Here is a 230,686-nt window from a genome sequence, read left to right as displayed (position 1 = left end):
TGGCCCGCCATCGTTTGCGGAAGGCCAAAAGTAACGAAAAGATAGCGGACAAAGCGTTGCCTAAACAGCCGCTGGAAGAGGCACAGGCTGAGCCGGAAGTCATAGAGACACCCACTGAAGAACTCAATGTTCCACAAGTAATTACTGAGGAAAAGCCATTGGTAATCAGTGAAAAAATCGTTATTGAGACTGCCCCTGAGGGTAACTTTGAGGTAACGCCTGAGCCCGCTCCGGCTGCTACCCCAGCTCCTGAACCGGAGCCTGAGATCTCCCCCGCTGTGGTGGCGGAAATCTTGGCAGAGACGGTGTCCACTGAAGAGCCTGCTCCACGCAAGCGACGCTCTAAAGCGGTGACTGCTGAAACGGATCAACCGCTACTGTTCTGAACTTTGAGCAAACCTTTGTAACGGCTGATGGTTACTTAAAGGATGGCAAAGAGAGTTATGCTCCGGGTTATGGCCTGATTAATAGTTAACTTATCCGAAGTAATAAACCACGGTAACTGTCTAAAATTTGGACACTAAGAACTGAGCTCTTTGCATGTGTTAGCGGAGCTTCCAAACATGGCTGCGACTAGGGGGCGCAGGGAACTGAAACTTTTACACCGTTACTCGGCAGCCCGTGCGCCATCTGAACTGACCGCCGTCTTTTCACGCCAAGCGTAACGCTGCGTCCATGGATTCGGCCGATGCTCCACAACGTCTGCAATGATCTCTCCCATGACCGGGGTGAACTTGAAGGCATGGCCAGAATCCCCAGCCGCGACAACGAGGCCGGGGTGCGCAGGGTCGTGGCCGATCCAGAAGGCCCCGTCAAAGGTGTCGCAATACTGGCAGACGCGGGTGGAGTGCAGTGGGGCTGTCGCCAGGGCCGGGAAGGTCTCCCGCAGAAAGGCGCGGTAACGCTCCTCCTCACCGGCAGGCAGGCTGCGCGGCTCATTGGCGTTCACCCGGCGGCCGGGGCCATGGTTCGCCACTTTGACGAGTCCCGCCGCATTGGCCGGAAAGCCGTACCAGCCGGTCCTGCCAATGTCGGCTCCCCAGACGGGAAACTGCGGCGGGGTGAAGGGGCGCGGGTCCTCCGGGCGGAAATGGAAGACGGTTTGAGCGGTGGCCCACATGACGTCCTGCAGGTGGGGCAGCAGCGCAGGCGTCCAGGCTCCGGCGGCCACCAGGACGGCATCGGCGCGCCAAGTCTGCCCGCTGGCGGAGGTGATGCCGGCGCAGCGTCCGTCTTCAAAAAGCGGGCGCGGCTGCGGGATGTTTTCGTGGATTTCCACCCCGGCCTGCCGTGCCTCCTCAGCCAGCCGGGCGATGACACGACCGCTTTCCACCCAACCGCCGACGGGGTTGAGGTAGCCATCCGGGTAAAGAGAGGAATTCCAGGCAGGATGCAGCTCCCGCAGCATTTCGGCGGAGGTGCGGCGTAGCTCATGACCGCGCGCGGTGAGAAACTGGCGGCTGTCATGCTCAAAACCGCCGGGCTGCATCCGCCCCCGGGACATCACGAGAAAGCCCACCTCATGATACAGCGCCTCCTCCCAGCGCGCGTTCCAGTCCCGCCAGCGCCGCAGGCTCAGCTCTCCCATGGCGGTGTGCTGCTCGTCGTCGGCGTAATCCATGCGCACGACCTTGCTGATGTCTGTGGAAGCGGCATCGGGGTGTGGGAGCGGGCCTTGATCGATCAAAGTGACCTGCCAGCCACGGGCACGAAGCTCCAAGGCGGCGGTAAGGCCAAAGCAGCCGCCCCCCAAAATGAGGATGGTTGAAGATTCAGAAAGATTCATCTCGATTTAGCTGATTCAGGAACGTAGGCTGACGGCTTACTTGTTTGTCCCGCATGTGTTTTTGGAAAAAATCGGAAGCCAAACTCTGGCTGATCCTGCCTCAGGCCTTTCTGCTGGTGGGTGCCGGTGCAGCGGAACTCAAGGGACCGCCCTTCCAGCTGGTACTGTCCGGCCTGTCAGGTGAAAAAACGCCGCCCAAGGCCTCTGCTTTCACCCTGGGGCTCGAAGCGCTTGAGGCGAAGGATTACCCGACGGCGCTGACCCATTTTGAGTCCGCGGCGGCATGTGCGCGGCTCGACACCCTGCCCCTCGTCTGGCTGACCTCCCAGTTTCAGGTCTGCCAGACGCTGAATCTGCAGGGCAAGCAAGCCGAGTCGGTGGACCGCGCACGCAAGATCGTCGATACCTGCGAGAGGACCCTCGGGGCAGAAGACCCCATCACCAGCGAGGCCCTCTACCACCTGGCCTTTCTGCTGAAAAACAATGGTCGCCTTGCCGAGGCGGAGCCGGTGTATGTCCGGCATCTGGCCTGCCTGGTGGAAAAGCACGGGCCGGAGAGTTTCTTTGCCGCCTGCGCCCGCACACGGCTGGCAGATCTGCTGATGCTCATGGGCCGGATGGAGGAGGCAGAGCGCCACCACCGCCAGGCGCTCGCCGCAGCTCAGGCCGCCCTGGGGGAGGTGCATGCAGACAACTGCTTTTTCCTCACGCATCTGGCCTACTGCCTGCATGTAGGGCAGAAAAAGCCGGAGGCAGCCGAGCTGATGGACAAAGCCTTCAGCATCGTCAAGACGAGCAATGCGCGCGACCTTTCCCACCAAGTTTCTCTCCTGCGTCGGCAGGCGGAGTTTTTCCGTGACAACCACCAGCTCGACAAGGCCCGCATGACCGGGCGTCTCTGCCTGGAGCTGCTGGTCGCCCGCACTGAAGCCCACCGCAGCCACTTCTTTTATTATGGCCGGGTGAAGGATCTTTATCAGTCCATCCTGGTGGCTGACGGGCTCAAGCCGCATGAGATCAAGTCCCACCTAGCTGAAGTGGAAAATCCGCTGCGCGACGACCGCTGAGCCGCCCACTGCGCCTGCCTCGAATGCCCTGAGGAAGCGCCAGCTCGGCTAGGCGTGCTGGATGGTCTCAAACACCGCGCCACCCAGCAGGCGCTCGCCATCGTAGAGCGCGCAGATCTGGCCTGGAGTGAGCGCACGCTGCGGCTCCTTGTACTCCAGCTCCGCGCGACCATCGCCCAGCGGGCGGAAGGTGGCATCCCCGGCCGGGCAGCGGTAGCGCGGCTGGGCCTGCAGCAGGCGCTTCTCATTCAAAGGCAGTCCGGTGCTGGAGATGGAGTGCAGCGTGGCCTTGCGCGCCCAGAGAAGCGGGGTGTCCGCATTTTCGATGGCAACGACGAGTTCGTTCGTCTGCGGGCGCTTGGCCACCACCACGTAGGCCTGCTTGTGGATGGGGCTGGCCACGCCGTGCCCTTTGCGCTGGCCCAGGGTGTAGAGGTGCAGGCCGCGATGCTCGCCAAGCACCTTGCCTTCCAGGTTCACGATGGGACCGGGCTGGTCCGGCACAAAGGTGCGGAGGAAGTCCTCCATCTTCACCTGCCCGATGAAGCAGATGCCCTGGCTGTCCTTTTTCTCCGCCGTTTTCAGGCCCAACTCGCGCGCACGCTCCCGGAGCTCCGGCTTGAGCAGATGGCCGATGGGAAACTGCGCGATGCGCACCTGCTGCGGCTGCATCATCGCCAGGAAGTAGGTCTGGTCCTTGTTCGGGTCCGCGCCGCGATAGATTGCGTGTTCGCTGTCCTCGGTTCCCGGTTCGCTGTTGAAAACCGGGAACTGAGAACCGGGAACTGAGAACGCCTTGCGCGCATAGTGCCCGGTGGCGATGGCCTCAAAGCCCTGCTCCTGCGCCCAGTCCCAGAGCACGCCAAACTTCATCTCACGGTTGCACATCACATCCGGGTTTGGGGTGATGCCGGCCTGGTAGCCTTCGAGGAGGTACTTCACCACCTTTTCGCGATATTCGGTCATGAGATTGACCACCCGAAACGGGATGCCGAGCTGCTGCGCCACGGCCTCGGCATCGGTGATGTCCTCCTCCCAGGGGCAGTGGCCGATGATGTTCTCCTCGTTAATCCAGTTCTTCATGTACACGCCGGACACGTCGTGCCCTGCGCGGACGAGCTCGGCCGCGGCCACGCTGCTATCCACGCCTCCGGACATGGCTGCGAGAATCTTCATAGGAGGTGGAGAATCGGCGGCTGCGGCGTGGCGTCAATCAGGAGGCGCGACTGCATGAAGGATGGCATGGAGGAAATACGGCCAAGGTGCGAAACAAGGCGGTGGGAAACTGAAGCCCTTTACTCCCGCAGCAGCGGGCTAAGATGAGTGGCATGAGATCCCTCCCGTCCTCCCTCCTGCTGTTGCTGACCCTGCTCATGACCGCTTGCAGCGGCTTGGGTGGCTCGCGCCATTCCCTGCCCGCGCTGATGGTGAAGCGGCTGGACTGGATGGATGACGTGGCGGAGGCCAAGCGCGCCAAAGGGCTGCCCATCACCGACCCAAAGCGTGAAGCGGAACTGCTGCGCAGCATGATGCAGCGAGGCGACGCCGCCGGATTGAATTACGAGAGCGTAAGGCTCTTTTTCAGCGGTCAGATGCAGGCTGCCAAGGTGCGGCAGGAGGAGTGGCTGCACCAGCACCCCGCGGCCACCACGGCTCAGCCCCCCGACCTCGCCACCACCATCCGCCCGGCGCTGGACGAGATCGGGACCCAGATGATCGAGCAACTGGCCGAGGAGACGCGGCACCTGCATCCCATCCAAGCAGCGGCCCTGGTGACTCAGGCGCGAAAACGGCTCATGCAGGCCGGGTATTCAGAGGCCGTGGTCAAGCCCGCCGTGAAGGGGCTGAAAGATGCCATGGACATTTATTTCGCCACCTGGCCGTAAGATAGGAGCAGGCGGGACAAACCCCCGGCTTGATCTTTGGCCGCGCCGCATTCAGATGAGGGATGTCAAAGATCCAAAAGGTCCCCACGGGCGAGTTCCACTCCGGCTACGGCTGCATCATCATGAGCGCGGTGATCGGCATCTTCGGTTTCATCATCTGGTGGAGCTACTACACGTTCAAGACCATGGACGCAGCCATCGCCGAGATCACGCAGCAGGCTCCGGCCAAGCTCCCGGACATCGCCCCGGTGCCCGACCTGCAGCAGCGCCTGACCGATTTCGCCGCCGCCGCGACCGCCGGCAAGCCCGCCACGCTCAAGCTCACCGTGGCAGATCTCAATGCCCTGCTGCTGCTGGCGCCTGAAGGCAGCAACGGCAGCTACAAGGACATGCTGCGTGTGAAGTCACTCGACGCGGCCAAACAGACGATCACCACCGATGCCAGCCTGCCGATGAACACCGCCAGCTTTACCGACGGCACCAAGCGCTACCTCGTGGGCGAGGTGGACTTCATTTTGGAAAAGACCGAACTGGGACCGGACGCCAAGCCAAGCGGCGTACGCGTGCCGGGCAAGACGGTGCCGGAAGAAATGGTCAAAGGCATGGCGATGTACGGCTACATGGGCCCCTACCAGAAAGATCCCAAGCTCGAGCCAGTGCTCAAGGCGATCCAGAAATACCAGGTGGAGGCGGACGGCGTGGTGCTGAGCACCGTGAAGTAATCCTGTATTCCTGGACCATGACCACCCTGCCCCAGCACCCCAATCCCTGGAAAACCGTCTCCACCCGTGAGACCTACGCCAATCCGTGGATCCGCGTGCGCGAAGATCAGGTGATCAAGCCCAGCGGAGGCCCCGGCATCTACGGCGTGGTGGAGTACAAGAACACCGCCGTGGGCGTGATCCCTGTGGATGACGAAGGCCACACCTGGCTCGTCGGCCAGTGGCGCTACTGCCATGGCCGCTACGAATGGGAGATCCCCGAAGGCGGCTGCCCGGCGGGCGAATCCCCTGCCGAGGCGGCCAGACGTGAGCTGCAGGAGGAGACCGGCATCGTCGCCGCCACCATCGAGCCCCTGCTCTCCGGCATCCAGCTTTCCAATTCCACCAGCAACGAGGTGTGCGACATCTTTGTGGCCACCGGCCTTTCCCATGGCGAGGCGCAGCCCGAGGACACCGAGGAGCTCACGGTGCTTCGACTGCCCCTCAGCGAGGCCGTCCAGATGGCCCGTGATGGCCGCATACGCGACAGCGTCAGCGTGCTGGCCCTGCTGGCGGTGGCAGCACGCGGTGATGTGACCGCATGAATGGCGCATCGTTACGCCATCAAAAATCTTGTCTGCATGGCCACCGAGTGACAGATTGGAGAATCTCATGAACACAGAGCAACTCGAACAACTCAAGACGATGGTGGCAAACGCAGGCGACCTGCCGGAAGCCGCAAAGACCAAGCTGATTGAGCTGCTGGAGCAAACCGAGGCTGAGGCCCCCACGGCGGAGCCTGGGCAGGCACGCGGCCAGTGGCTTTCCTCTGTGGAGGAGCTGGAGGCTGCGCACCCTGAGGCCACGGGCTTCATGAACCGGCTGGCCACAGCGCTGGCAAACATGGGCATCTGAGCGGCTGAGCTTTACGGGAAAAATCCCCTTCCCCTAAAAGAACTGTAATCCGCCTTTGACAGAACTTAGGAGGCGTGTAGTTTCGCGCCCCTTTTTCCCCGAGGGAATGTCGCCATGCCAAACACACAAGTTATTCTCAAAGAACAAATCAAAGGCCTCGGAGCCGAAGCTGACGTCGTCAGCGTGAAGCGCGGTTTTGCGCGTAATTTCCTGCTTCCCCAGGGCAAAGCCTACGAGGCCACCAAGGGCAACCTGCGCCACACCGAGCGCCTCAAGGCCGTGCGCGCCGAGCGTGAAGCCAAGGAAGTGGCCGAAGCTGAAAAGATCGCTTCCAAGCTCAAGAAGGTGAAGCTCAAGCTCACGCTGGCCACCGGTCAGGGCGGCAAGGCCTTCGGTTCCATCACCACCATCGACATCGCCAAGGCTCTCTCCGAAGAGTCCAAGATCGAGATCGACCGCCACATGATCGTGCTGGAGAAGCCGATCAAGAACACCGGCAGCTTCGAAATCCAGGTCAAGCTCGGCCACGAGATCAACGCTACCGTCAAGCTGACCGTCACCGCCGCTGGCGACACGACTGCGGCCGAAGAAGCCGAGGCTGAATAAGCCGCGCATCTCTTTTAAAACCCTTCTGCAAAGCCGCGCGATGAGCGCGGCTTTGTTATTTTCAGGAAAGCAGTCCGCAGCTTCAGTGCCTGCTGAGCGCGGAAAGAGCGCAGTTCCAGCACGAGCTGCTGCGCAGCCGCGAAGCGAACCTCATCACCACTTTTCGTTAGGCTCTGCCTAACACATCGGCTCTGGCGCAAAAAGACTCGAAAGAGACACTTCTGTACCGGGTATTGATATTGACAATCATGCCTCCGGTTTGGAGCATGCCACACTACGCCATGAAGAAATACAACGTCGGAATCATCGGATACGGCTGGGCCGCCAGCGCACACATCGAAGCCATCAACAAAACCAAGCAGGGGCAGGTCACCGCGATCTATTCCTCCCGCAAGCTGGATGACGCCGAGCTGAGCGCCAAGCATGGCACGCCGATCAAGAGCTACCAAAACCTTGATGAGATGCTGGCAAATCCAGACATCCATGTGGTGGACATCTCCAGCTACCCGAGCCAGCACCGGGACCAGGCCATCAAGGCCGCAAATGCGAAAAAGCACATCATTCTGGAAAAGCCGATGGCGAATTCCCTTCAGGAAGTGCGCGAGATCGTGGCTGCCGCAAAGGCGAACGGCGTGAAAGGCTGCGTGTGCTTCGAGTGCCGTTTCTCCAACCAGTTTCAGGTGACCAAGGCCCTCATCGACGAAGGCCTGCTGGGCAGCCTGCACTACGGTGAAGTGGACTACTACCACGGCATCGGGCCTTGGTATGGCCAGTTCCGCTGGAACACCGGCAAGAAGGACGGCGGCAGCGCCCTGCTCACCGCCGGCTGCCACGCGCTGGACGCCCTGCTCATGGTCATGGGCGGCGAGATCGAGAGCGTCACCAGCTTCTCCACCAAGACGAAGAGCGAGATCTTCAAGCCCTACGAGTACGACACCACCAGCGTCACGCTGATCCATTTCAAGAACGGCGCCGTGGGCAAGGCGGCCGCCGTGGTGGACTGCCTGCAGCCCTACTACTTCCACACCCACCTGTGCGGCAGCCAGGGCAGCCTGCTGGACGACAAATTCCACTCCATGAAGCTGCACACCGACAAGCACGCATGGAGCAAGCTCTCCATGAAGATGCTCGACTCCGGTGATGTGAGCGACCACCCGTACGAAAGCCAGTTCCAGGCTTTCTTCGATGCCTTGGATGAAGGCAAGGACATGCCGCTGACCAGCTTCCCCGAAGCCATGCGCACCTTTGAAGTGATCTTTGCCTCCGACAAGAGCGCCGAACAGGGCGGCAAGCCGGTGCGCATCGCAGATCTGGACTGAGCCAGGTCTGTGAAGCATCAATCTCGCCCGCAAAAAGCGGGGCCGGAATCTGTGCCTATCAGGGTTTCCCTGGTAGGCATTAAGCTCAACCAGAGTCGATTGCATAATGCGCCACCTGTGGTGGATTTGAGCGCATGAGCACGATCAAACTGCTGTCGTCTGGCAAAGCCGGACTCCTTCTCGCCGTGGCATTGTTCACCCTCACGGGCTGTGATCCGTATTATGGTGTGGGATATGGGGGCGGCTACGGGTACGGCGGGTTTGCGAACTACGGCTACCCGGTGGGACTCATGCCGTATGTGCCGCGCACGGTGAACTCCTACAACTACTCGTACTATCCGCGCTACGGAGCCTACTACCACCACCCCTCCCAGCAGTATCACTACATCAGCGGCAACCGCTGGATGTCCGGCCCCTCTCTGCCAGGGTATTCGCCACGGGTGATCCAGGCGGCACACTCCGTGCCGTTCAATTTCAACAGCCATCCGTCCAACTTCCACAGCCAGGTCAGCCAGGCATTCCCTCACAACTGGTCACCACCCGGCGGTGGCGGTGGCTCGATGTACAGGGGCGGCAACCATGGAGGAAATGGAGGCTGGGGTGGCAGCTACGGCGGCCACAGGCACTAGCAAAAGCCGCAACAGGCATTCCCGCCGCCGGTTCACCAGGACTGGCGGCGTTTTCTTTTCACCCAGGGGAGAGAGCCCTCACCAAACCAGCACTTCTTCCTCTTCATCCTTCTGCAGGGGCTGAGTAGCGGCGGTCGAGGAGACGCGGGCAGTCTTGACGAAATCGTAGATGATCGGGATGCTCATCAGGCCGGTGCGGCGGTCATCAAACCAGTCGGAGTAAAAGGGGCGGCCAAAGACGCGAAAGCCCATGGACTGGTACAAGGGCAGCAACTTCCTGCCGGTCTTGGTCACTACGTGCGCAGCCTTTTGCTCCTTGGCGTATTTCTGCATGGCCATGGCCAGCTGAATCATCGGCATGCCGGTGAGGTTTTTCAGGGCGCAGCCGCGTGACACCTCGATGATGAGGCCGTCCTGGGGAAAAACGAGATCGGTGGCATCGGATTCGCTCTGAAGCTCCAGCTTCGGCACCTCGTCGCTGCGCAGCACCCTGATCACACCGGTGATCTCTCGGGCTGGGTTGAAGAGCGCAAAATGGTGCGCATGCTCGTCAAATTCATCAATCTCATGAAGCAATCCAGTCGTGAAAACTTCACGCCGAATCCTCGCGATGGTGTCGCGGTGTTCGTGAAAAGAAATCTCCTGAATCATGTCCTGACGAGCGTGCAGTTTGCGGCCATACCTTACCTCTGAATATCAGCGGCTTACAGTTAAAATAAAGGTTAAATCACTTGGATGGCTAAGAGATTCCTTATGGACGAGGCTGCTCAAATGCGGTGATTTCCCCTGCCCTGATTTTTTCCGCCGTATCTCCTTCGATCAGGCAAATCCCGAGCGGACAGATGAAGCCCTCGGGCACAGCTCCTGGCAACAGGATGACGAAGCGGCGCAGCCCCGGAGCCTTGAGCTGCTGGCAGTGCCGTCCCAAGGTCGCTGCTGTGAGCGGTTGATCATGCGGAAACGCCCACAGAGCCGAAAAGCCTTCGCCGTCGTGATGGATGAGCGAGGTCTGGCTCAGAAACTCGGCCACGGCACCGTTCAAGCAGTTCCAGTCCAGCAGCGTGAGGGTGTTGACGGCCACAAATGCTTCGCCAAGGCAGAGCCGCTCCGTCCATTTGCTCTTGTAGCGAAACACCCCGTCGTGCAACGAAGGCCGGCTGCCTCCCATGTTGAATTCTGTGCAGCCTTGCCGCCGCGCCTCCAGCAGCGAATGCACGTACAGCGCGCTGAGTGCCCCGTCTTTCAGCAGGTCCATGCGCCCGTCCTTCAGACCGTTCACGTAGCTGGCAAGCTGGCCGTTTTGAAACGTGACCAGAGAGCCTGACAGACGCTCTCCTCCACGGGTCACCCACAGGATGGCGCCTTGTCTGTACACAAACCGCAGCATCCAGCGTGGTGCCACCTGCGCCAGACTGCCGTGCCGGGCTGTGGTGTAGGGCAGGTAAAACTTTTCATAAAAAAGGTCCAGATCACCAGGCACGTGGCTGAGGTGGCTTTCAAAGTTCCTGGTGCGGATGCGGTGAAAGTCCGACCGGGTGCTGGGATGCTCGCGCCCATATTTTTGTAGATCCTCCGGCACTTTCATCCAGTTGGAAATCCACTGCGGAACCGCGAGGTAGTGAGGGCTGAGAAACCGGCGCGCAGAAACACGGTCCAGACGCACCGCCTGGAGATCCGCAGCGCTGCGCCATTCATCCAGCAGGCGCTGCAGCCGCCAGACGGGCACCCGCGTGCGGCGCACCACCACCGGCTCCTGGGCAAAGATGCGTGAGGTCATGAACGCGGCGACATGCCCTGCGCTGAGCAGCACCACCTCCCGGCCGGTGCCTCGCGCTGGCCCGCGCAGCAGCGTGACCGTGACACGCCAGCCCAGGACTGGCAGGATATAGCGCATCCACCAGGACAACCAGTCGAGCAGCTTCATCGAAAACCGCGCCTCATGCGTATTCCAACAGGGCCTTGATCACCTTCCGCTGCGCCACAGCCTGGAAGGCGTCGCTGATCTGGCCCAATGGGAAGCGGTGTGTGATGAAGTCGGCGGAGGTGAGTTTTCCCTCGCGGATCCACTGGCAGAGGGCGGCCTGGGATTCCTTCTCATAGCGGCGTGTGGGCCACTGATGGACGAAGAGGTTGAAGTTGAAGTCCGCCTTTGCTTTGTCGATATGCAGCACGCCGTGCGTGAGCACGCCATAGATGCAATGAGAACCGCCCCGGCGCAGCAACGGCAGGCTCTGCTGCAGGATGTCAGGATGCCCCACGGCATCGATCACGGCATCGAGCTTCCTGCCCCGGATTTTGGCCAGTTCGCCGATCTCGATGTCTCCAGGGGCAAAGGCGGCGTCTGCACCAAAGGCCAGCGCCTTGGCCTGCTTGTCCGCATGGCGGTCCACAATCCCGATCCACCCGAGGCCAAAGAGGCGGCCAAGCTTGACAAAGCTGAGGCCCACGGGCCCTGCGCCGTAGATGAGCACATCATCCCCAGGCTGAAGGTGGAAATCGCGGAAGGCTCCGAGCACCTCGCGCCAAGTGCAGAGCAGCACCGCCTGCTCCGGCGGGATGTCGGCGTCCACACGGGTCTGGATTTCGAAGACCTCCACCCAGCCGTGCGCTTCATCGGCTACGCCATCCGCCACCATGGCGTCGTGGTCATTGGCCAGGGTGTACTCCCCAAAGCCGCCCCAGCCGGAGTCCACGCCTTCGCTTTGAAGATCGAAAACGAGGCCGCCCACGGCGCGGTCTCCCGCCTTGAAGTTTTTCACCTTTTCCCCCACCTCCACCACGATGCCCACGCTCTCATGCCCGAGGGCAAAGGGAAACTTGTCCTCCATGCCGGGAAATTTGCCTGAGAGCAGCTCGGAGTCCGTGCGGTTGCAGAGGCAGGCGCATTCCGTGCGCACCAGCGCCTGGTAGGGGCCGGGCCTGGGCTGCGGTGTGTCGAGGATGGCGAGTTCTCCCGGTGAGATGGCAATGACAGACTTCATGAGCCGCGCATCGAACACGCGGCGCGTGGGAGTGCAAATGAAGAAGTACACATGCGGAAGTGAAAAAGGGTAAGTCAAAAGGGCCGGAGCATGAGAACGCGAAGGCGTGAGAGATCAGATCAATCTCCGCTCCTTTTCACTTCCCCCCCTTCCACGCCTCACGCCGTTTCATCCGGCAGCGGGACATTTTGCTCCACCTTGCCGGTGCGTGGATCGGGTGCGAGCTGCTTTACCAGACGCACGGTACACACCACGCCAGCGCAGCCGCCCTCGGCCAGGCAGAGGGGCAGCGAGACCTCCAGCTCCCGCTGCAGCAGGGCTTCGTCGGCACCCGGGCGCGGCACCACCTGGCATTCGACCGAGGCAGGGCCGGTCTGACGGGTCTGGTAGGTGGCGATGTCCTGCCGCGCATCCAGCACGATCATAAACTGCACGCCGATGAACACCTTCCTCTCCGGAGTTTTGAAGACATAGGCCATGGTGCTGCGACCCTGGATCTGGTCGATGCGTCTGAAGGGCCAGTGCTCATCCACAGGCCCGATCTTGAGGCGGTCGTTCACTCGGTAGCGCAGCAGCGGCATGGCCTTGTTGAGCAGCGGCGTCACCAGCGCATGGTCTGAGAGCACGCCCTCGGGCACGGGCTGGTCTGCGGCATCCACGGCCTCCAGCGCCACCATGTCATCGTGAATGAGCATGTGCTGCAGACCGCGCCACTGACGCGCAATGCCCAGCACTTCACCGCTGCCGTAGGTGTTGAAAGGCTCGATGCCAAAGGCCTTGCGGCAGAGCTCGCGGATGCCAGGGGTCAGCGTGTCCCCACCGGCCAAAATGTAGCCCCTGTCCTGAGGCATCTGGATGTTCAGCTCTCCATGGAGCTGAGACTGCGCCAGCCTGCCAAAGAGCGAACCGTAGCCCATCATCACATCCGGCTGGATGCGCTGCACCTCGGCCAGGATTTCGCTCCAGGGCGCAGCCACGTTGACTCGGTGGTAGCGGCAGAGCAGATCTCCCACCCAGGGACGTGTGGAATACAAAGCCGCCGATGTGGCGGGCGAGGCTGCAGGGATCACAGCGAGCACCTTGGTGGGCCTGCGAAACAAAGGCAGCGAAGGCGGGCGCGAGGTGTGAGGGGAGGCGGAATTGCGCAAGTTTTGGCAGGCATGCCCCCAGTCCACCACGGAGATGTCATGCGGTATGGCCATGGCCAGCCCCGTGGTGCCGGAGGTCTTGCTTACCATCCAGCGCCCATGGTAGAGCTTGCCCCAGTTTTCCGGTTCCTTGAGAAAGGCCTGCAGCGCAGCACGGTGCAGCCGCTTGTCCGGGACGATCTCGTCCCAGTTGGCCAGCAGGATCTCCTTGGTGATCGGCGGGATGTCCGTGAGCTGGCAGCGCTCCACGTCAATGCCCGCGAGGTGCCGGCGGTAAAAGGGGCTGACCTCTAGCGCGTAGCGTGCCATGGCCCGCCAGCGGCGCTCCTGCAGTTTGAGCACGTCGGCACGGCTCATGAAGTGGGCTTTTTTGACCTCACGAGAGGCACGCAGCAGGTTGAGGAATCGGCTCATGATGGAGAAAGCATCCCCTGCCTTGGAGCAGCCCCGCAGTCAAGCAGAGGTCAGTCCACCGCGACCATGCTGCGCCGGGGGATCTCTCGCCACTGGCCGTCGTTGATCGACCACTCCAGCGGGCCAAACTCCCACTCGTTCGCGGCAATGGAGTCGCCTAGTCGCAGGCGCAGCTTGTCCGAGCCAGGCTGCGGCGTGACGATGACGTAGCGGTGATTGCTTCCTTCTTTATGAAAATCGCACACCTTGCCGTCCACGGTGAATCTGAGGCGCTCGCTGCCGTTGGCCTTGGCTGTGCGCAGCTTCACAGTGCGGACTTTCCCGGTCAGCAGCAGCACCCCTGTCAGAGTGACGGTGGTCTTTTTCTCAGGCAGCGTGATGGGCTTGTTGTCCCACACGCTGCGCTTGCCTCCGATGGTCAGCAGCAGGCCGTTTTCGATCTTGCCGGTCACTTTCCCGTCGGCCAGTTCGCTTTCCAAGGCTTTGCGCTCGGCATCGATGGCGTTGGCCTCGGGGAGGTCTCCCGCCTTTGTGGCCTCCCGCAGGGCGGGCTCCAGGTCACGGAAATACTGGCCCTTGGCATGGGCTATGGCGTCGCTGTACATGTTCCGCGCGGTCACCAGATTCTGCCGCTTGAAGTCAATGATGACCGCTCCTCCGGCGGCAACTTGCTTTTTCGCCTCGGTGATCTGATTGGCCTCCTCCAGCGCGCCCGCCTTCACCGCGTATGCCAGAGTCCGGTCCAACTCGTCCGTCAGTCGTTTCGCGGCGGCCACGCTGCTTTGCTGGTAGCGCGTTTGAGCCCTGAGCGCCGCAGGAGACTTGAAGGCCGCAGCCTCTGGGTCAGCACCCCGCCCCACACAGGACAACACGAGCGACAAAACACAGGAAAGTGACAGAAACCGATGGGCGATGGGTGATTTCATGGCGAGGTCCAAGTATTCGTGTTTAAGCCGTGATCTTAACGTCTTGGGCAGCCTCGTGGCAAATCAAAATGGGCTCTCTGCCCCCGTCCTCCTGCCATCAGGCGCACCGAATGGCAGAGCCTCCCTCCAGCCGGCAGGCCCAGACCGTGTGTTCATTCCGCTCAAAGACAAGCCCAGCACACCATCTCACCACATCCGCACTGGAAACGCGCCCGTTTCTTGCTTTGAAAAAGAAAACCCATGCTCCGCACCCTGCTCGACTACCTGCTCTGGCCCCTCATTCTGATCGCCGCCGTCATCCCCACAGGGATCGGCATCGCCGCTGGTCATGAAACGCTGGCCTTCAACTGCGTGTACTTCAGCCTGGCAGCGCTGCTGTATGTGCTGGAGCGCGTGCACCCGCATGAGAAGGACTGGCTGCACTCAGACGGCCAGGCTGTGCAGGATTTTGCCCACACGGCCTTCACCAAATCCTTTGTGCAGCTTCTCATCGTCTCTGCGACATGGCTCGGTCTGGCGAGCGTGGTCGGAGGCACTCAAGGCACCGGCTACTGGCCGAACCACTGGCCCATGTGGTGCCAGGTGGTGCTGGGACTGGTGGTGGCGGAGTTCGGTTTGTATTGGGCACACCGCATCGCGCATGAGTGGATGCCGCTGTGGTGGTTCCACGCCGTGCACCACAGCTCCAAAAAACTGTGGTTCTTCAACACCGGCCGCTTTCACATCATCGACACGCTCAAGAGCATGATCTTTTCCGCTCCGCTGCTGGCCCTGGCCGGTGCGCCGAAGGACGTTGTGCTGTGGTTTGGGGCCATCACGGCCTACATCGGCTTCCTTACGCACGCGAACATCCAGATGCGATTTGGCTGGCTGAACTACATCTTCAACACCCCAGCCCTGCACCGCTGGCACCACTCCATGGACCTGCGCGAGGGAAACAAAAACTACGGCGAGAACCTCATGATCTGGGACATCATCTTCGGCACCTATTACGACGACACCAGACGTCGCCCGCCGGTGAAGATCGGCATCAAGTCCGCCATGCCCAAGACCTTCTGGGGGCAGATCATCGAGCCCTTCCGCTGGAACAAATTTCAGGCTTCTGCCAAAGCTGGCACCACGAAGCACGAGCTGATGTAGTCGCGCGCCGCAGTCGCTGAGGCGCGCTGAAAAAAGAGCGCCCTGCAGCGCCAAAACGACTTGCTGCTGCTTGGAGCCCATGCGAAGCATCCAGCTCTCTGGATACACAGCGCGCCCGTAGTTCAACGGATAGAATGGTGGTCTCCGAAGCCGCAGATTCAGGTTCGATTCCTGACGGGCGCACCAGAGGAAAAGCGGCACAGTAACGACAGGCTTGCCTTCCCACGTCATTTCCGGCATGCTGTCGGGCGTGAACCCTGGGCCAGCAGACTCACCCGGCCCGGTGGATGGCACTTTAACACCCGCACCGTCTCCTGCTGCCACACAGCCCGAACCGGCCGCCCCCACCGTGCCCCAAGTGCAGCCAGCCGCTCGTCCTGCGCACTGCCCGCAGCGGTTCCCTTGCAGGCCGCCAAGTCTGGGGCTGCTCCACCCTTCCCACGTTGCAAAGGCACGCCGCGGCTGAAATGAGCGTGAGGCACCGGGCTGAGGCAGTCTAAAAAAGAGGAAGAGTGAGAGATCCCAAATCACAAATCTCTTACACCCCCCTATTTGCGGTATATCTTTTATAGCAAATATTAGGATTGGCGCAATTTAGCAACTCAATCCTGCAAATTTACGCTCTAAACTTTTGACTCGAGCATGAAGAATCACACCTTAATGACAATGAAATTCCTCGCTGCCATTGTGGTACTAGCCCTAGGCGTCCAAAGCATGGCAGCAGAGTCCAGTGGCACCGTATCGGTGGCTGTTGGAAAAGTGTCCCTCATACCGATGGGCGGCAATGCGGAAACGCCGCTGAAGGTGGGAGACGCGGTGCCGGTAGGCTCCACGGTGAAGACGGGGGCCGCCTCCCGCGCAGTGATCAAAACCACAAAGCAGTCGGCGGTGCGCATCGCTGAAAACTCGCAGGCGGTGTTTATGGATCTGGTGGACTCCGACACTGCGCCCAAAGTGCTGGTGGATCTCAAGTCTGGGAGCCTCGGGGCGCTGATCCAGCCGCAGGCGCAATCGACGATGGACTTCAAGGTGAAGACCCCCAGCGGCATCGCTGCCGCACGCGGCACCATGTTTGCGGTAGCCGTGGAAGATGGGAAAGGCTTTGTGAAAGTGGAGCATGGCAAGGTGGACGTGACTCCTGCCAACGTGAAGAAGCAGCTGCCACAGATGGGCAGGGTGACCGCCGTGACCGGCAGTGCTACCGAGACGCCCTCAGGCCAGGCTGCGCATGCCCTGCATGAAGGAGACATCATCGCCGTGGGCAGCACGATCAAGACGGGGGCGGACTCCAGCGCCACCATCACCATGACGACCACCAGTGCCATCCGCCTGGGAGCCAACGCCGAGGCTGTGGTGGCCGAGATTGTGGAGTCCAAGGATGAGCCCAAGGTGCTGCTGGATTTGAAAAACGGCACGATCGGTGCGCTGGTGAAGCCGGAAGCCTCTGGCAAGATGGACTTCAAAATCAAAACGCCCAGCGGCACTGCTGTGGCCAAGGGGGCGTTTTACTCTGTTTCGGTGGAGAATGGCAAAGGCTACGTGCAGACGAAAGACGGCGAAGTCGTCATCGTCCCACAGGAAAACGCCGCCAGCAGCAAGCCTCAGCAATAACCCCTGAATGGCTCCCGGATGTCCAGCTTTGAGGACTGCACGCGCCCTCGTTTTGGGAGCTGTGTTATGGATTTTCCTTTTCACGCCAGTGATTCAGATTTTCGCGAATCCGACCGGTGGTGTGGTGGTGCTGGGGGATGCCCAGATCCAGAGCACCTTCCCCGGGCTGACGACGATCCATCAACAGACGGACCGCGCCATCATTGACTGGAGCAGTTTCAACATCGCCAGCGGCGAGCACACCCAGTTCATTGTGCCGGATGCCAGCTCGGCCACTCTGAACCGCGTACTCGACGGCGGGCCTTCGCTGCTGAACGGCACCCTGACATCGAACGGCCAGATATTCCTCATCAATGCCAGCGGCATCATTTTTGGCCAGGGCTCCGTGGTGGACGTGGCCGGGCTCACAGCCTCAACGCTGAATCTGAGCAACAGCGACTTCATGGCCGGTGGCGCGATGGTGTACCAGGGCACCAGCACCGCAGGCGTGAGCAATGCGGGCGAGATCCGCGCATCCTCCGGGGATGTGTTTCTCATCGGTCTTCAGGTGAACAACAGCGGCAGCATCCGTGCGCCAAACGGCACCGTGGGGCTGGCCGCAGGCACGGATGTGCTCATCATGCCTGCAGGCGATGAGCGTGTGGTGGTGCGCAATGCGGCGGGTCCGCAGCGTGGCACGGGCGTGACCAACAGCGGACTCATCCAGGCGAATGTGGCGGAGCTGAAGGCGCATGGAGGCAATGTGTATGCGCTGGCCATCCGAAACACGGGCCGCATCGCCGCCACAGCCGCCACAAGGCAGGGCGGGCGCATCATCCTGAGCGCCAATGGTGGAAACATCGAAAACACCGGCAGTCTGGTGGCGCGCGGCAGCGCAGGGAGCGGCGGGCAGATCAAGATCAACGCAGGCAGCAGAGGCAGAGTCTCGCTGGGAGGGCGAGTGGATGCCGATGGCCCCACGGGGCGCGGCGGCAGCATCGACGTTAGTGCAGGAGAGGTCACGGTGCGCCGGGCGATCGTCGTTTCCGCTGATGGCAAAACCGCAGGCGGAGAGATCGAGATCAATGCTCGGCCTGCGGATGAGGGGGCAGTCGCCCCGCCTGCAACGACAACCTTCATCGATGGCACCATCCGTGCGGACTCCGCCAGCGGCATGGGCGGCGTCATCCGGCTGGGCGGTAATACACTCACGCTCGGAGGAGAGGCTCTCATCAGCGCCAGCGGTGCCACGGGTGGCGGCAGCATCTTCGCAGGCGGCGGCATGCAGGGGCTGGATGCCCGCATGACCAACTCCACACAGGTGGAGATCCAGCAGGGCGCCATTCTGACGGCCAATGCCGGGAGCAGCGGCGATGGCGGCACGGTGGTGGTGTTTGCCAGCGGGCAGCTGAGCTTTGCAGGCAGCGTGCAGGCTCGTGGAGGACTGCTGGGCGGGGATGGCGGGCAGGCGGAGCTTTCCGGCAAGCAGGCGCTGGTGCTGGAGTCGCTGACGGGACGTGTCGATCTCAGTGCGCCTCAGGGCATGGCTGGCACCCTGCTGCTGGACCCGAACGATATCCTTATCTCTGACTGTGTGGTGGGAAATACCATCACCAATCCCGCTCAGGCAAACGCCCTCCGCGCCTCGGACATTTCCGCGTGGCTGGACGCCAACTGCGGAAATCTCATCATCCAGACCGATGTGAACGCCGCAGGCGGCAGCGGAGACATCACGCTGGCAGGGCTCATCCAGTGGAGCTCCCATGCCTCACTCACCATTCAGGCTCAGCGGGATTTCATCATGACGGCGCAGGGGTCCATCCAGGCCATGGGCGCGGGAAATGTGACGGTCAATGCCGGGCGCAGCGTGCAGATCCAGTCCGGTGCGGAGATCCTCACGCACTGCGGAAACGTCACGCTGAATGCGAACCAGGGCACCACCTCCTTTGAGGGCGACTTCCAGTCCATCATCATTGGCGGGCATGTCATCTCGGATTCCGGAAACATCACGCTGGCAGGACGCAGCGGCGGCACGGAGACGGTCGCCATCCTGCTGGACAACGGCGGCGCTGTCACGGCCGGGGGCTTTGGCGTGGTCACGCTCCAGACGCTGGACGGCAGCGTGGCGGGGCATGGTGCCATCACCACCTGGGGGCTGAAGTTGCAGGGAGCGGGCGACTTCTTCCTCTCCAGCACGGACAATGCGGTGCAGACCATCACCAGCATCGGCACCATCGGCTCCGTGCAGATCATCAACACGCTGGGACTCACGGTGGGCAGCATCGGCGAAGACAGCGGACTCAGCACCCTGCGCGGCGTCAGCATCATCACCACCAACACGGACCACATCCGCGTGAACGAAAACATCACCTCCCAGGGCGGCGTGATCACGCTCACCGGCTTTGGCATCGAGGTGAACGGCAGCCGGATCTCCAACGCGGGGGAGGGCTCCATCTACCTAAATGCACAGCGCGAAATCAATGCAAACTCCGGTGCCACGATCTCCGTGGTGGATGGCCTCATGAAGCTCGATGCCAATCAGCAGACGACGCCCACGGGGGGAAACTTTGCGGGCATCCTGCTCAGCAACGCCACGCTCACCACCACCGGCAAGGGAGCCATCGTGCTCAACGGCCGCGGAGGTGACAGCGGAGATGGCAACACGGGCATCCTCTTGCTGAATGGCGCCACGATTCACTCCACCTCCACCGCGCCGAATGCAGGAAGCATCACACTGCTGGGCACCACCGGAGGCGGCGGCAGCGGGAACCACGGCGTGGCCTTGCAGGACGCCGGCACGGCCATCATCAGCGCAGGTGGCCGGGTGCAAATGAGCGGCAGCGGCGCAGGCGCAGGCACGGGCACGGAAAACACAGGCGTGAGTCTCGGTGAAAACACTGCCGTGACAAACAGCGGCGAGATTCTCGTGCTGACAGACACGGTCGCCCTGTCTGGCGCGGCCTTTGTGGGCGGAGGAGGCACGCTGGAGGTGCGCACTGTCTCTGCGGGCACGACCATCGGTCTGGGAGACGGCGCAGCGGGCACGCTGCTGCTCGACAATGCCGCGATCGGCGCACTCTCCGGCCTCAGCCACATCACCATCGGCTCCCTCACGCCTGCTTATGTGGATGTGCGCGCCACGACCTGGCATGCCCCGTTGACGATTCAGACGCTCGGAGAGATCGTAGTGAGCGGGCAGATCCTGGACTTGGGCGGCATGGTCACGCTCAGCGCTTCCAGCACCCTGCTCTGTGCGGACATTGCCACCGCAGGCGGCGACATCCTCATCAGCTCACCTCTGACTCTCGGTGCCAGCGCCACACTGGACACCACCAACCACGGCGCTGTGCCAGCCGGTGCCGCGATCACCCTTGGTGGCGTGGTCTATGGCTCGTTCAATCCCACGGCAGATCTCACGCTGAATGCCGGCACGCTGGGAGTCGTGACTGTGCAGGGAGACGCCGGACAGAATGGTGCGCCGTTGCATGCGCTGAGCCTCACCGGAGGCACGCTGGCAGGAGCGCCGCAGATTTACGCCCAGACTTTCAGCGCCACATTTAACGGCGTGACCGATCTATCCCATCTGAACGCCACCACGGCGACGGTGAACGGCCGCACGGGAGATGACACCTTCATCTTTATTCAGGTGCCAGCCAGCCTCATGGTCAACGGAGCTGCTGGCAGTGACACGCTCACCTTTGCCGCTGCCATGGGCCCCGTAACCGTCAGTGCAGACAGCCTGACCAGCATCGAAAACGTCATCGGCTCCGCCAGCCATGCAGGCACGCTCATCGGCCACGCGGCAGGTGGCAACGTGTTTCAGATCACCGCGCCAAATGCGGGCACACTGGGCACGCTGCATTTCAGCTCATTTGAAAACCTCACCGGAAGTGTCAGCGGTACGAGCCAGTTTGTGTTCCTCAACCAGGCCACCGTCAGCGGCAGGGTGGATGGTCTGGGAAATCCGCAGGCCGTGATCATCGTGAATGACAGCGGCCTGCAGTCCGGGCAGACCTACACCATCACATCCTCACAAATCAGCGTGGCGGGGCGGACGTACGCCTTCCAAGGCATCACTACCCTGGGGCTGAACCTCGGGGCGGGAAATGACACCACAGCAACGAGCTTCTACACCTTTGCGCAGAATTTCAACGGAGGAGGCGGAAACAACCAGCTCCTGGTGGATGGCACGACGGTGGTGACCACGCCGCTCACACGGCCCGGTTTTGGAACCATCTCCACCACAGGCTTTGCCACCAGCACAACGGGAGCGCCACCGAAGATCACGAATGTCTTTCTGCAAAACTTCGTCTTCATCGCCTCCACGCTGCTCACGGACTCCACGCAGACGAACAACTACAACACCACCTCCATTGCGGGTGCCTTCTGGGCAGGCAGTGTGGGGAGCGTGGGTGCGCAGATAGCCGCCAGTGTGCTGGGAGGCGGTGCTGGCGGCACAGGCGGCATCTCATCGTTTTTCAATGGGGCGGGAGCCCTGGGCTCAGTCGGCGGCGGGGGGCCGGTCAGCCAGTCCTTGCAGTCACAGATGGATGCCAGCACCTCTGCCACCACAGAGCGGGAGCTGAACCTGAGCCTGGGCGGGGACGGCACGGTGCGCCTGCAAAATGGAGGCGGACTCCTGAGCATAGCTCCCGGCATCGGCGCAGCCAGCAGAAACTCACTGGCACAGCTGGAGGCCAGCATGAGTCTGCTCGCGCAGAGCGAGCTCTCACTCGGAGCCATCGGCCGGGCAGAGGCACCGCTCACGCCGCAGGGAGGGGCGCAGCCCATCACGCTCGGGGATCCCCTGCCCTCTCCCGGCATGCGGCAGTTCCTTTCCCGTGCGGCCAATCCGAGCGCCTTCAGCACGCTCTACCTCGCCCTGGGTGGCGATGGCACCGCACGTCTCGAGTATGGCTACGGCAGCATCACCATGGAGGTAAACGACCGCCCCGTGCCGGCTGTGATCGAGAGCAGCCTCAGCTCCAGCATCTCTCCCGGCTCGTTTGGCGAACTGGCCCATGCCCTCGGCGCAGAGGGGGAATACCATCTGCTGCCCGAGCAGGGGCTGGCGCTCATGGATGCAGCAGGCAGCCCTGCGCCTGCGGACGTGAAGATCTTCCTCCGAGTGCAGCTGGCACCTGCGACAGAGGCGCAGCTTTCCCGCACGCTGGGCGGAGATGGCTCGGCCCTCGTTCAGCCTGCGGATGGCATGGAACACATGTCCCTGGACGGGACGCCTGCCGGTCCCTTTGTCATGCTCAAACTGCAAAACGCCACCGCACCTGAAAGTGTGATGGAACTCGACAGTGCACTTCGCTGATGCGTCATTTCTTTACTTCCATGCCGTCGCTCTCATCCAAGCCGATCTTTTTTCTGGTTGCCCTGGCCGTGTGCAGCTACGCGCCCGCGGGTCTGGCGCAGGAGTTTCCCTCCACCTCGACGGGGGCAGGTACGCTGGTGGACAGGCTGCCCATTCCGCGTGCGAGGCCCGCTGCAGATGCCGAGACGGATGCAGCGGCCGCGGACCCCCGGAACGAGGCCGCTAAACGTGCCGCCACTGACACCAAGCCCCTGGGAGTGCGCCTGCGCGGACTGCTGCTGGTGCCGAAGAAACTGAAGACTGTCTCCAAAAACCAGCGCCAGGCCTTTGCCGTGGACCCGGCGTTGCATCTGCCAGCCGGTCTCGCGGAGTCTCTGCAGCGCGAGTTCATCGACCAGCAGCTCAGCATGGCCGTGCTCAACAGCATCGTGCAGAAGATCAACAAAAGCTACCAAGGCACCGACTTCCCGCTGGTGGACGCCTACCTGCCCGAGCAGGACATCACACACGGCTATGTGCAGATCGTGGTGCGGGAAGCCGTGCTCGGCCAGGTGAAGGTGGAGGGGGCGACCCAGCGCTCCCACCCGGCCTACATGCAGAGCCAGGTGAGCGTCAAGTCTGGTGAGCGCATCGACACGCGCAAAATCTCCAGCGACGTGCGCTGGCTCAATGAAAACCCCATCCGCAACGTCAACGTGATCTATGAGCGCGGCACGAAGGACGGCACCAGCGATGTCGTCTTGAAGACGCAGGAAAACAACCCTGTGAAGGTAAATGTGGGGTATGCCAACTCCGGCCTGAGAGCCACCGGGCTGAACCAGATCTCCGGCGGCATCAGCATGCTGCAGCTGTTTGGCACCGAGCAGTCACTCACTTACAACTTCACCGGAAACCAGGAACTGGACCGCCTCAAGGCCCACGCCCTCATCTGGGACATCCCCTTCCCCTGGCGTCACCGGCTGCAGCTGCTCGGCGTTTACGTGGACTCCGCCACCCAGGCGGGCGGAGCGCTGGGAGTCAACGGCCGCAACCGCCAGCTCACCGCAGCGTACTCCGTGCCGCTGGCCAGCGCCTGGAGCCGAGTGCAGCACAAGGCGACTGCTGCTGTGGACTACAAAAGCACCACCTCGGACCTGCTCTTTGGCGGCAGCAGTTTCTCCAAAAACACCGCCGAGGTGCTGCAGTTCCGCCTGGGGTACAACATCACCGTGAATGACAGGCTGGGCTTCACCCGCCTGGGCCTCTCGGCCATCTACAGCCCGGGCAACACCCTCGGGCACAACAACTATGCGGCCTTTGACAGCCTGCGCGCGGCCTCCCAGGTCAAATACTGGTACGCCAAAGGAGAGCTGGACCGGCTGCTGCGCCTGCCGGAGGGGTTTTCCCTGCTGATGCACACGGCCGGGCAATACTCTAACGCACGCCTGCTGCCCACGGAGCAGATGCTGGCAGGCGGCTACCAGACGGTGCGCGGCTTCAATGAAAGCTCCGCACGCGGGGACCGCGGCATCGTGGCCAACATTGAGCTGAACATGCCCATGCTGCACCTCATGGGCGCGACAGGAAAAACAGCTGACAACCTGAACACCTTTGCCTTTTACGACTTCGCCTATCTTGAAAGCGTGGGCACCTATGCCTCCGAGCCCAATCTCAATCTGCAGAGCGCCGGCATCGGCCTGCGGTACAACCTCGGCAACAACATGGACCTGCGTCTCGCCTACGGCTGGGCCCTTCGCAGCAGCGGCCTGGTCAGCGCCCCGCCGGGCCGCCTGCACTTTGGCATGAACGTGCGCTACTAGGCGGCAGCCCTCTTTCCTGATTTCCCATGCAGCCCACGCCAACGGAAATGAACAGACCTGTCTGGCCCCAAGGAGACAAGGCTTTCACAATGCACCCCGCAGTATGAGCCGCAGGAAAAAAATAGGCAGCCTGAGCTTTGAGCTGCTGCTGCTGCCGCTGGTGCTGGTGCTCGCGCTGGCCTTCAGCCGCACACCGCTGGGGCATGACCTGGAAAACCTCACGCTGGACTGGCGCTTTCAACTCCGTGCGTGGTCAGACCCGCCCGCCGCGCCGCAGGTGCTGGTGGTCGGCATAGATGAGGACGCACTGGAAAAACTCGGCCGCTGGCCCTGGCAGCGCAGCGTACACGCGCAGCTCATGAAGCTGCTGGACTCCCGCCCTCCCTCAGCCGTGGCCTTTGACCTCCTCTTCACCGAAGCCAGCCCTGATGCGGAGCAGGACCGCCTGTTTGGAGATGCCCTCGCACTCTCCCCTGCCTCCATCACTGCTGCCATGGCGCAGAAACTGGAGAACGCCAAAAAGTATGAGGGAGAACTCGCCGGCAATACGAAAGCCATCACCAGCATCCAGGGAGACCAGAGCCTGATCATCGGAGAAGACACCGGCCTGCTGCCTGTGGGCATTCTCGGAGAGAGCTCACATGCCGGCTTTGTCAATTCACCGCCAGGCCCTGATGGCATCCGGCGGCAGATCCCGCTCATCGTGCGCTGCGGCACGCACATTTTCCCCAGCCTTGTGCTGCAGGCTCTTCTCAGCCATGAAGGCGTGGAGTCAGACGCCGTCAGCGTCGTTCTCGGGCGCAGCATCCGCATCCAGGGGGCTAAAAAGCGGTGGAGCATCCCCATTGATGCCACAGGCCAGATGACCTTGAACTACCGCCATCCGCGCACTTTCAGCGTCTTCCCCTATGCCGCATTGCTGGGGCACCTGGCCGCCCACCAAGGCCAGGAGTGGCCAGCCAAATTTCCGCCGGTCAAAGACCAGATCCTCTTCATCGGCCAGACGGCGGCAGGCCTTTCAGACCTCGGCCCCACTCCGCACGGGCCGCAGACGCCGCTGGTGCTCACGCATGCCAATGCCCTGAGCAACATCCTCAGCGGAGACTACATCCGGCAGCCAGATCACCGCATCCTCATCGGCATCTGGGTCCTGCTCGCGTTCTTCACCATCATCCCCGTGCGCTTTGGCCCCATCTGGCTGGCGGTGCTCGTGCCCGCGCTGTTTGTGGGGGCCTATGTGTACTTTGCCTTTCACCTCTTCCGCCTGGAGAGCCTGCACCTGCCGCTGGCGTGGCCGGTGCTAGGCTTCCTCCTGGTGGAGGGCGGCTCCATCCTGCACCGCCTCGTCATCGAGCTTCGAGCCAAGAGCCGCATCACCAACATGTTTGGCACCTTCCTCGCGCCGCAGGTGGTCAAGCAGCTGATCGCCTCCGGTGAGGAGCCCCGGCTCGGCGGCGAGCAGGTGGAGATCACGGCCTTCTTCAGCGACATTGCCGGCTTTTCCTCCTTCTCTGAAAAGCTCACCCCCGAGCGCCTCGTCACGCTGATGAACGACTACCTCACCGAGATGACCGACATCCTGCACGACAACGGCGGCACGCTCGACAAGTTCATCGGCGACGCCATTGTGGGCATGTTCGGCGCACCGCTCTACTTTGCAGGACATGCGCACAGTGCCTGCACTGCCGCGCTGCAGATGCAAAAGCGCCAGCTCGAGCTGCGCCGTAAATGGAAGCACGAGGGCGGCTGGCCGGACATCGTGCATCAGATGCAGACCCGCATCGGCCTGAACTCCGGCCTGGCCGTCATCGGCAACATGGGCTCACGGCGCCGCTTCAATTACACCATGATGGGGGACACGGTGAACCTGGCTGCCCGCAGCGAGAGCGGGGCCAAGAGCTACGGCGTGTACACCATGATCACCGGAGAGACAAAGGCGCTCGCGCAGAAGCACCGCGACGACATCACCTACCGCTTCCTGGACCGCATCGTGGTCAAAGGCCGCAGCCAGCCGGCGGAGGTTTATGAACTCGTCGGCTTCACAAATGAAATTTCCCCCGAGACCGAGGAGTGCCTGCATCTCTTTGAGAAAGGAGTCGCCGCCTATCAGTCCCAGAGGTGGGATGCGGCCATAGCCTTTTTTGAACGCTCAGCCAGGCGTGAGATCCACCAGGACTCCAATCCTTCACTGGTCATGAAGGAACGCTGCGAGGTGATGAAGATCCACCCGCCGCCCGCAGACTGGGATGGCGTGTATGTGATGAAGACGAAGTGAAGCGGAGAGCGCCTCAGTACACCGTGCCGCCAAAACCCGTGCCGTAACCGGAATACCCGGAGGTCGGCGTGGTCTGCATGAGCGCGGAATTCATGCGGAAGGAAGACCCCTGGGCGTTCATCATGGCAGACTGCTCCAGGTCGGCTGCTGCCTCCTGCTGTTCGGCCAGTTTTGCCTCGGCGATTCTTTCTTCCTGACCACGCAGCACATTCACGAGGATGACACGCTCCTTCTCACTGATCTTTCCCAGCGTGGCCGCTTTGTTGATCTCCATCAGGCGCGGATGCTCCGCGGCATAACGGTAGAGGAAATCGTCCATCTTTTGCTGGCTCCATTTGCCATTGAGCGGTCTGCCGACGGACTTCTCCGCGACCAGCGCCGCCTCGCCGCCCTGATGGATGTAACCCACCTCCACCGCCCTCCTCGCAAACACCTTGGCCTCGTCAACGCTTCCCACGTGGTACTCGTCGCTAGTGGTCTGGCAGGACGAAAGCAGCAGGGCGCCCAGAAGCAAAAGGAGGGATTTCATGCGCCGGAATGTGGAGAATGTTTTCCGCGCCACAAGCCAAAGTCGTTGCGCGCCGGGCAAAGTGGTCCAGAACTGCGGTTTCCGCCCGTATTTTACCTCCCAGCCATGACGTCCCGCCCTTTGATCCTCCTCGCACTGCTTGGCTCCGCCTCCTGTGCCCTGGCCGCCAGCCCTGTCTTTGAAAGTCCCAAGCTCACCACCGCCGCGAATTCGCCGCGTCTGGTCAAGGTGGACGCCTCTCTCAAAGGGGCGAAGGAGCTCTACCTCGTGGTCTCGGATGAGGATGGCATCAGCTGCGACTGGGCGGACTGGATCGAGCCAAAGCTCGTCATGGCGGACGGCAGCACGCAAGATCTGACTAAACTGAAGTGGAAAGCCGCCAGCCAGGGCTCCGGCGGCACGCGTGTGGGAAAATCGGCCATGGGAGCCGCGCTGCTGGTGGGTGGCAAGACGTATGACAATGGCATAGGCACGCATGCGCGCTCGGTGATCGCCTACGATCTGCCGAAGGGCGTGGTCGGCTTCACCGCGCAGGCGGCCATTGATGACGGCGGCATGGAGCGTGGCGGCAAGGCCAGCAATGCCTCGGTGAAATTTCAGGTCTATACCGAGACTCCGCCGAACGCCCCCAAGCCCACGCCCCCCATCGTCGATGACGGCAAGACTACCGTGCCCGCCGATCTCTTCAGCGTGCCTGAAGGCCTGGAAGTCACCGTCTGGGCCACCTCGCCCGATTTGTACAATCCCACCAACATCGACTTCGACGCGCAGGGCCGCCTGTGGGTGGCGGAAGGGGTGAACTACCGCAGCAAAGGCAGCCGCAGGCCGGAGGGAGATCGCATCGTGGTGCTCGAAGACACCACCGGCTCTGGTCGTGCGAACAAGAGCACCGTGTTTGTGCAGGAGCCCGCGCTGGCCGCTCCGCTGGGGGTGGCGGTGCTGGGCGGCAGGGTCGTCGTCTCACAGCCGCCCGACCTGCTCGTTTACACCGACGTGAATGGCGATGGCAAATTTGACCCGGCCGTGGACAAGCGCGATGTGCTGCTCACCGGCTTCGGCGGACGTCAGCATGACCACAGCCTGCACAGCGTCACCGCCGGACCCGACGGCCAGTGGTACTGGAATCAGGGCAACACGGGCGCAAAATTCACGGATCACTCCGGCAAGACCTTCCGCATGGGCAGCCCCTACATGATGCAGGAAATCGCTGGGCAGAAGAGCGACGACGGCCATGTGTGGATCGGCGGCTTTGGCGCGCGCATGAATCCTGATGGCACGGGTGTGACGATCATCGGTCACAACTACCGCAACAGCTACGAACAGACGATCACCTCCTTTGGCGATGTGTTTCAGAGCGACAACGACGACCCGCCTGCCTGCCGCGTGACCCCTGTGATGGAGGGCGGCAACGCGGGCTTTGCCTCCGCCGACGGCCTGCGCTCCTGGGGGGCGGACAAGCGTCCCGGCCAGGACACGCCCACCGCTGAGTGGCGTCAGGAAGACCCCGGCACCATGCCTGCCGGAGATGTGTATGGCGGCGGCTCGCCCACCGGCGTGGGTTTCTATGAGAACGGCGCGCTCGATAAAAAGTGGAACGGCCTCCTTCTCGCCTGCGAGGCGGGCAAGAACGTGGTCTTTGGCTACCTGCCAAAACCCGACGGTGCAGGCTGGAAGCTGGAGCGCTTTGACTTTATGACCTCCAACAAGGAGAAGGAATTTGCCGGCTCCGACTTCCTCGGCGGCAAGCCCACAGGCGAACTGAAGACCCGCTTCCGCCCCAGCGATGTGACCGTGGGACCCGACGGCGCGATCTATGTGGCTGACTGGTTCGACGCCCGCGTGGGCGGCCACGGCACGCTGGATGAACGCTACACGGGTACGATCTACCGCATCGCCCCGAAGGGTTTTGATTCCAAAGTGCCTGCGCTGAAGCTGGACACCACCGAGGGGCAGATCGCCGCACTGAAAAGCCCGGCACCCAATGTGCGCTACAACGGCTTCACCGCGCTGAAAGCCCAGGGCGCAAAGGCCGTGCCAGCCGTGGCCGCCTTGCTGAAAGATGACAATGCCTACATCGCCGCGCGCGCCGCATGGCTGCTCGCACAGATGGGAGAAGAAGGCGTGGCGCAGGTGAAGACCTGGCTCGATTCCAAAGACGAGGAGCAGCGCATGGTGGCCTACCGCGCCCTGCGTCGTGCGGGTGTGAATGTGCTCGGCATGGCCGCGAAGATGGTCGGCGATCCCTCCACCGCTGTGCGCCGTGAAGTGGCGCTGACACTGCGCGAAGTGCCTGCAAAGGAAAGCCTGCCGCTGCTGGTGAAGCTGGCGCAGCAGTTTGACGGCAAGGACCGCGCCTACCTCGAAGCCCTCGGTCTTGGCGCTGAAGGCAAGGAGGCTGAACTCTACGCTGCTGTTTGCAAGGACAAGCCCGCAGCATGGACCGATGCGCAGGCGTGGATTGCCTGGCGTCTGCACCCAACGAGTGCTGCGGAGGCCTTCAAGTCCCGCGCGCAGGATGGCGCACTCAGCGAAGAGCAGCGCAAGCTCATGCTCACCGGCCTGGCCTTTGTGAAAAGCCGCGAGGCCGCAGGCTCGATGATCGAACTGGCAAACACCAAGGACTTCCCGCTCAAGGAACTGGCCAAATGGTGGCTGCTCAACCGCAAGGGGAATGACTGGCAGGGCTACGATGTGGAGGGCGGCATGAAAGCGCTGGGTCTGTATGATCCTGCCAAAGTGAAACTCGTCGCTGTAGAGATGCCTCCTGAGATCAAGGACGCTACCAAGCTGCCCACCGGTGCGGAGATCGCCCAGCTGCCGGGAGATGCCAAGCGCGGCCAGACCGCCATCGCCGTGTGCTTCACCTGCCACAAGGTGGGTCAGGCGGGTGTGGAGTTCGGCCCTGACCTCAGCACCTTTGGCAAACAGCAGCCGAGCGAGGTCATCGCCCAGGCCATCGCGCATCCTTCTTCCGACATCTCCCACGGCTATGAAGGCAGCGAGATCAAGACGAAGGACGGCCTCACCATCACCGGCATGATCCTTTCCAGCGGAGATCCCGTCATGATCAAGTGCATGGGCGGCATGGTGCAGACAGTGCCCAAAGAGCGCATCGCCAGCGTGAAGAAGATGGATCGCTCCCTCATGTATCAGCCCCAGCAGCTCGGCCTCACTCCGCAGGCCATCAGCGACATCGTGGCATATTTGAAGAGCCTCTAAAGTGCTCGCGGGGCTTCAGTCCTCTCTGAAAGCCCCGCCTCTTTGCATGATTCGCTGGAATTGGGAAGTAAATCACAGAACCATGCGCCGACAGGGCACGTATCCGGTGTAAGCTTTCCCCATGGACATCTCGTCAAAATCATTCTCAGCCAAGGGTTTTGTGCTGCCGCAAGCGCTTCCCATGATTGTGCTCGACGATTGCTATCACTTCCCCGGCTGTCATCTTCCGTTGTTTATTTTTGAGGATCGCTACCGCCGCATGCTGGACCATGCGCTGCACACGGACCGCATGTTCTGCGTGGGGGTTTCCAACGGTGCAGATGAGGTGCTGCCCGTGACCACCGCCGGCCTGATCCGTGCCTCGGTGAAAAACCCGGACGGCACCTCGCAGGTCATGCTTTACGGCATCTGCCGCGTGCGCATCACCGGCTGGGAGCAGAAGACGCCCTTTCGCATCGCGCATGTGGAGCCCGTGCTCACCCAGCATGCCCCCCTCAAGGTCCTTCGAGAGCTGAAATCCCGCGCCCTGGACCTCCTGCCGCCGCCCACGGACGACAGCTGCGAAAACATGTGCCAGATGCGTCACGAGCTGGAGGAAATGGACGAGGCGGAGGCTGTCTGCGACATCATCGCTTTCCACTTCGTGCGCAAAAAAAACGTCCTGCGGGCGCTGCTGGAAGAATGCTGTCCCAAACGCCGCTACGAATTGCTCATTCGTGAACTCGAAAAGGCGCAGGGCTGAAGCACTCCTGAGCTTGAGTTCGCTTTCTGGATTTGATCAGCGTGCCGTAAAAAACTGCGCCATGCGCTGCAGCTCTTCATCCAGCGCGCTGCGGAACTCCGCACCGCCCGGTGCCTTTCCTGCCGCGTAGCCAAAGACCGGCTCCAACCGGCCTTCCCGTACGGACACGTTGGCCCAGCCGATGACATGCCCGCGCCAGAGCATCGGCAGCGCGTAGTAGCCGAACTGGCGCTGTGCTGGCGGCGTGTAGGCTTCGAACTTGTACCTCCACCCCCACAGCAGCTCGAAGCGGCGACGGTCCCAGACCACGGGATCAAAGGGGGAGAGCAAGCGTAATCGTTCGTCCACGGTGTAGCGGTGCGAGCGCGGGTTCTCATCGGCGGGCCAGTACCAAGTGGTTCCGTTGATGCAGCAGCTCGCCAGTTGCCCACGATCCACCCGAAGCGCCTCCCGTATCTGGGACGACAGATGCGGCGCGCCGTAGCGGAGCAGCCGCACCAGGTAGGTCAGGCTGGCAGCAGGCAGGGGCGCATACTTGCGCACCACCAGATCGATCAATGCGGCCGCACGCTGTGTGCCCCCCTCAGGGCTGTCATCGGAGGGTGGATGCGACACCGCCTCATAGACCCGGATGCCGCTATCGCGCCGCCTCACTCGCAGCAGTCCGCGATAGTGCATGCCGTCGAGCAGATGCGTGCTGGCGTTGCTCGAACCACCCCAGTAATTCTTGACGCGCCCGTGGGCAAAGTGCTCTTCGACCTCGCGCGGATGGACTGCGCCGCGCTCGTGCACGAAGGCTAGAATGTCGGCGGCCTTGCGCGCATTCTCGGCGTCCCAAGGCCGGGCAGCTTGGCGCGGATGCATTAGCGCCAGGTGCTCGCGTGGCAGGAACCCATAGTTGATCAGGCAGTCTTCCTCGATCGCAAGACTCTCATACCGGCGCTCCAGGTCGCCCACGCGGTAGTCCTTGACGCGGTGGCGTAGAGTCAGGTCCTGCGCCCGTGCCGGGGCGCGGATCGGATCCGCCTGCACAAAACCCAGGCGCTGAATGGCTCCCAGCAGCGTGGTCGGCGTGAACAGGCTGCGTGCCACAGCGTAGCGCCGCAGGTCGTCGAGGCTCGGTTCAGCAGGCATGGGAAACTTGAAACATGGGGAACAGTCGTTTGAGCAGCAGTTGAGGTGATATTGGGCCCAAGCAGAAAGGCTCGTTCCCTCTGTCATCCGTCATTCTGATTTCATCATTCACTCTTAACCGGATTCGTCAGCGTGCCGATCTTGTCGATTTCCACGCTCACTGTATCGCCATCCTTCATGAAAACCGGCGGCGTGCGGGCCATGCCCACACCGTGCGGCGTGCCGGTCAGGATCACGGTGCCCGGCATCAGTGTGGTGCTGCCGCTAAGGAATTCGATCAGCGTCGGCACGTCAAAGATCATGTCATTGGTGTTCCAGTCCTGCATCGTCTGACCATTGAGCACAGTTTTGATGCCCAGACTGTTCGGATTGGAAATCTCGTCTGCCGTCACCAGCACAGGGCCCAGCGGGCAGAAGGTGTCAAAGGACTTGCCCCGGCACCACTGGCCACCGCCGCCGTGTTTCTGCCAGTCACGGGCGCTCACGTCATTGCCGCAGGTGTAGCCCAGGACGTAGTTGAGCGCGTCGGCCTTGCTCACATTCTTTGCCTTCTTGCCAATAACCACGGCCAGCTCTGCCTCGTAGTCCACCTTGTCGCTCTTGAGCTTCGTCGGCAGCAGGATCGGCTCGCCGGGGTGCTGCACCACATTGGGCAGCTTCATGAAGACCACGGGATGTTTTGGCAGCTCCGCCTTCGTCTCCTCCGCGTGCTTCTTGTAATTAAGCCCGATGCAGATGATCGCAAACGGCTGCACCGGTGCGAGCAGCTTTGCCACCTCTGCCTTGCGGTCTGTCACTTGATGCTCGCCGAAGATGTCCCCCTCAATCACCAGCGCCGAGCCATCGGCCTGCTGTGCTGCGTGAGCGATGTTTCCCTGCGAGTCGGAGTAGCGGATGATTTTCATGGGGGAATAGTGCGCGCAATCCTGCCCGCGAACAGAGCTTTCTCAACGGGCAAGATTGCCGGTGCTACCCCTGTCTTCGATTCCACGCCACCAGCTCCTCATACTTCGCCCCCGTGCCGCCAAACAAATCCAGCGCACTGCCCACGGTGCCGTCCACTCGGCCATGGCTCAGCTCGTCGATGCGCTTCAAATCATCCAAGTGCCGGATGCCGCCTGCGTAGGTCATGGGGATGGGCGAGTGCTCGCCGAGAAAACGCACCAGAGCCTCATCAATGCCCTCACACTTACCCTCCACATCCACAGCGTGGATCAAAAACTCCGCGCACTGTCCTGCCAGAAAACGCAACGACTCCGGCGTGACCTCCAGCGTGGTGAGCGTCTGCCAGCGGTTCATCGCCACCGTCCAGCCCGTGGACGTCGTCTTGCAGCTCAGGTCGATGACCAGCCGGTCCTTGCCCGCGGCTGCCACCATGGCATCCAGCTTCGCCTGGTTAAAAGTGCCTTCCGCTTCAAACAGGTAGCTCGTCACGATCACATGGCTGGCTCCCGCCTCCAGGTACTCTGCCGCATTCTCCGGGCGAATGCCACCGCCGACTTGCAAGCCGCCGGGATAGGCCCCCGTCGCCGCCTTGGCCGCCGCCTCATTCCCCTTCCCCAGCAGGATCACATGCCCGCCCTTGAGATCGTCACGTTTGTAAAGCTCGCCATACCAGGCTGCATCGCGATCGCTGACAAAATTCGTCTTCAGCCCCGAGCCATCATCCCGCAAGGATGAGCCGACGATCTGTTTGACGCGGCCATCGTGGAGATCAATGCAGGGGCGGAACTGGGTCATGAGGTGGATGGTAGATTTTCCTCATCCTCCTACTCCGAGTCTTCGTTCCTTCAAGGCAGGATCTCACCATTAGCCCCTGTTGTCCGACCGCTCCCTCTTGACTACTCTCCCTTCCCTGCTTTGATACTCAAACCATGACCATGCCCGCCAAGGCTCTCCTTCTTCTCTCCCTGCGACTTACGCTAGGGTAGGCGGCCCGTGTTTCCTCGTCATGCCCTCTTTGCCGTCACGTCGCGGCTGTTACCCCTCAGGTCAGGAAAATCCATCCTGCGCAAGCCTGAAATCTCGCTAATCCTTTCTATTCTGTTTTTGTCATGTTGAAGAATCCGTCCTCCAAGTACCAGCCCTTTCCGCTGGTCTCCATCCCAAACCGTCAGTGGCCCAGCCGCCATCTGACCCACGCGCCCATCTGGTGCAGCGTTGATCTGCGCGATGGCAACCAGGCGCTCGCCGTGCCGATGAATGTCTCGCAGAAACTCGACATGTTTGATGCGCTGGTGCAATGCGGCTTCAAGGAAATCGAAGTCGGCTTTCCCTCCGCCTCCAACACGGAGTTTCAGTTCAACCGCCGCCTCATCGAGGAAAAGCGCATCCCTGAGGATGTGACCATTCAGTGCTTGGTGCAGGCGCGCGAGGATTTGATCGAGAAGACCGTGGAGAGCCTGATCGGTGCCAAGCAGGTCGTCATCCACATGTACAACTCCACCTCGCCTGCGCAGCGCAAATATGTGTTTGGCAAGAGCAAGGAGGAGATCATCGCCGTGGCCGTCAAAGGTGCGCAGATGATCAAGGACCGTCTGCACCGCCTGACTGCTGGTGGCACGAAGGTGACGCTGCAGTACTCCCCCGAGAGCTTCAGCGCCACGGAAGTGGAGTTTGCCAAGGAGATCAGCGAGGCCGTGATGGACGTGTGGCAGCCCACGCCGGAGAACAAGATGATTCTGAACCTGCCGGACACCGTGGAAGTCGCCATGCCCAACGTGTATGCCGACCAGATCGAATGGATCTGCACCAACATCAAAAACCGCGAGAGCCTCATCATCAGCCTGCACACGCACAATGACCGTGGCACCGGCACCGCCGCCACAGAGCTGGGCCTGCTGGCCGGGGCCGACCGCGTGGAAGGCACCCTGTTTGGCAATGGCGAGCGCACCGGCAATCTGGACATCGTGCAGGTGGCCATGAACCTCTACATGCACGGCATCTCACCCGGCCTGGACTTCAGCGACATGAACGGGCTGATCCGCATGTATGAGCGCACTACCGGCATGACCGTGCCTCCCCGCCAGCCCTACGCAGGCGAGCTGGTTTTCACCGCCTTCAGCGGGAGCCATCAGGATGCGATCAAGAAGGGGCTGGCTGGCTATGAGCAGCACAAGTCCATCTGGGACGTGCCTTACCTCACAATCGACCCCGAGGACATCGGTCGCGAGTACCGCGAGGTCATCCGCGTTAATTCGCAGAGCGGCAAGGGTGGTGTGGCCTACCTGCTGGAGAGCGAATTCGGCATCGAACTGCCCAAGGACATGCAGCGCGAATTTGGTCCCCTGGCCAACGACATCGTGGACAAGCTGGGCCGCGAAGTCACCGCCGCCGAGCTCAAGGACATGTTCTGGAAGGAATACATCGAGCGCGAGACCCCCTACTCCCTGCACCATTTCCATGCCGATGGAGTGGACGGTGTCTTCACCTGCCGCTGCAGCCTTGTCATCAACGGCCAGGAGCGCGGCATTGCCGGCAAAGGCAACGGCCCCATCGCGGCCTTTGCCCAGGCGTTGATCCAAGACGCCGGAGCGCCAGCCTTCGAAGTGGCCACCTACCGCGAGCAGAGCCTCAGCTCCGGCACAGAGGCCAGCGCCCTCGCCTTCATCCAGATCAAAACCGCCAATGGCAAGACCATCTGGGGTGCGGGTGTGGATACCAATATCGAGCTCGCCTCCATCAAGGCGGTGCTGAGTGCGGTGAACCGTGCGGCGTAAAAGGTAGTCGAGAGCTTTAGCTCGTGTCTGGATTCTGGGAGCTCGCGGAGCTACCTCCCAAACGAGCTAAAGCTCAGCACTACTTTTGGTTGCCCCAGGCTCTTGGGTGCGGTTTATGAAGACACGCGCTCCCATGTCCCTGCAAATCCCCGACTACCCCTTTCAAGCTTACATCTTCGACTGCGACGGCACCCTCGTTGATTCGATGCCGCTGCACTACATCGCGTGGGTGGAGGCGCTGAAGCAGCATGATGCGCCGTATGAGTTCACCGAGGAAGAATTCTATGCGCACGCGGGCATGAAGGAGCAGGATGTGGTGAAGCTGCTGAACGCGAAGCATGGTGCCAATGTCGACCCAGTGAGCGTGGATGAGCTGAAGATGGAGATCTTCGCCCGACGCATCCCCGAAGTGCAGGCGGTGCGTCCGGTCGCGGAGTTTGCGCGCTCCCTCGAAGGACGCTTCCCCATGGCCGTGGCCTCCGGCAGCGAGGAATCCACCGTGCGTGGCTGCCTGACCGCCACCGGTCTCATCGACCTCTTTCCCATCATCATCACCCCAAAAAAGGTGAAGCACGGCAAACCCGCGCCCGACATGTTTCTCCTGGCCGCCGAGCAGATGGGCATCGCCCCCAGCGAGTGTCTTGTTCTAGAGGATGGCAACAGCGGCATCCGCGCCGCCGAGGCAGCGGGCATGCAGTGGGTGTTTGTGCCGCCGACGTTGAGGTAATGCGGACAATCCTGTCCGCATCCAGAGCCCTCTCACTCGGTCTGGATTGCCCGAGCTACTTACGCCACGCCTTCCAGCACGTCACAAACCCTTTGGCAAAATCCTGCGGCCGGGCTGCCACCCATGCGTCGATGTCTTCGGGCTTGAACCATTCGCCGGTGGCGATCTCCTCGGGGAGACAGCGCACGGGGCCGTCGTGATGGGCGAGGCGGAGCTCGACGAATTCGTGGTCGGTATTGTCTCCTGCGGGGATCTGGGCGGCCAGTTCGGTGGACGGCACATGAATGCCGATCTCCTCGCCAAGCTCGCGCACCGCGGCGGTGGCATAGTCTTCTCCGGCGTCCAGATGACCTGCGGCGCTGCTGTCCCACTTCAACGGAGACACATCCTTCAGATGTGAGCGCTGCTGCAGGTAGATATGCCCGCGCTTATTGATGACGAAGATGTGAACGGCACGATGCAGCAGCTTGCGCTTGTGCACCTCACCACGGGTGAGCTGGCCGACCACTTCGTCGCGCTCATTCACCACATCAAACATCTCGCTGGCCTTCTGGCCTGCATCGGCCTCATGGCGGTTCTCGTAGTGGCGGGCGATTTGAATCCACTGCGCCAGAGACAGCGCCTCGGCACGCACGGTGGTAGAGACGTTGAGCGTCTGCACCAGCGCCTCCCAGCCGCCGGGAGCCTCGGGCAGCAGGTTTTTGAGCTGCTTGCGCCGCTGGGAGAAGCCCATGCGCACCAGGCGGTCGAAAAGCACGTGGTCAAACACCGGGAGCGTGGCGGGATCTCGCGGTGTCAGGCGGATGATGGCGCTATCCACCTTTGGCTTCGGATTGAAGACCTCCGGCGGCACCACGCGCAGCATCTCCACATTCCAGTCCTTTTGCACCAGCAGGCTCAGAGCACCATAGGCATCGTCCTCGCAGGTGGCGGCCAGGCGGTCGCACACTTCCTTTTGCAGCATGAAGACAGCGCAACTCACGGGAGTGGGCGGCGTGAGCCAGTGCTTCAGAATTTCTCCGCCGACGGAATAAGGCAGATTCCCGACGAGCTTCAGAGGCCCATGCCGGAACCAAGGACGAAGATCGATGCGGGTGGCATCGTTGTGAATGACCTCCACATCGCCGCGCCCTTCAAACTGGCCTTGGAGTTCCGGGCCGAGCTGGGCGTCTTTTTCGATGAGGATGAGCTTCTTGGGACGGCCCACGAGGTGCTTGGTCAGCGCCCCCATGCCGGGGCCGATCTCCACCACGAGGTCCGCGCCGTCCGGCTGCACCTGATCGCCGATCCAGCGGGAGATCTCCTCATCCTGGAGGAAGTTCTGCCCCATGCTCTTGCGCGGGGTGAAGTTCTGGCGTGCGGGGGCGGATTCGGAGCGGCGTTGGTCGCGGTATCTCATCGCCGCATCATCCACCGTTCTGGCGATCCATCAAACCAATCCATATCGCGGCAGCCAATACTTGACCCCCGGCGTGAATGACGCAATCTGGAGAGTGCTCAGAACCCTCCTCAAATCCAAGCTTCACCGCGCCGCCATCACCGATGCCAACATCGCCTATGAAGGCAGCATCACCATTCCCACAGACCTCATGGAAAAAGCCGACCTGTGGAACGGCGAGAAAGTGCTGGTGACCTCGATCACCAACGGCGCCCGCTTGGAAACGTATGTCATTCCCGGACCCAGCGGCTCAGGCCAGATCATCGTCAACGGTGCCGCCGCCCATCTCATCAACACCGGCCACCGCGTCACCATCATGGCCTGGGGCGAAAGCGAGAATCCCATCATCCCCAAGCGTCTGCTGCTCAATGAGCGCAACGAGGTGGTGAATGACACGGTGCTTTGATGCGTGAGACGGGCTTGCCTGTCACAAGAATACCACCATGGGCGACTTTCGGCTTTTGATGTCGCCGGAGGGACCCGTATGATCTGGGCATGACCCAGACCGCCGCCTGCTCTCTCACGCTGCTGCTAGCCTTCAGTGCCTCGCTTTTCGCCCAGGCAGACGGCATCAAGACCAAGACCACCTATGCCAAGGCCTACGGTGAAACCAAGAATGCCGTGGCCGTGGACCCTGCCAAGGATCTGCCGCGCTACCCCGCCGTGGAGCCCAAAGATGCCATCGGCACGTGGCAGGTGAAAAAGGGCTTCAAGCTCCAATTGACCGCCAATGAGCCGCAGGTGCGCAGCCCCATCGCCGTTTGCTATGACGAAAACGGTCGCATGTTTGTGTGCGAAATGATCGACTACAGCGAGATGCGCGATGTGACTCCGCACCTGGGCCGCATCTCCATGCTGGAGGACAAGGACGGCGACGGCCACTTTGAAACAAGCACCGTCTTTGCCGATGACCTCCCCTGGCCTACCGGCCTAGTATGGGCCAATGGCGGCCTGTTTGTGGGGGCCACGCCTGACATCTGGCGCTTTGAGGACAAAGACGGAGATGGCAAGGCCGAGGTACGCGAAAAGGTCTTCACCGGCTTTGGCACCGGCTTAAAAATCCTCAACGTCCAGGGCCTCATGAACAGCTTTCAGTGGGGGCAGGACAACCGCATCCACATCCTCGCAGGTGGTGGAAATCGTGGTGTCATCACCTGCCTCAAGCGGCCCGATGACAAAGGCATCGAGCTCGGCGGCAAGGACTTCTGGTTTGATCCCATCACGCTGGAGTTTGGTCTGGAAGGCGGCGGCGCGCAGTATGGCATGAGCTTTGACAACTACGGCCGCAAGTTTGGCTGCTCCAACAGCGACCACCTCCAATACTGGGTTTATGATGACAAATACGCCGGCCGCAATCCCTACTACCCCATGCCGCCAGCCAAGCAGAGCATCGCAGCGGATGGAGGTGCGGCGGAAGTGTTTCGTCTCAGCCCCGACGAGCCCTGGCGCATCATCCGCACGCGCTGGCGCATCGCCGGGGTGGTGAAGGGCGCGGTGGAAGGCGGCGGCCGAGTGAGCGGCTACTTCACCGGAGCCACCGGCACCACCATCTATCGCGGCGATGCGTATGGGGCTGACTTCGTGAACAACAGCTTCAGTGGCGACGCAGGCGGCCAGCTCGTGCACCGCAAGCTTATCAAGCCCAGCGCAGACGGCATCAGCCTCGTCGGCGAGCGCCCTGCCGACGAGCACGGCTTTGAGTTTGCCGCCAGCAAAGACACCTGGGTGCGCGTGGTGAATTTTGCCAACGCGCCCGACGGCTGCCTGCACATCTGCGACATGTATCGCGAAGTCATCGAGCACCCTTGGAGCATCCCGGACGAGATCAAGAAATACATCGACCTCAACAGTGGCAACGACCGCGGTCGCATCTACCGCATCGTGCCGGAGAAAGGTGCCGAACGCATCGGCCAAAAAGTGGGGCTGGGAAAAGCCGGCATCGAAGAGCTGGTGAAGACGCTGGGCCACCCCAACGGCTGGCACCGCGACACCGCTCAGCGACTGCTCTACGAGCGTAAGGACAAGGCGGCAGTGCCTATGCTGGAGAAGGTGCTAAGTGGAGACAATGCACTGGCGAAGCTGCATGCGCTGGGGTCGCTGAAAGGCTTGGGAGCTTTGAATGAAGGGCACATCCTTTCAGCTTTGAAGGATGCCAACCTTGCTGTGGCGGAACGCGCCTGCATACTCGCGGAATCGGAGCTTGGCCTACATTCCAAGGCTGCCGACGAAATCGTGCCTCTCATGCTCAAACTGACCGGGAAGGAGACAGCTCCGCGCACACGTTATCAGGCAATGCTCAGCCTTGGCAGCGTGGGGCACCAAAGCTACGGCACGAATCCGGATGCTCTGGATGCCAGCATTGAGACCGCTTTTGCAGAAACAATGCAGGATGATGCGCTAAGGAGCTCCAAGAGCTGGGTTTCGACTGTCGCGGGGGCGCGTCCGCTCATCGCACAGCATACATTGATGCTGATGCTGAAAAAGGACGCCTCCAAAGCGCCACCTGCCCTGATCGAAGCAGTGGCCTCTATGAAACTTGATCCCGCCGATCTCAGCACGCTGATCACCGCCGTCAGCAGCCTGCCTTCCAAAGCCCTTGCAGGCGCGATCCAGCCTCTCGCCAGCGGTTTGAAGCGTGCCGGCACCAGCCTTGAGAAAGTGGATGCAGAGCACAAACTCTCCGCCGTCTTTACCAAAGCGGCTGTGACTGCAGGCGATGCCAGCGCTTCTGAATCAGCACGTCTGGAAGCTATTGAGCTTCTAGGTCTCACCTCCTCCAAGGAAGCCGCCGATGCTTTGATTCAGTGCCTGGCCAAAGGACAGCCGGACGTCGTGCAGGCGGCTGCGGTGCGCACGCTGGCGCAGAGCGGTTCGTCCGCCGTGACTCAGTCTTTGCTCTCAGCATGGTCCGCCTATGGCCCGAAGGCCAAAGAAGCGGCTCTCGATTCCCTTCTCTCCCGCGAAGACCGTGCATTGGCACTGCTGGAATCCGGCGTGGTGAAGCCGCAGGAATACTCCGCCTCGCAGGTGCAGGCGCTGCTCAAGCACAAGTCCGCCAAGGTGGCAGCAGCGGCCAAAACGGCGCTGGCTGAGGTGATCCCGCCTTCTCGCGAGGAGGTCACGGCCAAGTTCAAGCCCGCCATCGCGGCCAAGGGGGATGTAACCAAAGGACAGGCGCAATACATGGCACGCTGCATGGCCTGCCACCGTGCCGGAACACTCGGTTTGCAGGTTGGCCCGGATTTGATTACGGTAAAAACTAAGGGTCGCGAGGCTCTTCTTACGGCAATCCTTGAACCTCATAAGGAGGTTGCATCTCAGTTTATTGCTTATACCTTCAACACCAGGGATGGCCAGACCATGGTCGGTATTATTACAAATGACACAGCGTCGAGTGTGACCATCAAGATGATGGGCGGCATGGAAAAGACCCTCCAGCGTTCGGAAATCAAGGGCAGCAGCTCCAGCGGGCAGAGCCTGATGCCCGAAGGCCTGGAGACCGGCATGAGTGTGAATGACATGGCCGATTTACTTAGCTTCATCGAGGGACAATAAACATCCCTTAAAACTGATCCTGTTTTACTTTGCAGCCGCCGTTGTCTGCGCTCCTTTGGTGTCTGCATGAAGACCACCCCTGTCACCTTTGAAGATCTCCAATCCTCCGTCATCGCCGTGCCACCGCTGTGCCGGAACAAAGATCTGTCCCTGGCCAAATCGCAGAACAGCCGCCTGATCAAGCACATGTACAAAGGCGGCATCCGCACGCTGCTTTATGGGGGAAACGCCAACCTCTACAACATCGCCCCGAGTGAGTACCATGCGCTGCTGAAGATGCTGGTGGACATTTCCCCGGACGACATGTGGGTCGTGCCTTCGGTGGGCCCGATGTATGGCACAGCAATGGATCAGGCCAAGATTCTCCGTGAATTCGCCTTCCCCACGGCGATGCTTCTGCCCACGCTCTTCCCTTCCAAGCCCGCAGGGGTGGCCACGGCCATCCGCCATTTTGTGGAAAAGTCCGGCATCAAGGCCGTGCTCTACATCAAGGACGGCGCCTACATCACCCCTGAACTCGCCGCCGAACTCGTGAACGACGGCCTCATCTCCTGGATCAAGTACGCCATTGTGGAGCCTGACCCGAAGAAGGACCCCTACCTCAAGAAGCTGATCAAGCTGGTGGACCCCAAGATGATCGTCAGCGGCATCGGCGAGCAGCCGGCCATCATTCACCTGCGTGACTTCGGCGTCACCGGCTTCACCGCTGGCTGCGTGTGCATCGCCCCAAGCCGCTCCACAGCCATGCTGCAGGCCATCCTCAGGAAAGACTGGGACACTGCTGAGAAGATCCGCGCTGAGTTCGTCGCGCTGGAAGATCTGCGCAATGCCCACAGCCCGATCCTGGTGCTGCATCACGCCGTCGAACTGGCCGGTGTGGCGCAGACCGGCCCCGTTCTGCCGCTGCTCACCGAGCTTCCGTCCAATCTTCTCACGAAGATCGAGAAGGCTGCAAAGGCGCTGCTGGCCAAGAACGACTGATGTGGGTCTCGCCTCACAGCGCCGCCACGATTGTGCCGACAGCTGTGCGCCACCTGACAACAGCGAACTGAAATTTCAGCAGGCTGGAAGCGGTCATGCCTTTGGCCGTTTTCAGCCTGGATTTCTTTCATCTGCAGACGACTCAGGAGTGCGCATTAGTCCCTGACAAACGCCGCAACGTTTGTATTGACGGTTTGTGACAGCACAGGTCATACACATGCGTATTCTCACGCCATGACCTCACGCCGTCGCTTCATCAAATCTCTCTCCACCACCGCTCTTTTCGCCGCCTCGGGTAGCATCTCTGCCCAGGAAGCCGCCAAGCCAGCCCGCAAGCTGCGCAAGGCCATCATGGGCGGCACTCTGGGTTTCAAAGGCACGCTGGTGGAAAAATACAAGGCGGCCAAAGAGGCTGGATACGAGGGGGTCGAGCCCGCCGGAGGCATGAACCAGCAGGAGGTGATCGACGCCCTTGGCCAGTCCGGCCTGCAGGCGGCCAGCGTGTGCTGCCACACGCACTGGAAGCAGACGCTCACCCATGATGATCCCAAGGTTCGTGAAGAAGGACTGCAGGGCGTGCTGACCACGCTGCGTGACGCCAAGGCCTACGGCACCGACTCCATCCTCGTGGTGCCGGGCGTGGTGAGCGAAACCGTGCCCTACGATGTGGCGTGGGAGCGCTCCATCACCGAAATCAAGAAGGCTGTGCCACTGGCCAAGGAACTGGGCGTCAAGATTTCCATCGAGAACGTCTGGAACAATTTCATCCTCAGCCCGCTGGAAGCCGTGCGCTACCTCGACGAGGTGGGAGATCCCATCGTGGGCTGGCACTTCGACATCGGCAATGTGCTGCGCTACGGCTGGCCGGAGCAGTGGATCAAGGTGCTGGGCAAACGAATCAACCGCATCCATGTCAAAGAGTACAGCACCAAGAAGATGAAGGAAGAGGGCGTGTGGAAGGGCTTTGATTGCGACCTCACCGAAGGCGACAACAACTGGCCCGCCATCATGAAAGCCCTCGACACCGCAGGCTACACCGGCTGGGCCATCAGCGAGCAGCGCGGCGGCATCAATTCCGGAGGCCTCAAAATGCTGACGGAGCGCATGGACAAGATTTTCGCGATGTAAGTCCGATCATCATTCACTCACGCGACACCCTGCGTTTCCAGAACGAGCTAAAGCTCTCAACTACTTTTTCATGCCTTCCGCCCTCGCCATCTTCGCCCATCCTGACGACATTGAATTCGTCGCTGCCGGAACCCTGCTGCAACTGCAGGCCCGCGGCTGGGACATTCATTACATCAATCTCTGCACCGGCAACGGCGGCTCGGTGCAGATGGATGGTCCCACCACCACCCAGAAGCGCCTCGCAGAAGCCCAGGAGGCGGCGCGCATCCTGGGGGCCACGTTTTATCCGCCCATCTGCGACGATCTGGAGCTGACGTATTCCGTCCCCTACCTGCGCAAAGTCGCCGCCGTGGTGCGCATGGCCAGACCGAGCATCGTGCTCACACACGCGCCCGCAGACTACATGGAGGACCACATGCAAGCCTGCCGTCTGGCGGTCACAGCGGCATTTTCCCACTGCATCCCCAATTTTCAGACAGATCCCCATCTGCCCTCCTATGCCCACGATGTGACGGTTTACCACGCCATGCCGCATGGCCTGTGCGATCCCCTGCGCCAGAAGCTCATGGCAGGCCAGTATGTGGACACCACCAGCGTGCATGCCCGCAAGCGTGAATCCCTCGCCGCCCACGAAAGCCAGAAGCACTGGCTGGACGTGAGCCAGGGCATGGACTCCTATCTCATCAGCATGGACGAGGCCTCCCGTGCCGTCGGCAGGCTCTCCGGCAAATTTGAATACGCTGAAGGCTGGCGCAGACACCTGCACCTGGGCTTCAGCGCCAAGGAGATCGACCCTCTCAAGGAAGCCCTTGGCGACCTCTGCCTCATCAATGAGGAGTATGAGAAGGCGAAAGCCGTGCCGGTTTGATGTGGGAGTTCAAGTTCAAGGTTTAAAGCTTCAAGTTGCCGGAGGCTCGCTCCCAGCTTGAAACTTTGAGCTTTGGCCCTTTAACTTCAGCATCATGCCCGCCCCGCTGACGTATCTGCTTGTGGACGGCCACAGCGTCATTCACGCGTGGCCCGAGCTCAGGCGTGAGCACCGGGTGGCCTCCCGGCGACATCTTGCCCGCACGGAGCTGCTCAAGCGCCTGAGAAATCTCCAGGACATGAGCGGGATGCAGGTGGTGGTGGTCTTTGACGGCGCCAGGCAGGGCACCAATGAGGAGCGCGAGCCTCAGGGGCTGCAGATCATTTATGCAGACCCCGGCACCACGGCGGACACCATCATCGAACGGCTAGTGGCCAGATATGGCAAGGAGCGCCCTATGAGGGTGGTTTCCGCCGACGGCATGGTTCGTGAAACAATTCTGTCACTTGGAGCCGAGTGGATCAGCCCCGAAATCCTGCGTGGCATGTGTGACAGCGCTGAAACCAACATGCGTGCCCGCCTTGCCTGAATCCGAATCACACTCTAACATCCCCTCCTTCATGAGACTGCTTCACACCTTCCTGTTTTTGACGCTCGGCATCGCTTCAGCCATGGCACAGGCGGCGAAGGCCGCAGCCCAGCCGCAGGCCTCCGAGGAGGTCAAGAAACTGCTGCTGGAGGCCCGTGAAATGCGCGTAAAGCAGCGCTACACCGATGCCCTGGAAAAACTGGACGCTGCGGAAAAGCTAAATCCCAATGTGGCCGACATCTACGCACTGCGTGGAGACATCTATCTGGCACCACGGCGCCGGGATTTTGACCTCGCACTGCCCCAGTTTGAAAAAGCGGCGCAGCTCCAGCCAGACAGTCCGCTGCCCAAGTTCAATCTGGCTGAATACCACTTTGTGAAGCATGAATTTGGTACGGCGCTGCAATCATTTACCAAACTGATCGCCGACTACCCCAAGCTGCCCATGGTCATCCGCCATCTCGTTCATTACAAGCGAGTGCTGTGTGAGATCAAGCTGGGACATCGCCAGGCCGCCGACCAGATCATCGCGGAGAATTTTACCTTCATGGACGACACGCCTGCCTACTATTTCTGCAAGGCGGCCATCGCCTTTGACGCAGGAGATCCCAACAAGGGCAACGAATGGGTGAAACGTGGCGTGGCCGCTTTCAAAGCACCCAATTGCGAACCCTACTACGACGCCTTTAAAGAGCTGCGCTGGGTGCCTGACCTTGATTTCGCAGCGCCCAAGGATGCCCCCAAACAGCCGTGAAATGGCGCATCGCAGCAGACACCGGCGGAACGTTCACCGATTGCCACGCACTCGATCCTCAAGGGCATGAGTCGCGCTGCAAGGTGCTTTCCACCGGACATCTGCGCGCCGTTGCAGAACGTGGGGTAAACACTCAGCTCCATCTTTCCGGCCTGCCTGCCCTTCCGCCGGGACTGCTCGTTGGCTTCAGCATCCTCGATGCAGGTGGCTTGGCTACGCGAATCATCACTGCTTTCGACCACAGCACCGGCGAGGTAACGCTGGATGCCCCGTCCCCCTGGCCGGCGGGCACACTGCTGGAGCTTTCCACGGGTGAAGAGGCGCCGGTGCTCGGTGCCCGTATTCTGACCAACACGCCGCCGGGCCAGCAGTTTCCACCGCTGGATCTCCGCATCGCCACCACACGAGCCACCAATGCGCTGCTGGAGCACAAAGGCGGACGCATCGCCCTCTTCATCACGCAAGGCTTCGGAGACCTCCTGCAGATCGGCGACCAACGCCGTGGCGATCTTTTCGCGCTGAGACACGTGCCTCGCGTGCTATTCCACGAAGCTGTCTGTGAGGTGCCGGAGAGGGTCAGCATTGCTGGTGAGGTGATTCTGCCGCTCGATGAAAGCTGTGTGCGTGCCGCCGCACAGGATTGCCTTGCCAGAGGCATCTCCACGGCCTCCATTTCGCTGCTGCATGGGCATGCACATCCACAGCATGAGCTGCGTGTGGCCTCCATTTTGCGTGAGTGTGGGTTCACCCATCTGACGCTTTCTCATCAGACCGCCGCCTTTGCCAAGCTGCTGCCCCGTACGCAGAGCACTGTGGCGGACGCCTATCTGCATGCTCCGGTGCAGTCCTTCCTCAATGGCATCCGCAGGGTCTCGCCAGACATGCAGGTGATGACGAGCGCAGGCGGGCTCAAGACCGCCGAGGACATCCGGCCCAAGGACATGCTGCTCAGCGGGCCTGCGGGTGGCGCCATCGGTGCGGCGAATGCCGCACGACGCGTGGGCATCTCCAAGATCATCACGCTCGACATGGGCGGCACCAGCACGGACGTGGCGCGCATCGACTCCCGGCCGGGCTACCGCTTTTCTCAAAACGTGGCGGGCATGCAGCTCCTGGCCCCCTGTGTGGCCATTGAGACGGTGGCCGCTGGCGGGGGCTCGATCTGCCACCTAACACACCATGGTCTGGCAGTGGGGCCGCAAAGCGCTGGCTCAACCCCAGGCCCCGCCTGCTATGGCAAGGGCGGCCCGCTGACCATCACGGACGTGAACCTGCTGCTCGGCCGCTTTGACCCGGCGCGCGCTCCCATCCCTCTGGATATGGATGCGGCACGGCGTCGCCTCAGCGAACTGCATGCACAAATCGGCAGCACGGGTACCGAGACCGAGCTGCTGCACTCGCTGCTGCGCCTGGCCGTGGAGCACATGACCGATGCCATCCGCCGCATTTCCATAGGCGAAGGCTACGCCCCCGCCGAGCACGCGCTGCTTGCCTTTGGCGGCGCGGGCCCGCAGCATGCCTGTGCCGTGGCCGAGGCGCTGGGCATCCAGACAATCCTCGTCCCAGAACATGCCGGCATCCTCAGCGCCGTCGGTTTGCAGGAAGCGGTGCAGGAGCGGATCCTTGAAAAGGAAATCCGCCAGCCACTGGAGGCCGCGCTGACAGTCCTGACTGCCGAGCTTGCAGCCATGCCTCCGGGTGAGCGCACTCAGATCGCCGAGCTGCGGCTCAAAGGCCAGGACACGCCGCTGCAGGTGGAGTTCAACGATCCCGCCGATCTGCCGCAGCTTTACGCATGCGTGTATGAGCGCCTGTTTGGCTACCCGCCGCCGGCCGGTCGCATGATTGAGGTGGTGAGCCTCCGCATTATCGTGAGAGAGCCTCAGGCGACGGCATCTGCGGCTGCTCTGAACGCCGAGACGCTCGATCCCACGCCCGCGCTGATTCAGGATGCCTTCAGCACCATCGTCATCGCGCCGGGATGGACGGCGGAAAAGGTCGCCGGCTTTGGCCATGTGCTGCGCTCTGCCCGTGTGGTGGGTGCAGCCCCCGCGCTCGAGCGCGACCTGCTGCGCCACCGCTTCCACTCCATCGTCAGCGACATGGGTGCCCTGCTCTGCCGCACCGCCATCTCCACCAACATCCGCGAGCGGCTGGATTTCTCCTGCGCCCTGCTGGATCCCCACGGCCGTCTGCTTTCCAGCGCCCCGCACATCCCCGTGCATCTAGGGGCGCTGGGCGTGTGCGTGCGTGAGGTGACCAAGGCCGTGCCCATGCTGCCAGGAGATACCATCATCACCAATCATCCTGCGTATGGCGGCTCACATCTGCCGGATGTGACGCTCATCACCCCCGTGCACGATACGCGGCACCGGCTGATCGGTTACATTGCCAATCGGGCGCATCATGCCGAGATCGGCGGCATCACACCCGGCTCCATGCCTGCCACAGCCACACGGCTGATCGAGGAGGGCGTGGTCATCGCACCGCAGCACCTGATCCGTGGTGGAGCCTCCTGTTTTGATGACATCAGCACCCTGCTGACCACCGCAGCATATCCTACCCGCAATCTGGCCGACAACATCGCCGACCTGCACGCCCAGCTGGCCGCCAACCTGCATGGAGCAGAGCGGCTGCGTGCTCTGGCAGATGATTCACTGCAAGGCCTCATGCAGGGCATCCTGAATCACTCCGCCGCGGTCATGCGCACCCAGATTGCCCGGCTGCCTGACTCGATCTCCGCACAGGAGAGTCTGGACGATGGCTCGGTCATCGCCGTGACGATGCGCAAGGGCTCCGGCAAACTCATGCTTGATTTCACCGGCACCTCGGGAGTGCATCCGCGAAATCTGAACGCCACCACCGCCATCGTGCGCAGCGCCGTGCTGTATGTGATGCGCCTCATGCTGCAGGAGGACCTGCCGCTGAACGAGGGCCTGACAGAGCCGGTGGAAATCCGCTGCTCCGAATCGCTTCTCAATCCCACCTTCACCGGCGTTGCCGCGCTCGATCCCGCCGTGGTGGGCGGCAATGTGGAGGTAAGCCAGCGACTGGTCGATACGCTCATCAAGGCGCTGGGCCTGCAGGCATGCAGCCAGGGCACGATGAACAACTTCCTCTTTGGCGGAGCCGGCTTTGGCTACTACGAAACGATCGCCGGGGGTGCTGGTGCGGGCCATGGTTACCACGGTGCCCATGCGCTGCACACGCACATGACAAACACCGCCATCACCGACCCCGAAATCATCGAGCAGCGCTATCCTGTACGCCTGCGCCAGTTTGCCATCCGGCGTGGTTCCGGGGGTGCTGGAGAATGGCGCGGAGGAGATGGAGTGATCCGCGAGTTTGAGTTTCTGCAGCCGCTCACCGTCAGCCTGCTGACCCAGCACCGCGTGGAGGCTCCCTTTGGTCTGCATGGCGGCTCTGCCGGAAAATGCGGGCGTCAGACTCTGGTGCGTGGCGGCACCTCCACATCGCTGGAGGGTTGCACGTCGTTTGATGTGGAGGCTGGAGATCGCGTGATCATGGAAACGCCGGGCGGTGGTGGATGGGGCAAACGTTCTGGGGTTTGAGGTGCGACAGGCACTCTCGTCGGTCAGCGTTCACGACACGCCCAACGCCTTAAACGCGATGAATACTCGTGTTCCCTGGATGTGGCGAAAGCGCTGATCGACGGACAGGAGTGTCCATCGTACTTAAGGCTTCTTGGCCACCAGCGTCAGCCAGGGATGGTCATCGGTCATGATGAGCAGATCTCCGCGAGGCTCGGTGAATGGGATGGCGTAGGTGGCCTTGAGTGTTTCCACGGCATCCCGTGCGCTGGTGGTGATCTCCACCGCAAAGGGGGCCTGGCTGGCGACGGCTTCGGGAGTGGCTTTGAGGGTGAGCTTCACCTCTCCGCCTTTTGCTGGAATATCCACACTCTCTGCGGTGACACCCGCAGGCAGATTGACCGCCTGGGCCTTGATCTTGCCTGTGTAGATGCCGCTGGGTTTCACAGTGAGCTTCACCTCCACGGACTTGCCCGCTTCGAGGCGGTAGGCATGGGTGTCGAGCGTGGCGGTGAGACTGGGCTTGAAGGGGGCGACGGTCAGCTCATAGCCATGCTCTGCGCTGCCGTGATGGAAGCGGTCGGCGACGACCAGCTTGTACTCGCCATCGCCTGGGGCTTTCCAGCGCAGCGTCGGGTCAAGAACTTCCTTGTCGCTGTCATCCGCCTGCTGCAGCACCTTGCCGGCAGAGTCTTCAATCCGCAGTGCGGCATCCAGCTCACTGTTGTGCAGGCTTTGGGCGCGTACGCGCAGCTGAAGGTCATCGCCTTTCTTGGCATTGAAAGTGTAAGTGTCTTCCTCTCCATTCTTGCTGATGCAGCCATTGACCGTGGCGGGCAATGTCAGGGTCTTGAGCTCGTTCGCTGCGACGGCAGGCTTGGGCTCGTCGGTGACCGTGAGGCGATACACGTGATTGGCGCTGCCTTTGAAGCTCACATCCGCCGCAGGAGGATGGGCAAAAGAAAAAAGCTGCACATACAGCGTGGCGTCGGCTGCAGGGGTGTATTCGATGCGTGGATCGAGATTGTGCGTGTCATGCCCTGCGGCGATCTCCACGCCCTTGTCGTTCAGCAGGCGCATGGCGGGGTCCATGGGAGAGCCAAGTGCGTAGCCATGCAGCTCCAGACGCATGTTTTTTCCCTGCTTTGCCTGGATGGCATAGGTGTCCACATCTCCGGCCTTTTCCAGCACGCCGTTGAAGGTCACGTTCATCTTTGCTGCAGACTGCCGGGCGTCGGCCAGTGTGTCGTTGGGTTCCTTTTCTGTGAGCTCTTCGTACTTGCCCACCTCCACGATGCGCGGCGGCGAGGCGTCGCTCTCATTGTAAAGCCGAACCAGGCAGGGGCCCGGCACAGCCTCCTTGGCAATGCTGAGGAAGAACTTCATCGGCTTGTCGCCACCCAGTACCACCACATGCGGACTGCTGCTCCAGGCAAGAACCCCTTCCTTTTCCAACCCTTTGCCGACAGCTTTCGCCTCCACGCGTGTGCCGATCATGCCGCCCGCAGGAAAGATGCTGTCAAAGGCAGGCGGTGCAGCCGCCAAAGGTGAGGAGCAAAGAGTGACGAATGCCAGAACATGCCAGCCATTCGTCACCCGATGTTTTTCGTTCTTCGTTTTCCGCCGCATCACGCAAAAAGCTCACGGATGGGGCGGCCGCCATTGATCAGCTGCACTGGGCGACCACTGCCAGCGTGAAGCACCTGATGCGGATCAATTCCGAGCTTGGTGTAAAGCGTGACAGCAAAATCTTCCGGCGAGTAGATGTTATCACTGGCGTAGTAGCCCTTGGGGTCGGTGGCACCTACGATGCCGCCGCGCGGGACTCCTGCACCAGCGAAGAGGATGTTCATGGCGCCAGGCCAATGATCGCGACCGGAGTCCTTGTTGATCTTGGGCGTGCGACCAAATTCCCCCAGAGCAACGACCAGCGTGCTTTCCAGCAGGCCACGACGGTCAAGATCGGTAATGAGCCCGGCGAGTCCCTGGTCAAACTTTTGCATGAACTCACCTTTGCAGGTCTTGAAAACGTCGCGGTGGTGGTCCCAGCCGCCGTAGTTCACGGTGACGAAAGGCACGCCAACTTCCACGAGACGCCGTGCCAGGAGCATGCGCTGCCCCAGATCGTTACGGCCGTAGAGATCACGCGTTTTATCGTCCTCCATAGAGATGTCAAACGCCTCCTGGGCCGGCTTCGAGGCGATCAGATCGACTGCCTGACCGTAGAAGGTGTCAAAACTCACCGCCGGATCTTCCGCAAGGGCGCTGTTCAGGCGCTTCATTCGGTCCAGGGAGTGGCGCAGCTCACGACGAGCCAGGCCGCGTGCATCACTGATGTCAGAGGGCAGCACCACATCACGCACCTTGAAGCCCTTCGCGTTGGGATCGCCACCGGCGACGAAAGGCGCATGCTCCGCACCGAGGAAATTGGGGCCACCGCTGCGGGTGATGCTGGGCAGGGTCATGTAGGCAGGCAGGCCGTTTTTCACGCCGCGCTTGTAGCTGACCACACTGCCGAAGGAAGGATGAAAGGTGACAAACGCACCACAGCCCACGGGCACAGGCGTGGGGGCGCCCGTCATCATGTAGTGATTTCCGCCGCCGTGGTTCGGGTCTTTGTGCGTCACACTGCGCAGCACGGTGAATTTGTCAGCCGCTTTGGCCAGATGCGGGACGCTCTCGGAGAAATGCACGCCCGGCACGCTGGTGCGGATGGTGCCCAGTTCACCACGGATCTCGCTCGGTGCGTTCGGCTTGGGGTCAAACATCTCGTAATGCGAAGGGCCGCCATCCAGCCACACCAGAATGCAGTTTACAGGGCGCGACAGCGACGGCTGCGGAGCCTGCGCCGCCATGGCACGTGCACGCAGCATATCTGTAAATCCCAGCCCACCACCTGCGGCGGTGAGGCCAAGTTTCAGAAAGTCACGCCGCATGTGACCGGCGCAGTTGTGTGTGAATCGAGACATTCGTGTTGGGTGTCAGATGTGGAAATTACGCCACTCCCAAACAGTTCTTGCGAAAGCGAACAAAAGTATCGGCTTCAGTGATTAAAAACGAACTCCGCCGAGTTCAGCAGGCTCCACATCACGTCCTCGATGGCGGCCTGGCGGCTGGCGGTTCCGACATCCACGGCCTTGCCAGCAATGGCGGCCTCTTCAGGGGTGGGCAGGCGTGAGTAGCTGGCGAGGTAGAGCTCCTCCACGATCTGCGCGGGCTTGAGATCACTCTTGGCCAGGCGCGCAGCGCGGCCTTTGGCGCTGACGAGCATGTCCTGAAGCTTGGTGGAGTTCATAAGATGCAGGGCCTGCACCACGCTGGGCTTGGCGTCGCGCTCACAAGGGCATTCAGAGCTCGCGTTTGGGCGGCCAAAGGCATCCATGAACTGGCTTTCAAGCTTGTGATTCCAAGTTTGCTTGGCCAGGGTGTCCGAAGGCATGCCGGAGAAAGTCTCGCGCACCTCGGTGACGGTGCACACGGCATCGAGTAGAGTCTCAGCGGGCAGGCGACGGCGGTAGCTGCGGCTGTAGTTTTTCAGATCAGCAACATTCGTCTCGTTCGGCATGCTGCTGAGACGGTAAACCTGGGATAGCATGATGGTGCGCATCAGGTGCTTCAAATCGTAGCCATGCTTTACAAAATCCTGCGCCAGCCAGTCCAGCAGCGCCGCATTGGTGGGCGGGTTGGAGGCGCGGAAGTCGTCCACGGGATCAACGATGCCGCGCCCCATGAAGCTGGACCACACGCGGTTCACGATGGCAGGCGCAAAGTAGGGGTTATGCGGATTGGTCATCCAGTCGGCCAGCGCGGCGCGTGGATCCGTGGTCTCGGGAATGGCGATCTCCTTGTCCGCAGGCGGGCGCGGCTTCAGCGTGGCTTTGGTGACGGGATGCTCGATGCCCGCACTGCCAGGTGCGAACCACATCTGCTCGGGCTCACCGCTGATCGGCGCGGAGATCCCCTGCCCCTTGCGCTTCATCTGAGTGAAGAACGCAGCCATCTGATAATAATCGGTCATGTCCCACTTCTCCGTCGGGTGGTGGTGGCATTTGGCGCACTCAAGGCGTACACCGAGGAATATCTGCCCCACAAAGGTGGCGGCGTCCACGGGCTCGCGTTTGTCGCGCCAGACGGCCACGGGGCCGTTGTGATGCGTGTTGCCCTGCGCGGTGAGCAGTTCGCGCACCAGCTGGTTCCAGGGCTTGTTTTCGCGGAAGCTCTGGCGCAGCCATTGGTCCAGCAGATACACGGGCTTCACACCCACGCGGGAGGGATTGGGACGGATGAGGTCTCCCCATTTGATGGCCCAGTGGTCTGCCCACTCCGGGCGCTGCAAAAGTGCATCCACCCACTGCTCGTGCTTTTTCGGGTCCTTGTTCGCGGCAAAGGCGCGCGACTCCTCCACCGTGGGCAGCATGCCGATGGCATCCAGCGTGCTGCGGCGCAGGAACTCCGCATCGCTGCAGGTGTCGCTGGGCAGGTGGCCGAGCTTTTGCAGGCGTGCATACACGAGCTTGTCGATCTCGTTGCGCACGGTCAGCCCGGCGTAGCGCTCCGGAGGCAGCAGCTTGTCCGCAGGCACCGCCACGCGGGAGATGGCCACCTGCCCCATATAGCGCGCCACAATGACGGTCTCGCCGCTTTCATTTGTGGTCTTCATGTGACCCTCCTCATCCACCGTGGCGATGGACTTTTCTGAGGAGATGTAATCTGTCAGACCAGTGACATCACGCGTGGTGCCGTTGCTGTATTTCGCAGTAACCTTCAGGCTGCCAGCTTCGTTTTTGCGGTAAGTCTTCTCCGCCGGTGAAACGTCAATGCCCGTCAGCGCGGGCTGGTTGGGGGTCTCGTACGGCATGCCCTGCCGTATCCATTCTGCGATGGTCTTTGCGGAGTCGGAGTCCGGCTCAAAACGCTGACCGCCCTCGTGCTGCACACGCACCACGGCCTTTTGCAGCAGCAGGCTGTCCTCCGGCTGTGCGGGAAATACCCGGCGTCCGCGGGAGTCCTTCACCAGCTCCATGTAGTCCCCCTTGGGATCAAAGGCAAAGATGGAGAGCTTGAACCCTGCCTGCCCTGAAGATTTGGCATGGCAGCTGCCGAGATTGCACCCGGCCTTGCTGAGCACGGGCAGGATGTCCTGCGTAAACGAGAGCGCTTGGGGATTGGGCGCGGCGGGCACGGCTGCAGGACCATCCAGCTTGATGATCTTCTGCTTTTCATCGATCTGGTAAACCTCTCCACCATCCGTGGCGGCATACACATTCTTGCCGTCAGCGGCGCTCACGGCGGCATTCGGCACGCCATCGAGAGCGCCGAGGCGTTTGTCTGTGCCGGAGTTGAAGGCAAGACGCACACCGTCATGTGCCTTCAGCTCGGTCACACCATGCACATGGCCATTGTCATTGAAGTAGGTCAGGCTGGTGGAGTCAGGCGACCACAGCAGCGCATTCACCGGCGTGGTTTTGTCCCCCAGCAGCATGATCATCTCCTTGCTGGCGATGTCCCAGACTTTCAGGTCTTTGTCCGCGCTGCCGGTGGCCAGCCACTTGCCGTCCGCATTGAAAGCGACCGCCACAATGTGACCCACATGCCCCTCGATCTTGGCCGTCTCCTTCAGAGTGGCGGCATCCCACACCTTGGCCAGATTGTCCGCGCCGCCTGTGGCGACCTGCTTGCCATCTCGGCTCAGCGCAAGGCTCAGAATGTTGTCTGAATGCGCCTCCACCGTCTGTGCAGGCTTGGACTCGCCAAGCTTCCAGCGGTGCAGGATGCCCTTCTGGCTCATGGCCCCGTCTGCCAAAATGAGCGTGGTCTTGTCCGGCACGAAGACGAGTCCCGTCACACGCCCCTCCAGCGGAGCGGCCAGTGTGTGAGCCACCTTCCAGTCCGCCGCATTCCAAACCAGCACGCTGCGATACCCGCCCGCTGCCAGCAGGCTGCCGTCTGCATTCCAAGCCAGCGACTGCACCACGTCCTTGTGCCCTGCCAAAGTAGTGACCACCGGAGCAGCCTGCGCCGAGACATCACGGATCAGCACCTGATTGCCACGGCCCACGGCCAGCCGTTTGCCATCAGGACTAAGGGCGATGGCCGCCGAGGGCGTGTGCCCGGCAGGCAGCGCGGCCAGCTTGTCCGCAGGCGTGAGTTCGCCAAACTGCTTCAGCGCCGCATCATCCCACGGTGCGCCTGCATTCACCCAGGCCTTGAGCAGGTTGATCTGCTTTTCCGGAAGCTGCTTCTTCGGCGGCATGTGGGCATCGCCGGGGTCGCTGAGCGCTTTGATCAGCGCGCTGTGGTCGGCATCCCCTGAGATCATGGAGGCCCCGTTTTCGCCGCCCTTCAGAGCCAGGTCGCGCGTCTCCAGAGAGAGACCGCCCTTCTTTTTGTCGGCATTGTGGCAGCCCAGGCACTGCGTCTTTAAAAGTCCCATTGCCTGCGCCGGATGCACCTTCGCCACCTCGGCGGCGAGCGGGGTGGTGAGCAGAAACAATGAGATGACGTAGCGGCTTTGAATCATGGGGAATGATTCATCTACGGCTGAAACCGCACGGCTCTTGCCGAGCTCGTGGCGGGTGCTGTCAGGCGCGGCTGCTTTTTGCACGCATCTTACGCCGCTCATTCCCCCACCCTGCCGCCAGCGAGAGCACAAAGAGCAGGACGAAGATGCCAAACACCACCGACATAGGCTGCGTGGGCCCAATCAAAAACTGCAGCGGCTGCCTGGGCAGCGGCACGGCATGAATGAGCAGCAGATGCACCACGTAGAGAGTCAGGGATTCCCGTCCCGCGAGGTGCAGCCACCCGGTGGCCGGACCGACGCACTCTGCCACGCAGGCCACCACCACGGCGGCCATCAGCACCCAGCCCAGGCGCTCCAGAAAGAACTCCGGTGCTCCGCCCGGCCAGGGAGACCATGGCTGCGCAAAAGCCAGCAGCGCCCCCATAGCAAACACAAGCACCGCATGGCGGTCCGGCCTGCCACTCCAGAGGCTGCGCGTCAGAAACCCTGCCAGCCCAAAGCCCACCCAGGGAAACAGCGCGAAGAGCGAGCCCTGGCTGCGGTTGAGGTATTGGTCTATGACCAGCAGCCCCGTGTGCCAGTGCTCGGCGGATGTTTGCAGGCCGACAAAGAAGAGCAGCAAGAAAGCCGCTGCCACCGGCCTCCAACGGCCAAAGCGCTCGGCCAGCAGCATGAGCATGCCGCTGATGGCCAGACAGTGCAGCACATTGACCGTGCAGGCGGCGCGCCATGCCTGCGCATGAAAAAGATCATTCCACGGCACATACATCAGATACCCGATGAGCAGCACCATCAGCAGACGCCTGAGGGCAGGCAGCGCTGGCTTGGGGGCTCCGGCAGTGATGTGCGCCCGCACATAGCCCGCGATCCAGAAGAAGGCGGGCGCGATGAGCCCGTGGTAGTAGCTCATCTCCCGATACCACGCCGTTTTCTGCAGGCCTGCCTCGAGAAAGGTGTTGGCCGAGTGCGTCCACACCATGCCCAGCACGGCCAGACCACGGAAAAGATCGAGCCAGAGGAGACGTTTTGAAGAGCCGGGCACGCACGAGAATAACTAATTTGTTTCCATTCACAAGATGTGACTCCGTGCGGCGTTGGTTACAGCTCTCATTTTCCAACTCATGAAGTCAGCCCTTCTGCTCTCCCTCCTCATGGCAGGCTCATCACTGCCTGCCGCTGAAGTCTTTGAAGCCGCGCTCGGCCGCGAAACCGAACTGCCCAAGGGCAAGGAGGCAGACGGCATCCTGGGCGACTTCGTGCTGCGCAGCGACAAGGTGGAGGCGGTGATTTCGCAAAATTCGCCGAATCGCCGGGCCAACATGAGCACCTTTTACGGCGAGGACGGCGTCACTCCCGGCTGCCTGTATGATCTGACCCTGCGCGGCGCGAACAACGACCAGCTCGTCGTCTATGGCCCCTGCGGCCACGGCCATGTGAGCTATGTAAAGATAGCCAGCTCCAAAGAAAAAAGCGAGGCCGCCGTGGAGTCTGTGACCACCGCAGCAAAAAATGGCGGCGTGTACAAGCGTCATGAATACCGCGTGAAGGACGGCGTGCAGGGCATCTACATCACCACCACCCTGCGCAACGAAACCGACAAGCCTCAGGTCGTTTTCACCAAGTCTGACTTCACCCGCTTTGACTCCACCGGAAAGACCACGGACGGCATCTCCTGGGCAGACGCCATCAATCCGGCCCACAAATGCGGCTACGCTGTCGGCAACCTCGAAATAAAGGGCGCTGACAAAGTGGAGGACAACCTGAGCCTGGCCCCAAAGCAGGAAGTGGTCATCTCACGCTTCTTCGCCATCGGCACCTCGCCAGCGCAAGCGGTGGGCGAGTTTCGCTCCGTCAAAGGTGACAAACTTGGCACGGTGAGCGGCACGATCGCCGACGGCAGCGGCAAAGGCGTGAGCACAGCCAAGATCGTCGTGCCCGAAGGTGACAAAGGCATTCCCGCCTATCCGGATGCCGATGGCAAATACAGCCTCAAACTCCCGCAGGGACCGGCCGAGCTGCAGGTCGTGGACCTGGGCCGCACGGACGCCAAAATCTCCCTGACCGTGGCCGAAGGAACGACCGCCGCGCCCAAGGTGACCATGTCCGGCGCCTCGCGCATTCGATTTGAGATCACCGATGAAGCCGGCAAGCCCATTCCCTGCAAGGCCCACTTTGCCCCGCTGGACGAGGGCGCGCCAAAGCTCGATCTCGGCCCCAAGTGGCGCGCACACGGCTGTGTGGACCAATACATGAGCGAGAACGGCCATTTCACCCAGCAGCTGCCCCCGGGCAAATATCACGTCGTGGTAGTCCGCGGCCCTGAGTACGCCCACCTGAAAAAGGAGATCACACTCGAAGCCGGAAAGGAAGCCGTCTTCAAAGGCACGCTCAATCGTATCGTGGACACCAAGGGCTGGATCAGCGCCGACTTCCACAACCACAGCACCCCCAGCGGTGACAACGTGTGCGACACCGACGGACGCCTGATCAACATCGCGGCGGAGAATCTGGAATTCACCCCCACCACCGAGCACAACCGCTTCTATGACTGGGAGCCAACGATCAAGGCACTGGGGCTGGAGAACCACGTCAAGACAGTCAAGGGCATCGAGCTGACCGGCAGCCGGCAGCACGTCAATGCCTTCCCGTTTGAGCCCGAGCCGCTCAAGCAGAACGGTGGCGCTCCCGAATGGAATGACGATCCGCGCATCACCGTGCTGACCCTGCGCCGCTGGCAGACGGAGCGTGCGGACCGCTGGATCCAGTTCAACCATCCAGACCTCTCCAACATGTTCATCGACCGCGACAGCGACGGCATTCAGGACGGCGGTTTTGTGGGCGTGGGCAGCATGATCGACGGTGCCGAATCTCAGAACGGCGCAGGCACCGAAATCCTGGCCGAGTCCCCTTTCACTCTGAGCCGGCCCAAAGGTTCGCTGGCCATGAAGGTCTCAGCAGTGCGTGAGTTTGTGTGGCGCCAGCTGCTGAACCAGGGCCTTCGCGTCACCGCCGTGGGCGTGGCAGATGCGCACTCGGTCTATGGCAATGGCGTCGGCTGCTGGCGCTGCTACCTGCCCAGCAGCTCTGATGAGCCCGCCAAGATCGACTGGTCGGAACTCTCCCCGCATGCCAAGGCCGGACACCTGGTGCTCAGCACCGGTCCCTTTCTGGAAGTGACCACGCAGAACGGCAAGATCGCCGGAGACGATGACCGTTCCACCGGCGGCATCGACCTCAAGGTGCGCGTGCAGTGCACCGACTGGATGGACATCGACCGCGTGCAGGTGCTGGTGAACAGCCGCCCGGACCCCAAGCTCAATTTCACCCGCGCCACCCACCCCCAGATGTTCAAGAACGGCGTGGTGAAGTTTGATGAAAAAATCCATGTGCCTCTGCAGCACGATGCGCATCTCATTGTCGTAGCCATCGATGAAGACGGCGACCAAAAAACCTGCTACGGCACCAGCGACTACGCCAAGGTGCGCCCCTGCGCTTACAACAACCCCATCTATGTCGATGCCGACGGCAACGGGTTCACCCCAAACGGCGACACCCTCGGTTTTGACCTGCCCACGGGCGGGCTCAAGGCGGACGCGGCCAAGGAAAAGCTCAGCCGCGCAGGTCTGATCAAAGATGGGCCGCAATCTGCTGCACCGGCACCTGCCGCAGAGCCGAATAAGAACAAGAAGAAATGATGACTGTAGCCTCCGCACTCCTGGAATCAGCCACCGCCGCTGCCGCGAAAGCTTACGCCCCCTATTCGCACTTCCAGGTCGGCTGTGCGCTGCTGACTGCGAAAGGAAACCTGTTCACAGGCTGCAACGTGGAGAATGCAAGCTACGGCCTGACCATTTGTGCGGAGCGCAGCACCATCTTTCATGCCGTGGCTGAGGAGGGCCCGGGCATGAAGATCGCTCAGCTGGCGGTGGTCGCGCTGGGACAGGAGTTCCCTCCCTGCGGGGCCTGCCGGCAGGTGATCGCTGAGTTTTCAGGGGCGGAGACGCCCATCTGGTTCATGAGAGATGGAAAACCGGTGATGCTTACAACGGCGGAGTTGCTGCCAGCGAGCTTCAAGTTATGAGTGGGTCTCCATGACTCTCCCACCCTCCGTCACCCTTGCCGAAGACCCCGCAGGCTACCCCATCCTCATCATTGAACATGCTTCGGCGACGGGCCGCATCGCACTCAACGGAGCGCATGTGACGGACTGGATTCCCGAGGGGCATGATCCAGTGCTTTACATGAGCGCCGAGGCGGTGATGGAAGTGGGAAAGCCCATCCGCGGCGGCATCCCGGTCTGCTGGCCCTGGTTCGGCCCGCACCCGGCAGACAGCAGCAAGCCGGCGCATGGCTTTGTGCGTCAGATGCTGTGGGAGGTTGATGCAGCCCGCGAGACTGAAACGGCAGTGGAGATTGTGCTCAAGCTTTCAGACTCTGCCGCTACAAAAGCTTTCTGGCCGCAGGCCTTCTCCACACGGCTGCACGTCCACATGGGCGCCACTCTGCAGGTCACTCTGCAGGCTGCCAACACCGGCACCACTGCCTGGAGCATGACCGGAGCCCTGCATACCTACCTGAATGTGGAGGATGTACGCAAAGTCAGCATCCACGGCCTGCACGGCACCCAGTATGTGGAAGGCCGCCTGTCCCCTGACAAACGTCCGCAGCACGGCACCATCGCCATCGATCAGGAAGTGGACCGCATGTATGTCTCTGATGCCACCGTCATCGTGCATGATCCGCTGTGGAAGCGTGAACTGGTCATCGAAAAAGCCGGCAGCCTGGCCACCGTGGTGTGGAATCCATGGATCGAAAAATCCAAGCGCCTCGCAGATCTCCCAGATGAGGCCTACCCGGAGTTTCTCTGCATCGAAGCCGCCAATGCGGGAGAGGATGTGGTGACCGTGCAGCCCGGCCAGGAGCACCTGCTGATGCAGCGCATCGAGGTGCGAAAACTTTAGCCCTCTCTGTGGTGCTGACACCCACACTTTGAATCCATTGCGTATGGGTGGCGAAACCCGAATGTGCGAATTCAGCTGGACATTCGGATTTTTCCACCCTGCGTTATTTTGGATCCGTCATTTTCTCAATCCACCCCACTGCTTGACCCCGTCCCATGCCTCGCCATGTCTGGGGTCATGTCCGATGGCCCACCATTGATTGACCGGGTTCGTTTGCGTTCCAACCAGTGGCGCAAGCTGCGCTCCATCGTGCTCAACCTCGCCACGACGGACAGCTTTTACGGCAAAAAAATCCGTGAATGGGAGCTGAAGGTGAGCCGGCTCAACCGGGTGGACGATTTCATCGCACAAGTGCCCTTCACGACGAAGGCTGACATCCAGGCAGACCGCGTTGCTCACCCGCCATTTGGCACCAACCTGACGCGGGCCATCAGCCAGTACACACGGTTTTGCCAGACCAGCGGCACCAGCACCGGAGTACCGATGGCCTGGGTGGACACACCTGAGAGCTGGGATGCCATGCTCAAATGCTGGCAACGCGTGTTTGATGCGGCAGGTCTGGTCAAAGGGCGCGACCGCATTTTCTTCGCCTTTTCATTTGGTCCCTTTCTTGGCTTTTGGACGGCCTATGAGGCGGCGGCCAAGGATTACCTCATCATCCCTACGGGTGGCATGTCCAGCCAGGCCCGGCTGGAGGCCATGGCGCGCTATGGCGCCACCGTACTATGCTGCACGCCCACCTATGCACTGCGTCTGGGGGAGCTGATCGGCTCGCTTTCCGGGGTGGACCGCACGAGCCTGCGGATCAACAAAATCATCGTCGCAGGTGAAACAGGTGGCAGCGTGCCCGAGGTGCGCAAGCGGCTTGAGGAGCTATGGCAGGCCCGGGTGTTTGATCATCATGGCATGACCGAAGTCGGACCGGTCAGCTATGAGACAGAAGACATGCCACGGGACCTCGTGGTGATGGAGGAATCCTATCTGGCTGAAATCGTCGATCCGAAAACCGGCGTGGAAGTGGAGGACGGCCAGCACGGCGAGCTGATCCTTTCCACACTGGACCGCACCGCCTGCCCCCTGCTGCGCTACCGCACGGGAGACTGGGTGAAGAAGAAAACCCATCGCGGCCGGCTGATGCTCGAAGGCGGCATCCTCAGCCGCGTGGACGACATGGTCGTGGTGCGTGGCGTGAACATTTACCCCAGCGCAGTCGAGGCCGTCGTGCGGCAGTTTCCCGAAGTGGTCGAGTACATGGTCGAGCAGCGCAAAGTGGACGCCATGGACGAGATCGAGCTCGTGGTCGAAATTTCCGGCAATGCGGCCAAACCGTTGATCAAACGCCTGGAGGCCAAGCTCAAGGACACTTTTTCACTGCGCATTTCGGTACGGCTCGCCGAGCCCGACAGCCTGCCGCGGCATGAGTTCAAGGCGAAGCGCTGGCGAATTATTCCTGCAGAGTGAACGGTCTGCAGCGTTTCAAATGATGAAACTCGAATGACAATCCCGGCGTCGTTGACGCCACATTTTCCTGCTGTTCAACCGCCACCTGTTTGTTTACGCTCACACCATGCCACTCATCCAGCTAACCAACGTTTCCAAATCCTACACCGACCCAGGCAGCGGAGCACAGGTGCCGGTGCTGCGCGGCATCAATCTCAGCATAGATGCTGGCGAGTCTGTGGCAATTGTAGGCCCCTCGGGGTGCGGCAAAAGCACCCTGCTGAACATTCTCGGCACACTCGACCTGCCAGACTCGGGTGACATCCTGTTTGACGGTGATTCATTGGCCAGCCTGACGGCGCAGCAGCTTGCCGCAGTGCGCAGCCAGAACATCGGCTTCATCTTCCAGCTGCATCACCTAATGCCGCAGTGCTCCGTGGTGGAAAACGTTCTTCTGCCCACGCTCGCACTGAAGTCGGCTCCGGCAGACGCCCTGCAGCGTGCTGAGTCACTTCTGGAGCAGGTGGGCCTCAAGGACCGCATGAACTGGAAGCCGGCACAGCTTTCGGGTGGCGAGCGCCAGCGCGTGGCCTTTGTGCGTGCCTTGATCAACCAGCCGCGGCTCATCCTGGCCGATGAACCGACCGGCGCCCTGGATGAAAACAGCGCCGAGGCTCTGACCGACCTGCTGCTCCAGCTGCAGAAGAGCAGCGGGGTCACCCTGATCATGGTCACACACCATCGTGCACAGGCAGACCGAATGGGCCGTGTGCTGACGATTCACGAAGGCACCCTGCAATGAAACTCACGGATTACGTCCTCCAGTCTGCGCGCCACTACTGGCGTGGTCATCTGGGCCTGCTCTTTGGCACCTTCCTTGCCGGCACGATCCTGACCGGCTCCATGCTGGTGGGAGACTCTGTGCGCGCCAGCTTGGAGCGTGTGGCGGCCATGCGCCTGGGCAAGGTGGAGGGCGGCGTCCTGGGCGGCGACCACTGGTTCACTGAAAACCTGGCGCGCAAAACCCACTCGGCCCCTGTAATTATCGCCACAGGTGCGGCAAGCGCCGCAGGCGGAAAGGTGCGTGTAAACGGCGCCCAGGTGCTGGGCGTGGATGCTGCTTTCTGGAAGCTCAGCACGAGCTCAAAAAGCATCGCCTTTGACAAATCATCCGTGGCCGTCAACGAGCCGCTGGCACGCAAGCTGGGCGTGAAAGTGGGTGACACCATCCTCGTGCGGCTGGAGCGCCCCAGCGCCATCTCGCGCGACGCACCGCTCTCCGGCAGCACCAATCAGGACATCTCCCTGAGGCGCACCGTCGCCGCGGTGGTCAGCGCCGAAGACTTTGGCACCTTTCAGCTCATTGCCTCCCAAGTGGCCCCGGATTCAGTGTTTGTGAATCTTGCCGATCTGCAGAACCAGCTTGAAATGGACGGGCGGATCAATGCGCTGCTGCACCCGGAGTTCACCTCATTGCGGGCGCATCTGGAGCAAAACCGCACGCTCGAAGATTTCTCCCTGCGTCTCAAACGCATCGAAGGCGCAAAGAAGGAATGGGAGATCAGCACCAGCCGCGTCTTCATGGAGCGAAGCCTTGCCGAGAAGCTCATCGACTTCAAAGGTGCCTACGGTGTGCTGACCTACCTGGTGAATGGCATCACTTCGAAGCAGGGCGCCACCCCCTACTCCATGGTGACGGCCACAGGACAGGGCAAGGATGATGAAATCACCATCACCCAATGGCTTGCGGATGACCAGAAACTGGCGGTCGGCGACGAGCTGGAACTCAAATATTTCGCGGTAGGCCTGGGGAGGGATCTCAAGCAGCAGTCGGCAAAATTCAAAGTGGCCGCGATCCTGCCCATGGATGCCCCCAAGGTCACCAAGGCATGGACACCGGAATTCCCCGGGGTCTCAGATGTGGACAACTGCCGCGACTGGGAGCCCGGCATCCCGATGGACATGAAAGCGATCCGCGACAAGGACGAAGCCTACTGGGATGAGTTTAAAGGCACACCGAAAGGGTTCATCTCGCTGGCGGCAGGCCAGAAGCTTTGGGCCAACCGGTTTGGCAATCTCACCGCGATCCGCCTGCCGAATGAAGGCCAGACCATGGAGGCCAAAAGCAATGCGCTCGCGCTGCGCCTGAAGCTTGCGGACGTCGGTCTGGTGCCGCAAAATTTCAAACAGGCGGCAGGCAGCGCCGCCAAGGGCAGTGTGGACTTCGGCGGCCTCTTCATCGGTCTGAGCATGTTTTTGATCGCGGCTGCCCTCGTCTTTGCAGCCTTGCTCTTTCTCTTCACGCTGGAGCGTCGATCCTCGCAGATCGGCCTGCTGCTGGCCGTCGGCTGGACACGCGGCATGGTGCGGCGTGCGTGGCTGCTGGAGGCTGGAGTCGTCGCCACGGCGGGCATCGGCCTGGGCGTGTTTGGCGGCATGCTGTACACGCAAACGGCGCTGCATGGCCTTTCGGCTATCTGGACCGGAGCTACTCAGGGGCTGCCTCTGGTGTTCAGCGCCAGCCTGGGCACCGTATGCAGTGCGGCGCTGGGCACGCTGGCCGTGGTGCTGCTCACCCTGGGGTGGGCCAGCCGTAGGCTCTTCAAAGTCCAGGCGCGTGATCTGCTGACCGGTTCCTGGAGCGATGACCTGGCTCCTTTGCAAAAGAAGCATGGCGGCAAAATGACGCTGATTTTTGCGGTTGTGGCCATGGCTCTGCTGCCTGCCGGATTTGTGATGAAGAACCCGGAAGCTGTCGCTGGCATGTTCTTCGGCTCCGGCATGCTGATGATGATCTCAGGTCTTCTTTTGCTGCGTGGCTGGATGCGCCGGGACAGCGGCACCATGGCACGCTCGCTCCGGCAGATCGGCCTGCGCAATATTTCGCGCCGACCTTCTCGCAGCCTTTCGGTGATCGGCATGATGGCAGGCGGCATCTTTCTGGTGGTGGCGGTCAATGCTTTCCGCATGAGCGCGGGAGACCCCACCGAGCGTCACTCAGGCACTGGTGGCTTTGCGCTTGTCGGAGAATCATCGCTGCCGGTGTATGAAGACCTGAACGCGAAAGCGGGCTGGGATGCCTTTGGTCTGGATGAAAAGCTCATGCCGCAGGCACGGGTGGTGCCCTTCCGTGTACGTGAAGGAGATGACGCCAGCTGCCTGAACCTCAACCGTGCCCAGAAGCCCGTGCTCGTGGCCGCAGACCCAGCCAAACTCGCCGGAACCTTCGCGTTTACCGCAGGTGCATGGGACATGCTCAATGAACAAGCCTGCATTCCTGCCATCGTGGACCAGGCTACCGCCATGTGGGGCCTCGGCAAAGGTCTGGGAGACATGATGGACTATCAGGACAGCTCTGGAAACACCTTCCAGGTGAAGATCGTCGGCTTGCTGGCCGGCTCGATCCTGCAGGGCAAAATGGTCATCAGCGAGAAGGACTATCTGTCGAAATATCCGGATGCCGCAGGCTACCGCTTCTTTTTGATCGACGCCAAGCCAGAGCGGTCTGCCGAGCTCGCCGAGCATCTCACACGCCAGCTTGAGCAGCGCGGCCTCGCTCTGGAGCCCACTCAGCAGCGGCTGGAGCTGTTTCTGAGCGTGCAAAACACCTACATCGGCATCTTCACCGTGCTGGGTGGCCTAGGCGTGCTGCTGGGCACAGCCGGCATCGGCGTGCTCATTGCCCGGCATGTGCTGGAGCGGCGCGGTGAGCTGGGCCTCATGCAGGCGCTGGGCTTCCGAGCCGGAGTGCTGCGGAGCATGATCATGGGAGAGCACAGCGTGCTTCTGGTGCTGGGCGTCTTCCTCGGAGTGCTCACCGCAGCACTGGCCGTGCTGCCACAGTTGATTGAGCGTGGAAGCGGGCTGCCTCTGGGCTTCCTCGTTGAGCTCATCGTCGCCGTCCTCGCCTTCGGCCTCGTGGTCTGCGCCATCGCCGTCGCCACCGCCGTTCGCGGCCGCCTCACCGATTCCATCCGGCGGGAGTGAATGGTCTTTACCCCGCTGCCAAGATTTGCGCACATCTGCACGAAGAGCCGTGCGCCTCATCTTGCACTCTGCGCCGCGCACGCTCCTATGTAGGCAGTGAATCCCGCGCTCAACGACCCCGACTCCCCCTTTGATCTCGCCCTGCGCCCGGCGGATTTCTCCGAGTTCCACGGCCAGACCAAGGTTAAAGAACAACTGCTGGTCATGGTTGAGGCTGCCAGAATGCGTGGCGAGTCTCTTGATCATGTGCTGCTCTGCGGCCCTCCTGGGCTTGGAAAAACCACGCTGGCCAATCTCATCGCCAACGCCGTGGGCACCAAGCTGCACACCACCAGCGGTCCGCAGATTGACCGCGCGGGAGATCTCGCCGGCATTCTCACCAATCTGCAGGAAAGGGACATCCTCTTCATCGACGAAATCCACCGCCTGCATCCCAGCATCGAGGAATACCTCTACCCCGCCATCGAGGACTACAGGCTGGACATCATCATCGACCAGGGGCCGAAGGCACGCACCATCCGCATCGACCTGCCACCTTTCACCCTGGTGGGGGCAACCACCCGTGCGGGCATGCTCACCGCCCCCATGCGCTCTCGCTTTGGCATTCCGAACCGGCTGGACTATTACACGCCGGAGGAGATCCAGCACATCCTCATCCGTTCCGCGCGTTTGATGAACGTGTCCATCGAGCCTGCGGGCGCGATGGAAATTGCGCGACGCTCGCGTGGCACACCGCGTATCGCCAACCACCTCCTCCGCTGGGTGCGCGACTTCGCCCAGGTGAAGGCGCAAAACATCGTCACTGAGGATGTGGCACAGCAGGCCCTGACGATGCGTGACATCGATGAGTCCGGCCTGGATGAGATGGACACCCGCATTCTGGAGGCCATCATCGGCAAATTTGACGGCGGCCCCGTGGGCATGGGCAGCGTTGCTGTCGCCGTTGGTGAAGACACCAGCACGCTGGAAGACGTGCACGAGCCCTACCTCGTGATGCAGGGCTATCTCAAACGCACCCCTCGCGGCCGTGTCGCCATGCCTGCCGCCTACCGCAAGCTGGGACTCATCCCGCCGAATACCGGTCAGTCGGAGCTGTTTTAAAAAGCACTCGCGAGCTTTAGCTCGCTCTGGAAGACATGGCTCGCAACAGGCAGGAACGAGCCGCAGTTCCCGCTTACTTGGCCTTCAGCAGCACCACACCAGCCTCCCTGCGCACCCAGCGGCCGTTCACCTGATGCCAGGTATGGGTTTCTTTGCGGACGGTCTGGCTGAGCGTGCTGCGCATGAAGGTGTCGAGGTCTGCAGTCGGATGCTGAGCGACTTTTTCATACTGGGTCACCAGCCAGGATCTGGCCTCTTTGGAGAGGCTGCGGAGATGCACCTCCACACGTATGACCTTTTCGTCCCGATACGTAGCTGCCACTTCGGTCAGTTCTTCCGTCGGGCAGAGGTCATCATTCGCCGCAGGCCGCACTACCATGGCTTCATCGACAGACACCGAGGCTTTGCGTACGGACTGCACCGTCAGCGCCACAGTCTGAAGACGCTTGGGCAGATGATCCACCGCGCGCGTGCGGATCATGTAGCCGACCAGCTTGCGCTCCTCCGGAGTGCTGAAGCATGAGATGAAGTTCACGTTGTTGTAATACTGCAAAACCTCTGCCGGAGCACTAGCCAGAGGGGACACCGCAGGCCGCACAGGCTCAGCGGCTGAAAGCAATGAGCCCAGGCTCAGGGTCAAAAACAGTGATCGGATCTCCATAGTTTAACTGTTTATTTTAGAAATAATTTTGCAAAAAAGGCAAAGCCCAGTCAATCCCCCAGATCAAATCAGTGCTTAATACCGCCTTGCCCAGAGGGCCTACAGCATTCAGCATGCCGCATCAATGTGGCGCGAACTCACCACTCTCTGGCAGAGCATCTGCGACCCCGAGTACCTGCACCTGCTGCTGGAGCCCCTGCCCTTGTACGGGCTGGGGATCGGGCTGACATTCTTGATCGTGTCTTTCATGTTCGGAGAGGCAAAGTGCCGCATGCTGGCGCTGGCGTTCATCTGCATTTCCTGCACCAGTGTGTGGCCGTACAATGACCTGCGCGCCAAAGCAACGCCGCGCATCCTTGCCACACGCTCACCAGACTTTGCGCCACTGATCCAGGAGCAGACCCAGCGGCGCAAGGACTGGTCCTGGCCGTACTATATGATGTCACTGGCCAGCCTGGCGGCCTTGGCAGCGACACGCACCCCCAAAGGCCGTCTGCTGCTTTTCTTTGTGCTGGCTTTCGGCATGCTGCTCTTCTGGTTCAGCATCTGGATGCACAAGAAGGAGTGCGAGGTGTATCACCGCAACATCGTTCGGTTTGTGCCAGTCAGATGATAAAGACAAGCGTGTCACTGATCGATGTAGGAATCGCCCTCAGTGGGAATGACAAGCTTCTCCCTGATCGTGTCAAAGGACCCGCCTTTGCCTGAGGCATGAATGTAAAGACGCTGTTTCCGGCGTTTCAGGTTGTCGAGCACAACGGAGATCTGCCCAGGGTCCACGGCGTCCTGAAAATCGGAGAACCAATAGAGACCGTCGGCGTTGCGCACCTCGTCGCTCAACAGAGCCAGCCACGTGTAGCCCACGCCCACATTGTGGATGAAATAGGTCTGTGGCCGGCGGGAAAGCTTAAGGAAAAGCTCCTTGAGCGGAATGGGCTTCCGGGTGTCGATCTTGTACTGCGCCGTCTCCATGAAGGTGGCCCCGCCCATGCGCCAGAACTTCTCAAACTCGACTGCCGAGGTTCGGAAAATCTTCGTTCCCACCAGCGGCTTTAGCGGCGGCTCCAGCCCACAGCCAAAGTACAGCATGACAACGCTGCCTTTTGCCACCTTGTCCACCTCCGTGACGACGCGCTCCAGATGTGGCATCATGGATGAGGAAACATCGAGAACCACGGCCAGTTTTTGCGCTTTGATGGTCAGACCAAAAAGGGGTGCGAAGACTGTGCCTCCCCGCGCTCCCAACCCCTTCCCGCTGCCGAAGCCGCCAGTGGCTCCTGCAAGGCCCAATCCCCCGCTCATAGCCCCGCCGCTCATCGGCTTGGCTGCCGGGGAAAAGTCGAGCATGTCCGGGGGCTCCGTCATCACCATGACGTCCTTGATTCTGTCCGCCACCGCCAGCCTGCGGTTCGGCATCGCTTGTTTTAGCCAGGGGTTTTTCTTTTGTTGGATCTTGTACTGCAGTGCCTCTGCTGCCTGAGCGCCCTGCACCGAGCCGCCGCCGGGGATGAAGTCCATCTGCCTGTCGGTGACATGATGCACCACGACCAGTGCCGCAGAGCCGAGGATCAGTCCATGGATGAAAAGGCTCAGAGCCAGCGAGCGTCCGCCCCACTTGTCCCAGCGCACCCGCCAGCTATCCGCAGGAGTTCCCATTTCAGGCACAGGGACAGTGCGCTGGATTTTGGGCAGAGGCTTCACCGCAGGAAGCGCAGGAAGCCGCAGTTTTCCAGAGAGTTGCACGTCCTGCCCCACTGCTAGGGCGACTCTTTGAGCTGCCTTGTTGTTTGCCGATGCCCCCACTGGCGTCTGCCCCAAATCTTCAGCATCCTTTTGAAGGCGATGTTTGAAGTCATCAGAAGCAGGGCACATGAGAGGTAACCAATAAACCCCGCCAGGATTCCCCAGTTTTCATCCAACTGCGAGACCGCTTTGCAAAATCTGCCTGAACACCGGGAACCCTGGCCTCGAACTGACCTCAGTTCATCTGGCGCAGTTTGCTGTGCTTGACGCCATAGAAGCAGTAGATGACCAGGCCAATGGCCATCCAGATGAAGAGGCGAAGCCAGGTGTCTCCGGGCAGTGCAAAAGCCTGCCCCAGGCAAATGAGCGTGCCGAGAACAGGCACCACCGGGACCCACGGCGTGCGGTAGGGGCGCGGCATGTCGGGCTTGGTCTTGCGCAGCACAATGATGCCCACGCACACCACGGCAAAGGCCATGAGCGTGCCGATGGCCACCAGTTCCCCAAGCAGATTCAACGGCAGAAAACCCGCGAGGACCGAGCACACCAGCCCGGAGACGATGGTGGTGACGTGCGGAGTTCCGTATTTGGGATGCACCTTGGCAAACATGGGCGGCAGCAGGCCATCCTTGGCCATGCTGAAAAACACGCGTGGCTGGCCCATGAGCAGCACCAGGATCACAGAACTCAGCCCCGCGAGCACGGCGATCTCCACCGCCATGCGCAGCCACTTCAGGCTGTCTCCGGCAGCTTTTTCCAGCGCATAAACCACGGGGGCGTCCACGTGCAGCTCCTTGTAGTTCACCATGCCGCAGAGTACGATGGACACGAGCACAAACAGCACCGCGCAGATGGCCAGCGAACCAATCATGCCCCAGAACATGTCCTTCTGCGGATTTTTGGTCTCCTGGGCTGCGGTGGAGACGGCATCAAAACCGATGTAGGCAAAGAAGATCTTGGCCGCGCCCGCGAGAACACCGCTCCAGCCAAACTTGCCAAACTCCCCGGTGTTTTCAGGAACGAACGGCGTGAGGTTGGAGGACTGGATGTAGCCCCAGCCGAGGCCGATGATCATGAGAATGATCACCACCTTGGTTCCCACCATCACATTGTTAAAGCTGGCGGACTCCTTGATGCCGACGACCAGCAGCCAGGAGATGACCCAGACCAGGAGCATGGCGGGAATGTTCACATAACTGGAGGTGTGCACGATGTGACCGTCGATGTAGTCCAGCGGCGCGCGGCACCACTGCTCTGGCAGGTTCACATGAAAGAAATCCCGCATGAATGGGAGGAAGTACTTGGACCAGCCTACGGCCACAGTGGCGGCGGCAAACATGTATTCGAGAATGAGATCCCAGCCAATGAGCCAGGCCACCAGCTCCCCAAGCGTCGCGTATGAGTAGGTGTAGGCGCTGCCCGCGATAGGAATGGCCGCCGCATATTCCGCGTAGCACAGACCGGCAAAGAGACAGCCTATCCCCGAAAAGATGTAGGACAGGGCCACCGCAGGCCCGGCGTGGTCGGCAGCTGCATGTCCGGTGAGGACAAAGATGCCCGTGCCGATCACCGCTCCAATGCCCAGGGAAACCAGCGCCCAGCGCGAAAGCACTCTTTTCAGGCCATGGGAATCGTCGTTGGACTCGGCGATGAGCTGAGTGGTGGATTTGGTGATGAACAGGCCTTTTTTCATATGAATGAGGGAAAGGAAAAATGATGCAAAGGACGTGCCGCGATGAGCAAAAAGATCAAAGAAACGAGGAATAAGCCGGAGACTGGCATGATCATACGGTAGCCGCCCAGACAATCATGCCGCACGCGCAGACCGTACCGGTCAGCCCAAACAGGAACACAATGTCCGCCGCTGATTCCACCCGATGCATGCGCCGCGTGCTGCGTGTGCGCAGCGCCCAGTAGGAGAGCAGGCATGCGCATAGAAAGACCAGGGCATTGACCGCAAGAACGTCATCCACCAGAGTCTGCACCTCCTTTGAACGCGTGAAGGTCTGCACGATGCTGATCACCGTGAGACAAACGCCGATCATCGCAGCCGAGGCGCTGAAAATGTGGATGGCGATATCACGCTCTAGCGGGGCGTCGCTTTTGATGGGAGATCCGGGTCTCATGAGGGTGGCAAAGGGATCATTTCGAAGCCGTGCTTTTGCCCAAGCCAGAGCTGAAGATGATGGTGCCGGCCACGAGCATTGAGCAGCAGAGGTAGTACAAGCCGCCCACAAACGAGCCGGTCATTTTTTCGACGGTCCCAAGCACATTGGGGCCGAGGAAGCCGCCAAGATTTCCGATGGAATTGATCAGACCGATGCTGCCTGCGGCTGCGGACTCGGTGAGAAACATGCTGGGCAGCGCCCAAAAAGCGGGCATGTAGCTTTTGAAGCCGGCAAAGGCAGTCATCAGGCAGACCATGGTCAGGACCAGATTTCCCTGCGTATGAGGCATGAGCCCCAGCGCGGCAGAGCCCATGACAATAGGCAGGACGGCATGCCAGCGGCGCTCCTTGAAGTGATCCGAACTCCACCCCATGAAAAGCTGCCCGCACATGGCCACGGCCGGCGGCAGCATGATGAGCCAGGTGAGCTTGTTCATGTCCATCGCATACCAGGATTTCAGAATGCTGGGCATGAAGAACTCAATCCCATAGCTGCCGGTGACCGTGCAGAAATACACCAGCGCCAGCAGCAGCACCTTGGGATGGCGGAGAGCCTCGGTCACCGTCATGCGTTTGCCCTTGCGCGTCTCCGCGCGTTCCCGCTCCAGCTCCGTTTCGAGGGCGGTGCTTTCCTCCTCCGTAAGCCACCGTGCCTGCTTTGGGCGGTCCACCAGCCAAAAGAAGACCAGGGTGCCAAGCACAACGGCAGGAAGCGCCCAGAAGACATACACCCATTGCCAGCCCACCATGCCAAGCACGGGCGGGTGCGCAGCGTCTGATCCGATCTCCAGCAGCGCATTGGAAATCTTCGGGCTCACAATCTGCGCCATCGGTGTGGCCACGAGAAATGTGGCCAGCGCACGTGCGCGGTCGCGGCTGGGAAACCAGTGGGTGAGATACACCACCACACCTGGGAAAAACCCGGCTTCGGCCAGCCCAAGAAAGAACCGGACTGTGTAAAACTGCCAGGGGGTCGTCACCGCAGCGGTCAGCCCGGCCATGGCGCCCCAGGTGATCATGATTCGGCAGATCCACTTGCGCGCGCTCCAGCGCTCCACCATCAATGTGCCGGGGATTTCCAGAAGGAAGTAACCCAGGAAGAAAATACCCGCCCCCAGACCGATGACGGCATTGTCAAAGCCGGGCAGGTCCCGCGTCATGGTCAGCTTCGCCACCGCCACGTTCTGCCGGTCAACATAGGCGATCATGTAGCTGACAAAAAGCAGCGGCAGCAGATGCCAGTAGGCTTTGCGGCGTGCGCGGTCGAGCGCAGCTGTATGGCTGGGTGTGTCCGGATGGGGGGAGGTCATGAGATGAACCTCCAGTCTATCCGCGGCTCTTTCTGCGGCTCAAGAAAGAATCATGCAAAGCCCAGGAGTGCTGGGCACAAAGCCCCACCCTAGCTAATCAGATGCCATGCCACAGATCAGGACTTGGGCTTCACCGTGTATTTGGCAGGAGTCTTGTCGAACTTGTCCTTGCACTCCGCCGTGGCGAAGATGACGCGCTTGCCGTCCTTGGTCGTGCTGCGGAAAATCAGACGGGCATCCTTGTGGCAGACCGGGCATTCGGTGTTCACCGGCGGCTCGGCGGCCATACCGTTGAGGGACAGCAATGAAAAGAGCACGGAGAGAGACAGCAGTGTTTTCATGGTCAGATCAGGTTGGGTGAAAGCAGACTGGACCCATATTCAATGACATGAGAGATCGTCTGTCACGCATGATTTTTCAGCGTGACAGCGCATCCCCTGGCTGTCCTATTGCATGCCCACCTCATGGAAACCCCAGCACCCACCAAGTCAGCCTCCATTCTCCAGATCATCGGCGGCTTGTACATTCTCTTTGGCAGCTTCACACTCGTCAGCATGCTCTCAAACGGCAAGCTGTGCTTCGCACCGCTCGAAGGGCAGACCGGGCTCATGGCAGACATGCTCCGCAGCAATCCCAGCTACGCATCCATCATGCGTGCGCTGTTTCTACCTGGCCTTGTCTTCGCTGTGGTGCAGTTTGGCTCGGGAGTGGGGCTCCTGCGTCTCAGTGCCCTTGCCCGCAAGGTGGCCATCGGCTGTGCCCTCTATGGCTTCGCGGCGGCGCTTTTCACCACCTGGCTGACCATCACCTACACCCTGCCCTTCACGCTTTCGCACACGCTTCAGCAAGTCAAAAACCCGGCCATGATGGAGACGACCCGGAACATCACTTTAGCCGCGGGCTACGTCGGCATTGTCCTCGGTCTGCTTTATCCTCTGGCCGCATTCATCCTTCTCAAACGCATCAAAATTCCCCGCTACAGCCTTCCCCCTTCATGCTGACCTCCCTCAACGACCTCCCTCAACGCAAGACCGGCGGCCCGCAGCTGGCCGTCTTGACTGCCTATGACTACCCAACCGCCCGTCTGCTGGACGACGCCGGGGTGGACCTTATACTCGTTGGGGACTCACTCGGCATGGTGGTGCTGGGCATGCCCGACACCACCGGCGTGACCATGGAAATGATGGTGCACCACACCACCGCCGTTTGCCGTGGAGTGAAGCGGGCACCCGTCATCGCGGACCTACCCTTTGACAGCTACAGCACCCCGGAGCTGGCGCTGGCAAACGCCCGGCGTCTCATGGACTGCGGGGCGGCCTGCGTGAAGCTGGAAGGCGGCGTGAGCATGCTGCCGCAGGTACGCGCGATCACTGACGCGGGCATTCCCTTTGTCGGTCACATCGGCATGCTGCCGCAGAGTGTGAAGCTGGAAGGCGGCTACAAAAAGAAGGGCAAGACCGCTGAATCCGTCGACCAGCTCATCGCGGATGCGCAGGCTCTGGATGAAGCTGGAGCCGTCGCCATCGTGCTGGAAAGCATGGTGCCCGCCGTCGCCACGCAGATCACCGGTCTCATCAAGGCGAGCACCATCGGCATCGGCGCGGGCAGCGGCACAGACGGCCAGGTGCTCGTCACGCCGGACCTCATCGGCAGCTTCCCGTGGTTCCGCCCGCCCTTTGCCAAGGCTCGGGCAGACGTGGCTGGCGAGACGCTGCGTGCCGTGCGCGAATACATCGCCGAGGTGCAGTCATGACCCCCAGCCGGCTGCCATCCTGAGGCCAACTTTGCGCTGGTCTTTTTCAGCAGCTTCTGAGAGGATCGCAGCATGAACACGTTCCACGTCCCCTTTGAGAGGAAGGTCCTCAGCCGCCGCGACATCCTGCGCTCGCTGGGCGCCACCGCTGCATTCTCCGTCTTTCCCTCCTTGCGGGCCGCCACCGCGGGCAAGGACTCCCTGCCCATGCAGTTTTACAAAAGCCTCACCGAGGAGCAGCGCACCAAGATTGTGCTGCCACGCGACCACCCGCAACGCGGCTACGTAAGCAACTGGTGGTACATCTGTCCCGAGCAGCGCCTGCATACCTTTTACACCCAGGACCAGCAGGACCTCGTGCGGCAGATTTTCGAGTCGCTGCATCATCCCGACCACCGCGAAAAGATGAACTGGCAGGTGCAGAAGGACCTGATGGGCAAAATCAGCAACACGCCCTCCGTCGGCTTTTTCGGCACGCCTGCGGATGAGGACTTTGAGTTCATCTACACCGGGCACCACGTCACGCGGCGCTGCCATGCCCACACGGACCGGGGCCTCGGCTTTGGCGGCAGGCCCATCTTTTACGGCAACTTTGCCAAGGCCTTCAACGAGTCCAAGGACCACGAGGGCAATCCCTTCTGGTATCAGGGGCTGGTATTCAACGAGTTCGTTCAGTCCCTCGACGGCAAACAGCAGGAGAAGATTCTCGTGGGTCGTGAGCCGCGCTCAGAAAAGCCCTCCCTCGTCATCGAGAAGCGCAAGACCGACCTGCCCGGGCTCAGCGGTGCGGATCTCAGCAAGGACCAGCAGGCCAAGCTGCTCGAAACCATGCGCCGCATGCTGGTGTGCTTCCGTGCTGATGACGTGGCCTCCACCATGAAGATCATCGAAGACAAGAAACTCGTCGAGCGCCTCTTTGTCTCCTGCTACGGCGGAAAATACGACATCGGCGCAGACAGGGTCTGGGACACCTGGCAGATCGAAGGACCGGAATTCGTTTGGTATTTCCGCGGTCAGCCCCACATCCATGGGTACTTTCATCTGCCGGTGTAGGCGGGCGAAAGTTGCTGACGCTAGCTTTCCGCGTCCATGTCCGGCGTGTGCAGGTCCACGCCGTGAACTTTTTCCGTTTCATTCGGGGTGGTGAGCACCTTGTAGATGCACCAGCCAAAGAGACTGGTGACGGTGCCAACAGAAAGAAGCATGACGATGAGACCGGAGGTGGTCATGGTGGTGGGGGGCGGTTAATCGTGTTTGTTCAGGCCCTGCTCGGCGCGCTGGTAGGATCTGGAACGGGAGGAGAGAAGCGCAAAAAAGGCGGCGACGATGACCACCAGCGCCACGCTGAGCTGCGCGGCCAGATTTGTCGTGACCGGCTTTCCGTCCTTCATCCCGCCCATGAGATCGAGCACGTAGGATGAGGCGCTGCCGAAGGTCTTGGTGTTGAGATCAAAGCCAAACACGCTCGTCAAAACCGTCAGGGCGAAGATTGTCAGGAGAAACACCGGACAGATCCATTTCATGATGACGCCAAAGAAGCGTGGAATGCGAATGGACGCGCCCTGATGCGCCTCCCGCAGGCCGCGCTCGATGCCCCAGTGCCAGCCGAAGACGATGATCTGAATGGTGGCCAGGATAAAAATGAGGAAGGTGCCCACCCAGAAGTCCAGGGTGTCGAGCGCCTTCAGTTCCTTGGTGAAATAGACCACGAAGCCGGTGCCGAGCGTGGTGAGCATGCTAAGGATGGTCACGCTCACCTTGCGGCCCACATTCATCGCCTCTTCAAGAAAGGCAATGCCAGGCTGGAGCATGGAGATCGAACTGGTGATCGCTGCCAGGAAGAGCATGAAGAAGAAAGCACCACCAAAAAATGCACCCAGGGGCATCTTGGCAAACACCAGAGGCAGCACAGTGAAGCCCAGGCCAAAAGTGCCCTGCCCCGCCACGGATGCGAGCCCCAGAAACGCCACCGCCGCCGGCACGGTGATGAGCCCTCCAAGCGCCACCTCGCAGAACTCGTTGGCGCTGCTAGCCGTCAGGCCGCTGAGCACCACGTCGTCGCTTTTCCGCAGGTAGCTTGCATAGACAATGATGACCCCGAACCCCACGGAGAGACTGAAGAAGATCTGCGCCGCCGCTGCCATCCACATCAGCGGGTTTTGAAGCTGCTGCCATGGGGTGATGGTGACCAGCTTCAAGACACCATTGCTGGCGGCCACTTTCTTCTCCGCAGCCGTGATGGCCGCCGCTCCCACAAGCTCCTCCACCACCTTGCTTTCACCCGGCGCAGGGTGCGTGCGCTCGATCTGCACCTTGCTGGGGTTCCACATGTAGCCCAGACCATTGACGACATTGTCGTGGGGCTTGGCGGGATCTGGAGCGCCGAGGGTCATGACGCGCGCCAGCACCACCAGCGCGAGCACGATGAGCATCGGCATGCCGTAGTTGCACATCTTTTCGATGCCGCCTGAGATGCCTCGGTAAATGAGCCAGAAATTGAAGGCAAACACGAGCAGCAGCCATGGCAGCGCCGAATTCCACGAGAATGACAGCGCGGATCCGTCGCCAATCTGCCCGCTCATGCCTTTAAACATCTCCACCGCCTGCGCGGTGGTCTTCAAGTCCACGCTGCCCGTCCAGAACTTCACCGCGTAGCCGAGACACCAGGACTCAATGAAGACATAGTACATGTAGATCATCACCGGAACGATGACGCCGATGATGCCCACATATTTGGCCCAGGGCTTGTTCAGGATGGCGGCAAAGGCTCCGGGCGCGGAGTTGTAGCCCTTCCCGCCCGCATAGCGCCCCATGGCCCACTCCGCCCAGCCGATGGGCAGGCCGATGATGAGGAAGGAAATGGCGTAGGCGATCATGAAAGCGCCGCCGCCGTATTGCGCGGCGAGGCCGGGAAAGCGGAGAAAGTTCCCCAGGCCCACCGCGCTGCCCGCGACGGCCATGATGACTCCAAGACGTGATCCCCAGGCTTCTTTCTTTTGCGACATGGCGGCGAGATTAGGCAGTGCGTTTCATGGCGACAAGGTTGGAATTCGGGAAAGTGCCATGCGCTTCACGAAAAGCAGAACTCGCGCCATGGCGGCAATGTGCGAAATTTTGCGCACTGCCATGCGCACCAGCCGCCTGCCCGTCATGCTTTTCGCCTCCGCCTTGCTGATCATGGTGGCGGCGGTGCTGTGGTTTTTGTGGGAGTCGCATGCGGCACCCTCCATCCAGGAGGAATTCCCCCAGGCAAAGCGCAGCCAGAGCACCGGCGGCACGCTGGCACTCATTGCAATGCCGCAAGCGCCCGCTCCGCCTGCTGCCGAACAGGCTCAGGCAAAACCGGCGGCCTCTCCCGTCATCGCCACGCTCAATGTGCCGGGCTCCATGCCAAACGAGGCGCTGCTGACCTTTCGTACGCCAGAGGCGCTTGCTGCGTTTCGTGAACGTGCGGCCGCGCTCGGGCTGGAGGTGCTGGGCTATGATGTGAAGCTGCGCACCGCCCGTGTGCGCTTTCGTGACACGAGGGCACTGGAGCGCGACCTGAGCGCCCATGCCGAGGATTACACGCATGTAGGCCCCAATCTCATCACGCGCATTCCCGGCCTGCCACCTCCTCCGGCCCAAACTGACACGGCCAATGCCGGTGGCAGCGTCCCATTTCGCAGCCAGGGGCTGGACGCCATCGGCGCCACGGGCGACCGCTCGGGCTGGGGCCGGGGCATCACGGTAGCCGTCATCGATTCCGGCATTGGCAGCCACCCATCGCTGGCGGGAGTGAAGATCACCCACTACGACCTCGTCAATGACGGCAGCGCCTTCAACGGCCACGGCACCGCGATGGCATCGCTGATCGCCGGCAATGATCCCAATGTGGGCGGTGTGTCACCTGCGGCCAGCCTGCTGGACATCCGCGTGGCGAACGCGAATGGCGAGAGCAACACCGCGCTGGTCTCCTCCGCCATCATCAAGGCCACGGACCTCGGCGCGCGAGTGATCAACATCAGCCTGGGGGCAAACGCGGACTCTCCGGTGCTCGATGAAGCGGTGCGCTACGCGCAAAGCCGCAATGTCGTGGTCGTGGCCGCCGCAGGCAATGAGCAGCAGACCGCGCTCTCCATGCCGGCAGGGATTTCCGGCGTGCTCAGTGTGGGGGCGGTGGATGCCAATGGCACGCAGGCGTACTTCTCCAACTCAGGCGCGGGACTAACCCTGGTGGCACCGGGGGTGGGCATTGTCTCAGGCTATGCCGACAACCGGCTCGTCATCGGCAGCGGGACCTCCCAGGCCACGGCAATCACCAGCGGTGTCGTCGCCTACCTGCTGGGGCGCGGGTACTACGGGCCCAACATCATCCCGCTGCTGACGCGGACGGCCGAGCCGCTGCAAGCCCCGGCCACGGCGGTGGGCGCGGGATTGATCCAGGTACCGAAGTGAGGGGAGGCGTTGCGCAGCCTTGACGCACCGCGTCGCCCCCACTACTTCCACCATGGCCCGCAACTACACGCTGCACACCGCGCACGAACCCAGCAACCGCATCGACTACAAGGCGGAGCTCAATGAGCAGCAGCATGCGGCGGTCACGAGCCCACCCGGGCAGGCGCTGGTCATCGCCGGTGCAGGCAGCGGCAAGACGCGCACGCTGACGTACCGTGTAGCATGGCTGCTGGACAACGGCATCCAGCCCGAGTCCATCCTGCTGCTCACTTTCACCAACAAGGCCGCCCGTGAAATGCAGGAGCGTGTGCAGGCGCTCGTCACCCATGATGCCAGCCGCATCTGGGGTGGCACCTTCCACAGCATCGGCAACCGCATCCTGCGCTACAACGCCGAGCGCCTGGGCTACCGCAAAGGCTTTTCCATCATGGACCGCGAGGATCAGAAAGACCTCATGGAAACCGTGCTCGGCAGCAGCGGCATCGACACCACGACCTACCGCTTTCCCAAAGCGGAGGTGCTGGGAGATATTTTTTCCCTCGCAGACAACACCCTCTGCTCCCTCAAGGAGATCATCCACACGCGCTATCCCTACTTTGAGGAAGTGGCCAGCGGCATCCTCAAGATGCGCACACTTTACCAGGAGAAAAAGCGCGAGACCAACTGCATGGACTTCGACGACCTGCTGGCCCTGACCGTGCAGCTGCTGGAGGAAAACGAAGACCTGCTGGAGCGCTACCGCAGGCAGTTTGAGTTTGTGCTCGTCGATGAGTATCAGGACACCAACAGCCTCCAGTGCCGCATGGTCGAGCTGCTCACCGGGCCGCAAGGAAACCTCATGGTCGTGGGAGATGACGCGCAGTCCATCTACTCCTGGCGCGGGGCGGATGTCTCCAACATCCTCGAATTCGACCAGCACTGGCCCCGCGCCCGTGTGCACAAGATCGAGGTGAACTACCGCAGCGTGCCGGAGGTGCTGAATCTGGCGAATGCCGCCATCGCCATGAACCGCGGGCAGATTCCGAAGAACCTCCTGCCCGCACGTGAGTCCAAAGGCATGCTGCCCGCGCTCGTCTCGCTGGACAGCTCCTCGGCGCAGGCGGCTTTTGTGGCTCAGCGCATCCTGGAGCTGCAGGACGAGGGCGTGCAGCTCAACGACATCGCCGTGCTCTACCGCGCGCACTTCCACAGCATGGAAATCCAGATGGAGCTGACACAGCGCGGCATCCCCTTCCAGATCACCAGCGGGCTGCGCTTCTTTGAGCAGGCGCATGTGAAGGATGTGGCTGCGTTCATGAAGTTTGCGGTGAACCGCCAGGATGAGGTCAGCTTCATGCGCATGGTGCGGCTGTGCGAAGGCATCGGCAATGTCAGCGCCGCCAAGCTCTGGCAGGAGTGGCTGAAGTCTGACGCCGCCAAGGCCGAGACAATGCCCACCAGCTTCTCAGAAGTGCTCATCCCGATGAAGGTTCCCAAGAAGGCCAAGACCACCTGGGAGCAGTTTGCGTACACGCTTGACGAACTCATCGACAAGGACGGCAAGTCCGTCGCACCGGCGCAGATGATCCGCAGCATCACCGAAGGCGTGTATGAGGACTACATGAAGTCCAAGTTTAAAAACTACGAGCAGCGCCAGCAGGACCTGGAGCAGCTCAGCAACTTCAGCGACCGCTTCACCGACCCGCTGGAGTTTCTCAGCCAGCTCTCCCTGCTCAGCGGCGTGGACACGGACAACAACCCTGCCCAGCAGGCGCAGCAGGACCGCGATGCCGTGACGCTGACCACCGGGCATCAGGCCAAGGGCCTGGAGTGGAACGTCGTCTTCGCCGTGTGGCTGGCCGATGGCATGTTCCCGCACAAACGCGCCATCGACGAAGGAGGAGACAGCGCGCTGGAGGAGGAGCGCCGTCTTTTCTACGTCACGGTCACACGGGCCAAAGACGAGCTGTACCTGACCTATCCCGTGATCAACCACCAAGCCCGCGATGGCGACATCATGATGCGCCCCTCACGGTTCATCACCGACCTGCCCAAAGACCTGGTGGAAGTGTGGAATGTAAAGAGTGGGTGGTGAGTCCCTATGCCACGGCAGCAGCAGGCCAGGAGCCCCTGCCCTGCCCCGCTTTTATTCTCCCAGAATCTCAATCAGCTCCACGACGAAGTGCAGCGTCGCGTTCGGCGGAATGCCCGCCCCTGGCTGGCCCTGCAGGCCGTAGCCGAGGTAGCCAGGAATTTCGAGTTCGATCATCCCGCCTGTGCCCACCAGTTGCAGGCCCTCTGTCCAGCCTTTGACGAGCTGGTTGAGGCCAAACGTGATCGGCATGCCGCGCAGGTAGGAGCTGTCAAAGACACGACCGTTAAACAGCCATCCATGGTAATTCACAACCACACGCTGCTGGGCAGTGGGTTTGTTCGCCGTGCCAGGACGCAGAATGCGATATTTCAGGCCTGACTCGGTTGCGGTGAAGCTTTTGGGGGCCTTGGCACTGATCGCACCCGCTCCTTCTGGAAGCTTGGGGAAAGGCACGACTTCATCCGCCATCGCCCACCCAGAGACCATCAGCAGCCCCCCCAGCAGGGCGGCACCCAACATGCGGCGAGGAATATAGGCAGGAGACAGGCTGGTGGATGAGGCGTTCATTGGCCAGAACTGGCGTCATGACCGACTTTCGTCAAGCTTTTAGCCACGGGGAGGCTTAATGGGGGGAGATCATCTGCATCCAGCGAGCCGTGTGCCTATGGCTCACACCAGGAGGTCATCTGGTCCAGGACGGCTGGAAAGAGCCGCACCAGGGCTCAATGAAAAGCCATGGCACAGGCAGTCGGAGAGGGATTTTGAAAAGAGTTGAAACTTGCACCCGCCCCCTTCGTTTAACCCGCCATCGACCCGGAACACCGGACGATCACATCATGAAAACGCGCCTCTGCCTCCCCCTTGCCTGTGCTTTCCTTGTCACCGGTCTTCAGGCTGACAATGAAGTTTACCGTACCTGGACTGACTCCCAGGGACGAAAGCTTGAGGCGACTTTCCGTGGCATTGAAAATGGCAACGTCTTCCTGCAGGTCCGCAACGGCTACGTTTATCGCCTCTCGCTGGACAAGCTTTCAGCCGCCGATCAGCAGGCCGCCAAAACGCTCAAGCCGGAAGGCCTCGGCATTCCCGCCGACCCAAATCTAGCCCAGGCCGCCGCGCAGATCGACATGCTCGTCGAAGCCGGGCTGAAGAAAGCAGGCCAGCAGCCCAACCCGCTGGCGTCTGACGAACAGTTCATCAGACGCGTTTTCCTGGACCTGGCAGGGCGCATCCCCACGCGGGAGGAGGCACTGGAATTCATCAACGACCCCAGTCTCTCGAAGCGGGCCAAGGCGATCGACCGGCTGCTGAATTCCGAGGGCTACACCAGCCATCTCTTCAACTACTTCGCTGACATGCTGCGCATGGCCGATGTGGCCCAAAAGGCGCGCTTCTACACCTACCAGGACTGGCTGAAGGAGCAGATCTCGCAGAATGTGCCGTGGAACAAGGTCGTGCACACCATGATGACGGCGGAAGGCAAGCTGCTCGAAAACGGCGCCACAGGCTACCTCCTGCGGGATGCCGGCATGAGGCTGGACAACCTCAGCCTGACGCTCAGCACCTTCCTCGGCGCCAATGTTTCCTGTGCGCAGTGTCATGACCACCCTTTTGCCGACTGGACGCAGCGCCAGTTCTACGAAATGGCGGCCTTCTTTGGCGCCACGGAAACCTACGGAGCCAAGGGCAACGCAGGCGCGGGCATGCAGGGCATCCGCAAAGTGCTGGCGTCGCTGGACAACAAAAAGCTTCAGCAGCAGGCAAAGAACCTCCTGCGGGTCAATGCCCTGGCCGTCGAAGACACCAGTGAGAACGACTTGAAGCTGCCGGATGACTACAAATACTCAGATGCCAAGCCCGGAGATCTCGTCACCCCCAAGCTCATCACCTGGGGTGATGACAAGGCCAAGAAAGCCTACCAGGGCGTGCAGACCACCAAGCATGACGAGCAACTGCGTGCCCAGTTTTCCAAATGGATGACCTCGCCGGACAATCCGCGCTTTGCCATGACCATCGCCAACCGCATGTGGAAGCACATCTTCGGCGTCGGCGTCAAGGAACCGGTCACAGACCTGGACGACCCCAATGCCGCTGCAAACCCGCCTTTGCTGCATCATCTGGCCAATGAAATGGTGCGCCTGAAATTCGACCTCAAGCAGTTCCTGCGTGTGCTCTGCAACACCGACACCTACCAGCGCGAAGCCACCAGCCACGAACTGGCGGACAACACCCCCTACCTCTTTCCAGGTCCGATCCTCCGCCGCATGACCGCAGAGCAGGCCTGGGACTCATGCGCCGCGCTCGTGGTCGGAACGGACGTGGACAAATTCAAGGGCCACCGCGGTGCCACCTATGCCAAGGCCATGAGCATCGATCTCAGCGGCGGAGCTTCTCCTGATGTCCTCAAAGAGCAGATCGAAACGGCCGTGGCCAGCATGCGCCAGTTCGGCGGAGGCAAAGCGGAGGGCAATCCGAAGAACAGGAAGAAACGCATGATGAACCAGGGCGGCGAGGAAGACCTCACGCTCGCGCCGCCGGTGCGCAACGGGCTCGTGCTGGCCCGTGCCTCCGAGCTGCCCCAGCCGGAGAAGGACCAGCATTTCCTGCGCATGTTTGGCCAGAGCGACCGCCAGATAGCCGACAGCGAGAGCGAGGAGGGCAGCATTCCCCAGGTGCTCATGCTCATGAATGGCGAGGCCCAGCGCGTCATCGGCCAGAATGACTCGCTCGTGATCAAAACGGCCGCTGCACAGGCTACGCCCGAGCAGCAGGTCGAGAGCCTCTACCTCAGCTTTTTCAGCCGCAAGCCCCGTGCCAACGAACTGGCCACAGCCGTGGCCGGACTGGGCAGCGGCATGACCATGCGTGACCTGACCTGGGTGCTCTTCAACACCCGTGAATTCATCTTCGTGGAATAACCCTCCGACCTTCTGCCGCCATGAACCTTCACAACCAGCTTGATCCTCTTTCCCGCCGTGCCTTCTGCGAGCGCTGGGCCAGCGCCGCCCTGGGCGTCACCGTCCTCCATGGCCTGGGAGGACGGGCGTTTACCGCCGAGGAAGCCAAGACCGCAGCCCCATCCGGCCCCGGCTTTGGCAAAGCCAAGAAAGTCATCTTTCTCCAGATGGTCGGGGGTATGACGCACATCGACACGCTGGACCCCAAGGACGGCCCGACGCAGGGACCGAAAGCCCCCATCAAAACCAAGGCGGACTTTCAGCTTGGCGGCACGATGGAGAACCTGGCCAAACAGGCGGACAAGATCAGCATCATCCGCAGCATGACCTCCAAGACCGGCGTGCATGCCGCCGGTCAGTATGTCATCCGCACCGGCTATGAACAGCGCGGCACGATCAAGCATCCAAACATCGGCGCTTGGGCGCAGCACTTCCTGGGCTCCAGCCACAAGACACTGCCCTCCAGCGTGTGCGTTAACCGCCAGCCGCAGAACGGCAACGGCTTCTTCCCCTCCAGTTTCTCCCCCCTGCCCATCCTCGACCCGGATGTGGGGCTGCAATACTCCAAGAGCGAGGCCACACCGGAGCAGATGTCCAAACGCCTCTCCATGCTGGACCAGCTGGATGCCGGATTCCGCGAGCGCTTCAAAACCTCCGAGGTGAAGAGCTACACACAGTTTTACGACAAAACTGTCAGCATCATGTCCAGCACGGACCTGGAGGCCTTCCAGCTCGATGACGAACCCGAGGCGCTGAAGGAAAAGTACGGCAAGAACAAATTCGGCCAAGGCTGCCTTCTGGCTCGCCGCCTCGTTGAGAAAGGCATCCGCTACATCGAAGTGGCCAAAGGCGGCTGGGACATGCACAACAACATCGACGACGGCCTCGAAGAACACGGGGCTGAGCTCGACGTGGCGCTCTCCGCGCTGCTGGAAGACCTCAAGGAGCGCGGCCTGCTGGAAAGCACGCTGGTGGTGCTCTGCTCTGAGTTTGGGCGCGGGCCCAAGATCAACGGCAACGCCGGACGCGACCACCACCCCAAGGTCTTCTCCACCCTGCTCGCAGGTGGCGGCATCAAAGGCGGCTTCATCTACGGCTCCAGCGACAAGGAAGGCATGGCCGTGGCCGACAAGCAGGCCAGCCCGCAGGATTTCCTCTCCACCATCGGCTGGAGCCTTGGCCTGCCCATCGACGAAGTCGTCATGTCCCCCAGCAACCGCCCCTTCACTGTGGGCGACAAGGGCAAGGCCATCATGGAGCTGTTTGCATAAAGCTGCCCAGTTGCGCCGCAACTGGGGCCAATATCAAAGCACTCGCGAGCTTTAGCTCGCTCTGGATGACGTACCGCTTTGTCCAAAACGGGCTGAAGCCCGTGAGTGCTTTTTATTCCCCGCAAAGCCTCCCGTATGGCTGGCGTATTCTGAGGCCGCATGCTTTCATCGCCCCCATCCATGACATCCCGCCGCCATTTCATCTCCGCCACTTCCGCTGCGTTTGCCGCCTCCTCGTTTCACATCTTCGGGGCAGATCCGGCCAAAAAGTACCGCACGGCGCTGATCGGCTGCGGCTGGTGGGGGATGAACATCCTCAAGGAGGCCATCGCCTCCGGGCGCGTGAAGGTCTGCGCCCTGTGCGACGTGCATGAGGACGTGGCCTCGAATTCCAGCGATGAAGTCAACGGCCTGAACGGTGACGAGCCCAAGCTCTACAAGGACTACCGCGAGCTGCTGGACAAGGAGAAGCCGGAGATCGTCATCATCTCCACCCCGGACCACTGGCATGCGCTGCAGAGCATCGCTGCGTGCAAGGCCGGGGCGCATGTGTTTGTGGAAAAGCCCACCGGGCACACCATCAATGAAAGCAAGGCCATGGTGAAGGCTGCGCGCGAGGCGGGCGTGGTCGTGCAGGTGGGGCTGCACCGGCGCATCGGCCCGCATCATGTGGAGGCCATGAAGTTTCTCAAATCCGGTGCCGTGGGCAAGGTGGGCATGGTCCGCGCCTTTGCCGACAGCAAGGGCGGCCCCGAGCAGGCCAAACCCAACAGCCAGATCCCCGAAGGCATGGACTGGGAGATGTGGTGCGGCCCGGCACCGCTGCGCCCCTTCAACACCAAGCTGCACCCCGGCGGCTGGCGCAACTTCCTGGACTATGCCAATGGCACCATGGGCGACTGGGGCGTGCACTGGCTGGACCAGATCATGCTCTGGAGCGGTGAAAAGGGGCCCAAGAAAGTCTTCTGCACCGGCGGCCGTCCCGTGGCCGGACCTGCCGTGCTCAATGACAAGGAGCAGACCACCGACGCCCCCGACCATCAGGTGGCCACGTTTGAGTTTGAGCAGTTCACCGCCGTGTGGGAGCACCGCAAATTTGCCGACAACAACAACGAAAAGCACAAGATCGGCTGTTACTTCTACGGCGAGAAAGGCGTGCTGCACATCGGCTGGCGCGACGGCTGGACATTCTACCCCGTGGACCCCAAGAGCCCCGAACAGCACGGCAACCACCAGCTTCAGGAGCCGCACGGCCACAACATTGCCCTGCTTTGGAACGACTTCATCGACGCCATCGAAAAGAAAAAGCAGCCCGTGGCGGACATCGAAAGCGCCCACCGCTCCTCCTGCCTGCCTCTGCTGGGTATGATCAGCTACAAGGCCGGCCGCAGCATCCAGTGGGACGCCGACAAGGAGCTGATCATCGGGGACGCCGAGGCCAGCAAGCTCATGAGCCGCGAGTACCGCAAGCCCTGGGCCTATCCAGTCTAAAAGCCGACATTCAGGCGATTGCCGCTTGATCTTGGCTTTTCCTTCGGCTTTCGGCATGGCTTCATGAATCAGGCATCCTTCCTGCTTAGATGCCCGTTACCCCCCAGCCATGTCCGAATCTCCCCCGCAAAACCTCCGCACCCACGGCTTTCAGCTTCTCGAAGACGATCTGCGCTACCTCATGGAGGCCTTCTCCGCCGTGCTGAAAAAGCTGGGAGAGCCGGAGCTGGCCGCCTGCCTGCCGTGGATCGGCACCGGAGCGCCGCAGAAAACCAACCGCTCCCTCGGCCAGGCCTACTCCATCGCCTTTCAGATGCTCAATGTGGTGGAGGAGCGCGCCGCCTCCCAGATCCGCCGCCTGCGTGAGAAAAAAAGCGGGCCCGAGGCCGAAAAGGGCCTGTGGGCGGACAATCTGAAGCAGCTGCGCAGCCTGGGCCTGAATGAGGCGGACATCCTCGCCGCGCTGAAGGACGTCTGCGTGGAGCCCGTGCTCACCGCGCACCCCACCGAGGCCAAGCGCGAGACCGTGCGCGAACTGCACCGCGAGATCTACAGCCTGATGAACCGGCATGAAAACGCGGCCTACACACCGCGTGAGCAGGCCCGGCTGCAAAGCCAGCTCCAGACCCAGCTCGAAAACCTCTGGCGCACGGGGGAGATCCACGTCACGCGCCCGAGCATCGAGGCTGAGCTGCAAAACGCGCTGCACTACCTGCGCGATGTTTTTCCCGAGGCCCTGACACGTGCCCACGTACACCTGCGCGAAGCCTGGCAGACCGCCGGATACAATGTGGCCCAGATCGACAGCCTGCCGCCGCTGATTCGTTTCGGCTCCTGGATCGGCGGGGACCGCGACGGGCACCCCTTTGTGACTGCGGATGTGACGCGCCATGCGCTGAAGGTCATGCGCAAAAACGCCCTGCGGGTGCAGCGCCGGGCGCTTGAGGCGCTGGCCTTTCACCTGCCTCTCAGCTCGCTTTTCCAGGTCACGCCGCCGCAGCTTGCAGCCCTGATCGAAACCCTCAGCACCCAGCTCAAGACCGAGCCTGGAGTGGATCTGGCCTACATCCTGGAGCGCAACAAAGAGGAGCCGTGGCGTGCCGCCGTTTACCTCATGCGGGCCAAGGTCGTGCTGGCCATAGAGCATCCCGGCTCCCCCGCCGCCTACGTGCAGCCGGAGGAGCTGCGTGCAGACATCGAGATCCTGGCGCAAACGCTTCTGGAGGTCGGCGCAAAGGCTGTGGTCGAGGAGCAGATCGTGCCCCTCCGCCGTAATCTCACGGCCTTCGGCTTTCACTCCGCCGTGCTCGATGTGCGTCAAAACTCCGCCTTTCATGAGAAGGCGCTCGATCAGCTCCTGCGTGCCGCGGGCCTGCTGGACGGCGGCTCCTTCATCAGCTGGCCGCTGGAAAAGAAACGCGAGCTGCTGGAGCGCGAACTCGCCTCCCCGCGCCCCTTCCTCGCTCCTGGCATCTCCGCCGGGCCTGAGGCTGACACCGTGCTGGACTGCTACCGCGTGCTGGCGGATCACCGTGCCCAGTTTGGAAATGCCGGCCTGGGCTCGCTCATCATCTCCATGACTCGCAACGTCGAGGACATGCTGGTGGTCTTCCTCCTGGCCCGCGAAGCCGGGCTCATGACCTGGAGCGCTGAAGGCCTAGTGTGCCCGCTGCCGGTGGTGCCGTTGTTCGAAACCATGGGCGATCTGGAGTCCGGCCCTGGCATCGTCGAGGCCTTCCTCTCCCACCCCATCGCCAAGCGCAGCCTGCTCGCACAGAGCAAGGGCGGCACACCGGTCTTCCAGATGATGGTGGGCTACTCCGACTCCAACAAGGACTGCGGCATCGTGGCCAGCCAGTGCGCCCTGCACCGGGCACAGCGCGAGCTTTCCAGCACGATCCAGCGCCATGGCGTGCGCCCGATCTTTTTCCATGGACGTGGCGGCACCGTGGGACGCGGTGCAGGCCCCACGCATTGGTTCATGGAGGCGCTGCCGCACGGCTCACTGAGCGGCGGCATGCGCATGACTGAGCAGGGCGAGACCATCGCGCAGAAATACGCGCACATCGGCTCTGCCGTGTACAATGCCGAACTCCTCATGGCCTCCGCCACGGCGGCCACCGCACGCCATCGCTGCACCGAATCCAGCGCCCCGCCGGAGCTTGAGCCGCTCTTTGACAAACTCGCTGCCGACAGCCGCGATGCGTATCGCGCCTTCCTGCACGCGCCGGACTTCATGAAGTTCTACCGGCAGGCCACGCCCATCGATGCACTGGAAAACTCTCGCATCGGCTCCCGCCCCGCCCGCCGCACCGGCCAGGCTTCGCTCGACGATCTGCGCGCCATCCCCTGGGTGTTTTCATGGACACAGTCGCGCTTCTACCTGCCCGGCTGGTTTGGTGCCGGCAGCGCCCTGACCAAGCTCAAAACCGACGACCCCAAAAGCTACGCTAAGCTGGCAGCGTCCCTTCCCGGCTCTGCTTTCCTGCGCTACGTCCTCACCAACATCGAGAGCTCGCTCGTCAGCGCCAATACCGACCTCATGCGCGCCTACGCCGCGTTGGTAGAAGACAGCGCTGTGCGTGACCGCTTCCTCGGCACCATCCTCAGCGAATACGAAGCCACGCGCGCCATCATCGACGACCTCTTCCAGGGCACCTTTGAAGCGCGCCGCCCACGCCTGGCCTACACGCTGAACATCCGTGAAGAACCGCTGAAGGTGCTGCACCACCAGCAGATCGCCCTGCTGCGCGAATGGCGTGGGCTTGTCGCCGCTGAGAAGACAGAAGCCGCAGACGCCATGGTCACGGACCTGCTCATCTCGATCAATGCGATTGCGTCGGGCCTGAGGACAACGGGCTAAAGTCGAGTCAAGACTGCATCAACGCCTCCCAAGCCGCGACTTGCCAAGTCCCGCTCCTTGAAACGGGTATCTCACAGATGCTTCCATGAGGAGCCGACGATCCTTTTTCCAAGCAGGGAGGAGTAGGCAAGCGCGAACGGAAGCAGCAGCCAGCCCAGCCACCAGAACTCCACATCGCGGTGGATCAGGCCCAGAAGCAGGGAGCAGATGACCGGTGCCAGCAGACCCGCCCAGTAGGGAGGCTGCACAAAGAAAACCTCCGCCTGGGCCACCACATGATGCCACCAACCGGGCAGCACCGTCCCGCCCACCGGACGCAGAATGAGCAGACTGCTGCCCTCTTCCGCACCCTCTCCGGCCTGGGCCACACGGCACTGGTAGGAGGCATGCGCGCTCAGTGCCGTGGACACCAGCGCCAGCGCGGCCAGCGCAAGGCTGGCGGAGAGCTTCACATTCACCATGGGGATGGTGATCTGCTCGTTTTCGTAGGCATAGCGGCAGGCAGCGTAGAGGCTGTCCACCGAATCCGTGGCCTGGGTCCATGCCTGGGCTTTGAGGCGGATGCGGTTTTCAATGTCCGTGGCGCTGAAAGGCTCGTCATGGTGGTCAGCCACCGCACGCACCGCCATGAGCTCCCATGCGGTTTTGCCAGAGGCCGGGTGCCTGCTTTTCTCTGCATTTGTCAGCTTGATGGCGTAGGGAGTCCTGCGGTGCAGGTCCGAGTTTTCCCCCACCAGGATGGTGATTTCATACAGAGGGACATCACTCCCGGCAGGCGGCGGAGCCAGCTCTTTGAACGAATGATGACTGGCGCGAAACCTGAGCCACCCACCGCTGGGAAGTGCCAGACGATGCACGGGCGGATCATAATCCGCCTTCGTCTTCGACAGAAACACCGCCAGGGAGTCCACCTCCAGAGCCGTGGTGCCCATGGTAAATCCACGCTCCATGTCCGCCGCCAGCTTGTCAGAAACCGACTCGTCGAAATCGCTGTCGTCATGCCGCACATCGCCCGCCGTGGCGGTCAGCAGCCGGTGCGTCACATACAGCTTTTCCAGCTCCACCATGTCATTTGTCTGCAGATGACGGCTGCTGGAAAAGGAGACACAGAGCACCACGATGAGAGCCTGGGTGAGGAGATTGCTGCGGATGCTTTCTGCGAGATCGTGTTGCATATCAAAGCCATCAGACTAGGAGCCAAATGTAAAAATGGCAAGCGTCGGAATGCATCACACGCCGCCCCGGTACTCACCCGGCGCCACGCCGACCCAGCGCCTGAACACGCGGGAAAAGATGGCCGCATTGGCATAGCCCACGTTGGCGGCCACGACTTCGAGCTTGTCGTTCCCAGCCTCAAGCAGTCGGCGCGCATGTTCCATGCGCAGGCAGGTCAGGTGCTGCATCGGGCTGCGTCCCAGCTCCTTCATGCACAGGCGGCGCAGGTGCTCCGGGCTGCAATGGCTACGGTGCGCCAGCTCCGCCAGTGTCCAGTCACGCATCAGGTCGCGCCCCACATCCGCCCAAAGTTTCGCCACACGCGGCTCCCGGCTGCGCCAAGGCTGCGCGATACGGCGGATGGTGCCATGCAGCAGCTCCAGCCAGTGATGCAGCAGGCGCGGCTCGCGCTCCCCTTCCCACTCCGCACGCAGTCCGGAAATGATGCGCACGATTTCATCCGCACGCGCCGTGGGCATGACAGGCGATGCGGCACCCACGACGGGCGTGACAAAGCTGGGCTCATCATACCGCACCCACGCAAAGCACCAGCGCTCGCGCCCTTTGGCCTCAAAGGCATTCAGTACACGAGGCGGCGCCAGGCACACCATGCCGGGACGCACCCGCTGCCAGCGGCCATCGAGCAGGATGGAGCCCTCACCGCTCACGCAGGCCAGCACAAAGCTTCCCGTCGGGCTCATACGCACCCGGCGGTAGGGCGGCAGCGCCTCATCCATGCCAAAGCGTGCGATGCGGTGCGTCGTCATCTCCACACACTCCCGCGACTCCACCACCCAGCGACGCGTGCGTGGACCGTCGAGCGTGGTTTCAGCGAGGTTGGTCGTCATGGGGGGAAATTACAGCGTGCCGCGCAGCCTTGGCAAGTTCCGCTGCTTGACGCGCAGACCAGGTGCATTTCAGGCATGACACCGTGCATGCGGTCCTGCTAGCCTGCGTTTATCCCACCCGTTATTCCAACCATGAAGCAATTCCTCTCCCTGCTCCTTCTCACCACCGCGCTGCATGCGGAGCCAGTCTCCCTCTTTGACGGCAAAACGCTCGACGGCTGGGACTACGACCCGAAAATCTGGCGTGTGGAGGACGGCATGATCACCGGCGGCTCCACCACGGAGAAGATCAAGGAGAACCACTTCATCTGCACCAAGAAGAGCTACCAGAACTTTGAGCTGAAGCTCAAGATCAAGGTCAGTGGCGATCCAACAACCGGCATGCTCAACAGCGGCATCCAGATTCGCAGCCTACGCGTGCCCGGTGGTGCGCACATGACGGGGTATCAGGTGGATTGCGGCGCGGGCTGGTTTGGCAAAATTTACGATGAGTTCCGTCGCAACAAAGTGATCTGGGCACCCACGCCCGACCAGCAGGCAGCGCTGGACAAGGCCGTCGATGTCCTCGGCTGGAATGAGTACCGCATCCGTGCCGAAGGGCCGCGCATCCAGACGTGGATCAACGGTGTGCAGTGCATGGACTACACCGAGACGGACAAGAACATTGCGCTGGACGGCCTCCTCGGCCCGCAGGTGCACAGCGGCGGTGTGTGCCTCGTGCAGGTGAAGGATGTGACGATTGAAGAACTGCCGCCCACGCCCGGTGCGCCGACATGGGAGTCACTTGGCGGAGTGGACGCCGCGCGCAAACTCGTCGCCCCGCCGCCGAAGCCGCAGGCTGATGCTAGCGAGGCACCGAAGCGTGACATCAGCTACAACAACGTCCAAGGCACCGCTTTGACCGCCGAGGAGCAGTTGAAAAAGTTCCGTGTGCCCGAAGGCTATGAGATCGAGCTCGTCGTCAAAGAAAGCGAAGGGCTCGGCAAATTCGTCAGCGTTTACTTTGATCAACGAGGGCGAATGTGGACGCAGACGGCGCTGGAGTACCCGGTGGATGCGAATGAAAACCCCGCAGCCGCAGAGGCGGTGTATGCGGCCCATGGCAAGGACAAGGTGATCGTCTATCCGCGGGAGTCGGTGAATGGGCCGATTCCCGCGGGTGGACTCACCAACCCAACCGTCTTTGCCGACGGTCTCGCCATCCCGACGGGGATGCTGCCCTGGGGCAATGGTGATACGTGCTACGTTCAGCACGGCCATGACCTGAAGCTGTACAAAGACACCAATGGTGATGGAAAAGCGGACAAGTTCGAAGTCATTCTCACCGGCTTCGGCGTGCAGGATTCGCACCTGTTCCCGCATCAGTTCACGCGTGCCCCCGGCGGCTGGATCTGGATGGCGCAGGGCCTCTTCAACAACAGCAAGGTGAGCAAGCCCGGCAGCGATGTGGTCATTGATTACCCCAAGTGCGGGATGGCACGTTTCCGGCCCGATGGCAACGAGTTTGAAATGACCAGCGTCGGCCCCAACAACATCTGGGGACTCGTCATCACCGGCGAAGGTGAAACCTTCATTCAGGAGGCCAATGATTATGGCTACCCCATCATGCCCTTCCATGAGTATGCGTACTATCCCGGCGGCATGGAGGCGCTCAAAAAGAGCTATCAGCCCGACTTCCCTCCGCAGGCCGAGTTCCGCATGGGTGGCACGGGATTGAGCGGCCTTGCTTTGATTGAGAGCGGCTCTCTCCGCGACCCCAAAGCCGCATACACCATGGCCGTCGCCAATCCCATCACCTCCAAGATCCAAACCATCGGCATGCACCGTGACGGCGCGTATTGGAAACTTGAACAACTTCCCGACCTCATCACCTGCGATGATCCTTTCTTCCGTCCTGTGGGCCTTACCAACGGGCCTGATGGCTGCATCTACATCGTGGATTGGTACAACAAGATCATCTCCCACAATGAGGTGCCGCGCACGCATCCGGATCGTGACAAGACGAGGGGGCGTATCTGGCGTGTGAAGCCGAAGGGTGCGAAAACGGAAGTGGCTGACTTTATGAAGCTGAGCAGCGATAAACTCATCGCAATGCTTGGCACGGAGCCCGTCGCAAAAGCGCATCTGGCATGGCAGACACTAGCGGACCGCAGCGGTGAATCCGACGATACCCTAGTCAGCCTCAGCCACACAGCCAGCCAAGCCGTGAAAACGACGGCGATGACAGTCCAGGCTTTGTGGGCTTTTCAAGAGCACGGCACAAGGTCGTTCCAAACAGAAAACTTGAACATGCTGCCCCTCAAACACGCCGCCCCACTGCTTCGGCGGACCGCAGCCGAGTTCCTCGGGGGAAGGCTTTATTCCTTTGATGCCCACGGTGTCAGCACTTCTCGTTCGACCGCCCAGCTGCGCGGCCTGGCGAAAGATGCAGATCCTGCGGTACGAGCTGCAGGCATTCGTTCGCTCGGATCATTGCTGGCCTTCGTTGAGGGGCCAAACCATGGTGAAGAAGAAACGGAGGCCATTGATGCATTGCTGGCCTTCGCGAAACCCAGCCTCCCCGGTCCAACCATTCAATCCTCCCGTGGGCCGAAACAAATCCCTGTGCGTGAGGCTTATGACCGCGAGTTCGAACGCTTCCTAGTGCGCATGTTCCTTGAACGTCACCCTGTCGTCGTCGCAAAGTTCCTCGACTCCGAGGCTGCGGTGAAGCTTCCAGTGGAAGCCCGCGTGCTGGCATCGCTGGCCTTGGAGCCGAAGGCCAGCGCCTCACGTGTCGCCAAGCTGCTGCCTCAACTGGACCGCGCACCGAATGATGAGGAGCTTCTGCGTCTGGCTCAGTTTCCCGAAGAGCCCGGTGTGGGCGATGCTCTGAAGACGCTGCTGACGAATGAAAAATCCCGAGTGGCTGTCGCAGAGAAGCTGCTGGCGCAGCGCACCAAGCTGGACGCCGCCAAGATCGCGCCACTGCTGACAGAAGCTGCGAAGGAGATGCTCCACAGGGATGCGGGTACTCCTGCCCGCAATGAGGGCGCCGATGCAGGCATGAGTGCCCGCATCACTTTAGCCCTGCAGCTTATCGGCGGTTTTCAGCTCACTGCACTCGAGGGGGATCTCGTCGCGATGGTGGAGCAGCGGCGATCTGTCGCTCTTCTTAACACACTGCGCGATCTTCATAGCAGCGCTTCCAGCCTGCTTGCCTTGATTGCTCAATCCGATGGCAATCTGCTCATTCGCGATGCCGCGCTGCAAGCTCTGGCAGCTTCACGTGCACCTGATGCCGCCGGAAAGTTCCTCGCTCTCTACCCCAGCCTCCAGCCTGCTCAGAGACACGACGCGCTCAGCAGCATCGCCAGCACCAAGGCAGGAGCGCAGACCATTGTGGCTGCGTTGCTCGACAAATCTCTGCCGCAGTCCGATCTCGACGGCCTCACCATCGAAAAGCTCGCCACCGTGCTCGGTGGTGATCCTGCATTGGAGAAACTTCAGCAGCAGCTTGGCGGCATCTTCCATGAGGTGCTGCTTTTGGATGGCGAAGACACCGCCTGGGTGGACTCCAAGATCACGCTCAACGGCCCCTTCACGGTCGAGGCCTGGGTGCGCCTCTCGGAAGGCATCAACAATGCGGACAGCCTGCTCGGCACGCCGGGTGGTGTCGACATGAACTTCTTTGCCTCCAAATTCCGCGTGTATGCCGGCTCCGAATTAAAGGACGTCTGTGTGGCCTCCAAACCTATGACACCGGATCTCTGGACTCACATCGCCGTCACACGCGACGACAAGAACATCATCCGCATCTACCAAAATGGCGAGCTGGATGCCACCGGCACCAAGCCCGCGCCCGCGAAGTGGGAAAACTGCAAAATCGGCTGGAGTGGTCCCAACAAAGGGACTGAAGGAGCGATCACGGAATTCCGTGTGTGGAACCGCGCCCGCACTGCAGTGGAGATTCGCGCCCATTTTGACCGAAGCCTTGCTTCACACCCCGCCATCATCACGGCGGCCTCCAAATTTGGCAAAGGCGCTCGCATCGCCAAAACCATCGATACTCCACCGCTGCTCACGGAGGAACAGGCCAAGGCGCTGGACACCAAGTTCGCCCAATTCACCGCTCTGGCTCCCAAAGGCAACGCAGCCAATGGCAAGGCCCTCAGCGCCCTCTGCATGGCCTGTCACCAGATCGGCAATGCAGGGGGGCAGATCGGGCCAAACCTCAGCGGCGTGGGTGCCATGGGTCTGGAGGCCATCCTGCGCAACATCCTCACGCCAAACGCCGCCATGGAGCCCGGCTATCGCATCTACCGGGTGGAAATGAAAAACGGAGATCTCATCGACGCCTTCTTTGTCAGCGAGGACAAGCAGGCCACCATCATCCGCCAGCCCGGCCTGCCCGATCGCCGCCTGGACAAAAAAGACATCCGCAGCACCAAATTCATCCGCCGCTCGCTGATGCCAGAGGGGCTGCTGGATGCGCTGCAGGAGCAGCAAGTGGCTGATTTGCTCGCGTATTTGATGACGCTGAAGGGCTAGCAGCAAGTGCCGACACCTGACGTGTCGCACTGCCCCATGAGGCGTAAACCACGTCAAACCTCAACCCGGGACTTGGCAAGTCACGCTCCTTGGGATAAGCGCTGCCATGCCTACCGCCTCCACCGAAAGCCCAGCCAAGCCCGCCGCCCCGGCAGACCTGGAAATCAAAGATGCCCAGCTTATCTTCAATCATGTCTGGAAACAGCTCGAAGAGGAGTATGGCCGCGACAAGCTGCGCTTCCCGAAGGAGCTGATCCTGCTCGGGGGCGCACCGGGCGCTGGCAAGGGCACCAACACCGACTTCATCCGCGAGGTGCGCGGCATCACCGCGCAGCCCATTGTGGTCAGCGCATTGCTGGACAGCCCGGAGGCGCAAAAGCTCAAAGCCCAGGGTGGCATGGTGGGCGACCGCGAGGTGGTGGGCATCCTCATCCGCAAGCTCCTGGAGCCCGAGCAGCAAAACGGGGCCATTCTCGACGGCTTCCCACGCACCAAGGTGCAGGTGGAATGTCTCAAGATGCTCTTTGATGAAATGATCCGCCTGCGTCGCGACTTTTCGGAAACACCCGATGCCGCGCATTTCAAGCAACCCATCTTCCACATCATGGTGCTGTTTGTCGATGAGGCGGAAAGCATCGCCCGTCAGCTCAAGCGCGGCCAGGAGGTGCTGGCGCACAATGCCGAGGTCCGCAGCTCGGGGCTGGGTGAACTGTGGGAGGAACGCGCCACGGATTTTGATCCTGCGCTGGCGCGCAATCGCTACAAGGTCTTCAAAGAGAAGACCTATGATGCGCTGGTCTCACTGAAGGAGATCTTCCATTACCATTTCATCAATGCGCAGGCGCCTCTGGAGCTGGTGCAGGACAACATCATCCGCGAGCTGGAGTACCAAAGCTCGCTGGAGCTGGACCCGCGCACCTTTGACCAGCTCCGCGACCTGCCGCTGGCCAGCGAGATCGTGCGGCATGCACGCCAGGATCTCGTACGCCGTCTTGATGGCTACAAGGTGCAGAAGCCGGAGCTGATGCAGGCGGTTGTCACCTTCATTCAGGACAAGATGATGCCGATCATCGTGCGGCATGCCATCTCCGGCCGCGCGGACATCAACACCGAGGACAAGCTTTTCCACGATCCCGAAGCGCTGGCGATGCTCATCGACATCTTCTCCGAGCGCGGCTACCACGCCACGGCAGACCTGCACCGCATCGAGATCCCCGAACGCTTTGATCTGCAAACAGGGCAGATTCAGTGCCGCAAGAAAAAGGTCTTCCGTTTCCGCATCATCTTCAAAGGCTCCGAGATCCGTCGCGGCCAGTACCAGTCTTGATGCGTGCTGTTTGAGGGTTGCGGGAGCCCCCGGTACTCTCTAAACATGCGCCCTCATGTCCACCATCGTAGTTACTCAGAAAAACGGCGTCGCCTGCATCGGTGCCGACACGCTCAGCTGTCTCGGCTCCCTGCGGCAGAAGGCTCAGCATGTCGTCAACAAGACCAAGATCACCAAGATCGACGACACCTTCATCGGGCTCACCGGCACCTCGGCCAGCCTGGTGGTGATGAACAGCTACTTTGCCAACCCGGAGCGCCCGCGCAATTTTTCCTCCTGCGAGGCCATCTTTGAAACCTTCCGTCATTCGCACGCCTGGCTCAAAGCCGAGTATTTCATGGCCGCCATGCCGGACAAGGGGGAGGAGTACGAGACGACGCAGTTTTACGGCCTCATGGCCAATCCCTACGGCATCTTTGCCATCTACTCCTACCGCTCCGCGCAGCAGTTTCACAAGTTCTGGGCCGCAGGCTCCGGCCGTGACTACGCGCTGGGAGCCATGCAGACCGCCTACGACAAGGGCAAGACTGCCGAGGAGATCGCCCGCGCCGGGCTGAAAGCCGCCGCTGAGTTTGACAGTGCCACCAGCGCACCGTTTGAGATTCACAACGTGCCCCTGATCTCCGCCGAGAAACCCAAACGTTCACGCAAGAAGTAGCCCCTTTTGCCTTTCTTCTCTCTTCTCCCAACCATGAAGCGACTCCTCCTCCCCTTCCTCGCACTTAGCGCCGCCCTGGCCGACGGCCCCAAGGACAACTCCGCCGAAAATGTGCGTCCGGTGCCGCCTCCCGGCGTGGCCGTACCCGATGCAGACCGCGCTCGGCTCACGGAAGGTTTGAAGAAACTTCGCGCCGCCATCGACGACGCCGCCAAGGCGCAGGCGAAAAACCCACAGCTCGCCGATCTGCTGCCGGACATCGAGATCTACCACAAGGCAGTGGACTGGGCACTGCGCTACAATGAGGTACACAAGCTCGGCGAACTGAAGAGCGCCGATGAAATCCTCGCTGAAGGTCTGCAGCGTGCCGAGCAGTTCAAAGGCGGACAGGCCCCGTGGACCAAGCAGAAGGGACTCGTGGTTCGCGCTTACCGCTCCAAGATCGACGGCTCGGTGCAGCCGTATGGCATGATCATCCCGGAGAGCTACGTGGGAGCTCCGGTCCGCATGGACATCTGGTGCCATGGACGTGGCGAGACGCTGAGCGAACTCTCCTTCGTGGATCAGCGCCGCAAACAGGTGGGCCAGATCGCGCCCAAGGGCGCGCTGGTGCTGCACCCCTACGGCCGCTATTGCTGCGCCAACAAGTTTGCCGGTGAGATCGACCTGCTCGAAGCCATCGACCACGCGTCCAAATTTTACGCGATTGATGAAGACCGCATCATCGTGCGCGGCTTCAGCATGGGCGGCGCGGCAGCATGGCAGTTTGCCGTGAACTACGCGGACAAATGGTGCGGTGCCAATCCCGGCGCCGGATTCTCCGAGACACCGGAATTCCTCGGTGGCTTTCAGAACGAAGACGTGAGCGGCGCACCCTGGTACCAGAAAAAGCTCTGGCACTGGTACAATGCCACGGACAACGCCCTGAACCTGGAAAACTGCCCCACTGTGGCCTACAGCGGCGAGATCGACAAACAGAAGCAGGCCGCCGACATGATGGAGAAAGCGCTGCGCGGAGAGAACGTGGACCTGCTGCACATCATCGGCCCGCAGACCGCGCACAAGATTCATCCCGACTCGCTCATCGAAATCGAGAAGCGCCTCGCGAGCATCGCCGCCGTGGGCCGCAATCGTACGCCAAAGGAGGTGCATCTCTCCACCTGGTTCCTGCGCTACAACCGCATGTTCTGGGTCACGGTGGACGCCTTGGAGCAGCACTGGGAGCGCGGCCGCATCCATGCACGCATCACCGGTCCGTCGGAGATCACCATCAAGCTGCAGAACATCAGCGCCTTCACGCTGGACATGGCCTCCGGCACCTGCCCCATGCCTCTGCTGTTCAAGCCCGTGGTCAGCATCGACGGCCAGCTCCTGGAAGTCACCCGCCCAAAGGTGGACCGCTCCTGGCTGGTGCATTTCCAGCTGAAGAACGGCAAGTGGGCGCAGACGCTGGACAATGACGGCGACGGCAAGCTCATCAAAAAGCACGGGCTTGAAGGCCCTATCGACGACGCCTTCATGGACAAGTTCCTGTTTGTGAAGCCCACCAAGCCCGGCATTGGAGAGAAAGTGGACACCTGGGCCAAGGCCGAACTGGAGCGCGCGCAGTTTGAATGGCGCCGCCAGTTCCGTGGCGATGCCCCGACCAAAGACGACACCGCTATCAACGATGCCGACATCGCCGCCAACAACCTCGTTCTGTGGGGCGATCCGCAGAGCAACGCCGTTCTTGCCAAGATCGCCGACAAGCTGCCCATCCAGTGGTCCAAGGACAAGCTGGTGGCCAATGGCAAGACCTACGATGCCGCGACCAGCGCGCCCGTGCTGATCTACCCGAACCCGCTGAATCCCACGAAGTATGTCGTGCTCAACAGCAGCTTCACCTACCGCGAGTACGACTACCTCAACAACGCACGCCAGGTGGCCAAGCTGCCGGACTGGGCGGTGATCGACATCACCAAGCCCAGGACCAGCCAGGCCCCAGGCGGCATCAGCGACGCTGGATTCTTCGGCGAGAGCTGGGAATGGAAGCCCGCCCCCACCGCCAAGAAGTAAGCCGCCGGTTATGCAGCGCGCTCTCACTGTCCTTGTCCTCCTGCTGCTGACGCACTGCGCCAGCGGCCAGGGGGCCAAGGTTGAAACCGCATTCACGAACAGCCTGGAGATGCCGTTCGTCCGCGTCGCGAGCCTCGGTGTGCTCGTCTGCCGCTATGAGACGCGGGTGCGCGACTACCAGCCCTTTGCCACCGCGACAAACGTCGAGTGGAAAAAGCCCGACTTTCCACAGACGCCGGATCATCCCGCTCTCAATGTCAGCTACACCGAGGCTCTGGCCTTCTGCGAATGGCTCGGCAAGAAGGAAGGCCGCAAGTACCGCCTGCTGACCGATCAGGAATGGAGCCTGCTCGCCGGTCTAAAAGAAGACCCGAAGATCGCCCCCAATCAGCAGCCACCCAGCCCCAGCGTGCACCACTGGGGCACTGGGCCGCTCACCAAGGATTCCGGCAACTTCTGCGACGAGGCCTTCGGCAAAAAGTACCGTAACAGCTACGACGCCAAATGGCTGGAGGTGGACGACGGCCACGCCGACACTGCTCCCGTGGGCAGCTACCCCGCCGATGCAAACGGCCTCCACGACTTCGCCGGCAATGTGTGGGAATGGGTGGACGGCTGGTATGACCCACCAGGGAATACCCTCCGCATCGTCCGCGGCGGCTCCTTCCGTGCCGGCAGCGAAAAACGCCTCCTCGCCTCCTTCCGCGGCCCCGACCCGCACAACGTGCATCTGGACAGCGTGGGGTTTCGGATTGTATGTGAGAAGGAGTGAGACTCAGAAACAAGCCACGTCCAGTCAATCAAGCGTCTCGTCTGAAATCTGCTCCTGATTCTCTTTGTATGTCCGGCCGTGGGAATCGATCCACACTATAGGCCCTGGAGATTGCCTACCTAGCACCACTGAGGAAGCGGCGCTGGGAGACGAAAAAACCGCATCCTCAGCAAAACTTAATCGATCATTTTTCACAACAAGGATTCCAGCGTCGGACAACTTGGTTCGAAGTCTGATCCAACCTTCACTGATGGAGTCAGAAACGGTTTTACTGGCTTCCGATATGCGCGGAAGGCTCGGTTTGTTTGTGTTTTCGAGCTTTGATGTATTCGCGGCTTTGGCTAGCGAGATAAGTTTGGACTCCAAAAATTTAATATGCGCCTTGGTCAGGAGTTCATCCTTGCTGATAAAGCAAATCACGGATTCAAAATCTCGGTTTGCTATATGGCTTTTGAGTCGTGCTCGCAAAACTTCTGCTTCGCCGATATAAATCGAATCATCAAAGTCAGAAGATTCAGATGCACTCTTTAAAAAATAGACGCCAGGGCCATCAAACTCTGCCCGTTCAACAATTTTCTTCAGCTTACTCAGGGGTGAAAAGATTGCCTTCCCGGACCAGTTGCCAATTTCAACTGTCATCGCCCCGGTCGGGATACCATCAAGCATGTAAATTGTTAGCTTCTTACCCATGGCAAACACGCATCGACAGCATAACAACTTCCAACCTCACACCATCAGCGGCGGATGCATCTCAATCGGCGGGATCTTCGTGCACACCCGTCGTCCATCCGGCGTCGTGCCAAAGAACGACCCGGTGGCCGTGCTCTCCGTCTTGATCACGTGGTAGGAGTTGTAGCTGAAAGTCTCCCCCGGCGAGAGATTGGGGAACTGGCCGACGACGCCGTCGCCTTCGACGACCATCGTGTCTCCATCGGAGTCTCTCACGATCCATTTGCGGCCGAAGATGCGCACGATGTCCGGTGAGGCATTGTGGATCGAGAGGTGATACACAAACGGATGGGGCCGGTCCGGCGGAGCAGGTCGCGTCGGATCATAGGCGATGCTGTCCACCGTGACCGTGAGTCCTGGCAGAGGTTCGAAATTCATGGGCGGCAGTTTAATTCATAGACAGGATGCCACAAGCCGGGGTTTGCAAAAAGCAGCCGGACTCCTACCATCCCTGCCACCACCACTCTCATGCCTTCCCCACCTGTCGTACTCACCATCGCCGGCTCAGATTCTTCCTGCGGGGCGGGTGTTCAGGCGGACCTGAAGGCCATCTCCGCCCTCGGCGGCTACGGCCTGAATGCGCTGACCAGCGTGGTCTCAGAGACCCCCGGCATTGTGTCCCAGGTGCGGCTGCTGGATGCCGATTTCATTTCGGATCAAATGCGTGTGCTGTTTGGCGGGTTCCCGATTGCCGCTGCCAAAACCGGCATGCTCGGCGGGCAGGCCCAGGTGCATGCTGTGGCCGAGACCTGGCATCAGCTCGGTCACGGACGTCTGCCGCTGGTCGTTGATCCGGTCATGATCGCCACCAGCGGCGGCAAACTGCTCGAAGACGCCGCCGTGCGCACTTTGATCGACGAACTGCTCCCTCTCGCCACACTCATCACCCCCAATCTGGACGAGGCCCGCGTGCTGTGGGACCGCCCAGTTAATGACCCAGCCAGCATGGAAGCCTGCGCCCGTGAGCTGGGCGGGCGCTTTGATGCCGCCGTGCTCGTCAAAGGCGGACACCTGCAGGGAGACGCCGCCGACGTGCTCTATCTGGACGGCGAATTTTTCTGGCACAGCGCCCCGCGCACACCGGGGGTGCGCACGCACGGCACGGGCTGCACCTTCAGCGCCTCCATCGCCACCGGGCTGGCGCAGGGCCTGGGGCTGAACGAGGCCGTGGCTCAGGCCAAGGCGTTCGTCAGCCGGGCGATCTCCCAGCATTTCCTGTGGCAAAGTGCTGGCGCAGGCCCCGTACATGCTCTCAATCATCTCCAGCAGACCGCCGCATGAGACGACTCGCCCTCATTTTCAGCCTCACCACCTCCGCCTTTGCCGCCAGCAGCACAGAGCCGAAGGACATCACCCAGGCGGGCATCCAGACGGCGTTTCGCATTCTGCAGAAGGAATACATCCGCAGCAGTGATCTCACCTTTGACGTGCTGAACCGCGCCGCACTCTCCGGCCTGCTGCAGCGCCTGGACTTTGGCGCAGAGCTGGTGGCCCGCACCACCACGGCCAAATCCGGCGCTCTCACCGGTGTGCAGGCCGAGCTGCTCAGCCCGCAGACCGGCTACCTGCGCCCCCGCGAATTCACCGCACGGGAGACTGAGGAACTGGAAAAAAACCTCGCCGGATTCGTCGAAAAGAAGGTGGAGCATCTCATCCTAGACCTGCGCAGTCCGGCACCGCCGGGAAACTTCAACGATGCCGCAGACATGCTGAGCCTCTTCATTCCCAAAGGGGAAGTGCTTTTCAAAATGAAGCAGATGGGCCAGACCGCCTCCGAGGTGGAGACCAACACCCGCGAGCCTGTTTGGTCCCGGCAGCTTCTCGTCCTCGTGGATGACGAGACCAACAACCTCGGCGAAACCATGGCCGCCGTGCTGCGTCAGCGGAAGCAGGCGCTCCTGATCGGTGCGCCCACACGTGGCGGCGCGGTGCGCTATGAGACAGTTCCTGTGGATGCCGAATGGTCACTGCGCTTTGCCCGTGCCGAGGTGCTGCTGGCAGACGACAGCTCGGTCTTCAAAAAAGGCCTGCAGCCAGATTTCCCCGTCTCCATGCCGGTCTCCCTCAAGCGCCAGGTCTACCACGCCACGGATGCCAAGGACGTCAAAACCTCCATCACAGACAGGCCGCGCCCGCGTTTCAACGAGGCCGCACTCGTTGCCAATACCAACCCCGAGCTTGATTCCTATCTCAAGCGCTCTGCAGGTGAGGCCCTGCCCGAGGACACACCACACCCCTCCGACACCGTGCTGCAGCGTGCAGTGGACCTCATCACCACGCGCACCCTGTTTCAATCGGCCAAGATCGACTGGAACCCAAAAACACCCGCCAGACAGGAACCACCGGCACGCCGTGCCATACCCGTGACGAAGTGATGGAGATTATCACCCGAGTTGAAACCACCGCCACGATCCTTCGTGTGCTCAGTCCGCGCACCTGCCATGCCGTGCTGCCGAATGGCAAAGAGATCTTTGGCACCACCCAGAAGCACCAGCCCGATTTCCCGCTGCAGGAGGGTGCGACCGTGCGCGTGAGCATGCACGTGTGCGACTTCTCATACGGCGAGATGCTGGGAGCAGCCTGAGCACGACGCTCCCTCACCACACCGCCACCCAAGCACCCGCCTGACGTGCAGAATGCTTCCGCACGCAAGCCACAGGTGATCAGGAGCTGCTGCCGCTGAGCGCCAGCCCAGAGTGCGTGGGGTGCCTCACACCTCGTCCGGTACGACGAACGGCGCGCGATACTTGTCCTTGAGCATCGCGTTGGCGGCATCGTGATCGATGAAGCGCTCCGTCTTGCCGTCCATCTTCAGCACGGGACCGAGCGTGAGCATGTCCTTCGCGAGATCCACTTCGTTTTTGCCCAGGTGTTCCTTCATCCGCGCAAAGCTTTCCTCCGCAAACTTGTCGCCTTTGATCTTCTCCAGAATGGCCGCAGGGTTTTCCTTCTGGCCGAGGCGATGGCTGATGTTGGCCGTATGGCACAGGGCGCTGGAGAGATGTCCTTCGAGAATGTCAGCATTGAGATCTTCCACACGTCGGCTGCGGCAGGCGTTGATGAAGTTTTTGAAGTGGTCTTCGCTGCCTTCAAATTTGGTCATCTCCTTCCCTTCCTTGTCAAAGATGACAGCGCCGGAGTAGTTTGGCACGACGACGCTGCCGCCCTCGCATTCGACGATGACACCCACACCGGCACCGGCTACCCCCTCCTTGCCGTCCTTGCCCGGCAGAGGCTGGAACTTCACGCCCTTGCTGGTCTGCATCAGCTTGTCCATGTTCTTGCCGTCCTTCGCATCCGGCAGGCCGCGCACCTCAAAGATAAGCGGTGCCTTTTCATAGCCGTGGTAGATGATCTGCGTGTTGGCGGTCTCGCCGTCGTCCTCATAGCCCAGGCGTCCGCCCACGCTCCACACACTGGGGGAGAGCTCCATCTCTCCCAGGAACCAGCGCGCAATGTCCATCTGGTGGATGCCCTGGTTGCCGAGGTCGCCGTTGCCGTAGGCCCAGGTCCAGTGCCAGTCATAGTGCAGCTTTTTGCGTGTCAGGGGGCCTTTCGGGGCAGGCCCGCACCAGAGATCGTAGTCGATGGTTTCAGGCACTGGCTGCTCGCCTTCAGCCTTGCCGATGCTGTTGCGACGTTTGTAGCACAGACCGCGTGAGAGCAGGATCTTCCCAAGATTCCCCGCCTGCACATACTTCACCGCTTCACCGATGCCCTTGCGGCTGGAGCGCGACTGCGTGCCTGTCTGGACAATCTTGCCGTACTTGCGCGCGGCCTTGACCATCTGCCGCCCCTCCCACACGCAGTGGGACACGGGCTTCTCCACATACACGTCCTTGCCCGCCTGCACGGCCCAGATGGTGGCCAGCGCGTGCCAGTGGTTGGGCGTGGCGATGCTCACGGCGTCGATGTCCTTGTTCTCCAGCAGCTTCCGTAGATCGCTGTAGCCCTGCACCTTGATCTTTTCCTTGTCATAGGACTGCAGTCCTTTGTCGAGCACCTTGCTGTCCACATCACACAGCGCGGCGACGCGCACGCCCTCGCCGTCCTTGTTGAGCTTGTTGTACCCGCTGATGTGAGAGCCCCCACGTCCTCCAAAGCCGATGACGGCCACGTTGACAGTGTCTCCGGGACTCTTCTGCGCCCAGGAGGTTTTGGCGATGTAGAACACGCCGGTGGAGGCGGCGGCAGACTGTTTGAGGAAGGAGCGGCGGTTGGTCATGGCGTGAAGAAAAACGCCACACAAGCCGGGGCCTTTCCTTTTTGACAAAGGCAGCCCCATCCCTTCGTTGACGCATAAGACCATGACCCGCCTTCTCTCCCTGCTGCTTTCCGCTCTCGCTCTTCTGCATGCCACGTCATCCTTCGCGGCAAAGCCGAACGTCCTTTTCATCCTCTGCGATGACCTCCGCCCCAATGCGCTCGGCTGCTATGGCTCCCCTCATGTAAAGACGCCAAACATCGACCGCCTCGCCAATGAAGGCGTGCGCTTTGCCAACACCTTCTGCACCACCTCGCTGTGCTCTCCGAGCCGCGGCTCCATCCTCAGCGGCCTGTATGCCCATGCGCATGGCGTGACGGACAACTTCACCGAATACCCCGCCACACTCCGCAGCTTTCCCTCCGTGCTGCATGACGCCGGCTACGCCACCGCCTACTTTGGCAAATACCACATGGGCGAAAACAACGACGACCCGCGCGCCGGCTATGACACGTTTGTGACCCACAAGGGCCAGGGCAAATACTTCGACACCGAGTGGAACCTCAACGGCAAAAAGCGCGAGGTCATCAAAGGCTACTACACCACCGTCGTCACCGACCTCGCGCTGGACTGGCTCAAGCAGCAGCAGGACGGCAAGCCTTGGTGCGCCTGCATCGGCCACAAAGCCCCGCACAGCTTTTACACCCCCGAGGCAAAGTACGAGCATGCTTTTGACGACGTGCGCGTTCCCTACCCCGCCACCGCCTTCATGCTGGATGACAAGCCAGCCTGGATCAAGCAGCGCCTCTACACCTGGCACGGCATCTACGGCCCGTTGTTTGAGTGGCGGAAAAAATTCCCCGACGACAGCCCCGCCGCCGTGAAGGACTTTGAAAACATGGTGCACGGCTACTGGGGCACCATCCTCAGCGTGGACGACAGCATCGCCCGCGTGCGCGCCTGGCTGGAGCAGACCGGGCAGCTCGAAAACACCATCATCGTCTTCATGGGAGATAACGGCCTGCTGGAGGGCGAGGACGGCATGGTGGACAAACGCACCGCTCATGAGGCCAGCCTGCGCATTCCGCTCATCGTGCGCGCGCCCCAGCTGAGCAAAGTGCAGAAGGTCATCCAGCAGCAGGTGCTTACCGTCGATGTGGCCCCCAGCCTGCTCGCGCTGTGCGGGGCTCCCGCGCTGCCAAACATTCACGGCAAATCCTTCGTGAAGCTGGTGCAGGGCGGCGATCCCGACTGGCGCACAAGCTGGTTCTACCACTACAACTACGAAAAGCAGTTCCCCTACACGCCCAACGTCCGCGCCGTGCGCACTGACGACTGGAAGTACATCCACTACCCGCATGGCGACGGCTCACCAGACAAGCACATGGCCGAGCTCTACGATCTGAAAAACGACCCCGGCGAAACCAAAAACCTCATCGGCAAACCCGAACTCGCCGACAAGGTGAAGGAGCTTCAGGCCGAGCTCGCCAAACTCATGCTCGCCACCGGCCTCGACGCACAGACCGACAAGATGCCGCTGGATGAAGGCGTGAAGAGCGAGCTGCCGGATGCGAAGATCCGGTGAGAGCCCAGACCTGAGCCTGGCCCTCAGTAAAGAAGAAGCCCGGGCTCGCTTCCAGCGCCCCGTGAGTCTTCCGATTTTGCGAAATTCCGAGCCATGAGCGCATCTGCCCTTGTCAAATCCCAAGAAATGAGACAGCGTCTCATTTAAATAACTACCACCTACCTTTCATGCCTCGATTCCTTGTCGCCTTTCTTTGCAGTGCCAGTCTTTTGACCGCCCAGACACCAGATCCCGCGCCTGTGCCTGCGGCCAGTGGGGGGCAGCCTCAGACCGTTCCGGCAGCCTCCCCACCAGCAACTCCCCCGGCACCAGCCCCTCCGCCACCGCAGGCACCTGCGGCAAATGGTGCGCCCAGCCCCTCAGGAGCCGCCGCTCCCGGAGCTGTAGCTCCTCCTGCAGAAGCACCCTCTCCCGCTCCCCTGCCCCCCATCGCTCCACCGCCGGTCAAGGTGCCCGTGGTGCCTCAGCTTCCGGCTGGTTCACCGCCCAATATCATCGTCATGCTCATCGATGACATGGGCTGGACGGACCTCGGCTGCTATGGCTCGAAGTATTACGAGACACCCCATATCGACAAGCTCGCGCAGGACGGCATGCGCTTCACCCAGGCCTACTCGGCCTGCACCGTCTGCTCCCCCACACGTGCGGCCATGATGACTGGCAAATCACCCGCCCGTCTGCACCTCACCGACTGGATTGCAGGCCATGTGCCGGACAACGGGCGCCTGTTAGTCCCCAAGTGGACCATGCAGCTCCCGCTGGAGGAGGAGACCATCGCGGAGCGGCTCAAGACACGCGGCTACGCCACCGCCAGCATCGGCAAATGGCACCTGGGCGAAGAAGAGTTTTACCCCACCAAGCAGGGCTTTGACGTAAACATCGGCGGCATGCACATCGGCTCCCCGCCGAGCTATTTCTCGCCCTACAAGATTTCCACACTGCCAGATGGCCCCAAAGATGAATTCCTGAGCGACCGCCTCACCGATGAAGCGGTGAAGTTCATCGAAAAAAACAAGGAGAAGCCGTTCTTCATCTACCTGCCGCACTACGGCGTCCACACACCGATCATGGGCAAGCCCGAAGTCGTCGCCAAGTATCAGGCCAAAAAAGCAGCCGGAGGTCACTCCAATCCCGTCTACGCCGCACTCGTCGAAAGCATCGACGACAGCGTGGGCAAACTGCGCGCCAAGCTGGATGAGCTCAAGCTCAGCGAAAACACTCTCTTCATCTTCACCAGCGACAACGGCGGTCTCAGCCATCTCGTCAAACCCCAGGGCTGGTCCCGTGGCCCCACGGACAACAGCCCGGCCCGCCTGGGCAAGGGCAGCGCCTATGAGGGCGGCGTGCACATCCCACTCATCGTCTCATGGCCCGGTCTGGTGAAGCCCGGCAGCACCTGCGATGTGCCCGTGATCACCTACGACCACGTACCCACGCTACTTGCCGCCACTCAGACCCCGCTCAAAAAAGACCAGATCGTCGATGGCGAGTCGCTGCTGCCCTTGCTCGGTGGCACAGACACTCTCGCACGGCAGGCCATTTATTGGCATTACCCGCACTACCACCCCGGCAGCGCACGGCCTTACAGCGCCATTCGTGAAGGCGACTGGAAACTCATCCTCTTCCACGAGGACAATCATGTGGAGCTCTACAACCTCAAGCTGGATGCCGGCGAAGAGGACAACCGCGCGCCCTTTGACTCCGTGCGCGCCATGCAGCTGCGCGACAAACTCCTGGCCTGGCTCAAAGACACCGGAGCCCAGCTCCCGGAACACAATCCAAAGTACGATCCCGACAAGCCGCTCAACGAGCCCAAGAAGCCAGGCGAAGGAAAAAAGAAAAAGCAGACCGAGTAGCACCCCGCCATTTTCCCGGGAAACATCGTCTCTGAAGAGCGTTGTAATGGCACAACCATGAGCACACGCCAGCCCGCTTCGTCCCGTCGTCAGTTCCTCACCCGCAGCGCCACCGCTGCTGCGGCCCTGGGATTCCCCGCCATTGTCAGCTCAAAGTCGCCCAACGAAAAGCTGAACCTCGTGTTCATCGGTGTGGGCGGTCGCGGGGCCGCCAACATCAAGGAGCTCACCGGCATGGCGCTCTACACGCCACCACGCGGCAAGAACGCCGCCAAGCCCGACGCCGGTGCACAGCCACCGGCTCCCATCGAGCCACGTGAAAATGTTGTCGCTCTTTGCGATGTGAACGGCGAAAACCTCGACCGCGCAGGTGCCGCCTTTCCCAAGGCGCAGAAGTTCCGCGACTTCCGCAAGCTCTACGATTCCCTCAGCGCCGGTGAGATCGATGCCGTGGTCGTCAGCACCACCGAGCACACGCATGCCTACGCCACCCTGCCCGCGCTCCTGATGAAGAAGCCGGTGTACTGTGAGAAGCCGCTCTCTCACAACGTCGCCGAAGCCCGCCTTATCACCGAGGCGGCGGCCAGAGCCGGGGTCGTCACTCAGATGGGCACCCAGATTCACGGCATGCCAAACTACCGCCGCGTGGTGGAGCTGATCCAAAGCGGCGCAATCGGCAAAGTGACCGAAGCCCACGTGTGCGTCTCACGCGCCTGGGGGCTGCAGAGCAAGGAGGACGCAGAGAAAAACGGTGACATCATCCACGTCACCGAGCGCCCCACCGTGGCGGAAACACCGCCGCCCTATCTGGACTGGGACCTGTGGATCGGGCCTGCCCCCATGCGCCCCTACAGCAGCGTCTATTTCCCGGGCCCCAAATGGTACCGCTGGTGGGACTTTGGCAACGGCACCATGTCCGACCTCGGCAGCCATTGGAACGACCTCCCCTTCTGGGCGCTAAAGCTCGACGCACCGCTGAGCGTGGAGGCCTTTGGCCCGCCACCGCACCCGGAGATCGCCCCGGCATCCATGCATGCGGTGTATGAGTATGGCCCGCGTGGCGACATGCCCGCATGCAAGGTCCACTGGCACCAGGGCGCGGACAAGCCCGACGTGTGGAAGAACGATCCCTTCATCAGCAAGTGGAGCAGCGGCGTTCTTTTTGTGGGAGACAAAGGCATGCTGCTCTCCGACTACGGCAAGCACGTCCTGCTGCCCGAGGCCACCTTCAAAGACTTCCAGGCGCCCAAGCCCTTTATCGCCGATTCCCCCGGCCAGCACGCCGAATTCCTCGCCGCCATCCGCAATGGCACGCCCACCGGCAGCCCCTTCAGCTATGCCGGCCCGCTCACCGAAGCCAACCACCTTGGCAATGTGGCCCATCGGGCCGGAGGCAAAATCATCTGGGATGCCAAATCCATGCGCATCACCAACAATGAAGACGCGAATCGCTTCCTCAGCCGGGTGCCCCGCCAAGGATGGACGCTGGGATAATGCAGCCCCCGCCTCGCCTTTGACCATTCGCTAAAAACTCAGTCTGGCAGGCTTTGCCAGCTTGGGAGCCCATGCCACCTGTCTGCAGGCACCCGATATTTTGCAGACAGCGTGCCTGGGCAGCTCATGCGCCGACCTGCCGCAGCCACTCCTGGAGATTGTAGTAGTTAGTCACACGGCTGACCTTGCCGTCCTTCAGATCGAAAAACGCCCCGACTCGCAGCCGGTAGCGCTGCCCCTGGGCGGGTGGCAGCCCCTCGTCCGTCGCCAGGTATTCCCCCTCGATGAAAAACTCAGCCGCACCGCGTGCACCGTCCTCGGAGGCGAAGACGACGAGGTCGCACACCTGCTCACGGTAGCAGCGGTCCATTCGTTCGAGGAAGGCCTGAAAGGCCGCACGCCCCGTCTCGGCACCGCCTTGATTGATGTCATGCACCACATCATCCGTCAGCAGCGCCAGAAAGGCTTCCCGGTCGCCTGCATTGAAGGTGGTGTAGTAGGTGTGAATGAGTGCGAGAGCCTGCTGCTGAAGAGTTGCCATGGAGGCGCTGAGCATGAATTCGCCAGCGCCAGCGTCAAATTAGAAAATCATGTTGGGAAATCCACGGTTGCGGTACCGCCTCCGAAGGCTAAACATCAGCCGTCTATGTTCTCCCCCAGCATGGCGTGGTTAAACTCCCGCGCATTGATCCTCGGCATCAGTTTGACGCTCTTCACCGGTGGCGCAGCCCTCAGGGCGCAGTCCGCCGTGATGGTCGTCGATTCCTTCAACAAAAAAGTCCATGTCGCCGCAGACGCGCAGGCAAAGCGCCCCGTGGGCGGCATTGCCAAGATCGCCACCGCCATGGTCACCCTGGACTGGGCCGCAGCCTCGAAAGTCGGTGTCGGCGTGCTGGCCACCGTCCCCGCCTACGCCTTCCAGATCTCCGACGCGGGCACCATCGGCCTTCAGCCAGGAGACCAGGTCACCCTGCGGGACCTCCTCTACGCCACCATGATGAGCACGGACAACATCGCCGCCATCACGCTGGGCGACTTTGTCGGCAAAGACCATCTGGCCCGCCTTGGCCGTGGTGGCCACCCCATGGAGGAGTTCGTCAAGCAGATGAATCAGCTTGCCAAACGCGAAGGCGCACGTGCCACCCGTTTCACCAATCCTCACGGCCTCGAAAACTCACGCCCCCTGCCTTACTCCACCGCCGCGGACATCGCACGGCTCGCGATCTACGCAGTGTCACGCCCCGCCCTGCGGTTCTACACCAACCAGTCCAGCCGCAGCATCACCATCTACCGCGCCGGGCAGCAGCTCAGCGTCACGCTGAACAACACCAACCAGCTCCTCGGAGTGGACCGGATTGACGGCATCAAGGCCAGCAGCACCCCACGGTCCGGAGGCTGTGTCGTCCTTTCTGCTGAAAAGCCCTCCAGCGTCCAGGTGCAGGCAGACAATTCCAGCCTCATCTACCGCCACCGCATGGTCGTCGTCATTCTCGGCTCACCCAACCCCTTTGGCGAGGCTCGTGCCCTGCTTCACCAGGGCTGGGCAGCTTATGACCGCTGGCTCGCGGCCGGCCGCCCCATCACGGACAAGCGCCAGATGCTTGATCAGTTTTAAAAGACACGGACGCTCCTGTTTTCAGGACGCCGCCCCCCAACCTCAACTTTTCACACACACACTTTCATGCGAATCGGGATCTTAAACAGCGGCGGGGACTGCCCCGGGCTCAATGCAGTCATTCATGGCGTCGTCGGCGCCGCACACACCCTCGGCTGGGAAGTCGTCGGTTTCCGCGACGGCTTCGAGGGCCTCCTCCCTCCAGGCGACTACATGATGCTCACTCCTGAAAGAACCATCGGGATCATGAAGCTGGGCGGCACCATTCTCGGCACCACCAACAAGGGGCACTTCGTTGCCAAAGTGGGCGAAGGCAATGTCTCCCAGGTACCTGCGGAGATCGTGGAAAAAGCCAAGGCCACCCTCCGCCACCTCGAAGTCGGCGCACTGATCGTCGTAGGCGGAGACGGCAGCCTCACCACCGGCCTGCAGCTCTCCCAGATGGGCATCAACATCATCGGCGTGCCCAAGACCATCGACAACGACATCCAGGCCACCGCCACCTCCTTCGGCTTTGACTCCGCCGTCGCGGCTGTCGTGGACGCACTGGACCGCCTGCACACCACCGCAGAAAGCCACAAGCGCGTCATCGTGCTGGAGGTGATGGGACGCCACGCAGGCTGGATCGCCCTGTATGGCGGCATGGCTGGCGGTGCAGACGTGATCCTCCTCCCCGAAATCCCCTTTAACTTCCAGCACGTGGCCAAGGCCATTCGCAAACGCGATGCCGCAGGCCACCACAGCACCCTCGTCGTCGTGGCCGAGGGCGCCCGCATTGAGTCTGGCGAGCTGCTCACCAAGGAACGTGTCGGCACCAAGGGCGAGGACCGCCTCGGCGGCATCGGCGACTACGTGGCCAAGCAGATTGAAAAGGACACTGGCAAGGAGACCCGCGCCTGCACGCTCGGCCACCTTCAGCGCGGCGGCGCCCCCACCGCCCTCGACCGCATCCTCGGCGTGCGCTTTGGAGCCAAGGCCGTCGAGCTCATCTCCCAGGGCAGCTTTGGCCGCATGGTCAGCTACCAGCAGTATCAGGTGGGAGACGTGCCCATCGAAGAAGCCGTGCACCAGCTCCGCCTGGTCAGCAAGGACAGCGAGATCGTCCGCGCCTCCCGCGCCATCGGCATCTCCTTCGGCGACGAGTAAACCCGGCCGGAAGTGTTTAACAAGAAAGCCGCCCTGTTCTCACGGGGCGGCTTTTTTAATGCTGCTGTCTTGCAAAGACAGACTGGAATATCAGCCCAGCGCGGCAAGCCGCTTGGTCAGGGCGTCCTTCGACTGCACACCGACGACGGTGTCCACCGCTTTGCCGTCCTTGAAGAACACTAGCATCGGGATGGAGCGCACGCTGAACTGGGTGGCCAGACCGGGAGCCTCGTCCACGTTCACTTTGCCAATCTTCACTTTGCCTTCCTGGGAAGTGGCCAGATCATCGAGGATCGGCCCCAGCATGCGGCAAGGCCCGCACCACTCAGCCCAGAAATCCACGATCACCGGCACGGTGGAGGAGGAGATTTCGGATTCAAAATTTGCTTCGGTGAGGGTGATGACTGCTTCGCTGGCCATGGTGTGAGACTGTGAGGGTTGAAAATGGGCTACGAGCCCACGCTGGCATCGGAGGCACACGAATCAACGAAAGTTTTCAGCAACTCCGCCTCACACCACGGAAAAAACGTGAAAAATCGAATGTGACGACAATCCCAGCGGCTCCAGCCCATGGAGGCAGTCACAGAAACCGGCCAACCTGCGGAGTTATTACCACCCCCAGGCTGACGAATGTGAAAAACTCTTTCTTGATGTCCGTCGCAATACCCGGCTCAATGCTGCCCCATGAAGCAAAGCCGTGACACTGCGGGCCTTTCGGGCCGGAAGTTGAAACGTTTGCTGCATCAGCTCTGCGAGCGCGCGCAGGAGGATGTGCAAAGGCTCTCCGCCCACGAGGAGACGGCCACACACCAGCTGCGCCTGCGGATCAAAAAGATGATGGCCCTTCTGAGGCTTGCCCATGCGGGCATCGAAAAACAAACGCTGCAGGCCATGCGCAAACACCTGCGCACCGTCAAAAATGCCTGCGCAGGCAATCGCGAGCATGTGGTGCAAACCCGGCTCATCGACAAGCTCACACGCCGGTTTCATCTCGCCCCGAAACACCGCCCGCAGCTCATGGGCCGCGCACTGCAGGCCCCGCCCGCATCCGCGCTGCATCACCAGCTTTATGCCGTGGGCCAGCTGATTGACAGCACCTGCATCCAGACCCTCTCCGAAGAGCAGGTGCTGGAGGCGCACGCCCGCTGCTACCGCAAAGGCCGACAGCTCATGAAGCAGGCCTTCGAGACCAAGGACAAGCGCACCCTGCACCGCTGGCGCCATCGCGTCAAAGACCTCTACTTTCAGACCCTGGTGCTATCGCATCTGCGTGGCTCCAGACGGCGGATCAAGCGCGCCAGACGCCTCGGCCATCTCCTCGGGCGTGATCAGGATCTCGCCAACCTCGCCGCCGAGCCCGCCTTCGCAGTGCGGCGAAATCCCTGGCTGCCGGTGATCAACGAACACCGCGATGAATTGCGAGAGCGCTACCTCTCGCTGGGCCACAAGCTCTACGCACCGGCCGGAGCGCTCTTCAACGACAAGATCATGCACTGCGCATGACCCGTCAACGGCTGCACAGACGCAGCCATGCACGGACAACACGGCACGCTGGTTGTCTTCTTACAGCCCCGCCGCCTGCCGCGCGTCCTGCACTAGGCGGATGAAGCGCGCACGCTCGCCGCTGCTGTCAGCCCCCTTGGACTGTGTGGCGAGACTCAGCACCAGATCATGGTTCAGGCTGCCCAGCTGCTCCGCCCCTCGTAGCAGCAGGCCAAAGCCCACCACCGACGTCTCAAACACAAAGTCCTCACGCGCATTATGCAGCGAATATCCACGGTCCATGACCTGCAGCTTGCTGCTGTCAAAAGGACCGACCGCCTGCGAGGTAAAGCGCGCGTTTGGCAGCATCACGGTGGCCACCAGCCGGCTGCTGTCCCGCGGGATCTCACCGCTGCCATTCGGCTGAAATTCATACCACAGCACATGTGTGCCCGCACTGCGCAGCTCAGCAGCCGCCAGATGGCGCTCACAAAGCATGCGGAACTGCTTCACATTTGCCTGGTCAAAGGTCACTTGGAGCGGAAAGCTGCTGTCCGCACCGATCACCGCCGCCTGATCTGCCGGCAGCTGAATGACCAGCCGCAGCAGACGGTTCGCCGGATTCCACGGGCAGGCCGCCACCTCAGCCTTCCATGAGTGAATGTACAAGTCCCCGGCCCGCTCCGGTTTCGGCTCAGGCTTGACGGGTGCCATCTGCGGTGAGGCAAAGACCTGCCCCTTTGCCTTCGGCGGCTGCGGCTTGATCTGCGCCGGGTGCAGGCTGAACTGATCAGTCGCCTGTTTCGTCGTGCTCACAAAGGTGCCGTGTCCCGCCGGCAGCGTAAAGCCCAGCGCAGCACTTGGTGCAGCAGCAGGCTGCTCCTTCACTGGCGAGGCCTTGACCACCAGCGTGTCCTTGGGAGCAGGTGCTGGCGCAGGCTTGACCTCGGCCACGAGTTTTTTCTCCGCCGCAGGCTGCTTCACAGGTGCAGGCTCAGGCTTGGCGGGCACCACGGCCACCGCTGCTGCAGGCAGGGCCTTTTCAGGCGCGGCTGGCGTCTTCAGGCCGGTCTCAGGCTTGGCAGGTGTCTCGCCTTTGGGCGTCTCCTCGGCCATCTGCGCCGCAGATTGCACGGCGGGGCCATACATCCACCCGGCCATGAAAGCAGCACCGCTCAGAGTGACCACCGCAGCCACCTTCACCACCGCACCCATCACCGGCCAGAAGGCCCCTTGCGTACGCTTCGAGGGCTGACGCGGCAGCATGGGCTGAATCCTCCTCGGCAGATTGGAGGGGTGCAGCACCGCGTGGCGCTGCTCGTGGGTCAGTCGGGACAGAGGGATCGGTGCCCCCTGGCGCAGGGCGTCTGTCACCGCCTCGATCTGCTCCAGCTCATGCGCGGCGGAAGGCGTGGTGGCCAGTACCTCGTGCAGTTCTCGTGCCTCCTCGGCGCTCAGTTCCCCGAGTGCGTAGGCGGTGAAATGGGGGTTGTCCTGCGGATTCATAAATGGGTGGGTGTTTTGTATTCCTCGCTTACGTCCGTGCTCATCAGCTCTCGGAGTTTTTTGATCGCATGGTGCATGATGAAGCCCACGTTTCCGACGCTGAGCCCTGTGATCCCGGAGATCTCCTGGTACGAGCAGTCGTGAAGGAACTTGAGCCGGACGACTTCACGCTGGTTGGGCCGGAGCCGGTCCACACAGCTCCAGATGTGCTCGTAGAGCTCGTGCATGCCTGCGCTCTGCGACGGGTCCGGCTCGTGGTCGGCAGCCGCATCAATGACCTCATCGTTGCCAAGATCCAGCCTCTGCTCCTTGCGCAAAATGTCAAAGGCGCGGTTTCGGCAGACGGTGAACAGCCACGATTTAAGATTTTCGCGGACACGCTCCGGCTCCGTGAGGTAGAGCCGCAGCATCGAGTCCTGCACGACATCGCGCGCGCGCTCGATGTCTCCACCGAGGATGCTTGCTGTGTATGCGATGAGCGTGCTTTCATGCTGGTCCAACGCCCGCCTGACCAGCACGGCGGCTTCATCCTGTACGTGTTGGGCGGGCATGCGAGAGTTCATGGTGCGAACGGTCAGTCACAGGCAGAAATTAGACAGGAATGAAATTTACGCCATTTTTCACCTTGGAAACCGCAATCTTTGCACATTCCGCCTCCATTCACAGCTATATGCCGAGCGCTTCCAGTTCCTCCTCCAATGCCCCGCTCATACTCGTACTGCTGGTCCTGGGTGGTGTGGGCTGGATGGCCAGCGACATGCTGGCCCCGGCGCACAGACCAGCTCCAGAGGCCCCGGAGGAGGCCACCTCCCTTCCCAGCCGGGCGCTAGACGCCTCCCAGACCAACGGTGAATCGCTGAACAGCGCCATGAGCGACCAGCTCAAGTCCGTTCAAAACATGGTCGGCGGCAGCTACGACGGAAAAACCTACGTGCCGCCCACCGCCAAAAAATAGCCAGTCACCACAATAACAGTGGAGGGCAATCGAGCGCAAACATGCCTGAGCGTAAGCCTAGGCTTTAGCCTAACCGAAGCTAAGCATTTATTTTTTTGGCGAAATAATTAAAACTCAACTATGGTAATTACATGCACCCAACCATTCGTACTCTACTGTGTGTCAGTTCTTTTGCCCTGACTTCGGCTGGATTTTCGGTTGAAAATCACAAGAACTTTCACAAGGTGGATCAAGACGAAGGACCGCCAGAGCGGCTGGACAGATCGGCTCCTGAGACGGACCGCATTCATGCTCGTGCACCGCTCTGGGCACACGGCCCCTCCAGCGCCGCACCGCTGGTGACGACGAGCCCGACCGGCTGCACTCCGGCCCAAATACGCCACGCCTACGGCTTTGACAAAATCACCGGCAACGGCGCCGGTCAGACCATAGCCATTGTCGATGCCTACGGCAGCCCCAGCCTGGCCAACGATCTCAAGGTCTTCTGCACCGCCTTTGGACTGCCGCAGGCCACGCTGGCCGTGTATTACCCGCAGGGCAAGCCCTCCAGCAACAGCGGCTGGGCGCTGGAAACCACGCTGGATGTGCAGTGGGCGCACGCCATCGCCCCCGGGGCACGCATCGTCGTCGTCGTGGCAAAGAGTGCCAGCATCAGCAATCTCCTCGGGGCGGTGGACTACGCCGTGAAAAACCTCGGAGCCCGGCAGGTCTCCATGAGCTGGGGCGCTCTGGAGTTTGCCTCGGAGGTCAATTATGACTCCCATTTCAACAAGGCCGGAGTCAGCTTCTTTGCCTCCTCCGGAGACAGCGGTGCTGGCGTCATCTGGCCGGCGGCCTCTCCCTACGTCGTCGCGGTGGGTGGCACCACCCTGCAGCTGGACAGCGTCGGCACTGCCATCACCGAAACCGGCTGGTCCGGCAGCGGCGGCGGCATCAGCGCCTACTGCAAAAAGCCCTCCTGGCAGGCAGCATTCTCAGCCTCTGCTGGACGTGCCGTGCCAGACGTGAGCTATGACGCGGACCCGGCCACCGGCTTCCCCGTTTATATCTCCAACTACAACGGCACCACAGGCTGGATCCAGGTGGGCGGCACCAGCGCCGGAGCTCCCCAGTGGGCCGCGCAGCAGGCGCTCATCAATGCCGCGCGCAGCACCAGCATGAGCAGCACCGGCAGCTGCATCTACTCGCTGGCCACCAGCTCGTACACAGACTTCTTCGACATCAGTTCCGGCAACAACGGAGCCTACAACTGCACCCCCGGCTTTGATCTCGTCACCGGCCTCGGTTCACCCAATGCCCCGGCGCTGGTGCCTGCCATGTCAGCAGCCAAATGACGCACGCCGTTGCTGCGGTCATCACTCAAGCAGGACTGCAGGATCACACCTGCTTGTGTGACGCCTCGTCGCTCGGCACCACCAGCACCGGGCAGTGCGCGTGCTTCAGCACGTCAGCGGCCACGCTCCCCACGAGCATGTGGTAGATCGTGCTATGGTGGTGGGAGCCCAGGATGATCAGGTCCGCCTTCAGCTGCCTGGCTTCCGCCAGCACCGCCGCCACACGGGCGTCTTCCAGCTGCTCCACCCGGGCTTTCACCCCGTATTTGATCAACGAGTCGCGTATCTCCAGCAGCTGCTCCGCCTGTTCCTTGGCCACCGTCGGCATGGGGTCCTGCATCACCACAGGCGAGATGATGCCCACATCCATGACCACTGGCTGCTTGCCCAGCACATGCAGGATGATCACCTCGCTGTGAAAGGCAGTGGCAAGCGCGTGCGCCTGCTTGAGAACTTTGAAGGTCAGATCAGAAAGATCCACGAGGGCGACGATGGTTTTCATAGGAATGGTGGTTGCTGCGCGTTGCGCGAACCTCTCGCGTCAGCCGTTGCCGGCTTGGCTGGAAAAAGGAGGCACATGGCATGATGACGGTTTGTTTTCCCATCCGCAGTTTAACCGCAGCCCTGCGGAATGTGAAATGGGATGTTCTCCCCATATGTTTTCGCAGACAGCGCGTATTTTGGTCTGGCAGACCTCACGGCTGGGTCCCCAGCAGACGGCGGGTCTTGCCCAGCTGCGCCTCCAGCACAGGCCGCAGCGCCTGGGAGCGCGCCGTCCATGCCGCACCGGACTTGGAGGTGCTGCGCTCCTCCAGGGCGGAAATCAGGGACAGGCATAGGGCGTGTGCAGCGCGGTAGGCGTCCAGGCTGGCCTCAGGCTGCGCCCTGCCTTCGGTGATGAGATCATCCCGCATCTTCACCAGGCTCGGAGGCAGCTCGGCATCCGGCTCCTGGCTCAGCGGCGCAAACACATGGTTCAACGCTTCCTCAGCACGGTCGGCAAAGAGCCTGATTTTGAGCCTGTCCGCCATCATGGCAGAGCCTCCAGGCGCAGTCTCTGCCATGATGGAATGCAGTTCGGTGAGCTTCAGGTCTTTGAACTGCAGCGTCATTACCGAGCTGTAGAAATTCCCCAGAGCCAGCAGGCCGGACTTTGACGCTTCCGCCGTTTCATCTTTCACATCCATCGTGGGCAGACCGTTGACAAAAATCTGGATGTGACTGCCTGCGGCAACGACACGGTAGTCGCACCAGTCGTCGCGCTTGATGCGCCTGCCGATGTCATCCGGCGTGCCAAAGGTATCCATGACTTCGGCTGCCGGCTTCCGTGGATTACCGCTGTTTTTCAGGATCAGCTTCTCGCCACGCTTGATGGGCAGCTCACGTCCGATCTTCTCCACCAGTCCGCCTGTGTAGCGCCAGTCATAGTCCAGCTCCGCGCTGTAGCCTGCCACGCTGTACTTCATGGGGTCTTGCATATGCCCCCGGAACTGGATTCCCGCAATCCGCCATGCCTTGCTGTAAGCGCTGAGAAACCTGAACTTGCAGGAAAAATCAAAGTCCTTCACCTCTCCATTCCAGACCAGGGCGGTGAAGACCTGGGGGTGGTTTTCAGGCGTCGTTTTCATCGTCAGAGACCCGTCCTGCACGGTCCAGAATTCCTTCAGCCCGCTCCAACCCGTCAGATTCCTGCCATTGAAGAGGCTGATCGTCTCGCCTCGTCTGTACCCCTGCGGCACGGACAGGCTGGGGGCTTCAGTCACCACCGCCGGCGATGGAACTGGCGTAGCCTTGGCCGGAGAAGTAGATGCAGGTGAAGAAACCGCAGCCCGCGCCGCTGAAGCCCCGTCAGTGCTCAGCATGGGATAAGCCCAGTGGGACTGGTCATTGTTGGAGTCACCGGCATTGTCAACGATCAGCGTGAGCCGTCTGGACCCCGCTGGAAAAGCCAGATCCATGGGCAGCTCTTTACCGGGGTAGTCCTTGAGCGGCTGGGAGGTGAATATCCTCTGGCCGTCCACCTCCACCGCATAGGTCCAGGTGCCTGGGCTGATGTGCTTCATGTTTGGCCTGTCATTGCGAAAGCCGATGCCCGTGGCCGTGAAATGCGTGTACCCCTCCGGAATGGCAAACTCCAGCCGGCTGTTTGCATGCGCCCACAGATACTCCACGCAGGGCTTGCCAGCCACGCTGACGTAATTGCCATCCCTGCTCTCCACCGGGCTCAGCACGTTCGCATGGTAGATGCCCCACCCCACCTGCGAGTGCAGCGGCGAGAGATCGCTCAGGGACAGATCCGGGCGCTCTCGCTTCCCGGCATCCGTCGCCGTGCCCGCCGCCGCCAGGGCCTTCCAGTGGCACACACCGGCGGACCAGCCCGGCTGGCACTGCACGGAAAGGCGCAGCGCCGTCGTCTTCACTGCAGGAAAGCTCACGATGTTCCACTCATCTGCCACCGCATCAGGTATCGTGGCATCCACCGGCACCCACGCGCCCGAGGATTCCCGGTACAACAGCCGCCAGAAGGCGGGGAGCTTGCACCCGCCGCGTGCAGCGCTGTCATCAAACCAGAACACTTGGCATTCATCGATCACCTGCGGCGTCTCCCATTCATACTGCGCCCACTCCATACCCCCCTTGCGCGGGTGCCAGGAATGGTGCGGGTGGGAGACATCCTGCGATTTCTGCCCCGGCGTCTCCTCACTGCTGTTGAGGTGCTTCACATGATCTGTCCGCTCGCACGCCGAGGCGCTCGGCCTGGCCGTGAGCGCCACATCCGTCCCCGGAGCAGCGCCTGCAGCCTTCACCTCCGGCGGCTCCAGCTGCACGTAGTCCAGGCCAAACACATACGGCCCGCGCCCACGCACCACCTCCCTGCCATGCGAGCCCGCCAGCCGGATCTCCAGCTGATGCTCCCCCTCTTTGAGATCATGCACGCCCCAGTCCAAAATATCCGAGACCACAACCTCCTCCGCCTGCTGGTCAAAGGGAGATCCCGGTACGGGCCTGCCATCCAGAGACACCTCCGCCACGGCAAAGTCCGCTGCGCTCGTGAGCACTGCCTTCACCCGCTGCCTGCCCGCCTCCGCCACCGGTAGCTGCAGAGTGAGCTTGTCCCCCTCCCTGCCTTCGCTCCACAGCATCTGCGAGTCTGCGCTCCAGACACCGGCATGGTACTGGGTCATGCCCTGAGGCTCCGCCTTGCCCCGCGTCACCTCCACCACCTTCAGCGACTCTCCCTCGAGGCGCACGGTGGTCTTCCGCGTCTTCGGCCCCAGCCACACATACACCCCTGCCAGCGCGGCCACCACGCCCAGCACCGGCATCCAGAAGCCCAGGTTCAGACTCCGTCTCGGGGGCGGCGGCGCCTGCCTCTGTGGCGGCGGACCCGCGGGGCGCTGAGGCCGCGCCATTGTGTTCAGCGCAGCGGGTGCCTTGCCCGCGGCCGCATCCACCTTCACCACCGGCTGCGTCAGTATCGCGTCCAGCTCCCGCCTCAGCTCCACCACTGTCTGGTGGCGCAGCTCCCGGTCATTGAGCAGCGCGCGGCTGATGATGCCGTCATATCTTGGGTCCAAACCCGGCACCAGCACGGAGGGCAGCTTGAACATCCCCTGCGGCAGCGCGCCCGTGAGCATCTGGTAAAGCATCACCCCCATGGCGTAAATGTCCGCGCGGTGATCCACCGAAACGCCCAGTGTGAGCGCCTCCGGGGCGATGTAGTGCATCGTCCCCATCGCAACACCGCTTTGGGTCAGTCCTGTGTTCTGCCCGCCCTGCCCCATCTTGGCCAGACCGAAGTCCGCCACCTTCACCACACCGTCAAACCCCACCATGATGTTCGCAGGTTTGATGTCCCGGTGCACGATCCCGCGCTCATGCGCGTACTTCAGCGCATCGCAAACATGCGCCGTGATCGCCATCGCATGCGCTGAAGGCAGGCGCCCCTGCTTTGCCAGCATCTTCGCCACATCCGTGCCGTCCACAAACTCCATCACAATGTAGAGCATTCCGTTGCTCGTGCAGCCAAAGTCATACACCCCGACGATGCCCGGGTGGTTCAGCTTGGCCAGGGCCAGGGCCTCATTGCGAAACCGCTCACTGTAAGTCGCGTCCGCATCATCAAGTCCCGGAGGCAGGATCTTGATCGCCACCGGCCGGTCCAGATGCACCTGCATGCCACGGTAAACCGCCCCCATGCCACCACGCCCCAGCAGCGAGTTGATCTCATACTGCGGCAGCAGTTTCTGCAACTCCTCAGGCGACGGCGGCTCCCACCTGAGCCTACCACCAGCGGAGCTGGATCTCGGAAGCGGGTCAGGAGAAGAAGAATAGGACATGCGGCAGGGGTGGATACTGGTGTATTCTTACAAAGACATGTCAGAAAGGGCATGCCATTGCACGAAAAAAAGCACGTCGCAGCTTCAATGAAGCCGGGCCGGCTTCAGCCCTCCACACTGTACATCTGCACCCGGCCCATCGCCCCCCAGGGCTGTCCGGGCTTTACCTTTCCTGCGCCGGTAATCACCGAAGCCACAAGGCTCTTTCCATCCGCCGTGAAGCGCCCATGCGTCAGGCGGGATTTCGAGTCCCAGGAGGTGATCAGGCTGCCGTCCGTGGCGCTGAAGACGGCGGCGTTCCACGTGCCCTGGGCCTGGCGCCCGGCCATGAGAAAGTGTTTGCCGTCCGGATGAAAAGCCAGCGTCTCCATGAGCCCGGAGCCATGCTGGCCGTCCTTGATCTGGTCGATCTTCTTGCCGCTGCGCCAGTCCCAGCGCTGCCATGTCATCTTGCCGTTTCCGGCCATGGGATCTCCCATGGGCCCCATACCACAGCCTAACAGCGCATTGCCATCCGGTGAAAAGACGAGGCCGTAGATGCCGCCGGAGTAATGATGCGACTTCGTAGTGCCCCACGAAGTGAAATCGGGAGAGGTCCACTGCGAGACAGGCTTGTCACCTTTCGCCTGCACATCCCACACTCGCACCTCGCCCATCATGTTTGCGGCAGCCAGATGTTTGCTGTCCGGGCTGAAGGCACAGCTCAGCACGGGCGGCGTATGGCTGTAGCTCGCCACCAGCGCACCGCTGGCAGTGTCATAAACACGCACACTCGGCTCGCTCTCCGCAGCAGGCTCATACTTCCAGCCCCCCGCAATGTACTGCCCCGTCACACTCGCCACCCTCCTGCCGTCGGGCGAGAGCGCCATCTGCCAGCTCCAGAAGCTGTGCGCCTTCACCTCGCGGATGCACTTGCGAGTTGCCACATCATGCCACAGCAGCGTGCCGTCGTAGCCGGCGGAGATGAGCGTTTTGCCATCTGGCAGCAGCACGCAGCCGCTGGCGTAGGAGCTGTGCTTCTTCTCAAAAACCTCCTTCTTGCCGGTGGCCATCTCCACGGCATGCACACTGCCGTCCATGCAGGCGGCGTACGCATTCGCGCCATCCGGCGTGGTGGCCAGTCCGAGGACGGCAAAGGGCAGTTCGTATTGCTTGGTACGAGTGAGTTTCATGGGCGGTCTCAGGCCAGGATGTCGCGGATGGGCTCCGCCTTGTTTTCCACGCGGTGGAAGGTGGGCATGCCGGGCAGGTCATACTCCGCATACGGATCAATGCCCAGCGCCGTGAAGATGGTGGCGAAGAGGTTTTGCTCGCTGTACGGTTTTTCGATGACGTCCACGCCGTCCACATCGGTCGCGCCCGTCACCACGCCGCGCTTCAGGCCGCAGCCGGTCATCATCATGCTCCAGGCATTCGGGTAATGCTCGCGTCCGCGTGCCGCGTTCATCCACGGGCTGCGCCCAAATTCGCCCATCGCGATCACCAGCGTGGAGTCCAGCAGCCCGCGCTCCTCCAGGTCGGTGATGAGATTGTAGATCACATGGTCCAGCTCCGGCACCAGCATCTGATGGATCTCATGATTGAACACATGGTTGTCCCAGTTCATGCCGTTGGCCACCATCACAAACGGGGCGCCGTTCTCTACCAGATGGCGGGACATCAGCGCATGCTGCGCAAAACTCCCCGGACCGTAGCGCTCGCGGTCCTTCGCAGGCAGCTTGTTCACGTCAAACAGCTCCGCGCTGGCGGCAAGGCCCTTCATGCGCTCAAAGGCTGCGTTCTGGCTGCGCGCCACCGCGCTGCTGCGGTCGCGCTCATACTTCGCCGTCAGAAACTTGCGCAACGTCTCGCGGGATTCCTTGTCATGCTGCGGGATGCTCGCACCTTCGCTGTTGAGAAACTGCGTGTAGTCCCCGCCCAGGCGCACCGGCGCATGTTCCGCGCCCAGCCAGCCAGACCAGTTGCCCGCCTTGAAGGCCTCGAATTCATTGCCACCGGGCACGGGATCCAGAAAGATGAAATTCGGCAGCTTCGAGTCCAGCTGCCCCATCGCCTGCGCTAGGCTGCTGCCCAGTGTGGGGCGTACAAACCCGGCGCGCTCCGGTGCACCACGCTGCAGCAGGTTGATCGCCTGCAGGTGCTCCGGCTGCGTGGTCTTCATGCTGCGCACCAGGTTCAGCTTGTCCGCGATGCTGGCGCACTTCGGCATCAGCGTGGAGTAGTGAATGCCTGGGATCTTGGTCGGCATGCTGCCAAATGGCCCGTTTCCCGGGCTTCCCGGCTTCGGATACCATGTCTCAAACTGGCTCGGCGCACCACTGAGCCAAAGCAGGATGCAGTGCTTCTGCCTCTTCTTTGTCTCCTCCGCAAACACCGGATTGTGAAACAGTCCCGTAAAGCTCGCCGTGCTCGCCAGCGCGCCGCCGGTGAGCCCTTTCAAAAACAAACGCCGGTGCAGACCATGCTCATGCGTGGGGCATCGTGGGTGGGGATCGCGGAGGTTCATTCAGGAGAGATCGGGAATTTTTAGCAGTGTTTCTACGGCATCGCCAGAAACTCCGCGCTGGTGAGCAGTGCCCAGAGAAGATCGCGGGTGGCTTCGGCGGGGTGGGCGGCATTTGCATTCAGAAAGGCCGCGGCCTGTGCGATTTCATCTGCATCCGGGGTGCGGCCATACACGGCCTGAAACGCCTCGCGGATGCGGCTGGCAGCATCTGGCAGCGCTGCAAGGCGGGTGATGACACCACCCTGCGCGGCCTGCAGCAGCGCGGTCATCGTCGGTGAGCCGGAGAGGAACTGCGCCTGCTGGAAGGTGGCGTTGTACTCCTTGGGCAGCACGTCGGGCATGGCGGTGATGACCTGGCGGCGGAACTCATCGTCCGCAGGCGGCAGGCCCAGGGCGATGCGCCAGGAGCGGGCGAGCTGTTCGGCGCTCAGGGGGCGCTCGACCATGCCCGTAAACAACTCCGGCGCGGCATCTGAAGCGCCCAGGGCATACACGCGGCTGCGAACGATCTCCCTTACCACGCGGCGCGTGTCGTAGCGGTGTGATGCAAAATCCTGCGCCAGCCAGTCCAGCAGTTCGGGGTGGCTGGGGGTGTTGCGCTCGTTGATTTCGTCCGGCGGATTGACGATGCCGCGGCCGGTGAGGGCGGCCCACATGCGGTTTACAAAGGCACGTGCGAGCAAGGGATTGTCCTGTGTGGCAGCTTCAGCAAAGGCTTCGCGCCGGGAGTATTTGGGGACGCGCACAGGGGCCTTGGGGTCCTCGTAGAGGTCGGGATTGTCCTTTTCTTGTGTGTCGGATCCGGCATTGGGCCAGACTTCGGGCAGGGTGCGGCCGGTGAGGAGCGTGACCACCGCCGGCTGCGATTCCTTTTTCAGGTTCGTGAAATTCATGAAGCCGCCCACCGCGCTCTCCGCCACGGCGGTGCTGGCATCCACGTTTTTGCTGCGGTTGAAGGCGGAGACGAGACCCCAGTAGTGCGCCTGCTTGATCTCACGCGCCAGCGGGTGATCATGGCACTGGGCGCAGTCGATCTTGGTGCCATAGACCACAGGGGCGACGGCTTCGGCGATTTTTTGGAAGTCGTTTTTACGCTCAAAGAGGAACCAGGAGGCCCCTTTGCGATCCGGGGCATTTTCAGGCCGCGCGCAGAGCACGTCATAGACCACCTCGTTCCAGGGGCGGTTGTCCTTGAAGGCCTTTTCGAGAAAGGTCCACCAGCCGGAGCCTTTGCGCCGCCCGTCGGGATTTCCACGCGGGAGGCGGCCCATCAGAAAGGTGTCCCAAAGCTCGCGCATGCGCACCGCATACTCTGGGGAGGAAAGCAGCTTGTCGATCAAGGCATCTCGCTGCGGCGCAGCCAAAAAGGCCGCCAGCTCTGCCTGTGTGGGGATGCGACCTGCGAGATCCAGATACACGCGCCTGCACCATGCAGCCTCGCCCAGCGGAGCCGCAGGCTTCACGCCCGCGCGTGCCCAGCCCTCTGCGATCAGGGTATTGATCGCCTCCTCGCCCGAGGCGAACTGACGGGCCTGCTTCGGCTTTGGCGCTGCCGCCGCCACGGGTGCCGCAGGCAGCGCGGCGATCCATTCCTTTACCGCCGCACGATCCGCGTCCGAAAGCTGCTTTTTGGGCGGCATGTGCGTTTCCGCCCCCTTGTCCAGACTGGTGAAAAGCGCGCTCTGTTCCGGCTTTCCTGGCGTCACGACCGCACCTTCCTCACCACCTTTGAGGACCATCTCCGGGGTGTCCAGTTCCAGCCCGGCCTTCTGCTCCAGCACCCCGTGGCACTTCACGCAGTTCTCATCGAGGATGCGCCTTACTTTGCCAGACCACAGGGCCGGGGCATCCGCAGCGACGGCAGAGAGGGTGAAAAGCAAAAGCGAGGAGACAAAGACACGGCGTAGCATGCAAGGACAAGAAGGAGGGGGCGAGCAGAACTACACCACCCGGCCGAGTTTCTTGCGCCGAATTTCTTTCCTACCGGGTCTCCTTTAGCCCGCGTGCCTTGTCAACGAGCTGCAGAAACTCGCCACGATAGCCCAGCTTGTCCGTGCCTTTGCCATCCAAGGCGAGGCGGCGCACGGTTTCCCAGCTCAGGGAGCCCTTGTAGCTGGAGTCACGCAACAGCAGGCCAAAACCCGCCACGGCGGCGCTGAATTTGAACTCCTCGGTGCTAGCCGTGAGAGTTTTGCCTTCATCTTTGACGGGGGCTTCAATGAGCTTGCTCAGGTCGCTGTCAGGCTCCTTGTAGCGCAGCTTCACCGTCATCGTCTCACCGCTCTTCGCGGCTTCGGCGAGCTGCGCAGGTGAGATGGCCGGGGCCTGATACTTCAAGCTGTCCACGGAAGGGCGGCCCTCCGCACCGGCTGGCAGACTGGCTGGAACGACCTCATACAGCGCCACCACGCTGTGACCTGCGCCGATCTCCCCGGCGTCCTTGGTGTCGTCATTGAAATCCTCCTTGGCCAGCAGGCGGTTTTCATAACCGATGAGGCGGTAGCTGCGCACAGCGGCGGGGTTGAACTCGATCTGGATTTTCACATCCTTGGCGATGGTGTCCAGCGTGCCGCTCATCTGCTCCACCAGGACTTTGCGTGCCTCGCTCAGGCTGTCGATGTAGGCGTAGTTGCCGTTTCCTTTGTCCGCCAGGGTTTCCATGGTGCGGTCCTGCAGGTTGCCGCTGCCAAAGCCCAGCACGCTGAGAAAGACGCCCGTCTTCGCCTTGTGCTTGATGAGTTTTTCCAGCTCCTCCGGCGAGCTCACGCCGACATTGAAGTCGCCGTCTGTGCAGAGGATGACGCGGTTCACGCCGCCCTTGATGAAGCCCGCCACGGCCTGCTCATACGCCAGCTGGATGCCCGCACTGCCATGGGTGCTGCCACCTGCGCTCAGCCGGTCGATAGCCGCCAGGATCTCCGCCTTCTTCTCTCCGCTGGTCGGCGGCAAAACGACACCGCTGCTGCCGGCATACACCACCATCGTCACGCGGTCCCCTTCTCCGAGCTGCTCCGTGAGCATGCGCAGAGACTGCTGCACCAGCGGCAGCTTGGTGGGCTCGCTCATGGAGCCCGAGACATCCACCAGGAAGACGAGGTTGCTGGCCTTGCGGTTCTTGTCCATCTCACGGCCTTTGATGGCGATGCGTGCCAGCCGGTGCACCGGCTGCCAGGGGCATGGTGCCATTTCGATGCGCACACCGAAGGGTTCCTTGGCATCATGCGCGGGGCCTTCTTCGGCAGTGGGGAAATAGTTCACCAGTTCCTCAATGCGCACCGCATCCGGCGGTGGCAGCATGTTCTGGTTCAGGAAGCGCCGCACGTTCGCATACGACGCCGTGTCCACATCGATGGAGAGTGTGGACAGCGGCTCGCGCGCCACCTCCTTCATCTGGTTTTCGATGATGCGTGTGTAGCTTTCCCCCGTGCCCGGCTGGCTGCCCGGCACGGGCTTGCCCTCTTCAGGCTGCGCAATCTTCCCAAAGTAGAAGTAGAAGGCATCCGTCTTCACGTCTTTGCCCAGTGTGACATCACCCGTGGACGCCAACATCGGCGCTTTCTCTTCCCATGATTCGGTCACCTGGGCCAGCATTTTGGCCCGCTGATGATCATAAGCTGCCTTGAAATACCCCTGCCTCTTCTTCTCGGCGGTTTCCATCCCGCGACGAGCCGCCGCATTGTACGGGTCCGTGCGCAGCACATCTTGGTATTGCGCGATGGCTGCGTCGTAGTTTCCAGTCTCGGCCGCACCATTGGCCAGCACCAGCCCCGATTGCACCTTGGCCACGTCACCCGCCTGTGATCCAGCCATGGGAGCGCTCACATTGCCGCCCGCCGCTCCTGCCTGGGGATTCTGCACGCCCGCTGCGCTTGTGGTGAAGGTTGCGAAGTCTTGACGGGCCGTCGTCGCCCATCCGCCGACGATTCCCGCAGGTGGCGAAGCCGGTGCAGCAGCAGGCGCTGCGGTTGCCAGAGTAACGCCGTTATTATTGAATACCGCGCCCGCAGTGCGGCTCACGGGAGCAGGAGCGCCAAGCGAGACAACCGCAGCGCTATTCGGCATCGCCGCTCCATTGGAAACGCTCAGCGTACCGGCATTGATGGTGGTGCCGCCGGTGTAGGTGATGGCACCTGCCAGGACCAGCGCACCCGCGCCCGCTTTGGTCATTCCTCCTGATCCGGAAACCGTAGAGCCAAGCGTCTCGCCCTCCCTCGGGGAGGAAGCAGCAGTGTCCGCAAAGGTAAGCGCCACCGCCTTGGCAGGTGCCGGGCTCAAAGATCCACTCAACATCGTGCCACTGCCAGCACTCACCGTGACACCGCCAGTGCTCGTCGCATACCCGCTGTAGCTTGCTGCACCATTCAGATCCAGCGTGGCGAAATGGTCTGCGTTCATGCGAGAGGCAGGGGCCACACTCCCCACCGTCAGCGAGTTCTTCCCCGCCACATCATAGGCCGGAGCCGGCGCTGCGCTGCTAACGCCCGATGCCGCCGCCAAGGTCAAAGTTCCACTTTGGGCGCTGACCGCCGGGGCCGACAGCAGCGTCCTGTTTCCATTGGCGATCAAAGCCCCCGCATCCGCAAGCATGCCAGCCCGCGCGGCAGGCTCAGCAGATGCATTCGCCAAGGCTGCAGCCGAAGACCCGTCAAAGGTGAAGGAAGTTCTGTTGGGGACAACGATCGTGCCTGCAAAGTAAAGCCCACCCGTCACCTCAGTCGCAGCCATGATCCCCGACTTGACCGTGACCACCGGGAGCCCCGTCAGATCCAGAGGCTTCGGATTGCCAGAGGAATTCAGCACCCCACCCTTCACCACCACACTACCCGAGCCCAGCACGGTGCTCGCTTCGCTGGAGGACTTGCTCAACGCAGGCACATTAAAAACCGCCGCCTGCAGGTCACTCACCCAGGAGGCATCCGTGAGCTGCGAGTTTGTGGCGGTGGCGAAAGAGATCACACCCGGTGATTTCTGATTTGTATAAAGATCCAACGGCACATGCCTATAAAACACTGAACCAATGCTTCGGGGCATGAAGACATCGCTCCCAAGAAAAATCGAGCCCAAGCCACGATAATCAGGCATCAGGGGTTGATTCAAAAAGGCACTCATCATGAAAGGACTTCCCACCTCAATGGTGATGCCGCCGGTGCTTGCATTGGCAGCAGTCAACATTAGCCATGCTTCGCCGATGTTGTTGAACCATGCTTTGTGCAGATAGAGATTCCCAAAAGCCAGGCTTGGCTGATACTCCGCGAGCGATGCATACAGTTCGGCTTCACCTTCCGTGGCAATCAGTTCCAGCGGAGCTGTTCTCATCCATGCGTATCCACTCGCATGCGCTAACGGCTGCCCCCCCGGCAGGAGGCCACTGACAAACCCCAGCATGCTGGAACGAACCCCATGATAGGTGCTGGTCCAGGATGCTGAACTGAGCGTGCTATATGAGTTCCCTAAATTGGCGTAGCTCAAAGAGGATGCACTGCGAACGAACAGCCCCCCGTCAAACGGCGGGTAACCTCTGTCACCAACCTTTAAGCTCAGGTTCGCAGCTTTCCGCCCCTGAGTCTGCTTCAGCAGATCCTTTGCGTCTGGAACCATCTTCAATTTTCCGCCCGTTGAGCCAGAAACCACGCCACCCACCGTGAATGCAGTACCGCCATTCACGGTCAGACTGCCCGCATCCAGCGGCATGCCGCTGCTGCCACCAGCAAGCTGAACACTGCCATTCGCGCTCCCCAGCACAGCGCCCGCCAAGGCAGGCTCCACTTTCTGAGTCGTCACGCCCGTTCCCGCCACCACAATCTCAGGCATCTTCAAGCCTCCTCCAAAGTTCAGGCCATACGCATTCTCATCCTGCACACGCTTCAGCCGCTCCACATCGGCGGGGCTCAGCGCACGCTGATCTTTGTTCACGGCCAGTGCATTCACCGTGGCAGCAGGTTCGGATTTCGGCATGGGCGAAAGCGGTTTCGCCGCAGGCTGCTCCGCCACGATCACGGGCGCCGCTGGCGTGGCCGCCAGCAGCCGTGCCTCAGGCCCCTGCCCTGCTTTCTTCTTTGACTCCGGCTTCGGCGCGAGCTGCACCTTCACGGCCGGCTTCTCCGCCACGACGGCGACAGCACGCGTTTCGCTTTTTCTGGAGGAATAGGCCTGCCACGTCCAAAACCCGCCCAGCACCGCGCAGGCGGCCACGGCCAGCCGCACGATGGAGACCATGTTCCAGCGTGTCTCCCCCTTGCGAGGTGGGCGCAGTGCGGGCGCGCCGCGCTCCGGCCGTGGTGCAGGCGTGACGCCTGCTGCGGGCGGTTGGGACGCGTGCTCGACGAGCCGCTGGCGCTGCTTGTCTGTCAGGGCCAGAGAGTCGTCGCGCAGTTCGCTCAGCAGGAAGTCGCAGAAAGCTTTCGTTTCATCCGCCTTTGCTTTGTCCTGCGGATTTTCCAGCAGCGCCGCCTCCAGCTGCTGGCGTTCTTCGGCGCTGGCTTCATCCAGCGCCCAGGCGGTGATTTTTTCCGGTTTCATGGTCTGAAAATGGGGTGGGTTTTTAGGCGATGGCGTGTTTCAGTTTGACCGCCTGCACGGGCTGGTCATGGGCCTGCCATTTGGTCTTCAGCGCGGCCACGCCGTGGTGGATGAGGTAGCCCACGTTGCCGATGCTGGTCTGCATGGCGGCGCTGATCTGCTGGTAGTCCAGCCCGGCGATGAACTTGAGCCGCACGGCCTCCCTCTGGCGCACGGGGAGAGTTTCGATGAGCTCGCGCAGCGCGGTGGCTGTCTCGCGCTGCTCCATGGCGTCATTCGGCGCGGGATCGGCGGAGGTTTCGAGGTCGAGAGTTTCGGTTTCCATAACGACGAGGCGTTGATGTTTGCGTTGATGGTCCAGGGCACGGTTGCGGCAGACGGTGAAAAGCCATGGGGCCAGCCGCTCGTGGTCGAGGGTGGCGAGGTGCTGGCTGAGCTTCACAAACACGTCCTGCACGATGTCCCGCGCGTCCTCCAGATCCCCCGTGTAACCATGCGCATAGCGGATGAGGGGCCGCTCGTAGCGCTGCAGAGTTTCGAGGAAGAGATCGTGCGAATCGCTCATGTGGGTGTGTTCGGCGGGCATCACGGCAGAGTCTCCCGTATCTTGGGAGAAATTTTTGCGAATGGCGAGAATGATCGTAGGAAGCCTGCGCAGGGCTCAAAAACAAGACGCACAGGCCCCACGGGACCGCTGGGTCCTGCAAGGACTGTGAGACAGGGGAGCGCTGCCTTTCCTCGCCGCATTCACGCACGCACGAACGTGCCAGCGGTAGCTGGGGCAATCGTGTGCGTGTCGGGCGTTTTCTCGGCGGGCAGGATGGCCCGCACTACTTCACCTTTGCGGCGATCTCGCGGAAAGCTTTGGAGGAGGCGGACTTTGCTGGGTCCTCGAGGGCGATGGGGTGGCCTTCGTCTCCGCATTCGCGCACGTGCATCTCGATGGGGATCTGCCCGAGGAGCGGCACGCCGAGGCGCTTGGCCTCGTGCTCACCGCCGCCTTTGCCAAAGATGTGGTACACCTGGCCGTCGCTGGGGCAGAGGAAGTAGCTCATGTTTTCGATGATGCCCATGATCGGCACATTCACCTTCTGGAACATGCCGACGGCCTTGCGGGCGTCGATGAGAGCCACCTCCTGAGGGGTGGTGACGATGACTGCGCCATCCAGCGAGACGGTCTGCACGATGGTGAGCTGAATGTCTCCGGTGCCCGGTGGCAGGTCCAGCACGAGCACGTCGAGGTTGTCCCAAGCCACCTGCCGCAGGAACTGCTGCGTGTAGCGTGTGGCGATGGGGCCGCGCACGATGACGGGCGAGTTGTCGTCCAGCAGGAAGCCCATGGAGATGAGTTGCACGCCGTATTTCTCAATGGGGACGATCTGCTGCTCGTCATTCTGGTAGGGGCGCTCGTCGGTGCCAAACATGTGGGCGATGCTGGGGCCGTAGAGGTCGCAGTCGCAGAGGCCCACGCGCAGGCCGCTCTGGGCGAGGGCGATGGCGAGATTGGAGGCGACGGTGCTCTTGCCGACGCCGCCTTTGCCGGAGGCGACGGCGATGATCTTTTTCACGCCGGGGATGCTGGATTTGCCCAGCTTGTCGGAAGCGGTGGCGCCTGCGCCGGGCGGGTCCTTGATGTCGAAGTTGAGCTTGACCTCGCCGATGCCGGCCACCTTGCCGAGCGCCTCCGTGGCCTGCTCATGGATGAGGCGCGGGATATTGGGGTCTCGTGTGGCCACGGAGATGTCAATGGTCACATTTTTGCCCTCGATCTGGATGCCTTTCACCAGGCCAAAAGAGATGATGTCGCGGCTGAAGCCGGGGTAGCGGACGTTGCCAAGGGCGGTGCGGATGTCTTGTTCGGTGGGCATGGTCGGTTTTGAGATACGCCTCACGTAGCGCGAAAAGTGAAAAGGGATAAGCGAAAAGTAAAAAGTGTCCGGAGGAGCCCCCCAAAATCCATTCCCCCTCCCCTTCCACCACCACCTTCCGGCTTGCGCCCTTTTCACTTTTGACTCGCTTCGCCCGGCTCACTTACCCCTCTTCACCTCCACAAAAAAACGCCGCCTGTTTCCAGGCGGCGTTCGTGGATAGTTCAGAACTCTGAAACCGATCAGGGCTTCGGCACTTCGGAGATCGTCTTGAGCACGCGGGAGGCGATCTGGTAAGGATTGCCCTGGCTGTTTGGACGGCGGTCTTCCAGGTAGCCCTTCCAGCCGTTTTTCTTGAAGCTGTGCGGGACGCGGATGGACGCGCCACGGTCAGCGATGCCCCAGGAGAACTGGTCGATGGACTGAGTCTCATGCAGACCGGTCAGGCGCATGTGATTGTCGGGGCCATAAACAGCGATGTGCTCTGCGCAGTTCTTCTCAAACTGGGCCATGAGGGCGAGGAAGTAGGGCTCACCGCCGACTTCGCGCATGTACTTGGTGGAGAAGTTGCAGTGCATGCCGGAGCCGTTCCAGTCTGTGGGCCCGAGGGGCTTGCAGTGGTACTCGACCTGAACGCAGTATTTTTCGCAAAGACGCTCCAGGATGTAGCGGGCGACCCAGATTTCGTCAGCGGCTTTCTTGGAGCCTTTGCCGAAGATCTGGAACTCCCACTGACCCTTTGCCACTTCGGCGTTGATGCCTTCGTGGTTGATGCCAGCGTCAAGGCAGATGTCGAGGTGCTCTTCGACGATCTGACGGGCGATGTCGCCCACGTTGTTGTAGCCCACGCCCGTGTAGTAGGGGCCCTGCGGGGATGGATAGCCGTGCTCTGGGAAACCGAGAGGGCGGCCGTCCTGATAGAGGAAGTACTCCTGCTCAAAGCCAAACCAGGTGTCGGAATCGTCAAGGATGGTGGCACGATCATTGGAATCATGGGGAGTGCCATCAGCGTTGTAAACTTCGCACATGACGAGAGCACCGTTCTTGCGGGTGCTGTCAGGATACACAGCCACGGGCTTCAACACGCAGTCAGAGCTGCCACCAGGCGCCTGACGGGTTGAGGAGCCGTCAAAGCCCCAGTCTGGCAGCTCTTCCAGCTTTGGAAAGCTGGCGAACTCCTTGATCTGAGTTTTGCCACGGATGTTGCGGACGGGCTGATAACCGTCCAGCCAGAGGTATTCGAGTTTGTATTTGGCCATGGTTGAATGAGTGGATTGAGTCTTGCTCCAGCCTTCGGAAACGTTTCCAATGGCAGCAGCATCTTGGCTAAGTGAGCATGTTCTGTGCCACGCGCGAGATGTTTTTTGACATTTTTTACCTTCCGGCAAAGGCTTAGAAGTGCCTGAAGATCAGGATGAGCTTAGCACTGCCCGGCGGCCTTATTTCAGGCAGCACCGCGCCCGCCAATGCGGCCCTGTGTCAGACACATCTTGCGCTTGCAGCTGAGAGGCAGGATGATGCGGCCTTCCAAAAAAGCCATGAGAGAAGCCAAGAACACCGCCCGCGCCATTGTGCACATAGGCTATGACGGCAAGGTGTACAAGCAGTTCAAGGGACACCATGCCCGTGAGCGCTTTGAGAACGAGGTCCGTGTGCTCAAGCTGCTCGAAGAACGCGGCTGCAACTACGTGCCCCGCCTGCTGGAGTCCGACCCCGAGGAGCTCAAAATCGTCACGACCAACTGCGGCTCCATCGTCACCCACATCAGCGAAAAGCGCATCAAGGAGCTCTTTGGAGAGCTGGAGCGCGACTACGGCGTGCGCCATGAGGACGCCTTCGCACGCAACATCACCTACCGTGCTTCTGACGGCAGGTTTTGCCTGATCGATTTCGAGCTCGCAACCATCCTAGACGAGCCCCCGAAGCCTGCCGCATGAGCGACCCAGCCCTGAACCAACCAACCCCAAGCCAGCTGCGCTGGTCCGGCATGACGCACCCCGGCCGTGTGCGTCAAAACAACGAGGACACCTTCCTGTGCCTGAACTTTGACGCCCATGAGGTGCGCTATCTCGGCAAAGTGGGCGAGTCGGGCCTGGACCGTGGCGACTTCGTCTTTGCCGTGAGCGACGGCATGGGCGGCGCGAAGTCCGGCGAGTTTGCGAGCAAGATCGCGGCGGAAAAGATCACCCAGCTGCTGCCGCGCAGCTTCAAGCAGTCCGCGCAGCACATCTCCATCGGCCATGGAGACGTGCTGCAGGAACTGGTGAGCCGCATCCACGCCGAGCTGCTCAAGCTGGGGCGATACTATGAGGAATGCCGTGGCATGGGGGCGACTCTGAGCCTGGGGTGGTTCACCCCGGGGTGGCTGCACTTTGCCCACGTGGGCGACAGCCGCATCTATTACCTGCCCAAGGACGGGCCGATGAAGCAGCTGACGCATGATCACAGCTACGTGGGCTGGCTCCGCCGCAAAGGTGAGCTCAATGAACGCCAGGCACGCACGCACCCGAGGAGAAGCATCCTCATGCAGGTGCTGGGCGCAGGCCGCCAGTTCATCGATCCGCAGATCGGCTCGGTGAGCTGTGAAAGCGGCGACCGGTTTCTGTTTTGCACCGACGGTGTCATCGACGGCATCTGGGACCACCGCCTGGCGGATATGCTGGCCAAAGACGACGCCAAAGCCATCGTGGAATACGCCGTGGCGGAGTCCGGCAAGGACAATGCCAGCGCGGTCGTCGTGGAGATACTCTGAGCACTCCCACCACCGGACAGCCAGAGGGCTGCGTGGAGCACAACATCCGCCCACGCATGCCCAAGCAGAGCGGAGCAGGCCACTCACAGTGCGGCATGGTTCATCACCAACCATGAAACATCACGAACCCCTCTCCCGCATCATGTCCCGCAGTGTTGTCACCGCACACCATGGCGACCCCATTTCCAAAGTGCGGGCGCTTTTCCGCACGCACGGTGTGCATCACATCCCGGTCGTGAATGCCGACCAGCTCATCGGCATCGTCTCTTGGAGCGACATCCTGCGAGTCAGCTTTGGCGACGCCTTTCAGACTGACGAGCGCGCCGTTGACGCGACACTGGACCACACCCTGACGCTGGAGCAGGTGATGCAGAAGAATCCTGTCACGCTCACCGAAACCAGCAGCGTGCGCGAAGCGGCAGAGATCCTCGCGGGCGGCACCTTCCACGCCCTGCCCATCGTGTCCGGCACGAAGCTCGTCGGCATCGTGACCACGACTGACCTGCTCAAGTACCTGCTGGACCAGTTTTAGGCCGGAAACGTCGGAGCAGGAATGCGCCCCGGATTTTTTTGAGAGTCCGCGCTGTGAGGCAGGTGCATTCCTCTTTGCCCAGCGCCAAATGCTGAGATAGGCTGCCTCACCGCATGCCCAAAACCCGGAGCCTTTTTTTCGCCACAGCCCTTCTCGCCCTCCCCGCCGCCATGCCCGCAGCAGGGCTGGAGGAGGCGGCAGAGTTTGTCACGGCGCGACAGGCACTCTCAGACGGGCTCCCAGGCGTGGCCGCCGTCAAGGCGGAGCGCCTGCTAAAGAACAAAGGCTGGACGCGAGTCGAGACGCGCACTCTGGCCACATTTGCGGCCGAAGCGTGGACGCGCGCAGGCGAGGGCGGACGCATCCTCACCCTGGCAGACGCCTACGATCTGGATGACGAGCCCTTCTGGCGCGGCCAGGCTCTGGCACTCACCGGAGACCTCAACGGGGCGCGCCAGGTGCTCACGGAGGAAAGCACGGCCCCCCGGCACCCGCGTGCGCCTTTGCTGCTCGCACAGATCCTGGCCACGCTGGGAGAAAACGCAGCCGCGCGGGATGCCCTGGACCCGCTGCTGACCAGCACGGACCCCGCGTTGCAGAACCATGCACGGCTTTTGCAGAGCGAGATCGCCATCAATGAAGGGAAAACCGCCAGCGTGCTGCCAGCCACGGCGGGAAAGGACGACGCCCCCACACGCTACCTGCGTGCACGAGCCCTGCTGAAAAGCGGGCAGCTCGCAGACGCAAAAGAGATGCTGCAGTCCCTGCTGGCCACCCCAAAGGGAGGGGAGCGCCTGCACCAGGCCGCGCAGCTGCTGCAGGTGGAGGCCCTGCTGCTGCAGCGCCAGGCCATCGAAGCGCAGGAGCAGCTCACCAAATTCCTCGATGCCACGCCAGACAGCCCACTGTGGACCGAGGCCTTTGACCTGCTCAACCGAGCGCACCAGGAAATCCCTGCCAGCAGCACCATTCCGGAAGGCATCCTGCGCTGGGTCTCCGTCGGAAACACCGCCCAGCAGCAGCCCGACCCCTCCCCTGTGCTGGCCGAAGCCACGGCGGAATTTCGCGGCCATGCCATCTACCTGACCGCCCAGTGGCTGGCGCTGCAAAAGCGCGATGACGAGGCCGTGAGCCTGCTGGAGGCGCTCATCCAGCTGCAACCCCGCCACCCGCGCATCAGCGATGCCATGAAGCTCGCGATGGAGATCTACTCCAGCCGCCACAGCGACGAGCGCGTCCGGACGCTCGCAGACGCCTGGCACAAGGAGTTTCACACCGCCTCCGTGCCGGTGGATTTCGCGATGGGCGCCCTGCTCTACCGGAGCGGCCAGCCCGGCGATGCGCTGAAGCTTTTTCAAAATGCTGCCAACGTCGCCACCACACTGACCGAGCGCCGACGTGCGCTTTTCAATGCCGCCGTGGCCGCCATCTCTGCTAGCGACTTCACGTTGTACCAGAGCCTGCTCGGGCAGCTGGAGCAGATCTCGAATGCTGCCACAGGCCCGGCAGGCGCAGACGCGGCCGCCATGCTGGAGCTGGAAAAAGCACTGTTCCTTGCCGCCCAGCGCAAGCCGGAGGCCGAGGCTGCCCTGCGCAGCTTCATTCGCAGCCACCCCAAGCACCCACGCTTTGCAGACGCCTGCATCGCCCTTGCAGAATGGTGCCTGCTCGCCTCTCCGCCACGCATCGGGGACGCCCTCAAGGCGCTGGACAGCGCCACCGCCGCCCCGGGCGAGCTCCCGCCTCAGCAGCAGCAGCGAGTCCTCTACACCCGCCTGTGGCTGAGCGACGCCGCCGGTGATCTCAAGACCCTCATCACCCAAGGGGCCGAATTCATCAAGCTCTGGCCACAAAGCTCGCTTATCCCCGAAGTCCGCATGAAGATCGCCGGGGCGTACTACCGCCTCGAAGACTTTGCCAATGCACGCACCGAATTCGAGATCATCGCGCGCGATTACCCCGACACCGAGCTGGCAGACACCGCGCTGTACTTTGCCGCCATGTCGGCGACCTCGGTCATGAGTGATGACGGCCGTGAGCGAGCCATCGAAATCTGGGAGGAACTGGCCTTGAAAAACGGCCCGCTCGCCATCGCCTCACGGCGGCAGCAGGCCCTCTCAGAACGCCTGCATGGAAACCATGCCGCCGCGCTGGCCGTACTGGACAAAGTCCTGGCCATGAAAGGCCTGCCGGCTGAGCAGCGGCTGATGACGCTGTGTGAAAAATCCGAGCTCCTGCTCCTGCTCGGCAAAACAGACCCCGCCCAGCTCGATGCCGCAGCAGACCTCCTGGACGCCATGCTCAGCGACGCCTCCCTGCCCTTCATGTGGAAAGCCCGTGCGGGCTTCACCCTGGCCACGGTGCACCACGATGCCAAACGCGACACGGAAGCCCTGGAAGCGTGCTACAACGTCCTAAGGGCAGCGGACATGACCCCGCCCGCCAGCCCGGCTGACTACGGCTGGTTTTCCAAAGCGGGTTTTTTTGGCATTGACCTGCTGGAAGCCTCACGCCAGTGGGAGGCCGCTGCGCGTCTGGCTGAGCAGATCGCCAAACGTCCCGGAGACCGCGCCAGTGAGGCGCGCGACCGTGCCACCAAGATACGGCTCGAACACTTCCTCTGGGAAGGCCCCGCACCCAAGCCGCCGGTGATCCTCAAGCCGGATGAAACACCGGCGGAAAAACCCGACGCCGACAAAACCCCGGCCAAAGGCACCAAGAAAAAGGCCAAGTAGAGGGCCGCGTGCGATCCGCTGGAACAGCACCTGGCGGAGCTGCGCCGGCATGTTACGCCCAGGCTTTCAAAACCGGGGATGCGCACCCCAAAAAAAACAAGGGGCCTGTGAGCCCCTTGTCTGCGAGTGGTGCTGAGCAGGCGCTCTGGATCAAATGGCGACGCAGTGCACTTTGCTGATGCCCTGGATCTTTTCGAGCTCGGCGATGACTTCGGCGCCGGGGGTGGAGTCGAGCGTGAGCAGTGTCAGGGCCTTGCCAGACTCCTTGTCGCGGCTGAGGCTCATGTCGGCAATGTTGACCTGATTCTTGCCGAGGGTGGTGCTGTACGCGGCGATCATGCCGGGGCGGTCGATGTTCTCGATGAAGAGCAGCGTGCCTTCCGGACGGGCCTCGATGCGGTGGCTGTTGACGCGCACGATGCGGGGCTCGCCTGCAAAGAAGGTGCCTGCGATGCTGGCGGCATCACCGCTGTCGTTTTTGGCGACAACTTCGATGAGGTCGGTGAATTCGCTCGGCTCGGTGAGGCGGCTTTCGGTGAAGCGGATGCCAAGGTTTTCAGCGACGCCGTTGGCGTTGATGTAGTTCACCTGCTCGGCACCGACGGCGCGCTCGAGGAAGCCCTTGAGCACGGCGCGGGAGATGAGGGTGGTGTCGCCGCTGCCGACCTTGCCGCTGTAGTTGATACGGACGACGTTGGCACGTGCCGGGGCAAACTGGGAGACGAGGCGGCCGAGGAGCTCGCCAAACTTGAGGAAGGGGCCGATCTCGGCGAGCACCTTGGGGTCGACGTTGGGCATGTTCACCGCGTTGACGACGGTACCCTGGAGGAGGTGGGCCTTGATGACTTCGGCGATTTCGATGCCGACGTTTTCCTGGGCCTCTTCGGTGGAGGCACCGAGGTGGGGGGTGAAGACGGTGTTCGGGGCGCTGAGCAGCGGGTAGTCGGCGGGCGGGGGCTCGACTTCAAAGACGTCGAGCGCGGCACCGGCGATGGTGCCGTCTGTGAGGGCCTGGGCGAGAGCGGCGTCGTCGATGAGACCGCCGCGGGCGCAGTTGATGATGCGGCAGGTCTTCTTGAGGGTGCCGAGACGCTTGGCGTTGATCATGTGCTTCGTGTCAGGCGTCAGCGGCATGTGCATGGTGATGTAGTCCGCCTGCACGATGGCGGCATCGAGGTCCTCGCAGAGGGTGACGCCGAGGCTTTCAGCGCGGTTCTTGGAGAGATAGGGGTCGTAGGCGATGACGGTCATGCCGAAGGCCTTGGCGCGCTTGGCGAACTCCGCACCGATGCGGCCCATGCCGAGCACGACGAGGGTTTTGCCATAGACTTCGGTGCCCTTGAACTTGGCGCGGTCCCACTTGCCGCCGACGATGGTGGCGTGTGCCTGGGGGGTCTTGCGGGAAAGGGCCATCATGAGGGTGAAGGCCTGCTCCGCGGTGGAGATGGTGTTGCCGCCGGGGGTGTTCATCACCACGACGCCGCGCTTGGAGGCGACGGGGACGTCGATGTTGTCCACGCCGACGCCGGCGCGGCCCACGACTTTGAGATTGGGGGCGGCTTCAAGCACCTTGGCGGTCACCTTGGCACCGCTGCGAACGATGATGGCGTGGGCATTGCGCGAGGCCTCGATCATCGCGTCTTCGGCCTTGAGATTCATGTTCACCTCGACGGAGAAGGACGGCTCCGCCTTGAGCAGGTCGATGCCCTTGCTCGAAATGGGGTCGTTATTGCCGGCGATGAGGATGTTGAACTTGGACATGGGTTGGATTGGGGGGAAAAGGGGGCGCAGAGTAGCCACCTTTGCCCCGCACTCAAGGAGCAATGCGTGCTGGACAGAAGACGGGAGGCGCATGCATATAGGAGATATGTTTGCAGAAATCCTGCCTGCCCATGCCGCTCTGACCATGACCGGCCCCATGGCCCCCGAGGCGCTGACGGCCTAAAATTCACCCTTCCCCTCCGAGCCCGGGATGTCCCGGCAATTTTTCCCCCACCATCTGCGTTCTATCCGCCCGCATGAAACTCACCCTCGCACTTTTCACCCTCTGCACTGTTTCCGCTTTTTCCGCCACGGACTGGTCACGCTTTCGCGGCCCGAACGGCTCCGGTGTGGCTGAAACCACCGGCCTGCCTGCCGTGGTGGACGACAGCACCACCCTCTGGAAAGTGCCCGCCGGAAAGGGATGGTCCTCCCCGGTGCTGTGGCAGGACATGGTGATCTTCACGGCTGAAACCGGCGCCACAAAGCGGGCGGTGATCGCGCTGTCCGCCAAGGACGGCAAGGAGCTGTGGAGGCACGAGGAGGAATTCGTCCCGCACCCCATCCACAAAACGTACAACACCTATGCCAGCAGCTCCGCCTTTGCAGACGCCGAGCGCATCTACATCAACTGGAGCAGCGGCACCAACATCCAGGCCCTGGCGCTGGACCACACAGGCAAGCTGGTGTGGCGCAACGACCATGTGGCCGACTACATCCACGAGCACGGCACCGGCATCTCGCCTGTCGTTGTGGACGGGCTCATGATCGTGCGCAGCGAATTTGACTGGCAGCGCGACGGCAAAGTGTACACCGAAGATCCTGAACAGCAGAAGTGGAAGAGCTGCATCGTGGCGCTGGACGCCAAGACGGGCAAGCAGGCCTGGAAGCTCGACATCCCCAACTGCCTCAACACTTTCTCCACCCCGGTGGTGCATGAACTGAAAGACGGGAGCAAGGAGCTGATCTGCGCCGACAATGGCAGCGGTGTGATGGGAATCGCGCTCAAGACCGGCAAGATCAACTGGCAGCACAATCCGGGCTACAAGCAGCGCAGCCTGGGCTCCGGGGTGCTGAGTGATGAATTCTACTTCTGCACCTTCGGCACGGGCGGCGGTGTGAAAGAGATCGCGGCTCTGGATCTCAAGAGCGGCAAGCCCACGCCGGTGGCCTTCGACATCCCCAAAGGGCTGCCCTACGTACCCTCCCCCCTCGTGATTGGCGACAAGATGTACCTCCTCGGCGATGGCGGCATCATGCGCTGCGTGGAGTTTAAGACCGGAAAAGTGATCTATGAGGAGCGCGTGGAAGGAAGCCAGGGCAGCGCCAAGTTTTTCAGCAGCCCGGTGGCAGGCGATGGCAAAATTTTCTGCGCCAGCCAGCAGGGGGACCTGATCGTGATCAAAGCGGGGCCAAAGTTTGAAAAAATCGCGGCAAGCAAGCTGGACGGCCCGGTGAACTCGGTGCCTGCCATCGGCGACAAGCGCCTTTTTGTGAGAACGGCGAATTCGCTGTACTGCATCGGAGCCAAGGGGCAGCCAGTGCCCTGAGGACTCTCTTTTTGGCGTGTCAAAGGGGCTTGGGGCCCCCTCCATCGATCCGGCTCATGCCAGCCATGAGGAAAATCTCCTTTGCCAAGACGGAGGGGGCGGCTATGTCTGCGGCCCCAAAATATGAGCAAAAAAAGTGATTTCGGACTGATCGGCCTCGCAGTGATGGGCCAGAACCTTGTTCTCAACGTGGAGAGCCGCGGCTTCCAGGTGAGCGTCTTTAACCGCACCACGAGCGTGACGGATGAATTCGTGGCCAAGCACCCCGGCAAGGCCCTGGTGGGCTGCCACACGCTGGAAGACTTCGTGCAGAGCCTGGCCACGCCGCGCAAGATTCACATCATGGTGAAATCCACTGCGGTGAAGGACAGCGACCGTGACGCCGTGGACGCGGTGATCGAGCAGCTCATTCCGCTGCTGGACAAGGACGACATCGTGATCGACGGCGGCAACAGCTTCTACCAGACGACGGAGCGCCGTGACGCCTACCTCGCCGGCAAGGGACTGCGCTTCATCGGCGCGGGTGTTTCCGGTGGTGAAGAAGGCGCCCGCAAAGGCCCCTCCATCATGCCCGGCGGCCCTGCCAGCACCTGGGAGGTGATGAAGCCGATCTTTGAAAGCATCGCCGCAAAAGTGGACGGCGAGCCCTGCGTCATCCACATCGGCCCCGGCGGTGCGGGCCACTACGTGAAGATGATCCACAACGGCATCGAGTACGGCGACATGCAGCTCATCTGCGAAGCCTACAACATCTTCAAGAACGCGGGATTCACCACCGACGAGATGGCTGCCATCTTCAATGAGTGGAACGAAGGCGACCTGCTGAGCTATCTCATCCAGATCTCCGGCAAAGCGCTGGAGCAGAAGGATCCTGAGACCGGCAAGCCCATCGTGGAACTGATTGTGGACAAGGCCGGCCAGAAAGGCACGGGCCAGTGGACGCTGCTCAACGCCGCTGAAAACGCCGTGGTGATCAGCACCATCAATGCTGCTGTGGAGGCGCGCATTCTTTCCAGCCAGAAGAAGCAGCGCGTGGCTGCCAGCACGCAGCTCACCGGCCCGACGGTGAACATCACCACGGACAAGAAGGAGCTCGTCAAAAAGGTGCACGATGCCCTCTACGCCTCCAAAATCATCTCCTACGCGCAGGGTCTGGACCTCATCAAGACCATGGGCGAGAAGAAGCAGTGGGGCCTCGACCTGGGTCGCATCGCCGCCATCTGGCGCGGGGGCTGCATCATCCGCGCGAAGTTCCTCAACCGCATCACGGACGCCTACCGCACCAATTCCAACCTGGCCAACCTCATGCTCGACCCGTTCTTTAAGGACGTGCTGAGCAAGACCCAGCAGAACTGGCGCGAAGTGGTGAGCATCGCGACGCTGAACGGCATCCCCGTCCCCGCCTTCTCCGCCTCCCTCGGCTACTACGACAGCTACCGCGCCGCCCGCCTGCCAGCGAACCTGCTGCAGGCCCAGCGTGACTTCTTCGGTGCTCATACCTATGAGCGCACGGACAAGCCTGAAGGCCAGATGTTCCATACGGAATGGCCTGAGGTGATCGGCTAAAGTTGTAAATCCAAATATCTCGCATTGCGCTATGAGCAGCATCTCTTGTCCAGAATGCACACAGCCAATGCGAGATGATATGGAAAGATGTCCGCACTGCTATCGCCCTTGTCTTTATCCAAACGTCACTGCAACGCGACGCCAGGAAGAAGTTGAAGCATTAAACAGACGATATGACGAAGCTATAGCGCTAGCTGTGGCTGACGGCTGTGAGCCAATGCTTCGCGATTTTGAGAAAGCCGTTAGTAGCAGTGAGGCTGTGATTTGTCGTTCATTTGGTGAGTTACAGCGGTTGTCCTACTCGGAAGATGAGATCTACGCCACCTTCTACCAGCGAGTGGATGCTGGGTTACGGCTCGCCGGAGGAGACGCATATGACACTCTTCGTTCCATGGCCGACACGGCCTTGTTTGGGGAACAAAACAAGCGTCACGTCCGCTTTGCATCTCTGACTTTAAATGGCCGAGGCATGCCGCACTACGGCGACTGCTCCCTGCTTTTGCGCGAAGAGATGATTGCCCATAGAACATCTGTTTTAGAAGAAAACTCAGTTATGTTTATGCATCGGCACAATATCGGCGCAGGAAACGACTATAAAATTCCATCCGGGTATCGTGCAACTTGGCTTGAACGTGGTCGCCTCGCTGTTGCAAAAACGCGACATCCCAAAACGCTACATCCCAGCACTTTTCCAACGGACTTGCAGCGATCTGGAGCTGACGAAAGGAAAGATGTATTCATTGAGGCCCACGTTTGGGGCTCCCTAACGATCCGATCAATCCAACAGGTGAGGGTCACCGCTTGGCGGGGAGCTCCTCCGTCTCAAGCCGAATTGGAAGTTGTGGAACAGAAACTCAATCAGTATGGTGTCATATTTGAAGCACCAAGAGTCCCATGAAAGCCGTGATGTCAGCCCTCCGTGGTGAGGCCGTGAGAATCGAAGATACTGGTCCAGTGTCTCTGATCACACTTGCTGGTGATTCATCGGTGGATTTGGATCGGGCAGCCATGTTGGCCGATGCTGATGATCTTGTCTGCATTGAAGAGTCGTCTGCGCAAGAAATTCAGAATCGATTAGCGACAGACATGGCAGCAGAGCGGGTATTCACCTTATTTTTGCCACTTTTCGACGCGAGTCTCACGCGCTCTTGTCGTATGTCCATTGCGGAAGAGATTGAAGAAGCTCTCGAAATTCGTCAGGACTCCATCCAAGTTGCGAAAAACCGGTTCTATTCATCCCCCTTTCCGTTTTCACAACGCCTTGAGGAAGCACTTTCGATTGCTTCGGAAGCCAAGACAGTTGCTCTAACAAGCTTTCTTCGAGTTCTCAGCCGGTGCCAACCTTTGATAGCTGAAGTGGCTGAAGCGTGGTCGTCGGTACCGTTATCGGCTTTTCCATCTGGCCTAGATCCTGAAGCCGCACGTAGCACACTAATTCAAGCAGGCTCTTTTGCCCGTTTAGTGGAGCATAGGGCCAATCATTGGTCGTTAGGCTTTTTTTTGAGCGTTGAAAAGGGAAGGCATCCCATTTGTGGAATGCCTATGCTCGACACATGGTTCTCCAAATGGACTTTGCAGCTTTACTTCAAGGACCAAGCTACCAGAATTACGCCAGAGGCACTGGACGCTTATAGGAAGGAGTTGGATGGCTGGAAGGACTCGATAATGGAACTAGCGCGCACTCGTCCTGAGGGTGCGCGTCAAGCAGCGCTGTTGCTGAAAAAACAACAACTTGATCGGGGTCATCCAAGATTTGCCGCCATGTCCTTGTGCGATCTTGCAATTCGCTCGAAGGCTCGTGGAATGCATCAAATGCAGTTGATTTTCGCCGAACTTGCCGTTCGCGCCAATCCACACGATCCACAGTGTTACAACCAGTTTGCGGATGCACTCAAGCAGCTTCGCCAATTTGAGCGTGCCTTTTCAGTTTACGAAACTACAGCCGTTGATCATCCCGACAATGCCGTTGCCAAAAACGGCAAGGCGGAAGTGCTGCGCGATCTCAATAGGCCCACCGAAGCGCTGGAATGTTACGAGGCGACCATCCTGGCCCATCCTGACAATTCCGTTGCCAAATGCGGCAAGGCGGAGGTGCTGCGCGATCTCAACAGGCTCTCTGACGCGCTGGAATGCTACGAGATGACTCTCCTAACCCATCCTGAAAACGCCTTTGCCAAATGTGGCAAGGCAGAGGTGCTGCGCGACCTCAACAGGCTCTCTGACGCGCTGGAATGCTACGAGGCGACCATCCTGGAACACCCGAGCGACACCGTTGCCAAATGCGGCAAAGCGGAAGTGCTGCGCGATCTCAACAGACTCTCTGACGCGCTGGAATGCTACGAGGCGATCATCCTGGAACACGCAGACAATGCCGTTGCCAAAAACGGCAAGGCAGAGGTGTTTCGCGATCTCAACAAGCTCACCGATGCGCTGGAATGTTACGAGATGACCATCCAGGAACACCCTGACAATGCCTTTGCCAAATGTGGCAAAGCGGAGGTGCTTCGCGATCTCAACAGGCTCTCTGACGCGCTGGAATGCTACGAGGAGACCATCTTGGAACACCCGAAACACACCGTTGCCAAATGCGGCAAAGCGGAAGTGCTGCGCGATCTCAACAGGCTCTCTGACGCGCTGGAATGCTACGAGATGACCATCCAGGAACACCCTGACAATGCTGTCGCCAAAAACGGAAAGGCAGAGGTACTTCGCGATCTCAACAGACTCTCTGACGCACTAGAATGTTACGAGGAGGCCATCCTGGCACACCCTGACAATTCCTTTGCCAAATGTGGCAAGGCGGAGGTGTTGCGCGACCTCAACAGGCTCTCTGACGCACTAGAATGCTACGAGGCGACCATCCTTGCACACCCGAACGAGGCCGTTGCCAAAAACGGCAAGGCAGAGGTGTTACGCGATCTCAACAGGCTCTCTGACGCACTGGAATGCTACGAGGCAACCATCCTGGCACACCCGAACGACGCAGTTGCCAAATGTGGTAAGGCGGAGGTGCTTCGCGATCTCAACAGGCTCTCTGACGCGCTGGAATGCTACGAGGAGACCATCTTGGCACACCCGAACGTCGCCGTTGCCAAGACCGGCAAGGCAGAGGTGCTGCGCGATCTCAACAGGCTCTCTGACGCGCTGGAATGCTACGAGGCGACCATCCTGCAACACCCTGACAACTCCTTCGCTAAAAGAGGAAGAGCGAATATTCTTGCGTTGCTCAAGCGCTTCTCTGAAGCACTTGAGGACCTCCCTGCTTTCCCAGTCTCTGCGCAAGATTGGATTGGCTATCACATGCGGGGAATGATTCTATTGAGATCAGGGCTTCGAGCTGAATCCGAGGAAATATTTAATCATGGATTGAACTCCACGATGCCTCGGCGCTTCATGCAATATTTCAAATCTGCTGCTGCTCTTTGCAAACTGCGCAAGGGAATGGCATCAGAGGCATTGAGCTTGCTCCCTCAGGCTGGAAGGGGTGATTTGCGCTGTATTGTCCCACTGCTACGTGCGCATGCATTCGGGATTCTGGGGCAAACTGAATCTTGCCGACCCACAATGGAATTACTACTCCAATCTAGGCAGCCTTTTTTTCTCGACGTAGCCAAAGAAGTTGAAGCACGCTATCTGCATAACTCTGCGCGCCATAGCATGGATTGGCTGGTTGCGCGCGAGGAGGAACTGGTGATGGCAGCATGAAGCAGCTGCTTTAACAACTCTCAGTACTTATATTGTTCAGAGAACATCCTGCTCAGCGAGCAAGACCAACAACTTTTCGAACGAGGGTTCCTTCGTCTGGGGGTGGTGACCATTTTCCGCCGCGCAGCATGAGTGCATTGCGTCGGAGCATCTCCAGCCGCTGCAATGGCGGCAGACGCGACAGACTGCCGCCCACGCGCTTTTTTTAGAGGCTCCGTCAGGTCATTTACCATGCGGGAGTTTACGTTCTACGGTCTGGATGGCAAGATCGGAGAAAGTAAGATGAGTGCATGGAGAAAAGGTGCAAGGTGAAGCGGTGCGAAAGGATCGAGGACGAGGACGATTTTGCTTCGGCGGCACGCTTTGATTGTTTGGCCATTCCCTGACCTCTTGACGGTGTACAAAACGGAGCCCGCCTCTTCCGAGACGGGCTCCGCGTGGTTGAGCTTATTTATGCTTTGAGCATGCGTGGCAGCACGGAGGCCGGGACGACTTCATAACTCGTAGGAACCATGGAGTAGCTGGCGCGGCCGCGTGAGAGGCTCCTTATGGCTCCGGCGTAGCCGAACATTTCGGCGAGGGGGACCTCGGCGAGGATGCCGGCTTCGGTGCCGTGGTGGTCGATGCTGGTGATGCGGGCGCGGCGGCGATTGAGATCGCCGAGGATGTCGCCCTGGTGCTCGTCGCTGACGGTGCATTCGACCTGCATGACGGGCTCCAGCAGCACGGGGGCGGCGAGGCGCAGGGCTTCGCGCAGGGCGTCTCCTGCGGCCATACGGAAGGCCTGGTCGTTGGAGTCCTTGGCGTGGTAAGCGCCATCAATGATGCGGACGCGGACATCGACGAGCGGGCTGCCTGAGAGCGGACCCGACACGGCGGCCTCGGTGATGCCACGGCGCACCGCGCCCATGAACTGGGAGGGGATGCTGCCGCCGACGATGGCGTCTTCGATGACGATGCCTGCACCGCGTTCCAGAGGCTCCACGGAGAGCTTCACCCGCGCATACATGCCTGAGCCGCCGTTCTGCTTTTTGAGCAGATGGTCGGCCTCGGCCTGCTGCGTGATGGTTTCACGGCACGCGATCTCCGGTGCGCCAGCGATGGTTTCGACGCCATGCTCGCGCAGGAGTTTTTCGCGGATCACTTCGAGGTGGAGCTCGCCCATGCCGGAGATGAGGCACTGGCCGGTCTCCTCATGGGTGCGGACGCGGAAGGTGGGGTCTTCATCGCTCAGGCGTGAGAGGGCCGTAGCCAGACGTGACTGGTCAGCGGACTTCGCGGGCTCGATGGCCATGCTGACGACGGGTTCGGGGAACACGGGCGGCTCAAGCATGATGGCATGATCTACCAGACACAGGGTATCGCCTGTGCTGAAGTTGTTCAGTCCGGTGACGGCGCAGATGTCGCCTGCCTGGACGGTTTCGAGTTCATCGCGTCGGTTTGCGAAGACACGGAGCAGCCTGCCGCAGCGCTCGGTTTTGCCGAGGCGCGGATTGAGGAGCGGCGTGCCTTTTTGCAGGGTGCCGGAATAAACGCGGACATAGACGAGGCGGCCTGCCTGCGGATGGCGCACGATTTTGAAGGCGAGCGCGGCAAGGGGGGCATCGATGGCCTGCGTGCGCTGTACTTCTTCGGGTGCAGGCAGGAAGTCCACGATGGCATCGACCAACGCGGAGACGCCGATGTGTTTATAGGCGCTGCCGCCGATCACGGGCACGAAGCGGCCTGCGAGGGTCTGACGACGTATCGCGGTGCGAAGTGCCTGCGCGGGCACGGGGAGGTTTTCGATCCAGAGCTCGGCGATTTCGTCGTCGAGGCTGGCGAGAGCCTGGATGAGATCGCGGCGTGCGGATTCCACGGCGGAGAGCCATTCGGAGGGAATGGATTCGACGGTGAAGCCGGTGGGCGAGTCTGCATGGGTGCGCAGGGCGCGCGCTTCGACGACATCGAGCTGGCCGAGCAATGCGGATTCGGCACCCCAAGGCAGGAGGATGGGCCAGGCGCAAGCGTTGAGCTTGGTCTGCAATTCGCCCACAACGCGGGGGAAGTCCGCGCCGAGGCGGTCCATCTTGTTGATGAAGACCACGCGGGGTACGCGGTAGCGATCCATCTGACGCCAGACGGTTTCGCTTTGAGGCTGCACGCCACCGACGCCACAGAAGACGGCGACAGCGCCGTCGAGCACGCGGAGGGAGCGCTCGACTTCGGCGGTGAAATCGACGTGGCCGGGGGTGTCGATGATGTTGAGGCGGTGGGGCTGCCCGGCGAAGAGGCGGGTGAGGCCTGCGACGGGCTGCTGAGTCCACGAGCATGGAGCCGCGGCGGAGGAGATGGTGATCCCCTTCTCGCGTTCGATGTCCGAGAAATCGGTGGTGGTGTTGCCTTCGTGCACGTCTCCGCAGGCATGGATGGCGCCTGCGTAGAAGAGAATGCGTTCGGTGAGCGTGGTTTTGCCAGCGTCAATGTGGGCGGCGATGCCAATGTTGCGGATGCGGCCCGAGTCAGTCGTGTTGAGTTTCATAAGAGTCAGATGTTCGAATTTGGAACGGCTGCTCCCCGGAAATGAAAAGGCCCTGATGCAGACTGGCGGCATTCAGGGCTCCCGGGGATAGCAGCGATATCTGACTTCTGTCCTCTATGACATAATCATCCCGAGCCCTGGCCGCAGCCGGGCGGAATGAAATATGATGATGGAGAGGCGTGGTGTCATAAGACGCTGTGGTTACATAACATACGGCTTGAAAAAGTCAATGGGTGCACCAGGCAGAAGGACACGAGGAATGCGGGCCGCATCAGAAGGAGGAAAAGGAAGTGGGCCTCATCGCCCCGGCTAGCATCTGAAATCTGCTGACATGCCAACGTTTGATGTGTCATGATTAGGAGTTCAGATTTCACCGGTCATGAGCACGCAATCTTTTCAAATCCGCTCCTTTGATGCCGCTGATGAAGCGGCGGTGATCGCGCTGTGGGAAGTCTGCGGGCTGGTGGTGCCGCAGAATGCTCCTGCGGCGGACATTGCGCGAAAGCTGCAGGTGAATCCGGAGTGGTTTCTGGTGGGAGAAGTTGAGGGCAGCGTCGTTGCCACTTGCATGGCGGGATATGAGGGCCATCGAGGCTGGATCAACTACCTGGCGGTGCATCCAGACCTGCGGCGGCAGGGGCTGGCGCGGCAGATGATGGAGCATGCGGAGAAGCTGCTACGAGAGGCAGGCTGCCCGAAGATCAACCTGCAGGTGCGGAAGAGCAATTCGGCGGTGATCGCCTTCTATGAGTCGCTGGGTTTTGGTGTCGATGACGTGGTGAGCCTGGGCAAGCGGCTGGTGAAGGATTCGCCCAGGCATGAAACACCCGTTGATTGATCAGATCCTGCATTTGGCCCTTGGCGGCGAGCTGCGGAATACATTCCGTGCTCCATCTCATGTTCACGGCTGGATGATCCGCGCGCCGCGCTGCCAGGTGATGTAGGACCAGACCCAGTGGAGGAAGACGATGGCGCGATTGCGCATGCCCATGAGGAAGAGGAGATGAACGAAGAGCCACATGAGCCAGGCGAGCATGCCGCGAAGATGCATGCCGGCAAAGCTGACGACGGCGGCGCTGCGGCCGATGGTGGCCATGGTGCCTTTGTCGAGATAGGTGAAGGAGGAGCGAGGCACGGACATGCCTTCATTGAGGATGGTCCTGGCGATGAAGCGGCCCATCTGGATGGCGGCGGGGCTGACACCGGGCACGCGGACGCCTTTGGCATCGGTCAGCGCCACGAGATCGCCTGCGGCAAAGACTTCGGGATGGCCGGGGAGACTGAGGTCTGGCTGGACCTGGATGCGGCCTGCGCGATCCAGCGGGATGCCGGCCAGCGTGCGTGTGATCCCGCTGGCCTCCACACCTGCGGCCCAGATGACGGTATCGGTCTCGATGCGCTGATCGCCGGTGATGACATAGCCTGCACCGACTTCTTTGACGGAGGTATTCAGGTGCACGGTGACGCCGAGGTACTCCAGATGCTTGCTGGCGTAGTCTGGCAGGCCGCCGGGGAAAGTGGCGAGGAGCTTGGGCCCGGCCTCGATGAGGTGGATTTTCGCCTGGCAGGGATCGATGCGGCGGAAGTCCTCCTTCAGCACCTGCTGCGCGAGTTCGGCGAGTGAGCCCGCCATCTCAACGCCGGTGGGACCGCCCCCCACAATGACCATCGTCAGCAGGCGTGCCGTTGTCTGAGGATCATTCGAGCACTCGGCCTGCTCAAAGGCGAGCAGCACCTGCTTGCGGATTTTCATGGCATCATCCAGGCTCTTGAGCCCGAGCGTGTGCGCGGCCCATTCGTTGTGGCCGAAGTAGCCGGTCTTCGCACCGAGGGCGATGACGAGGTAGTCGTATTCCAGCACCTGCTCCTTCAGGTGAACCTGCCTGGCATCGAGATCAATGCGTTGCACCTCGTCCATCAAGGTGGTGACGTTTTTATAATCGGAGAGAATGGAGCGAAGCGGCTGCGCGATGTCGGTCATGGCGAGGCCTCCGGTGGCCACCTGGTAGAGCAGCGGCTGAAAGAGGTGGTGATTCCAGCGGTCCACCAAGGTGACGGAGAAGCGTTCTTCGGGAAATCCTTTGGCACATTCCAGCCCGGCAAAGCCGCCTCCGAGTATCAAGACACGCTGCTGTTTCATGCTTTTAATAGAGCATTCGAACGAGACAGCGCAATGGCGGTGGAAAAATTGAAACAAATATCGAAATTCAAATTCATAGAGAGCTTGCATCAGCCCCTATGCTCAAAAGAGTTAACGAGCGAACTCGGGCTCCTCACGATGACTGTCAAACACCGCCAGGACCGTGGATGAGATGCCTGACCGCAGCCTTATGATTTCCATTTGCTCCTTGGATAGCCGATAATCCCCGACGCTGGGCATCTGTTTGTAATAGGGTTCAGTGGTTGGATTCAACAAAACCCAAATGCGCGGAGATGACCTGACACCCACCATTTCAACATCACGAAGACTCTTAAAGATCAATGCTTCATCCGAGTGATTCGATCTCTCCTGGGCCTCCATCTGCTGCAAGCACGCCCACTCAAACCTGCTTTTTTCCTCCGTGCAGGAAACAGCCAGGCAGGCGAAACAAAGAGCCATTGAGGCCATCACAATCGGCAATGTCATAATGGACGAATCTAACATTTAAACTGCTTGCTGCCAAAAACCATCTGTCCAACAGCTTGCAAAGCTGAACCGATTGGTCCGTTGTATCGACCATGAAACCGCTTCTGCTCTTCAGCTTCTTCGCCATCTCCGCCCTACCCGCCGCCGACAAACCCTTCACCCTGCCGGGATTGAAGCAGGACATTGAATTCGCGAAGGCCGGGGATGTCTCGCTGACGCTGGATGCGTTTGTGCCGGAGGGCGAGGGGCCGTTTCTGACGTGCATCCTCGTGCATGGCGGCGGCTTCACCAAGGGGGACAAGCATTCGTTCATCAAGCCGCTGTTTGAGCCGCTCTCCAAGGCGGGCTTCACGTGGTTCACCATCAATTACCGCCTCGCACCACAGCATCAGTGGCCGGCCTGCGCGGATGATGTGGCGAGCGCGATCAAGTGGGTGAAGGCGCATGCGGCGGAGTACAAGGTGGATGTGAGCCGCATCGCGCTCATCGGAGAGTCTGCTGGGGGGCATCTCGTGTCATGGGCGGGAGTCACGGGCAAAGGCGACACGCGCGTGGCGGCGGTGGTGCCGTTTTACGCGCCGCATGATCTGGCTGTGCAGGTGCAAAGGCGCAAAGCGCTGGGCGGCCTCGGCGGGCTCATCGGCACGGAGGAACTCAATGACGCGGCGTGGAAGAAGCTGGCGGACATTTCGCCGCTGAACCACATCCAGGGCGGGCTGCCGCCTTTTCTGCAACTCCATGGCGACAAGGACGAGACGGTGCCTCTGTCGCAGAGCGTGAACTTTGAGGCAAAGATGAAAGCGGCGGGGAACAGCTGTGAGACCATCGTCGTGCCTGGAGGCATCCATGGCATGGGCGGCTGGGAGAAGCTGGGGTCGGATTATCAGAAGCAGATGATTGAGTGGCTGCGGAAGACGCTGAAGTGATAAGGATGAAAGGGTGAAACGGCCAGGCGGTGAAGCGGGCTCTGCACCTTTTAGAAACACTGCAAAAAGAGGTGCGCGCGGGCGTTCCTTTTTAACTTTCCCAACTATGATCCGCCCCCTCATCTGCCTGCTGGCTTTCTTTTTCTCTGTCTTCGCCTCTGCGGCTGACGCTCCACTTCCCGCCAAGGACAAGTTTTACCTTTTCCTGCTCGTGGGCCAGTCCAACATGGCCGGGCGTGGGGTGGTGGAGGAGCAGGACAAGGTGGTCAATCCACGTGTGCTCATGCTGAGCAAGGAGGGCCAGTGGGTGCCTGCGATGGACCCGATGCATTTTGACAAACCCGCAGCGGGCGTGGGCCTGGGCAAGACGTTTGGCCAGATCGTCGCCGAGGCGAATCCGGGCGTGACGATCGGGCTGATCCCCTGCGCGGTGGGTGGATCGCCGATTGATGCATGGAAGCCCGGTGTCTTTTACCCGCCGACGAAGAGCCACCCATGGGATGACATGGTGAAGCGTGTGGAGACGGCGCTGCCTGCGGGCACGCTGAAGGGCATCCTGTGGCATCAGGGTGAGAGCGACTCCACGGCGGAGCTGGCGACGGCGTACGGCGAAAAGCTGCACGACCTGATCAACCGCCTGCGCGAGCTGGTCAAGGCACCGGAGGTGCCCTTCATCGCCGGACAGATGGGCAAGTTTGACGGTGTGCCGTGGTCGCCAGAGAAAGTGCTGGTGGACAAGGCCCACCAAGACCTGCCGAAGTCAGCCCCCCGCACGGCCTTTGTGACGGCGGAGGGCCTGAACCACAAGGGTGACAAGGTGCACTTTGACTCAGCGGCCTACCGTGAACTGGGCAAACGCTACGCGGCGGCTTATCTGCAGATGACGAAGTGAGGTGCCCGCAGATGGAGGCGGGAGATCACAAAAGGCGGCGAAGTGGGCACAATAAGCACCGCTTCCGGCGCCGTACTCACACGCACCATGACGCGCCTACTTCTCCCCCTCGCCGCCCTGCTGCTCGCCGGACCTCTCCATGCTGAATTCAAAGCGGGAGCGGCTGTCATCGACATCACTCCGCCGAAGCTTCCGGTGCTGGTCAATGGCGGCATGCTGAGCCGCTACGTGGACAAGATCAACACGCGGGTGAATGCACGGGCCATCGTGGCCAGCGATGGCAAGACGGAGATCGCCATCGTGGTGGCGGACAGCTGCATGATGAGCCGCGAGGTGTTGGATGATGCGAAGAAAATGGCCGCCGCCAAGACGGGCATCCCGGCGGAGCGCATGCTCATCTCCGCCACGCACGCGCACTCAGCGCCGGCTTCCATGGGCTGCCTGGGCACGGAGGCGGACCCGAGCTACACGCCCTTTCTGAAGGAGAAGCTGGTGGAGGCCATCGCGGCGGCGCAGGCGGCGATGGTGCCTGCGCGCATCGGCTTTGCCAAAGCGAATGCGGCGGAGTTCACGGCGCTACGGCAGTGGATTCGCCGGCCGGACCGCGTGGTGGAAGATCCCTTTGGAAACAAGTCCGTGCGGGCCAACATGCATGCCGGGAGCAACTGGGATAATGTGACGGGCGAGTCGGGACCGGAGGATCCGGACCTTTCCCTGATCTCGATCCAGACGAAGGAGGGCAAACCGCTGGCGGTGCTGGCGAATTTTTCGATGCACTACTTTGGCGACAAGGACATCAGCGCAGATTACTTCGGCCTGTTTTCAGACGGCCTGAAGCAGCGCATCGACCCGCAGGGAAAAATGGTGGGCATCATGTCTCACGGCTGCAGCGGGGACATCTACCGCGTCGATTACACCGTGCCTGAAAAGGACCGGCCCAAGCCCACCATCGATGAATACACGAACGGGCTGCTCGACATCGCGATGAAGGCGTATGACGGCATCAAGTATGAGGAGCCTGCCAGCATCGCCATGACAGAGACGCGCATGACGCTGCAATACCGCACCCCGGACAAGCAGCGGCTCGAATGGGCGCAGCGTGTGGTGGCTGAGATGGGGGACCGGCTGGCAAAAACGCAGACGGAGGTCTATGCACGGGAGCAGATCCTCCTGCATGAGCGGCAGCAGACGGAGATCGTGGTGCAGGCGCTGCGGCTCGGAGACATCGGCATCGCCACCACACCGAATGAGACCTACGCCATCACAGGGCTGAAGATCAAGGCGGCGAGTCCCCTGCCCCGCACGATGGTGATCGAGCTGGCGAATGGCGGGGACGGCTACATCCCGCCGCCGGAAATGCATGCCTGGGGCGGCTACAACACCTGGGCGGCGCGCTCCGCCGGGCTGGAGGTGAATGCAGAGCCCAAGATCGCAGGTGCAGCCATCGCGGCACTGGAAAAAGTCACAGGCCAGCAGCGCAGGCTGTGGAGGCTGCCCGCTGGAAAGGCCACCCAGGCGGTGCTGGCGCTGAAACCGGCGGCCTACTGGCGGCTGAATGAGTTCACCGGCCCGGTGGCTGCAGACGCGAGCCCCCACGGCAAAGACGCGGTGTATGAGCGGGACGTAGCCTACTATCTTGAAGGGCCGAAGTCCGCAGGCTTCTGCGCGGAAGGAGCCACCAACCGCGCTCCGCATCTGGTGGGTGCGCGCATCCGCTCGCACTTGGCAGAGCTGGGCAGCCGGTATTCCGTCTCCCTGTGGTTTTGGAACGGCATGCCGAACGAGGGCCGTGACACCAGCGGCTGGCTGTTTTCCCGTGGGGATGACCACGGGCTGGGCGTCTCGGGAGAGCACCTGGGCATCGGCGGAAAAAGCGGCAGCACGGGCAGGCTGATCTACTTCACCGGCACCGACCCCAAAAACCTGACCGCTGGCAAAACGGAGATCCCACGCTGGCAGTGGCAGCACCTGGTGCTGGTGCGAGACGGGGGCAAGGTGCGTGCCTACCTCAATGGCGCGCTCGAGTTTGAGACAGAGGCACACCTCGCAAGCACACAGCCCGCTGCGGACTGCTTCTTTGGCGGGCGCAGTGACAGTGACTCGAACTGGGAGGGGAGGCTGGATGAAATCGCGGTGTTTGACCGGGCGCTGACGGCCGAGGAGATCGGCAAACTGAAGGTTCCCTAAGCCCCAAGGCCTGTTCATATGCGCAGGATTCTGCGCGGAAGTGTCCCTTGCATACGGCCTGCCGCTGGGTATCAGCAGCAGTCCCTGATTCAAACAGGGCTTCGGGAGTGTCCTGAAGATTCCTCATGTCAGAACACAAAAACTCAAACAGTTGGACCCTGGCCCTTGTCGCTTTGGGTGTGGTATTCGGGGACATCGGTACCAGTCCTCTTTATGCGCTGAGGGAATGCCTCACGCATGCGGGTTACGTGCCAGGTCGGGACGGGGTGGACATGATCTATGGGCCGATCTCGCTCATGTTCTGGTCGCTCACGCTCATGGTCTCGGTCAAATACCTGGGCCTGCTCAGCCATGCCACGGCCCAGGGAGAAGGGGGGATGTTTGCCCTGCTGTCCCTGCTGCGCTCCCAAAAAGAGGCGCTCACACCCAAGTCCACGGCCTTTGTGGTGCTGGTGGTGCTCTTTGGTGCCGCGCTGCTGTACGGGGACGGCATGATCACACCGGCCATTTCGGTGCTTTCAGCCGTGGAGGGGATCAAGCAGATCAGCGCCGGGCTGCCGCAGCACGTGATCGTGTACATCTCCGTGGCGATCATTTTTGGACTGTTCATGGTGCAGAAGCATGGCACGGCGCGGATTGGCGTGGCGTTTGGCCCGATCATGATCCTGTGGTTCAGCGCGCTGGCCGGGATGGGGTTTTACCGTTACATCCAGCATCCGGAGGTCATTGCGGCCTTGTCTCCGCACTGGGGCCTGTACTACCTCATGCACCATGGCAGCCACGGCATCGTCATCATGGGCATGGTGCTGCTGGCGGTGACAGGCTGTGAGGCGCTGTATGCCGACATCGGCCACTTTGGCGCCAAACCGCTGAAGCGCGCCTGGTTCATCCTGGTCTATCCGTCCCTCATTCTCAACTACCTCGGCCAGGGGGCTTTGGTCATCAGCGATCCCGCCGCGCTGGAGCATCCCTTCTTCAGGCTGGTGCCGCAGCCGCTGCTGGTGCCCATGATCATCCTGGCCACGGCAGCCACCATCATCGCCTCTCAGGCCATGATCACCGGCGTTTACTCGCTCACGCAGCAGGCGGTGCAGCTGGGCTACCTGCCGCGCCTGAAGATCATCCACACCAATCCGGATGTGCGTGGGCAGATCTACATGCCGCAGGTGAATTTCCTCCTCATGGTGGCCTGCATCGCGCTGGTGATCGGCTTTGAGACCTCCAGCAATCTGGCCTCCGCGTACGGACTCTCGGTGTCCATGGAGATGTTTCTCACCAGCGTCCTGTTCTACTTTGTGGCCCGCCGCATCTGGGGCTGGTCGTTCTGGAAGGCCTTTCTGCCGGTGCTGGTCTTTACCTGCATCGAGCTGGGGTACGTCTCCGGCAGCCTGATCAAATTCATGCAGGGCGCGTGGTTCCCGCTGGCCGTCGCAGCATGCATCTGGGTCATCATGAAGACCTGGACGGACGGGCGCGCCATCCTCTTCCAGGCCATGCAGCGCGGCCGCCTGCCGGTGGTGCATCTGGTCGATGAAATCAAACGAGACCGCATCATCCGCGTGCCCGGCACCGCCGTCTTCATGTCTGCCAGCGCAGATGGCCTGCCGCTGGCGCTGCTGCACCACCTGAAGCACAACAAGGCGCTGCACAAGCAGGTGGTGCTGCTGAGCGTGAAGTTTGCGGACGTGCCATACGTCTGCAAAGAATCGCGCCACGAGATCAGCGAATACCACGAAGAGTTTTACCGCGTGGTGCTGCTGTACGGCTTTGCCGAGCCGCCGGATGTGTTCAACGACCTCTGCGCTGCGCTGAGCGAAAAGACCAAGGTGAAGCGCAACGGCATCACCTTCTACCAGAGCCGCGAGGTGCTGCTGACCAACGGCCCCGGCAAGATGGCGGCGTGGCGGAAGAAGCTCTTCGTCACCCTCTCCCGCATGAGCCGCCCAGCCACCGGATATTTCGACCTGCCGCCGCGGCAGGTCATTGAGCTGGGGATTCAGCTGGAGGTGTAGCTGGGCGGATCCCCACTTCTGAAAGAAACAATCCCTGTTCGGCAATCGTCAATCGGGCAGGCACTTGATGCGCACCAGCGCATGGATTGACGGATTGCCGAGCCATCGATTGTTGAGGTTCCAAAACCTCACATACGCGAGGCCGGGCATTGAGTCCCATGCGTTGAAGTGATACCCTTGTTTTCCTATGGTCTCCCCCCTCCCCATCGTTGCCACGCTCTGCCTGCTGGCAGGTGCCACTGCCTTTGCCCAGACGCCGGCTCCCACCCACGCGAATGTGCCCTATGGGAAGCATGCGAAGCAGGTGCTGGACTTTTACCAGGCGAAGGCGGCGGACGGTGGTGCTACTCCCCTGCTCTTCTTTGTGCATGGCGGCGGGTGGATGACGGGCGACAAGGCGAACCCGGACTTTCTCAAGCAGTGTCTGGATGACGGCATCTCGGTGGCGTCGATCAACTACCGCTTCATCCCGGATGCGCAGGCGCAGGGCATCACGCCGCCGGTGAAGGCCTGCCTGGACGACTGCGCGCGGGCGCTGCAGTTTGTGCGCAGCAAGGCGGCGGAGTGGCACTTTGACAAGAAGCGGGTGGGCGGCTGCGGCGGCTCGGCGGGCGGCTTCACGGTGCTGTGGCTGGGCTTCTCGCCAGATATGGCGGACGCGAAGAGCGCCGATCCCATCGCGCATGAGTCCACGCGGCTGAGCTGTGTACTGGCCTTTGTACCACAGACGTCGCTGGACCCGAAGCAGATGCTGGCGTGGATCCCCAATCTCCAATACGGCAATCACGCATTTGGACTGGGGAGCATGCAGGAGTTTCTGGAGAAGCGGGACAGCCTGATGCCGTGGATCGAGCGCTTCTCACCCTACGCGCTGGCGAGTGTGGATGACCCGCCGGTGCTGCTGTTTTACGACAGCGCTCCAGACCTGGGCAAACCGCCGGCCAAAGACCCGGTGCATTCCGGCAACTTCGGTGCGGGGATCGCGGACAAGCTGAAGGCGGTGGGGATCGAGCACGAGATCAACTACAACAACGACTACGGGCACATGAAGTACCCGAACCTGTTTTCGTTTTTGAAGGAGAAGCTGGGGAGGTAAAGCGAACCTCCAACTTCATGCTGGAAACAGGCTGAGATGAACGAATTTGGACATTCGTTTTAATGGCCGATCAGTTCTTCGAGATCGCCCTCGGTCAGCCCCTCCATCATCGGCGTCTGATCATTGAGGGCGGCCTCCACGAGGCCGCGTTTTTGGGCCTGGAGTTTGAGGATTCGCTCCTCCACGGTGCCACGGATGGCGAGGCGGTAGGCATTCACGACTTTCTGCTGGCCGATGCGGTGGGCGCGGTCGATGGCCTGGGATTCCACGGCAGGGTTCCACCAGGGATCGGCGAGGATGACGTTGTCGGCGGCGGTGAGGTTGAGGCCGTAGCCGCCGGCCTTGAGGCTGATGAGGAAGATGCGGCAGGCGGAGTCTTTCTGGAAGCGGGCCACCTGCTCGGGGCGGTCCTGGCTGCTGCCGTCGAGATAAGCGTGGTCGAGCTTTTCGGCCCGCAGGTGTTCGCGCATGAGGCGCAGGAACTGCACGAACTGGCTGAAGACGAGGAGCTTGCCGCCGGACTCGAGCACGGACTGGATCTGGCCCAGAAGGGCGGGCCATTTGCCGGAGAGGTCATCCTGGTCGAGGCCTTTGAGCACGTCCGACTGCACGCCGGTGAGGCGGAGGTCGCAGCAGACCTGGCGGAGGCGCAGGAGGACGGTGAACATGGTCATCTTGGCCCCGCCCTGGCCGGAGCGGCGGCGGGCAGCCTTGATCTCCTCCCGGCCTTCTTCGAGGATCTTGCGGTAAAACTCGCTCTGCACGGAGCTGGGGGTGCACCAGAGGATCTGCTCGATCTTTTCCGGCAGGTCCTTGAGCACCTGGCGCTTGGTGCGGCGGAGGAAGAAGGGTTGTGTGAGCTTTTGCAGGCGGAGGGCGGCGGCGCGCCCGGCGGGGAGGTCCAGCCCGGACTGGATGGGGGTCTCGAAGCGCTCTTTGAAGGAGCTCTGATTGCCGAGGTAGCCGGGGAGGGTGAACTGGAAGATGGACCAGAGATCGCGCACGCCGTTTTCCAAGGGGGTGCCGGTGAGGGCGATCCGCCCGGTGGATCGGAGGCTGCGGAGGGTCTTGGCGGCATCGGTGTCGGGGTTTTTGATGAAACTCGCCTCATCCAAAAGAACCAAACCAAACTGAATAGTTTGGTAATGTTTAATATCTCTGATGATCAATTGATAAGAGGTCAATATCACGTCAAAATCAGAGATGGAATTCAGGGCCTTTTCGCGCCCGGAACCCTGCACAAGTAGCACTTTGAGGGAGGGGGCAAAGCGCTCGAATTCGGACTGCCAGTTGGCGAGCAGGGACTTGGGGCAGACGACCATGACGGGGCCGCCCTGGGGGCCTTTGCGCTGTTTGAAAAAGAGAGCGACGGCGATGCTCTGCACGGTCTTGCCGAGACCCATCTCGTCTGCAAGGATGCCGCCCCGGCCACGGAGCACGCGGGAGGTCATCCAGCAGACGCCTTCCATCTGGTAGGGGCGGAGCATGGCCGCGAGCGGACCGATCTCGGAACCAATTTCGTCCGTGGTAACTTTTATGTCGTTACTTTGATCCACGTCTGCATGGCCGAAGTACGAGGCGTGGGCTCCGTGAACCCGTGCCCCATGGGGGGTGAGTTCTAGCGGGACATCACGCAGGGATTCCTCCAGATCATCCACCGCAGCGACATCGAGGATGTAGCGCTTCCCATTGGCCCCTTGGACCGATTTCTGGCCGGAGCGGACGAGTCGGAGGACCTCGGCGCGGGGGAGGCGGAAGCCATCGGCAGACTCGTAGGCGAGCTCCATGCTGAGCCAGTCGCCGCCACCTGCGCGCCCGCCTTCTGCCTGAGCGGGGGGAGGGACAAAGCGGGTCTTGGGGGCGATGCGCTGGATGCCGCGCGTGGCGGAGCGCCAGCGCTCCCCCTCGGCAAGGGTGGCGACTTGGCGGAGCAGAGCAAGCTCTGAGGCGTAAAAGCGGAGGACGTTTTCGCTGCCCTGGAGACGCCAGAGGGAGCCCTCAGGCTTGAAGCCAAGGCTTTCCAGACGGCGGAGAAGACGGATTTCGCCATCCACGTTCTGCGCGTAAAAAACAAAAATGTTGGATTCGTCCTGAATGGGAAAGAGAGAAGCAGGAGGCTCGCCGAGGCGCACGGGCCATCGGTGGGTGGCGTAGCGGGCGGTGACCTTGGCATCGACGACTTGGAGGGAGCCGTCGAGCTGGATTTCGAACTCGCAGGGGACCGGGGCGACGTGGAATTTCTCGAGCCCGGCACCGCGCAGCTCCATCTGGAAGCACTCGCCGAGAGCCTCCCCCTGCTCTGCCAGCCAGCGCAGCGGGCGGGTGACAGGGCCACGGCTGAGGTCTGAGGCGAGGGTGGTGAGGGCGGGGCTGTCTGCCAGATGGCGGAAAAGGGAGGCGGTCTCCAGACAGAGCCACCAAGCACCGAGCACGTGGCGCTGCTGACCGCCCTCGAGGCGGAGACGGACGTTTTGGGAGTCGGCCATCTCGACGACAAGGGGCAGGCGGACGAGCTCCGGAGCCACATGGAGGGGGCGCTCTTTGCCATTCGGCCTGCCGATGAACACGCGGGGGTGCTCGGCCAGGGTCTGCAGGAAGGTGTTCACGCTGTCCCCCCTCAGCGATATGGGCAGGGTCTGGGGCTGCTTGATCCCCTGGGAGAAGAGCCAGGCGGCGAGGCGGGAGGTTTCGCTTTCGCCTCCAGCCTCAAATTTGATGAAGACGCCCACGGGTTCGCGGAGCTGGCTCTGGAGGAGGGTGTCCGGGAGGTAGATGGCGTAGCGGCCGGAGACCTGGAGGGGCTGGAGAATGGGAGCACTGGCTTTGGCAGGTGCGGGGGGGCCGCCAGCAGTCGTAGCGCCGCGCGCCCCGGTGCTGGCTAAAGCCGTTGCTGCACTGCCTGGTCCGCCGGAACGTGGCCTGCCGCCCCCGCTTTGCTCGCGGACGTGGGCGAGTGCCACAGCGAGGGCGTGCTCGCACATCATGCCGCTGCGGCGGGCGTGGGGGCAGGTGCAGAGATTTTCCACATCGGAGGAGGTGCGGATGCGCAGGCCGGTGGTGAATTTCATTTTTCCTGAGCCTGCCGTGCCCCGGATCAGGCCGTCGCTGCTGCTGGTCACGGCGGCCAGACCTGCGTCCACCAAGGAGCGGGCGGCCTTCATCACCTGCCAGCCGCCAATTTCTCCGAGCCATTTCTCTGTGATTTCCATTTCGTGCTGGCGTCTCCCATGGTTTATCTGCAAAGTCCAGCGCCAAGTAACTATGAGGATTGTCGCCATTTCCAACCAGAAAGGCGGTGTCGGTAAAACGACGACCGCTTTGAACCTCGCCGCATGCCTTACCCAAAAAGGAGTAAGGGTGCTGCTGGTGGACCTCGATCCCCAGGCAAACGCCACCAGCGGGCTGGGACTGGCCCAGGAAGACGGCGGCAGCCTGTACTCCGCCCTGGTGGAGGGCACCGACCCACGCCAGGCCATCCGCAGCACGCGTCTGCCCAATCTTTCCATCATCCGCTCCCACCAGGAGCTGGCCGGGTGTGAAATCGAGCTGGCGCAGGCGGGCAACCACATGGCGCGCCTGCGCGACGTGCTGGCTCCGCTGCGCGATTCCGGGCATTTCGACTACGCGATTCTGGACACCCCGCCCTCCCTCGGGGTGCTCATGACCGGTGCCTTGGCGGCGGCGGATGAGCTGCTGGTGCCCATCCAGTGCGAGTACTTCGGGCTGGAAGGCCTTTCCAAGATCGTGAACGTGGTGCAGCAGATCCGCGAGTGCGGGGCGAACCCGAACCTGCTGCTGGAGGGCATCGTCATGACGATGTATGACAGCCGCGCCAATCTGGCAAACCAGGTGGTCAATGACGTGCGCAACTACTTTGCCGAAACCTGCTACCAGACGCTGATCCCGCGCACCGTGCGCCTCGGCGAGGCGCCCAGCTTTGGCAAAAGCATCATCGAGTACGAGCCTTCCGGTCGCGGAGCGCAGGCCTACCGGGCGCTGGCAGAGGAGTTTCTGGCGCGGCGCTCCGGCGCCCCGATCCAGGCGCCCGGCCCGCTTCCCACCGAGGTGGCCGCCTAACCCCCACGAGGGACTTGGTGTCATGCAGACGCCCGCACCTGGACCCGGCATTCATGGACGCGGCGCGGCGCTGAATCCGGACCAGCGTTTCGCGGAGCTGCATGTGGACTATGATCCGGGCGAGGCACCGGAGAAAGTCGCCACCAAGTTTCTGCGCGATCATTCCTCCAGCATCATCGCGCGGCACAGCAGCCCCGACCTGCCCTTTGAGGCCAGCCTGAACCCCTACCGCGGCTGCGAGCACGGCTGCGCCTACTGCTACGCACGGCCCACGCATGAGTACCTGGGCTTCTCCGCCGGGGTCGATTTCGAGTCCCGCATCATGGTCAAGGAGAACGCCCCTGCCCTGCTGCGCGCCGAGCTGCTGAAGCCCTCCTACAAACCGGTGACCCTCTCGCTCAGCGGCGTCACGGACTGCTACCAGCCTATCGAGAAAAAGCTGCGCATCACCCGCGGCTGCCTGGAGGTGCTGGCCGAGTGCCGCCACCCCGTGGTGCTCATCACCAAGAACCACCTCATCACGCGGGATGTGGACTTGCTGGCCGAGCTGGCGCAGCACAAGGCAACGGCGGTTTACATATCGATCACCACGCTCAAACCGGAGCTCGCACACAAGCTGGAGCCGCGCGCGTCAGCGCCGAAGATGCGGCTGGAGGCCATACGCACTCTGCACGAGGCCGGGGTGCCCGTGGGAGTGGCGACCGCGCCGATCATCCCCGGACTGAATGACTCGGAGATCCCCGCGCTCATCGAGGCCGCGCATGCAGCGGGGGCACAGTTTGCAGGCTACACCGTGGTGCGCCTGCCCTTTGCCGTGAAGGATGTCTTTCGCACCTGGCTGGAGCAGAACTTTCCCGGCATGAAGGACAAGATCCTCAGCCGCATCGAGGAGACGCAGGGCGGCACCCTGTCGCACGGCGAGTTTGGCAAACGGCTCAAAGGCGTGGGCGTGTGGTCGGAGCAAACGGCGGCGCTTTTCAAGGTCTCGCTCAGGCGCGCTGGCATGCTGCAACGAAGGCCGGAGGTGAGTGCGGAGGCGTTTCGCCGGCCGCGTGATCCGGGCGGGCAGATGGAGCTGTTTTGAGGATCGGCAAAGTGCTTCCGAACTTCAGTTCGTTCTGGATTCTGGAATAGGTCTCAGGCTTCCAGAATGAGCTAAAGCTCATGAGTACTTTATTTTGCCAATTTTGCCAAGGACGCTTAATAAGTAATCAATGCCTGACGTCGCCCAGCCAGCCCATGCACCGGCGGACAGAGCCACTGCGGCTGTCTGTGCGCCGAGTTTGTCGAGCATTGAAGAGCACTACAAGCTGCTGAGCTGCCTGCTGGATTACATTCCCGACCGCATTTACTTCAAGGACAGGCAGGGGGCGTTTGTGCTGGTGAGCCGCTCTGAGGCCGAGTATCTGGGGGCCGCTGATCCGGCAGAAGTGATCGGCAAGACGGACTTCGACTACTTTGAGCACTCGCTGGCGCAGGCGGCCATGGAGGATGAGCTGGAGCTGATGCGGCGGGGCAGATCCATCACCGGCAAGGAGGAGAAAAAGCGGCTGCTGGACGGACGCACCGGCTGGGCGCTGGTGACGAAGATCCCGCTGCGCGATGCGGATGGCGGCATCATCGGCACCTGCGGCATTTCGAAGGACATCACAGCGCTGAAGGAAACTGAGGAGGCTCTTTACAAGGCCAACGCTGCACTGGCATCGCAGAAGGCGCTGCTGGAGCAGTCCATGGCCGAACTGCAGCAGACGAAGCAGGAGCTGGTGCAGCAGCTGGCTATGCGCGAGCGTGTGGAAGACGAACTCGTACGGGCAAAACGCGAGGCGGAGGAGGCCAGCAGCGGGCTGGGCCCCTTCTTTCAGGTGGCGCTGGACATGCTCTGCATCGCGGGCATGGACGGGTACTTCAAGCGCATCAACCCCGCCTTTTACAACACGCTGGGCTACACGGTGAAGGAGATGCTCAGCAGGCCCTTCCTCCATTTTGTACACCCGGAGGACCGGCCCAAGACGGTGGACGCCATGGGCCAGCTGGAGGCCGGGCTGAATCTCGTCAATTTCGTCAACCGCTACCTGCACAAGGACGGCTGCTATCTCTGGATCGAGTGGACAGCCGCGCCGAATGCCGACAAGACGGCGATCTACGCGGCGGCGCGCAACATCACCCTGCGCATCCAGGCCGAGGACGACCTGCGCATGGCGCGCGCGGCAGCCGAGGCCGCCAACCAGGCCAAGAGCACCTTCCTGGCCAACATGAGCCACGAGATCCGCACCCCCATGAACGGCGTGCTGGGCATGACCGAGCTGCTGCTGAACACCCGCATGACCCCAGACCAGCGCGGGTACCTGAACCTCGTGCGGCAGTCTGCGGACTCGCTGATGACGGTGCTCAATGACATCCTGGATTTCTCCAAGATCGAAGCGGGCAAGATGGACCTGGAAAAGCATGAGTTTGACCTGCGCGACTCCATTGGCGACACCCTGCAGACACTGGCGATCCGCTCTGCGGAAAAGGAGATCGAGCTGGCCTACCTGGTGAAGCCCGACGTGCCGGACTGCCTGATCGGCGACATCGGCCGCCTGAGACAGATCATTTTAAATCTGGTAGGAAATGCCATCAAGTTCACCCCCCGGGGAGAGGTGGTGGTGGAGCTGCGCTTGGAGAGCCGGACGGAGACGCAGGTGACCCTGCATGTGAAGGTGTCTGACACGGGCATCGGCATCGCCAAGGAGAAGCAGGCCCATGTGTTTGAATCCTTCACGCAGGCGGAGAGCAGCACGACGCGCCGCTTTGGCGGCACGGGGCTGGGCCTCAGCATCTCCAGGCAGCTCGCAGAGCTGATGGAGGGACGCATGTGGCTGGAAAGCGAGCCTGGCAGGGGCAGCACCTTTCATTTCACGGCGCAGTTTGAGCTGGCCCCGCAAAAACCGCACGCCACACGACTGCTACCCGAAAAGCTGCGCGACCACCAGGTGCTAGTGGTGGATGACAACGCGACGAACCGCACGATCCTCGAAGAGATGCTCAGGAGCTGGGAGCTGCAGCCGGTGCTGGCCACCAGCGGAGCGGAGGCTCTGGACATCCTGGAAAAAGCGCAGGCGGATGGCAGGCCCGTGCCGCTGATGCTGCTGGACCTCATGATGCCGGAGATGGACGGCGCGGAGGTCTGCCGCCAGGCGAGGCAACGGCTCGGCGACACCGCACCGAAGATCCTGATCCTCTCCTCCGGCGGCAATCTGACCGCGCAGATCGGCGACAAAGACCTGGTGTATGAGCGCTGCTTGACCAAGCCTGTGAAGCACTCGGATCTGCTCGACACCATCAGCCGTGTGATGGGCTGCCTGGTGGCCGATGAGAAAACCGGCCTCGTGCATGACACGGCAGGACAGCAAAGCGCGGCGCCGATGAAGCTGCTGCTAGCCGAAGACGGGCGGGTGAACCAGATCATCGCCATCAAGATGCTGGAGGACCGCGGCCACCACGTCACACTGGCCGGCAACGGGCGCGAGGCTTTGGAGCTGCTGGCCAGCCAGACCTTTGACGCCATCCTCATGGACATCCAGATGCCCGAGATGAACGGGCTGGAGGCCACGCAGGCCATCCGCGAGAACGAAGCGCGCACCGGAGGTCACATCCCGATCATCGCGATGACGGCGAATGCCATGAAAGGCGACCGCGAGCAGTGCCTGGCCGCCGGCATGGACGACTACATCGCCAAGCCCATCCACTCCGCGCAGCTCTACCCGCTGCTGGAAAAATACGCCAGCCGCAGCCATGACGAAACAGCCGATCCCCTGCCCAGCAGCTGCGGTCGCGAGGCTCCGGTGTTTGACGCGGAGGCGTTTGCCGACAACATCGGCGACGGCCCGCTGATGCTGGAGCTGATCCGGCTGTTTTTCGAAGAGTCGCAGCCCATGCTCGGCAACGCCTGCCTGGCGCTGCATGAGCTGGACGCCGAGGCGCTGCACCACGCCGCGCATTCCCTCCAGGGTCTGGTGGGCAACTACGCCGCCACCCCGGCCTACAACGCCGTGTGCGCCCTCACCCAGTGCGCACGCAGGGGCAACCTCCTGCAGGCGGGCAGGCTGCTCGCGGAAGTGACGGAAGAGATCGCCAAGCTGCGGGAGGCGCTTCTGGCGTTTGAGAAGGAGATTGAGTGAGGGATCAGCCTGCCGCCAGCGCATTCAGCGCGTCCGCGATCCAGCCGCCGTCCGGCAGGGCGAAGGGGCGGAAGGTTTCGAGGCGTGACTCGTGTTCGCTGTAGAAGAGAGCGCGGTGGAGGCCGAGGGTACTGGCCTTGGGTGAGTCGATGAGGCTGGCGGAGTCGTTGGCACTCATCTGGAAGAGCACGCGCATGCCGAGCTCGCTGACGGCTTTGCGGCTGAGGGAGCGGTTGACGTTGTTGAGGGTGTCGAGGCTGGTGATGAGGTGGATGCCGAGCGGCGGGCCTTCGGAGATGATCTCGTTGAGCTGGTTGCCGGGCTTGGGCGTGTCGTCTCCGCCAAAGGAGAAGTCCTCCTCGTAGCGCAGCTTGCGGAACTTTTGCAGGCCATGGATGAAGAGGTAGATGGGCGGATCCCCTGCACTGCCTTCATCGCTGCGGCGCTTCATTTCGGCGTGGATCTCCGCGATAAATTCGGGAGCCTCATGCCCCTGCGAAATCTGCGCACGGCCCTGGGCGATGCTTTCGAGGAACACGCAGTCGGGGGTGCCGGCGAGCGCGCCGTGAATGAGGTAGAACTTCGGCTGAGCGGAGCGCGGATGCTGCGCGGCGAGCGCGAGCATGCCGAGGCCGATGATGGCGGCGACGGCTTCGTCGTTCTGGCCGACGAGCAGCAGGTGGCGGCCGCTCTGACGCGGGAACATGGCTTCGGTGGGGCCTTTGATGGCATTGGGCATGCCAAGCCAGCATTTGGGGTCCGCAGGCGCCTTGGCGGGTGGATTTTCCAAAGCGGCGGAGAGCAGGGCGTTGTCGCGCACGTCGGCGGGCATGTTGCCTTCGAAGATGATGGGGCGCTTGCGGCTGAAGCCACGCTCCTGGGAAATCTGGGTGACTTTGACGAGGCTGGCATCCCGCTCTTCGTCGGTGAGCCAGACAACCTGAAAGGGGCTGTTCCCTTCCACGGCACCGGCGGCGTCATTGTAGATGCCTTCACCAGGGCGCGAGAGCAGACGCGGCGCGGTGTTGCTGTCGTCCATGATGAGGGCGGCGTCGGCCTCGTTGCACTGAAGGGCGATTCGGATGACCATCTGCCCGAGCGTGGTGCGGGCCAGCGTGTAGGCACCGCCGAGCGTCTGGGAGCCAAGGAAGACGTGGATGCCGAAGGCGCGGCCCTGACGCACGATGCGGTCCAGCAGCAACGCAGCGCCTTGGGCGACGGCGTCATCTTCGGTGAAGTATTCCTGAAACTCATCAATGATGAGCATGGTGCGCGGCATGGGCTCGGTGCCTGGGACACGCTTGTACCCGGCGAGATCCTGCGCGCCGGCTTTGCGGAAGAGCTCGCCACGGCGGCGAAGTTCTTCATCGATGCGCTGGAGAACGCTGAGGGCGAATTCGCGGTCGCTCTCAATGGCGATGACCTTGGCGTGCGGCAGCTTGGCGTCGGCGTAGCATTTAAACTCCACGCCCTTCTTGAAATCGATGAGGTAGAACTCGACCTCGTCCGGGCTGCAGGTCAGCGCGAGATTGGTGATGATGATGTGCAGCAGCGTGGACTTGCCGGAACCCGTTTTACCTGCGAGCAAGGCGTGCTGGCGCGTGCCTTTGCCGATGGCAAGGTACTGCAGCTTGGTCGCACCGGTGCGGCCGATGGCGATGCGGAGTTCATTGGTGGTGCTTTCCGACCAGAGCTCCTTGGGAGTGACGACGCTGAAGGGCACCTGCACACGGTTGGAGTCGATGCTGGCCTGGCCGATCTGATGCGCGAGCTCTGCTGCGACGGCGTCTGGCGGCGGCGCATCCAGCTCCAGGGTGCGGATGCCATTGAAGCTGACAACACCCCGCTCCCGCACAATGCGCAGGCAGTTTTTGCGCAGGTCCTCAGGGCTGAGCCCCTCTGGCAGCGGCTGGCGGCGGTCCCAGTGGATGAGCACAAACACGCCGCAGCGCGCACCGCTCATGACGATGCTCTTGAGCCGCGCCATGGACGCCTCGCTGAAAGCGGCGGGCAGTCCGGCGATGACCAGGAAATGGTATTTCTCAGCCACGCTGCCGGCCTGCTCGTTGTACTCGGTGATGGTCGCGTACTCATTGCGCAGGTACATCTGGATGACCTTCTCCACGTGCTCATTGAGCTCGGCGAGGCGCTCTTCGATCTGGTCGCGCTGCGTCCAGATGCGGCGGTTGATGAGGGCGGGCTCGTAGTCTGCCAGATGCATGAGTCCGGCAAAGTTCTGCCCGAGGCCGACGGCGTCGATGATGGTGAAGTGCACCTTGCCCGGAGGTGCCTGGGAGAACAGACGGAATATGGCGTTGTTCATCACATCAGCCACCCATTTGCCGCCATCGTCATCGGTTTCGATGAGCAGGGAGCCCTCCTGCGGGAAGGCAAGGGCGAGCGGCAGGGAGATGCGCTCGTGGCTGCGCAGGTCAAAGGGCGTCTCCTTGGCGAAGAAGGCGGCCTGAGGGCTGAGATCGAGCGTGAGCTCCCCGAGGCGAACGGCGGAGGGAAAGGCCTCGTGCGGCTGATATGTGGCGCTCCAAGGCTGCAGCTGCGCGGTGGGGGCCTGCGTGACCTCATCCACGGTGGCGAGCAGCGGGGGGATTTTTTCGTTCCACTCGGCCTGCAGTTTGTACCAGCGCTGCTGGGCGGTGGCCTGCATGCTGTGCATGGTGGCCTCGTGCTGTTCGCAAATCTGCTGGCGCTCATGCAGCAGCGGGGCGCTGACCTGGGCGAGGGCGGCGGCCTTCTGCACCTCAAAGCGCTGCACATTGCGGACGAGCAGGCGCTCGTTGCGCGCGAGGCAGGCGGGGATCTGCGTGGCAAGCCTGCGCAGCATGGCCAGCCGATATTTTTCCGCCACTTCCTCCGTGCGGTTCCAGTCGGCGGTGACGAGGGCGTCCGTGTGTTCAAATTCGGCCTGGAGCTGGGCTGCGGCGGCGTCTTTGGCGGCATGGAGCTCCTGCAGGCAGGTTTCATAGTCCAGCACGGCGGCGCTGAGCTCCAGCAAGTCCACGCGGGGTTTGGAGAACATCTTGAACATGCCGGAGCTCTTGCCGGAGGCGAGCTGCTCTTCGAGGCCCTGCGCATGGCCCTCGATGTCGGCGATGCGGGCGGGGATGTCCGCCAGGGTGAGGCTGGTGTTGGGTGCGGGGGCGGTCTTGCGGCCGAGGCGTTCGCCGGTGGCTTTGAGCACCGCGAGCAGGCGCTCTTTCGCCGCGGTCAGGCGCACAAGCAGGGCGTCGGCGCTGTGCTCGAGCTGCTGGAGGCCGCGCTTGCGGATGGCGTCTGCATGCACACGGCGCATCTGCTGCCTGCCGAGCCAGCGCTCGCGCTCTTTCTGCACCATGGCCTGGAGATCGCGCTTGATGCGGTCTTCGTAGCGTTTGAAGGAAGTCCGGCGCACCGCATGGCGTGCGTGGATGGTTTTCACGTACTCGTCCCACTGGGCCGCCATTTCACTGACGGTGGCGGCGTGCTGCGCGTCAAAGGCCTCCAGCTGCTGGAGATGGGCCTGCTCTGAGGTGTAGCGTTTGGAGCGGGTCTCACGGGAGATCTGCTCGCTGCGCGTGGAGAAATCACCCACGGTTTCACGCAGCGAAGTGTGCAGGGAGGCAATGCGAGAGGAGCGAAGGTCAGGGGAGCTGTTCACAGTCTTTGCGGATCTTTCGGAGCAGGTTTTCGAGTTCGTTGATCATGGCGCCGGTCTTGGTGACGAGGCCGGGCAGCGGCTCCAGATACGTCTTTTCAAACTCCAGCGCCTTGGCATCGCGCCAGTGCACCTTGGTGGCATGCCAGTGCTCGGAAAGCTCGCGGGCGTTTTGGATGAGATTCATGAGGGCAGTCGGTCAGGAGTCGGAACTCGCTGGAGGGGCGGGAGTTTCGTTGTAGGCCTGAAGAATTTTCTGAATTTCGACGAGATAGGCCACGGCTTTGGCGAGATCTGTTTCAAGGTAGTCACGCAGGGAGTCCGTTTTGCGCGCCAGGGGATCGACGGTGCGGTCAAAGTCCCGGCCCCAGGCCTTGGTGCGCTCCGCCTTGGCCTGTGCCTCCTCGAGTGCGGCGCGGGCCTTGCGCACCGCCATCTGCTGAGCGGCGGGGTTGTCCACAAACTCGGACATGCGAGCGCTCATGAGCTCCTGCTGCGCCTGGTCGAGCTTCTTCTGCCGCATGCGGATCTGCTGCTGCCAGTAGGCCGGCTGCTCTGTCTGCACCCAGCCACGCGTCTTTTTCACAGAGTCCTGCACGGAGTCAAGCACCTGCTGAGTCTTGCTGATGAAGATGATGAGGGCAGCACGAAAGGCCTCGATGGAGTCGAGGTTGGAGATGCGCGCCTGGTCAGCCATGGGGCGGGTGTTCTTGGTTCCTGGGGCCTGGTTCCTGGATTAGCGCTGGCTGAGGTACTCCTCGATGCGCTGGGCCTTGCGGAGGAGGAAGGGGGTGTGCTGCTCGGACATCTCCATGAAGCGCTTGATGGCCTTCATGGTGGTGTTGAACTCGGCGGCGAATTTTTCGTGCTCGGCGTCCTGCCAGGTCTCGCCCAAGGCGGTGAAGCGGCTCTGCAGGGAGGCGGAGCGCTGCTGCATTTCTGTGTTGAAGCGCTTCAGCTCCTGCGCAAAGCGCCGGACCTCCTCGGGGTTCATGATTGCCTGAGCCATGCGTCAATCATGTAGAAGGAATGCAGATTGACGAATGGTTTTGCGACGAATTTGGCTGGCTGCACACTCCCACGATACGCTGTGCCGGCATCTCCTGGCCTGCATGCGGAAGTTCGCCTCCGTTCCTGAGCACGTTGGGAAATCGGAGGCCGGTCAACCTTGCGTGACATCCCCCTTCCCCCACGGCGCGGGAATCACAGAGCCGTTGAGGGCGCCTATGTTTTATAGGTCTTGGGCTTACCTCGTTTCGACTCAGACGCGAGATGAACCACGCTGAAAACACGGCGCGTGTTCTCGCGTGGGGAGGCACCGCGCCGTCTAGTCCACATACAGCAGCGCATTGGAGCTGAGGAGGGCGTGGCAGAGGGCGGTGAGGCCGAGGAAGGCGGGGTCTCCGGGGGTCTTGGACGGTGCGCCCAGCTGGACCTCGAGCGGCGTCGGGTTCGCCTTGTAGAACTCCGTCTGCGCCTGCACAAACTCGACGCTCTGCTGCACATCGGACTCCGAGGGCGACCTGCCGCTGACGAGCCTGAAGGCGTAACGCACCTGATCGGCGGTGTCTTTGCCGCCTTCGCTCTGCACGCGCTGGGCGAACTGCTGGGCATGCACGCGCATGGTGGTGCTGTTCATGAGCAGGAGGCTCTGCGGGCTTACGGTGGTGACGGTGCGGGCATCGCAGCTGGGCTCCATGATGGGGGCGTCAAAGGTGGCAAACATCTCCAGCGGGCGGGAGCGCCGGGCCTGCACGTAGATGCTGCGACGGAATTCATCACCATTGAGCGGGATGACTTTGCCGGAGGGACGGCCTGCGGTGTCCGTGGTGTCGATGCCGATGACCACCTGCCCCTCTTCATTGAACATGACGGGCACGGGAGCGCCGCCCACCTGGGGATTGAGCTTGCCGCTGACGGCGAGCAGGCTGTCGCGCAGGATCTCGGCCTCCAGACGGCGGACGCTCATGCGACTGAGGTAGGAATTGTCGGGGTCGATGCGGTCGCGCGTGGCATCCCTGGTGGAGGCCTGGCGGTAGGTGCGGGAGGTCATGATCTGGCGGTGCAGCTGTTTCAGACTCCAGCCACGTGCCATGAAGTCGGTGGCCAGCCAGTCGAGCAGCTCGGGGTGCGTGGGCTTGGTGCCGAGCTGGCCAAAGTCCCCGGCACTGGTCACGATGCCTTTGCCAAAGTGGTGCATCCACACGCGGTTCACCATGACGCGGGCCACGAGGGGGTGCTTGCCGTCGGTGAGTTCATTGGCGAGGGCGAGACGGCGGCCGGTGGTGGGCAGCGCGGCGTTTTTCTCGGGGATCTCGATCTTGCGGAAGGCGGCGAGCACGGTGAGGTCGCTGGGCTTCACCTGCTCCTTGGGCTGGTCAAACTGGCCGCGGTTGAAGATGTAGGTGGCGGGCACGGCCTCAGGCTTCTTGGGCAGCTCGGTGAAGGCATGGAGAAACTCCTGCTTCGGCTTGGTGGCGCGCACGTCGGCGGCTTCTGCGGCCATCTTCTTCAGTGTATCCGCGTGCTTGGTCTTGTAGGTGGTGTCGTAGAGGTAGAGGGAGCCGGAGCTGAGCTGGTTCACGCGAGGCCAGGCTTTGAGGAGCTTGGTCTGATCTGCGGTGCGTTTCTTGACCTCGGTGCGGTAGGCGGTGCGCAGGGCGGCGCGGTCGGCCTCGGGGGCTTTGAGGAGTTCCTTTTCCAGCACTTCGGTGATGAATTCCTCGGCCTTGGCCGTGCGTGCGGCGTCGAGCTTCTTGGCCTCGATTTCGATCTTGGCGGATTCGGCGATTTCCTTTTCCGTCAGCAGCGAGACGAGGCGGCTGCCGGGGCCGCGCCAGGCCTTGGTGTCAAAACCGGGCTCAAACACAGCGCGCAGGCGGTAGTAGTCCGCCTGAGAGATGGGATCGTAGCGGTGATCATGGCACTGCGCGCAGCCGATGGTCAGACCATAGAGCGAGGTGCCCACCATTTTGAGCGTGTCGGCGATGTTGGCATTCTGTGTGGCGGCGTCGTTTTTCTCTCCGGTGCCGTTGGGAGACATGCGCAGGAAGCCGGTGGCGGCGAGTTTTTCGATGGCGTCCGGCGAGAGGTCCTTGTACGGCTGCGGCACCATTTCATCTCCGGCGAGCTGCTCGCGCACGAACTGATCGAAGGGCTTGTCCTTGTTGAAGGCATTGATGACGTAGTCGCGGTACTTCCAGGCCCAGGGGCGCTCCAGATCGCGCTCGCCAAAGCCCTCGCTGTCGGCATAGCCAGCGGCATCCAGCCAGTGACGGCCCCAGCGCTCGCCATAGTGCGGGGAGGCCAGCAGGCGGTCCACCAGATGCTCGATGCTGAGCTGCGGATTTTTGATGTAAGCGGCGACGAATTCATCCACCTCCGCAGGTGTGGGTGGCAGGCCGATGAGGTCAAAGCTGGCACGGCGGATGAAGGTGACGGGATCGGCCTCAGGTGAAAAGGACAGCCCTTTTTCTTCAAGCTTGGCGGCGATGAAGGCATCAATGCTGGTGGCGCCTTTTTTCTCCACCGGGGGCTTCACGGCGTGAATGGGCTGCAGCGACCACCAGGCGCGCTCTTCATCGGTGAAGGCGTGCTCCGGGCCGAGCTTTTCGGGCTCGGGGCGGGCGGTTTTGGCCCCTTGGGCCACCCAGGCTTCGAGGGTGGCGATGTCCTTGTCTGCGAGCTTGGTTTTGCCCTTGGGCATCTCGCCTTTTTTGACGAGGTCGATGAGGTGGCTCTCGGCCACTTTGCCGGGGACGATCACGGGGCCGTCCTTGCCGCCTTTGAGGATGAAGCGCGCCAGGCGCACATCCAGCCCGCCCTTCATTTCGCCGTCTTCACCGTGGCAGTGGAAGCAGTGCGTTTTGAGAATGGGGCGCACGTCTTTTTCAAACATCACGGGCGCGGCCACCGCCCAGGCGGGCGAGGCAGTCAACAGCACGAGGGCGAGGCGTGAATGGAGGCGGCGTGTCATGTGGTGAAATTACGGGGTGGCGGGCTTGGCTCTTGCATCCCGGTCTCAAAGCTGATGTCATGGGCAAAGACAGCTTTTTCCATGCCAGCCGAGTCCATCCTTGCGCACCCGAAGCCGACCTACTGGCTGAGCTACCTGCTGGTCATGCCGGTGGCGGGTTTCATCTTCAATGCGATGATCCTCCTCGGCCTTGGCGGCCTGCTGGGCTTCAAGCCCACCGGCGCTCAACTGCTCGGCGGCTGGGCCATCACGACGGCGCTCCTCACCTTTTTTGCGCTGAACATCGACCGGCGGAAGCCGCACTTTGAGCTCACAGACTCCACACTGCGCATCGGGCGAGGGGCGTATGCGACAGTGATCCCGCTGGAGGAGATTGAATCCGCAGTGTTTGGCCTGCCAGCCCACACGCCCTGGTGGTTCCGCATCATGCGGTTTGCACCGCAGAGCCGTGGCACGCATGGGTTCATTTCCATGACGCGGGCGAACACCTTGTTCCTCCGCTTTGGCAGCGGGCGCTACGTGCCGCTGTGCCTTTACTACACCTGGATGCAAAATGGACGTGAGTTGATGGAAGCGCTGCGGGAGCGGCTGAGAGAGAAACTCGTGGGCGCTGAAAGCTACACGCCAGCGGAGATGAAGGCGCTGGGGCTGGCGAAGTTTAACCGCGTGGGTGTGGTGCGGGGGTGACGTGTTGGCTGGCGGTCTTAGTAGCATCGGGTGCGAATGGACATTCGCCCGAAATGGACATTCGCCCGAAAGAGATGAGGGCATCGGCGTTCCCAGCAAAAAGCTGCGCCCGGCATGACCCGTGGCGCAGCTCGCAGCGATGACTTCCCTTCCCTACTTCCCGGCGACAGCGTCATCCACGGCGCTGTCGAGGACGTCGCAGGCTTCGATGAGGGCTTCTTCGGTGACGGTGAGGGGGGGGCAGATCTTGACGGTCTGGCCCCAGGCGCCGACGGGGGCGAAGAGGAGCAGGCCGCGCTGGTAGCAGAGCTCGATGATGCGGTGGGCGAGATCGTGGTTCGGCTCCTTTTTGCCGGGAAGAACAATCTGCAATCCGGCGACGAGGCCTGCGCAGGTGACGTTTCCAACGACGTGCGGGTGGCGGTTCTGGATGGCCTTGCAGCGCTCGTGCAAGATGGGACCGAGGCGGGCGGCGTTGCCGGTGAGGTCTTCGTCGAGCAACTTCTTGATGTTGGCCACTGCGGCGGCGCAGCAGACGGGATTGCCTGTGTGCGTGCTGGTCATGCTGCCAGGGGGGAACTGATCCATGATCTCCACGCGACCGATGACGGCGCTGAGAGGCATGCCGCTGCTGATGCCTTTGCCGCAGCAGATGATGTCTGGTGTGACGCCGTAGTGCTCGAAGGCCCAGAATTTGCCGGTGCGGCCAAAGCCGGCCTGCACTTCGTCAAAGGTGAGGACGACCTTGTGTTCATCGCACCAGGCGCGGAGTTTCTGAATATACTCCACGGGGGCAAAGTCGGGGCCGACGCCCTGATAGCTCTCGATGATGACGCCGGCGATGTTGGCTCCGGTGAGGCCTTTGTCGGCGATGGTTTTGAGGAAGGTGTCAAAGCTGGTGTCTTCGGTCCAGTAGCCGTCCGGGAAGGGCGCATTGAGAATGGCGGGATCTTCATTGACGATCCAGGCCTTCTGCCCGGCCATGCCGCCGGCCTGCTGGCTGGCGAGGGTGCGGCCGTGGAAGCCACGGGTGAAGCCGATGATGCCAATCTTCTCTTTTCCGCCAACCTTGATACCGTGGCTGCGGCTGAGCTTGATGGCGCACTCGGTGGCTTCACTGCCGGTGCTGAGGAGGAAGACTTTTTTCAAGCCTTCCGGGGAAACGGAGGCGATGAGTTCGGCGGCTTCGGCGCGCTCCTCGCTGGGGAAGACGTAGTTGTGGATGAGGCCGCTGTTGATCTGGTCGACCATGGCCTTGCAGATTTCCGGAGCGGCGTGGCCGGCATTGGTCACGAGCACACCGCTGCTCCAGTCGAGCCACTTGTTGCCGTACTTGTCGAAGATGTGGATGTCCAGGGCCTTGTCCCACACGATGGGGGGCATGCCGCGCATGGACTGGGGCTCAAAGTGACGCAGTTTTTCCAAAGTGGGCACAGAGTCCGGATGCGGCAATGGCGTGCAGATGCGGCGGTGCTTGGTTTCGACGTAAGGGACGGTCTGTGGTGTGATGCTGAATTCTTTGCCCATGGGACGATACTGCACGCGACTTTATTTGCGTGCTACTCGCTTTGCAGCAGGTCGCGGTATTTTTGTGCGCATACGAATTATCTGGCCGTCAATATAAATGTGCCGGCGGATGAAAAAGGCGGCAGCACAGCGGCTTTCAGCCCTCACTTCCGCCTGCGCCGCAGCACCATGCCCAGCGCTGCGCAGAGCAGCAGCAGGCCGCGTGTGGGCTCGGGCACGGCCACGACGACGAGCGTCAGAGCGCCGGCGTCGAGCATGCTGCTGATCTGCCAGAGGCCCGTGCCGGTGATGTCGGGGAGGTCGAGGTTGCCTTCATTGCCGTCGGCGTTGGCTCCGGTGCGGAGGTTGGTGCCGGTGCTGAAGCCGTTGAGGCTCACGACGCCGCTCCAGTCCAGCAGGGTGAAGGTGTCGCCAACGGCGGCAGTGTAGCCGGTGCCGTCCACCATGAGGTTGCTCAAGCTGCTGAGCGTGAGCGTGCCGGTGATGCTGATCCGGTCGGCGGCGAGGTCTGTCCCGGCGCTGGAGCCGGTGATCTGCAGCTCGGCCACGGCGCTGCTGGCGGCCGGAGTGAAGGCCAGGCTGTGGGTGTACAGTGTGCCCGTGGCCGCGCCGCCGCTGTCGCCGGGTCTGATGACGCCGGAGACCACGGTGGTGCTGCCAGTGATGCTGCCCGTGCCCGCCAGCACGGCGGTGGCTCCGTTGACGGTGAGCGCGCCTGAGCCGCTCTGGCCAAAGCCGCTGACTCCGACCTGCAGGGTGCCCGCGCTCACGGTGGTGGTGCCGGTGTAGGTGTTGCTGCCGGTCAGGGTGGCGGTGCCTGCGCCCACCTTGGTCAGAGCCCCGCTGCCGGAGACGACGGCATTGATGGTCAGATCTCCGCTGCCACCCACGCTGGAGTCAGAGGCCAGGTTCACGCTGGTGAGATTGGCCGTGGCGCTGCCGGTGCCGCCGCTGAGGCTGACAGCTGGCGCGCCGGAATAACCGCCGCCACTGGCTTCCAGCGTGACGCCGTTGAGCACAAAGGCTCCGTCGTTTCCCACCGCCGTGGCAGCCGCCCCGGTGCCGCCGGCAATGGTGACCGCAGGCGTGGAGGTGAAGCCGGTGCCCGGATTCACAATGGTAAGACCTACCACGGTGTAGTTGGAGTTGTTGCCCGCCACCGTGGGGTCCTTCCCGAGCACCAGCACCGTGCCACCGGTGAATTTGGCGGTCGGTGTTCCGGTGAAATTGCTGCCCGCACTCGTGACCGTGATGCTCACCACCTTGCCGTTGGCGTCCAGATTTGCGACCCCTGTGGCCCCGTTGGAAAGGGTGACCGTGGGAGCCACCGAGTAGGTCGTGGTATTGGATGTGACGGTGTATGAGGCGCTGGTCACCCCCACCGAAGCGATGACAACCGCCCCCGTGCCACCCGTTACGGTGACTGTGGGTGCCAGTCCGTAGCCGGAGCCGCCGCTGGTCAGCGTGAGGCTGCCGGTGCCGAGCCCGAGCTGGGCCGTGGCGCTGGCGGAGGAGCCACCGGATGAGGGATCGACCGCCACAGCGGCCGCAGCCGACCAGCCGGCGGTGCTCACGCCGGTGAAGCTCAGCGAGGCCACACCGCTGCCGATGCTGGCCGCCGTGCCACTATTATTCACCAGGGCACCGTCGCCGCCCACGCCCGTGCCATTCAGCGTGATGACCTCCTGCACCTCCGTCTGACCGTTGAGGTCCAGCGTTGCACCGGCATTTACCGTGGTGCCGCCTGCGCCCGCCGCCAGGGAGGCTCCGCCGCCGCCCAGCGCCCTGGTATTTCCCAGCATGAGGGTCCCCTGGTTCACGGTGGTGGCTCCGGTGTAGGTGCCCGCCCCGGCCAGCACAAAGGTGCCCGCGCCGTCCTTGATGAAGCCCACGTTGTTGTTTGCGCCGGTGTTGTTGGGAGCTCCCGTGCCGCTCCCTGAGCCGAGGCTGCCGCCGTAGGTCTGCGTGCCGGAGGAGACGCTCACTTCCAGCAGGCTGGTGGAGGTGAGGCTGCCGCCGATGACGGCATTGGCCGTGCCGGTGCCTGCGGTGATGAGTCCGGCGAGGCTCTGGGAGAAGCCGCTGAGCTGCAGCACACCGGAGGTGGTGCCGGTGCCGAGCGTGACCGTGGTGCCGGTGGGCAGGCGGTCATTGCCCAGGTCGATGCGCAGCGTGCCATTTTCCACGAGGGTGCTGCCTGCGTAGGTGTTGTCTCGCGAGGTCAGGGTCAGCACGCCGTTGCCGGTTTTGTCGAGCCCGCCGGGGCCGGTCACACTCCCGGTGATGATCATCTGGGAGAGGCTGCCGATGGCGGTGCCGTTTTCCACCTGAATGCGTGAGGTGCTCTGCAGCGCCACCTCGTTGATGATGGTGGTCTTGGGGTCCACAAAGGCGGAGCCCGGCGTCTGGTCGGTGAGACGGATGGCTCCGTTACCGCCAAAGCCGTTGCCGTTGATGATGAGGCGGCCGTTGGCGGCATTGGCCCCGAAGGTGTCTGTGGCGTCGTCATTCACCTCATAGGTGCCACCGCTGTTCACGGTGATGCTGGGCACGCTGGTAAACTGCTGGCTGTTCATGCGCAGCACGCCGTTGTTGATCACGATGTCTCCGCTGAAGGTGCTGACGCTGGTGCCCACCGCGATGCCGCCGGTGCCTGAGAGGGTCAGCGTGCCGGTGCCGGTCAGCCCATTCCCCTGCACTGCCTGCACTACGGAGAAATTAAAGGTGGCCCCCGCAGAGCCGATGGTGATGACGTGACCGGGAGCGAGAGCGTCATTGCCGATCGTGCCCAACGTGCCGCTGGCCAGGATGAGCGTGGCGCCATTCAGCGTCAGCCCCGTGGTGCCGGTGCCGAGGTTTGCACTGGCGGTGACGGAAAGGGAGCCGCCATTGACGATGGTATTCCCGGTGTAGGTGTTGGTGGCGGTGAGCACGAGCGCGCCATCGCCGGATTTGACGAGGTTGGTGCCGCTGATGACGGCATGAATGCTGAGTGTGGAAGCGCTCTGCTGGTGGATGATGAGCTCCCCTGTGGAGGTGGCGAGCACGCCGCGCCTGCTCGTGGCACCGATGCTGGTGGCCCCAGCCGTGGAGGACACGAGGAGGCCGCCGCTCTCCAGCGTCAGCGTGTCTGCGGCTGCGGCAAAGGCGATGGCCGAGGTGCCGGTGAGGCGCAGCGTGTTGGTGGTGGCCCCTCCGGCCCCCAGGGTGGTGGTGGTGGCGCTCAGGCTGGTGTGCTGGCCGCTGCCAAAGCCGGTGGTGTAGCTCCCCGCCGAGAGGGCGGAGACGTTGCCAAAGCCGTCATTCACCGCCCAGTCATTGAGCTGGTAGGTGGCGTATGCGCCGAGAATGTTCATGGCACTGTTGCCAGTGCTCACGCTGGTGTTGTTGGCTGTGGCGGTGGTGATGCCCGCGACTCCGGAGCCGATGCCGACCGGATTGAAATTCACGGTGGCACCGGTGTTGCGGGTGATGCCGTTGAGCACCAGCGTGATGTTCTGACTGCTCCCGCTCGTCACGGTGATGCGGGCTGCACCACCGAGCACGCCGGAGCTGTTTCCCAGCGTGAGTCCGGCCACGGTTTCGGATGACCCCGAGTCGCTGCTGCCTGTGAGACTGAGAGAGCCGCCATTGAGGATGAGCGCAGAGGAGGCGCTGAGCTTGGCGGCATTGTTCAGGCTGTAGTCCAGCAGCAAGGTGCCGCCGCTGACGGTGGTCGCGCCCATGTAGGTGTTGCTTCCGCGAAAGGCCACCGTGCCGCCGCCGACGAGGGTCACGGTGTCCCCGCTTCCCGTGGCTCCAACGGCCTGCAGCAGCCCGCCGGTAAACTCCACGGTGCCGCCGCTCACGGAGCTCAGGGTTATGCCCTTGGCCGCGCCGCTGTCTGTGCCCAAAATGACATTGCCTGCGTAGGTCACCGTGCCGGAGGCATTGAGCCCGCCCACCATCATCACGCCAGTGTTGCCGGACTGCAGGCGGATGTTTCGCCCGATGGTGACGCCTGCGGTGTCGATGAGCAAACGGGCCAGGCCTGAGCCGCTGGTATTTCCCACCAGTACGTCCGAGGTGGCATTTCCCAGCGCACCGGCACTGCCGCTGGGCGCATTGGCAGAGACAATGAGGCGGCCGGCCGCGATGGTGGTGGTGCCCACGTAGTCGCTCGCCGAGCCGGACATCACCAGCGTGTGCGACGCGCCCGACACCACGAGGAAGGACAAGCTGTCTGTGCCGGAGAGCTTGCCCGAGAACACATAGTACCCTGCAGAGGTGACGGTGATTCCCGCCGCTGTCTCCAGGATGGTGCCGCCGCCCGAGATCGCACCCATCGTTTCAGGATTGGCGCCAAAGTCAAAGGTGGCGCCGCTGGCCACGTTCAGCGTGGTCGAATTTCCAAACAAGTCCCCGGCGCTGCCGCTGAAGCGCACTGTGCCCGTGCCGCTGACGTTGATCGTGGTGTTCGTCATCCCGCCCATGTCGGCGATGTTGATGAACTTGCCGACCGTGGAGTTGTTGATCAGGTTGATCACCACGCCGGTGTTGGTGCCGGCGTTGGAGTAGGCCGGGCCGTCGCCCAGGGTCAGGGTGCCGGTGCCGCTGTTGATGAAGGTCTGCTTGGTGCCGTTGGCAAAAGTCTGCGCGCCGGTGCTGAAGGTCAGCGTGCCGGAGCCGGCATTGGTCACGGTCGTTTCCCCATCCCAGATCACGGGCGCTGTGATGGTGGCGCTGCCAGGGCCCGTAAGCGTGATGACGGATAGCATGGCGTGGTCTGAGCTGGCATTTGTGAAGTCCAGCGCATTGGTGGTGGGAGAGCCCGCAAGGGTGATGGTACCTGCGGTGTTATTAAAGAGGAGCTGGTTCAGCGTGAAGTTGCTGATGTTGTTCGTGCTCGTGTAGCTGGTGGAGCCGCCGAAGACGAGGGAGGTGGCGGTGTCACTGGCAGGCACGGTGGCGCCAGACCATTTGGCGGTGTCATTCCAGCTGCCCGTACCGCCGGACCAGACGGACTGGGCGGGGGCCTGCTGGGCCAGCAAAAGGGCCACGCTGCACAGCGCAGCACGAGGGGACAGCAAAGAAGACGCACTGCGGCGGAACGGGACCGCCAGGCGGCGTGCGACGGCCGCTTGAGCAAAAAGAGGGGGCATGGGGGTCCGGCCTCATAAGCAGATCCATCACCGCCAGACCAACACTTCACGGTGAAGATAACGTTTCATAAACCAATGATTTTGAATGAATTGGAAACAGAATCGTCACACAAAAGACATTTGGGCTGGCGCACCTGTACATCATGTCACTTTGCCGCCTGGGAGGGCCTGCTTCCCCGGCCCCGGACAGCCACCGGCTTCCGCTCCATGCCCCAAAACGGGTGCAGCGAAGTGGTTGCCTATGGCCCAGACGCTGCTACTCTCGCGGCCCCCTTCCCCTCAAACTGCCCCATGACCCCTGACAAAATTCGCAATATCGCCATCATCGCTCACGTCGACCACGGCAAAACCACGCTCGTCGACGGCCTGCTGCGCGCCAGTGGCAATTTCCGCGAGAACCAAGCCATCGCAGAACGCGCCATGGACTCCATGGATCTGGAGCGCGAGAAGGGCATCACCATCAAGGCCAAGAACACCTCCGTTCACTGGAACGACTACATCATCAACATCGTGGACACCCCCGGCCATGCCGACTTCGGTGGTGAAGTGGAGCGTGTGATGAAGATGGTGGACGGCGTGATGCTCGTGGTGGACGCCTATGAAGGGCCGCAGGCGCAGACGCGCTTCGTTTTGAAGAAGGCGCTGGAGCAGGGCATCAAGCCCATCGTGCTCATCAACAAGATGGACCGCCCGCACATCGAGCCCCAGAAGGTGCACGACAAGGTGCTGGAGCTCTTCCTGGAGCTGGACGCCACTGAAGAGCAGTTCAATGCCGCCTTCGTTTACGGCAGCGCCCGCGCAGGCTGGGTCACCGACTCCCCCACTGGCGAGCAGCACGACATGACCTTCCTCCTGGGCAAGATCGTGGAGCACATCCCCGCTCCGAAGGCGGAAGTGGAAGGCTGCTTCGAGATGCTCGTCTCCAACATCGACTGGGACAACTTCGTGGGCCGTGTGGCCATCGGCAAGGTGACCCGTGGCAGCGTGAAGCTGGGAGACAAGGTCTTCCTCCTGGGCAAGACCCCGGAAGAAAAAGCCATCCCGGTGAAAGTGACGAAGGTCTTCCAGTACACCACCCTGACCACCAGCGACTCCGTGGAAGGCATCGCTGGCGACATCGTCGGCATCTCCGGCTTTGAAGACGTGGACATCGGCCAGACCGTGGCCGGCAGCGCAGACGCCGTGGCCCTGCCCTTCGTGGCCATCGACCCGCCGACCATCGTCATGCAGTTCGCCGTGAATGACGGCCCGCTGGCCGGACGCGAAGGCGAGCACGTGACCTCCCGCAAGATCCGCGACCGCCTGGACCGCGAGCAGAAGATGAACGTGACCATCAGCGTGAAGGACACGGACACCGCCGGTATCTTTGACGTGAGCGCCCGTGGCGCCATGCAGATCGCCGTGCTGGTGGAGCAGATGCGCCGCGAAGGCTTTGAGGTCCTCGTCTCCCGCCCCATGGTCATCATGAAGCGCGTGAACGACGAACTCGTCGAGCCCTTTGAAACCCTGTACGTGGACGTGCCGGACGACTACCTCGGCGGCGTGATGAAATCCATCTCCGAGCGTAAAGGCAAGATCGAAGACATGAGCGCGCACAACGGCCGCACCAGCCTGCAGGCCTATGTGCCGACTCGCGGCCTCATTGGCTTTGAGTTTGAACTGATGAACCTGACCAGCGGTCACGGCATTCACAGCCACCTCTTCCGCGAATACGCCCCGCACGCCGGACCCATGCAGACCCGCAGCACCGGCACGCTGGTGAGCACCGAAGCAGGCGAAGCCACCAGCTACGCCCTCGACACCATTCAGGTGCGCGGCAAGCTCTTCATCGGCGCAGGCGAGCAGGTGTATGACGGCATGATCATCGGCGAAAACCCACGCGCCGACGATCTGCCCGTGAACCCCACACGCAGCAAGCAGCTCACCAACTTCCGCGCCGCCGGCAACGACAAGGGCATCCAGCTCACCCCGCCGATCCGCTTCAGCCTGGAGCGCGCCATCGAGTACATCGCCCCCGATGAACTCGCCGAGTGTACGCCCAAGAGCATCCGCATCCGCAAGCGCATCCTCGACAGCAACGTGCGCCAGCGCGAGAAGAAGAAGACCGAAGCGCAGCTCGAAGGCGCGGCTGCGTAAGGCGGCAGTCAGCAGTCAAAGAGTCAAAAGCTAACAAGAAGGCCAAGGCATCACCGCCTTGGCCTTTTTGCTGTGTGGGTGGCGCGACGCCTACGCCTGCATCGGAGCTACCTCTTTCGGGCGTCTGCTGGCACACGTAGAATCAAGGAGTCAGCGGGCGTCCCAAACGGCCCTATGCTCGGAGGAGATGTGCCATGCGCCACCCGTCCGGCCTGCGAAAGCGGTAGCTGCGCTCGTTCCTCGCTCCGCGACCGCACTCCAAATGGGCGGCATTGCGCCATGGACTCAGGAGTGCGGACCTCAACGCTCTCTTTTGCGCAAATAGGTGGCGGCAGAATCAGCCATCGTAACCCAGGCGGCACCGAGCATGATGAAGTCCTTCACCACCAGCCGGCCTCTGCCGCTCAAGAGCGGAAAGCCATGCTCTGTATTGCCCAGATTGGGCACCCAGCTTTCGGGGGTCGTCACCAAAAAGGACAGGGTTGTGAGCGACATGATGACGACGAGGGCGCTGCCGACCGCTGCGACCTGCGGCAGCCAGGGATTCAGGGCGATCATGAGTCCATAGAGCACGATCACCGCACCGAGCCCCAGCGCAAAGGTGTAGGTGTGGTTCGCCTCATGCCAGGCGCGGTTGGCCGGCACCAGTGCGCCCTCAGGGTTCATATGCTTGGTGTACTCCGGAGCGGGATGCTTGTAGAAAAAGCTCATGACCGGGCTGTTGGCCACGAATGGCACGATGCCGTCCGCTTCATACTTGTAGATCTTGAGGGCCCCGATCCAGACCAGAACGACAATGAGGCCAAAACGGGTGAGCGAAAAGCCAAGGCCACGGCTGTTTGCGGCGAGAGTGAATGCTTTGTCTGTGAGAGTGTTCATCCGGCAAGCTATCATGCGCGCCGCTGGCCCGGAATGGACGAACAGCCCGATCACATGGACAAATTGGCACCGCCCCGGCTCAGCGTCTCCTGCTCACGGAAGACAGCCGGAGAGCAGCCAAAAGCGCGCTTGAAGAGCCGGCTGAAATAGAACTCATCATCAAAGCCCACCTCATAGGCGACTTCCTTGACGGGCTTGAGGGTATGCAAAAGCTGCCACTTGGCATGCTTCATCACCCGGTCACGGATGATCTCGGCCAGAGTCTTGTGAAAGTGGGTTTTGGAGAGCCGGGCCAGTGTCTTGGGTGAAATGCCCAGCAGCCGCGCGTATTCAGACGGACTGTGCAGAGTCTGGTAGCGGGTCTCCAGCAATTCCCTGAAACGGCGCAGCGCTTCAGGCCGCCGGGTGGCCGCCAGTCCGTCAGAGCCCTGCTGCTCAAGCTTCAGGCGGGTGGCTTTGATGAGCAGAATCTTGAGACAGGAGAGGAGCACCTCCTGGTGGGCCACCGCCTGCTGCCGCAGCTCATGGTCCATCTCTTCCATCAGCCGGCCAAACTGGAGCAGCAGCCCGGCATCCAGCCTCACCAGCGGCACGTCATACACTTCGTTGAAGAGCACTCCATTGCAGCCCACGGCGTGGTGATGCGTCTCGATGCAGAAAAAGTTGGCGTGAAACTGCAGCATCCAGCCGGATGCCGCACGCTTCGTCACGAATGACACACGCTGGTAGGGGTTCAGGCAGAGCAGCACCGGGGCTGCAAAATCGTGCACGGCGTAGTCCACACGCACCATGCCGCTGCCCTGCTCCAGCAAAAACAGCGTGAAGCACGGCGTGCGTGCCAGCTTGCTGACGCCCGTGAATGAAAACCTCCGCACTGCGAGGCTCGGCAGGGTGGCGTCAGGCGGGTTCATGCTGAGATCATGCGCCCCATCAGTGCGTCAGCGAATAAAAGATGATGTTGATGCCCAGCGGGTACGCATACTTCTCGGAGAACTCTTTGAAGTACCACGGGTCCGTGCCTTCCTGCTCCCAGCCTTCGCCGGTGTCGGTGTTCCAGCAGATGACCATCATGAGGCGGCGCTTGTCGTCGAAGTAGCCGCGGTAGTGCACGTGCTCGGAGCCGGGCTTGTCGAACTCATAGGTGATGCCCTGGTTGATCACATACTCGGCAAAGCGAATGTGCGGGATCTGCGGCTTTACCTTGAGGGGGAAGACCATGTGGAAGATCTCATGCTCCAGCGGGATCTCCTCGATCTTGCGGTCCGGCCAGATCTGCTTGAGGGCCACCTCAAAGTTGTCCCACTCGCGCGTGCCCCAGAAGTCGTCCACCATGATGAAGCCGCCGTTGAGCATGTACTCGCGCAGGGTTTTGGCCTCTTCGTCAGTGAGGTCGATGTCTCCCACCTCGATCATGTAGAGAAAGGGAAAATGGCGGATCTGCTCGGGGTGGATGTCCACCACAGCGCCGTTGGGGTTCACCTGCAGGGAGGTGAGCTGCTGCAGGCGGTAGGACATGTTCATGTCCGAGTCCGGATAATCGGTGGCCCATTTGCGGTTGGAGCGCCCCCAGCCACGCCCGCCACGGCTCATGGAGTTGTAGCGCACGCGGGCAAAGGTGAAGGTGTCATTCGGCAGCTCCTTGCTCACCGGCCAGGTGGGGTAGCCCTCTTCCTGGCCCCTGCGGGTGTCTCGCGGATCTTCCGGCACGCTGCCATCCTTGACGCCAAACTGGGTCGGCCGCCCGCCTTGCGTGTCTTGCTCCACCGCCCAGACGACGCAGCCGAGCAATGCCAGGGCGATGAGGAGGACGGGGGCGGATCGGGGTTTGCGCATGAATCTGATAACGTGGCTCGTCACCGACTCCTGCGCACTTCTTTTCATGCCATGGGTCCTGCCTGAGGCCTGCGGCGGCGCAGGAAGAGGGCGGCCAGCCCAAAGAGCAGGAGCACCATGCGGCCGGGCTCTGGGACGATGACGATGATGCCGTAGGTGGCAAAGGCGGAGGTATCCCAGAAGAGGCCGGAGCCGAGTTCGGGAAGGACCAGGTCGCTGGCGGTGTCGAAGGCGGAGCCGCCGGCTGGAGTGCCGATGCTGCCCGCCGTACCGGAGCTCACCGAGGCCCAGTCCATCAGCTTGAAGACATCTCCAAACGCCATTCCGGAGGCGTCTGCAGTCTGCACCAGAACTGTCGGAGTGCCACCGGCGCTGGCTCCGAGGCTCAAGGTCTGTCCTGCCAGACTGAGGGAGCTGTAGGTGCCGCTGACGGTGTTCCACTGGGTGTAGATGGAATCAGGTGTGCTGCCGACTCCTGCCATGGCATGAATGCCGAGGTAATCGGCGGCCGTCACGTCCGAGGTCCAGCCAGAGTCCAGGGCCTGGGCATTATGGCTGCTGGAGGTGACTTCAAACTGGATCTGCGAACCTGAGTTGACGGTGAGCGCACCGGTGAGGGTGAGCTGGCCGGGAGTGCCACCGGCAGCATCCCCCGGACGGAGGACGCCTACGTTCGAGAGACTGCCCAGGGTGACCGCTCCGACTGTGCCGGTGCCAGAAAGCGTGGGAGCAGCGAGCTCGTTTGCCGAGACGACGGCGGCGGCGACCGGCGCGCCGGAGACCCCGGAGACGGTGGAGGTGGTGCCCGTGCCCGAGACAGTGATGGCGGAGGAGGCTGCCGAACCGCTGCCGCCTGAGCCAACCTGCAGGCTGCCACCAGTGACCTGCGTGTCTCCCGAGTAAGTATTGGTCGCGGTGAGCAGCAGTTTGCCGGAGTCCTGTTTGATCACACCGCCGGTTCCTGTCTGCACCGCAGCGGTGATGGTGGTGTCTCCTGTGCCGGCGACGGTGAGGTTCATGTCTGCTCCCGTGATGGTCGAGCCATTGACCACAAGAGCATTGCTGCTGCTGTTGGTCCAAGTTTGTGAAGCACCGAGAATGACGCTCATGCCGAGGGTGCTGGTTCCTGCGCCGCTGCTGTGGGTGATGCCGCCCGCGCCGATGGTCAGGGTGTTGGCGTCGCTGCCGTTGTTGCCGATGGTCACAGCACCTGTGGCGGAGCTGGTGAAGGTCAGGCTGGCAATGGAGGTGGCGGAGCCGAGGTAGCTCGTGGTGAGATTGGAGGCCTCAGGAGTCGTCGTGTTGAAGAACACATCGGTGGTCGCGTCCGGAGTGGCCTGGGTGTCCACGTCGCTCGCGGCGTCCGTGCGCCAGTTGGTCACGCCACCGGCGTTGTTGGTGCTCCAGCTGCCATCGAGAGAGCCGGACCAATAGGCTGTGGTCGGGGCCACCACGGTGACGTTCAGCGCCGTCTGCGTGGTGGTGTTCTGCGCACCTGCGAGCGTCAAGTTGTAGGTCTTGCTGCCCCAGGCGCCGGCGAGTGTGAGTGTCGTGTTGGCGAGGGTGAAGTTGTTTGTGCCCGTGCCGGTGAAGCCACCGCCTGCGGTGATGAGCTGGATGACGCCTGTGGCGATGCCCGTGGCTCCGGTGACGGCGTTAAGATTGATTGTGGCACCAGAGGCGATGCTGGCGTTCTTGGTGACCGTGATCTTGTCCGCACCGCCATACACGCCCGAGACGGCGGACACGCTGCCGATGTCAAAGTAGAGGTTGGAAGTGGAGGACGCCGTCAGGCCGGTCAGCGCGAAGGTGGCGCCTTCGAGAATGTTGAACGTACCGAGCGCACTGTCACGCATGTCGAGTTTGGAGCCTGCGCCCAGGTTCAGGCTGGCCCCTTCGGTGCTGATGGTGGTGCTGCCGACATTGATGACCGTGGTAGGCGCGCCGGTGGCCACGGTCGCCATGAGGGACACACCAGAACCGACGGTGATGGCGGTGTTGCCCAGTGTGGCAAAGGTGGCGCTGCCGCTCGTGTTTTGGATCTGCAAACCACCCGCTGTGCCGCCGATGGTGGTGGCACCGCTGTAGGTGTTTTTTCCGGTGAGCGTCTGGAGTCCCGTGCCGGTCTTGACCAGGATGAGATTTCCCGTGGTGGCCACGCCGCCCTTGGTGTCGGTGAGGATGCCTGCGTACGTCGTGCTGGTGTTGTCTGCACCGACGGTCAGTGTGGCCGAAGTACCGGTGACGGAGTTGGTGATCATCCCGCCGGTGGTGGTGGTGTCTCCAGCGAGGGAGCCGAGAGTTTCAGACTTGCCATTGAGATCGAAAGCAGCACCCGCGGCGACGATAAGGGCCGAGGCGTCTGGAATCACCGCGGCGAGGCCGAGCTGGAGCACGCCGCCGGAGACAGTGGTGGAACCGCCGTAGTTGTTGGCCGAGGAGCTGAGGATCAGGGTGCCCGCGCCCGCCTTGGTCAGGTTTGTGCCGCCGGTGATCTGGCCGCTAATGGTAGCGGTGACCTGTGGGCTTGCGACGGTGATGGTGTGCGAACCCGCAGCGAGGGTCATGGTGTTGACCAGAGTCAGGTTGTGCGTGGCGGCCGTGCCGCCAAAGGTGAAGTCGCCGACGACGTTGGTGGCATTGCCAATGCTGCGCGCGGCGGTACCGGCCAGGATGGTGGTGCCGGAGCCGATGGTGATGGTGCCCGTGCCGTAAGGCGTGGTGGCTGCGGTGTTGTCAAAGATCACCGTGCCCTGCTCAATGTTCAGGCCGCCGGCCAGCACATGCGCCGTGGAACCGCTGAGAACGAGCGAGCCCGTGCCGCGCTTCTTGATCGTGCCACCGCCCGTGGTGGTGAGCGGCGCGGAGATGATCAGGCCTTCGGGAGAGAGGCCGTTCACGGTGATGACGGGAGACGCATTTGTCAGCGTCAGCCCTGTGCCGCTGATGGTCGGCGTGCTGGCCAGATTGTCATTGGTCACGGTGATGGCGTTGGCGGCGCTGAGATTGAGCAGTGTGGCCGTGGCCACCGTGGGTGTGGCCGTGCCGCCGTTGCCATTGAAGGTCAGGCTGGAGAGCGTGTTCGTGCCAAACATCGTCAGCGTGCCGCCGCCGTTGATCAGCACGCTGGCGGATTGAGCGATCTGGTTGGCGATCGTTTCCGTGACCGTCGCGCCGTTGTTGATGACCAGGCTGTAGCCCGTGATGGTGGAGCTGCCGTTGGTGCCCGCTCCGGCGGCAATCGAAACGTTGCTGGTGCCATTTGCGCTGGCATTGCTGAGAGTCAGCGTGCCTGCATTGACCACCGTGCCGCCGGTGTAGGTGTTGTTGCTGGCGCTGGAGATGGTGAGGCCCGCCGTGCCGGATTTGACGAGGCTGACCATGTTGCCGCTGACGCCTGCGTTGTAAGTGCCGTTGTCCGCGATGACCAGTCCGGTGGAGAGCGACATGAGGCCGGTGTTGTTGGCGTAGATGTCCAGCTCGGCTGCGGTGCCGTTGTTGGCTCCCGCCGTCAGAATTCCGTTTTGCAGGGTTGTGGTTCCGGACGTGCCAATGCTGGTGCGCATGATGCCACCTGATGTGATGATCAGCGCACCCGCCCCCAGATCGAGAATCTGCGCCCCGGCTGCGGCTCCGGTAAGCTGCAGGGAGTTCACGGTGTTGCCACCTGCGGCGAGGTTGATCGCAGCGGTGATCCCGCTGAACTGATAGTTGCCGCTGGCGGTGGTGGTGCTTTGAGAGCCTGTGGCGCTGACAACCGTGTAGGCCGCGGCGTTCAGGGCGGAGATGCCGGCGGCGGTGAGTGCGGCATTCCCCGTGGCAGTTGTAGCGGAGGCGTTCTGCGAGATGGTAAACACCGTCGCGCTGGTGATGCCCGTGATGTAGGAACCGACGGGAATGGCCGTGCCACTGATCTGCTGGCCGACGATCATGGTGGTGGTGTCCCCTGAGGTGAGGGTCACGATGTTGCTGTTGAAGGTCGTCGCGACGTTTCCGGTCAGTGTCTGTGCCGAGATGTTGGTGGCCCAGTTGTCGTTGGTGGCGGCTGTCGCTCCCACCGTGGCCCAGCCACCGAGCAGGCCGCTGGCGAGCGTGCCGCCATTGAGGTTGTTCACAAAAATCTGCGCGCTTCCGGGCAGCGTCTGGCCTAGAGCCGTGCCAGTGAACATGGCGACCGCACCTGTGCCGATGGTGCGTGTGAGATTGTCGATGGTCAGCGCCGCGGTGTTGTTGGTGGCGGCAGCAGGAGCGGTGACGGTGATCGTGCTGAGCCCCTGATTGAGTGCCACGCCCGTGCCCATGCCGATGGTTTCAGCGGTGGATGATTGATTGGCCCCGGTGAGATTGATGGTGCCGGAGTTCAGGGTGATGGCCGCCGTGCTGGAGATGCGTGTGTTGCTGGCAGAGAGGCCGCTGTTCACGAGAGAGAGCGTGGCACCGCTGACGGTGAAAGTGGTGCTGGCGAGAGATCCGCTGTCCTGCAGCACGAGGGAGCCTCCCTGAACATTGGTCGTGCCCGTGTAGGTGTTGGCGCTGGTGAGTGTGAGGGAACCAGTTCCGGCCTTGTAGAGATTGATGGCGTTGTTGCTCGAGCCACCGCCGATCACACCGCCAAAGGTGGTTCCATTGGAGGTGGTGAAAAGATTGGCAGTGGTCGCGCTGATGATGGAGCCGCCGCTTCCGCCGACGGTGTTGTTGTTGCTGAGTCCGGCCACGGCCTGATCCTTGCCATTGAGATCCAAAGTGCCGGCATTGACGAAGAGATTCTGTAGTGTGGCCACGGTGGCGGTGGGGGCGACGAGAAGGGTGTTGGCGGAGCCGCTGTTGAGCTTGAGCACGCCGCCGTTGATTGTCGTGGGTCCGGCATAGTAGGCGGCGTTGTTCAGATTCAGCGTGCCGCCGTCCGCCTTGACCAGACCGCCGGTGGTGCCAAGCAGGAAGGCATTCAGATTGAGCACGGAGGTGCCGGTGACGTGAATTTGGAACTGGACGTTTCCGGACGTGGTGATGGATCCGGCATTGATCGTGCTGGTGCCATCATAGGTATTGAGGATGCCACCGGTGTTGAGGAGCAGTGCATTGAGCACGCCGGTGTTGGTGTAGTTTTGAATGACCGAGCCCTGGGCAGCCTGGCCGCCCCCAGTGGAGGTGATGGCAAAGGCGGTGTTCAAGGTCAGACTGTTGAGCGAGGTCGCAGCGTTGTAGGTCTGCGTGGCGCTGAAGTTGCCAAAGTTTGTGGTCAGACTGCTGGTGAGCGTGGTGGCCAGCTCGCTGGTGGCCATGGCGCGCAGGTAGGTGCCTGCACCGGTGTCTTTCACGAGGAACCCCGTGCCCGTGCCTGTGGCGGAGGCGTCTGCGATGATGTCCGCACGAATGGTCATGGTGCTGGTTCCACTGGCGCCGCCGCCCTGGGTCACACCGGCTATGGCCACGCCGGCGGTAGCACTGAATGCACTGGACGTGGTCATGTTTGCAAGGCCAGCTCCGGTGGTGGAAGACAATCCGCGGATGAGCAGGCTGCCGCCGCTGGCCAGGGCTTCCGCTGTCAGTGTGGTGGCGGTGAACGTGGTGTTCCCGCCTGTGCCGCCGTTGAGGGTCAGGGAGCCGCCGCCATTTGAGACGGTCAGAGTGGCGACGGTTTCAGATGTGTTAGTGCTGGCCACGCTGGTGCCGTTCAGTATCACGGAGCCGCCCTGGATGGTCAGCGCCTTGCCGCCGAGACGGTTGGTCAGATTGTTCAGGGTGTTGTCAATGGTGAGCGAGCCGGTGGAGGCGATGGTGTCTGCAAAGGAGATCATGCCAAAGGCGCCGCTGAGAGTCACCCCGCCCTGATACACCGTCATGCTGCCGCTGGCGGTGTTCAGATTCGTTAGGGTCAGCGTGCCGCCGCCGATCTTGGTAAGGCCGAGCGAGGTGCCCTGCGCCATGATGCCGTCAAACTGATAGCTGCCGCTCGCACCGTTGCCCACCGTGAGGACCGCCGTTCCCGAGGCTGTGACGAGACCGGAGCCAGAGAGTGCGCCGATGGTAGTCGCCATACTGGCGATGTCAAAAACACCGCCAGCGCCCACAGACACCGCACCGGTGAGCGGAAGCGCATTGGCCACCCCCATCTGGAGCAGACCGCCGCTGACCGTGGTGGTGCCGGTATAGGAGTTGCCACCGCTGCTGAGCTTCAAAATGCCATTGCCAGCCTTGTTCAGACCTGCAGAGCCGGAGATGGCGCCGCCCAGCGTGGAGGTGTTCTGCGGGCTGCTGACGGTGATGGTGCGAGTGGCGCTGCCCAGATTGACAGCACCATTGAGGATCACGCCATTGGCAGCCACCATGCCACCAAAGGTGAAGTCACCGTTGACTGTCACGTTGTTGGATACGGTCTGAATGGCGGCGCCGGACTGCAGGGTGGTCCCTCCGGCGATTGTCAGCGTGCCGATGCCTAGCGGACCTGTGCTGCTCTGAATGAGCGGAACGCCCGCCGCTGTCAGCGAACTGCTGGCGCCAAGGATAAGCGTGCCCTCATTCAACTGAACGCCTCCGTTGAAAGTGCTGGCACCACCGAGCACGAGCGAGCCAGAACCAGCTTTGATAATGCCTGCCGCAGAGCTGGTGCCACCGATGAGGTTCTGAATGACGTTATTCAAAATCAAATCAATCGGCGAGAGCCCGGAGGTGGTGATGGTGCGATTCAGCGCCGCGAGCTCCCAGATCGTTGCATTCGAGATAATTGGCGTGCTGCCGTAACTGTCATTGACCGCCGTGATGGCATTGGTCGTACCGCTGAGCACAAAGGTGCCGCCAGTGATGTTGGTCGTGGCCTGCGCTCCACCGGCGCCATTGAAGGTCAGAGTGGCGAAGGCATTGGTGCCGACGAGGGTCAGCACGCCGGCATTGCCATTGAAGGTGATGTTGCTGCCGGAGGCTATCTGCCCGCTGAGAGTTTCCGTGACATTGCCGTTGTTGAGGATCAAATCTCCCGGAACTTGGACACTGCCTAGGGTGCCGCTCAAAGTCAGCGATCCCGCCCCCTGGTTCACAATGGTCGGCCCGGAATAGGAATTGGAATACCCGCCGATGGTGGGCGAGCCGATCGTGGTGGCCACATTGGTACCGGCAGTGACGCCTGCGCCCGTGGTGATCGTGAAGGTCGTGGGCCCCGTGATGGCGGTAATGAATTCACCGGCGGGAATGCTCGGATTTCCTGTGACAGGCATGCCCACATAGAGGCCAATGGTACTGGCCACAGTGACCGTAGCAGAACCCGCCGTGGTGCTGGCCTGCACTCCGGTGATGCTGCCGCCGGAGGGATTGAGCGCGGCACCGATGGTGAACGGAGCAGACGTCACAGTCATAAGTGCTGGAACGGAGAGCACAAAGTGTGTACTGTCTGTGATGCTGCTGACCGTGGCCCCTATGGGGATGCCTGCACCATTGACGCTTTGACCGGGAACAAGCCCGGCTGTGCTGGCCACCGTGACCGTCGCGCTCGAAGCGAGCGTGGCGCCCGACACCGTGAGTCCTACTGGCTGCAGCCCAAAGTATTCATTCGCAGCACCGGTCGTCGTGGCGTTTTGGGAGAGGGTGACCATGGTGACGCCCGTGCCCTGAACGATGCCGGTAACGGTGGCCCCTTGAGGGATGCCATTCCCCTGCACCGACTGGCCGACGAACAAGGTGGGTGTGCCCAGAACGGTGATGGTGTTGCTGCCGCTGACCGTGCTCGCAGTGAGTGACTGTGCAGTCGGCGCCGAGGCGGTGGTGGTGATGATGGTGGCTACACTGCCGCCGGTGCCAGTGGCTGGGGCGGAGATCGTAAAGATTGTCGGACTGATGATGGACGTGATCGTCGCGCCTGCCGGAATGTTCGCATTTCCTGAGATGACCTCGCCAATATAGAGACCGCTCGTGGAGGTGGAAAGGGTCACGACATTGCTGCCCGCAGTGGTGCTGGCCAAGGCGGTGGTGGCGGTGGATGCGGCGATCGTTCCGAAGAGCACCGTGGCGGCACTGGTGGGCACTGTGGAGAAAGAGCCATTCAGCGTAACAATGTTTCCGGAGACACTGGCCACCGTGGTCGCGGTGAGCGCGCCCCCCCCTGCGGCAGCAGCGGCGAGGCTCACGCTCATGCCAGGGTAGATGACACTGCCGGCAGGGACGGTGATCGTATTGCTGGTGAAGCCGCTGTTTGGAATGGTCAGCACCTGCGAGGTGGGCAGGGAGAACTGAGTACCGGCGGCGGTGGTGCTGCCCGTAACGACATTCGCGCTGAGCGTGTAGTGCGTGGCGTCCGTGATGCCGATGACCACTGCCCCTGCGGTCTGCCCCGCGCTGGCATTGACCACCTGACCGATCGCAAGGCCGGCGGTGCCTGTCACCGTGACGATGTTTGAACTGGTGGTGGTGGAGGTCGTCCACACCGTCGGCAGAACATTAAGCGTCGTGGTGCTGGCGCCGGACTTCACGAGCGTGAGAAGGTTGCTGTTGCTGTAGTTCGTGATGGCGCTGTTGATCGTGGCCGTGTTGTTGGCGTAGTTGTAAAGAGTGGAGGACGTGTTGGTGGGTGCCCCAGCAGTGAGACGGCCGCCAGCAAGGACACTGGCTGCGCCGTTGGTGAGCAAACCGCCGGAAGCGATGTCGATGGCATCTCCCAGCGTGCTCTGTGTCACAGTCGAGACGGCGGAGATGCGCAGGGAGTTGATTGTGCGGCTGGTGACGTTGGTGGCACTCGCGGCAATGGTGATGTTGTCAGTGGCCACGCCAGCAGTGAGCAGGCTGGCAGAGTAAGCACCAAACGGCGTGGTGCTGTTAATGGAGAGGCCAAGTGCGCCCACACCCATGGCTCCTGTCACAGGATCAATGGTGGAGCGATAGCTGGCAAAGTCTGTGCCGCCCACCACCGCCCAGCCGCCGATGATGCCATTCACGAGCGTGGGAGCCGAAGTGATGATGATTTGAGAATTGGACGACGCCGTGAGGGGAGCGAGACCATTCATGCCGAGAACGGAGGCGCCAAGCGTACCACCACCCACCGTAAAGTTGACGGTCGCGGTGCCGCTTTGATTCAGGCTGGCGAGTGTCCATACCGCAGACCCCGTACCTGTGGCGCTGCTGCCGAACAGGTTGGCAGCGATGATGCTGCCACCGGAGACCAGATTGAGAGCACCGGCAATGCCCAGGGCATCGGTTCCCTGCTTTGCACCGAGGGTCAAAGTGCCGCCTACCAGATTAATGGAAGACGAGCCGGTGCGGGATGTCAGCGCAGACAGCCCGGAATTGTCCAGAGTCAGGCCAGAGTAATACACCGTAATGGCACCGTCGTTGGTGATCGTGCCACTGTCCTTGAGGGTCAGCGTGCCGCCACGGATGTTGGTGAGCATGTTCGCGTTGCGACCGTCCGTATTGGTCAGCACCAGATTGTTCCCGCCTGATTTATCGAGGGTGATGTTTCCGGCAATCGTACCTAGGAAGGTCGTCGTCGCCGTGCTGGGAATGGTGTAAAGCGTGGCGGTGGTGCCGGTGTTTGTCACCGTGCCCGCCGCGCCGGGCAGAAGATTGCCATTGGTCTGAGTCAGGGATGCGATGGCCTGGCTGAAGCCATTGAGATCCACGGTGCCGCCGTTGAGATTGAGCGCGGCTGTAGTGACGACGGTGGCCGTGGGGATGACGAGGAGGGTGTTGGCACCGCTGGTGAGATCAAGCTCTCCGGCATTCACAAAGGTGGCCCCGGAGATGAGGCTGGATTTTTGCAGATTGAGGATACCGCTGTCAGCCTTCACCAACGCACCGCTGCCGACGAGGTAGGAGTTCACGGTGAGCGTGTCCAAGGTGTGGAATATGAGTCCTGCCGCCCCCTGGGTAAGCGCACCGCCGGTGAATCCAGCGTTGCCCGTTTTCGAGACCACGGCCCCGCTGGTGATCGTCAGTGTGTTGAGCGCGCCAGATGCATTGAAGAGCATGGTGCCAGTGGCAAGACTGGTGGCGTAGTTCACGGCGATGCCACCGCCGGTCGAGGTCACGCCACCGCCGCTGCTCAGGGTCAGCGAGTTGATGGTGGTCGATGCGTAGAGATTCAGATTCTGCGAAGTGGCAAAGACATTCGATCCGGCAGCTGCATTGGAGGCCGTACCGACCAATGCGGTGATGGCCCCTGGAGTCGCCGTGCCGAGATAGCTGCCGGTGGGTGCAAAGTAACCGAGCGCCGTGTCCGCCGAGGTGAGGAGGCGGAAGCCGTTGGTGTCTGAAGTGACTAGGCCAGTGCCAGTGCTGTCAGAGCCGATGATGTCGGGGCGAATGCCACTGACCAAGGTGGGGGTGGTGGCGAAGACATTGACGCGTCCTGTGCCGGCTGCGGCTCCGCCGAGGATGCCTGTGGTGGAAATGACGAGCGTCCCGGTGTTGGTGGCGCTCTGGGCGGTGACTGTTGTGATGTTCACCGTCGTGCCGAAGGCTCCCGTGCTGGGCGTGAGGTTGAATAGGCTTTGACCGGCCACGAGGGTCATGGTGCCGAGTGTTTCGGTGAGTGATGCATTGTTGTTGCCCAGGTAGTTCAGCGTACCGCCCTGGAAGTTCAAAATGCGGGTCGTGCCGGAGATCGCCACTGCGCCACCGAGACGGTTGTTGATCGCATTGGCGGCAGCGCCGCTGTTGTCCAGCGTGAGCACGCCTCCCTGGGAGAGTGTTTCTACTGCGAAGCCGATCTTTCCGGTCGTGCCGCTGAGAGTGACCGTGCCGGCATTCACCAGCAATGTGCCGCTGATGCCTGCGCTGCTGTCGCCGGTGAGCACCCAGTTGCCGGAACCAATCTTCGTCACATTGAGCACACCGCCTGTGGAACCGGTTGTGAAGTAGTCGCTGCTGAAGGTCCCGGCAAAAGTGCCCCCGGTACTGTCACCAGTGACAAGCGTTCCCGCCGTGGCCACGCTGAAGTTCTTGATGATGGCCCCTGCGACGCCCGTGATCGTCCCCACCTGCAGGTTGGTCTGGCCGCGCATGTCGAGAATGTTGCCGCTGTAGCCCAGATTGATCGTGGTGCCCGCGTAGTTGGAATTTGCGCCGAGCACGATCGCACCGCTGGAACCGTCGGTGAAACCGAAGGTGTTCGCGACATAGCTGACACCGCCGAACTGAAGCGCTCCGGTTCCGGCTTTGAGGATCGTGCCGCTGGAGAGAATGTTGCTGTTGATGGTGAGACCGAGCTGGTTGTTGCCGTTCACCGCGGCATTGGTGACTGGATCCACGGTCACCGTCGTGCTGCTTGCGAGGCTGAGCAGCCCGAGCAGGGCCGGCACCGCACGCACATCATCAAGACTGGTGGAGGTGATGCCGCCCGTGAGAGTCAGCGCACCTGCGCCCGTGAGGACGATCGGTCCATTCCCTGCGGTGCCTCCACCCTGGCTGTTGAAGACGAGGCTGCCGATGGTTTCATTAAAGCCATTGAGCGTCCACTGCGCACCACCGCGCACGGTCACGGTGGCGCTGTCGGCGATCTGCTGCGAAGCCAGATTCACCACCTGGGCATTCGCGATGGGCATGGAGTCCGTGGCATTGTTATTGCCACCGCTGATGATGAGACTGCCGGTGATGGCATTGCCTGCACCGCTGAGGTTGTTGAGATTCACCACCATGGCGTTCACATAGGCAGTGCCCAGATAGGTATTGGCTCCGGCCAGTGTCAGCGTGGGTGTGCTGGTGCTCTGGCTCAGACCGTCCATGACGAGGTTCAGACCGCCGCTCACACCATTGTCGATGATGGAGGAGTTCACCGTGAGGACGTTGGCTCCCACGTGCAGGAAGAGTTCAGACTGCCCTGAGCCCGCTGTGAGCTGGCCTCGAACCGCCGTGCTGCCGATCGATGTTGCAAAGTTGTTGGTTCCCACGAGCAGACCGCCGCTGGTGAGTATCAGCGTATCGGTGCCCGAGCTGAAGGAAAGGGCGCGTGCCGCCGTGAGACCGTTCCAGGTCAGCGTGTTCACGACGGCGCCGCCGGTTGGCACGGTGATGGCCGTGTCACCGAAGCGCAGATTGCTTGTGCTGGTGGAGGTGGCAAAACTGGTGGTCTGCATGGCAGCGGTCAGTCCCCGCACCCCGGTGACAGGATCGTAAGTGGCAAATTCTGCGTTGGCCGTTGTGCTGGCGACGACAGAGTCCAGCCCGATAACAGTGGCCCAGCCGCCGATGATGCCATTGGTCAGAGTGGGCGCCGTGGTGAAAAGGATGGAGGGGTTGTCTCCCATCGTGCCGGTGCCTGCATAAAAGTTCAGCGTGGCCCCGAGGCTGCGTGAAAATGCCCCCGTGATGTTCAGGGTCGCCGTCCCGATGCCCGTCCCTGCCCCGGCGCCGGCCCCTACGTCCAGACGCAGTTCGTTTGCTGCGCCGGTCAAGGCAAGGCTTCCAATGGAAGCACTGCCAGCAGTGCCGCTGCGGCTGATGAACTGGAAGGCACCGCCATTGAGCGTGAGCGGCACGTTTGAGGCAAGACGGTTGCTCATGGCCTGAATGCCGGTGTCGTTCCACTGAAGGACCGCGTTGCGGACGAAGATACCGCTGGTGGCGGAGAGCCTGCCCTGATCGATCAGGGAAACGACACTCCCCTGAATCGTAGTGCTGCCGGCATAGCTGTTGTTGTCATGCATGGAGAGTGTGAATGCCCCTGTCTTGACGAAATTGATGATGTGCGACGCGTCTCCGGTGATCTGCCCCGCCCAGTCCGCTGCGGCACTGCTGGCGATGGTGAGGGTGGAGGCCGTGGTGGAGGTATTGGTCACGACGCCGCCTGTACCGGGCAGAATGCCCACGCTGGTAAAGTTGCCAGTGGTCTGCGTGTTGCCATTCAGGTCCAGCGTAGCGCCTGCATTCACGGTGAGCGCGCTGGCGTTCAGCGTAGAGGTGAGCGTGGAAATCGCAGGACCGGTGGTGGCAAGGAAGAAGAGGCTGTTGGTGGTGGGAGACGCGGCAGCAAGCTGCAGCGTCCCCAGATTGATGCGCGTCTGACCGGTGTAGTTGTTCTGCGCTGCACCCAGGATCAGGGTGCCATTGCCGCTCTTTGTCAGGCCGCTGGTGGATGGAGCGATGACGCCACCCAGAGCGGCATTGACCGTCAGCGTCGTGCCGCTGCCAGCGGTATGTATGATGATTTCACGCGTAGAACCACTGGCATTGGCCGCATTGATAAAGCCGCCGCCGACCGCGCCGATGGTGGAGCTCACAGTGGCCAGGATGCCGCCGCTCTCCACGGTCACATTGCGTCCGGAGTTGATCGTCAGCGTTGGATTCAGGGCTGTGCTGAAGGTCAGGGAGTTGACGTTCGTCGATGTATAAGCAGTGGCTGCCGTACCCGCATAAGTGCCGATGGCGGCACCGGCCGTGAGAGCCGTCGTCGTGTTGAGCAGGATGTTGTTGGAGGCCGTGAAAGTGGTGTCCATTTCCGTCCCTGCCACCAGTGCACGAAGTCCATTTGTCCCATAGAAGGCGAAGCTGACACCAGAACCGCCGCTGCCAGTGTCATCCACGATCATCCAGGGAATGATGGCCGCGTTCTTGGCGGCGGCAGCTCCCGCCTGACCGATGGCCGTGGGCGCGCCACCGAGCACCACGTTGGTCTTGCCGACCGTGAGCACAGCGGCGGTGCCCAGGCCGGCACCACGAATGAGCAAGGTTCCCGTGTTGGCCGCACGAGTGATGGTGTTCGTGCTGGTGGTGGACAGCGCCAGGGTGGAGGTGGCATTGACATCCAGCGTGATCAGATTGAAGCCGCCGGCAATCGTCAGGCTGTTGGCCCCCAGGGATTCATTCTGCGCCGTGATGTTGCCGGTATTGGCCGTCAGCAGCAGCGTGCCGCCGTTCATGGTAATGGCGTGGGAATTGAGCCGGTTCACCGAAGTGGCACCGAGCCCGGTGTAATCGAGCTGAAGCGTGTTGGAGGGGGTGAGGCCGGTGACGGGGCCGCCGTTGATATTGATCGCGGTGGTGGTGGTGCCTAGCATCGTGGTAGATGCGCCGGAGATCACCACTTTGCCCAAGGCCACGGTCAGGCCCGTCACGGTGGAGGCGGAGGTCACGCCGGTGAGTCTCAGGGTGTTGGCCCCCACCTTGGTAAGTGTGGTGCTGCCGGTCACCTGCGCCCCGAGTGTGAGATCGCCAAAGGTGGTGGCGCCAAGCCCGCTGGTTGAGTTGATGTAGTTCGTACCGATGCTGGTGGCGCCCCCGAGCGTGACAACGCCTGCGTAGCTGGCTGCGGTGGTGGAGGTGTTGATCAATGCGCCGAGCGAGCTGACGCTGCCGTAGCCTGTAATCGTGCCGCTGCCGCCGTAGCCGACGCCGGAGATGGTCAGGGCGTTGGCATTGGTGAGTGTCATGCCGTTCAAGTCGAGAACGGCACCGGTGGCAATGGTGATCGTGTTGGACGCAGCGCCCAGGGCTCCGGCGTTGCCCAGCTTGAGCGTACCGAGCGAGATGCTGGTATTGAAAACCTGGGTGCCGTTGCTGGCATTGAGCGTCAGAGTATTCGTACCCTGTTTCGTCAGAGTGATGCCGCTGCCGCCCACAATGGAGTTCAGCGTGAGGTCGCCATTGCCACCCACCGTGGAGCTGGAGCCCAGGGTGAGTATGCCGCTCAGGCTGGCGGCGGTGAGGCTGCTGTTCCACAGGGCGCCGCTGGAGCCTGCGGCAAGAACGGCCGTCGGTGTGGCGGAGGCGGAGGGAATGAGCGCCCCCGCGCCATTGATCGTCACATTTCCAGCCACCGAAGTCTGGCCATTGAGATCAAGCATGCCTGAGGCATTGAAGTAATAGGTGCCGGAAGCGCTGGAGACAGCGGCCTGGGAGAGCGTCACCGTGGTGCCGCTGATGGCGGTGATGTACGTACCCACAGGGATGCCTGTGCCGGAAACGCTCATGCCGACCTGCAGGGAAAGCGAGGTGGCTGTGTCAGCGCCTGCCAGCGTGAGCGTCGTGGAACCGCTGGTCACTGTTGGCAGAGAGGTCGTCGAGGAGTTGATGTTGCGAATGAGCGTACCGCCGAGGCTGGCCGTGGTACCGCCGCTCAGGGCTGACGCACTGTTGAGCTGGACAAAACCGGACTGGATGACGAGGTCGCCTGTGAAGCCGGTATTGCTGCCACCGAGGATCAAAGAGCCGGTGCCTGCCTTGTACATGGCATTCGCAGTGCCGCCACCTGCATGAGTGATGGCACCGATCAAATTGAGAGTTCCCGCGCCCTGGCTGGCGGTGTTTGTGGTGGCGATGACCACGCCGTTCCCAATCGTGATCGCCCCATCCACACCGACCCATCCTGCGCCGTAGATGCCGTTCGCACCGTTCACGATGTTGAGCTTCGAGTTGTTGTTCAAGACCATGGCCGTGCCGGTCATTGGCGCGATCACAGCGCCCAGCGGCGAGGCAAGCGTGTCGATGGTGGCCGAAGCGCCGGCAGCGAGGGTGTAGTTGTTGTTAATGATCGCCGCAAAGTTGTAGCTGTTGGCCGCAGTCGGCGCCGCCGTGGCATAGAAGAGATTGCTGGAGGAGATGGACTGGAAGCCGCCCGTGGCCCCGGCCACGGTATTGCCCACGCCATTGCTGGCTGTGTCAGCACCTGAGTAGAGCAGCCGGTAGGAGCCGGAACTCGTGGCATTGTAGGCGGTGTAGGTGATGGTATGGTAGCCGCTGCTAAGCGTGATCTGTCCATTCCCCGTGGCCTCGGTCAGCCCGGCATGAGGACCGATGTCGCTGATGAGCAGCTGACCGTCGATGTAAAGCACGCTCGCGTCATCCGAGGCGCTGCGAAAAGTGTAGGTGCCGCCCGTGGTGATTTTCAGCAGCCCTTGCAGCGTGCTGATGCCGTTGGTGAATGAGGCCGAGGTCGCTGCCGCACGATTGTTCATGCTTGCATCGTTCAGCAGGCCCACGGTGCCGACGCCGGAGAAGCCGATGCCCGCCACATTGACATTGAGAACTCCCTGCGCGGCAGCAAGGCTGCTGTAGCCGGCATTTAAACCACCAGCCGTGTAGCCAGCCGGCGTGGTGGATGGCGCTGTCGAGGGCGCTTGAATCAGCAGCGGGTAGTAGCTGCTGCCATTGTAGCTGGAAAGCTCAATAGGATTGGTGGCAACGGTCGTGGTCGTGCCCTGAGTCACGATGTCGGGGAAATACAGGGAACCCAGGCCGATGTTGACCGGCTTGTTTCCAGCCGTGTAACCGTAGACGTAGGCCGTCGTGCCAGCTGCGACGTTGAAGCGGGGAGCCCCCGTCGTGTCTGTGACGTTTTGGAAGATGATCGAATACGCGTTGGCGCTGGTCAGATTCAGCACCTGCGTTCCGGTCATCGTCAGCTGCGGCACTTTGATGGCGTTGCCTGTGCCGTTGCCAGAGACCGTCACGCCGATGCCGGCCGCATTGCCCACGAAGAGGTTCGCATAGTTGGAGTCCGGATTGACGGTGATCGACAGTCCCTGATAAACAATGAGACCGCTGTTGCTCAGACCATTGTTCTCAAGCGCCAGAGTGCCATTGCTGGTGATCGTAACATTGGCATTGGCCAGAGGCTGTGGAGTGTTGCCTGTGACTCCCCCCAGCACCATGACACCTTCATTGACGATGATGGAACCGCCAAAGCTGTTGTTGTTGGTCAGAGCCAGAGTGCCAAGACCGGTCTTGATGATGCTCGAAGCCCCGCCGCCCGCACCACCGTTATCGGTGATGACACCACCCAGCGTGAGGAATGTTCCGGGAACATCCACATTCACCGTTGTGCTGCCAGAATTGAGGGTCAGAGATCCGTTCAGCGTCAAACCATTTGGTCCTTTGTAGCTGAGATCATTGCCACCCAATACCAGCGCATTGGAGATCACGTTGGCGGCTGATGTCGAAGTCAGGTAGGTGCCTGTGCCGATGGTGAACGTGCCCGTGCCGAGAGGCCCGCTGATCACCGCGCCACCCACGCCAGCGGTAATGCTGCTGCCACCGATGGCTATGCCACCTGCAGAGAGATTCACACCACCGTCAAATGTGCTGGCACCGCTCATTTGCAGCAGCCCGTTGCCCGCCTTGGTGATGCCAACGCCCGCACCTGTCGTGCCGATGCCCACGATTGGAGAAGCAATGGAGAGAGAGGCCGTCAGCTGGGTGACCGTGCTGCCTGCGATCTGGATGGGGTTCACCGTGATGGTGTTCTGGCCCGTGGCGAGACCGAGGGATGCAACGCTGATGAGGGAGACGGTGGCTGGATTGCTGGAGCTTGCTGTGATGGGAGCTGAACTCGATAGATTGAGCACGCTCACCGGTATGGTCGTGGCCGTGGTCACGGTGGGAGCCCCTTCACCACCGTTGTTGTTAAACACAAGACTGTTCAGCGTCTGCGTGCCGGCCAGATTCACAGTGGACTTGCCGATGATGGTCAGGGTGTTGCTGGACTCTATCTGGCCGCCGATGCCGACCGCATTGCCTCCGGAAGCGCTGATGCCAACATTCAGCGTGGTGGCGGTCACGCCGGTGGCGGCGCCCACGAGCGTGAGTCCGCCGCCCGGAATCACGATGGTGCCGGCGGTCGCGGCCGCGAGATTCACGGTGCCCTGATTGATGACCGTGCCACCTGTGTAGGTGTTTGCAGCGGTGAGTGTGAGTGTGCCAGTGCCAGCCTTGTTCAGGCGCGTCACACTCCCCAGGCCGTTGTCCTGAATGATGGAATTGATCACCATGTCGGAGGCAAAGGTCAGGGTCTGCGCGCCGCTGGTGGAAAGAGCATTGTAGTTGATGGACAACTGGGTTCCGCTCAGCACCTGGGTGATGTATGCGCCGGTGGGGATGCCCGTCCCGCTGATCGCCATGCCTGCAAAGAGACCAGTGGTCGAAGTGATGGTGACCACGTTGCTGTTGGCCACCGTGCCCGTACCGGCGACACCCGTGCCTGTGACAGTACTTGCGGTGTTATATACCACCAGCTCAGAAGTGCCCGATGTTGCCGTGCCGCCTGTAGTCAGGAAGCCGCGGACCCCGGGCGTGCCGATCATGGTGGACCCCACGCCGCTGTTGCTGTGAAGGAGCCCCCCCTTGATGATGTTCAGCACATCGTCCGGGCTGGTGAACGCCAGGTCGTTTTCAGCCACACCGGCAAAGCGCAGGTAGTCCGTGGTCGCACCGCCAGACGGCAGAGTGATCACCTGGTTGATGCCGGCGATGCCGTTGAGAATGTTGGTCACGTTGCCTGCGCCAAAGCCGTTGAGCGTGCCGCCAGAGTAGGTGTTCAGCACGTTGGCTCCCGCCACCGCCGTGGTGGTGGTGACGGTACCTCCGGACATGTAGCCGCCGGCGTAGCCTTGATATCCAACGGTTCCCACTGCGCCGATGCCCATCGAGGGATTGAAGCCCGCCCATGTGTCCGAGTTGGCAATGGCCCAGGCCCCGATGACGCCGGTGGCGGTGCTGTACCCCATGCTGGCGCTGTTGGTGACGAGAATGCGCGGGTTCGAGCCATCAGCCCCCAGCGTGGTGCCGAGGAAGTTCAGGATGGCGTCCGCTGTGCGTGTGATGCTGGCGAAACCCAGGTCTGCATTCGAAAACGTACCGGTGCCCCCGATGGCCACCGAGATGGTGCTGACACCCGAGGCTGCAGTGAGGGCCCCCAGGCTCTCGGCAGTGTAGGTGTTGGCGCGTCCGGTGAGAATGATGTTGCCAGCGTTGATGGAAATCGTCGCCGCGTCATTGATGCGGTCATTGTTGTTGGTGAACAGATCCGTGTTGTTGTTCAGGCTGAGGTTCGCATAATTCAGCGTGATGGAGGAGGTGTTGGAGAGCGTGGCATTATCCTGAAGCGTGAGCCCGCCCCCCAGAATGATCGTGGCACCGTAGTAGGGGTTGGCGGAAAGCATCAGGGTGGTGTTGCCGTTGACCCGGGCAAACGTGATGGCATTGGCCAGGCTGCCGGTGATGCTGCCTGCCCAGGTGCCAGTGGTGGCGTTGGAAACCAGCAAAGCGGGTCCATTGCTACTGGTGACCGTACCGCCAGCCCCAGGAACCACGCCGCCATTGCTGCTGAAGTTGCCCACGTATTGCACGGTGCCGTTCAGATCCAGCGTGGCTCCGTAGTTCACCGTCAGCGCGCCTCCGTTGTCAAACAGGGTGTTGTTCCCGGCCGCAAGCTTCGTGGTGCCGCCGTTGAGAACAGTGGCCCCGGTGTAAAACTGCCGGGCGGTGATGTTGAGATTTCCGCTGAGCCCCTTGGTCAGCCCGCTGATGGCTACACTGGCCACGGGGCTCGCTGTGTTCGGGAAGAAGTTGGTGCCTGCGAGATTTTGATTGGTCACCAGGGTGCCGACGAGCGTGCCGCCGAGATTCAAGGTGGAACCGCTCGCCACCTGGATGATGGCTTCCGTGCCCGTCGTGCTGGGATTGGCAGTGGTGGTCACGTTCACCGGCGCCAGCACAATGCGTGTGGCGTTCAGCGTGTTCGTACCGCCATTCACCAAAATGCCACCGCTGCTCAGGGTGAGTGAGAGATCGCTGGCCAGCCCCGTTGCGGCATCCGTGCCCACACCCACGGTGAGGCCGTTGCCGTTGATGGAGAGTGCATTGAGCATGCGACCGCCCGGTGCAGCCCCGGCTGAATAGAGTGCATTCGTGGTACTGCCCGTCACCTGCAGCGTGATCGTCGGCGTCGAGATCAGGCTCGCAAGTGTGACATCAGCTGGAGTGCTGTAGTTGGTAAAAGTGGTGAGACCATTGGCCCCCATGGCCGCCCAGGAGGTGCCTCCGATGGTGATGCGGGGAAGCAGCGCATTGGCGGAAGAGGTGATCGCCCCATACGCAGGCACACCGAAAGTGATCCCACTCCCGGAGGCCACTCCGGAAGCAGCCACAGCCTGGCTCAGTGTGACCGTGGTGCTGGTGAGGCTCGAAATCGTGGTGCCGTTCAGGATGCCGACACCCGTCACAGCCTGGCCGGTGGCAAGCCCCGTCGTTGAGGCAACGGTAAGGGTGGTCCCTGTCACGGTGGCTGCGCTTGTGTTCAACAAGCTGCCAAAGTTCACCTGGTTGGTGCTGGTGCCGAGGGCCACATTGGAGGTGACATCCAGTGTGCTGCCGGCGTTGACGGTCAGTGAGGAGAAGTTCAGCTTGGTGGTGCCGCCGTTGCTGGTGATGTTCATGGCGCTCTGGCCGCTTGTCCCCATGACCAGAGCCCCGGCTCCTGTGCCGGCTGTGCCCTCAATGCTTCCCGCGCTGTTGCCGATGAAATTGAACGTGCCACCGGCGAGTGTCAGCGGATGATTGGCCAGACGATTGCCCAGGGCGGATCCGCTGTTGTCCAGCGTAAGTGTTGCGGAAGGATTCACGGTAATGCCGGACGTGCCGCTCAGGGCGCCAGCCGCTCCGTTGATCACCGTCGTACCGCTGTTCAGCGTGGTGGCTCCGGTATAGAGGTTGGCTGCCGTCAGCGTCAGCGTACCGGTGCCCGAATAAGCGAGGGCGTTTGCGCCTGTGCCTGCGTTATAGACACCGCTGATGAGCACATTGCCAGAACCGGCCAGAGTCAGGGTTGAGGCGGCGGTGTTGGTGATCCCCCCGGAGAGAATGAAGGATGACCCGCCGGCAATGTTGTTGGTCATCAACCGGCTGGCCCCAAGAGCCAGCACACCGGCAAACTCAATCGAGTTGCTCCCGGACAGCACGGTCACAGAACTGGTGATAGACACGGGATTGACGATGGCATTGGTCCCTGTCAGCGCCAGGGAGCCGGCACTCAGCGTTCCCCCGCCAAAGGTGAAAGTTCCGGCCGAGGTGCCAAAGGGATTCTTGGCATTCACGATGACATTCCCCTCCGTCAAGCTCACCCCGCCGGTATGCGCATTGCTCGCGTTCAGGGTCACTGTGCCGAGCGTGTTGAAGGTCAGCAGCGAAGTGTAGGTCGAGGGCAGGCCTGCATTGAAGATGGTGTTTCCTGTGCCTCCGAGGGTCAGCGCCGCACTGGCAGTCACCGAAAAAGGACCGCCGAATGTCAGCGTGCCACTGGGGGCGATGTTGTTGAAGATGGAGCCTGCAGCTCCCAGGTTGATGATGGTGGTGCCGGTGAATGCGATGGAGTTCAGGCCATTGAAGGTGAAATTGATGCCGGAAGAGCCCGTGAGAGAAACGGTGCTGGCGATGGTGGTTCCCGCCGAATTCAGCGTAAACATCCCGCCTGTGGCTCCCAGAGTGAGCAGTGTGCCTGCGCTCATGCCCAGCGGATTGGCGCTGCTGGCGGAGATGGTGCTCCAGCCGGAGCCAATGCCCAGGAAACCATCGGAGATGGTGACGCCGCCGGTAAAGGTGTTGGCCCCGTTCAGGATCCAGACACCGCCGTTGCCCTTGGTCAGGGACAGGCTTCCCCCATTGTCTGCCAGCACAGAGGTGATGGTGTTGGCATCGCGGCTTTCCCCCGTCAAAGTCAACCCCTTGGCACCGCTGCCAAGATTGATGATCTTGGTGATGTTCAACGCTCCGCTGCCACTGGAGTCGATGGTGTTGCTGGCGGTGGTCGTGTTGAGATTGATGGTGCGTGTGACCGTTTCGCCAGTGCCGACGTAGAGGAGGTAGCCACCGGCAGTGGTGCCATTGCCGAGGTTCAGCGTTCCGGTGGCATCACCAAAGGAACTCGACATGCCGCCTGCCCCAATGCTTTGAACCGCAAAGGCACCTCCCCCGCTGATGAAGGTGTTGCCGGTGTAGGTGTTTGCCCCATTGATGAGGAACATGGTGCCTGCGGGTGTGGACAAAGTCAGCGAGCTGCCGGTGGCTCCGCTGATGTTACCGGCCAGCGTGTAGATGTCAGCAGCGGTGGTTCCATTGTCCGTGACGGTGATGGTTCTTGCGCCCCCGTTCAGATCGATAGGATTCAGAATGGTCGTGTCTGAAAGTGCGGTGGCAGAGCCCAGCAGCAAGGTGCCGCTGGTGAAAGTGGAAGAGCCAAAGGTCAGCGTCGACAGCGACGAAAGACCGCCGATGGCAACAATGAGCGAAGAGCCTGATGCCGCAAAGCCACCGTTGGAGGAACCTGAGAGCCACTGCACCTGCCCTGCCCCCGTGCCCAGACTGCGTGTGAAAATGCCGGAGGTCTCCAGCACCCCGCCTGCCAGCACCAGATTGCTGTTGGCAGAGAGACTGCCGACACTGCCAAAGGTCAGGGACGTTCCGCTGGCCACGGTGTTTGCGGTGCTCAGCCGGATCTGCAAAGGGCCGAGGATGCTGGCAATCGTGGTCCCGGGGGCAATGCCGGCACCGGTGACCGTCTGGCCCACCGCGAGTCCCGCCGTGCTGGCGAGATCCAGCACCGTCGAGGCGGTGGCATTGGCAACAGTAGTCGCTGTGGTGAGCGTGGAGCCTGCGTCCTGGGCGCGCAGAGTGCCCGCCGAGATGGTGGTGGCGCCGCTGTAAGTGTTGGCGGCGTTGCCGAGGATCCACAGGCCCGTGCCCGCCTTGGTCACGCTGAGCGCCGTGCTGTCTATGGTGTTGTTGATAAGCTTCAGGTCGATCTCGTTGTCTCCCGTGGAGTTGCCCTGCAGCGTCAGCGTCTTCGCACCGGAGGTGGAGAAGGCAATAGATCCGGTGTTGGTGAACCAGATGGCTGCGTTGTTCTGGTTGCCGGTGCCGACGGCTGAGTTCCCATATCCTCCTGAGGAATCCAGGGCTCCATTGCCCGCGAGTGTGAAAAGGCGGTTCGTCTGCACGGACGGTGACTGGATGGTCGAAAGGAAGGAGTTGCTGTTTTGCCCTATGTATTGAAGCACGCCCGCCGCAGCACCTGCGGAGCTGCCGAGGACAAGGCTGGCGGCATTCCCCTGGGCGCTGCCAGTGCCAATGCTGCTGACGCTGCCGTAATTGGCCAGGAGTGACACGGCCAGAGTGCCCTGGGCGATGGTGGTCACACCGCTGTATGTGTTGTAACCGATGCTGCCCAGTGTCTGCCCAGTGGGAGTGGTGCTGGAGACGGCTCCGTTGAGAGGATTCAGATACTGCGTGCCCGAGCCGTTTTTGGTGACATTGAGCACGCCATCACCATCTTTCAGCAGACCGGAGAAACCGGCGCTGGCCGTGGTGGTGACGTTGTACGCACCAATGTTCAGCGTGGCTGCCGTGTTGCTGCCGCCACCGCTGTTGGTGACAGTGCCCGCACCTGTGAGCGCGCCGATCGTGATGGTATTGCCCGCGCCTGCGGCGTTGAGGTCGAGCACGGCATCCTGGCGGACAGCGGTAATGTTGCCAACAGTGGTGATGGCGCCCAGCGTGGCAGTGGCGCCCGACAGCTGAAGGGTGCCTGCGTCGATGTTGACGTTGCCGGTGAAGGCATTCGCGCCGCTGATGATCAGCTTGCCCGAGCCTGCCTTGGTCAGAGCCCCTGCACCGCTGCTGATGGCTGCGCTGATGGTGAGAGTGTTGTCGTTGTTGCTGCCACCGGTATAGACGATGATTTCACTGCCTGCACCGCCCAGCGTGAAAGATGCGGAGCTGGCGCTGATGGTGGCCGAGCCTGTGGAGTTGTCGAAAAGTACGCCGCTGGTGCTGCCCGCCGTGCCGAGTGTCAGCACTCCGCCAAGGGTCAGAGAAGTATTGCCGGAGATCTTGAGCGCATTGATCGTTTCCGGCGCCGTGGTGGTGACTGTGCCGCTGCTCAGCCAGTAGGTGCTGGTAGCGGTGGAAAGCGAGGCGGGCAGCCCGGACACATAGCCCGCATAGGCAGACACCACGTAGGGCCCTGTGCCCGTCACGGTGGCAAAGTCCACCGCGCTGGTGGTTGGGTTTGTGTAGTAGGCGAAACCGTTGTTCGTGGTGAGGCCGATGATTCCGTTCACCAGAGTGGGCGAAGTGGTGAAGCGTATGGCAGTGCCAGCGCCGGCACTGAAGTTAAGCACCGCACCTGCGCCGCGCGTGCCGATGGGGGTGGCATTGCCAAAGGTAAGTGTCGGCGTGCCACCGTTGGCCGTGGTGGTGATGTTCCCCTGTCCTGCAGTGGGAATGAGCTGCCCGACGGTCATCGCCGTGGCTCCTGCGGCCGCAGATCCAAGCATCTGAAAAGTGCCTCCGGCATATCCGTTTCCAGTGAGGACATCCGTGGAGAACACCAGGTTGTTGCTGCTTGTCAGCGGCGCGGAGCCGTTGCCGCTGGCTGCCGTGGGCTGGACCTGCAGCGTACCGCCCGCCACCGTCACTGTGCCGCTGAAGCTCTGCGCCACACCGGTGGCCCCGACACTGCCAAAATACAGCGTGCTGCCTGCACCGATGGCAGTGGCAATGGTGTTGTTGAAAACCACATTGTTGCCGTAGATGGCCGTGATGAAAGTCCCGGCAGGCACGTTGGCCCCCGTCACGCTTTGGCCCACGACCAGTCCCGAGGCATTCGCCAGAGTGACAACGTTGGTGTTGGCGGCGCCGTTAAAGCTCAGTGCTGAGGAGGCGGCAATGGCTGCGGTCGTGGCAGCACTCAGCGTGATGGTGTTGGTGGTGCTGTTGATCGCTGTAATGTAGGTGCCCGCTGGAAGGCCCGCGCTTGCAGTAACGATCATCCCCACATTCAGCCCCGTCGTGCTGGCGAGTGTCACAGACGTGCTTCCTGAGGCGGTACTGCCGCTGGTCGCAATGGTGGGAATGGTGGCCGCAGATGAGGCCTCACCGCCAAAGACGATGGAAGCACCGCTGCTGATGGCACCGGACGTGCCCACACTGAGGGTGACCGTGGTGGCCGTCAGCGCACTGATGTATGTCCCCGCGGCGATGCCTGTACCGAAGACCTGCTGTCCCACCGCCAGCCCATTGGTACTGGCAAAATTCAGCACCGTTCCGCCACTTGAGGTGGTGTTGTTCGTGGCCACCGTGGCGCCTGCGGCCACTGCTGCAGCTGCGTAGGAAGAAGCCGCCGGCGCATAGAGCCAGGTGCCGGAACCGCCTTTGATGAGCGAGGTCCTGTTCGCCGCGAGAACACCATTGTCCAGGATCACGCCAGTGATCTGATTGATCACCGCAGCTGTGCCCGTGTTGTTGTACCCTTCCAGGTAGAGTGTTTTGGCCCCCGCTCCCGGAGCGGCGATGCTGCTGGTCAGCGTGAGCCCCGTGGCCCCAGTGTTTGCCGCCGCCTGCTGCTGATTGGCAAACAGCACCGCCCCACCCGTCGTGCCTGAAAGCAGGATGGCCTTGTTGGAAGTTTCCCCCACACCGCCTGCGGCTGATCCCAGGTAATTCAGAATGCCGTTGGTGGTGGTGCTTCCAATCTGGATGCCACCACTGCCCGTGCCCGTGGTAGTGTTCACATTGAGCGCACTCAGGGCATTGACGTACACACTGCCGTTGGTGATGTTAAATACGCCGACATTGGTGGAGGCTGTACCTTGAATGGCCAGAGCACCATACCCGGCCTTGGACCAGATCTGGTCCACGTTGCCCACGGAGCTCAGCAGGTTGCCGGTCAGCAGCACATCACCGTTGGCGGTGATGGTATAGGTCCGGGTGGCGGTGCTGTCCTGGGAGAGAAAGCTCGTGTTCAGCGTGAGCAGTCCGTTCAGGCTGCTGGTATAGCTGTGGTTGTTCCCGGCGGTGGCAGAGAAGCCATAGGCGATCGTCCCTCCAGACCCAATGGTGATCCCATAGCCGTCATTGCCGTTGAAAGTGGTCACGAGCGCGCTGGTGGAAAACAGTGCTTCATTGAGACCTGGAGAGACGACGCCGTTCACACTGGCGCCGCCAATGGTGACGGTTTGATTGATGCCCACACCTCCGACTGAGCGCCCGGCATAAATGGTGGAACCAGCGGCATTGACATAGGCAACCGTCTTTTTCGAGAAGTCCGTGTTGCCTTCATCCACGCGCAGTTCGTAGGTGCCGGCGTAGGAATAAATGGATTTGATGTCAACGGCGGCTCCCAGGGCACCCGGCGAGTAGGCACGGAGGAAAGAGCCGGTCACTTCCACTGCTCCGAGGAAGTTGTTGTAAGGGTTGGCCAGGGTGACCTGACCAAGCAGACCGCCGCCACTCCAACGGTAGAATGAAAGAGAGCCCACAGTCCCTCCGGTCACGAAACCGTTGAAGCTGGAGTTGCCATAGCCGTTGATCTGAAGGTCAAGCCCGCCGGCAATGTTGATCGTGGAGGCACTGGTGAAGTTCATGGTTCCAGCGACAGAAGCCACACGTGTCTCGGTGTTCGAGGCTGCGGTGAAGATGCCGCTGAAATTATTGTTGCCGATGTTCACCAAGGCATATCCGGCGCTGTTGTTGGCACCACTGATGCCGTAGCCCGCCACGCCCAGATTGCGGGTAAAATTGAGCCCTGTGGTGCCGCCCTGCACCACCAGCGCACCACCGGCGAGCGAGCTGTTCAAGCCCGCAACGGAGATCGTCGTGGTGGAGGCCCCCAGCTGCCCCATGTTGCTGATGACCAGGGTGCCGCCGAGGACGTTGGTAAATCCGGTGTAGCTGTTGTTGTTGGTCAGGTACACCACACCTCCGCCCGTTATCGCCAGGGACCCGCTGCCGGACAGCAGACCGGCAAAAGTGTTCCATGAACTGGAGTTGGCGATGTTTGTGTTCACAGAATAGCCGCCCACAGCCGAAGTAAGCGCTCCGCCGATCGTCAGCACCGCGCCATTCCCCAGCACCACGTTTCCGCCCAGCGCACCGCCGCCAGAGAGAGAGCCCACGGATTGATTGAAGCCATTGAGATCCAGCGTGGCTCCCGCGACATTGGCCAGAGAGAGCGCCGAGCCCGCACTGAGAGCATAGGCGCTTCCTGCCTTCAGGGTACCTGCCAGAATGCTGGTGGCCCCTGTATATGAGTTGCTGCCAGAAAGTGTCACGATGCCCGTGCCCGTGCTGTTGATGGTCAGCCCTCCTGCGCCACTGATGCCACCGCTGCTCGTCATATCCCCGCTGGATGTGTTGGCGAGGGTGAGAAGGTTGCCACCATTGGTGATGCTCCCCACAATGGAAAGCAGACCACCGGAGCTGTTGGTGAATGATTCGGCTGCACCCAGCGCCAAAGTCAGCTTGCTGTCACCGATCGTGATCGTCCCGCTGGAAGCCCCCACCGCAATCCCCCCTGCCCCGAGGGTGAGAACCTGCGCCAGCCCGTTGCTGACGAGTGTGTACCCGGAGGTATCAAAGCTCAGCCCGCCAGCGGTGATTCCTGCGGCCAGGGTGACCAGACCGCCCGCGCCCTGAAAGGCCGCCGTGTTTCCGCCTGCATTATTCCAGATGTCATCAGTTCCACCTCCAAGCCAGTTGGAAGTGGTCATGTCCCAAGTACCGGCACCTCCACTGCCACTTTGATCCTGCGCGGGATCCCAGATCACAGTCGCTGCGCTCAAAGGCACAGGCAGCGTCATCAGAGGCATCAGCAAAAACAGACACATGCCTGTGAATCGGGCCAGAATGGAGAGCTGATTGTCTAAAGCTCCGGGACGATTGGTCGATCTTATTTTCTTGAACAGTGTTAGGTTGTTCAAGGCATGGGCATGCCTGAAAAAAGCAGAAGAAAAGCGCTTCATAGAGGGTGGAACGAGCGCCTCTCAATTCAGCACGGGCTGATCCAACACCCAATTCTCCAACACCCCGAATTCCGCTTATTAGACGCTAAATGTGCACATTGACTCCATTAAAGACATTTCGAGGGTCATCGTGGCACGCACCATGATGAAGTCCGTTCGTCGATGAGACATTCCATCTCATTTTTTGAAACACCCCATGCGCCCCTATGGGCTCACAATCCTGGCATTCCCAGCCCCCCTGCGAATCTGGCTTCTTTGATGGTATGAGAGTCGAATGGCAAGGAAATGCCGGTCACGAGAGATTGCGCATTTTTATGGCCATCGGGTTCTCTGAGAACTGGATCAGACCAAATCCATGGTAAAGCAAAACGTTCCGTACACGGAATGTGCATTGGATATCGTCCGAAGGGTGGATTCTTTCTGGCGATCAAAGCAGCAGACCACACGCATCCTTGTCGCTCCTGAAACGAAAGGCCTAAAAAACGTGTTAACGGAAATGCTGCTGCACCTGCCCCCCGGGAAAGGAGTGCAAAGGCTGTCATTGCACCCGTTGCACCTGGCAGATTGTGATGAGTGCTTGCAACCCAATGCACATCTCCTCCCCCAACAGCTCAAACTATTCCACTTCGAGAATCCCCTTTCAGTGTGGTTGGGCTCTGCCTTCTTTCGGGCACTCCGTCTGTGCCTGGGGTCTATTTCTTTTACGACAAGGAGGGTGACCTGCCATACATCGGTAAGTCGTTGGATCTCAAAAAGCGCATTGCTCGCTATCGGTATGTGACTCCGGAGAAAAAACCAAGCGAACGCTGAAACTGGTGCATCGGAGTGTCAGGATCGAATGGAAGGAATGTGCTACGCAACCCGACGCCATTGAGCTTGAGCACATGCTGCCTCCAGAACATCGACAACCATTTAATCGTGCTGGTGTATGGAAGGTGGCCCCATGGCGGCTGAAAATTGATGCCCCGTCCGAAAGATTGAATCTTGAACTGGTTCGTGAGGAAGGCGGCACCGGCCCTCATCCATTCGAGTGACTTTAGCCGCCTCCAATGTCAAAATGAGCGCCAGGTAACCAGACCTCATACACTTTGTTCGCTGAATGGCAGTCCGGACCGCGTCACCATTCGCGGGATTGCTTGGAAAAAGTGCCGGCCTGGACGGCGCATGCGTGGCATTGCCCACCGGCTGTTCTTTGGCAGGAGCTGGATTCAAAGGCGTAGGGCGAGAGGGCGCAGTGTCTCCTGGGAAACCCGTCGGCCGCCCCGGCGTGGCTGGCCCCCAGGATACGGATTTGAAGCTGAAGCCTGCATCAATATCTCATGATGCTGCGAACCAGCACCGCCAGTTCACCTGGTTTCATTATTCCAAATTGGCTGGCTCGCAGGTTCACTTCGCGACCGCAGTCCATATTAGAGGTGGGTCGCGAAGGCTGAGAAGCGGAGGCGCTGATCAAAACTTGTAGCCGAAGCGGATGCTGCCGAAGTGGGCTTCCATGTTGTTGCGGAAGAGCTGGACCTGGTAGCCGAGGAGCATGCTGAAGTCGGGGGTGAACTGGAAGTTCACGCCGGTGCCAAGGACCATGTAATCTTGGCCGGGAGTCTGATTGCCACCAGCGGCGGTGAATGGGGCATTGATGAGGCTGACGCTGGTGCCGTTGTTTTTGAGGTTCTGGCGCTCGTAGCTGAGGCGGAACTGCGGGGTGATGTCCGCCCAATCAGTGTGGAATTTCTTGGAGGTGGACCAGCCGACGCGGGTGACAAGGGACTCGAAGGTCTGCTTGTTGAAGCGCAGCGCGCCGAGACCGCCGCCGGTTTCGCTGTAGGCGTCCACGGTGCCGTGGAGGTAGTCGATGCCGATGAAGGGACCGGTGACGAGGCTGCGATCCGGGAGGAAATGGAAGTTCCAGCCGGTGTTGTATTGGATGGCGTTGGTGTAGGCGTCGGTGGCACCGGCGGCGGATGGGAGGCCGAGGCCGGGATTGCGCTGGGAGCCGAGGTCGTAGGCGCCAAAGGAGTAGAGCAGGCTGCCCCAGAAGCCTTTGCGAGCATACGCGAGGTAGGCGGAGAGCATGGGGCCTTCGAGATCGATCTTGCCGAGGCCGCCGGTGTAGGTCTGGGAGCTCTGGAGGAAGGTGACGGCAAAGCCGAGGGTGAGGCCGCGGGAGAGGTGGCGCTCAATACCGACGCTGGAGGCCCAGGAGTCGATCTGCACGCCGGACTGGGTGCTGATGGGATTGAGCTTCACGTTGCCGTAGTTGACGGTGGTGAAGACTTCCCACTGGCGGCTGCGCAGCACCTTTTTGGCGATGGGGTTTTTGTCCTCGGGGCCGTCTCCTTCTCCCATGACGACGCCGTAGTCGAGCGCGGCGGAGATGCTGCCATCGGACTCCTCTTCCTCTTCACCGCCGCCGCTGCGGAGATTGAAGAGGTGGTTGTTGATGTCGTTGAGGCCGGTTTGCACGCCGGAGATGATGGCCTGACCCTCAGCATTGGCCATGGCGAGGCCGCTGCTGTAGGCGGTGAGTTCGGGGCGACGGTCGGCGATGGAATAGATGCCGGTGGTCTGGTCAAAGGTGCCGAAGAAACCTGTAGCGAGGCCGAGGGCGCTGTCATTGACGGCAAGGTGGCCGGTGATGGTGCCGCCTCCGGAATTGAGCTCGATGACTTTCCACTGATCGCCACCTGCAAAGACGGGCGTGACGAGCTGATTGCCAATGACAAGGGTGCCGCCGGCGGAGGCATCGAGGATCCCGTGCAGATTGAGCTGATCTGCGGCAGTGGAGATGCCGGTGTTGTCTCCCAGGCCTGCGCCCGTGTAGAGATTGACCAGGATGACGCTGTCTGCGCCCATGACGATGGCTCCAGAGCCGGAGGTGGTGACTGAGAGCACCTGCGCGCCGGGAAGAGCGGTGGGATCTCCAACGCTGATGGCACCATTGACGAAGATGGATCGGTCCGGCGTCAGCTCCACCTTGCCTGACCCGGCCAGAGTGCCCGCGGTGCCGACGGTGAGATCACCTTTGCCGAGGAAGTTCACACTGCTGTTGATGGCAAGCAGAGCGTTGACGGTGGTGGCATTGTTGACCGTGAGGGTCTGCTTTCCCGAGCCGGAGATGCCGGTGTCGCTCTCGATGGTGAGGCTCTTGATGGTGGTGTCCACGTCCAGGTTGGTCTGAGTGCTGCCCACGCCGGTGGCGGAGAAGGTCACATCCGTGAGGGCGCCGGGCAGTGCGGCGGTGTCGGTGACGCCATCCACGGTGGTGGCCCAGTTGCTGGTGCCGGAGCTAAGGGAGGACCAGTTGCTGTCCACCTTGCCGGTCCAGTAGGCGGTGACGGGACGGGTGTAGACCAGTTTCAAGGTGGTGCCGTCATACACGAGCGTGAAATCTGTGGGCAGCGGGGCGCTGAGGGTGAAAGCGTGTGCGCTGTCGAGGCCGCTGGCAGCGGTGATCAGGGTGTAGCTGGTGGCCGTGAGGTCGGAGGTGGTTTCCAGAGAAAGGATGGCACCGGCGGCGATGGTGGCGGCTCCGCTGAGATTCAGGCTGGTCAGGAGAGTGCCGCCGCCCTGCAGGGAAAAGACGCTGCCGCTGTCAAAGGTGGCGCTGATGCCGGAGAGCGCACCGAGGCCCAGGAAGTTTCCGGGTTTCAAGACGCCGCCACTTTGCACATGAAGATTTCCGCCGAGCGTGCCCATGCCGCTGAGGGTGGCGGTGTTTTCCACGGTGACACTGCCGGTCGCGGCGGTGAAGTCTCCATTGATGAAGACGGTGCCGTTGCTGATGACTGTCTCTCCAGTGTAGGTGGCGCTGCCATTGAGCAGGGTGGTGCCGGTGCCTGCCACACGCAGCCCGCTGCCGCCATTGTCCAGGATGGGGGCGTTGATGGAGACGGTGCTGCTGTTGTAGTTGTTGATCTGGAGCATGCCGGCTGCCGTGGCTGCGGTGAGGCCTGAGGCGACGGAGTCGGTGGTGATGACGTAGGTGTTGCCGCCGGTGCCGCCAAAGTTCCAGACGTCCGTGCTGATCACTGCGCCAGGTGCCAGGGTGAGGATGCCGGAGGAGGCGGTGGTGTCCACCGTGATGCTGCGGGCAGACTCTGAGGCGCTGACGACCAGGGAGGCACTGCCTGCGGTGGAACTGCCGCCGTCATTGTTGTCGATGCGGTAGTCCGTGCCGGCGGTTGCGCCAGTGGCCGGGAGCAGGTCCGTGGTGGTGAGGCGGATGATTTGATTGAGTGCATTGACTGTGGCCAGGCCAAAGCCGGTGGAGTCGGTGACGGTGAAGCCCGGATTGATGGCGCTGCCGGCGGTCTGGCCGGAGAGCAGGACGACGCCGCTGCCCACGGTGCCTCCGTTCGCGCCACCGGCGGCGGTGTTGAAGTTCAGTGAGGAGCCTTTGCCTGCGGAAGTCAGTGCGCCCAAGTCCAGGGTGTTGCTGTCCCCGATGACGATGCTGCTGCCCGTTCCTGCAACGGTGGTGAGGCCGTTCACGGTCTGGGTGCCCGTGCCGGTGAGGCTGAGGGTACCACCGCCGAGGGTGAGGGCGGAGCTGCTGGAGATAATGTCCGCCGACACAGTGCCAAAGCCCAGCTCCAGCGTGCCACCGAGCACGGAGGTCTTGCCGGTGTAGGTGTTCGCCGCAGTGAGGGTGGTGGTGCCGGGTCCGATGTGGTTCACCGTGAGATTGCCATCCAGCGTGGGGGAGAAGTAGAGGCTGCCGGTGTGGTTGAAGTTCACCACGGCGGTGCCGTCACCACCGAAGATGCTGGCCGCATTCAGCGTGCCCGCCGCGCCTCCGGTGCCGAGGTTCAGCGTGCCGCTGCTGCCGCTGTTCGTCCCCATGTACAGCGTGCCGCTGCCAGAGTAAACTGTGATGATGCCGCTATCCGTGAGGTTCACCACCCCTGTGCCGCCATAGCCGAGGTAAGAACTGAGCATGGTCCATGTCCCACCGCTCACATTCACCGTGCCGCTGCTGCCAGTTTGGGTGCCAATATAGTTCGTCGTGCCGCTGGCGTTGACAGTGCCGCTGGTCAGGTTCAAGACTCCGGTGCCGTAAAGACCGACGGTGAAAGCGCTGCCGCTGGTCCAAGTCCCGCCGCTCACATTCGCAGTGCCGCTGCTGCCGGATTGGTTGCCGACATAGGCGACGTTGTTGCTGAGGCTGCCGCCGGAAATGTTTAGCAGCCCGGTACCGGAATAGCCGATATTAAGAGAGCCGTTTACCCAGGTCCCGCCGCTCACATTCGCCGTGCCGCTGCCGCCCCCGTTGTAGCCAAGATTGAGCTGGCCGGCTCCGGCGCTGCCGTACAAAGTACCACCGCTGCCGCCAGAGAGGTTCAGCACGCCGGTGCCATCATTGCCGACGAGGAGAGCTGAGCCGTAGGTCCAGGTCCCGCCGGTCACATCCACCGTGCCGCTGCTGCCTGCCTGATTGCCGATGTAGTTAAAATCTCCGCCGCCGAAGCCGAAGCCGATGGTGCCGCCGCTGATGAGAAGCCGGGCGACGTCTCCGGACTGATCGGCAACGAAGAGGCTGGCATTCATCTGGGAGAAACTGGCCCCGTCCACCACCTGAAGCGTGCCGGCGCGTATGTAGGTGTCGTTGGTGTAGGTGTTGAGGCCGGAGAGAATCAGGGTGCCTGCGCCCGCCTTGATCACCAGGCCCGTGCCGCTGATCACGCCGCTCTGCGTGGCAGTGCCTGAGAGGATGCTCAGGGTGGTGGGGTCATTTGGCGAACTGGTGCTGTAGCTTGTTGCATCTGTCTGGCCGTCAGTGTAGTCGATCTGGACTTGGGCAGCGAGCGGGGTGGTCAGCAGTACTGCCGTCAGGCAGCTGAGCAGGTAAGTGGTCAGGCGGTGGAAACGACGGGTGGGGAGCATGAAAAAAAAGATGAAGCGTGGTTAATTAACTGCCAGTGAAAGAGATGGCCATGGTTTCTTGTTTCACTTAAGACTAGCGTCGTGCGCAGCGGACCAATCAACATGGGGGAGTGCCCAGGCTGATTGTAACGCCGGGCACTGCTTTATAGATTTTTCCGTTCAAGAAAACCGCGCCGATTAAGAAATTCTTTAAAACAAGAATGCCGCCAATCAAGCCAATTGAAAAGGATTTCAATGGTTTTTTGTTTAAGGCGTTTGAAGCGACTATTTGCCAGGCAAATCTCTGAATTGGGCAAGCGATGAGCCTATGTAATGGCAAGGGGGTTCTTTGCTGTTGCGGAAGGGGGCAGAAACAGAAAAAACACGCCCCGCAATCGGGACGGTGATTTAAGTGAGGCTCCGGGACAAGAGCCTGAGCAGGTCCGCCTTTGGGGCGTCGGTGTCCCTACAACTTTTTCAAAGAAGCGATCAACCAACCATTCGCAAGCTGGCAAGGTTCCGGGAAAATGGCTGCTTCTGGAAGAAATGAGCTAAAAACAATATCCAGAATATTTGCGATTTATTATGCGGCTCAGCGCGTGGTCATGGGGCCCATCTTGACGACCTCGAGTTCTCTGCCCTTCACCTGGCGAATGGGCAGGAGTTCCTCATGGTGCCAGCGATCATCCGGCGCACCGCTGATGAACCAGTCGCCGCCGTTGTCTGCCAGGATCATGCCGTGCGTTTTGAGGCCTTCCAGGATCACTTTGGCCGCGCCTGAAAATCTAGAGGTGTCAAAGCTGGCCTTCAGGCGCACACGCATGCCCATGGGGGGCAGGTTGTCATCCTTGTGCGGACTGGCGAAGTGCGTGGCGGGCGGCACATAGGCACGGCGTGACTTTTTGACCGTGAAGCGCAGCGCATGGGCGAGCTTCTTCGTGCCGCAAATCTCATCGTAGCGAGCCAGGCCGGGCATGATGGGCAGGCCAGCGGCATCGGCACTGGTCCACCCGGCGGGGCGCGGCTTGGGCGCCTTCAGATCAAAGACGCTGCCGCTGTAGGCCTGCCATTCTTTGCCACCGGAGAGCGGAAATGCGCGGTAGATCTCATAGAGCTTCCAGTTGTCCTTATCGAGCACGAGGACGTGGCGGTCGCCATCGCTTTGGCTGCCGCCTTCGATCCAGGCATCCGGCGGGATGGGATAGGGGCCGGGATCGCTTTCATCTTTGGCTTCTCGGAAGATGACCGGCACCTTTGGCTGATCACCGCTGACAACGTAATAGGGGATGCCGCCGGGCTGCCCCTGCCACACGAGGCCGAAGTCCTCATGCAGTCCTTTCTCCGCGCCGATGGCCGCTATGATGGCGTCGCTGAGCGGATCGACCTCGTCTTTGGACACATCCCGGTTCCATTCGTCCCCAGCAGGCATGAGCAAAGCGCCGCCGAGGTCGGCATTCGGTCCCGTCTTGAGTTCAGGATGCTGCGCGAGGGCGCAGGCGGTGAAAACGCAGAGAAGCAGCGTGGCGGTTTTCATGGAGGAATCACTTGGGCTCGCCATCCGGCGGGAGAGTCGTTTCGCGAGGACCATAGACGGGCGCGTTCATTCCGGCCTCATGGGCACCCATGTCAGCCGCCGAGCCAGTGAAGGCGTCGTTTACATTGGGAAAGGGTCTCGCAATGTCTGCGGCCGCAGACTGGGGCTTGAGGCGCAGATCGGGCGGCTCATAAAATTTGGCGGGATCTTCAGGAAAGCTGGGATGTGCCAGCACCCCCAGCGTCACCTGCACTCCATGAGGCTCAAACTCGATACCTGGCAGTTTGCTGAAGGTCCAGGAACGCAGCTTGCCTTCAAACGCAAGGCCGTGCGTGGCGTAGGCATTGAAGTCGATGACGCAGTGCCCGCCGAAATTCTGCACGTCTGCTGCGCGCCCGCGCCCGGGGCTGTAGCCGCCGTATTGCCTCCCCTTTGTCACTTTGCCGCCGATGAAGAGGTTGTTTTGGATCAAGGCATGATCAAAGGGCTCCCCGGTGTAGTTGCCAAAGCCATCGCCCGCTTTGACGACGGTGTTGTGCAAGATGACATCGCCGACGCTGTAGCGGTGCAGCTTGAAGGCGCCGTAGGTGATGTTGAACATGACGTTGCGGATGAAGTAGTTCGGGCCGCCGAGGCCGGGCTGGCTGCTGATCCCGACAAAGCAGTTCGTCAGGCGATTGCGCATGATGCGGCAGTTGTGATGGGCAAAATCCGCCTCGATGCCGTCGTCGAGCCCGGCGCTGATATCGTTGTTGAGGATGTCATTGCACGCCTGCACCACCGCGCCGCCATCCTCCATGTGGGAGATGCAGTCGCGGAAGCCGCTGACACGGTTGTGGCGGATCACATTGCCGCTGCCGGTGAATTCGATGCCCTCGCCTTCATTGTCGCCGCCCGCCCCCATGATGGAGGGGTCCCACTGGCGTATGCCCGTGATCACGTTGTCCTCGATGCAGGCATTTGTCATGCCGGGCTTGTAGGCCTTGATGCCATACTGGGCGGTGATCTTGCAACGCCTCACCACACAGTGCTCGGTGTTGTTCAGGCGCACCGGGCCATTCACCGTGATGCCTTCCAGATACACCCACTTTCGGTCGGTGAGGCCCGCTTCCCTGAAAACGGCCTTCCCGCTCGTGCTGCGATAAATGACGGGCTTTCCCGGCTCGCCATCGCGATTGAAGCGCACCTCGCCGTAGTCGCCATCGGCCAGCAAAAGCACCTCGCCGGGCTTCACGCTGTTGATCTCGGCCTTCGTGCCGTTTCTGATCACCGCGTCCTTGGCTGCGACGGCTTCGGGCCGCGTGCTTGCCTTGATGATGCGGGTGGCATCTCCACCATCAGGATCATGCAGAGTCAGGGCGATCTCATACTCCGTGCCAGGCCGCAGATCGAAGACGCTGCCGCTCAGGCGATTGGTCCAGGAGATGATCGGATCGGTCTTCTGGCTTGATCCCGCCGGGACGCGCTTGAGAGGCATGCCCGCGCGCCATTCGGCAGCCCCAACCGGACGAAACTTGATGTCACAGACCGCATCGAGATCGTCATCTCCCTCGATCTGCCATTCGACGGCGAGATTCGTGAGGGTGGGAAACGGCGAGGTGACTTCACCCGGCGTGGTGGAGTCACCCGCGTGCAAGCTAGCCAGCAAAAAGAACGGCAGCAGTCGAGTCATGGAGTTTCGTAGTGCCTGCCCTATGGCCGGACAAGCGGTAAATAAAGCCGCCAGGGTGGCTTCACTTCACCCGCACAGGACGGCATGGATGGAATCCTCTTTGGCCCCCGCTGAAACCTCTGCTGCAGCTTCTTTGATGGTACCGGCGGTCGGACTCGAACCGACACATCCTCACGGATACAAGATTTTGAGTCTAGCGCGTCTACCAATTTCACCACGCCGGCATGCTCAAAGAAGAGTTCGTTTAATTAGCGAACTCGTCGGAGGTTTGCAAGGCTTTTGGCGGGCCAAGTATCTCCTGCATCAAAATAGCCTGCCGCATCTGCGCGGGATCACGGCGCAAATGGCGCAGCGTGGCCAGGATGGAGCCTGTGGGGGCCTCCGATTTGGCGGGGTGGCTGGCTGGAGCTTCAGCGAGGGCTGCGGGTGACGGCGCTGCGACCACCGGCGGCACGGGCGGCGGAGCCGGAGCACGGGCCGCCTGCACGGAACGTTGCTGCACAGGCTGCTGACGCTGCTGCGGGCGCTGGGCCTGCGCTTTGCGCTGCTGCGGCGGCACAGGCCGGGCGGGAGCCGAGGCCTGCCTGGCTGTCTCCTGCAGTTCTTTCCAGGCTTTGCGCAGTTCATCCCACGGGGATGGCACCACCACAGGTGGCAGGGGGGGCTTGGCGGGGGGCGCAGGCTGCCCGGTCTGCTTGCGCCAGGCGGCTTCGCGGCGGCGCTGCTCCTCGGGGTCCGGAGGGGGCGTGGGTGCCGCTCCCTTCCTCAGTTGCCAGCTTTCCCACAGCCATTTCACAAAGCCCGCCAGCACGGCGATGACAATGATTGCCGCCTGAAACGGATCAAAATCGCTGCTCAGCAGAATGGGGTGCATGGTCACGACGACGCTTGCAGGGTTACTTCGCACCGGGGGAGTCCCCGGCGATCTTGGTGCGCATCTCGGTGTCTGCGAGCACGTTCTTGTATTTGGCAAAGTCCATCACACCAAGCTGGCCGTTGCGGAAAGCTTCGGCGATCGCCAGCGGCACCTGGGCCTCGGCCTCCACCACACGGGCGCGCATTTCCTGGGTGCGGGCAGACATTTCCTGCTCCAGCGCCACGGCGGCGGCGCGGCGCATTTCCGCCATCGCCTGCGCGATCTTCTTGTCGGCCTCGGCCTGCTCTGTCTGGAGCTTGGCACCGACGTTTTCACCCACGTCGATGTCGGCAATGTCGATGGAGAGAATTTCAAACGCCGTGCCGGCATCCACACCTTTGTGGAGCACGAGCTTGGAGATGGCGTCAGGATTTTCCAGCACGTCCTTGTACGAAGACGAGGAGCCGATGCAGGTGACGATGCCCTCACCCACACGGGCGATGACGGTTTCCTCCGTGGCACCGCCGACGAAGCGGTCCAGATTGGTGCGCACGGTCACCCGCGCACGCACGCGCAGGGAGATGCCGTCCTTGGCCACGGCGTCGATTTTCCCACCACGGCCCATGTCCGGGTGCGGGCAGTCGATGACCTTGGGATTGATGCTGGTGCGCACGGCTTCCAGCACCGTCTTGCTGGTGCCTTTGCAGGCCAGGTCGATGGCGCAGGCGCGGTTGAAATCGAGCGGGATGCCCGCCTTGTCAGACGCAATCAATGACAGCACCACGTGCGTCACCTCACCACCGGCGAGGAAGTGCGCCTCCAGCTGATCCGTGCCGATGGGGATGCCGGCCTTCGCGGCGGTGATGCGGGTATCGACGATCAGCGCATTGGGCACACCCCGCAGCCACATGGCCAGCAGGGTGGGGAAACTGACCGGCGCATTGGCGATACGCGCGCGCAGCCAGAGATTGAAAAACTTGGCCACCAGCAGGAAGAGGACAAGCGCGACAATGATGGTGGCGCCGATGATGAAAATTTCGAGAGAAGCCATGAGCGGGTTTGTTGGGGGTTGGGGAAATGAAAGGGCAGGAAAATCAGACCGTCAGAGCGTGCGCACGAGCAGGTTGCCAGGCTCCGTCGCGATCACCTCAATGCGTGCACCGGCCGCGGCGAGGCCCGTCTGGCAGCGCACTTCGTAGCGCTGGCCGGCGATCTCCGCACGCCCCAGCGGGCGCAGCTCGGTGAGGGCCACGCCCTGCGCACCCGGCGCGGCTCCAGCTGCGGCCGGGGTCTCGATGCTCGTGGTCAGCGTGAATGACCGGCGGAAAAACTTCACGGCGAACCACCGCAGCCAGACGGCCAGCACTCCCGTGGCACACACCACGATGCCCAGCACCAGACCCAGCCTCTGGGCAGGGCTCCAGCCTGCGAGCTCCTCAGACTTCAGGGCCAGCCACACCGCTGCAAACAGGGCGATCGTGCCTAGGATGCCCGCCACCCAGCCAGGCAGGAAGGTTTCCAGCATGATGAGCAGGATGCCGAACAGCGTAAGAATGGCGATGCTGGCGAGCATGAGTGCACCAAGCTGGATGCTGCAGGACGGGGCGTCAACACGTGATCACCCTCCACGCCTTCCGGCGGAGCTCAGGGCTGACGCGGCGGCACCATGGACTGACGCCAGTCTTTGGCCCCCACGGGAATGTCTCCCAGGTTGAGAAGCGTTGGCGAAGCCGGGCTGGCAAATGCCATTCGGGAGGGACGGCCACCCTCGCCTGCCGCACTGGTTTCGAGCAGGTTTTGTGTGCCCATTTTGATCGCAGTGCCCGTCGGTGCACGCGCCAGGATGGGGTCTCCCCCCAGCTCGGTCCGGGGCTCGACACGCGTCCAGGCATTGGCAGACCAGTAGTCCCCCTTCCAGTTGCGGTTGGCGCTGGTGGGCACGTAGATGGCAAACCGGTCAAACAGCACCTCCGGCACGTAGCGGCTGCCCACACGGCTGGCCAGCGGCGGGTCGCTCGGGTCAGGGCGGCTTTCCGTGGATTCGAGCAGGTACTCCTTGTCCTCGATCTTCACCACGCACCAGGCGTGGCCTCCCAGGTCTCCGTAGCGCCCCAGCGCCACGCGCACCTGAAAGCCGCGGGACATGAGCCAGTCCGCCAGAAAGATGGAGGAGTCCTCGCAGTCGCCCCGCTGCAGCCGCTGCGTCTCATCTGCAAACTGCCAGCAGTCCGTCTGTTCCGGCTTGGCAAAGCTGCTGCCCGCCTTCGCGCCGGGGTCGTTGGTGTAGCGGCAGTTGGCATGCACGGCGGACCAGATGGTGAAGAGCTGCTGCACACGCGACTGGTTTTTTGCAAACACCGCCGGGGGCGCGTAGCCCGTGAGGAACTCGTTTACGTAGTGAAACTTGCCCGCGCTGTCCGCCGCGATCACCGCATACTTGCGGTGGCACTTCGGGCACTCCAGCGCCATGCTGCGCTGCGCCTTGGAGAGCTTCATGAAGTGCGGCTGCTTGCAGTGCACGCAGGTGCTGAAAAAGGGCTCGTCTCCAGATTCTGAGAGCGCTTCAGGCGTGAAATCCCGCAGCCTCTGGCCCAGCACCAGCAGGGCCTCATGCATGAGCCCGCTGGCTCTTGGCCGCAGGCCGATGGCCATATGCGTCATTTCCGGCTGCGCGCTGTGGGCATGCTCATGAAAGCGCTGCAGCAGCTCGCGCAGGCTCGGGCTGCTGGCCACACACACCGAGACCCGGTAGTAGCGCGGCATGCCGTCCTGCACCAACTCGGTGACTTTGTCGAGGTTGGTCGTGTCGATCTTGGGAAACTCCCGGTCCAGCCAGGCCTCCATTTCAGGGTCCACCCGCAGCGTGGGGGTCTTTTCCGCCATGCGCGAGTAATTGAACTGGTCCACCAGATCAACGCGGAACTTAGCTGCGCTGTACTGCGCGCCGGGGCTCGTCATCAGCTCCCCGACCCTCATCTCCCAACCTCTCAGCCAGCCTTCCTTCATCGCAACGATCCCCCCCGCCAGCAAGGCAGCAGAGGTGATGGACCAGAAGATAAGGCGACGGCTCATGCGGACAGTAAATTATAGTTTTTATAACACTGCGCGCAACGAAAACCACCCGCTATGACAAAGTAATTACGTTTAAATCCTCCCCATGGGGCGAGTGCCCCCACTCAGCCCGGCAGCTACTTTTTCACCTGAAACGGAATCTTCGGTGTGTAGGGCCACAGCTTCGGGGCATTGACTCCCACAGCCTCAAACAGCGTGCTGGGTTTCTGAGCCACCACGTCGGTCAGATCGCCAAACCAGGCGGCCTGCGGGTTGCCGGGGAGGCTGGAGACAAAAATACCCCCACGCTCGGCACGGCCAAGCAGCACGCCCTTGGTGCGAATGCGCTCCGGCGCCAGGTAGTAGGTGCCCTTGTCAGAAACGACCAGCGCTGTGTACAAACCGGCGGGAAACTCCACCTTCCCCTGGCCGCATTCGCGGAGTTCACCCGGACCGACCACGATCCCCGAAGTGCCAGTGGACACGGGGGCCACGGAACCACAGGAGGCAAGCAGCAGCGAAGCGAGGGCAAGGAAAAGAGCGCGGGACAGTTTCATACAGGTTGGGTTGGCAGATCTTCGTGATCAGAGACCCCTTACGGTATCAGGATTCATGCCATGAATCACTTTGTC

At 61.7% G+C, this 230,686-nt stretch carries 146 protein-coding genes and 2 tRNA genes (2 of these 148 cut by a window edge); 80 read left to right on the top strand and 68 right to left on the bottom strand.

Annotation, left to right across the window (positions count from 1 at the left end; all coding sequences use genetic code 11):
* Positions 1 to 386, top strand: partial view of a hypothetical protein gene (locus ACFQDI_RS18865; RefSeq protein ID WP_377169704.1) — the 3' portion only. Its footprint begins 325 nt before the window's first position; the window shows 386 of its 711 coding nt (coding positions 326–711); its start codon lies off the left edge, out of view; the stop codon is at positions 384 to 386.
* A 221-nt stretch (positions 387 to 607) separates the two neighbouring features.
* Here the strand turns inward: ACFQDI_RS18865 and ACFQDI_RS18860 are convergent, their stop codons facing one another.
* Complete coding sequence (locus ACFQDI_RS18860; protein ID WP_377169702.1) at positions 608 to 1,786, bottom strand: NAD(P)/FAD-dependent oxidoreductase; 1,179 nt, start codon at positions 1,784 to 1,786, stop codon at positions 608 to 610.
* Positions 1,787 to 1,839: 53 nt separating this feature from the next.
* Between ACFQDI_RS18860 and ACFQDI_RS18855 the strand changes: the two genes are divergently transcribed.
* On the top strand, positions 1,840 to 2,853 hold the full coding sequence (locus ACFQDI_RS18855; RefSeq protein ID WP_377169700.1) for a tetratricopeptide repeat protein: 1,014 nt from the start codon (positions 1,840 to 1,842) through the stop codon (positions 2,851 to 2,853).
* Between the two features lie 48 nt (positions 2,854 to 2,901).
* Here the strand turns inward: ACFQDI_RS18855 and mnmA are convergent, their stop codons facing one another.
* Positions 2,902 to 4,029: a tRNA 2-thiouridine(34) synthase MnmA gene (gene mnmA / locus ACFQDI_RS18850; RefSeq protein WP_377169698.1), complete on the bottom strand. Its 1,128-nt coding sequence runs from the start codon at positions 4,027 to 4,029 to the stop codon at positions 2,902 to 2,904.
* A gap of 152 nt (positions 4,030 to 4,181) precedes the next feature.
* On the opposite strand from mnmA, the gene aroQ reads away from it, so the two are divergent.
* The 7 genes from aroQ to ACFQDI_RS18815 all read left to right on the top strand — a co-directional run bounded on the left by aroQ (position 4,182) and on the right by ACFQDI_RS18815 (position 8,909).
* Entirely contained in the window at positions 4,182 to 4,739 is a 558-nt protein-coding gene (gene aroQ, locus ACFQDI_RS18845; protein WP_377169696.1) for a gamma subclass chorismate mutase AroQ, read from the top strand.
* A gap of 62 nt (positions 4,740 to 4,801) precedes the next feature.
* Complete coding sequence (locus ACFQDI_RS18840; RefSeq protein WP_377169694.1) at positions 4,802 to 5,461, top strand: hypothetical protein; 660 nt, start codon at positions 4,802 to 4,804, stop codon at positions 5,459 to 5,461.
* A gap of 17 nt (positions 5,462 to 5,478) precedes the next feature.
* Complete coding sequence (locus tag ACFQDI_RS18835) at positions 5,479 to 6,045, top strand: NUDIX domain-containing protein (RefSeq protein ID WP_377169692.1); 567 nt, start codon at positions 5,479 to 5,481, stop codon at positions 6,043 to 6,045.
* 67 nt (positions 6,046 to 6,112) lie between these two features.
* A complete protein-coding gene (locus tag ACFQDI_RS18830; protein WP_377169690.1) occupies positions 6,113 to 6,355 on the top strand; it encodes a DUF4404 family protein in 243 nt (80 codons plus the stop codon).
* A 114-nt stretch (positions 6,356 to 6,469) separates the two neighbouring features.
* Positions 6,470 to 6,961, top strand: a complete 492-nt coding sequence (gene rplI / locus ACFQDI_RS18825; RefSeq protein WP_377169689.1) for a 50S ribosomal protein L9 — start codon at positions 6,470 to 6,472, stop codon at positions 6,959 to 6,961.
* A gap of 281 nt (positions 6,962 to 7,242) precedes the next feature.
* On the top strand, positions 7,243 to 8,280 hold the full coding sequence (locus ACFQDI_RS18820; protein WP_377169687.1) for a Gfo/Idh/MocA family protein: 1,038 nt from the start codon (positions 7,243 to 7,245) through the stop codon (positions 8,278 to 8,280).
* Positions 8,281 to 8,414: 134 nt separating this feature from the next.
* Positions 8,415 to 8,909, top strand: a complete 495-nt coding sequence (locus ACFQDI_RS18815; RefSeq protein WP_377169685.1) for a hypothetical protein — start codon at positions 8,415 to 8,417, stop codon at positions 8,907 to 8,909.
* Positions 8,910 to 8,987: 78 nt separating this feature from the next.
* Here the strand turns inward: ACFQDI_RS18815 and ACFQDI_RS18810 are convergent, their stop codons facing one another.
* The 5 genes from ACFQDI_RS18810 to ACFQDI_RS18790 form a co-directional block, all read right to left on the bottom strand.
* Positions 8,988 to 9,560 carry a GNAT family N-acyltransferase gene (locus ACFQDI_RS18810; RefSeq protein WP_377169683.1) on the bottom strand — a complete coding sequence of 191 codons (573 nt, stop codon included), beginning with the start codon at positions 9,558 to 9,560 and terminating at the stop codon, positions 8,988 to 8,990.
* A gap of 100 nt (positions 9,561 to 9,660) precedes the next feature.
* Positions 9,661 to 10,833, bottom strand: a complete 1,173-nt coding sequence (locus tag ACFQDI_RS18805) for a hypothetical protein (protein WP_377169681.1) — start codon at positions 10,831 to 10,833, stop codon at positions 9,661 to 9,663.
* A gap of 13 nt (positions 10,834 to 10,846) precedes the next feature.
* Positions 10,847 to 11,890: a zinc-dependent alcohol dehydrogenase gene (locus ACFQDI_RS18800; protein WP_377169679.1), complete on the bottom strand. Its 1,044-nt coding sequence runs from the start codon at positions 11,888 to 11,890 to the stop codon at positions 10,847 to 10,849.
* A gap of 158 nt (positions 11,891 to 12,048) precedes the next feature.
* Positions 12,049 to 13,452, bottom strand: coding sequence for a phenylacetate--CoA ligase family protein (locus ACFQDI_RS18795; protein ID WP_377169677.1), 1,404 nt, complete (start codon positions 13,450 to 13,452; stop codon positions 12,049 to 12,051).
* Between the two features lie 50 nt (positions 13,453 to 13,502).
* Entirely contained in the window at positions 13,503 to 14,378 is an 876-nt protein-coding gene (locus ACFQDI_RS18790) for a hypothetical protein (protein ID WP_377169675.1), read from the bottom strand.
* 240 nt (positions 14,379 to 14,618) lie between these two features.
* Between ACFQDI_RS18790 and ACFQDI_RS18785 the strand changes: the two genes are divergently transcribed.
* The 6 genes from ACFQDI_RS18785 (at position 14,619) to ACFQDI_RS18760 (ending at position 26,505) form a co-directional block, all read left to right on the top strand.
* Positions 14,619 to 15,518, top strand: a complete 900-nt coding sequence (locus ACFQDI_RS18785; protein ID WP_377169673.1) for a sterol desaturase family protein — start codon at positions 14,619 to 14,621, stop codon at positions 15,516 to 15,518.
* Positions 15,519 to 15,629: 111 nt separating this feature from the next.
* Positions 15,630 to 15,704: transfer RNA gene (locus ACFQDI_RS18780), tRNA-Arg, on the top strand.
* A 480-nt stretch (positions 15,705 to 16,184) separates the two neighbouring features.
* Complete coding sequence (locus ACFQDI_RS18775; RefSeq protein WP_377169671.1) at positions 16,185 to 17,129, top strand: FecR family protein; 945 nt, start codon at positions 16,185 to 16,187, stop codon at positions 17,127 to 17,129.
* Positions 17,130 to 17,217: 88 nt separating this feature from the next.
* Positions 17,218 to 22,431: a beta strand repeat-containing protein gene (locus tag ACFQDI_RS18770; RefSeq protein ID WP_377169669.1), complete on the top strand. Its 5,214-nt coding sequence runs from the start codon at positions 17,218 to 17,220 to the stop codon at positions 22,429 to 22,431.
* Between the two features lie 20 nt (positions 22,432 to 22,451).
* Positions 22,452 to 24,230, top strand: coding sequence for a ShlB/FhaC/HecB family hemolysin secretion/activation protein (locus tag ACFQDI_RS18765; RefSeq protein WP_377169667.1), 1,779 nt, complete (start codon positions 22,452 to 22,454; stop codon positions 24,228 to 24,230).
* A 103-nt stretch (positions 24,231 to 24,333) separates the two neighbouring features.
* Positions 24,334 to 26,505, top strand: coding sequence for a CHASE2 domain-containing protein (locus ACFQDI_RS18760; RefSeq protein ID WP_377169665.1), 2,172 nt, complete (start codon positions 24,334 to 24,336; stop codon positions 26,503 to 26,505).
* A gap of 13 nt (positions 26,506 to 26,518) precedes the next feature.
* Here the strand turns inward: ACFQDI_RS18760 and ACFQDI_RS18755 are convergent, their stop codons facing one another.
* Complete coding sequence (locus tag ACFQDI_RS18755; protein WP_377169663.1) at positions 26,519 to 27,034, bottom strand: hypothetical protein; 516 nt, start codon at positions 27,032 to 27,034, stop codon at positions 26,519 to 26,521.
* A 105-nt stretch (positions 27,035 to 27,139) separates the two neighbouring features.
* Between ACFQDI_RS18755 and ACFQDI_RS18750 the strand changes: the two genes are divergently transcribed.
* Together ACFQDI_RS18750 and ACFQDI_RS18745 are read left to right on the top strand one after the other, a co-directional pair.
* Positions 27,140 to 30,253, top strand: coding sequence for a PVC-type heme-binding CxxCH protein (locus ACFQDI_RS18750; protein ID WP_377169661.1), 3,114 nt, complete (start codon positions 27,140 to 27,142; stop codon positions 30,251 to 30,253).
* Between the two features lie 121 nt (positions 30,254 to 30,374).
* Positions 30,375 to 30,995: an LON peptidase substrate-binding domain-containing protein gene (locus tag ACFQDI_RS18745; RefSeq protein ID WP_377169659.1), complete on the top strand. Its 621-nt coding sequence runs from the start codon at positions 30,375 to 30,377 to the stop codon at positions 30,993 to 30,995.
* Between the two features lie 36 nt (positions 30,996 to 31,031).
* Here the strand turns inward: ACFQDI_RS18745 and ACFQDI_RS18740 are convergent, their stop codons facing one another.
* The 3 genes from ACFQDI_RS18740 to hisA form a co-directional block, all read right to left on the bottom strand.
* Positions 31,032 to 32,129, bottom strand: a complete 1,098-nt coding sequence (locus ACFQDI_RS18740) for a DNA glycosylase AlkZ-like family protein (protein WP_377169657.1) — start codon at positions 32,127 to 32,129, stop codon at positions 31,032 to 31,034.
* 104 nt (positions 32,130 to 32,233) lie between these two features.
* Complete coding sequence (locus ACFQDI_RS18735) at positions 32,234 to 33,034, bottom strand: fumarylacetoacetate hydrolase family protein (RefSeq protein ID WP_377169655.1); 801 nt, start codon at positions 33,032 to 33,034, stop codon at positions 32,234 to 32,236.
* A gap of 64 nt (positions 33,035 to 33,098) precedes the next feature.
* Positions 33,099 to 33,869 carry a phosphoribosylformimino-5-aminoimidazole carboxamide ribotide isomerase gene (hisA, locus tag ACFQDI_RS18730; protein WP_377169652.1) on the bottom strand — a complete coding sequence of 257 codons (771 nt, stop codon included), beginning with the start codon at positions 33,867 to 33,869 and terminating at the stop codon, positions 33,099 to 33,101.
* Between the two features lie 314 nt (positions 33,870 to 34,183).
* On the opposite strand from hisA, the gene leuA reads away from it, so the two are divergent.
* Both leuA and ACFQDI_RS18720 read left to right on the top strand, forming a co-directional pair.
* Positions 34,184 to 35,848, top strand: coding sequence for a 2-isopropylmalate synthase (gene leuA, locus ACFQDI_RS18725; RefSeq protein WP_377169649.1), 1,665 nt, complete (start codon positions 34,184 to 34,186; stop codon positions 35,846 to 35,848).
* Positions 35,849 to 35,981: 133 nt separating this feature from the next.
* Positions 35,982 to 36,575 carry an HAD family hydrolase gene (locus ACFQDI_RS18720; RefSeq protein ID WP_377169647.1) on the top strand — a complete coding sequence of 198 codons (594 nt, stop codon included), beginning with the start codon at positions 35,982 to 35,984 and terminating at the stop codon, positions 36,573 to 36,575.
* A 55-nt stretch (positions 36,576 to 36,630) separates the two neighbouring features.
* Here the strand turns inward: ACFQDI_RS18720 and rsmA are convergent, their stop codons facing one another.
* Positions 36,631 to 37,974 (bottom strand): 16S rRNA (adenine(1518)-N(6)/adenine(1519)-N(6))-dimethyltransferase RsmA, encoded by a 1,344-nt coding sequence (gene rsmA, locus ACFQDI_RS18715; protein ID WP_377169645.1) that lies wholly within the window; start codon positions 37,972 to 37,974, stop codon positions 36,631 to 36,633.
* Between the two features lie 73 nt (positions 37,975 to 38,047).
* Between rsmA and panD the strand changes: the two genes are divergently transcribed.
* From panD to ACFQDI_RS18675, 8 genes are all read left to right on the top strand, one after another.
* Positions 38,048 to 38,419 carry an aspartate 1-decarboxylase gene (gene panD / locus ACFQDI_RS18710; RefSeq protein WP_377169643.1) on the top strand — a complete coding sequence of 124 codons (372 nt, stop codon included), beginning with the start codon at positions 38,048 to 38,050 and terminating at the stop codon, positions 38,417 to 38,419.
* Between the two features lie 89 nt (positions 38,420 to 38,508).
* Positions 38,509 to 41,568, top strand: a complete 3,060-nt coding sequence (locus tag ACFQDI_RS18705) for a PVC-type heme-binding CxxCH protein (protein ID WP_377169641.1) — start codon at positions 38,509 to 38,511, stop codon at positions 41,566 to 41,568.
* 66 nt (positions 41,569 to 41,634) lie between these two features.
* Positions 41,635 to 42,549, top strand: a complete 915-nt coding sequence (locus ACFQDI_RS18700; protein WP_377169639.1) for a dihydrodipicolinate synthase family protein — start codon at positions 41,635 to 41,637, stop codon at positions 42,547 to 42,549.
* Positions 42,550 to 42,783: 234 nt separating this feature from the next.
* Positions 42,784 to 43,677, top strand: a complete 894-nt coding sequence (locus ACFQDI_RS18695) for a sugar phosphate isomerase/epimerase family protein (RefSeq protein WP_377169637.1) — start codon at positions 42,784 to 42,786, stop codon at positions 43,675 to 43,677.
* A gap of 70 nt (positions 43,678 to 43,747) precedes the next feature.
* Positions 43,748 to 44,545: a PIG-L deacetylase family protein gene (locus ACFQDI_RS18690; protein WP_377169635.1), complete on the top strand. Its 798-nt coding sequence runs from the start codon at positions 43,748 to 43,750 to the stop codon at positions 44,543 to 44,545.
* Between the two features lie 94 nt (positions 44,546 to 44,639).
* Positions 44,640 to 45,074 carry an NYN domain-containing protein gene (locus ACFQDI_RS18685; protein WP_377169633.1) on the top strand — a complete coding sequence of 145 codons (435 nt, stop codon included), beginning with the start codon at positions 44,640 to 44,642 and terminating at the stop codon, positions 45,072 to 45,074.
* A gap of 31 nt (positions 45,075 to 45,105) precedes the next feature.
* Positions 45,106 to 45,828, top strand: coding sequence for a tetratricopeptide repeat protein (locus ACFQDI_RS18680; RefSeq protein WP_377169631.1), 723 nt, complete (start codon positions 45,106 to 45,108; stop codon positions 45,826 to 45,828).
* The gene (locus ACFQDI_RS18675) at positions 45,825 to 49,400 is read left to right on the top strand and encodes a hydantoinase B/oxoprolinase family protein (protein ID WP_377169629.1); all 3,576 of its coding nucleotides are present in this window, start codon (positions 45,825 to 45,827) and stop codon (positions 49,398 to 49,400) included. The genes ACFQDI_RS18680 and ACFQDI_RS18675 overlap by 4 nt, the downstream gene beginning before the upstream one ends.
* A gap of 123 nt (positions 49,401 to 49,523) precedes the next feature.
* Here ACFQDI_RS18675 and ACFQDI_RS18670 read toward each other — a convergent pair whose 3' ends face one another.
* The 4 genes from ACFQDI_RS18670 to ACFQDI_RS18655 all read right to left on the bottom strand — a co-directional run bounded on the left by ACFQDI_RS18670 (position 49,524) and on the right by ACFQDI_RS18655 (position 56,944).
* Complete coding sequence (locus ACFQDI_RS18670) at positions 49,524 to 50,876, bottom strand: pre-peptidase C-terminal domain-containing protein (protein ID WP_377169627.1); 1,353 nt, start codon at positions 50,874 to 50,876, stop codon at positions 49,524 to 49,526.
* Positions 50,877 to 51,007: 131 nt separating this feature from the next.
* Positions 51,008 to 52,348 carry a DUF1501 domain-containing protein gene (locus ACFQDI_RS18665; RefSeq protein WP_377169625.1) on the bottom strand — a complete coding sequence of 447 codons (1,341 nt, stop codon included), beginning with the start codon at positions 52,346 to 52,348 and terminating at the stop codon, positions 51,008 to 51,010.
* Between the two features lie 74 nt (positions 52,349 to 52,422).
* Positions 52,423 to 55,899 carry a DUF1553 domain-containing protein gene (locus tag ACFQDI_RS18660; RefSeq protein ID WP_377169623.1) on the bottom strand — a complete coding sequence of 1,159 codons (3,477 nt, stop codon included), beginning with the start codon at positions 55,897 to 55,899 and terminating at the stop codon, positions 52,423 to 52,425.
* Between the two features lie 61 nt (positions 55,900 to 55,960).
* On the bottom strand, positions 55,961 to 56,944 hold the full coding sequence (locus tag ACFQDI_RS18655; RefSeq protein ID WP_377169621.1) for a heparan-alpha-glucosaminide N-acetyltransferase domain-containing protein: 984 nt from the start codon (positions 56,942 to 56,944) through the stop codon (positions 55,961 to 55,963).
* Between the two features lie 79 nt (positions 56,945 to 57,023).
* Here ACFQDI_RS18655 and ACFQDI_RS18650 point away from each other — a divergent pair, with 79 nt between their 5' ends.
* The 7 genes from ACFQDI_RS18650 to ruvB all read left to right on the top strand — a co-directional run bounded on the left by ACFQDI_RS18650 (position 57,024) and on the right by ruvB (position 67,391).
* Entirely contained in the window at positions 57,024 to 59,597 is a 2,574-nt protein-coding gene (locus ACFQDI_RS18650; protein ID WP_377169619.1) for a CehA/McbA family metallohydrolase, read from the top strand.
* Positions 59,594 to 59,983 carry a cytidine deaminase gene (gene cdd / locus ACFQDI_RS18645; protein ID WP_377169617.1) on the top strand — a complete coding sequence of 130 codons (390 nt, stop codon included), beginning with the start codon at positions 59,594 to 59,596 and terminating at the stop codon, positions 59,981 to 59,983. Before ACFQDI_RS18650 ends, cdd begins: the two co-directional genes overlap by 4 nt.
* A gap of 10 nt (positions 59,984 to 59,993) precedes the next feature.
* Positions 59,994 to 60,863 (top strand): D-hexose-6-phosphate mutarotase, encoded by an 870-nt coding sequence (locus ACFQDI_RS18640; protein ID WP_377169615.1) that lies wholly within the window; start codon positions 59,994 to 59,996, stop codon positions 60,861 to 60,863.
* Positions 60,864 to 61,040: 177 nt separating this feature from the next.
* Positions 61,041 to 62,324 (top strand): phenylacetate--CoA ligase family protein, encoded by a 1,284-nt coding sequence (locus tag ACFQDI_RS18635; RefSeq protein ID WP_377169613.1) that lies wholly within the window; start codon positions 61,041 to 61,043, stop codon positions 62,322 to 62,324.
* A gap of 106 nt (positions 62,325 to 62,430) precedes the next feature.
* Positions 62,431 to 63,105 (top strand): ABC transporter ATP-binding protein, encoded by a 675-nt coding sequence (locus ACFQDI_RS18630; RefSeq protein ID WP_377169611.1) that lies wholly within the window; start codon positions 62,431 to 62,433, stop codon positions 63,103 to 63,105.
* Positions 63,102 to 66,290 (top strand): FtsX-like permease family protein, encoded by a 3,189-nt coding sequence (locus ACFQDI_RS18625; RefSeq protein ID WP_377169609.1) that lies wholly within the window; start codon positions 63,102 to 63,104, stop codon positions 66,288 to 66,290. The genes ACFQDI_RS18630 and ACFQDI_RS18625 overlap by 4 nt, the downstream gene beginning before the upstream one ends.
* 96 nt (positions 66,291 to 66,386) lie before the next feature.
* Positions 66,387 to 67,391: a Holliday junction branch migration DNA helicase RuvB gene (gene ruvB / locus ACFQDI_RS18620; RefSeq protein WP_377169607.1), complete on the top strand. Its 1,005-nt coding sequence runs from the start codon at positions 66,387 to 66,389 to the stop codon at positions 67,389 to 67,391.
* Positions 67,392 to 67,464: 73 nt separating this feature from the next.
* On the opposite strand, the gene ACFQDI_RS18615 is transcribed toward ruvB, so the two are convergent.
* Positions 67,465 to 68,052: a hypothetical protein gene (locus tag ACFQDI_RS18615; RefSeq protein ID WP_377169605.1), complete on the bottom strand. Its 588-nt coding sequence runs from the start codon at positions 68,050 to 68,052 to the stop codon at positions 67,465 to 67,467.
* 124 nt (positions 68,053 to 68,176) lie between these two features.
* On the opposite strand from ACFQDI_RS18615, the gene ACFQDI_RS18610 reads away from it, so the two are divergent.
* Entirely contained in the window at positions 68,177 to 68,665 is a 489-nt protein-coding gene (locus ACFQDI_RS18610) for a hypothetical protein (RefSeq protein ID WP_377169602.1), read from the top strand.
* 14 nt (positions 68,666 to 68,679) lie between these two features.
* On the opposite strand, the gene ACFQDI_RS18605 is transcribed toward ACFQDI_RS18610, so the two are convergent.
* The 5 genes from ACFQDI_RS18605 to ACFQDI_RS18585 all read right to left on the bottom strand — a co-directional run bounded on the left by ACFQDI_RS18605 (position 68,680) and on the right by ACFQDI_RS18585 (position 73,613).
* Complete coding sequence (locus ACFQDI_RS18605) at positions 68,680 to 69,753, bottom strand: hypothetical protein (protein ID WP_377169600.1); 1,074 nt, start codon at positions 69,751 to 69,753, stop codon at positions 68,680 to 68,682.
* Between the two features lie 277 nt (positions 69,754 to 70,030).
* Complete coding sequence (locus tag ACFQDI_RS18600) at positions 70,031 to 71,488, bottom strand: APC family permease (protein WP_377169598.1); 1,458 nt, start codon at positions 71,486 to 71,488, stop codon at positions 70,031 to 70,033.
* Between the two features lie 91 nt (positions 71,489 to 71,579).
* The gene (locus tag ACFQDI_RS18595; protein ID WP_377169596.1) at positions 71,580 to 71,921 is read right to left on the bottom strand and encodes a hypothetical protein; all 342 of its coding nucleotides are present in this window, start codon (positions 71,919 to 71,921) and stop codon (positions 71,580 to 71,582) included.
* A gap of 16 nt (positions 71,922 to 71,937) precedes the next feature.
* The gene (locus ACFQDI_RS18590; protein WP_377169594.1) at positions 71,938 to 73,272 is read right to left on the bottom strand and encodes an MFS transporter; all 1,335 of its coding nucleotides are present in this window, start codon (positions 73,270 to 73,272) and stop codon (positions 71,938 to 71,940) included.
* Between the two features lie 116 nt (positions 73,273 to 73,388).
* A complete protein-coding gene (locus ACFQDI_RS18585; protein ID WP_377169592.1) occupies positions 73,389 to 73,613 on the bottom strand; it encodes a hypothetical protein in 225 nt (74 codons plus the stop codon).
* Between the two features lie 123 nt (positions 73,614 to 73,736).
* Here ACFQDI_RS18585 and ACFQDI_RS18580 point away from each other — a divergent pair, with 123 nt between their 5' ends.
* The 3 genes from ACFQDI_RS18580 to ACFQDI_RS18570 all read left to right on the top strand — a co-directional run bounded on the left by ACFQDI_RS18580 (position 73,737) and on the right by ACFQDI_RS18570 (position 76,078).
* Complete coding sequence (locus ACFQDI_RS18580) at positions 73,737 to 74,273, top strand: hypothetical protein (protein ID WP_377169590.1); 537 nt, start codon at positions 73,737 to 73,739, stop codon at positions 74,271 to 74,273.
* Positions 74,267 to 75,025 carry a 3-methyl-2-oxobutanoate hydroxymethyltransferase gene (gene panB, locus ACFQDI_RS18575; RefSeq protein WP_377169588.1) on the top strand — a complete coding sequence of 253 codons (759 nt, stop codon included), beginning with the start codon at positions 74,267 to 74,269 and terminating at the stop codon, positions 75,023 to 75,025. Before ACFQDI_RS18580 ends, panB begins: the two co-directional genes overlap by 7 nt.
* 72 nt (positions 75,026 to 75,097) lie before the next feature.
* A complete protein-coding gene (locus tag ACFQDI_RS18570) occupies positions 75,098 to 76,078 on the top strand; it encodes a DUF3500 domain-containing protein (RefSeq protein WP_377169586.1) in 981 nt (326 codons plus the stop codon).
* A 20-nt stretch (positions 76,079 to 76,098) separates the two neighbouring features.
* Here the strand turns inward: ACFQDI_RS18570 and ACFQDI_RS18565 are convergent, their stop codons facing one another.
* On the bottom strand, positions 76,099 to 76,254 hold the full coding sequence (locus ACFQDI_RS18565) for a hypothetical protein (RefSeq protein WP_377169584.1): 156 nt from the start codon (positions 76,252 to 76,254) through the stop codon (positions 76,099 to 76,101).
* A 15-nt stretch (positions 76,255 to 76,269) separates the two neighbouring features.
* Positions 76,270 to 78,030 carry an SLC5/6 family protein gene (locus ACFQDI_RS18560; protein ID WP_377169582.1) on the bottom strand — a complete coding sequence of 587 codons (1,761 nt, stop codon included), beginning with the start codon at positions 78,028 to 78,030 and terminating at the stop codon, positions 76,270 to 76,272.
* A 121-nt stretch (positions 78,031 to 78,151) separates the two neighbouring features.
* On the opposite strand from ACFQDI_RS18560, the gene ACFQDI_RS18555 reads away from it, so the two are divergent.
* Together ACFQDI_RS18555 and ACFQDI_RS18550 are read left to right on the top strand one after the other, a co-directional pair.
* A complete protein-coding gene (locus tag ACFQDI_RS18555; protein WP_377169580.1) occupies positions 78,152 to 79,462 on the top strand; it encodes a S8 family peptidase in 1,311 nt (436 codons plus the stop codon).
* Between the two features lie 52 nt (positions 79,463 to 79,514).
* The gene (locus ACFQDI_RS18550; protein WP_377169578.1) at positions 79,515 to 81,536 is read left to right on the top strand and encodes an ATP-dependent helicase; all 2,022 of its coding nucleotides are present in this window, start codon (positions 79,515 to 79,517) and stop codon (positions 81,534 to 81,536) included.
* Positions 81,537 to 81,587: 51 nt separating this feature from the next.
* On the opposite strand, the gene ACFQDI_RS18545 is transcribed toward ACFQDI_RS18550, so the two are convergent.
* Positions 81,588 to 82,055 (bottom strand): FKBP-type peptidyl-prolyl cis-trans isomerase, encoded by a 468-nt coding sequence (locus ACFQDI_RS18545; RefSeq protein ID WP_377169576.1) that lies wholly within the window; start codon positions 82,053 to 82,055, stop codon positions 81,588 to 81,590.
* 317 nt (positions 82,056 to 82,372) lie between these two features.
* Between ACFQDI_RS18545 and ACFQDI_RS18540 the strand changes: the two genes are divergently transcribed.
* From ACFQDI_RS18540 to ACFQDI_RS18525, 4 genes are all read left to right on the top strand, one after another.
* Complete coding sequence (locus ACFQDI_RS18540; protein WP_377169574.1) at positions 82,373 to 84,454, top strand: DUF1549 domain-containing protein; 2,082 nt, start codon at positions 82,373 to 82,375, stop codon at positions 84,452 to 84,454.
* A gap of 20 nt (positions 84,455 to 84,474) precedes the next feature.
* Entirely contained in the window at positions 84,475 to 85,764 is a 1,290-nt protein-coding gene (locus tag ACFQDI_RS18535; protein WP_377169572.1) for a DUF1501 domain-containing protein, read from the top strand.
* Between the two features lie 180 nt (positions 85,765 to 85,944).
* Positions 85,945 to 87,255, top strand: a complete 1,311-nt coding sequence (locus ACFQDI_RS18530; protein ID WP_377169570.1) for a Gfo/Idh/MocA family protein — start codon at positions 85,945 to 85,947, stop codon at positions 87,253 to 87,255.
* Positions 87,256 to 87,364: 109 nt separating this feature from the next.
* On the top strand, positions 87,365 to 90,118 hold the full coding sequence (locus tag ACFQDI_RS18525; protein ID WP_377169568.1) for a phosphoenolpyruvate carboxylase: 2,754 nt from the start codon (positions 87,365 to 87,367) through the stop codon (positions 90,116 to 90,118).
* A 71-nt stretch (positions 90,119 to 90,189) separates the two neighbouring features.
* Here ACFQDI_RS18525 and ACFQDI_RS18520 read toward each other — a convergent pair whose 3' ends face one another.
* Positions 90,190 to 91,293, bottom strand: a complete 1,104-nt coding sequence (locus tag ACFQDI_RS18520; RefSeq protein WP_377169566.1) for a hypothetical protein — start codon at positions 91,291 to 91,293, stop codon at positions 90,190 to 90,192.
* A gap of 54 nt (positions 91,294 to 91,347) precedes the next feature.
* Positions 91,348 to 92,181, bottom strand: coding sequence for an AraC family transcriptional regulator (locus tag ACFQDI_RS18515; RefSeq protein WP_377169564.1), 834 nt, complete (start codon positions 92,179 to 92,181; stop codon positions 91,348 to 91,350).
* A gap of 132 nt (positions 92,182 to 92,313) precedes the next feature.
* Between ACFQDI_RS18515 and ACFQDI_RS18510 the strand changes: the two genes are divergently transcribed.
* From ACFQDI_RS18510 to ACFQDI_RS18490, 5 genes are all read left to right on the top strand, one after another.
* Positions 92,314 to 96,711, top strand: a complete 4,398-nt coding sequence (locus ACFQDI_RS18510; protein ID WP_377169562.1) for a PVC-type heme-binding CxxCH protein — start codon at positions 92,314 to 92,316, stop codon at positions 96,709 to 96,711.
* 106 nt (positions 96,712 to 96,817) lie between these two features.
* Positions 96,818 to 98,038 carry a nucleoside monophosphate kinase gene (locus ACFQDI_RS18505; RefSeq protein ID WP_377169560.1) on the top strand — a complete coding sequence of 407 codons (1,221 nt, stop codon included), beginning with the start codon at positions 96,818 to 96,820 and terminating at the stop codon, positions 98,036 to 98,038.
* A gap of 55 nt (positions 98,039 to 98,093) precedes the next feature.
* A complete protein-coding gene (locus tag ACFQDI_RS18500; protein ID WP_377169558.1) occupies positions 98,094 to 98,696 on the top strand; it encodes an Ntn hydrolase family protein in 603 nt (200 codons plus the stop codon).
* A 33-nt stretch (positions 98,697 to 98,729) separates the two neighbouring features.
* The gene (locus tag ACFQDI_RS18495; protein ID WP_377169556.1) at positions 98,730 to 100,751 is read left to right on the top strand and encodes a prolyl oligopeptidase family serine peptidase; all 2,022 of its coding nucleotides are present in this window, start codon (positions 98,730 to 98,732) and stop codon (positions 100,749 to 100,751) included.
* Positions 100,752 to 100,761: 10 nt separating this feature from the next.
* A complete protein-coding gene (locus ACFQDI_RS18490; protein WP_377169554.1) occupies positions 100,762 to 101,523 on the top strand; it encodes a formylglycine-generating enzyme family protein in 762 nt (253 codons plus the stop codon).
* Between the two features lie 24 nt (positions 101,524 to 101,547).
* Here ACFQDI_RS18490 and ACFQDI_RS18485 read toward each other — a convergent pair whose 3' ends face one another.
* Both ACFQDI_RS18485 and ACFQDI_RS18480 read right to left on the bottom strand, forming a co-directional pair.
* The gene (locus ACFQDI_RS18485; RefSeq protein ID WP_377169552.1) at positions 101,548 to 102,213 is read right to left on the bottom strand and encodes a GIY-YIG nuclease family protein; all 666 of its coding nucleotides are present in this window, start codon (positions 102,211 to 102,213) and stop codon (positions 101,548 to 101,550) included.
* A gap of 36 nt (positions 102,214 to 102,249) precedes the next feature.
* Positions 102,250 to 102,630: an ApaG domain-containing protein gene (locus tag ACFQDI_RS18480; protein WP_377169550.1), complete on the bottom strand. Its 381-nt coding sequence runs from the start codon at positions 102,628 to 102,630 to the stop codon at positions 102,250 to 102,252.
* Between the two features lie 90 nt (positions 102,631 to 102,720).
* On the opposite strand from ACFQDI_RS18480, the gene thiD reads away from it, so the two are divergent.
* Genes thiD through ACFQDI_RS18465 form a run of 3 tightly spaced genes read left to right on the top strand, consistent with a single transcriptional unit; the run spans position 102,721 to position 104,836 of the window.
* Positions 102,721 to 103,533 (top strand): bifunctional hydroxymethylpyrimidine kinase/phosphomethylpyrimidine kinase, encoded by an 813-nt coding sequence (thiD, locus tag ACFQDI_RS18475; protein WP_377169548.1) that lies wholly within the window; start codon positions 102,721 to 102,723, stop codon positions 103,531 to 103,533.
* Positions 103,530 to 104,627 (top strand): S41 family peptidase, encoded by a 1,098-nt coding sequence (locus ACFQDI_RS18470; RefSeq protein ID WP_377169546.1) that lies wholly within the window; start codon positions 103,530 to 103,532, stop codon positions 104,625 to 104,627. The genes thiD and ACFQDI_RS18470 overlap by 4 nt, the downstream gene beginning before the upstream one ends.
* A complete protein-coding gene (locus ACFQDI_RS18465; RefSeq protein WP_377169544.1) occupies positions 104,627 to 104,836 on the top strand; it encodes a hypothetical protein in 210 nt (69 codons plus the stop codon). Before ACFQDI_RS18470 ends, ACFQDI_RS18465 begins: the two co-directional genes overlap by 1 nt.
* A 126-nt stretch (positions 104,837 to 104,962) precedes the next feature.
* Here ACFQDI_RS18465 and ACFQDI_RS18460 read toward each other — a convergent pair whose 3' ends face one another.
* Positions 104,963 to 106,477, bottom strand: a complete 1,515-nt coding sequence (locus ACFQDI_RS18460) for a Gfo/Idh/MocA family protein (RefSeq protein ID WP_377169542.1) — start codon at positions 106,475 to 106,477, stop codon at positions 104,963 to 104,965.
* Between the two features lie 82 nt (positions 106,478 to 106,559).
* On the opposite strand from ACFQDI_RS18460, the gene ACFQDI_RS18455 reads away from it, so the two are divergent.
* The 3 genes from ACFQDI_RS18455 (at position 106,560) to ACFQDI_RS18445 (ending at position 111,391) form a co-directional block, all read left to right on the top strand.
* Positions 106,560 to 108,041, top strand: a complete 1,482-nt coding sequence (locus ACFQDI_RS18455) for a sulfatase family protein (RefSeq protein WP_377169540.1) — start codon at positions 106,560 to 106,562, stop codon at positions 108,039 to 108,041.
* Between the two features lie 167 nt (positions 108,042 to 108,208).
* Positions 108,209 to 109,897, top strand: a complete 1,689-nt coding sequence (locus tag ACFQDI_RS18450) for a sulfatase (protein ID WP_377169538.1) — start codon at positions 108,209 to 108,211, stop codon at positions 109,895 to 109,897.
* 57 nt (positions 109,898 to 109,954) lie between these two features.
* Positions 109,955 to 111,391: a Gfo/Idh/MocA family protein gene (locus ACFQDI_RS18445; RefSeq protein WP_377169536.1), complete on the top strand. Its 1,437-nt coding sequence runs from the start codon at positions 109,955 to 109,957 to the stop codon at positions 111,389 to 111,391.
* A 124-nt stretch (positions 111,392 to 111,515) separates the two neighbouring features.
* Here the strand turns inward: ACFQDI_RS18445 and ACFQDI_RS18440 are convergent, their stop codons facing one another.
* Positions 111,516 to 111,932 carry a ketosteroid isomerase-related protein gene (locus ACFQDI_RS18440; protein ID WP_377169534.1) on the bottom strand — a complete coding sequence of 139 codons (417 nt, stop codon included), beginning with the start codon at positions 111,930 to 111,932 and terminating at the stop codon, positions 111,516 to 111,518.
* 105 nt (positions 111,933 to 112,037) lie between these two features.
* Here ACFQDI_RS18440 and ACFQDI_RS18435 point away from each other — a divergent pair, with 105 nt between their 5' ends.
* Together ACFQDI_RS18435 and ACFQDI_RS18430 are read left to right on the top strand one after the other, a co-directional pair.
* Entirely contained in the window at positions 112,038 to 113,006 is a 969-nt protein-coding gene (locus ACFQDI_RS18435) for a D-alanyl-D-alanine carboxypeptidase family protein (protein WP_377169532.1), read from the top strand.
* A 66-nt stretch (positions 113,007 to 113,072) separates the two neighbouring features.
* Positions 113,073 to 114,152 carry a 6-phosphofructokinase gene (locus ACFQDI_RS18430; RefSeq protein ID WP_377169530.1) on the top strand — a complete coding sequence of 360 codons (1,080 nt, stop codon included), beginning with the start codon at positions 113,073 to 113,075 and terminating at the stop codon, positions 114,150 to 114,152.
* Positions 114,153 to 114,242: 90 nt separating this feature from the next.
* On the opposite strand, the gene trxA is transcribed toward ACFQDI_RS18430, so the two are convergent.
* Positions 114,243 to 114,572, bottom strand: a complete 330-nt coding sequence (trxA, locus tag ACFQDI_RS18425) for a thioredoxin (protein ID WP_377169528.1) — start codon at positions 114,570 to 114,572, stop codon at positions 114,243 to 114,245.
* Positions 114,573 to 114,836: 264 nt separating this feature from the next.
* Between trxA and ACFQDI_RS18420 the strand changes: the two genes are divergently transcribed.
* Positions 114,837 to 115,655, top strand: coding sequence for a CHAD domain-containing protein (locus ACFQDI_RS18420; RefSeq protein WP_377169526.1), 819 nt, complete (start codon positions 114,837 to 114,839; stop codon positions 115,653 to 115,655).
* Positions 115,656 to 115,715: 60 nt separating this feature from the next.
* Here the strand turns inward: ACFQDI_RS18420 and ACFQDI_RS18415 are convergent, their stop codons facing one another.
* The gene (locus tag ACFQDI_RS18415) at positions 115,716 to 117,140 is read right to left on the bottom strand and encodes a YfbK domain-containing protein (protein ID WP_377169524.1); all 1,425 of its coding nucleotides are present in this window, start codon (positions 117,138 to 117,140) and stop codon (positions 115,716 to 115,718) included.
* Positions 117,137 to 117,691 carry an RNA polymerase sigma factor gene (locus ACFQDI_RS18410; RefSeq protein ID WP_377169522.1) on the bottom strand — a complete coding sequence of 185 codons (555 nt, stop codon included), beginning with the start codon at positions 117,689 to 117,691 and terminating at the stop codon, positions 117,137 to 117,139. Before ACFQDI_RS18410 ends, ACFQDI_RS18415 begins: the two co-directional genes overlap by 4 nt.
* A 119-nt stretch (positions 117,692 to 117,810) precedes the next feature.
* Between ACFQDI_RS18410 and ACFQDI_RS18405 the strand changes: the two genes are divergently transcribed.
* Both ACFQDI_RS18405 and ACFQDI_RS18400 read left to right on the top strand, forming a co-directional pair.
* Positions 117,811 to 118,095, top strand: coding sequence for a hypothetical protein (locus tag ACFQDI_RS18405; protein ID WP_377169520.1), 285 nt, complete (start codon positions 117,811 to 117,813; stop codon positions 118,093 to 118,095).
* A gap of 131 nt (positions 118,096 to 118,226) precedes the next feature.
* A complete protein-coding gene (locus ACFQDI_RS18400) occupies positions 118,227 to 119,429 on the top strand; it encodes a S53 family peptidase (RefSeq protein WP_377169518.1) in 1,203 nt (400 codons plus the stop codon).
* 43 nt (positions 119,430 to 119,472) lie between these two features.
* On the opposite strand, the gene ACFQDI_RS18395 is transcribed toward ACFQDI_RS18400, so the two are convergent.
* From ACFQDI_RS18395 to ACFQDI_RS18355, 9 genes are all read right to left on the bottom strand, one after another.
* Entirely contained in the window at positions 119,473 to 119,931 is a 459-nt protein-coding gene (locus ACFQDI_RS18395) for a universal stress protein (RefSeq protein WP_377169516.1), read from the bottom strand.
* A gap of 193 nt (positions 119,932 to 120,124) precedes the next feature.
* Positions 120,125 to 123,769, bottom strand: coding sequence for a protein kinase domain-containing protein (locus ACFQDI_RS18390; RefSeq protein ID WP_377169514.1), 3,645 nt, complete (start codon positions 123,767 to 123,769; stop codon positions 120,125 to 120,127).
* A 104-nt stretch (positions 123,770 to 123,873) separates the two neighbouring features.
* On the bottom strand, positions 123,874 to 124,941 hold the full coding sequence (locus ACFQDI_RS18385) for a WD40 repeat domain-containing protein (protein WP_377169511.1): 1,068 nt from the start codon (positions 124,939 to 124,941) through the stop codon (positions 123,874 to 123,876).
* An 8-nt stretch (positions 124,942 to 124,949) separates the two neighbouring features.
* Positions 124,950 to 126,275, bottom strand: coding sequence for a DUF1501 domain-containing protein (locus ACFQDI_RS18380; RefSeq protein WP_377169509.1), 1,326 nt, complete (start codon positions 126,273 to 126,275; stop codon positions 124,950 to 124,952).
* Positions 126,276 to 126,307: 32 nt separating this feature from the next.
* The gene (locus tag ACFQDI_RS18375; protein WP_377169507.1) at positions 126,308 to 128,185 is read right to left on the bottom strand and encodes a DUF1549 domain-containing protein; all 1,878 of its coding nucleotides are present in this window, start codon (positions 128,183 to 128,185) and stop codon (positions 126,308 to 126,310) included.
* 70 nt (positions 128,186 to 128,255) lie between these two features.
* Positions 128,256 to 132,794 carry a YfbK domain-containing protein gene (locus ACFQDI_RS18370; RefSeq protein ID WP_377169505.1) on the bottom strand — a complete coding sequence of 1,513 codons (4,539 nt, stop codon included), beginning with the start codon at positions 132,792 to 132,794 and terminating at the stop codon, positions 128,256 to 128,258.
* A gap of 22 nt (positions 132,795 to 132,816) precedes the next feature.
* Complete coding sequence (locus ACFQDI_RS18365) at positions 132,817 to 133,359, bottom strand: RNA polymerase sigma factor (protein ID WP_377169503.1); 543 nt, start codon at positions 133,357 to 133,359, stop codon at positions 132,817 to 132,819.
* Between the two features lie 265 nt (positions 133,360 to 133,624).
* The gene (locus ACFQDI_RS18360) at positions 133,625 to 134,662 is read right to left on the bottom strand and encodes an Mrp/NBP35 family ATP-binding protein (protein ID WP_377169501.1); all 1,038 of its coding nucleotides are present in this window, start codon (positions 134,660 to 134,662) and stop codon (positions 133,625 to 133,627) included.
* Positions 134,663 to 134,904: 242 nt separating this feature from the next.
* Positions 134,905 to 135,921, bottom strand: a complete 1,017-nt coding sequence (locus tag ACFQDI_RS18355; protein ID WP_377169499.1) for a glutamine synthetase beta-grasp domain-containing protein — start codon at positions 135,919 to 135,921, stop codon at positions 134,905 to 134,907.
* A 279-nt stretch (positions 135,922 to 136,200) separates the two neighbouring features.
* Between ACFQDI_RS18355 and ACFQDI_RS18350 the strand changes: the two genes are divergently transcribed.
* The 4 genes from ACFQDI_RS18350 (at position 136,201) to ACFQDI_RS18335 (ending at position 140,681) form a co-directional block, all read left to right on the top strand.
* The gene (locus ACFQDI_RS18350) at positions 136,201 to 136,599 is read left to right on the top strand and encodes a BUD32 family EKC/KEOPS complex subunit (protein WP_377169497.1); all 399 of its coding nucleotides are present in this window, start codon (positions 136,201 to 136,203) and stop codon (positions 136,597 to 136,599) included.
* Positions 136,596 to 137,414 carry a PP2C family protein-serine/threonine phosphatase gene (locus ACFQDI_RS18345; RefSeq protein WP_377169495.1) on the top strand — a complete coding sequence of 273 codons (819 nt, stop codon included), beginning with the start codon at positions 136,596 to 136,598 and terminating at the stop codon, positions 137,412 to 137,414. The genes ACFQDI_RS18350 and ACFQDI_RS18345 overlap by 4 nt, the downstream gene beginning before the upstream one ends.
* Before the next feature lie 112 nt (positions 137,415 to 137,526).
* Complete coding sequence (locus ACFQDI_RS18340; protein WP_377169492.1) at positions 137,527 to 137,946, top strand: CBS domain-containing protein; 420 nt, start codon at positions 137,527 to 137,529, stop codon at positions 137,944 to 137,946.
* Positions 137,947 to 138,059: 113 nt separating this feature from the next.
* On the top strand, positions 138,060 to 140,681 hold the full coding sequence (locus ACFQDI_RS18335; protein WP_377169490.1) for a tetratricopeptide repeat protein: 2,622 nt from the start codon (positions 138,060 to 138,062) through the stop codon (positions 140,679 to 140,681).
* Positions 140,682 to 140,831: 150 nt separating this feature from the next.
* Here ACFQDI_RS18335 and serA read toward each other — a convergent pair whose 3' ends face one another.
* Positions 140,832 to 142,442, bottom strand: coding sequence for a phosphoglycerate dehydrogenase (gene serA / locus ACFQDI_RS18330; protein ID WP_377169488.1), 1,611 nt, complete (start codon positions 142,440 to 142,442; stop codon positions 140,832 to 140,834).
* A gap of 257 nt (positions 142,443 to 142,699) precedes the next feature.
* Here serA and ACFQDI_RS18325 point away from each other — a divergent pair, with 257 nt between their 5' ends.
* The 4 genes from ACFQDI_RS18325 (at position 142,700) to ACFQDI_RS18310 (ending at position 149,263) form a co-directional block, all read left to right on the top strand.
* Complete coding sequence (locus ACFQDI_RS18325) at positions 142,700 to 143,992, top strand: outer membrane protein assembly factor BamB family protein (RefSeq protein ID WP_377169486.1); 1,293 nt, start codon at positions 142,700 to 142,702, stop codon at positions 143,990 to 143,992.
* 123 nt (positions 143,993 to 144,115) lie between these two features.
* Positions 144,116 to 145,558, top strand: a complete 1,443-nt coding sequence (gene gnd / locus ACFQDI_RS18320) for a decarboxylating NADP(+)-dependent phosphogluconate dehydrogenase (protein ID WP_377169484.1) — start codon at positions 144,116 to 144,118, stop codon at positions 145,556 to 145,558.
* Positions 145,559 to 145,589: 31 nt separating this feature from the next.
* On the top strand, positions 145,590 to 146,456 hold the full coding sequence (locus ACFQDI_RS18315) for a hypothetical protein (RefSeq protein WP_377169481.1): 867 nt from the start codon (positions 145,590 to 145,592) through the stop codon (positions 146,454 to 146,456).
* On the top strand, positions 146,453 to 149,263 hold the full coding sequence (locus ACFQDI_RS18310) for a tetratricopeptide repeat protein (RefSeq protein WP_377169479.1): 2,811 nt from the start codon (positions 146,453 to 146,455) through the stop codon (positions 149,261 to 149,263). The genes ACFQDI_RS18315 and ACFQDI_RS18310 overlap by 4 nt, the downstream gene beginning before the upstream one ends.
* A 451-nt stretch (positions 149,264 to 149,714) precedes the next feature.
* On the opposite strand, the gene fusA is transcribed toward ACFQDI_RS18310, so the two are convergent.
* Positions 149,715 to 151,784, bottom strand: coding sequence for an elongation factor G (gene fusA, locus ACFQDI_RS18305; protein WP_377169477.1), 2,070 nt, complete (start codon positions 151,782 to 151,784; stop codon positions 149,715 to 149,717).
* Between the two features lie 379 nt (positions 151,785 to 152,163).
* On the opposite strand from fusA, the gene ACFQDI_RS18300 reads away from it, so the two are divergent.
* Positions 152,164 to 152,622, top strand: coding sequence for a GNAT family acetyltransferase (locus tag ACFQDI_RS18300; protein ID WP_377169474.1), 459 nt, complete (start codon positions 152,164 to 152,166; stop codon positions 152,620 to 152,622).
* A gap of 63 nt (positions 152,623 to 152,685) precedes the next feature.
* Here ACFQDI_RS18300 and ACFQDI_RS18295 read toward each other — a convergent pair whose 3' ends face one another.
* The gene (locus tag ACFQDI_RS18295; RefSeq protein ID WP_377169472.1) at positions 152,686 to 153,924 is read right to left on the bottom strand and encodes an NAD(P)/FAD-dependent oxidoreductase; all 1,239 of its coding nucleotides are present in this window, start codon (positions 153,922 to 153,924) and stop codon (positions 152,686 to 152,688) included.
* 578 nt (positions 153,925 to 154,502) lie between these two features.
* Here ACFQDI_RS18295 and ACFQDI_RS18290 point away from each other — a divergent pair.
* The 5 genes from ACFQDI_RS18290 to ACFQDI_RS18270 all read left to right on the top strand — a co-directional run bounded on the left by ACFQDI_RS18290 (position 154,503) and on the right by ACFQDI_RS18270 (position 161,523).
* Complete coding sequence (locus tag ACFQDI_RS18290; RefSeq protein ID WP_377169470.1) at positions 154,503 to 155,336, top strand: alpha/beta hydrolase; 834 nt, start codon at positions 154,503 to 154,505, stop codon at positions 155,334 to 155,336.
* 106 nt (positions 155,337 to 155,442) lie between these two features.
* Positions 155,443 to 156,228, top strand: coding sequence for a sialate O-acetylesterase (locus tag ACFQDI_RS18285; RefSeq protein WP_377169468.1), 786 nt, complete (start codon positions 155,443 to 155,445; stop codon positions 156,226 to 156,228).
* 87 nt (positions 156,229 to 156,315) lie between these two features.
* Positions 156,316 to 158,415 (top strand): LamG domain-containing protein, encoded by a 2,100-nt coding sequence (locus ACFQDI_RS18280; RefSeq protein ID WP_377169466.1) that lies wholly within the window; start codon positions 156,316 to 156,318, stop codon positions 158,413 to 158,415.
* Positions 158,416 to 158,540: 125 nt separating this feature from the next.
* A complete protein-coding gene (locus ACFQDI_RS18275) occupies positions 158,541 to 160,427 on the top strand; it encodes a potassium transporter Kup (protein WP_377169464.1) in 1,887 nt (628 codons plus the stop codon).
* A gap of 187 nt (positions 160,428 to 160,614) precedes the next feature.
* Positions 160,615 to 161,523: an alpha/beta hydrolase fold domain-containing protein gene (locus ACFQDI_RS18270; RefSeq protein ID WP_377169462.1), complete on the top strand. Its 909-nt coding sequence runs from the start codon at positions 160,615 to 160,617 to the stop codon at positions 161,521 to 161,523.
* A 59-nt stretch (positions 161,524 to 161,582) separates the two neighbouring features.
* Here the strand turns inward: ACFQDI_RS18270 and ACFQDI_RS18265 are convergent, their stop codons facing one another.
* Positions 161,583 to 164,732: an SNF2-related protein gene (locus ACFQDI_RS18265; RefSeq protein ID WP_377169460.1), complete on the bottom strand. Its 3,150-nt coding sequence runs from the start codon at positions 164,730 to 164,732 to the stop codon at positions 161,583 to 161,585.
* A 52-nt stretch (positions 164,733 to 164,784) separates the two neighbouring features.
* On the opposite strand from ACFQDI_RS18265, the gene ACFQDI_RS18260 reads away from it, so the two are divergent.
* The 3 genes from ACFQDI_RS18260 (at position 164,785) to ACFQDI_RS18250 (ending at position 169,760) form a co-directional block, all read left to right on the top strand.
* Positions 164,785 to 165,600 (top strand): ParA family protein, encoded by an 816-nt coding sequence (locus ACFQDI_RS18260; RefSeq protein ID WP_377169458.1) that lies wholly within the window; start codon positions 164,785 to 164,787, stop codon positions 165,598 to 165,600.
* A gap of 22 nt (positions 165,601 to 165,622) precedes the next feature.
* Positions 165,623 to 166,684, top strand: coding sequence for a PA0069 family radical SAM protein (locus ACFQDI_RS18255; protein ID WP_377169456.1), 1,062 nt, complete (start codon positions 165,623 to 165,625; stop codon positions 166,682 to 166,684).
* 130 nt (positions 166,685 to 166,814) lie between these two features.
* Positions 166,815 to 169,760, top strand: coding sequence for a hybrid sensor histidine kinase/response regulator (locus tag ACFQDI_RS18250; RefSeq protein ID WP_377169454.1), 2,946 nt, complete (start codon positions 166,815 to 166,817; stop codon positions 169,758 to 169,760).
* Positions 169,761 to 169,764: 4 nt separating this feature from the next.
* Here the strand turns inward: ACFQDI_RS18250 and ACFQDI_RS18245 are convergent, their stop codons facing one another.
* The 5 genes from ACFQDI_RS18245 to ACFQDI_RS18225 all read right to left on the bottom strand — a co-directional run bounded on the left by ACFQDI_RS18245 (position 169,765) and on the right by ACFQDI_RS18225 (position 177,388).
* Positions 169,765 to 173,415, bottom strand: coding sequence for an FtsK/SpoIIIE domain-containing protein (locus ACFQDI_RS18245; RefSeq protein ID WP_377169452.1), 3,651 nt, complete (start codon positions 173,413 to 173,415; stop codon positions 169,765 to 169,767).
* The gene (locus ACFQDI_RS18240; RefSeq protein WP_377169450.1) at positions 173,399 to 173,599 is read right to left on the bottom strand and encodes a hypothetical protein; all 201 of its coding nucleotides are present in this window, start codon (positions 173,597 to 173,599) and stop codon (positions 173,399 to 173,401) included. The genes ACFQDI_RS18245 and ACFQDI_RS18240 overlap by 17 nt, the downstream gene beginning before the upstream one ends.
* Before the next feature lie 12 nt (positions 173,600 to 173,611).
* Positions 173,612 to 174,109 (bottom strand): hypothetical protein, encoded by a 498-nt coding sequence (locus ACFQDI_RS18235; RefSeq protein ID WP_377169448.1) that lies wholly within the window; start codon positions 174,107 to 174,109, stop codon positions 173,612 to 173,614.
* Between the two features lie 39 nt (positions 174,110 to 174,148).
* Positions 174,149 to 174,421: a WXG100 family type VII secretion target gene (locus ACFQDI_RS18230; protein ID WP_377169446.1), complete on the bottom strand. Its 273-nt coding sequence runs from the start codon at positions 174,419 to 174,421 to the stop codon at positions 174,149 to 174,151.
* Between the two features lie 318 nt (positions 174,422 to 174,739).
* Positions 174,740 to 177,388 (bottom strand): PSD1 and planctomycete cytochrome C domain-containing protein, encoded by a 2,649-nt coding sequence (locus ACFQDI_RS18225; RefSeq protein WP_377169444.1) that lies wholly within the window; start codon positions 177,386 to 177,388, stop codon positions 174,740 to 174,742.
* An 81-nt stretch (positions 177,389 to 177,469) separates the two neighbouring features.
* Here ACFQDI_RS18225 and ACFQDI_RS18220 point away from each other — a divergent pair, with 81 nt between their 5' ends.
* Positions 177,470 to 178,075, top strand: a complete 606-nt coding sequence (locus tag ACFQDI_RS18220; RefSeq protein WP_377169442.1) for a hypothetical protein — start codon at positions 177,470 to 177,472, stop codon at positions 178,073 to 178,075.
* Positions 178,076 to 178,228: 153 nt separating this feature from the next.
* Here ACFQDI_RS18220 and ACFQDI_RS18215 read toward each other — a convergent pair whose 3' ends face one another.
* Together ACFQDI_RS18215 and ACFQDI_RS18210 are read right to left on the bottom strand one after the other, a co-directional pair.
* A complete protein-coding gene (locus tag ACFQDI_RS18215; RefSeq protein WP_377169440.1) occupies positions 178,229 to 179,602 on the bottom strand; it encodes an aspartate aminotransferase family protein in 1,374 nt (457 codons plus the stop codon).
* A gap of 143 nt (positions 179,603 to 179,745) precedes the next feature.
* On the bottom strand, positions 179,746 to 184,743 hold the full coding sequence (locus tag ACFQDI_RS18210; protein WP_377169438.1) for a beta strand repeat-containing protein: 4,998 nt from the start codon (positions 184,741 to 184,743) through the stop codon (positions 179,746 to 179,748).
* Positions 184,744 to 185,034: 291 nt separating this feature from the next.
* Between ACFQDI_RS18210 and typA the strand changes: the two genes are divergently transcribed.
* Positions 185,035 to 186,879 (top strand): translational GTPase TypA, encoded by a 1,845-nt coding sequence (typA, locus tag ACFQDI_RS18205; protein ID WP_377169436.1) that lies wholly within the window; start codon positions 185,035 to 185,037, stop codon positions 186,877 to 186,879.
* A 300-nt stretch (positions 186,880 to 187,179) separates the two neighbouring features.
* On the opposite strand, the gene ACFQDI_RS18200 is transcribed toward typA, so the two are convergent.
* From ACFQDI_RS18200 to ACFQDI_RS18185, 4 genes are read right to left on the bottom strand one after another with little or no spacing between them, the layout of a single operon-like run.
* Complete coding sequence (locus ACFQDI_RS18200; RefSeq protein WP_377169434.1) at positions 187,180 to 187,758, bottom strand: DUF417 family protein; 579 nt, start codon at positions 187,756 to 187,758, stop codon at positions 187,180 to 187,182.
* Positions 187,759 to 187,808: 50 nt separating this feature from the next.
* Positions 187,809 to 188,669, bottom strand: a complete 861-nt coding sequence (locus ACFQDI_RS18195) for a helix-turn-helix transcriptional regulator (protein ID WP_377169432.1) — start codon at positions 188,667 to 188,669, stop codon at positions 187,809 to 187,811.
* A gap of 19 nt (positions 188,670 to 188,688) precedes the next feature.
* Entirely contained in the window at positions 188,689 to 189,591 is a 903-nt protein-coding gene (locus ACFQDI_RS18190) for a DUF4159 domain-containing protein (RefSeq protein ID WP_377169430.1), read from the bottom strand.
* 44 nt (positions 189,592 to 189,635) lie between these two features.
* A complete protein-coding gene (locus ACFQDI_RS18185; RefSeq protein ID WP_377169428.1) occupies positions 189,636 to 216,947 on the bottom strand; it encodes an autotransporter-associated beta strand repeat-containing protein in 27,312 nt (9,103 codons plus the stop codon).
* Positions 216,948 to 217,655: 708 nt separating this feature from the next.
* Here ACFQDI_RS18185 and ACFQDI_RS18180 point away from each other — a divergent pair.
* Positions 217,656 to 217,892: a GIY-YIG nuclease family protein gene (locus tag ACFQDI_RS18180; RefSeq protein WP_377169426.1), complete on the top strand. Its 237-nt coding sequence runs from the start codon at positions 217,656 to 217,658 to the stop codon at positions 217,890 to 217,892.
* 639 nt (positions 217,893 to 218,531) lie between these two features.
* On the opposite strand, the gene ACFQDI_RS18175 is transcribed toward ACFQDI_RS18180, so the two are convergent.
* From ACFQDI_RS18175 to ACFQDI_RS18130, 10 genes are all read right to left on the bottom strand, one after another.
* Positions 218,532 to 222,962, bottom strand: a complete 4,431-nt coding sequence (locus ACFQDI_RS18175; RefSeq protein WP_377169423.1) for an autotransporter domain-containing protein — start codon at positions 222,960 to 222,962, stop codon at positions 218,532 to 218,534.
* Positions 222,963 to 223,533: 571 nt separating this feature from the next.
* Positions 223,534 to 224,475, bottom strand: coding sequence for a hypothetical protein (locus ACFQDI_RS18170; protein ID WP_377169421.1), 942 nt, complete (start codon positions 224,473 to 224,475; stop codon positions 223,534 to 223,536).
* Between the two features lie 7 nt (positions 224,476 to 224,482).
* The gene (locus tag ACFQDI_RS18165; RefSeq protein ID WP_377169419.1) at positions 224,483 to 226,147 is read right to left on the bottom strand and encodes a right-handed parallel beta-helix repeat-containing protein; all 1,665 of its coding nucleotides are present in this window, start codon (positions 226,145 to 226,147) and stop codon (positions 224,483 to 224,485) included.
* 137 nt (positions 226,148 to 226,284) lie between these two features.
* A tRNA-Leu gene (locus ACFQDI_RS18160) sits at positions 226,285 to 226,371 on the bottom strand.
* A 20-nt stretch (positions 226,372 to 226,391) separates the two neighbouring features.
* Positions 226,392 to 227,021 (bottom strand): hypothetical protein, encoded by a 630-nt coding sequence (locus ACFQDI_RS18155; RefSeq protein ID WP_377169417.1) that lies wholly within the window; start codon positions 227,019 to 227,021, stop codon positions 226,392 to 226,394.
* A 22-nt stretch (positions 227,022 to 227,043) separates the two neighbouring features.
* Entirely contained in the window at positions 227,044 to 228,054 is a 1,011-nt protein-coding gene (gene floA / locus ACFQDI_RS18150) for a flotillin-like protein FloA (RefSeq protein ID WP_377169415.1), read from the bottom strand.
* A 51-nt stretch (positions 228,055 to 228,105) separates the two neighbouring features.
* Positions 228,106 to 228,576, bottom strand: coding sequence for an NfeD family protein (locus ACFQDI_RS18145; RefSeq protein WP_377169413.1), 471 nt, complete (start codon positions 228,574 to 228,576; stop codon positions 228,106 to 228,108).
* Positions 228,577 to 228,647: 71 nt separating this feature from the next.
* Positions 228,648 to 230,075, bottom strand: coding sequence for a transglutaminase-like domain-containing protein (locus ACFQDI_RS18140; RefSeq protein ID WP_377169411.1), 1,428 nt, complete (start codon positions 230,073 to 230,075; stop codon positions 228,648 to 228,650).
* Between the two features lie 116 nt (positions 230,076 to 230,191).
* Entirely contained in the window at positions 230,192 to 230,611 is a 420-nt protein-coding gene (locus ACFQDI_RS18135) for a hypothetical protein (protein WP_377169409.1), read from the bottom strand.
* Between the two features lie 65 nt (positions 230,612 to 230,676).
* Positions 230,677 to 230,686, bottom strand: the 3' portion of a protein-coding gene (locus tag ACFQDI_RS18130) for an arylsulfatase (RefSeq protein ID WP_377169407.1). Its footprint extends 1,820 nt past the window's final position; only the last 10 of its 1,830 coding nucleotides appear in the window; its start codon lies off the right edge, out of view; the stop codon is at positions 230,677 to 230,679.

It is taken from the genome of Prosthecobacter fluviatilis, from assembly GCF_042655725.1.
In the GTDB taxonomy this organism is placed as follows: Bacteria; Verrucomicrobiota; Verrucomicrobiia; order Verrucomicrobiales; family Verrucomicrobiaceae; genus Prosthecobacter; species Prosthecobacter fluviatilis.
This window is presented reverse-complemented; position numbering and strand designations above follow the sequence as displayed.

What these genes read in the sequence shown, in the direction of transcription:
- ACFQDI_RS18670 (WP_377169627.1), bottom strand. Translation starts at nt 50,876, where the DNA reads ATGATCGGCACACGCGTGGAGGCGAAAGCTGTCGGCAAAGGGTTGGAA.
- ACFQDI_RS18335 (WP_377169490.1), top strand. Translation starts at nt 138,060, where the DNA reads ATGCCCAAAACCCGGAGCCTTTTTTTCGCCACAGCCCTTCTCGCCCTC.
- ACFQDI_RS18340 (WP_377169492.1), top strand. Translation starts at nt 137,527, where the DNA reads ATGAAACATCACGAACCCCTCTCCCGCATCATGTCCCGCAGTGTTGTC.
- rplI (WP_377169689.1), top strand. Translation starts at nt 6,470, where the DNA reads ATGCCAAACACACAAGTTATTCTCAAAGAACAAATCAAAGGCCTCGGA.
- ACFQDI_RS18665 (WP_377169625.1), bottom strand. Translation starts at nt 52,348, where the DNA reads ATGTCTCGATTCACACACAACTGCGCCGGTCACATGCGGCGTGACTTT.
- ACFQDI_RS18400 (WP_377169518.1), top strand. Translation starts at nt 118,227, where the DNA reads ATGCACCCAACCATTCGTACTCTACTGTGTGTCAGTTCTTTTGCCCTG.
- ACFQDI_RS18175 (WP_377169423.1), bottom strand. Translation starts at nt 222,962, where the DNA reads ATGCTCCCCACCCGTCGTTTCCACCGCCTGACCACTTACCTGCTCAGC.
- ACFQDI_RS18355 (WP_377169499.1), bottom strand. Translation starts at nt 135,921, where the DNA reads ATGGCCAAATACAAACTCGAATACCTCTGGCTGGACGGTTATCAGCCC.
- ACFQDI_RS18445 (WP_377169536.1), top strand. Translation starts at nt 109,955, where the DNA reads ATGAGCACACGCCAGCCCGCTTCGTCCCGTCGTCAGTTCCTCACCCGC.
- ACFQDI_RS18760 (WP_377169665.1), top strand. Translation starts at nt 24,334, where the DNA reads ATGAGCCGCAGGAAAAAAATAGGCAGCCTGAGCTTTGAGCTGCTGCTG.
- ACFQDI_RS18420 (WP_377169526.1), top strand. Translation starts at nt 114,837, where the DNA reads ATGAAGCAAAGCCGTGACACTGCGGGCCTTTCGGGCCGGAAGTTGAAA.
- ACFQDI_RS18600 (WP_377169598.1), bottom strand. Translation starts at nt 71,488, where the DNA reads ATGAAAAAAGGCCTGTTCATCACCAAATCCACCACTCAGCTCATCGCC.
- ACFQDI_RS18765 (WP_377169667.1), top strand. Translation starts at nt 22,452, where the DNA reads ATGCCGTCGCTCTCATCCAAGCCGATCTTTTTTCTGGTTGCCCTGGCC.
- ACFQDI_RS18385 (WP_377169511.1), bottom strand. Translation starts at nt 124,941, where the DNA reads ATGAAACTCACTCGTACCAAGCAATACGAACTGCCCTTTGCCGTCCTC.
- ACFQDI_RS18495 (WP_377169556.1), top strand. Translation starts at nt 98,730, where the DNA reads ATGAAGCGACTCCTCCTCCCCTTCCTCGCACTTAGCGCCGCCCTGGCC.
- ACFQDI_RS18565 (WP_377169584.1), bottom strand. Translation starts at nt 76,254, where the DNA reads ATGACCACCTCCGGTCTCATCGTCATGCTTCTTTCTGTTGGCACCGTC.
- ACFQDI_RS18255 (WP_377169456.1), top strand. Translation starts at nt 165,623, where the DNA reads ATGCAGACGCCCGCACCTGGACCCGGCATTCATGGACGCGGCGCGGCG.
- ACFQDI_RS18455 (WP_377169540.1), top strand. Translation starts at nt 106,560, where the DNA reads ATGACCCGCCTTCTCTCCCTGCTGCTTTCCGCTCTCGCTCTTCTGCAT.
- ACFQDI_RS18145 (WP_377169413.1), bottom strand. Translation starts at nt 228,576, where the DNA reads ATGCTCGCCAGCATCGCCATTCTTACGCTGTTCGGCATCCTGCTCATC.
- ACFQDI_RS18170 (WP_377169421.1), bottom strand. Translation starts at nt 224,475, where the DNA reads ATGAAAACCGCCACGCTGCTTCTCTGCGTTTTCACCGCCTGCGCCCTC.
- ACFQDI_RS18630 (WP_377169611.1), top strand. Translation starts at nt 62,431, where the DNA reads ATGCCACTCATCCAGCTAACCAACGTTTCCAAATCCTACACCGACCCA.
- ACFQDI_RS18310 (WP_377169479.1), top strand. Translation starts at nt 146,453, where the DNA reads ATGAAAGCCGTGATGTCAGCCCTCCGTGGTGAGGCCGTGAGAATCGAA.
- ACFQDI_RS18570 (WP_377169586.1), top strand. Translation starts at nt 75,098, where the DNA reads ATGAACACGTTCCACGTCCCCTTTGAGAGGAAGGTCCTCAGCCGCCGC.
- ACFQDI_RS18695 (WP_377169637.1), top strand. Translation starts at nt 42,784, where the DNA reads ATGACCTCACGCCGTCGCTTCATCAAATCTCTCTCCACCACCGCTCTT.
- ACFQDI_RS18785 (WP_377169673.1), top strand. Translation starts at nt 14,619, where the DNA reads ATGCTCCGCACCCTGCTCGACTACCTGCTCTGGCCCCTCATTCTGATC.
- ACFQDI_RS18230 (WP_377169446.1), bottom strand. Translation starts at nt 174,421, where the DNA reads ATGGCTCAGGCAATCATGAACCCCGAGGAGGTCCGGCGCTTTGCGCAG.
- ACFQDI_RS18745 (WP_377169659.1), top strand. Translation starts at nt 30,375, where the DNA reads ATGGACATCTCGTCAAAATCATTCTCAGCCAAGGGTTTTGTGCTGCCG.
- thiD (WP_377169548.1), top strand. Translation starts at nt 102,721, where the DNA reads ATGCCTTCCCCACCTGTCGTACTCACCATCGCCGGCTCAGATTCTTCC.
- panB (WP_377169588.1), top strand. Translation starts at nt 74,267, where the DNA reads ATGCTGACCTCCCTCAACGACCTCCCTCAACGCAAGACCGGCGGCCCG.
- ACFQDI_RS18480 (WP_377169550.1), bottom strand. Translation starts at nt 102,630, where the DNA reads ATGAATTTCGAACCTCTGCCAGGACTCACGGTCACGGTGGACAGCATC.
- ACFQDI_RS18625 (WP_377169609.1), top strand. Translation starts at nt 63,102, where the DNA reads ATGAAACTCACGGATTACGTCCTCCAGTCTGCGCGCCACTACTGGCGT.
- ACFQDI_RS18290 (WP_377169470.1), top strand. Translation starts at nt 154,503, where the DNA reads ATGAAACCGCTTCTGCTCTTCAGCTTCTTCGCCATCTCCGCCCTACCC.
- ACFQDI_RS18270 (WP_377169462.1), top strand. Translation starts at nt 160,615, where the DNA reads ATGGTCTCCCCCCTCCCCATCGTTGCCACGCTCTGCCTGCTGGCAGGT.
- ACFQDI_RS18460 (WP_377169542.1), bottom strand. Translation starts at nt 106,477, where the DNA reads ATGACCAACCGCCGCTCCTTCCTCAAACAGTCTGCCGCCGCCTCCACC.
- ACFQDI_RS18735 (WP_377169655.1), bottom strand. Translation starts at nt 33,034, where the DNA reads ATGAAAATCATCCGCTACTCCGACTCGCAGGGAAACATCGCTCACGCA.
- ACFQDI_RS18485 (WP_377169552.1), bottom strand. Translation starts at nt 102,213, where the DNA reads ATGGGTAAGAAGCTAACAATTTACATGCTTGATGGTATCCCGACCGGG.
- ACFQDI_RS18685 (WP_377169633.1), top strand. Translation starts at nt 44,640, where the DNA reads ATGCCCGCCCCGCTGACGTATCTGCTTGTGGACGGCCACAGCGTCATT.
- ACFQDI_RS18585 (WP_377169592.1), bottom strand. Translation starts at nt 73,613, where the DNA reads ATGAAAACACTGCTGTCTCTCTCCGTGCTCTTTTCATTGCTGTCCCTC.
- ACFQDI_RS18275 (WP_377169464.1), top strand. Translation starts at nt 158,541, where the DNA reads ATGTCAGAACACAAAAACTCAAACAGTTGGACCCTGGCCCTTGTCGCT.
- ACFQDI_RS18790 (WP_377169675.1), bottom strand. Translation starts at nt 14,378, where the DNA reads ATGAAATCACCCATCGCCCATCGGTTTCTGTCACTTTCCTGTGTTTTG.
- ACFQDI_RS18635 (WP_377169613.1), top strand. Translation starts at nt 61,041, where the DNA reads ATGTCCGATGGCCCACCATTGATTGACCGGGTTCGTTTGCGTTCCAAC.
- ACFQDI_RS18365 (WP_377169503.1), bottom strand. Translation starts at nt 133,359, where the DNA reads ATGAGCGATTCGCACGATCTCTTCCTCGAAACTCTGCAGCGCTACGAG.
- ACFQDI_RS18285 (WP_377169468.1), top strand. Translation starts at nt 155,443, where the DNA reads ATGATCCGCCCCCTCATCTGCCTGCTGGCTTTCTTTTTCTCTGTCTTC.
- ACFQDI_RS18755 (WP_377169663.1), bottom strand. Translation starts at nt 27,034, where the DNA reads ATGAAATCCCTCCTTTTGCTTCTGGGCGCCCTGCTGCTTTCGTCCTGC.
- ACFQDI_RS18510 (WP_377169562.1), top strand. Translation starts at nt 92,314, where the DNA reads ATGAAGCAATTCCTCTCCCTGCTCCTTCTCACCACCGCGCTGCATGCG.
- ACFQDI_RS18515 (WP_377169564.1), bottom strand. Translation starts at nt 92,181, where the DNA reads ATGACGACCAACCTCGCTGAAACCACGCTCGACGGTCCACGCACGCGT.
- ACFQDI_RS18830 (WP_377169690.1), top strand. Translation starts at nt 6,113, where the DNA reads ATGAACACAGAGCAACTCGAACAACTCAAGACGATGGTGGCAAACGCA.
- gnd (WP_377169484.1), top strand. Translation starts at nt 144,116, where the DNA reads ATGAGCAAAAAAAGTGATTTCGGACTGATCGGCCTCGCAGTGATGGGC.
- ACFQDI_RS18640 (WP_377169615.1), top strand. Translation starts at nt 59,994, where the DNA reads ATGACTCTCCCACCCTCCGTCACCCTTGCCGAAGACCCCGCAGGCTAC.
- ACFQDI_RS18165 (WP_377169419.1), bottom strand. Translation starts at nt 226,147, where the DNA reads ATGACTCGACTGCTGCCGTTCTTTTTGCTGGCTAGCTTGCACGCGGGT.
- cdd (WP_377169617.1), top strand. Translation starts at nt 59,594, where the DNA reads ATGATGACTGTAGCCTCCGCACTCCTGGAATCAGCCACCGCCGCTGCC.
- ACFQDI_RS18280 (WP_377169466.1), top strand. Translation starts at nt 156,316, where the DNA reads ATGACGCGCCTACTTCTCCCCCTCGCCGCCCTGCTGCTCGCCGGACCT.
- ACFQDI_RS18540 (WP_377169574.1), top strand. Translation starts at nt 82,373, where the DNA reads ATGAAAACGCGCCTCTGCCTCCCCCTTGCCTGTGCTTTCCTTGTCACC.
- ACFQDI_RS18430 (WP_377169530.1), top strand. Translation starts at nt 113,073, where the DNA reads ATGCGAATCGGGATCTTAAACAGCGGCGGGGACTGCCCCGGGCTCAAT.
- ACFQDI_RS18490 (WP_377169554.1), top strand. Translation starts at nt 100,762, where the DNA reads ATGCAGCGCGCTCTCACTGTCCTTGTCCTCCTGCTGCTGACGCACTGC.
- ACFQDI_RS18410 (WP_377169522.1), bottom strand. Translation starts at nt 117,691, where the DNA reads ATGCCCGCCCAACACGTACAGGATGAAGCCGCCGTGCTGGTCAGGCGG.
- ACFQDI_RS18525 (WP_377169568.1), top strand. Translation starts at nt 87,365, where the DNA reads ATGTCCGAATCTCCCCCGCAAAACCTCCGCACCCACGGCTTTCAGCTT.
- ACFQDI_RS18155 (WP_377169417.1), bottom strand. Translation starts at nt 227,021, where the DNA reads ATGCACCCCATTCTGCTGAGCAGCGATTTTGATCCGTTTCAGGCGGCA.
- ACFQDI_RS18615 (WP_377169605.1), bottom strand. Translation starts at nt 68,052, where the DNA reads ATGGAGATCCGATCACTGTTTTTGACCCTGAGCCTGGGCTCATTGCTT.
- ACFQDI_RS18535 (WP_377169572.1), top strand. Translation starts at nt 84,475, where the DNA reads ATGAACCTTCACAACCAGCTTGATCCTCTTTCCCGCCGTGCCTTCTGC.
- ACFQDI_RS18700 (WP_377169639.1), top strand. Translation starts at nt 41,635, where the DNA reads ATGAAGACCACCCCTGTCACCTTTGAAGATCTCCAATCCTCCGTCATC.
- ACFQDI_RS18375 (WP_377169507.1), bottom strand. Translation starts at nt 128,185, where the DNA reads ATGCTACGCCGTGTCTTTGTCTCCTCGCTTTTGCTTTTCACCCTCTCT.
- ACFQDI_RS18800 (WP_377169679.1), bottom strand. Translation starts at nt 11,890, where the DNA reads ATGAAGTCTGTCATTGCCATCTCACCGGGAGAACTCGCCATCCTCGAC.
- ACFQDI_RS18805 (WP_377169681.1), bottom strand. Translation starts at nt 10,833, where the DNA reads ATGAAGCTGCTCGACTGGTTGTCCTGGTGGATGCGCTATATCCTGCCA.
- ACFQDI_RS18350 (WP_377169497.1), top strand. Translation starts at nt 136,201, where the DNA reads ATGAGAGAAGCCAAGAACACCGCCCGCGCCATTGTGCACATAGGCTAT.
- ACFQDI_RS18560 (WP_377169582.1), bottom strand. Translation starts at nt 78,030, where the DNA reads ATGTCGCAAAAGAAAGAAGCCTGGGGATCACGTCTTGGAGTCATCATG.
- ACFQDI_RS18590 (WP_377169594.1), bottom strand. Translation starts at nt 73,272, where the DNA reads ATGACCTCCCCCCATCCGGACACACCCAGCCATACAGCTGCGCTCGAC.
- ACFQDI_RS18835 (WP_377169692.1), top strand. Translation starts at nt 5,479, where the DNA reads ATGACCACCCTGCCCCAGCACCCCAATCCCTGGAAAACCGTCTCCACC.
- ACFQDI_RS18580 (WP_377169590.1), top strand. Translation starts at nt 73,737, where the DNA reads ATGGAAACCCCAGCACCCACCAAGTCAGCCTCCATTCTCCAGATCATC.
- ACFQDI_RS18225 (WP_377169444.1), bottom strand. Translation starts at nt 177,388, where the DNA reads ATGACACGCCGCCTCCATTCACGCCTCGCCCTCGTGCTGTTGACTGCC.
- ACFQDI_RS18795 (WP_377169677.1), bottom strand. Translation starts at nt 13,452, where the DNA reads ATGAGCCGATTCCTCAACCTGCTGCGTGCCTCTCGTGAGGTCAAAAAA.
- floA (WP_377169415.1), bottom strand. Translation starts at nt 228,054, where the DNA reads ATGGCTTCTCTCGAAATTTTCATCATCGGCGCCACCATCATTGTCGCG.
- ACFQDI_RS18195 (WP_377169432.1), bottom strand. Translation starts at nt 188,669, where the DNA reads ATGAACCCGCCTGACGCCACCCTGCCGAGCCTCGCAGTGCGGAGGTTT.
- ACFQDI_RS18325 (WP_377169486.1), top strand. Translation starts at nt 142,700, where the DNA reads ATGAAACTCACCCTCGCACTTTTCACCCTCTGCACTGTTTCCGCTTTT.
- ACFQDI_RS18395 (WP_377169516.1), bottom strand. Translation starts at nt 119,931, where the DNA reads ATGAAAACCATCGTCGCCCTCGTGGATCTTTCTGATCTGACCTTCAAA.
- ACFQDI_RS18465 (WP_377169544.1), top strand. Translation starts at nt 104,627, where the DNA reads ATGGAGATTATCACCCGAGTTGAAACCACCGCCACGATCCTTCGTGTG.
- ACFQDI_RS18345 (WP_377169495.1), top strand. Translation starts at nt 136,596, where the DNA reads ATGAGCGACCCAGCCCTGAACCAACCAACCCCAAGCCAGCTGCGCTGG.
- ACFQDI_RS18380 (WP_377169509.1), bottom strand. Translation starts at nt 126,275, where the DNA reads ATGAACCTCCGCGATCCCCACCCACGATGCCCCACGCATGAGCATGGT.
- ACFQDI_RS18595 (WP_377169596.1), bottom strand. Translation starts at nt 71,921, where the DNA reads ATGAGACCCGGATCTCCCATCAAAAGCGACGCCCCGCTAGAGCGTGAT.
- ACFQDI_RS18370 (WP_377169505.1), bottom strand. Translation starts at nt 132,794, where the DNA reads ATGAAACCGGAAAAAATCACCGCCTGGGCGCTGGATGAAGCCAGCGCC.
- ACFQDI_RS18705 (WP_377169641.1), top strand. Translation starts at nt 38,509, where the DNA reads ATGACCCAGACCGCCGCCTGCTCTCTCACGCTGCTGCTAGCCTTCAGT.
- ACFQDI_RS18520 (WP_377169566.1), bottom strand. Translation starts at nt 91,293, where the DNA reads ATGCAACACGATCTCGCAGAAAGCATCCGCAGCAATCTCCTCACCCAG.
- ACFQDI_RS18690 (WP_377169635.1), top strand. Translation starts at nt 43,748, where the DNA reads ATGCCTTCCGCCCTCGCCATCTTCGCCCATCCTGACGACATTGAATTC.
- ACFQDI_RS18470 (WP_377169546.1), top strand. Translation starts at nt 103,530, where the DNA reads ATGAGACGACTCGCCCTCATTTTCAGCCTCACCACCTCCGCCTTTGCC.
- ACFQDI_RS18185 (WP_377169428.1), bottom strand. Translation starts at nt 216,947, where the DNA reads ATGTGTCTGTTTTTGCTGATGCCTCTGATGACGCTGCCTGTGCCTTTG.
- fusA (WP_377169477.1), bottom strand. Translation starts at nt 151,784, where the DNA reads ATGAAACTCAACACGACTGACTCGGGCCGCATCCGCAACATTGGCATC.
- ACFQDI_RS18650 (WP_377169619.1), top strand. Translation starts at nt 57,024, where the DNA reads ATGAAGTCAGCCCTTCTGCTCTCCCTCCTCATGGCAGGCTCATCACTG.
- ACFQDI_RS18775 (WP_377169671.1), top strand. Translation starts at nt 16,185, where the DNA reads ATGAAATTCCTCGCTGCCATTGTGGTACTAGCCCTAGGCGTCCAAAGC.
- ACFQDI_RS18820 (WP_377169687.1), top strand. Translation starts at nt 7,243, where the DNA reads ATGAAGAAATACAACGTCGGAATCATCGGATACGGCTGGGCCGCCAGC.
- ACFQDI_RS18265 (WP_377169460.1), bottom strand. Translation starts at nt 164,732, where the DNA reads ATGGAAATCACAGAGAAATGGCTCGGAGAAATTGGCGGCTGGCAGGTG.
- ACFQDI_RS18750 (WP_377169661.1), top strand. Translation starts at nt 27,140, where the DNA reads ATGACGTCCCGCCCTTTGATCCTCCTCGCACTGCTTGGCTCCGCCTCC.
- ACFQDI_RS18660 (WP_377169623.1), bottom strand. Translation starts at nt 55,899, where the DNA reads ATGATTCAAAGCCGCTACGTCATCTCATTGTTTCTGCTCACCACCCCG.
- ACFQDI_RS18190 (WP_377169430.1), bottom strand. Translation starts at nt 189,591, where the DNA reads ATGCGCAAACCCCGATCCGCCCCCGTCCTCCTCATCGCCCTGGCATTG.
- aroQ (WP_377169696.1), top strand. Translation starts at nt 4,182, where the DNA reads ATGAGATCCCTCCCGTCCTCCCTCCTGCTGTTGCTGACCCTGCTCATG.
- ACFQDI_RS18415 (WP_377169524.1), bottom strand. Translation starts at nt 117,140, where the DNA reads ATGAATCCGCAGGACAACCCCCATTTCACCGCCTACGCACTCGGGGAA.
- ACFQDI_RS18505 (WP_377169560.1), top strand. Translation starts at nt 96,818, where the DNA reads ATGCCTACCGCCTCCACCGAAAGCCCAGCCAAGCCCGCCGCCCCGGCA.
- ACFQDI_RS18300 (WP_377169474.1), top strand. Translation starts at nt 152,164, where the DNA reads ATGAGCACGCAATCTTTTCAAATCCGCTCCTTTGATGCCGCTGATGAA.
- ACFQDI_RS18200 (WP_377169434.1), bottom strand. Translation starts at nt 187,758, where the DNA reads ATGAACACTCTCACAGACAAAGCATTCACTCTCGCCGCAAACAGCCGT.
- ACFQDI_RS18860 (WP_377169702.1), bottom strand. Translation starts at nt 1,786, where the DNA reads ATGAATCTTTCTGAATCTTCAACCATCCTCATTTTGGGGGGCGGCTGC.
- ACFQDI_RS18440 (WP_377169534.1), bottom strand. Translation starts at nt 111,932, where the DNA reads ATGGCAACTCTTCAGCAGCAGGCTCTCGCACTCATTCACACCTACTAC.
- ACFQDI_RS18215 (WP_377169440.1), bottom strand. Translation starts at nt 179,602, where the DNA reads ATGGGCAAAGAATTCAGCATCACACCACAGACCGTCCCTTACGTCGAA.
- serA (WP_377169488.1), bottom strand. Translation starts at nt 142,442, where the DNA reads ATGTCCAAGTTCAACATCCTCATCGCCGGCAATAACGACCCCATTTCG.
- ACFQDI_RS18810 (WP_377169683.1), bottom strand. Translation starts at nt 9,560, where the DNA reads ATGATTCAGGAGATTTCTTTTCACGAACACCGCGACACCATCGCGAGG.
- ACFQDI_RS18295 (WP_377169472.1), bottom strand. Translation starts at nt 153,924, where the DNA reads ATGAAACAGCAGCGTGTCTTGATACTCGGAGGCGGCTTTGCCGGGCTG.
- ACFQDI_RS18435 (WP_377169532.1), top strand. Translation starts at nt 112,038, where the DNA reads ATGTTCTCCCCCAGCATGGCGTGGTTAAACTCCCGCGCATTGATCCTC.
- hisA (WP_377169652.1), bottom strand. Translation starts at nt 33,869, where the DNA reads ATGACCCAGTTCCGCCCCTGCATTGATCTCCACGATGGCCGCGTCAAA.
- ACFQDI_RS18545 (WP_377169576.1), bottom strand. Translation starts at nt 82,055, where the DNA reads ATGTTGGGTGCCGCCCTGCTGGGGGGGCTGCTGATGGTCTCTGGGTGG.
- ACFQDI_RS18140 (WP_377169411.1), bottom strand. Translation starts at nt 230,075, where the DNA reads ATGAGCCGTCGCCTTATCTTCTGGTCCATCACCTCTGCTGCCTTGCTG.
- leuA (WP_377169649.1), top strand. Translation starts at nt 34,184, where the DNA reads ATGTTGAAGAATCCGTCCTCCAAGTACCAGCCCTTTCCGCTGGTCTCC.
- ACFQDI_RS18260 (WP_377169458.1), top strand. Translation starts at nt 164,785, where the DNA reads ATGAGGATTGTCGCCATTTCCAACCAGAAAGGCGGTGTCGGTAAAACG.
- trxA (WP_377169528.1), bottom strand. Translation starts at nt 114,572, where the DNA reads ATGGCCAGCGAAGCAGTCATCACCCTCACCGAAGCAAATTTTGAATCC.
- ACFQDI_RS18235 (WP_377169448.1), bottom strand. Translation starts at nt 174,109, where the DNA reads ATGGCTGACCAGGCGCGCATCTCCAACCTCGACTCCATCGAGGCCTTT.
- ACFQDI_RS18840 (WP_377169694.1), top strand. Translation starts at nt 4,802, where the DNA reads ATGTCAAAGATCCAAAAGGTCCCCACGGGCGAGTTCCACTCCGGCTAC.
- ACFQDI_RS18250 (WP_377169454.1), top strand. Translation starts at nt 166,815, where the DNA reads ATGCCTGACGTCGCCCAGCCAGCCCATGCACCGGCGGACAGAGCCACT.
- ACFQDI_RS18210 (WP_377169438.1), bottom strand. Translation starts at nt 184,743, where the DNA reads ATGCCCCCTCTTTTTGCTCAAGCGGCCGTCGCACGCCGCCTGGCGGTC.
- ACFQDI_RS18360 (WP_377169501.1), bottom strand. Translation starts at nt 134,662, where the DNA reads ATGCCCACCGAACAAGACATCCGCACCGCCCTTGGCAACGTCCGCTAC.
- ACFQDI_RS18450 (WP_377169538.1), top strand. Translation starts at nt 108,209, where the DNA reads ATGCCTCGATTCCTTGTCGCCTTTCTTTGCAGTGCCAGTCTTTTGACC.
- ACFQDI_RS18720 (WP_377169647.1), top strand. Translation starts at nt 35,982, where the DNA reads ATGTCCCTGCAAATCCCCGACTACCCCTTTCAAGCTTACATCTTCGAC.
- mnmA (WP_377169698.1), bottom strand. Translation starts at nt 4,029, where the DNA reads ATGAAGATTCTCGCAGCCATGTCCGGAGGCGTGGATAGCAGCGTGGCC.
- ACFQDI_RS18135 (WP_377169409.1), bottom strand. Translation starts at nt 230,611, where the DNA reads ATGAAACTGTCCCGCGCTCTTTTCCTTGCCCTCGCTTCGCTGCTGCTT.
- ACFQDI_RS18555 (WP_377169580.1), top strand. Translation starts at nt 78,152, where the DNA reads ATGCGCACCAGCCGCCTGCCCGTCATGCTTTTCGCCTCCGCCTTGCTG.
- ACFQDI_RS18315 (WP_377169481.1), top strand. Translation starts at nt 145,590, where the DNA reads ATGAGCAGCATCTCTTGTCCAGAATGCACACAGCCAATGCGAGATGAT.
- ACFQDI_RS18740 (WP_377169657.1), bottom strand. Translation starts at nt 32,129, where the DNA reads ATGCCTGCTGAACCGAGCCTCGACGACCTGCGGCGCTACGCTGTGGCA.
- ACFQDI_RS18855 (WP_377169700.1), top strand. Translation starts at nt 1,840, where the DNA reads ATGTGTTTTTGGAAAAAATCGGAAGCCAAACTCTGGCTGATCCTGCCT.
- ACFQDI_RS18500 (WP_377169558.1), top strand. Translation starts at nt 98,094, where the DNA reads ATGTCCACCATCGTAGTTACTCAGAAAAACGGCGTCGCCTGCATCGGT.
- ACFQDI_RS18530 (WP_377169570.1), top strand. Translation starts at nt 85,945, where the DNA reads ATGACATCCCGCCGCCATTTCATCTCCGCCACTTCCGCTGCGTTTGCC.
- ACFQDI_RS18815 (WP_377169685.1), top strand. Translation starts at nt 8,415, where the DNA reads ATGAGCACGATCAAACTGCTGTCGTCTGGCAAAGCCGGACTCCTTCTC.
- ACFQDI_RS18220 (WP_377169442.1), top strand. Translation starts at nt 177,470, where the DNA reads ATGCCAGCCGAGTCCATCCTTGCGCACCCGAAGCCGACCTACTGGCTG.
- ACFQDI_RS18405 (WP_377169520.1), top strand. Translation starts at nt 117,811, where the DNA reads ATGCCGAGCGCTTCCAGTTCCTCCTCCAATGCCCCGCTCATACTCGTA.
- typA (WP_377169436.1), top strand. Translation starts at nt 185,035, where the DNA reads ATGACCCCTGACAAAATTCGCAATATCGCCATCATCGCTCACGTCGAC.
- ACFQDI_RS18610 (WP_377169602.1), top strand. Translation starts at nt 68,177, where the DNA reads ATGTGGCGCGAACTCACCACTCTCTGGCAGAGCATCTGCGACCCCGAG.
- ACFQDI_RS18680 (WP_377169631.1), top strand. Translation starts at nt 45,106, where the DNA reads ATGAGACTGCTTCACACCTTCCTGTTTTTGACGCTCGGCATCGCTTCA.
- ACFQDI_RS18550 (WP_377169578.1), top strand. Translation starts at nt 79,515, where the DNA reads ATGGCCCGCAACTACACGCTGCACACCGCGCACGAACCCAGCAACCGC.
- ACFQDI_RS18390 (WP_377169514.1), bottom strand. Translation starts at nt 123,769, where the DNA reads ATGTCCTATTCTTCTTCTCCTGACCCGCTTCCGAGATCCAGCTCCGCT.
- rsmA (WP_377169645.1), bottom strand. Translation starts at nt 37,974, where the DNA reads ATGAGATACCGCGACCAACGCCGCTCCGAATCCGCCCCCGCACGCCAG.
- ACFQDI_RS18240 (WP_377169450.1), bottom strand. Translation starts at nt 173,599, where the DNA reads ATGAATCTCATCCAAAACGCCCGCGAGCTTTCCGAGCACTGGCATGCC.